We start from the raw sequence: 230,686 nt of genomic DNA on the forward strand, positions 1-230,686 counted from the left end.
ATCAGTTCTTTTACCTCCGCATTTGGATCAGGACGATTAAAACGTTTCATCCAGTAATAGTACGTACTACGTGGAATGTTTGCGAGTTGAAGTAACTCCTTGATAGGAAATTCATGCCTTAACTCGTAGGTTACTTGCGCTTTGTCTTGTTTGGTGATTTTTCTTTGTTTTGAACTAAGGCATTCAACTTTTTTAAATAGGCATTTTCCATACGTAAACGCTCATTTTCCGCTTGTAAGGCTTCGATTGATCCTTCATCTACTGGTTTTATTTTTTTATCTTTCATGGTTGGACGCCCCTTTTTCTTTGATTGTAGGGCATCCAATCCTCCTGTTTCATAAGCTATTTTCCATTTCCGAAGTGTTTCATAAGACGGTATATTGAAAAGTGCCGCTGTTTCTCTGATAGATGTCCCGTGTTCATTCATATAATAAAATACATCTAGTTTATACTGGGCTGGGTAGAATGTATAGCACTTTTCAAAGGCCTTTTCACCTGAAGACTCATATCGTCTAATCCACTCACGAAGTACACTAGGGTTAACTCCTATAGATTTAGCAATTGTTTTTCCACTTTCTGTACCATCTAAATATCGTTTCACCGCTTGGATTTTTTCTTTTGAAGAAAATTTAGCCATAAAAAATGCACCTCCAATTGTTAGGCTGTGTCTAACAATTGGGGTGCACTTCATTCTAACTTTTAGAAAAGGTGGCTTTTTAACTCTTATCTCATTTTATGTACTTCAGCAACTAGCTTTCCACCCTGAATGCCCATATAAAGCTTCACAGGTGCATCATTCGTATTTTCAAATACTAAATCTAAGTATGGATATGCAATTGTAGCATCTCTTCCTTGTGGAACATAACCTACCGTTTTAGAATGTGTAGTTCTCTCCACCATTTTCAGACCAGCTTGATCTGCTGCATTGTATAAAGTTGAAGATGTTTGACAAACACCACCGCCATATCCATCTACTAATTTACCATCAACTATTTCTTTCCCTAATTGATATCCTTTATCTGGTGTTGTATCACCGATTAATGAATTAAAAGAGAAACGGTCTCCTTTTGCTAACACAACTCCATTTATGCTCGCTGCTGACAAACGAATATTCTCAATACGGCCACCTGTTGAACCACCTAAGTTCGTTTCATATCTACCAATTACCGTACCATTTCCTTGCGCATCACTTAATGTTGCGACTGGTTTTTTCTCCACGATCGGCAACTGATACGTAGCATCCCACATACCAACATTTAATAATTTATCTACTAATTCTTTTTCCATTAATTCATAAGAAGGTTTTCCTTCTTGCCAACTTCCATCAGGTGCTATACGTGAAGGAACCATTTTTTTGTCAACGCTTTTTCCAACCTCACCAACAACCTTTGTTACAGACTTTTTAAATTTCGCTTCATCTTCAAAATAGCCTAAACTAGATAAATCTAATTTTTTCACTTCAGTACCAGTTCGACCATCAACTAAACTAATAGTATCCTGCACTTCTGCTTTAGCCTCTACAGTATGCCCACCAATATCACTTACCAATGCAACATCACTTACTTTTGCACCACAGCCACTCATTATAGCTACACATAACACCCCAACCAATATACCCTTTACTTTACGGAACAATATACTCTCTCCCTTTCCCCAACATCACTATTATGTATTTATTTCATTTTCATGTATGTTTTGTTACAATCATTTTACAATATGTTTATAAAATGTTACAAGTTATTTTTCACTCTATATAAATTACTCTTTTCTTTTATAAATGTCTATACATATTTACATAAAAGTTTGAGTTTGATAGAATTGTAACTTTTATGTAAACTCTCTCTTTTATCCAGTATATACCATTAAGCAAAAGAAATACAAATCAAAAACCCTCAAGCTATTTTTTATAAAGTGAAACTGTAATCAGTGGGGTTTTACGGGCATCCCGACCTTCTTTGTTTCTGCTGAATTTTGACATGGGGGTCTTATTGCCCAGCAAATAGCGGGATAAAGAGAAATCCCGTCAACATAAATAGGTATTTGCCGTGCCACCACTCCGCTTTTGCACATACATTATGGTGAATTCAACCTATTTTAAAGAAATGGAGGATGTTATTATGTATCCCTACAATCCATATGATCCATATAATCAATATGCGTACCAACAACCACAGTATGACTTACAAACACAATATCAATCTTATATAGATCAAGCAGAGCACACGAATCCATATGACCAAAATAGACAATTCCAACTTCCAATCTCTTTTCCTGGCACTGGAAATCGTCAATTAGAAAGACGCGTAAATGAGCTTGAACAAAGAGTTCGTCAACTAGAAAATACAGTTGAGCGCCATACACGTAGACTAAACCGCTTAAACCAACGTTTACGCACAGTAGAAAACAGACTAAACATTCCATTCGCAGCATTAGAAGACGGATTTTAATCGAGAAAATAAAGATTATATAAAGGAAGGGGCTTCCCCTTCCTTATATAAATTGACGAAAGTTTTTTCCATCTCTATACTGATAAGAGTTAATGAAATGAAACAAGGTGATAAATATGGATTTTGAAATAAATTATCTTTCCTTTTATGTTGTACAAGTAGAAGGAAAAGGTGAAGCAGTTGATAAACGCTACAAACATTTTCAAACTTTAGACGCTGAAGAATATGAAGATAGTTCCTTAAAAGAATTTTTGAATGGTGAGTTATTAAAAATATCGAAGCGAAAAGTAGAACGTCATGCAAAAACAGAACAAGCCCCAACAAAAATTGGTCGCTTTATTGTAGAAGAAGGGCACGAACTTGATTCAAACCCTCATTACAACCTTTTTAATCGTATTCGCTTTGCAGAAACAAAAGAAAACTTTAAAGATATGAGCGAACCTCTCGTTTATACATATCTTGACACAAGCGCTGTACGTGGTGGTGTATTTTTAATTGCTCAGGCAAAACTACGCAAATACTTTGATGATCCATTCGTATTCGTAATGAAATGCGACTTTGAACCAAAGGTTGCTTCTATTTCTGATGAATCAACACTGATTCGTAACGTTGAAATGGCCATCACAACAAAGAATATGAAATCTATCCAATATCCGTACATGCCTGAAGAAGGTATGGTTGAAGTAGGCGAACTAAAAATACACCAAGCATCACATGCCCGCTACTTTGAAGACTTCTTAAAATTCGTCGAATACGAACGCTCTATGCCTGAAATTATGAAAACACAAGTAATGGACATGGTATACGACCAAATTGAAGATGTATTTGAAGAAGGTACGGAAGAACGCGAACAATTCGACCAAGCGATGGAAGTATGGGCTGCCAGTCCGAAACGCGAAATTATGGAACAATTTTCAACCGAAGAAGTAATGGAAGCAACTGCTCAAATCGTCGAGCATGCTCCTGAAGTCGAATTAAAACTAAAAGCAGATCATATCTCTGTGAAGGCCCTGCTTGCTGATTTCGGGGATCAAATACATATTGCGAAGGTAAATGATCGATATGTACTTATGATTGAAGCAGACACACTTACATTTGAAAAAGGCTTCTCTCCTATTGAGTTTCTGAAGCCAGATGAGCTGCAAGATGTGATTGAGCGGATTGAGAATAAGCAGCAGTATTCGTTTGATCCGAGCGGTATTGAATAAAGTGAAACTTTAATCAGTGGGGTTTTGTTCATCCCCCACTAATTATTAACCCTCACCAATCGGGCTTTTACGGGATAAATACTTCCATATAACTGTTGTTACTGGGCGCTTATAATAAGCGCTCTTTTGTTTATATTAAAAACCGATTCTACTAAGAATCGATTTTTCTGCTTTATAATAAAACATGTTTATTTTCAAATTTTTTTGATGCAAGATGACATTTGTTGCAGAATCAAATACATCCCTTCCTTGTTATACAAGCTTATTTCCATTAGAAATATCTACTTCAATATTTCTAGTTGACCAAGTCCTTCTATAAGTTGTTAAGATGCAAATTCACTTTACTACCTCAAATTTATTGTACTCGTAAAAAGATAATTGAAAACGATATTCCGGATGTTCTCTCACCCAATCGTAGGCTTCTTCTAAAATTTCCATTTTGTTTTGCAAGTCATTAAGTTCACTACATTCGTCCCTTTTCTGTTTGCACAGAGGGCAGAATCCATTCACTATTTCCGCACTCGTCGCCCTAATAGTTTTACTTTCTAAATCAACTACTAGACGAAGAATAACAGAATGCTCTTCTTTTGTAGTCACCTTCATTTCAGCAATCCGATCCTCATTCCAAAAGACACCGTTTAATTCCATCTTTACTGTGACATCTTTAATATCCAAGTCTACCACTATCACACCTCCCTCGTATATTAATATTTAAGCCCTATTACAGGCTTAGATTTTCTTCTTAATAAGAGCCCTATAAATAAAAATACTTGGACGTCTCAAGATATTTCTAGATAATGATTGTAGGATCATTTGGGACAATTCTTTCACCTCCTGTGGATTTACCACATTTGAAGAGTGTTTCTCAGTGAACGTGCGGGACTCCCTACTCGCAGGCTGAGCAGCCTGCCCCTCGAACCTAGATGATAGTAGCTCTAGGGCGGCTTTCGATTCAGGACTAGCTCTCATACACGAGGTTGTTGGTCGGCGTACACACTAGAGATATCTCGAGACGTCCAAGAAATGATTCTAATATAGAAGGGAGGTCTCTTACATGAGATTATTTGTTGGTTTAGATGTAAGTTCGTTTGATATGAAAGTTTGCTTTTTAAATGGTGATGGAGAAAAACTGGATTCTTTTTCGGTCAGTAATGACCTACCAGGAGCTACTACACTCAAAGAAAAATTATTACAGTGTGTTGCAGGGAAAGAGGTCGACATCCTTAAGATTGGCCTAGAATCCACCTCTGTTTACAGCTTTCATCCTTCTATGTTTCTTCACCATGATATAGATTTACAGCGTTTTGGAGCAAAAGTATTTCTCCTAAACCCAAAGCAAGTCGCAAATTTTAAGAAAAGCTATTCTGACATGAATAAAACCGATGAGATTGATGCCTATGTCATTGCTGATTACTTACGATTTGGCCGCAATCAAATGTCTATCGTAAAAGAAAGCCAGTACGTGGCACTGCAGCAATTAACTCGATCACGATACCAACTTGTCAAAATGTTAACGAAAGAAAAACAACACTTTCTTCAACACCTAAGTTTTAAATGTAATACATTTTCACAAGAGGTGGATACTTCCGTATTTGGTAGCGCCATGACAGAACTATTTCTTGAAAAATTCAGCTTAGAGGAACTAGCTAATATGCCTTTAGAAGAACTCGCTGAGTTCCTACAGGAAAAAAGTCGAAACCGTTTTGGTGATCCAAAATGCGTAGCAGCATCCATTCAAAAAGCTGTGAAAGCTTCTTATCGCTTGGATAAGGTTGTAGAAGATTCAATAGATGTCATCTTAGGTACATCCATCGCAGTCATTCGTACGTTTCAACAGCAAATCAAGGAATTAGAAAAGTCTATTAAAAAAATCATGGCTGGTTTGACCCAAACACTTGAATCTATTCCTGGAGTAGGTCCTGTTTTCGCTGCCGGTATCATTGCTGAAATTGGCCAAATCGAAAGATTTGACGATGAAACAAAAATAGCCAAATACGCTGGATTATACTGGCGAAAGCACCAATCTGGTCGTTTTACAGCTGAAGATACTTCATTATCCCGTACAGGTAATCATTACTTGCGTTATTACTTAGTTGAAGCCGCCAATTCAGTAAGAAAGCATGTATCAGATTATCAAGAGTATTACGTGAAAAAATATAATGAAGTACCAAAACATCAACACAAACGTGCACTCGTTCTAACCGCAAGAAAATTTGTGCGATTGGTGGATGCGCTACTACGTAGCCACCAACTTTTTACGCCTGGAAGGTGTGTGAAAGAATGACATAAATTTTTGTCATCGCTACCTTTCATTATTTTCCAGTAAATTACATTCGTTACTGGTTTAGTTTCGTGATGCCTTTTTTAAACAAATTGACCTTTGGCAACTTTAAACTTTGTTATTTCTCAGTTGACATACTACCGCAGGTCTTGTACAAAGCTCAATCTTACTCTTCTATTTTAAACTTTAATACACCACAACTTAAAGAGATATTAAGTTTTTTCCAATTCTTCTTTACTATGAAAGAAAGTGTAGTTAATGCTAATTGTGTGGTAAATATTATCCCAAAAACTAAAACAGTTAAAATGTTAAAGATTGTTTCCATTAAACTACACTCTTTTCTTTATATATATATATTTATTTTATTAATACGGTTTAAAGCTCTTATTACGTCTTAACACTCCCAAAGCAATTATAATGCACAATCACAACAACAAGTTGATGCCTATTTAATATCAATACGCTGTTATTACATGTATGTAGTTAGAGGTGGAGGAGAAATTCATTTAACCTCTGTATTCTCCTCCATCTCAGCCAAATACCTAATCTGCCGTTCCGCTTTTCTCACTGCTGTACGAAAATGTTTTTTCAGGAGTTCTACTGTATTTTCACTTATATAATATCTTTCCGTTATACTTTCCCACGTGTCACTACTTTCAAATGTACTCCATTCAAAAGGGCGTTCTGTATTTTTCTTTAGTTCTTTAAATACCCATTTTCGCATCTTTTTTTTCGCTTTTTCTGTTAGTTTTCCGTTTTTTACAAGTTCAAGTTCACCATGTCTTTTGTATCGCTTATTAATATCTCTCTCGCTATATACTTTAAGAAGTATATTTGCTGTATTTTCAGCATCTGCTAAAGCACGGTGCTGTTTTCCTTCCCACGTTAAAGCGAGCTGTTCTACCGCAAAGTGTAAACTTGGCGTATGTTCAAACAATTCCTCATATGCTTGGAAAACAAATTTTTGCAAATCAATTCTATTTTCTTTTTCTATACTTGGGCATTCAACACCATATAATGTACAATCATGAGATAGAAAGCGATAATCTTCTTTTCCCCATGAAACAAATATAGAACCTTCGCCGATGAACTGAATAAATTTCTCTATAATTTGAGGGAATTTTTCTACACCCATTAAATCTTTTTTCGTAATACCGGTTAATTTTGTTGTATGACGAGTTAATCGTGCACTTGGTTTTACTAACTCCGAAAATTCTTCAATTATCTTCATTGTACCTATTTCTATTTTTACAGCTCCGATATCAACTATTTCTGATGGATCTTCTGATTTATACGGTCTGAAATTCCTTTCAATATCAAACACAATGAAATGTGTAGCGTTTTTCAATTTATTTACCTCTTTCTAAATTCCTTTTCACACAAACACTTTATTTTCAGTATTTATTTATTCATGTACTTTATACAAAAATACTCCGAATAAATAAATGAAAATTCAGTCTTGTTATGATATGTAAGTAGGAGGACATCTATAAAAATGCAAAAAAAAAGAAGGGCTCGCCCTTCTTTTTTCAAAAATTACTTCTTGTTTACGTTAGTAGCTTGAGGTCCACGGTTACCTTGTTCTACTTCGAAAGTAACTTCTTGACCTTCTTCTAAAGTTTTGAAGCCTTCGCCTTGGATAGCTGAGAAATGAACGAATACGTCTTCTCCGCCTTCAACTTCGATGAAACCGAAACCTTTTTCTGAGTTAAACCATTTTACTTTACCGTTTTGCATGAAAAAAATCCTCCTACAATGTACCTATATGTACATATTCATTTTCAACCACCTTACAATAATAAGCCAGATATTAAAAAACTGCAACCCCTGAGGAGATTTAACATTGCTATCCTCCTCGGAAGTTACAGCTCATTTAAATCTCTATATTATTAAAAGTAAAATGGTTTAAATATACTATATCATATCAATATAATAAAAGTAAAGTTTTTTTCTTAAATTATTTTTTGTTCCCACTGCATTGCTTTTAATTCACCTGATCCGGCTACTACATAACCATCTTTTTGATTAACAATGCGCCATCCGTGCCCTTTAACTGAATCACATACTGTAACAATACCTTCTTCAAGAAGCACACGGCACACACTACTAATCCCCGCCTTATTTTGCGTTGAAGTTGTATATAAAACATGTTGATCTACACTTAAGTCTAAATAACTACTTGCTTTCTGCTCACTTTGACATGTATGCCAATATATTTTTTCACTTGCAATACTTTCATCTATTTTACAATAAGAAATATTTCCGCTAACTCCCTTGCACGATCCACTTGCCGCTACTAAATAAGAATTGTGTAAAGTCAACGCGGAGATCATTTGATTCATCGCAATTTTAATCCTCTTTAATTTACGTGTCTTCAAATCAAAGAGCCAAACACCACCATATTTAGCATGTATTTTCGTACCAATAAATAAGTAATGTTTATATAAAAATAATGATCGAATAGACGGTGCCGCACTGCCATACTCAAGAAACGGATGAATAGTTTCCCATGTCAAACCGAAATTATTAGAAAGATACAGCGTTTTTTCTCCATGAGCAACAACAGTTCCTTGTACATTGCTACATACATTCCAACTCGTTGCTTTTGTTGGAAAACGCTGAATTGTCCAGTTCTCTCCACCATTCATACTGCGAATAAAAATCCCTTCGTCACCTACACCATAAACTACATTATCTTCGCTATGTAAATCACTAATTCGTTTTTGAAAACCATTTAAAATTCGTTTCCATTCTCCGTCTTGTTCAACAAATAAGCCATTATATGTAGTAGCTAACAACAGTTTTCCATCTCTTAACTTTGTAATAGCAGTTGCACTTAACATTGTCTCCACGTTGACACTCCCATTCTTAGAACTTCTCAGCAAATGCAATTGCAAAATTACTGCATTTTTCAACATCCTCTTCATCTTCTGGAGCTAATTCAATTTTCAGCCCTTCTTGTACAAGCTCTGCACCGCGTTCCACAAGACGTTCTTCAAATATCGTTACCGCTTCACAAAACAGTTCATACGCCGTATCACCCGATCCGAATACCGCTACCTTTTTCCCAGCTAAATCTATATTTTCTAAGTCATCATGAAAATCTTCCGCTTCAAATGGTAATTCACCATCGCCCCACGTATAAGATCCTAAAATGATTCCATCATAAGCTAATAATTCTTCAGCGTCCATGCCTTCCATTTCTTGCAATACTACTTCATGATCAAAAGCATCTAAACTAACTTTAATTAAATCAGCAATACTCTCTGTATTTCCTGACATACTTGCATAAGCTATTAAAATTTTTGCCACTTTGGCATCCCCCTCTAACAATAAATGATTCTCATTCTCATTATATTAATAATGAGAATCAATTTCAATTGATTTTTTCTACTTTTATTTACATTTCACATTACTTATTTCAAATAAGGTGAAACTTTAATCAGTGAGGGTATTCATCCCCCACCTAACTTCTTTGTTTCCGCTGAATTTTGAGGCGGGGGGGGCTTACTGCCCGGCAAATAGCGGGATAAAGTGAAAGTTTAATGAGTCCTCACCAATCAGGCTTTTTCAGACAACCCACAAAGAGCGGAATAAATAAAAAAGCACAGATGACTATACAATCATCTGTGCTTTTTTATTATTTTTTAAAAATACCAAAAGGCTTTCCTACTGGTAAAACAACTTTTCCGAAGTGTGTATTTAACACTGCTGCTGCTGAACCGTAGAAAGATAATAATGAAATAAGAAGTTCAGAATATGCTGCTAAATTATGCATTGCATGCGGCATAACACCTAAAGTACTTAATGAAAGACCGATAAATAAGAAATCAATAAGGACGAAAATCATAAATAATACTTTATGTGTTTCCATTGCACCAATTGTCATAAAGATTGTGAAAATCAAATATCCGATAAAGGCTACACCAAGCTGTTTTGAATCTGCAGCTTGTGCTAATTTTTCGCCAAATACTCCAAGTTGAATTAACCAAGTCATTCCAACACCTAGCCAAAATAGACCGTACGCACCGAATGCTGTTGTACCGAATGTATTGTTATGCTTTGCATCATGAATGCAAGCAAAGATTTGTGCAAATCCTCCTAAAAAGATTGCCCACGGTAATACAAGTGAAACGCCATCTGTTAAGCCTAACTTTTGAGATGATGCTACAAGTGTTACCATCGCTAATCCAAATAGACCAATTCCAGATGGATCCGCTGTTGTCATTTTCACATGATGTGTAGTAGTTTGATTGCTCATATAAACCTCCTGATTATAAACATACTCGAATACAATACTTAAATCAGAAGACTATGTCAATGGTTTTTTTTGTATGTTGTCAGACGTTATATTTTATAATGATTAAATATATTTCTGACCACTTCATAAGGTTTTATATTCACTTTTTCCAACTCGTTTATCGGTAGCCATAACGGAATATAATTTCCCCTACCTTCCAGCTGAAATTCCTCAGCTGTTCCGCTTCCGAACACTCCGCCTGTAATATAGGCAGCATAATAATATTCATTTCCTTTATATTTTACCTTTGCAATAAGGTGCTCCACTTGTATATGTACCCCTAATTCTTCGTATACCTCTCTTTTCGTTGCCTCTTCAGGCGTTTCACCTTCCTCAATCCCTCCGCCAGGAAAAACATAATATCTTTCCTCTTCTCGAATACGTTTTATAAGAGCGATTTTTCCTTCCTGTACAATGATAGCGGCTCCGCGATTTCTTATCATTTTATTACCTCAATACGAATCGCAACTGTTCCCCACTCTTTTTCTTGTTCTTTCGTATATATTTTGTATGTACTTTCTAACATTTCCTCTAAACTATCATTTTCACAATCCAATAATTTTTTATCGATTTGTTCATATATAGCTTTAAAGCTCTCGTATCGCTTTATTTCCGTTACTTTTACCGTCATCATTTCTGTTGTCGTAAGATTCGTAAATACGATTTCATCATCTTTGTTTATTAGTTGACGTTTTTTATCGTATAGGCGTACTTCATATACTTTTTTCCCTGATTGAATTGACTGAAACGGTTTATTATATAAACCCATTTCGTATCGCATACATCCCACTCCCTTTTGTTCATTTCACCTATTAATACAGTTCACATTACTACATCTTGCATATAATATTCCATACGTATCGCTTAATTGAGAAAGGAGGCTGAAGAAGCATGTTATATTTAAATCAAAAACCTGAATATAATAAATATGATATTGGTGATTATACTTATAGTAAAGTAGGGCCAACCATTTTTTCTTGGAACGATGAAACAAAATTGAAAATAGGTAAGTTTTGTTCATTAGCAGAAGAAGTCGTTTTCATACTTGGCGGTGAACATCGCGCAGACTGGATAACGACTTATCCATTTAATGCACTTTTTGATGAAGGAGCACATATTACTGGTCACCCTTCTTCAAAAGGTGATATCGTAGTTGGCAATGATGTATGGATTGGTTATCAATCCTGCATTTTATCTGGTGTTACAATTGGTAACGGTGCCATTATTGGTGCAAAAAGTGTTGTTACAAAGGACGTCCCTCCATATGCAATTGTGGCTGGTAATCCAGCAAAATTTATTCGATATCGTTTCCCGCAAGAAACAATTGACAAACTAGAGAATCTTGCATGGTGGGACTGGGACATTTCTGTTATAAAAGGAGCTATTCCATTACTACTTTCCGACAAAATCGACGAATTTTTCACCTCGCCCGAAAAAGAATCTACATGATTAATGAAGAAAGAGCATCCTTCTCTTACAGGATGCTCTTTCTTCATTTATTTTTTCTTTATTTGCAAATGATCACACGGAGAACATTGAAAAGGAATTTTCCCTAAGCAATTAAGATTCGTTTCGCAAATTTGTTCAATCGTTGGAACAAATGGAATGACAACTATGTTACTTTCTACTATTTGTGTAACAGGTGGCAATACTGTGCCTACTTGATGTTCAAAACGAATACTCGCTTGATTTATATAATTTCCTGAACCATTTGGCGCGCTCTGTACTGCTACTTGGAACGAAACTGTCCTTGCTTCACCAGGATTTAAACTTCCGATAAGAAACCCTACTGCCGGGCTTACATTCGGCACTGGCGTATTATCAACCGTTACACTTCCAGGAACAAATCGAACACTACTATCTAACATATCTTGAAAACGAATATTTTGCATTACAGTATCACCCGTATTTGTGATGACTGTCGTAAACGTAATGACATCTCCAATTGTTGCTACCTGTAAATCTGCCGTTTTTACGACTGTCGTTGAGACATTTTGAGGAATAAACGGGATAACAACTGTATTACTATCACCTTCAACTACTACTGGCGGCTCATTCGGATTTACAGTTGCAAGCCCATTCGCTGTAGCAGTATTTGTAACTAAATTATTTACTTGCCCTCCTATTATTACAACTTGGAAATTAATAATTGCTGCATCATTTGGCTGAAAATCACCTAACGGAATACCAGTATTCGGATTAGCAAATGGAAGAGGTACATCATTTACCGTTACCGTACCATTTATAAATAGCGTATTCGGATCAATGATATCTGTTAACACAATATTGGTCACAGGAACTGTACTATCATTTATAACAGCGATTCCGTAAGTGACAACATCCCCTATCATTGCTACTTCAAAGTTTGCTCCTTTTGCAACAAATAAGATTGCAGTATTTACCGTCACTATAACTGTATTGCTTGTATCCATCACTGTAACTGGCGGCTCCCCTGGTACTAAAATATATTCTGCTAACGCCCCAGCAACGTTCACTACTGTACCACCATCCGGAAAACTTGTAATCGTAGCTTCATATGTTACAAGTGCCGTCTCACCAACTGGTATATCAGGTATCGTAAATCCAATCTGCGGATTTACCCCCGGTTGCGGAACCCCATTTATCGTTACACTATTTGGAACGAAATCAGCTTCCTGAGATAGCACATCGATAAATTGAACATTCATTGCATCAGCAGTACCAGTATTTAATATACGAACAGTATACGTTACCGTTTCTCCTACACCAACAACTGAATGGTCTACTTCTTTTAGCATATCTAAGCTACCTCTATTTACCGGCGTAACCGTCGTATTACTTGAATTTGTAATTGTAGACGGAGGTTCTCCTGGAATCAATTCGAAATCACCCGTTACTCTTGCTGTATTCATAATGCTACTAGAAGGCGGAACTGCGATTACATTTACTTCAAATGTAATTAATACACTATCCCCTACTGCAAGATCAGGCAATGCAAAGCCTACAAATGGATCTAAACCTACTTGCGGAATCCCATTTATTTGTACACTTCCAGGAACGAATTCTAAACTAGGTGATGGAACATCGATAAACTGAACATTCGTTGCTGTTACCGTTCCCGTATTTGTAACTTGCACACTATACGTTAACGTATCTCCTAATCGTGTCGCTTCTTTATTTACAGATTTTATAACGCTGAATCGTCCTCTATTCACTCTAGTTATCGTCGTATTACTCGGCTCTGTTACTACAACTGGTGGTTCTCCTGGCACTAAAGTAAAGCTTCCTGTTATATTTGCAACGTTCGTAATTGTTCCTGATGACGGGATGTTTGTAACTGTCGCTTGAAACGTCACTATAACTGTTTCACCAACTGGGATATCTCCAACTCCAAATCCAGTAATCGGATTTAAGTTTGGTTGCGAGGCTCCATTTATCGTTACACTATTTGGTACAAATGACGCCCCTGCTGAAATGGTATCAACAAACTGAACAGCATTAGCTGTTACTGTTCCAGTATTTGTTATTTGAACCGTATACGTTAATATATCTCCAACGAGAGTAGCAACCCTATTTACTTGTTTAATAACATTAAATTGCCCTCTATTTACAGTTGTAAGTGTTGTATTGCTCGGCTCTGTTACTATAACTGGTGGTTCTCCTGGTACTAATACAAAACTTCCAGTTACATTTGCCGTATTGGCAATTGTTCCGTTTGATGGCGCACTAACAACGGTTACTTGGAAGATGACTTCTACACTTTCACCTGGGTTTATATCTGGAAGCGGGAATCCATTATTCGGATTGAATCCAGGTTGTAACACACCGTCTATCGTTACAGTGTTCGGCACGAATGCTATAGAGGAAGGTAATACATCACTATATTGAACATTCGTTGCTGGCACTGTTCCTGTATTTTGAACTACTGTTGTATATGTGATTGTATCGCCTACTGCAACAACCGGCTGACTCACTGATTTTAAAACATTCAAACCAGGCTCATTGATTTCTGTTAATGTCGTATTACTTGTCGTTGTTTCCGTAATAGGCGGTTCTGTTTCACTTACAGCAAATGTAGCTGTAACGTCTACAAAATTAACAATCGTTCCACCTTCTGGTATGCTTGTAACCACTTCCTGATATGTGACAAGTACAAAATCATCGACAGGTATATCTGGAACTGTAAAACCAATGAAAGGATCTAATCCTGGTGCTGGTACCCCGTTTATGCTCACACTTCCTGGTACAAATGCTACACCCGCGGAAGTAGTATCGATAAATTGAACATTCGTCGCTGGCACTGTTCCGAAATTAAAAATCAATACATCATACGTTAATATTTCTCCTACCGTCGCTACTTCTTTATCTACTAGTTTCAATGGAAAAATAAAGGCTATATTAATTGTCGTAACGACTAAATTTGTTAATATCGTTTCCGTAATCGGTGGTTCCTGCGGATTTGGTTGTGAAGTAAATGTAACATCTGCATCATTTAATATGACTTCATTATCTGGAATTTCTGTAATCGTCACTTGGAATGTGACCTCAATACTTCCACCAGCGATTAATAATGGAGTAACTGTAAATCCTATTTCTGGATTTAAACCAAGTTGCTGCACTCCACCTATCGTTACACTATTGTCAACAAACGTCGTTCCTTCTGGTATGACATCTTGGAAGAACACATCTGTAACAGGGATAATTCCTACGTTTGAAATGAGCACAGTATACGTTAATACATCCCCAACGGCCCCAGTTGCAACATCAACTGTTTTTGTTGCAGTTACTTCACCAGGAGGAGGTAACGGTATTGTAACTACCGTTGTATTACTTGAATTCGTTGTTGTTACAGGTGGCTGTAAAGGATTTAATAAGAAAGTGGCTGTAGCAGATGCTGTATTTAATACCGCTCCACGTGTAGACGGTGCAACTACCGTAACTTGGAACGTTACTGTCAATGATGTTCCAGCTGCAATATTAGGAAGCGGGAAACCAACATTTGGGTCAAATCCAGGTTGTGGCGTTCCATTTATCGTTACACTATTTGCTACAAAAGTTGTTTCTAAAGCAATTGGATCAAGGAAAGAGACATTCGTTGCTGTTACTGTACCGTTATTTCGAATGACAACAGAATACGTGTAAGTTTCTCCAAGTGCTGCTTGTTGTACAGATGAAGATTTTTGTATATTTAACTGTGCTGTGTTTACTTGCGTCACTACAAAATTACTATTTGTAACAGTCGTTATTGGAGGGTTTGCTGGATTTATAAGAAAACTTGCAGTAACGTTCGATTGGTTTCTTATATTTCCACCGCTCGGAACACTCGTCACTGTAACTTGAAACGTAATCGTAGCCGTTTGCCCGACCGGAATATTTGGTACCGGGAAACCTAGCATAGGATCCGCGCCTTGCTGTACGACTCCATTTATCGTCACACTATTTGCTACAAAGGCAGTACCAGACGGAATTGGATCTTGAAAAACAATATTCGTTGCAGGAACAGTTCCTGTATTTTGAATAAGAATCGTATACGTTAACGTATCTCCTACACCGGCTTGTAGTGTATTTACACTCTTCATTACATTAAGTGATCCTACATTCACTCGCGTCACAACAATATTACTAATCGTTACAATTGTAATTGGTGGCTGGAGAGGACTTACTTGGAAATCAGCAGTGACATTCGCATTATTCGGAAGAACTCTATTTGGTGGTACACTCGTGATTGTCACTTGAAAAGTGACCGTCACCATTCCTCCTACTGGAATATTAGCAAGTGGAAATCCAGTTGTCGGGTTTAAACCTGGTTGAGGCGTCCCGTTTATTGTTACACTATTCGCTACAAAAGTGGTTCCAACTGGAATCGGATCAAGGAATGATACATTTGTCGCTGTCACCGTTCCACTATTTTGTATACGAACTGTATACGTTAACGTATCTCCTACACCGGCTTCAGTAGCACTTACACTTTTCATTACATTTAACCCTGAAGAATTCACGATCGTCATAACAGTATTACTTGGTACTGTTACAGTAATCGGCGGCTCTGTTGGATTTACAAGGAAATCTCCAGTTACATTCGCATTATTTACAACATTATTTCCTTGGGGAATTTCATCAATTAATACTTCAAATGTAACAATAACACTGGCGCCAGTAGGCAAATTATTTAATGGGAATCCAAGTTCTGGATCTGCCCCTTCTTGTAAAACACCATTCACAACTACACTATTTTCAATAAATAATGTCCCTTGGGGAATTGAATCTTGGAAAAATACATTCGTAGCTGGTACACTACCTGCATTTATGACTTCTATTGTATATACTAAAATATCCCCTACTGTTGCAACATCCGTATTGACTGCTTTCACAACTTCAAAGTTTCCTGATTGTACTGTCGTATTCACAACATTACTCGGTACATTGATTGTTACTGGTGGTTCATTCGGATTCACTTGAAAGCTTGCTGTTACATTTGCTTGATTTAAAATATCTTCATTTTCTGGATTCTGTACAATTACTACGTCAAATGTGACTACAACCGTTTGAGCCGCAGGAATATTCGGAAGAGAGAATCCTGTATTCGGATTTAGTCCACTTTGCTGTACTCCATTAATTGTTACAGAATTTGCAACAAATGAAACAGCAGAAGAAATAGGGTCTTGGAAAAATACATTTGTTAACGGAACATTCCCTGTATTTTGAACGGCAATTGTGTATGTTAAAGTGTCTCCTACTGCCGCTTGCGTTGTATTCACTTCTTTTATTACATTTAAACCGCCTGTATTAACTTGTGTCACAACTGTATTCGTTTGTCTATTAATCGTTATTGGTGGCTGATTTGGAATAACGACGAAATTAGCAGTTACATTTCCGCGATTCGCAATTGTGCCTCCTGATGGCGTTGATGTCACTCGTACTTGAAAAGTCACTGTCCTACTTCCGCCGGGAGATATATTTGCTACTGTAAACCCAGTCGCTGGATTTACCCCAGGTTGTGAAACCCCATCCACAGTCACACTATTTGCTATAAATGTCGTTCCAATTGGTATTGGATCTTGAAAAATAACGTTCGTTGCAAGTACATTTCCTGTATTTTGAATTGTTACCGTGTACGTAAGAACATCGTTAACCGTTGCAAAAGCTCTATCCACTGTTTTTCTCGTTGTTATATCAGCTATATTAATTGTCGTAACTACAGTATTACTTGTCGCTTGCCCTGAAACTGGTTGTTGACCAGGCACTGGAGTAAAGGTAAATGTTGCACTTGCACGGTTTGGAATTGGATTGACAAGAGGGTTCGATGTTACTCGAACTTGAAAGCGCACTACAGTCGTTTGCGAAGCATTAATACTTCCTAGATTAATACTACTTGCTGGATTCGCTCCTGGACGCGCTACTCCATTTACCGTAACGCTATTTGCGACAAATGTTGTTCCAGCAGGGATACTATCAACAAAAATAACATTGCTCGCAGTGACATTTCCATTATTTGCGATATTAACTGTGTACGTTAATACATCATTAAGCGTTGCCGTCTGTAAATCTACAGATTTCTGCATACTTATAGTTGCTTGATTCACTGTCGTTTGTACTGTGTTTGAAGAAGACGTACTTGTAATAGGAGGACTACCAACGAAAGGACGAAATTGATATGACACCATTGCACGATTTAAAATAGGATTGGGATTCGGGAATGATATTATTCGAACTTGAAATGTAACAATTCTTTGCGTGTTATTTGGGATTGTACCTAAATTAATTCCATTAGAAGGGTTTGCATTCGGCTGTGTTACTCCCCCTACCGTAACACTACCTGCAACAAACGTCGTTCCGTTCGGAATACTATCACGTAATACAACGTTTTCTGCACTTCCTGTTCCTGTATTTGGGACCGTAATCGTATAAGTGAGGGTATCCCCTACCCCTGCGACTGTTCTATTAACTGATTTAACAGGATTAATAATTGGACCTGTTGCATCAATTTGAACACCAAAACCAGCTGCTGCGTATCCATCTCCATTTGTAACAAATCGAACCGTTGCTGATGTTTGACTGTTTACTAAAGATGAGGAGGCATCTACATTCGTAATATCCCACCCTTGTCTTCGGACGGCCAAAGCTACCCCTAACGGCTGATTCAAATCTCCAAACGTGCCGCTCGTATCTAAATTTCCACTATCATTACAAATTTGTGACTGAAAGAAATTATTCGCAGGATTTCTCGGTCCGAATAATGCAACTGTAGCATTTGCATTCGGCCCAAAGCGAAGTTGATCTCCAACAATGTTAGAATCACCTTCTTGAGCAGTTACGAGCACTCTTCCTGTAACAGCTCCTGTTGCCGGCGTAGCAAAACCTGAAATTGTAGCATCAACTGGCGGGGATGAAGCATCGATAATTTCTTGACCTGCATATACTGACAAATTTCGAAGTGGTAAACTTGCATTTTGATACACAACCTCAAGCGTCCATCCAGCTGAACGACTGATTGTCGGGTCGGCTGAAGTTCTTGCAGCTGGCACAGCACCCGTTGTATATGTGCCTGCTCCACCTGCACTAACAAGATTTGTTACATTGGCAGAGCGAGCATAATAAAACTGATTTCCTACTGAACCTTGCTGCGCGGTAGCAGGATCTGGCGTAACAGAAAACGTCCCTGCTGGCGTTGTAAATGTAATGTTATCATTTAAAAATGGTAACACATCTTCCGTATCAGTCCGGAAAGTACCAGCCCAAACTAATTCTGCATATAATACACTGCTTCCCGCTGGAAGATTTAAAATTGCACTTGAAGAATTCAATTGCCATTCATCTGTTGTCCCTGCTGGGAACCCTGGTACTTGCAATGCTGTATTTACTGTCGTAAACACAGCAAGTGTACCAAAAATATTACCTGGTGCAGGTGATGTAGGGCTAAGTCCCAGCGTATTCCCAGTAAACGTGACGGCACCAGGTACTGTTGTCGTAAACCTATTTATAAAAGGCACACAATCATCTCATTTCAATTATAGTAAAAAGTGCTCTATACTATAAAATGTAGACAAACTATACAATGTACGTTGTCCAACAAAATTCCGCACATATGAGAGGGGTTTATAAAACTATGCGCTACGTTATCATAACAGGAACTTCACAAGGTTTAGGTGAGGCAATCGCTACGCAATTATTAGAAAAAAATACAACTGTCATCTCTATTTCTAGAAGAGAAAATCAAGAGCTTACAAAACTTGCAGAGCAATATAACAGCAATTGCATTTTTCATTCCCTAGATCTTCAAGATGTACATAACTTAGAAACTAACTTTAAAGAGATCATTTCATCTATTAAAAAAGACAATGTATCCTCTATTCATTTAATTAATAATGCGGGTACAGTTGCACCTATGAAGCCAATTGAAAAAGCTGAAAGTGAACAATTCATTACGAACGTTCACATTAATTTACTTGCACCTATGATTCTTACATCTACATTTATGAAACATACGAAAGACTGGAAAGTAGATAAACGCGTTATTAACATTTCATCTGGTGCAGGAAAAAACCCTTACTTTGGCTGGGGCGCTTATTGTACAACGAAAGCTGGTGTAAATATGTTTACACAGTGCGTAGCAACTGAAGAAGTGGAAAAAGAATATCCAGTAAAAATCGTCGCTTTTGCACCTGGCGTTGTTGATACAAATATGCAATCACAAATTCGCGAAACAAATAAAGAAGATTTCATAAATTTGGACCGCTTCATTGCATTAAAAGAAGAAGGAAAACTATTATCACCTGAATATGTTGCGAAAGCTATTCGTAACTTACTAGAAACTGAGGACTTCCCTCAAGGCGAGGTTATTAGAATCGATGAATAACAAAAAGGCGTGCTAAAATAGCACGCCTTTTTGTTCTACTTCTCTAAAAATATAAGCACAGACTCCGCAATTTGCTCATAACCAATTTCTTGATAAATTTTATTCGATGTCGGATTCGCTAAATCAGTATATAACGTAGTCGTCTTGTACCCTTCATCTAACATACGTTGACTAAGTGCCGCTACACACTTAGATGCGTATCCCTTTTTCCTTGCTTCTTTCGGCGTATATACAAAATTAACTGTTATATTATTTTTAGTTGGTCTCGTTTTTGCAGCTACAGAAACGAGTTTCCCATCCACTTCCAAACCAAACAGTCGATTTGTAGTTATTAATGTATATGCAGTTTGTTTTGCTTCTTCTTTCGTAGTAGGAAGCTTTACATCTTCACAAAATTGATATATCCACTGTTCTATTAATGGTAATTCATCATTATTTACCGCTCGAAAAAGTCCATTCGCATTACACTTCTTCTTTACTCTGTTCAACTCATACACACCTTGCTCCATTGCAACATTCATTTTCTTATTTTCTAATACCGCAATCTCTTCCGCTAATTTCTGTACAATTTTCTTATTACCGATCAATCCAGGAATATCCGGATATACTTTCGTTAACTCTTTTGCAAGTTCCTCAATAGCTACTCCCGAAATTTCAGAAGTTGCAACAATGATTTGTTTCTTCTCTTCTGTTTGCAGAAATACAACCGCAATTTCTTCTCCTTGTTTCGCTATCCCCATAAATGTTGGTTGTTGGACCATTTGTAATACACCTAATATGAGATTGTTTTCCTGCTCATTCTTTTCTAGAAATGGTGTAACATCTTCTTTAAAATGAAAAATCTCTTCATATACATGTAATTGAATCATCGACAATCTCTTCTCTCTATTTATATTTTAATTAAGTATTGGCGATTAATTCATTAAATCCCTCTTTTACGATTCAATAATATTCAAAGCTAATGTATTCAAAGCATTTTCAGCTTGTAAAATTCTCTGTTTTTCCTTTTCAAATACATCTTCTTCTTTTCGAAATGACTCTTGTCGATTTTTAATCATACGATTCATTTCTTTTTTACTCGGTCCACCGTATACATTTCTTTTTTGAATAAAAGCTTCTGGCGATATAATTTCTTTCCACTCTTTTTCTAATAAATTTATTTTAAAATGTTCTTGCAAGTACATATTTACCTCTTTGAAGTGTAATTCATGTAGTTCTTTTTTCTGCTCCAATGACATATTTGCAATAGCACTTGCTGCATGATGAGCATGCCGAAATGGAATTTCATAGTTTTTTGTTAAAACATCGGCGAAATCCGTTATCGTTATTGCATGTTTATAGGAACGACTTTTTAACGTTTCTTCTTCTACTTTCATCGTTCGGATCACTGCATTCATCATACAAAAAACACGAATTGCCTTTTCAATCCCTTTATATAAATATGGCTGCAAGTCATCTTCCGTATCGACAATATCACCAAATGGTGTATTATGAATCATTTGAAATACTGTAAATGCTTCTCCTAAAGCACTACTTGTAATTGCACGAGCGTGTTCAATTGAAACCGGATTTCGTTTTTGCGGCATAATACTACTGATTTGTACATATGGCTTTGCAACAGTAATACCGTCATATTCTTTCGTTGCTAACAACAAAAAGTCATGAATCCATCTACTCGTATTCGTCATCATTACCATAAGTAGCGAGCTAACTTCTAATAAATAATCCGCTCCAGCAACAGCATCATATGAGTTCTCAATTACATTTGTAAATCCAAGTAGATGAGCAACTCGTTCTCGTTTAATCGGGAAACTTGTTGTAGAGAGTGCAGCTGCCCCCATTGGAGACTGATTTAAAAGCTGGTACGTTTTTTTCATTCGTTCTAAATCTCTTTGCATCGTATCATAAATTGCTAACGTATAATGACCAAATGTTGTTGGCTGTGCTGGTTGTGTATGTGTATAAGCTGGCATGATCGTTTCCTTATGATCAACGGCAAGTTGCAGTACACTTTCTTGCAATAACAAATGATGTTCTATTAATCGTAATACATATCGCCTTAAACTCATGCGATACATCGTTACGCCCATATCATTTCTACTTCTACCAATATGCATATTACTTACAAAATCGCATTTCGCTTCTTGAGAAATTAAATGTTCGACTAAAAAAAAGAGATCTTCATGCTGCTCTGTATAGAGCAATTGCTCTTCTGGAATTCCCTCTACCTTTTTTAATGCGTGTAATATAACTTTAGCTTCTTCCTTTTTCATTAAATTTTCTTCCGTCAGCATCGTAATATGTGCTTTATGCACTTGAAACATATCTCTCAATAAGTAATTTCTTTGAAAATGAAATACATGTTGTAATACACAATCCACATATGTTTTCCCAGGGAAATCAGCGCCTTCACTCTTTATAAACTCTTCTTTACTTTGTTTCATCACCTTTTCCCCTCTCACCTAAGTATTACTACCCATCATACCCAGAGATAGAAAAAAAGTGCTTGTACATAAAAATAAACTCGGTGCTCTCTGCACCGAGTTTATTTAATAAAAGTCGCATCATACTTATCACTTTGCAACACTTGGAAATGTAAGTTTGCTAAATGTTTCCGTATTTCTGCACTATCGTCTTCATTTAAATTATTTGCCAAAAACACAATCTCCGTACAGTTTCCACGTTTATCCATAGCGTAAACTGCTTTTGTAACCGTCCATGGTGTATAACCATTCTTTTGCCCAGCATGTCTAAATGTTTTACGGTATTTCTTGGCACTCATGTCTGTTTCAACGATATTTGCCCACACTTTTTCTTCAGCTTCTGTCAAGCCACCTTTATGGTTTGCCTTTTGAAGTAATACCATATAATCATTTGCAGAAGCTGCTGGTAATCTATCTGACCAAATTTTGTCGTAACGTTCCTCTAAATAAAGCGGAATTTCCTTCTGTAATAATGGTCCCTTCTTCTTTAAGCGTTCATGAATAATCATCGCATATTCACGATATTGCTCTTGAGACATTTCTTTTAACTTTTTCTCTATTTTATATTTTGGAACATGTAATTCTTTATGCAAATATCCCGGGATATACAAAGATGAAACGATTGGAAATAGTGGTTGATGTGCAGGAAGTGATAAACTTTGTAAATTTCGATTGATGTTATCTAATCCTAACAATTCCATTAAGTATTCAGCATTTGCATTCGAACTAAACTTAACCATTCCTTTTGCCACTTCTTCTAAAGAAACCGCTCCTTCAGTTATCTTGCCCGTTTTCTCCAAATACTTTTGCCATCTATCTTGTGCACCACCATCTGTATTCGGCACATAATAGCGATTCACATCATTAATCGACACGAAACTAGAAGAATCAATTTTCCCTTCAGTAACTTGTTTCGTATATTCAAGCGCCACAATTAATTTCATCGTACTAGCAACTGGCAATACAACATTTGGGTTTACAGAATAAACAACTTTATCATTTCTCTTTACTAGAAGCGCACTATTTTTTTCATCTTTATGTTCTTCAATAAAAGATGCAATATACTGTGCATCATCATTATTTGAACTCCACACTTTTTTCACTAAAAAGTTACCCGATATTAGCAAAACAAAAATACCCACAATTACTGCGCATACTATAGTTTTTTTCAAGTAAAATTCCTCTCCTATTGTGTAACTCTTCTCTATTTATCATTTAAAAACAAAATAATGGAGATGGTCATTTACATAACCATCTCCATTATTTTAACTTGTATGCTCCTATTATGTCTACGTCATAAATTTCACAAAATCCTCAAGAAACTTTTTATAATGTAACGACCAACCAATTCGCACCCAATTTTTTAATGCTTTTGCATCAGGTTGAGGCCGAAAATCAGCAATACTCTCTCCTTTTGCAATTCCAGCTGTATCTACATCGACACGACGATATACATAATCTAAAAGGGATGGATTTGCCGCAACCATCATTGTAACGACGTCATGTACTGGACTTCCTTTTATTTTCGGATTTAACTTTCTATAAGCTTTATAATAGTACGTAAATATCGGCTCGATTAACTTATTAAAACTCGTTTTAGAGTGTTTCGTAATATATTTTACCATTTCCGGTGTAATAATTGCTTCAGATGTAACGTTAAGTGGCACTAATGTCACATTTTTGGCATTTTGCATAACTAATTGTGACGCAATGGGATCACCATGAAAATTCGCCTCTGCGACTGGTGTTACATTGCCAGGCATTAAGAAAGCACCGCCCATTATATAATATTCTTTCACATACTTCATCATCGGCTTTTCTAAAATAAATGCTGTCGCTAATGTTGTTGATCTACCAGCATCGACTATTATTAATTCTCCTTTATATTTTTCAAGAAGATCAAAAAATGTACAAAAAGGCTTTATATTTGGTGAAAAAGTTTTTGGAGGTTTAATTGGCCCTAAACCGTCTGTCCCATGAATTTCTGGATAATACGTCGTAATATCTCCGGATAAAGGAATTTTCGCACCATTAATAACAGGTATATCTTCCCGTCCTGCCATTTGCAATAAATATGCGGCATTACTTGTCGCCTTTTCTTGTGTTACATTTCCATATCCCGTTACTACACCAACAATATCAATATCAGGATGCAACAATCCATACATAATTGCTAAAGAGTCATCAATTCCTGGGTCTCCTAAAAATAACACTTTTTTCATCGACCTCAACTCCATCCCCTCAGTTGTTATTAATTTATGAATAACCGTGGATATACAGAATAAAAAAGAACAAATTCATACGAAAAAACGCAGTCTTATAAGGACTACGTTCTTCAGCTAACCTATACTGTTTTTTTTACAGCACTCATACTTCCAATAACATAAGCGATAAACGCAAAACAAATCGGGAAGACAACTGTATGTATACCGAACGGATTTGGATAGAAAAGATGAATACACATATATGAGCCTACCCCAACTAAAATAGACGCAAGCGCTCCTGTAGCATTTCCTTTCCTCCAATATAACCCTAATACGATTGGCCAAATGAATGCTGCTTCTAATCCACCGAAAGAAAATAAATTTAGCCATATTAAAAAATCTGGTGGTTTAATCGCCGCTGCATAAACGAGTAGTCCTACAATACCAGTAATCCACAAACTTCCTTTTTTTATCGTACTGTCTGCTGCATCTTTATTTATGTAATTTACATATATATCTTTAATAATTGACGAGCTTACAAGTAATAATAAAGAGTTTACTGTAGACATAATCGCTGCCATCGGTGCAGCTAAGAAAACTCCAGCTAACCAAGGAGGTAACACTTCCATCGCAAGTAGCGGCATTACTTTATCTGGTACCGTTATACCTGGAAGTACTACTCTTGCAAATACACCAGTTAAATGCATACCGATCATAATTGTGCCAACGACAACGGTTCCAATTATTAAAGCTTGATGCATCGCTTTTGAATTTTTATAAGACATGGCACGCACGCTAATTTGCGGTAAGCCGACAACGCCAATTCCAATTAAAATCCAAAATGATGTAACATATGATTTCGTTAAACTGCCATCTGCTCCGAATGGTGTAATTAACTTTGGATTAATTTGAACAAGTTCCTGCATAATCTTTTCAATTCCACCACCAGCAATGACAGTAGCAATTAAAATGATTGTCGTTCCAACTAACATAATGATTCCTAATAATGTATCTGATAGAGCAACTGCACGAAATCCACCAATTAATACGTACACAAGTACAGAAAAAGTAAATAAAAATAGTGCTGTTGTATACGATAGACCAGTTAGTGACTCGATTAATCGTCCACCACCGACCCACTGGGCTACTGTCGCTGAAAATAAAAAGATAATAATACATAACGCAGAAAGTATAACAACTGCTTTATTATTGTATCTCCCTTTTAAATAATCGATAAGAGTAATTGCTTCCATCTTCCTAGCGATAATTGCAAACTTTTTACCGATAACCGTTAAAACGATATAGCCTGTTACAACTTGAATCGCAGATAACAGTACCCATCCAAGACCCATATTGTAAGCAATACCAGGGCCACCAATAAAGCTACTTGCACTACCGTACGTAGCAATCATTGTCATCGCTAATAATAAACCGCCTAGCTCACGCCCACCAAGAAAATATTCTTGTAAAAATTTATTATGAGCAGTTGCTTGCACACGTCTTGAAGCATATACACCAATTAAAAATACAACGATAAACGAAATTATCATTGGAATGATTACATACCAATTCATCTATTATTCCTCACTTTTTTCTTCCTCATCGAGTGAAATATCTTGAAATACAAAACGAACAACTAAACTAAGTAAAATAACCATAACGATAAATCCAACGATACAGCTATAAAAAAACCATGCGGGAAAACCTAATACATATGTATATTCATTCGGATTTTTACTACCAAGCCCATAAGCAAATCCGTACCATATTATAAAATTAATAATAGCAAGTCCAAGACCAATTAACGCTTCTCTATGGGCTATTCGAAAGCGTGGATCATCATGATAATCTTTCATTTTTACCCCTCCTCTCACGATGTATTATTGTACCATTGTTCTTCTAGTTTTTCCTACTAGAAAGCAAAAACAAGCAGGATTTTTTATAATCATATAGAAGATTCTCTTACATTACATATTTTTTACAATTGTAACACAAATGAAATTTGAATTTTCAGTATTTCTTAATTATGATTTTAATTAGAGGCTTTCCATCTAGTTTCCACATCCTTGATTTCGGAATAAGCGCCGTCTCGTACTGCGTTTACATTATATTTTCAAGGGGGTTATACAATGAGTCAACTAGCTGTAAATCTTCATGAAAAGGTAGAGAAATTTCTTCAAGGTACAAAAAAGTTATATGTGAATGGATCTTTCATTGAAAGCGCTTCCGGTAAAACATTTAAAACACCTAACCCAGCAACTGGTGAAACACTTGCCGTCGTTTCTGAAGCTGGTCGCGAAGATATTCATAAAGCTGTAGTCGCAGCTCGTATGGCTTTTGACGAAGGTCCTTGGTCTCGTATGAGCACCGCTGAGCGAAGCCGTCTCATGTACAAGTTAGCTGATTTAATGGAAGAACATAAAGAAGAGCTTGCACAGCTCGAAACATTAGATAACGGAAAGCCAATCCGTGAAACAATAGCAGCAGACATACCACTTGCAATTGAGCATATGCGCTATTACGCTGGATGGGCTACGAAAATCGTTGGTCAAACAATTCCTGTTTCCGGTGATTACTTTAACTATACACGCCATGAAGCTGTTGGTGTCGTTGGTCAAATTATCCCTTGGAACTTCCCGCTTCTTATGGCAATGTGGAAAATGGGAGCAGCGCTTGCTACAGGATGTACAATCGTTTTAAAACCTGCAGAACAAACTCCACTATCTGCTCTATACTTAGCTGAATTAATTGAAGAAGCTGGATTCCCGAAAGGTGTTATTAATATCGTACCTGGATTCGGTGAATCAGCTGGACAAGCTCTCGTTAATCATCCACTCGTTGATAAAATTGCATTTACCGGTTCTACTCCTGTCGGTAAACAAATTATGCGACAAGCATCCGAAACATTAAAACGCGTTACACTTGAATTAGGCGGTAAATCACCAAATATCATATTGCCAGATGCTGATTTATCTCGCGCGATTCCTGGTGCACTTTCTGGTGTTATGTTTAACCAAGGACAAGTATGCTCTGCTGGATCACGCTTATTTGTTCCGAAGAAAATGTATGATAATGTCATGGCTGATCTCGTCCTCTATTCTAAAAAACTAAATCAAGGTGTCGGTCTTAACCCTGAAACAACAATTGGCCCTCTCGTTTCCGAAGAACAACAAAAACGTGTAATGGGCTACATTGAAAAAGGGATTGAAGAAGGCGCTGAAGTACTTTGCGGAGGAAGTAATCCATTCGATCAAGGCTACTTCGTTTCTCCTACAGTATTCGCTGACGTAAATGATGAAATGACGATCGCAAAAGAAGAAATTTTCGGTCCAGTTATTTCTGCAATACCGTTTAACAATATTGACGAAGTAATTGAACGTGCAAATAAATCACAATTCGGCTTAGCGGCTGGTGTGTGGACAGAAAATGTTAAAACAGCACACTATGTTGCAAGTAAAGTACGTGCAGGTACAGTATGGGTAAACTGCTATAACGTCTTTGATGCAGCATCTCCATTTGGAGGATTTAAACAATCTGGTCTTGGCCGTGAAATGGGATCTTACGCATTAAATAACTATACAGAAGTAAAGAGCGTTTGGCTTAACTTAAATTAATGAGAAAGAACCTGACCTACCTGGTCAGGTTCTTTTCATTATGTATTCCTTTAAACTTGCAGTCCTCCGCTCACATTTAATACTTCACCTGTAATATAAGATGCGTATTCTGATGCTAAAAAGGCTGCTGCGTTCGCAATATCTTCTGGCGTTCCAATTCTACCAACTGGAATAGCGCCAACCATCTTTTCTTTCACTTTATCTGGTATCGTTTTGGTCATATCTGTATCCATAAACCCCGGACAAATCGCATTACAAGTAATACCGAAACTTCCAACTTCTTTCGCTGCTGTTTTCGTTAATCCTACAACTCCTGCCTTTGTAGCCGCATAATTTGCTTGACCTATGTTTCCTTCTCTACTAATTGAAGATATATTAATAATGCGTCCATACCCTTGTTGTCTCATGTAAAGAAGCGCGGGTTGCATACAATAAAAAACTCCAGTTAAATTCACTTGTAATACTTGTTCCCAAGCAGATTTCTCCATTTTATGTAACATTGCGTCTCTTGTAATTCCAGCATTATTCACCAAAATATGTAATGTACCAAATTTTTGAACCGCATATTCAATTAACGACTTTGCTTCATTTTGATTACTCACATCACATCGATATGAGCACACTTCATATCCTTCATCTGATAACTCACGTGTCGTTTTTTGTAGATTCTCTTCATTTACATCGCTAATTAATACTTTCGCCCCTAGTTTTGCATAAACCCTTGCAATCTCTTTTCCAATTCCCTGTGCAGCTCCTGTTACAACAGCTGTTTTCCCATTTAAAAACTCCATTCCTATCCCCCATTTCTATTACTTATACTGTATATTTCGGCTCCTTGCTTTCCAATTCCTCTTTGTATAAAAAAGTCTATTTGTGTCAAACTAACTTTGCAACGTCGCATAAACGCAAGGAGATTGTGTCGAATGAACAAAAAGAATTTCAAACAAAGCAAAGCAACTGATGGCATTGATGTTGAGTTCTCTCGCGAACTCGCTGACCACAATGACTTAGAAGCAAACGCACGTGCAAATGCCGCTGATGCACGTCAAAAGCGCCAATCAACCGAAAAATAAGGTACATCACAACCTTATTCTTTTCAAAAGGGACCTACTACCCAACAAAATAAACCGAGAGACATCTCTCGGTTTATTTTCTATATTTTTTTGCATAATGAGCCAAAGTAAGCAATGGATATATATGAGCATAACTATGATAACGAATATAAAACCCACCTGGTAAACCTGTTCCAGTAGGATATTTTTCATTTATATAAGAGTTGGAGAGCAAATATGAAATACCTTTTCGAATGACTGGCGTTTCTTTATCATAGTAAGAAATGAGGGCATCTAACGCCCATGCTGTTTGGGATGGTGTACTAAATGGCAAAGTAACAAATCTTTTTTCCACACTACTTTGGCAAGATTCTCCCCAGCCACCATCTTCATGCTGTATATGTTCAAGCCATAAAGCTGCTCGTTTCACTGATGGATCGCTAGATGGTATTCCTAGTGACCGTAAACCAGTCAACACTGCCCACGTACCATATATATAACAAATTCCCCATTTCCCATACCACGATCCATTTTCCTCTTGTACATTCATTAACCAATTTATCGCACTTTGTTTTTGTTTCTCGGGCAATTCATTTTGCGTATACGTTCCGAAAAATTCTAATACTCTTCCTGTAATATCTGGTGTAGAAGGATCTGTAATCATATCACTTGCATTTTCGATTGGTAAATTTGCTAATATACGGCTCGTTACCCCTTTTTCAAAAGCCCCCCAACCACCATCATTATTTTGCAATCCTTTAACCCAATTAACCGCTCGCTTCCAAGCAGTGTCTACATTTTCGTTCCCTCTACTTCGCGCCAATGCTCTTAACGCAGCAGTTGTATCATCAATATCTGGAATCGTCGTATTCACATCCGAAAAGCCCCAACCACCCGGGAAGAGATCCGGTGCATGTACACTCCAATCTACTTTCTTCGTTTGCTGTTTTCTTAGTAAATATGCTGATGCATTGTGAATCACTTTACTTGCTTTCGGAACTTGAGCTTCTTGCAAAGCATAACTGAGTAAAGCTGTATCCCATACAGTTGATGGAGAGTTTTGCAAATGGCTCCCTCTCTCCATCTTCCATATATAAGATGTGATTCCCGTTATAGCTTTTTGAATAATTGGTGATTGAATAGAATGTCCTAATGCAAGTAAAGCATAAATCATATAAAACGAGGCAGTTGCGTAGCTATATAATGTTCCATTTTCATCAATACGCTCTTTCATAAAACGTTCTACTTCCTCATATCCTTTATGATGCAAAGAAAGTGGATACGTTATAATTTTCTTCACGTCACTTACTAACGTTTGAAAAACTGGAGACCGATCCTCCCGAAACCATTCTCCGCCCCCGCCTGCAATGTGATTTAAATTTGGCAATAACTTTTTCCCTACTCGAAATCTTTTATTTAAACACAACATCATCGGAATTAAATGAATACGTGCTGAGCTACTCAGTTCAAAAATACTGAGAGGGGAATCATTCTGCAGAAACATAATTGGTGTTGGCAAATGAAAGAGAGAAGGATATTCATATTCTCCATGAATCGCTAATAAAAACTTCGTCATAAAATGAGCACGCGCTACCCCACCGCGCTCATTTATAAACATTTCCGCTCGCTTCATATTCACATCTTCTTTTGTATATTTTTCCGATGCAAGTAAGGCAGCATAAGATTGAATTGTAGCAGATAAATTACCACCCACTTCATCTTCATACAATTTCCATGTTCCTTCATTTGTTTGGAGTGATGCTAATCTTTTTACAAACGGTTCTATCTCTTTATCTTTACCTAATAATTTTAATAAAAAAATCATATGACAATCTGTTAGTGGCGCTCCTTCAAAACAAAACCGCCACGTACCATCTTGCCGTTGCATTGTTTGAAGTGCAGTTGTTCTTCTCGCTATTTCTTCATGCACTTTTTCATATAATAACAAGTTGCTCACCCACCCTTTCGAAATCCGTATAACGATATTCAAAAAGGTAGCTGAATATGTATAAAAACAAAGAAAAGCAGAACATATAAAATGTTCTGCTCATAAACAATACCCTACTCCGACAATAATCCCTAATAAAGCACCGACTACTACTTCATACGGTGTATGCCCAACAAGTTCATTTAACTTCTTATATTCTGTTTCTCTACCGTGAAAAAAGTCATTCAATATTTTTGCTTGTTTACTTACTGCAAGCCTTACTCCTGAAGCATCATACATAACAATAATGGCAAAAATTGTAGCAACCGCAAACATCGAGCTTTCCACACCTTCCACTACTCCAACTCCTGTAGCAAGCGCTGTAACTGTTGAAGCATGAGAACTTGGCATCCCACCTGAAGCAAAAAACTTTGCAAAATCAAATTCACCTGTTTTAACTAATTTGAAGACTACTTTCGTTAATTGTGCTAAAAACCATGAAATTACAGCTGCCATAAGCGGATCATTATGTAAAATTGTTTCCATGTTCTCAGCTCCTTACTGACTATAATGGAAATTCTATATAATATAAGTATAAAGAAAAATGCGTAGAAAATACTACGCATTATGATACTTTTGCTGATTTATTTTTTATAAATTTCGGTTGTTTCTGCACTAAAAACTTAGTCTTCGCTACCGAGAATACAAATAATGCAACCCATATACAGAAAAATGCAATCATATGAGTAGATGTGAAATGTTCACCAAATACGAATACACCTAAAATTAAGCTAATTGTTGGTGCAATATATTGTAAAAAACCTACCATATAAAGCGGAATAAGTTGGGCTCCTTTTGCAAAATAAAAAAGTGGTAGAGCTGTAACAATACCTGCTCCTATTAATAGTAATGTCGATAACATTGAAATAGATCCAAATGAGCCGAAACCATGGGCGCCTGTCATAACAAGGTAAATGATTGCAAGCGGTGTCACTAACATCGTTTCCATCGTAAGTCCAATTGTAGCATCATAGTTTAACAGTTTTTTCGTTAATCCGTATAATCCAAATGAAAAGGCAAGTGAAAGAGAAACCCACGGAATAGATCCGAAACGCACTGTTAAAATGATAACCCCCACTCCAGCTAAACCAACTGCAACATATTGCCAGAAGTTTAACTTTTCCTTTAAAACGACTGTACCAAGTAAAATACTAATAAGCGGATTAATATAATAGCCAAGACTCGCTTCAATAACATGATTATGATTAACAGCCCATATGTAAACAAACCAGTTTCCGCTAATCAAGACTGAAGCTATTGTTAATGACATTAATAATTTAGGTCGTTTAAAAAGATTCACAAATTCCCCAATAAACTGACGAAACCTCTTCGTAACACCTAATACGAGTAACATAAAAACAAATGCCCAAACGATGCGGTGTGCTAATATTTCATCTGCTGGAACTTCCTCAACCCATTTCCAATAAATCGGTAGGATTCCCCACATCGTGTAAGCACCAGCCGCGTATAGTATCCCTTTTTTTTGCTCTGCTGATTGACTCCCCATCTTCCTTTTTCTCCTCTTCTCATTTTTTCTCCATTATACGGTCTCACATGCTCACTTTACCAATAATCAATCTGCATTTCTTTCGACATTTCTCATACAACGAATAATAAACATACCGTTATTACAACAAGTAACGGTATGCCGAAAACAAATTTCTTTTTATGAATTTTATGATGAAACATATACATGCCGATCCAAGCTCCAACTGCTCCTCCAGCTGCCGCCGATAAAAACAACGTACTTTCTGGCGTTCTCCACTGTTTCTTCTTTGCTTTTCGTTTATCAAGCCCCATAAGGCTAAAAGCTATAACGTTAATAATAAGAAAATAAATCCATTTCATCGCTTTCTCTCCTTATGAAAAATTCGATTAATAGTAACACGAAAAAACGACGGAAACAACTGAAGAACTCTTTTTATCCAACTAGTTTCATTCCTTTTTCTTAATTAGTTACCTTCATATTTACATAACCAACTAAAATCGCAGTTAAAGCATTTAATATTGAAAAATGTTATGAGTAGAATCTTATATTTCATTACATTCATCCACTACCATATCATCAAAAAAATTGCTCTCAATCACTTTCTCATCAAAACGAAGAACTACAATTAGCCCTACATATAAAGAAACAAAATTTAGAAACCATTCCCCATTCTCATCTTTCTTAGCTAAGCATTTAAATATCTCTTGAAATTGCACCCGCTCGTCTGCAGCAACAATGGGACGTACACCAAAATATTTCAATACAAGATTCAGCTTCAGCTGTACGGATAATGATAAAATATATTTTAATAGCTTCGTATACTCTGCACTATCTTTTTGACTATACAACTTCACAAGCTTTGGATGTAAATTCGAAAGCGATAATTCCTCGTCAGTCACTCTAGTTACTTCTATCGTTTCAATCATCTTTTTCATATCCATCACATTCACCCCTTCTGAAAAAATTCTAAAGCCAAAGAGTACTTAATTCAAAATGTACAACAATTGTGCGTTTCTCGTCTCTCGTTCTTCCTCACTGACTAAATCATACTTTTTTAGGAGGTGAAAAACATCATTTAATAATTTCTGTGAATGAATACCTTGCAAAAAACTCTTTAACTCTTTAAAGATCCCTTCAGGTAAAAAATTCTTTTGACTTTCAAGCTTATTCATCACATCTTCAATAGAATGATCAATGTTACATGCCATACTAAACTTCCCCCTCTATCCTCTATAAATAATATCCTCAGCTAACGATGTAAACACTTCTCCAACAAGAGAATCTTCATCATATACAGATGAACCATTATTTTCTTCACGTTTCGCAAAAGGTATTTTGGCAATTACTTCTGTTTGCAATTGTCCTGCAAGCATTTCGCCGCCGCCTTTTCCGAAGAGATAATTTTTCGATCCATCTTGTTCTTCATAATAAGCCATATTTTCCACAATACCTAAAATCTCATGCTTCGTATGTTTTGCCATTACACCAACTCTTGAAGCAACGAATGAAGCTATATTGTGCGGAGTTGTAACAATTATTTCTTTCGCTTGCGGAATCATCGCTGCAACATCAATCGCAACATCTCCTGTACCTGGTGGTAAATCAAGTAATAAATAATCTAATTCTCCCCAGTGCGTATTCGCAAGGAAATTTTGAATCCATTTATTTAGCATCGGTCCGCGCCACATCACTGGGTTATTTCCTTCTGTAAAGAATCCCATCGACATGATTTTAACACCGTGACTAATGACTGGAATTGCCGTTTGATCAATCATCGTTGGTTTCTTATTCGTTTCCATCATAGCTGGAATACTAAAACCATATATATCTGCATCTAATATCCCCACTTTTTTGCCCATACGAGCTAGTGCAGTTGCAAGATTAATTGTCACCGTTGATTTTCCAACTCCGCCTTTTCCGCTCGTTACAGTAATAAAACGTACTCCTGAATCGGGGTGAAGCATGCTCGGCATACCAGTTTCTGTTCTAGTATTTCGCTTTAACTTCTCTGTTAAAGCTGCACGTTCTTCTTGTGTCATAGAACCAAATGTTACCTCCACTTTAGAGGCACCAATTGCGTGAAGCGATTCTTCAATATCTTGTTGAATTTTTGCTTTTAACGGACAACCTTGGATTGTTAGTACTACTTCAAGTTTAACCTCTGTTCCGTTCATTTGTATATTTCTAACCATATTTAATTCTACAACACTTTTGTGTAACTCTGGATCCTCTACATGTTTTAATGCATTCATTATTTGTTCTTGAGTAAGCATAGAACTCATCCCTTCTCTTATTCTAATTTATATACAACATTTTCTTGGCACTTCATCTGGTGAAAAAGCTTATTATCCACCGCTAACGGGTGGGATTAATGCGACTATATCTCCGGCTTTTATCATCTCTTCATTCATTACAAACTCTTCATTAACAGCCACCATCACTTTATCCAGCGATTGTAAACAATAGCTGGCTTTGAGCCATTCTTTTAATTGCTGCACTGTCATTTCTTGCTTTTCTGAAATTACTAATCGATCCGATCCAACTTCCTCACGCAAATTTGCAAACAGTAAAATTGTAATCATTTTCTCATTCTTCCTTCTTTGGTTTTCCTTCTGGATAAGGTGTGTTTTCAAGTTGATCTCCAACCCACATCGTTCCATCTTCCCAAAATTCTTTTTTCCAAATTGGAACGATTCGTTTTATACGTTCAATCGCGTACTCATTCGCTTCATAAGCTACTTTACGATGCGGTGATGAAACTGCAATGACTACCGCAATATCCATTATTTCTAGCCGCCCTACACGGTGCGTAATTGCTACTTTTGCATCCAGCCATCTTTCACTAATTTCTTCACCAATTCTCATAAGTTGTTTTACTGCCATCGGTTTATATGCTTCATACTCTAAATGTAGCGTTCGTTTTCCTTTTGTTAATTCTCTCACCGTACCAATAAATGTTGTAATCGCACCTGCTTCCCTTCTTGCGACTTTATTCGTTACTTCTTCAACTAAAATCGGTTTATCTACAATCTCAAATAGCACTTGTCCCATTAAAACCACCTCTCACTTTATGAAATGTCCAAGGCCATTCACTACCTTCGTTATCTTCTAATAAAAGAACATCGACAAACATATCTTTTTTATATCCTCTTGTCCCGCCCGGCAATACGATAAACGCGTTGGATTCTGCCAATGAAGAAACTGAGCTAGATTTATCAAACCCTGATGGATAAGCGATTAATTTCCCCTCATCATATTGCAATTTTGCTCGTACAAATCTTGTAAATGGATTCGGTTTTAGAAAATCTTCTCCTAATAACGCTTTTTCTCTTTTTAAATGTACTTTTTCACTAAACATATACGTCCGAATACACGGTCTTACGAATAATTCAAACCCTACGTAACAAGCTGATGGATTCCCTGATAAACCAAATAATAACTTGCCATTTAATTGTGCTACAGTCGTAACACTTCCTGGTCGCATTGCAACTTTATTAAAAAGAACAGATGCACCTAACTTTTCGTAAATAGCTGGTAAATAATCATAATCTCCTACTGATACACCGCCCGTTGTAATTAACATATCTACTTGGCCAAGCGCTTCTTTCACAGCTGTAAAACACGTATTAAAATCATCACTAAACTTCCCAAAATATTTTACTCTTCCGCCCGCTCTTCGAATTTGAGACAATATCATGTACGTATTACTGTTTCGGATTTTCCCTGGCTGTAATGAATCATTGACATCCAGTAATTCACTCCCAGTCGCTAACAGTCCAATTACAGGCTTTCTCGCAACTGGTACTTCACTATAACCGAATGTAGCAAGAAGAGCTGAAATACCTGGATTAATGTACGATCCCTTCTTTGCAAGAACTGTTCCTTTACGAGCATCTTCACCTTGAAAAGAAATATTGTCGCCCGTTTTGAATGATCGCTTCACTTCCATATAATTGTTGCCATTCTTCTCATATTGACGAGTCAGCTCTAACATAACAACCGCATCACACCCATTCGGAATTTGTGCTCCTGTCATAATTCGAACTGCTTGAAATGGACCTACTTTCTCATGGAATAGCGATCCTGCACCAATTTCACCCACTACTTCAAATACAATTGGCGTTTCATAACTTGCTAAATTAGTATCTTCTGCTCGAATAGCAAATCCGTCATACGGCGAACGATTAAATGACGGTACATCATGGTCAGCTACTAAATCCTCTGCTAATATACGTCCATAAGCTAATTCAATTGGTAATAGCTCCTTTAAGCCCTTATCAGCAAATCCCATCACTTTACGAACAGCTTCTTCAACCGTAATTGGCACTCTTCTTTCCATTGTTGACACCCTCTCTATTAACCGAATACGCGATAATATAGTTGTTTCGCTTTCGAAATATCATTTGTACCATGAATAAAAACACGACCATCCCGAAAAAAACGATGCGGTAATCATCGAATTGGCAAGATAGTAAATACGGATTCCGATCTACTTTTCCCAGTTTTTTTAATACTTTTTCTATATCATCAAAATTGTATTTCCTATTGTCTACTGTTCTAATTTGAACTGTATTTCTTCCGCATAAAACAGCTGCTTTCGTTTGATTTTCGTATGATAAATAAGGATAAGTTCGATTCAAACCGCATGAGAGACAAGCGTCTGTTTTTATTTTCCCTAATTTTATAAAATGATTTTGATTACTCCATATATCAAACATGAAAAATGTTTTTCTAATTGCTGAGAAATCTTCCACTAAAATTTTGAGCGCTTCTGCCACTTGATATGCTGCGACGATTTGAACAGTCGGGCTAATAATCCCAGCAGTATCACACGTCACACCTGTAACAGGGATATTTTTCAACATACAATGTAAACACGGTGTCTCTTGCGGAATAATTATATAACTCATACCATATGATCCAACGCAAGAACCATATACCCACGGAATATTATGTTTTTGTGATAAATCATTTATTACAAATCGAATATCAAAATTATCTGTTGCATCAATGATTACATCTACATTTTTTAATAGACCTTCCATATTTTCTGAAGTTGCATCCATTACGAAAGCATGTATTTGTACTTCCGAATTAATTTGTTCTAGCCGATTTTTTGCAGCAATTGCTTTCGGCATTTTCTCTCTCGCATCTTGTTCAGAGTACAATTGTTGCCTTTGTAAATTACTCCATTCAACGTAGTCACGATCGATAATCGTCAACTTACCAACACCTGCACGTACGAAACTTTCGGCACTTGCACTTCCTAATGCGCCTGCCCCTACAATTAACACATGTTTATTTCGAATTTTTTCTTGTCCTTTACTCCCAATTGGTTTGAACAACTGTTGTCGTGAATACCGATCAGCCATTACATACCCTTCCTCTCAAGAACTCTATTTCATATTAGAATGTTGTTTCTGATAACAAGCAAAGTAAGCAAAACCAACAAACCCAGCTCCTCCAATTACATTTCCGATAAAAACAGGAACAAAATTTTTAGCCAGATCCATCCACGTTAGATGACCAGCAAAAATAACAGCGGAAATGACAAACATATTTGCTACTACTTGCTGAAATCCAATCACTACAAATGCCATAATTGGAATCCAAATTCCGATGATTTTTCCGACAAAATCACTCGTCCCGTAAGCGAGCCAAAGAGCAAGACAAACGAGCCAATTACAACCAATTGCTAAAATTAAAGTTCTTCCAAATGATTCATGTAACTTCCCTTCTGCTATCGCTACTGTTTTATTTAAATACTCTCCCTCTGTTAATCCGCCAAGATGTCCAAAACAATACGCAACGAAAATTGCCCCAATAAAGTTCATGAGAGTAATCCAAACCCAGTTATTCAGTACACTTATCAATGTAATTTTCTTTGCATAAAGCGCCATAGACAGTGACATCATATTTCCCGTAATTAATTCTCCTCCTGCTAATACTACGAGCATGAGTCCAACAGGAAATACTGCTCCTCCTAAAACATTCACTAGACTTCCCCAGCGCTCAGGTAAATTCCCTAAAACTCGAATGTTAAGTAAAAAACCTATCGCAATAAACGATCCTCCTAAAAAACCGAGAATAAGCATCGCTGGCAATGTCTGTCTTACTTTTTGAACACCGGCCTCAATGACAAGCTCAGCAATTTGTTCCGGCTTATGAAATGCCATTACCCATTCCTCCATTTTCTCCAAATAAAAAAGCAGCTTCAAAAAACCTCCTCAAAATAAAGGTTTTTGAATGCTGCTTAATTTCTCTGCACATCTTTTACAGAGATATCAATCATCACTTTTACTATAAAATAGAAAATCCACAACTCTTGTAAATTTTCCATTTTTCACTATGACGCTAGCTATATATATTAACCACCGATATGTGACATTTCAATTTTAGGTATTGTTTTCTTATTTGTATGATTTAAGCGTTCATCTGAATAACGATCTTCCCTATTATTCCATATATCGCGTACTACATCTGTAATGTCCTCATCTGTATGTTCAGAACGAAGCAATTCTCTTAAATCATTTCCTTTAGAAGCAAATAAGCAAGTATATAATTTTCCTTCTGCAGAAATACGAGCTCTCGTACATGATGAGCAAAAAGAATCTGTTACTGATGAAATAATACCTATTTCCTCATCGCTTCCTATATAACGATACCTAGTAGCCACTTCACCAGAATAATTTGCTTCTATCCGTTCTAACGGCATAACTTGATGAATCGTATCTACTATTTCTTGTTTAGAGACGACCTCTTTTAAATCCCAACCATTATAATTTCCAACATCCATATACTCAATAAAACGAAGAATATGCTTATTTTCCTTAAAATATTGCGCCATCTGCAAAATGTCCTGTTCGTTTTTTCCCTTTTGAACGACCATGTTTATTTTAATTTTCATTCCAACTTCAGCTGCAGCCTGTATTCCTTCCAGAACCCTTTGCACTTTGCTCCTATTACCATTTAAATAGAAAAACCGCTCTTCTTCTAAGGAATCTAAGCTAACTGTTACACGTGATAGTCCCGCCTTATATAAATCAGGAGCAAACTTTTTAAGTAACGATCCATTGGTTGTTAAACCGATATCTTCTACACCATCAATTTTATTAAGGCGCTCAATAAGCTTTGGAAGCCCTCTTCGAAGTAACGGTTCTCCGCCTGTAATCCGTAATTTTCTCACACCTAAAGAAACGAAAATACGTGTTATCCTTTCAATTTCATCAAAAGATAAAATTTTATCATTAGACAAAAACGAGTAATCAGGACCAAATATTTCTTCTGGCATACAATATCGGCAGCGAAAATTACAGCGATCAGTAACTGAAATACGTAAATCCTTTAACGGACGTTGCAACTTGTCTAATGTAACTGATTTCATCTTCATTGCCTCACTTTTATTTTATATTTAAAACACGTTCTGGATGGGTATATACATTTAAGGAGTGATTACGAATAAATCCTATTGTCGTAATACCTAAATCTTCCGCTAGTTGCAAAGCTAACTCAGTTGGAGCTGATTTTGATAGTATAATTTCACAACCGATTTTTGCAACTTTCAATAATATTTCCGAAGAAATACGACCACTAAAAACAATGATTTTATCTTTTATAGAAATATCGTTTCTTAAACAATAACCGTAAATTTTGTCTAGTGCATTATGCCTACCAATATCCATTCGGCTTAAAATAATACCATTAACATCACATAAAGCTGCATTATGAACCCCACCAGTACGATGAAACGTATCCGCAGATTGCTGCATTTCTTTCATTAACCGAAAACAATCATCGGCAGCAACCTGTACATGGACACCCTTCATTTTTTTTGCACTTAGTGCATCATTTGCAAAAACAAACCCTTGCCTACTCATACCACAACAAGACGTAATATAGCGTTTATTTTGCATTTGTTCATAATACGGATTTACTTTTGTCGTTGTTATATGCACAAATCCTTCTTTCTCCTGCACCCATACACTATCAATGTCTTCATACTTCCGAATGATTCCTTCAGACGCCAAGAAGCCTATTACCATATCTTCTATATATTCTGGAGTACTAACCATTGTAACAAACTCCTGTCCGTTCATTTTAATGGTGACAGGAAACTCTGTTACAATGCTGTCCTCTATATGTTTAAATGCTCCCTGTTCATAACGAAAGATTTCTCTTTCTACCTGTATCGGTTTCACGATCAGTATCCTTCTCTCACGTTATATTTTTATCAAAAACAAATACAGAAACTGCAATATCTTCTTCTACTTTCATATCTGAAAACAAATTCACTAATTTCGCTCCAACAAGTTCCTCCAAATGTTCACGGGAATTCGCAGCATACACTTCTTGAATCATTTTCGTTCTAGCCATATGAACCATTTCCGCACCGTCCATCGTACTTGAAATAAATTTTTCAGTAGGTGTTAAGTTTCCATAAAGAGTCGCTATAGCCATATTTTCCGCAAAAACAGTATGAATTCGTTCTGGTCCTTTTCCGAAAAGTTCCTTTCGAAGTTTTCGTATCATATCATTAAATTCATGTACTTTTTTTGACATACAATTATACCTCCCAAAAGCCTCATTTTACTCTATTATATATTTTACCAAAATGAGCCTTCCGCCCAAACTATTTCCTACAAATATTTGGGCGGAAAGGTTCACTTCATGAAGTTTATTCGTCTTTTAACCCTTTCCCCATACCTTTTAAGAAATGAAGCCCAAACCCGATAGCACGGTTAATATCTGGGTCTTTCAATACTTTCATAAGATCGAATACCCCTACTTTTTTATTACTTTCTAGATGTTCATTACCTTCTTCTAGCCCGACTAATAAACTACCTATAAGCTTTTTCGTAAGTTCTGGGTCAAGTTCAGTTAACGCACCTGCAGCGCCCATCATATTATTAATTAAATTTGTAACAGGCTCACGAGTTACTTGACCTAGAACAATTTTCGCAATTGGTTCTTTCGCTTTTAGCATTGAATTTGCAGCTTCTAGCATTCCAATGTCATTTAATTCCCCTACTATATTAAACATCTGATTTAGAGCTTCTTCATTATTAGTTAGAAGCTCTTTTAAATCATCTAACTTTTGCTGTTTTATTTCTTCCTCAGTTAATTCTTGTTTTTGAATCATTTTTATAGGTGCAGCCATAGTTTTCTCCTCCTACTTATCCGTTAAATGCACATACCCTGGACGTGCCCACTTACGATGTACCTCAATTCCAGCTTGTGGGTGACGTTTTTTATTGCGTGGGTTCGCTTTTGGCATCGGATTTTCGCCATCAACTTCTAATACTTCCATACGTACTTTTGTTTGTTTATACGCAGGTGTATTCGTACGTACATCCACAGCAGGACCTGTTAAGAAATTAATTGCCGTTTCGTTATCTGTAGAGTTCATCGGTAAATATAACTCATTCGCTTTTACACGATCTGTAACGAGTGCACGTAATTTTAATGCTCCAAAAGGAGAGACAAGACGAACTAACGAACCTGTTTTTACGCCACGTTCTTTTGCAAGGTCTGGAGAGATTTCAACGAAAACACCAGGTACTTTCGTTTGAATACCTGTTGATTTATTTGTCATATTCCCTTCATGGAAATGCTCAAGCATACGACCGTTGTTAATGTGAAGGTCAAACTCAGCTGGAAATTCAGCTGGACGTACCCAGTCAGCAATCGCAAAACGAGCCTTTTTATCTGGGAAGTTAAATCCGTCTTGGAACAGAAGTGGTGTATTCGTTCCATCAAAACTTCCCCAATGGAAACTGTTCCATCCTTCAAGCACTTCATAGTTCGCTTGCGAGAACAATGGTGATAAACTTGCCATCTCAGCAAAGATTTCACTTGGGTGGCTATAATTCCAGTTTGCACCTAGTTTATTCGCAACTTCCTGGACGATCCACCAGTCTGGTTTCGCATCTCCTAGCGTAGGAAGAACTTGATATAATCTTTGGACACGGCGCTCTGTATTTGTGAAAGTACCTTCTTTCTCAAGAGATGGCGCTGCTGGTAATACAACATCTGCATATTGAGCAGTTTTAGAAAGGAAAACATCTTGCACAACGAAGAAATCAAGGCTCGATAACACTTCATGTACATGATTTGCATTAGAATCTACAAGAGCCATATCTTCTCCGACAAGATACATTGCTTTCATTTTTCCTTCGTCAATTGCGTGAAGCATTTCGATATTATTAAGACCTGGTTCACTATCAATTTTCACTCCGTAAGCAGTTTCAAATTTCGCACGTTCCATTTCGTTAGTAACGTGCTGATATCCTGGAAGCCATCCTGGTAAAGTACCCATATCACAAGCACCTTGTACGTTATTGTGGCCTCGAAGTGGGTATGCGCCTGCTCCTGGACGACGGTAGTTCCCTGTTGCAAGAAGTAAGTTTGAAATTGCAGCGGAAGTATCAGAACCACCTGTATTTTGCGTTACCCCCATACCCCAAAGGATACATGTACCATCTGCATCACGAATCATTCCAGCCATTTGAATAAGCGTTTCTTTTGAAATGCCTGTTACTTCTTCTGCATATTCAAGTGTATATTCCTCTAGGCTTTCTTTGAAATCTTCAAAGAAGTTTACATTCTCATTAATGAATTCCTGATCATGCCAACCTTGATCAATCATATATTTCGTAACAGCCATTAACCAAACTTGATCTGTTCCTTGTTTTGGACTAATAAAGACATCTGATCGCTCTGCCATTTCGGTTTTACGAAGATCAGCTACAATTAACTTTTGTCCGTGTAATTTATGTGCACGTTTAATACGTGTAGCTAGAACAGGATGACCTTCTGTCGGATTACATCCTACAATAATAACAAGACCAGATTGCGCAATATCTTTAATCGTTCCGGCATCACCGCCCATACCAATTGTACGGAACAAACCATCCGTTGCTGGTGATTGGCAATAACGTGAGCAGTTATCAATATTATTCGTTCCAAATACTTGTCGAGCTAATTTTTGAATTACATAATTGTCTTCATTTGTAATTTTAGAGGAAGAAATAAATCCGATAGAACCTTTACCGTACTCTTCTTTAATAGCGCCTAATTTATTTGCAACTACATTCAGTGCTTCTTCCCATGTAGATTCAACAAACGTTCCATTTTTACGAATTAAAGGTTTTGTTATTCGTTCTTTAGAATTTACGAAATCCCAACCAAATTTCCCTTTTACACAAGTGGAAATTGCGTTAACTGGTGCATCTGAAGATGGCTGTACTTTAAGAATTTTACGCCCCTTCGTCCACACTTCAAACGAACAACCTACACCACAAAATGTACATACTGTTTTCGTTTTCTTCGTACGAGTATCACGCATGGCCGCTTCCACTTCTGATACCGCAAAAATACCGCTATATCCAGGCTCAACTTCTTTAATTAAATCTACCATCGGTTCAAGAATATCTGGTTTTAATCCCGTCATAAATCCAGCTTCACCGAGCATCGTTTTCTCCATTAAAGCGTTACAAGGACAAATCGTTACACATTGACCACAGCTAACGCATGAAGAATCATTAATATTTACTCCTTCATCCCAAATAACTCGTGGGCGTTCCGCTTCCCAGTCTATCGATAACGTTTCATTTACTTGTAAGTTTTGACACACCTCAACGCATTGACCGCATGCAATACATTGATTAGGATCATAGCGATAAAACGGATGCGTCATATCAACTTCACTTACATCTACTTTCGGTTCATACGGATATTTTTGATGTTCAATTTCCATTAATTCTGCTGTATTATGCAGTTTACAGTTCCCATTGTTGTTGTCACATACTGTACAGTATAATAAATGATTTTCTAGTAACCGATCCATCGCCTCTGTTTGTGCTTCTTTTGCGCGAACAGAAGCACGTTCAATGTTCATACCTTCCGTTGCTATCGTCGAACAAGAACGCATTAACTTTCCGTCAACTTCTACAATACAAGTGTCACATGTTTGAATAGGATCTACTTCTGGCACGTAACAAATTTGCGGATGTTCAATCCCGTTCTCATTAATAACACCCAATATCGTTGAACCGGGCTCCGCTGTATACTTTTTTCCGTCAATTGTAATATGAACCATGTTGTTATTCATGGTCTTTCCCCCTTTTTGAGAATAAAAAAACTCCACCACGAAAATATACGCACCGCATTTCGGCACGTTATTATCATGGTGGAGTAGTTTATTAGCACATCTTGCTAAAATACCAATCCAGTTATTCATAAATAAAACGATAGAGTCATAACAGGTCATATCACGATTCCATCTTTAACACTATAATTATAGCGTTAAAGTTAAAAATATACAATATAAAATTTAAACTACGCATATGTCAGCTTGTAACTATCCATAATAACCCATATAAAGTGAAACTTTAATCAGTGGGGGGTTTTCTTCATCCCCCACTGATTATCAGCCCTCACCAATCGGGATAAAACATAACAAGGAGTAAGCGAACAAATGGGGTCTTTTAATAAATGGATTCGTGGTGAAAAATCTCTTTCTACCCAAGAGCAAGCTGATTACGCATTAAATAAATCTATCTCTTCTTCCCTTTCCCTTAATTTAAAGCACTTGTCCAAACTGTTTAGCGGTATTCCAGAATTAATAACACGCACTTTTCCATTAAAAAACGGACAGGAAGCTGCACTCATATATATGGAAGGACTTGTAGACAAAACTGTTATTAACGTAAACATTCTTCGTCCTCTCTTATTTAAAGAGTGGAATGAAGACGATTTTTGGAAAGCCTCTGTTTCTATCGGAAATATTAAAAAAGTTCAACAGTGGACAGACATTGAACAATCTCTTTTACACGGCAAAAGTATTTTATTTATAAACGGACAACTATCCGCTTTAGAGCTCGATACACAAGCGGCACCAAAAAGGAGTATTGAAGAACCTACAACAGAGAGCTCCATAAAAAGCTCACACGAAGGATTTAATGAAGTAGCGAGCGACAGCCTTGCACTTATTCGTCGATATATTCCAAATCGCGAACTGAAAGTGAAGGAATTCACTGTTGGTGAACGAGCTACTTCAAAGGTTTTTTTGCTTTATCTAGCAGATGTTGCGAACGAAAATGTCGTAAAAGAAATGGCATCCCGTATCGAGTCAGTAAAAGTTGATGCGATTCTTACTACTGGTGAATTAGAGGGGTTTGTTGAAGATAATTCATTTACTCTCTTTCCGCAATTATCAATAACTGAACGCCCCGACACAACAGCACATCATATTCTTGATGGGCGAATTGCCGTTGTTGTAGATCGCTCACCAGGCGTATTAATAGGACCTATGACCTTTTCATCCTTTTTTCAGACGATAGATGATTACAGCTTCAGACCTATGATTCCATCTTTTATACGACTCCTTCGTTTCACTGGGCTATTTATTGCAATATTTGCTCCTGCTCTTTATATTGCTATGATTTCCTTCCATTATGAAGTGATTCCGCTCAAATTGTTGTTAACGATTGGAGAATCTCGAGCCAAAATTCCTTTTCCTCCCATATTAGAAGCTTTATTAATGGAATTAGTTCTCGAAATGCTCCGAGAAGCAGCGATTCGGCTTCCTGGACCTGTTGGGCAAACAATCGGCGTCGTAGGAGGAATTGTAATTGGACAAGCTGCCGTTCAAGCTGGGATTGTTAGTAACGTTATGGTTATCGTCGTATCAATTACTGCGGTTGCCTCCTTCATTATTCCTAACTTAGAAATGTCAGCAGGAATTCGGCTTCTTCGATTCCCAATGATGATAGCCGCCTCTTTATTTGGCGTCATTGGAATTATGGTTGGGATGGCGATCATTATTATTCATATACTTTCTATGGAATCTCTCGGTGTTCCTTATGGTAGTCCTTTTTCTCCGTTATTTGCTTCGGATTTAAAAGATACCCTTGTACGTTTCCCATGGAAAATTATGAAGAAACGGCCACTATCTCTACAATTAAAACAAGATAACCGGCAAAGAGATGTTGAGGAAAAGGAGGATAATAAGTGACAAAACGTGCAAAGAGGGAGATTAGTTTATTTCAATACATTTTAACGATTAGTGGTGTTCAAGTAGGATTCGGTGTCCTTACACTTCCGCGTGAAGTTGCACAAGGGGCAAATACAGATGGCTGGATGTCTATTATTATTGGATGTGCTCTCACTACTTTAGTCAGTTTATGTATTGTGAAAATTATGGAAAAGCATCCTGGATATACTTTACTCGATGTGCTAACTCGTTATCTTGGGAAGTGGCTAGGAAGAGTAGGAATGATTTTTTGGATTTTATATGCTGTCCTTGCAGCTATTTCCTTAATTTTTTCCCTCTTATACGTTATTCACATTTGGATTTTACCTAGAACTCCAATGTTTTTAATTATGATTTTACTATCTATTCCAATGTTAATGCTAGCATGTAAAGGCGTTCTTATTATAAGTCGCTATGCTGTTTTCACTGTATTTTTCACACTATGGATGCCTTTTCTATTGTTTATTCCGCTTAAAGATGGGCATTGGATTTATCTTCTTCCTCTTCTTAAAGAAGGCTGGATACCAGTTTTAAACACAGTAAAATCAACTATCATTGCGTTTCTCGGATTTGAGTTTGCATTTGTCCTTTATCCTTATCTCAGTAATAAATCATCTGCAAAAAAAGGAATTGTTCTTGCGAATTTGATTACGCTATTTATTTATCTTCAAGTCACCTTTGTCTCTTTTGTTTATTTTAGTCCAGATGGTATAACAAAGTTTTTATGGCCGACTCTTTCTCTTGTTACACCGTTTCACTTCTCATTTCTTGAGCGATTTGAAATTATCTTTTTGTCATTTTATCTCTTTATTATTTTTGATTCCTGTATTCCTTATATTTTCACTGCTTCAGATGGAATTAATCAATTTCTTAACAAAAAAGGCAGTTCATTACCTATTTATGTTTTATTATTCGGGTGTATTTTCATCTTATTCTTTTATATCCCTTCTTCTTATCAGATAAGTGCGTTGCGGGAATTTTGGGGAACTGCTAGTTATTTTATCGTTTTTCTATTCCCAGTCGTATTTCTCTTATACATGACACTTTATCAGCATTGGAAAAGGAGAAGAGTTTAAATGAGGCGCTTTATTCATTTCACTATACTTTACTTTCTCATAACCTTTTTAACAGGCTGTGGAGATCGACTCGACTTAGAAAAACAATCGATTTCATTAATTTACGGCTTTGACGCAAAAGCAAAAGGAAAATTAATTGTGTACCACGTGAATCCTATTTTTAATGAAGACGTAGAAAAAAAGTACGAAACACATGAAGCGAAAGTACGTACACCTCGAGAAGCAAAAGCAACGTTTAATAGCTCAAGTGGCGGTTTAGTATCTACAGAAAAGTTACAGCTCATTTTATTTAGCACAAATTTTTTAAAACAAGAAGGGGCTATGCCTTACCTTGATGTTTGGTATCGTGATCCTAAAAACACTGGAAACATGCGCATGGTTGCAGTAGACGGTCCAATTTCTTCAGTTATATATAATAACTTTAAAGATAAGCCTGCCCTTCCCGAGTATTTAACAGATTTAATTAATACGAACAAACTGTACAATCGGACCGTTTTTACGACATTCCATGAATTTCACAGGCAAACGTTTAATAAAGGTATAACACCTGCTATTTCAGAAATAAAAAAAGGTAAAAAGGATGTTATCGTTACTGGTTCCGCGCTATTAACTTCTCGCGGAATTTATAAAATGTCATTAAATCGTTATGAAAGCGCCCTTCTTCTTTTGTTACAAAAGAAAGCGAATACACCGGTTTCGCTTACATTGAAAATCCCTTCTACTTCAGTTGAAAGTAATAGTGATTTAAAAGATACCGATGGCGGCGATTTCGTAACAATAAATGTTCTTAGCATGAATCGTGATATCCATACAGATTATAGCGATAACCACTTCAAATTTCATGTTAAAATGGATTTAAAAATTGCTGTCTCTGAACTTACATTCAATATGGATATAGACAAAGATAGAAAGAAATTAACTTCTCTTATTACAAAACAACTAAACAAAGATTTGAACGATTTAATCCACAACATTCAAAAACAGCAACTTGATCCATTCGGATTTGGTGATTATGCGAGAGCGTTTCAATATAAAGAATGGAAACAAGTTGAAGATGATTGGCCGAGTGCCTTTTCAAAAGCTAATGTGAAAGTGGCACCAACTATTAAAATTTTAGAAAATGGGATTATTAAATAGAAAAAACACGCTACTTGTTCTTATATGAATAAGTAGCGTGTTTTCATTTCCATTACAAGTATTATTTCAATGGACTATACTTTATTTCTATTTCTAACATTACTATGTTTTTTAGCATATACAAAATATATGAAAACACCTACTATAATCCATGCAACAAAACTAATTAAAGTAAGCTTAGAAAGGTTCAAAGCTAAATATATACAACTTACTATCGAAACGATAGGTAAAAAAGGTACTAGAGGAGCACGGAATGGCCTCTTCATATTAGGATGTGTCTTTCTTAATACAATGACAGCTATAGATACAAACACAAACGCTGTTATCGTTCCCATATTCACTAAATTAGCTAATAAATTCAAATCCACTAATCCCGCTAATAAAGCTGCTAGTATACCTGTAACCCATGTATTAAAAAATGGAGTTTGTAAACGTTTATGAACACTTGAAAGTCTTTTTGGTAACAATCCATCTCGACTCATCGAGTAAGATACACGAACAAATGCAAACATAGCTACTAACAGAACTGTTGTTAGCCCTGCTATCGCTCCGACCGATAACAACCCAGCAATTCTATCTTCTCCTACAGTGCGCAACGCATATGCAACCGGATCAGCAACATTTAATTCCGTAAACGGAACCATTCCAGTTAACACGAATGAAACACCTACATATAGAACCGTACAAATGAACAAGGAAACAAGTAGCCCAATTGGCACGTTACGTTGTGGACGCTTCACTTCTTCTGCGGCTGTTGCAACTGCATCAAATCCTAAAAAAGCAAAAAATACAGTAGCAGCGCCTCCTACCACACCGTGAAAACCAAACGGTAGAAATGGTTGCCAATTCTCTGGTCTTACATATTGTGTCCCTACAACAATAAATCCTACAATAACAGCCAGTTTAATAATAACCATTATATTATTTATTCGTGCACTTTCTTTTGCACCACGGCTTAATAAAAATGTAACAACTAAAATAATAAGAACTGCTGGTAAATCAATGATTCCACCCTTCCCCATTCCTGGTGCCGAAGCAAAAATCGTAGGAATGTGAATATTAAAACCTAGTAGCAATGACTGAAAATATGCTGACCAGCCTGCTGCAACCGCAGAAGTCGCTAATAAATACTCCAGCATAACACACCAGCCAACTATAAATGCAAAAATCTCACCTAGTGTCATATATGTATATGAATATACACTTCCCGAAACTGGAACTGTAGATGCAAATTCAGCATAACAGAAAGCTACACATGCACATATAATTGCCGCTAATACAAAAGATAATACAATCGCTGGACCAGCATGTTTCGCTGCTACAATACCAGTTAATACGAAAATACCTGTACCAATAATTGCTCCAATTCCTAAAAGAGTTAGATCAATCGCTCCTAAAGTTTGATTCAATACTTTTTTCTTTTCTTCATCCATTGCTTTCTTTATGAAAAGACTCATTCTTTGAAACCTCTTTTTCAAGTTTATCTCTTACTTGTTACATTCTTTATTACTGTTCTATTTTAAAAATAAAAATATACATAGTTCACTTCCCCTATAGACTTAGTAACCCACCTAAAAAAACAGAAAAATCAATCTCCTTATGACATATTGAATTTTCAAAATATTAATGGTACAAAAAAACCATTAAGAATGCTGATTGAATTTATCATACAATTAATTATATTGTCAATAATAAATCAATCAAAAATAATCGGTTGATTATGTATCAAATGTTATTTTTATACATAATTATTTTCTCAAAAACATTGTTGTTTTCCACCTTAATATTCATACACATTTTATTACATTGATTTTCATACAATTTTCATTGCATACAATGCAATGAAAATCAAAATAACCTCAAATGAATTATTATTTAAAAATAATAATTCATTTGAGGTTATTTTACCATTTTAATACTAACAAAAAAGTGCAGATTTTCATCTGCACTTTTTTTATTCTTCCGCTTCAGCTTCTGCACTACTAGTTTCAAGATGCTCCTTCTGAGCTTCCTCTTGCAGCTCCGCTGAAATCATCCCATAATAAAGTTCCGGATATAACCCAAATATTTGATATACACTTCCTAAAAACGGCATCAGAATCCCTCTTTTCTAAAGTTGTCTTGCCACTTTTAAGGATTCCCTTTTCATTCATTATACATTCGTTTTTGACATTTCTTCTTCATCTTGAACACCTAATAAATTTTGCCATTTTTTATACGGAGCGCTATTTGGATCTACATATCCTTTTGCATGCGAGCGATCCCACAATTGTTTAATAAACATTTCTTTCTCTTTCTTTGCCACCATATCGGCACCTGTACCGTAATAGTTCTGGAAATACAACTCGATTTCATCAAGGAATAGTCTTAATAATTCATCTGATGTTTCTTCTAACGTCGGATCATACTTCGCTTCACGGTCATACATTAAAATCATATCTAAAAGATTGTGGACATGTTCTTTTCTAAGCCATCTTACATCTTGGGCTCCTAATACGAACGGATGTGTATATAAATGTCCACCTTGTATCATCGCCTTTTCTTGCTCTTCTTCAAATCGTGACAAGATGTTTTCATAAATAAACGGATTATGAAGCAACGCTCTGTGTAATTTATAACTTTCGCTTGAAATATTTTTCCCCATCGACTGAATTAAAAAGCTACGGCCTACACCGTTATATTGATACACAAACTGTCCATCAACAGCAACTAAACTAATCCAGCGATACATATATGCGTATAGTAATGCACGATTACATTTATCATAATCTAATTTTGTTTGAGTCGCGTTTAAATCTGGCATAAAGGCTGGTAAGTGCCAATACTTATCTAAATGCGGCGTTAAACTAGATTTTTTACTATTTAATTTGTTTACACGGCGATAATACGATTGGAAATAGTCACCTTTATCATTCATAAATCCATTTGAAATATGTCCTGATGATAATTTAGGAAAGTCTTGCAGCGATAAGCCGTAATGCGCTCGATAACAGATCACTTCAAATGGCGAAAAGGCTTCATGTACTGTATCTTTTTCTTTAAACATTTCTTGAATTAATTCCTCTTGCAACTCTTTCTTTAAAGAAGGATGTATACCCCAATATTGTAATTCCCTATGATGAGCAACTTTCGGAACGAATGGACTCGCTAAATGGAACAGGTCTTCAATTTTTTCACGAACGTATTCATCGCGATCACGTTTCTTATAATCTGCTTCTTTTCGCAACGCTTCAATAATATTCAGTTCTAATTTATCACGATAGCGTACTTGCAGTTCGTCATAACAATAGCTCAGTATATGTTCTCGGTAGAAATCCTCTACCTTTTTCGACTGAATCTCTTCTGTTTTCGCATCACGACAATATTCCCCGTACAAACTCATATAAATTTCCGCTGATATATCTTTCGGTAGTACACCTAAATTTAAATGTTGCTGCATATCTTGCCATATCTTTTCTTGCAGCTGTTCCTCAGCTAATACATATACATTCGTCGGGTTTGTTTTCCCTTCAAATTCCTTACTGCGCTTTTGGATTTCAAACAGTAAATTTTCACGTGTTTCATGTAAATTATCAAAAAATCTTTCCCAATATTGAATCATTTTATTAACTGCTTGATATAGCGATTGATATACAAGTTCTAATAGCATTTCTTTTCGATATTCATTTAATTTGTGTACATATTGCGTTACGATGTCTTCAAATTCTCTTTTGAATAAACGTTGCTGATTATTAATCATTTTTCCGAACCAGCCTTGTTGTTGAGCAATTTCTACTCGGCGTACAGCCGTTACCGTTCCATCAATATTACCCACATTAAATTTTTTATCGTAATTTTGAATTACATTACGCTTTTGTTCATTATTTTCATGTAGTCGATTCATTTTTTCTACTAACTGCTTTCGAATTTCATATAACATAAAACGTGCTGCTACTGGGTGAACGGGATCTGTTTTCTTTAAAAACCATGTATTTAATTGATAGGACTGCCCTTCAGAACCACTTGGTGAAAAGCGGTCTGATTCAATCATGTCATATAAAAGTGTCGTTACATGTTCATGTACCCGGCTCGGAATCGCATACGCATATAAACGAACCGCATGATCCACTCTTGCCACTTCACCCTTCATTTGTTCCATCATTTTCAGTTTCGTAGCTGAAATTTTACACTCATGTTGCAGACGATTTAATTCCTCATCTTTTTGCACCGTTCGTTGTACATAACTTTCTACAGCTTCTAAAAACAGTTTTGATTTCGCAACTCCGAGCTTACCACCCTCTGCTCCTTCACGTGTTTCATTGTACATTTGTCTATAGAAAATATGAGCTTGCTCTGGACGGGTAGCAAGATGCTCCAAGTCCTCTAAATAACTTTTACCTCTCTCCGGCTTTTCACGTTGCATCCCACGTTTTACATCTTGATCGTATCTTTGCTTCTTCTCTTGAAACAGTTGATCTAAATGAAGCCACGATTCATCTAAACCTTGCACAGCCCATTTTAAAGCACAATATTTTAACACATGTTCATATGGATAAATGAGTTTTGCTGTTCCTGCCCCGCAATATCGTCCTTTTCCGCTTGATTCTGCTAATTGCTGAATTTGATTGTCTTCCTGTGCAAAATGACTTGTGGACATCGGGCTAAATAACTGTAAATAAATTGTATTTGCCATCTGTTCCATATAGTCTGATAAATTGTGTAAATGGTGTCCATGTAGGTTTTCGTAATCGTATAAGAAACAATAATTGTACGGTAAATGATGTTGTTTAATTGTATGATTCGTTCTTCCGTCTTCATCTACTTGATCAGGGCGATACTCTAATTCAATTGTTACACCGCCGCGTTTTGATAATTCTCCAGTAGACCCGAGCGTAATAGCATGTAATTCTTTTAACGATGCATAGCCATTTGCTTGCACCGTTTCAAATTCTTTCGCGCTAACCGTTCTCGTCTTTACTAAAACATCCGGCATTAAAAACGCACCGCGTATTAAAATGTTATGATGCTGTAATTTCTTCCGAAGCATTTCACGTAAATATAAAGCAATTTGCAGAAACATCCCTGAACCTGTTCCGCCTGCTAGTGATGTTACTATAATGACACGCACACCATATTCCGTTTGATCACTTGTAACCGGAAAAATTTTCTCGATTTCTTGCCAAAAAGACGTCAATTTATCTTCTTTCATCGCAGCACGTAACGCTAAACGTGAAATGACGCGTAACTGTCCTGCTCCTTCTGTTAATGGTTTATCAAGTATAGTCGGATCCATCGGAAACCACTCTGGGATCGTTGGATCTCCCGCAATATACTCCCTAGGCGTTTTACTAGAACTTGTTTGTGTCTTAAACTTTCGAATATGATCGAATTTACTTAATGTATTCACATCTGTATCAAATACGTGCATTGCTACCTTTTTCCGGCGCTCTTCAGGCAGTTTTTCATATATTTGATGCGTCACAGTACTACCGATTCCACCTAAACCAATTAATATTGTTGGAACTTGTAATGTCATGTGAACCACCTTCCTATTCTTGCTTGTTTGAAAAAAGGGAAAGAGGATTAATACTCCATCCCCTTCTTATCCCTACCTACTATTCACATTCGTACTTGTAAATCTCTTTACCATATCCCCTATCAATTAGTAAAAGTTCATTTGGATATAGTGTCTTATGTTCCATTCCTACTTCATCCTCTGCTATAAACATTCCATCAATAATCATTCCAACTACTTGTGATTCTTTCGCTACAAAGACAGATTTCGAACCTTTCTTCGCTATAAACGTAACGGATTGCACGTTTTTTCTTTCTGCTCTAAATGGGATACCAAAATAATGGTTCCACCATTTATTTCGAAGTAATTCTGGTTCAGATTGATATAGCCAATCTTTCGCTACCTCTTGATCCCATTCATAATACAGTAGTGCTTTCCGGTGAAATCTTGGCCGAACAATCCATCCTAAAACAATGATTCCTACTACTAGCAGTAATAAAGTGATAGGAATGACAAACTTAAAAATAAGCGCATATTTTTCATAAAACGGAGCATCTTGAATATGGAATGTTATGTTTTTCTTTACTTCTTGTAACTTTGAATCCTGCATTACGATGGTAGCTTCTACGGTGCCGGTATCTGTAAAATTAAATGTGTCGGAGTAATAGGGACGAGGATAAACATAGATTTGATTTCCATGTTGCTTTATTTCATAATTGATTGATTGTTTAGATGTGACACCAGTAGATTTTAATAGTTTTTTTACAGCTTCTTCTGTCATTAACTTACCATCTAACTGTGGTTGTAAAACAAATGGTTTACTATTCTCTAAATTTGTCACTTTTTCTTCATAATCTTTTGTAACAGTTTGAAGTGATAATTTCGGTTTCTCAGCTGTTTCAATTTTAAATTCTTTCGTCTGTCTATAAAACCCCTTTATATTCATATGAACTTTCCCGCGTACTAATCCTTTACCAAGCTTCGTTTCGTAATAAAACACATGCCTTTTATCGTTCCACTTCATTGCATATTGTTTTCCATCTATTTCTACTTCTGCCTGAAAGTAAGAAGACTGAACTGGCAACTCCGTAGGCTTTGCTTCAATAACAGCAGTAACACCTTCGTACATTTTCTCTACATTTTTTTGACTACTATCATCTTTGTCATAAGTAGAAACCGTATAATTAAGCGCTGGTTCAACTAATACTTGTAGTCCTTCTTTCTCAATGTCCTGATCCACTTCTATCGTATAAGTTCCTGGTTTAATAACTTCCTCATTTTCCGTACTTATATGAACTATATTTCCGAACAATTTTGCTTCTCCTGGTGCATGTATGGAAAAAGAAGATTGTAATTGTAATGGTTTAGAAATTTGTGTGACTTGATAATCGGGCAGAGAAGGCGATTGTCGTACAAGCGTCATACGCTTTAACGGAAATGGTGTTGTAATCTCTACTCTTTTCCCCACTACTTTCGTTTTTACAATCGATTCAACAGAGGAGAATGGATCACGATTTGCAACTAATGCTGCCACTTGATTTACACTTTTTACAATGCCATCTTCTCCGCTTGACGGCATCGTAACGCCATTTATCTCTTTCTTCCATATTTCCTTGAACGTATTTAGTTGTTCTTTTTCTTGTTGTCCTAAATCTTCTTCCATCGTAATTAAGACTGGATGTAACGATATCTTTTTTGCATCCATTTCTTTCTTAAACTGGGCTAATTTCCACAAAATTTGTTCTTTTCCGCCAACCTTATCTTTTTCTAAATCATTAAATGCCCCGTCAGTTAATACAATAAGCCAAAATTCACGTTTTCCATCTATATCTGCTTCCTTTTTTATAGATTGCATCGCCGTTTCTACCGCGCTAAATGGAGTATTTAAATACGTTTTCCACGCTCCAATTCCCTCAATTTCTGTTTGCCTTTTATCCTTCGTTAACGAAATGTTTAATGGATCATTCGGCTTACTCATTGGAACGTAAGAAAATTTATCTTTTTCATCCAATAGCGCAACTAAACTTTGCAAAGCATAATTGGCATATTTCCAGCGATCGTTATTTCTCATGCTGCCCGAATCGTCATATACAAGTGAAACGACCCTTTCCTTTGCCTCCTCTCCTTTTGCAAAAGCTGATAAAGGTAAACATATAAATAGAAACAACATGAACGTGGCACAAATTCGGATTTTCATGATGAAGCTTCGCCACCTTTGTAGACAAATTCCTATGTTTAAATTTATGAGAGGAAACAAGATATATGACTTGTATTTTAGGACAACTAACCCACCATAACTTTATTATGTAAACAGATCAGACACTTGGTAATATTCCTTCTAGCATTCTCTATCCAATTATATAAGTAAAAAAGCCTGTTTAAGCTCCACACTTAAAACAGACTTTTCCTACTTTTTATTTTAAAAACACACAACAAAAAGTTTGATTTTTGACTTAACACATCACTTCTATTGTAAATCCACCAGGTGCTTCAATATAAAACGTATACGCATGGGCATGCTTAGGAGGCTCGACCAAAAATCCATCTTCCTTCAATCTTCGATTTATCTTGTCTACTTGTTCTTCACTTTCTTGTGGAAATCCTACATGAAATGTTTTTGGATACTGAACTTCTTTCCCTTTCATTAACGTTAGTATAAATCCATCATTATCACGCATAACTGCAAAGGCATTCCCCCTTGTTCCACTACAAGTTAAGCCAAAATACTTTTCTAAAAACTCTCTTGCAGCTACTACATCTGCAACTGTTAAATTAAGATGTTTAATTCCCAACTCATCACCTTCTTTCTTAATTTTCTAACATTTTATCATACAATTAAAAAACACGCCTTTCACAGCGTGTTTCATTGCTTTACATACACTTCAACAATCGGATTCTCTTTATGATCCGCATGCAAGCGTATATTCTCTTCACCTGTATTATAAATACTAGCTAATAACATTATCGTTAACACATTAGGTGTCTTCGCATCACTTCCGTATTTTCTCTCAAGCGCTTCCTTATATTCAAAATCTAAATCCCCCTGCACATATGTATACACTTCAAAACCATCTTCTAAATTGCAAACTACTGTATCAATAATATCTGCCCCTACTTGCTTCTTCATTTCCTCTCGCAACGCTTCAATAAATTCTTCCCACGGTACTTCGTATGTCTGAAACTGATCTGTAGATTTCATGCCTTTTCCTCCTTATATATCCTCTTCTTATATTTCCCCTTTCCTATAACAATTATGATAGATAGGGCATTCGTACAAGCCGCACTTGTCCCCCTTACATATCGTATTACTGTAATGCGGAAGGAGGAAAGAACATGCATAGACAAAAATGTTATGATACATGCCGACGTTACTTCGGAAAAGTTGTTCGGATTGAAGACCGTGATGGCCGTATACATTTAGGAAAAATAATCGATGTGACACAAAGCTCTGTATGGATTGAACCGGTGCAACAGCGCTCATCTTTTGATTCAGGATTCGGCTACTATGACGCTTATGCAAACGGTGGTTGTGACCTTTGTGGAGGCCTTAGCAGGTGTGATAGTTGTGGATTCGGATGCGGTGGTGGATTCAGCAGCTGCGGATGTGGTGGTCGTGGTTGTAGTAGTTGTGGTTGCGGCGGCTGGGGAGGCGGCGGTTGTGGCTGGGGTGTTGAACTCGGATTTGGTTTCATCTTCGGAATTACATTAGCTGCATTATTTTTCATTTAACATAGTAAAGAGTTGGCTACCTTTAGCCAACTCTTTTTCTTTATTTTTCACATATAAAAATACGATGCCCTAAAATGTGTTGGTACATAAGCCGTACATTTTCATGCTGTACCCACGCCTCATATAACTCATTCGGAATATGTGAGGATACATTCCATTCTGGCTCTTCTACATAGCCAGAGATCGTTTCTGCAATCGTGCCACCGCCAGCAATTGTAATTCTTTTAAAATTTGCTTTCTGAAATAATTGTACCCACTCATTCTCAGTTAATAATTCTTTCATACCATATAATTGGGCGATTTTTTCTTCCTCCCCCTTATCAATGTGCCTATCAATAATCATTTCAATGACAACAAGCTTACCGTCCTGCTGTAATACACGATAACACTCCGAGATAACCCTTTCTTTGTCTGTAAAAGCGATGATTGATTCTCCAAGTACGAACTCAAATGAGTTATTCAAACACGGTAATTGCTCTACATTTCCTTCAATTAATTGTATATCTAACCCTTCAAACAACCATCTATCTTTTGCCTTTTGAATCATAATTTCATTCTTTTCAACCGTTGTTACTTTATAACCAAATTCCCTTGTCATATATGCCGCTGTTTTCCCCGTACCGCAACCTATCTCAAGGACATTCGCTCCATATTTAAAAGGCAGTTGTGCTAACAATTGTTTTGTTAACGTAAAACCACCAGGATGAGCACTTCCTATTCCGTAATAAGCTAGGAAATCGATGTATGTGTTTCGTTTCATGGGATTCTCCCTTTTTTATTTTATATATTCGAGGACGGAAGAAAAGTGCATAGAAAAAGGGGCGTATTGTACGCCCCTCATCTTACTTATCCTCTGTAATATATGCCCATTTATAGCTGTAGTCTCCACCAACTGGATGGTGAACAATACCTTTTACTTTAGGTCTTTGAACGATAGCATCACCACGTTGATATAATGGTGCAATTGCTGCATCTTCCAATAACATTTTCTCCGCTTTCAGTAAGCTATCCCAACGCTCTTTCGTTTTCGTTAATAGCTCACCTTTACCTTTTTGTACAATTTCATCATATTTAGGATTTGAATATCCTGTTTGGTTATGAGGGCCATTTGTAACAAACATATCAATGAATGTCATTGGATCTAAGTAGTCAGGCCCCCAACCAGCGTAAGATAAATCATAATCTAGATCTGATTCTAATTTTAACTTTTGTTTAAATGGCTGGTTTTTCAAATTCACCGTTAAACCTGGTAAGTTTTTCTCAAGTTCTCCTTTTAAGAATTCTCCTACTTTTTTCGCACCATCACCATCATAGTTTAATAGTTCTACTGTAATTGCATCTTTTCCAAGCTCTTTTTTCGCTTTTTCCCAATGCTCTTTTGCTTTTTTCACATCTGTTTTTAAAATATCTCCATTTTCTTTACGGAAGTCTTTTCCATCTGGGCTCTTAGCAAATTCTTTTGGCACTAAATAATCTGCAGGTGTAGAACCATCATTTAAAATTACATTCGTTAAGCCTTTTTTATCGTACGCTTTTGCAATCGCTAAACGTAGATCTTTGCTCTTTAACACTGTATCTTGCCCACCACGTTTTTGGTTTAAGCGTAAGAAGTACGTTGACGGTGTTTTTTGTGTAAAGAAGTCGGGGCTTGATTTATATTTGTCAACAAATTCAGATGTAAGTCCTGAACGATCGATTTGTCCACTTTCATATAAGTTAACACGTGTACCGCTATCTTTTACTACGTTAAAGTTGATTTCATCTAACTTAACTGTTTTATTATCCCAATATTGTGCATTTTTCTTTAACTTCCAACCTTCTTCATGTTTCCAGTCTGTTAATGTAAACGGTCCGTTGTATAACGTCGTATCTGATTCTAAACCGTACTTTTCTCCTTTTTCTTTTACAAATTTCTCGTTTAATGGATAAAATGTTCCAAATGAAGTTAATTCTACAAAGTAAGGAACTGGATTTTCTAATTCTACTTCTAACGTATAGTCATCTACAGCTTTTACTCCTAACGTATCTAGTTCAGCTTTTCCTTCATTAATCGCTTGTGCATTTTTCAAATCAAACATAATGTATGCATATTCTGCTGCTGTATTTTTATCTACCGCACGTTTCCAAGCAAACACGAAATCCTTCGCTGTTACAGGCTCTCCATTTGACCATTTTGCATTTTTATTTAATGTAAATGTGTATTTTTTACCATCATCACTCTTTTTATATGATTCAGCAACTCCTGGTGTTGCTTTATTATCTTTATCAAGTCGATATAAACCTTCCATTACGTTGTTTAAAGCTAGAAACGATACTTGGTCTGTCGCTTTAGCAGAGTCCATAGATGGAATCTCTTGAGACTCTGTTAAATTAAGCACTTGCTTCGCCGCTAGCTTTCCGCCTTCTTTTTCACCACTTTTTGGTGTTGTGCTTGCCTTCTCTTTATCTCCTGATCCAGAGCAAGCTGTTAATGCCATACTCATTACTAAAACTGGTGCTACAACCGCTGTCAATTTTTTCATCTTTTTTCTCTTCATTTTTTTGTACCCTCCCCAATTATATGTACGATATTAACATTTAGAAATTCTCTACTAACTTTTGTTATCAGAAAATTCTTATTAATTAATATTCTACTGTTTTTTAAAATTTTGTAAAGTATTTTTGTAAATTTTCTAAATATTTATTTTTTTATTATAGTAACTTGCTGTTTTAACTACTATATGAATTATCCCCCGTCTACTATATGTAAACATCCCTTCCCTTATTCCAATCTATTACTACGTTCTATATTTTTCTTATTAGCATGAGGTCTCTTACTATCATTCATCTGTCTTACTACTTACTGACCTCTCTATTTTCCTCCGATAGAACCTTCCTAATTACCTACCCGATTCTCAATAGGCTAACGAGATTTATTCCCTTATGCATACTAAAAAGCATTTCAAAAGCAGCTCAGCCACTTTTGAAATGCTTTCACTTTATTTTTTTCCGCCATCCTCAGTTACATACGCCCACTTAAAGCTATATTCTGGACTGATGTTATGTTTCACAATTCCTTTTACATTCGGTTTCATTACGTACGATCTTCCTGTTTGATATAAAGGAACTAACCCTGCATCTTCTTCAAGGAATAACTTTTCAGCTTTCCCTAACGTTTCCCAGCGTTTTTTCGCATCACTCATTAATTCATTACCTGCTTTTCCTACCATTTCATCGTATTTTGGATTTGAATAACTCATTTGGTTGTACGGGCTCTTCGATTCAAACATATCAATAAATGTCATTGGATCCGCATAGTCTGGACTCCAACCTGCATAAGAAATTTCATAATCTTGCGCAGTTTCTAATTTTAATTTTTGTTTGAACGGCTGAATTTTTGTATTAATCGTTACACCTTTTAAATTTTTCTCAATTTGATCTTTTACATAGTCAGCAATCTTTTTCGCAGTTCCATCATCATAACTTAGCAATTCAATTGTAACTTGATCTTTTCCAAGTTCTTTTTTCGCCTCTTCCCACGCTGCTGCTCCTTTTTTCGGATTATATTTCAGACCATTTTTAAATGTATCTTGATAATCTTTACCATCTGGCCCTGTCGCAAGTCCTTTTGGAACCAATTGATCTGTTGCTTTCGATCCATTATTTAAAATTACATTTGCCAATCCTTTTTTATCAACCGATAATGCAATTGCTTCACGTAGTTTTTTGCTCTTTAAAGGCGTATCTTGTCCGTTACGTTTTTGATTTAAACGTAAGAAGAATGTACTTGATTCCGCATACTCACCATATTCTTCTTTGTTCGATTTATATTTATCTACAAACTCTCCTGATAGTAATGTAAAATCAATTGATCCTGTATCATATAAGTTTACTTTCGTTGCAACCTCTTTTACTACACTATAGTTAATTTCTTCTAATTTCACAGTCTTTTTATCCCAGTACTTATCATTTTTCTTCAGCTGCCAACCTTGTTCATGTTTCCATGAAGACATAACGAATGGACCGTTATACACAGTTGTATCTGCTTCTAAACCGTACTTATCACCTTTTTCTTTTACGAATTTTTCATTTAATGGATAGTATGATGGGAATGCTAATAAATTTAAGAAATAAGGTACCGGTTTTTCTAATTCTACTTCTAGCGTGTAATCATCTACCGCCTTCGCTCCTAATTCAGTTACAGGTTTTTCTCCTTTATTAATCGCTTCTGCATTTTTAATATAGTAAGCAATAAATGCATATTCTGCCGCAGTATTCTTATCAAGTAAGCGCTGCCATGCGAAAACGAAATCTTTCGCTGTTACAGGATCACCATTTGACCATTTTGCATCTTTTCGCAGTTTAAACGTATACTTTTTACCATCTTCACTTTTCGTACTAGACTCTGCAGCAGCAGGAATTGGCTTATTATCTTTATCAAGGCGATATAGGCCTTCCATCGTGTTCCCTAAAATTTGCGCACCTAATGTATCAGTAGATTTAGAAGTATCCATCGTCGGAATTTCTTGGTTTTCCGTACGATTTAATACTTGTTTCGCTGCATATTTAATATCAGATTTTTTTTCTTCCCCACTATTTGATGTAGTAGTCGTTTTCTTTTCCCCACCTGACCCAGAACATGCTGTCAATGCAACACTCATCGCTAAAACTGGTACCACAACTGCCGTTAACTTTTTCATCTTTTTTCTCTTCATTTTTGTACCCTCCCTAATTATATGTACATTACCAACCCTTGAGAGACCCCTTACTAAAGATTTATTTTTATGAAAATTACAACTAATGCTATTCTACTCTTTTTTTCGCATTTGTAAATAGTTTAATTTTAAATATTCTGACTTTTTTATTTTAGTAGGATTTATCCCCCATCTACTATATGTACATACTATACACCTTATTCTCCTCTATTTAACCATACTAAAAATTAGTATTTTAAGCTCACAAAAAAAGCATTTAAAGGTAGCTAAGCCACTTTTAAATGCTTTTTCAACTCTATTATTTTTCAGTCACATATGCCCACTTAAAGCTAAATTCTGGACTGATATTATGTTTTACTACTCCCTTTACATTTGGTTGTAAAACATAAGAATCTCCACGTTGATATAAAGGTACAATCGCTACATCTTCTTCAAGTAATGTTTTTTCAGCTTTTCCTAACTCTTCCCAACGTTTTTTCGCATCGCTCATTAATTCCGTTCCAGCTTTTTTCACCATGCCATCATATTTAGGGTCAGAGAAGCTCATTTGGTTATGCGAATGTCCAGTCTCAAACATATCTAAGAACGTCATTGGATCTGCATAATCCGGATTCCATCCGCCATACGAAATATCATATTGTTGTTCAGTTTCTAATTTTAGTTTTTGCTTAAATGGTTGAAGTTTAATATTAACTGTTACACCTTTTAGGTTTTTCTCAATCTGATCTTTAATATATTCGCCAACTTTTTTCGCATTACCAGTATCGTAGTTTAAGAATTCAATCGTAACTTGATCTTTTCCAAGTTCTTTTTTCGCTTCTTCCCAAGCTGCAGCAGCTTTTTTAGGATTTGGTTTCAAACCGTTTTTAAATGTTTCTTGGAAATCTTTACCGTCCGGTCCAGTTGCTAACCCTTTTGGTACTAAGAAGTCAGCTTCTTTTGATCCATCATTTAAAATTACATTTGCTAAATTCTTTTTATCAATTGATAGCGCAATTGCTTCACGTAATTTTTTGCTCTTTAATGGCGTGTCTTGTCCATCACGTTTTTGGTTCATACGAATGAAATACGTACTCACTTGTGAATATGTGCCAAATTCATCTTTCTTGCTTCTATATTTATCAACGAACTCTCCATTTAATAAAGCAAAGTCAACTTGACCGCTATCATATAGATTGACTAAAGTCGCAGCCTCTTTAACAACACTAAAGTTAACTTCTTCCAGTTTCACAGTCTTTTTATCCCAATATTGATCATTTTTCTTTAATTGCCATCCTTGTTCATGCTTCCAATCTTTAAGAACGAACGGTCCATTATAGACAGTTGTATCAGACTCTAAACCGAACTTCTCGCCCTTTTCTTTTACGAACTTTTCGTTTAATGGATAATATGATGGGAATGCTACTAAGTTTAAGAAGTACGGTACTGCTTGCTCTAACTCAACTTCAAGCGTAAGATCATCTACTGCTTTTACTCCTAATTCAGTTACAGGTTTTTCTCCTTTATTTACTACTTCTGCATTTTTAATCGGGAATGCGATAAATGCATACTCAGCAGCTGTTTTTGGATCTAATAGACGTTGCCAAGCGTATACGAAATCTTTCGCAGTTACTGGATCTCCATTTGACCATTTTGCATCTTTGCGTAGTTTGAACGTATATTTTTTACCATCTTCACTTTTCGTGCTAGATTCTGCTGCTGCTGGAATCGGCTTATTGTCTTTATCAAGACGATATAACCCTTCCATCGTATTACCTAGCATTTGTGAAGATACTGTATCAGTTGATTTTGAAGAGTCCATCGTCGGAATCTCTTGTGTTACTGTTCGATTTAACACTTGTTTTGCTGCTAATTTTTCCCCTGACTTACTATCTCCACTAGAGCTAGAATTTGTGCTTGTCTTCTTATCTCCACCTGATGTAGAACATGCTGTTAACGCCATGCTCATTGCTAAAACCGGTGCTACAACTGCTGTTAGTTTTTTCATTTGTTTCTTTTTCATTTTGTACCCTCCCTAATTCTTAACGATAGCTATTAAATAATTTTCTGATAATTCTGTTTTTCTCTATATATTTATCAGACGATTCTTACTAATTCTTATTCTACTAATTTTTTAATTTTTGTAAAGTATTATTATTGAAAATTTTTAAAAAATTATTTTTTTACAGTAATATTCATAAAAATTCCATATTTTGTTCAAACCTTATTTCGCATTCATACACATTCGTTGTTTTAATCACTTTCATCTCATTTACCACTTGAATACTTGTTAATTATTGCTAATAAATAATGCATATATCTAAAAACATCTTTTCTACAAAAATAAAAAAGTCAGCAAAACTGACTTTTTACCCGACCATTTTTTCTCTTTTCATTTCCTCTACTACTCTCGTATACTTTTCATCATCAAATTCATTTTCACTTTTCGCAACAACTACAGTTGCAATACCGTTACCAATTAAATTAACGATAGCACGTGCTTCTGACATGAAACGATCTACACCAAGTAATAGCGCTAACCCTTCTAGTGGGATAACATTCATTGCTGACAAAGTAGAGGCTAATACAATAAATCCCCCGCCTGTTACTGCCGCCGCTCCTTTAGATGTAACTAATAAAATAGCTATTATAGTTAATTGTTGACCTAGTGAAAGATCGACGTGAAAAACTTGAGCTAAAAATATAGTTGCCATTGATAAATAAATCGTTGTTCCATCTAAGTTAAAAGAATAGCCTGTTGGAATGACTAAACCTACTACCGGTTTCGAACACCCGAAGTCTTCCATCTTTGTCATCATTCGCGGCAGTACTGATTCTGACGATGATGTCCCGAGAACAATAAGTAATTCTTCTTTAATATACGCTAAATATTTCCACAAACTAAATTTATACAATTTACAAATAAAATTTAAAACAATAAAAACAAATAATGCCATTGTCGCATATACACAAATCATTAATTTACCAAGTGGTATGAGCGTGCTTAAACCATACTTCCCAATTGTAAATGCCATCCCACCGAATGCTCCAACTGGTGCTAATTTCATTACAATTGATAAAATGTTAAAAAATACTTTCGATAATCTTTCAAAAAAGTCAATAACCGGTTGTCCATTTTTTCCTAACATCGTTAACCCTGCTCCGAATAAAATGGAGAAGAACAGAACTTGTAAAATATCACCTTTGGCAAATGCTTCAAACATGTTAGACGGCACGATATGTAAAAAGAAATCCATCCATTTCATTTCTTGCCCACTTTGTACATATTGTGAAACATCTCCGCCTTTTAGTTTTGAGGGATCTAATCCATCTCCTGGACGTACAACATTCGCTACGATGATACCAATAATTAAAGCCGCTGTTGTAACAATTTCAAAATATAATAGTGCCTTCCCACCAACACGGCCTACCTTTTTCATACTTCCCATACTTGCAATACCGAGCACAATTGTTAAAAAGACAATCGGTGCAATAACCATTTTAATCATATTGATGAATGTTTCACCAATTGGCTTCATTTGTTGTCCAACACTCGGCCAAATTGCCCCTACTGCAATACCACAAATAATGGCCACAATAACTTGGAATGTTAAATTCTTTACGATTCTCATTTTTGATACTCCCCTGTATTTTCATTTCTCCCATACTATTTCAATAATTGCTAATGATATATTCTATGTAATAGCCCCCCTGTTATTTAACTTAAACTATAACTTTATGTTACACTATTATCTTAAACTTTAAAATAGCATATAACATTCACGAATAAAAGACATACTATTTAACATAATAAAAAAGCAGACATTACATCTGCTTTAATTCTCCTCAATCTGTTTTTCACTTAATCCTAGATGTGTTCTAAGAGTATTACTCAAACTCTGTAGATCTTTTTTATTAGGATTATAATAATATACACGTTGCCCGTTTGGGCCATTAGGTAAGTATAAATCATCACCAGCTAATTGTATTTTTTCAACTGAACCGTTTAAACCGTATTTATAAAAAGATAAAATATCATCCATTACTAAATTTGTTTTAAAATCACCATCAACCGCCTCAACTATTTTTTCTAGCTTCGTAATCGATCCTACACTTTTTAATTTACTTAAAATCGCTTCAATAACAAGTTGTTGGCGCTGTCCTCTCATTGCATCACTATCAATATGGCGCGTTCTTGCTAGTGCAAGTGCTTCTTCCCCATTTAATTTTTGTAATCCTTTTTTCAAATGAATCGCATCAGGTTCATCTTTACTATTTTGCTCCGTAAATTCAACTGGGACATCCACTTCAATACCATCTAACCCATCAACAATTTTAGTAAAGGAACCAAAATTAAATTTCACAAAATAATCAACAGGCACCTGTAACAATTTTTCTACCGCTTCCACAGAAGCTTGCGGTCCTCCATCTTTACCATTTTTAACGAAACCACTTCCATATGCATGGGTTATTTTATCTTTTTTCTTTTCAACTGGAACATATGTATATGTATCACGCGGTATGCTCGTTAATTTCACTGTTTTATCGTCTTTATTAAAAGTCGCTAACAATAATGCATCTGTATGAAATGCACCATTATATTCCTTTTGTCGTTCTTGATTTTCATCAATTCCCATAATTAAAAGTGAAACATGATTTGCAATTGGCTTTACAGATTTCTCACGTAAATTGGATTTTTCACCTCGTGCTAAATTCAAATTAGATTTTTGTACAAGACTAGAAGTTTTCATATATACATAGGCTCCATAGCCAATTCCACCAAATAGTAATACCGCCAGTAGTAAACTTATTATCTTTTTCTTTTTATATTTTTGCTTATTTTTCTCTTCTCTTAAAGATGAATGATTCCCCATTTACTCTCCTCCTGTTTCTATTCATCCAATATGTTTTTCATTTTTTCATATTTAGCGCTATCCTTTTGAAACATACTTTCTTTCAATCCCTTATCTATTTGTATCCATTCAGTCGTAACTGAATATTGAATCAAGCCTTCTTGAAAACTAAGAAATTTCAACATAATCCCTGTATTTTTCTCCACAACCATTTCGAATTTCCCTCTTAAATCTTCAGAGGTGCTAACAGGCATCTCTATGTTTATAACTCCTTCAATTTTGTAACAATCTAATCCAAGATATTTCGTTTCTTTATAATTCCAATCTTTATATCGAATTAATAAATCTGCGAATTCTGATTGAATACTATATTTAGCTAGCCCTACATATTCATCATCATATCTCTTTTTCTCATCTGATTTTCTCACTAACCTTTCCGTAGGATTTAATTTTAATAGTTCATTGTTTCTTTCTTTCGGGTTCCATTTTGTCTCTTTATAGGTATACTTCTCATCATCAAACGCTTTTTTCTTCCCCTCGTTATATATAATTGTTCGTTTTTTGGCTAGTTTATCTTCTTTCGAAGAGATACCTCTTTGTTTCTCCGTATCAATCGCATACTTATATGTTGTAGCAATTCTTGATGAGCTAGAATATTCCTCAAATTGTCCTGAAATATTTTTAAAATAATCAATAGAATCTAGCATTTTTTGATGAATCTTTTCTTTATCTGGATAATGTACATTTGATTTTATTTCTTCTTCATTTTCATAATCAGAAAACGCTTTTTTCTTTACATATTCAAATACTCCACCATTTTGCGCAAAACTTTGTATAGAAAACTCAGACATAGATACCACTGAAAGTATACAAACCGCTGCACTAATTATCATCATATGAATTTTGTAACTTTTCTTTTTTACCTTAAGATTATGTAGCGTGCCATTAATCTTTTCATTTAACTCTGGAGGTACTATAACATTTTCATCTTTTATTCTCTTTTTTAATTTCTCATCAAATAATTTTTCATTATCCATCCTTTACACCCCCTATTCCATCTTTAATCGTTTTTGTAGTTGTTCCCTCGCACGTGACAATCTTGATTTCACTGTTCCTTTCGGTATTTCTAACAGCTTTGCTATACTCTCTTGATGCATGTCTTCATAGTAATAAAGCACCGTAACAGCTCTTAATTCTTCATGTAACGATTGAATCGCATTACACAAATCTATATCTTCATACTGATCACAAGCACTCATATTGTAATCATTCTCTTCTGTCACAATTACATTTTTATACGCTCTAATAATATTGTTACACTCATTTATTAGTATTCGAATTAACCAAGTTTGAAAAAATTCTTCTTTTTTTAATTTTTTTATATTTTCATAGGCTTTTAAAATTGTTGTCTGTATCGCATCCTCTATATTTGTCTCATCACGTAACATCGCCTTTGCTATTCGATACATCTTCGCTTTTTCTGTATGTATAAGCGCTATAAAGGCTTCATGATCACCTTTTTTCGCTAAAGAAACATCCGTTTCTTCTTTTACAATCATTTTATATAAAGGGATTACTTTCACAATTGCTCCTCCTGTTTCATCCTCACTTCATCACTTCCAATTTAACTTTACATGTATTAGACGTATGAACCTAGAAAAAGGTTCACTTTTTCGAATATTTCTGTAATTAAAAAGATAAATATCCTTTATAAGGATGCAATAAACATACTAGTTTAAATTTACAAATAAAAAAAGCCCACTTTCTCAGTGGACTTTCTACTCTATAACGGTAAATCCCTCTTCCTAAATACTACAATTGCTACGATAAAAATACAAAGTGCTACAGTAGTTAAACCTATACTTACCGGCCATATATTATATGATCCTTCAGCAATTTCTTTCGGACGAAACAGCGTGAATAATGATAGGTTTTTCATCCATTCTAACTTATCACTTAACTTCCCTACCATATCCAATACGAAAAATAAAATAGTTAAACTCGCTGAATAACTTAGTGCTTTTCTTTCGTCATTACATATACAAGAAAAGAAAAATGAATACGCACTAACGACTAAAAATATGAGCCCTCCGACTACATTTATCTTCAAAAATAATTCTTTATTTAAGTTATTATCTTGTAAAAACCATTCTGCACCTACTAACCCAGCTACATACGTAACAGATACAATAATTAGAAGTCCCAATATGAGAACAGCAGCTTGTGTAATCGCAATTTGCACTCTAGATACAGGTGTTGCTAGCAAGTATGCCATTGCTCCTTTATCTACATGACAAGCAATTAAATGTGTCGCAACTGTTACGCAAAAAATTGTTAAAATGATAATAAACAATAGACTATAGTATTCGCCCGCTAGAAAATCCATTACGTTTTGAATCGGACTTTCCATACCAACGATTTTTTTCACGCTATCAGGCATGGCAGCTATTAATTCATTTAGCCCTTTCGCTGATACCATTGACGGGAATATCCAAATTAATAACCACAGATATAAAGCTGCACCAGACGCATAACTCAAAATATTTTTTTGTGTTTCTTTCAAACTAGCTAAAAATAATTGCTTATTCATGCGTTATCCCTTCTTTCTTATCGTAATAATGCATAAATAAATGTTCTAAATCCATCGCTCTCGTTTGAAGTGCCGTTACATTATAGTTTGAAAGTGTTTGTAAAACAGTTTGATAGTTTCCTTGTACAATGATAGATGCCTCTCTGCCTTTTACCGCTTCAAATTGCAAATTACACTTTGTAAGGGACTCAATCTCTTCTTCTGATGATACTGTTACATCTATCACCTGTCTTCTCATACTTTGTAAATCGTGAATATTTTCAACCGTTACGAGTCGACCATCTTTAATAATAGCTACTCTATCACAAGTTCTCTCAATTTCAGTAAAAATATGTGATGACATTAGGATTGTTTTTCCTCTTTGCTTTTCCTCTAATATTAAATCTATAAATACTTGCTGCATAAGTGGATCAAGTCCAGATGTTGGTTCATCTAAAATTAACACCTCTGGATCGTGCATAAATGCAGCGACTATCCCTACTTTTTGCTTCATTCCTTTAGACATTTTGCGAATCGGTGTTTTCATATCAAATTGCAGACGCTCTATCAATTCATCTCGTCTTTTCGTATCCTTTAATCCACGCATTCCTTGCATTAATTTTAAAAACTCTAATCCGTTCATTCCTTCAATAAAAGAAATTTCACCCGGTAAGTAACCAACTTCCCTTTGAATTTTCGCCGCTTCATTCCAACAATCTAATCCAAAAATTGTCGCTTTACCAGTTGTCGGTTTTATAAATCCCATTAAATTACGAATCGTCGTTGATTTCCCGGCACCATTCGGTCCTAAATAACCAAATACTTCTCCCTCTTTTACATCAAATGTAATATGAAACAAACCTTTTCCGTTCGAAAACTGTTTTGTGACATCTTGAACTGAAATCATAATTCCACCTCATTTTTTGAAATATTTAATGTTTGATATTTCAAAATTATTGTACTCCTCATCTTCCATATTCGCAACAACTTTTTGAAATATTTATTAGTCCATATTTCAAAATTATTGTTTTCCATTATTTTTTCTTGTATATTTTAAGTGAGATAATATGAAGCGACCTCCTAGATTATCAAGTCAGGGATTTTAACCCATAATAATGAATGAAAACATTATGAATGGGGTTATACCCTATGATAATAGGAGGCCACTATGGAAAATATAATCTATATTGGGATGGATGTCCACAAGGAAAGTTTTAGCTTATGTGCACTACACGGAACAACTGGGGAAATTGTAAGAGAAGCACGATGTGCTTCAAATGTATCTCTCGTAAAAAAATTCGTTGAGAAACTGAAAACAAAATATGGTGAAGATATAAAAATTAAAGCTGGATATGAGGCTGGTTGTTTAGGGTATTCACTTCATAATCTTCTTGAACAAAATGGAATTGATTGTGATATTTTAGCTCCCACAACAATGTACAGTTCATCAAAAAATAAAATGGTTAAAAATGATAAATTCGATGCCAAAATGATTGCTCTTAATTTAGCAAATGGCACCTATAAAGAAGTATATGTTCCAGAAGAAGAGGATGTTGCCGTGAAAGAGTATATCCGCATGTTAGGTGATTTTAAAACATCTTTGAAAAAAATAAAACAACAGATAAAAGCATTCCTTTTAAGGCATGGCTATGTGTATGAAGGGAAATCAAGCTGGACAATCGCTTATATGAAATGGTTAAAGAATCTTGATCTACAAGGATTATTCAAAGAAACGTTAGGCGAATACCTATTACAGTATGATGTTCTAGTCGATAAAATTGAGCGGTTCAGTCTGAGATTAGAAGAATTATCTCATCGTGAAAGGTACGAAGAACCAATCGCAAATTTAAGATGCTTAAAAGGTATAGATACAACATCGGCAATGACTGTTCATGTGGAAATTGCAGACTTCACTCGTTTTCCCACGGCTAAAGCATTTATGGCTTATGTAGGATTGACACCAAGCGAAAGCTCAAGTGGAGAAAAAATCAGTCGACGTTCGATTACAAAACAAGGAAATTCGACCGTTAGGTCTACTCTTGTAGAATGTGCAAATGCGTTGGTAAAAGGAACAATCGGATTAAAATCGAAGCGAGTGAAAGCAAGACAAAAAGGGCAACGAAGCGAAGTGATTGCTTATGCGGATCAGGCTGTAGAAAGGTTACAAAGAAAATATTATCGCATGATATATCAAGGGAAACCTAGAAATGTTGCCGTTACAGCTATCGCAAGAGAACTGGGGTGTTTTATATGGGGATTAGAAACAGGTAAAATTCACCGAAAATAAAGAGGGAAGGATATGAAGTTGATTGATTCATTCATAGTTAGAAACCAAAGGTATCAATTGATGGCATAGATGAGCTTCAGAGATAGTGAATTACAGGTCTGGCTATCTATGACTCACCTCTTCTGGCATGGCTGAAATTCTGATAAACAAGCTATTTATTAGAATTTGAAAAGGTGTGATCCACGCAGTGAGATTATAAGAGCCTAACGACGAACCATTAACCTGAGGTAACCAATCCACGAATAACAGAGTGGTTAACTGTCGATAGATCTTATTTCTGAAGCTTTTGTATGCCATCAAGAAAAATATTATGGGTGAAAAACTATTGACAAAGGTCACTTCATAACAGGTGATTGCATTGAACGGCTTTGAAAGAGTAAAAGAAAAGAAAAAGCGTGCCATTAAAGAAGCAGCATTCGTATTATTTTCAGAACGTGGATTTAATGAAGTGAAAATAGAACATATCGCAAAAGAAGCAAACGTTTCTCAAGTTACAATTTATAATCATTTCGGAAGTAAAGATGCGTTATTTAGGGAGCTTATACAAGAATTTATCATATCTGAATTTCAATATTATAAAGAGCTTGCAGAAGAAAAATTACCTTTTCATGATATGATGCAAAAAATGATTGTAAGAAAAATGAATACTGGCGGATTATTTCAACCTGATATGTTACTACAAATGATGCAAAGGGACGAAGAACTCCGTAAGTTTATTTATAGTTATCAAAATGAAAAAATCCTACCCTGGTATTTAGAAATATTAGAACGAGCTCAGCGCAAAAACGAAATTAATCCACACCTTACTAAAGAAATGATGTTACTTTACATTCAAATGTTTACAAAATTAGGTGATGAATTTGGAGCACAACTTCTTGAAGGAGATCGGGAAAAACATATAAAAGATATCGTTACGATGTTCTTCTATGGTCTTTCTGTTCCACAAAAATAAAAAGACACGAATTTCGTGTCTTTTTTATTTTATAGAAATGACTCTACCCTTTTCACTACTTTCAATCGCTAATTGAATCAGTTTAATAACATCTAAACCCTCTTTTGCTGTTACAGGTAGTTCCTCACCATTTAATATACTATCTCGTACACCTTTATAATAATTGTCATAACAACCGACTTCTGTTGGAATACGCTCTAAGCTTTCTTCTGTTTCTAAAGTAGCAAAATTCTCTTCATCGTCTACTCCATAACCGTTATCACCTGGCTTCATTCCATTTTTTAATTGCTCTTCCTGCGAATCCATACCGTACTTCACGATAGAACCTTTCTCTCCATGCACTATAAAATGCGGTCCAGCTTTTTTCACATAACTGCTACTACGTAAAATGACACGTTTAACTCCGTAATGAAGTACTATGTGGAAATAATCATCCACCTCTGCACCTGGTCGTTGTTTTATTACATCTGCACTTATCGCATCTGGTTTCCCAAATATTGATAACGCTTGGTCAATTAAATGCGATCCTAAATCGTATAATATACCGGAGCCTGGTAGATTTTTTTCTCTCCATCGATCACGTACATGTGGACGGAAACGATCAAAATTCGATTCATATGCGTATACATTCCCTACTCTGTTTTCTCCTAACAATTTCTTAATTGTTAAGAAATCATTATCAAAACGACGATTATGATATACGCTTAACATTACATTATGCTGCTCTGCTAATGAAATAAGCTCTTCCCCTTCTTCAATTGAGACAACAAATGGTTTTTCTACAACAACATGCTTACCTTTTAAAATTGCTTCTTTTACATATGGAAAATGAGTTGTATTAGGTGATGTAATAACAACTAAGTCAACATCAGCTCGCTTCACCAATTCATCAATTGTACTAACAACATTAGCGTTTGGTAATGTGTCTTTTACTACCTCTTCTTTTGAGGATAATACAGCACGAATATCATATTCTTCTATTGTTTGTAATAGTGGGATATGAAATGTCGTACTAGAAAAACCAAATCCTACAATCCCTACACCTATTTTTTTCATGTTGCCCCTCCATTTGTCCCGCTTTAACGGGCAGTAAGATTCCTAACTCAAAATTCAGTGAAAGCTAAGGAATTAGGTGAGGAATCAACTGCTTGTTAAAGCCCGATTGGTTCAACTAATAATCAGTGAGGATGAAGAAACTCCCCATTGATTAAAGTTTCACTTTATGAGAACGATTTCATTCAGTTATTATAACAAGATTATTATTATTTACATAATAAATTGCCTAGAAAAAAGCATCTTGCTACTATTCATAGCAAGATGCCCTCTTTATTCTGGTCTTTTCTTCGTCCACGTTTCTACTACTTCACCAGTATCATTAACATCTAGCACAAGGCTACCATTACTATACCGGTCTTTATTTCGATACGCTTTCGGATCAATCTCTTCTACAATGTTTTTCTCTGTCTTCATGTAAACTAATTCATCGTCCCGAACAATTTCAATACCGACAATGCGGTACGGATTACGTTTTAATTCTTTGAAAATAACAAGACCGCGTTTCGCCCTCGTTGACTTTTCAATTTCTGATGCTTTTAGACGTTTTACAGCACCGCGCTGTGTTACGAGAATAAGTTGATCTTTGTCACCATTTAACGGTTTACCAGAAGCGACATAGTCATCTTCTTTTAAATTAATTGCTTTAACACCAGCAGCTCTTACACCGACTGGACTTACTTCATCTTCATGGAAAATAAGTGCATATGCACCGTGTGTAGCAAGAACAATATCACTCGTTCCATCTGTCGCAAATATATCGACAACTTCATCATCTTTTTTCAAGTTTACAGCAACGAATGCCCTTGAATAACGCTGAACTTTATATTGATTTAATTCTGTTTTCTTTATCATACCATTTCGTGTTACAAATACGATAAATCGTTTTTCTTCCTCAAAGTTCGGTACAACCGTTGCCCAAATGATTGTTTCATCCCGGTCGAGTGAAACGATATTAGCAACGTGCTGACCTAAATCTTTCCAACGAATATCTGGCATTTCGTATACTGGCAGATATATATAGTTTCCTTTATTCGTAAATAAGAGGACTGTCTCTGTCGTATTCGTATCGAATCGTTCAAGTAAGATGTCACCCTCTTTCATACCGAAGTCTTTGCCGTTTGAGGCATTATGTGAGCGCCATCCAGTACGTTTCACATATCCTTCTTTCGTTACAGTAACGATGACATCTTCTTGTGGGATCATCACTTCTACATCGATTTTAATTTCCTCGATTTGATCTTCAATAATCGCGCGTCGATCATCACTATATGTTTTCTTAACTCTCTTTAAATCTGTTTTAATTACTTGAAGTAATCTTTTTTCACTTTGTAAAATTGCCTGTAGCTCAATAATTTTCTTATTAAGCTCATCTGCTTCTTCTTGTAACGCCGTAATGTCTGTATTCGTTAAGCGATATAATTGCAAGGAAACAATTGCTTCTGCCTGTGCTTCTGTAAAGCCAAATTTTGCACTTAAATTATCTTTCGCGTTACGTTTATCTTTTGAAGCTCGAATTGTCTCAATTACTTGGTCTAAAATCGATAATGCTTTCTTTAAACCTTCTACAATATGTTGACGATTTTCTGCTTTTCTTAATTCATATTGCGAACGTCTCGTAATAACCTCTTTTTGATGTCCAATATAAGCATCTAAAATTTTCGGTAATGTCATAAGTGTTGGACGACGATTATTGATCGCTACCATATTAAAGTTATATGGAATTTGCAAATCTGTATTTTTATATAAATAATTTAAAATACCTTCGGAGTTTGCTTCTTTCTTTAATTCAACAACAATTCGTAAACCAGTACGATCTGTCTCATCACGCACTTCAGCAATACCATCTAACTTTTTATCTAGACGTAATTCATCCATTTTCTTTACAAGGTTTGCCTTATTCACTTCGTAAGGAATTTCAGTGATTACAATTTGTTGTTTCCCACCGCGCACTGTTTCAACTTCTGCTTTTCCGCGAATAATAATTTTACCTTTACCTGTTTCATACGCCTTTTTAATACCATCAATCCCCTGAATAATACCACCTGTTGGGAAATCTGGTCCTTTCATAACTGTTAATAAATCGTCAACAGTACTATTTGGCTTATCGATACGCATCATTGTAGCATCAATAACTTCTCCAAGATGATGCGGAGGAATTTCTGTTGCATAACCAGCGGAAATCCCTGTAGATCCGTTCACTAATAAATTCGGGAACGCTGCTGGTAATACAACTGGTTCTTCACTCGTATCATCAAAGTTTGACACGAATTCAACTGTTTCTTTATCAAGATCACGTAATAATTCAGATGCGATTGGTGATAAACGAGCTTCCGTATAACGCATCGCTGCCGCTGGGTCCCCATCAACACTACCGTTATTACCATGCATTTCAACTAAAACATTACGTACTTTCCAAGTTTGGCTTAAGCGTACCATTGCTTCATATACAGAGGAATCTCCATGTGGATGATAATTACCGATAACATTACCTACTGTTTTAGCTGATTTACGAAACGCTTTATCATGTACATTACCTTCTACATACATAGAATATAAAATACGTCTTTGTACTGGCTTTAAGCCATCACGTGCATCTGGAAGTGCACGATCTTGAATAATATATTTACTATAACGTGCAAAGCGATCACCTAACACGTCTTCAAGCGGGAGGTCATGAAACTTCTCTGCTTGCATGTTATTCCACCTCCGTCTCCATAATCATTTCATTTTCTAAAATATTTCCTTCTTCTTGCATACCAAACTGTACATTACGTTCAATCCATTTACGGCGCGGTTCTACTTTATCGCCCATTAATGTTGTAACGCGACGCTCTGCTCTTGCTGCATCATCAATTTTCACGCGAATTAATGTACGCGTTTCAGGATTCATTGTTGTTTCCCATAATTGATCCGCATTCATTTCACCAAGTCCTTTATAACGTTGTAACATATAGCCTTTTCCAACTTTTTTCGTTACACCGTCTAATTCCTCATCTGACCAAGCGTATTCAATTACCTCACTCTTACCTTTTCCTTTACTTACTTTGTATAAAGGAGGAAGTGCGATAAATACTTTACCAGCTTCGATAAGTGGCTTCATATATCTGTAGAAGAACGTTAATAACAATACTTGAATATGAGCCCCATCCGTATCGGCATCGGTCATAATTACAACTTTATCGTAGTTAATATCTTCAACATCAAATTCATTTCCTACACCGCCGCCAATCGCATAAATGATTGTATTAATCTCTTCATTTTTAAAGATATCAGCAAGCTTTGCTTTTTCTGTATTAATTACTTTACCACGTAACGGTAATACGGCCTGGAAACGTCGGTCTCGTCCTTGTTTCGCAGAACCACCGGCAGAGTCACCCTCTACTAGGTACAGTTCATTTTTTTGCGGGTTACGTGATTGTGCAGGTGTTAATTTCCCGCTTAACGTACCTTCTGATTTTTTCTTTTTCTTACCACTACGCGCTTCTTCTCTTGCTTTACGGGCTGCTTCACGGGCTTGTGCTGCTTTAATTGCTTTTCTCACAAGAAGTGTAGCTACATCAGGGTTTTCTTCTAAAAAGTATGCTAAATGCTCAGATACAATGGCATCAATTGAAGAACGCGCTTCACTTGTACCTAGTTTCCCTTTCGTTTGCCCTTCAAACTGAAGCACTTCTTCTGGTACACGTACCGAAACGATAGCCGCTACACCTTCACGAATATCTGTACCTTCTAAGTTTTTATCTTTTTCTTTTAATAGTGCTACTTTACGAGCATACTCGTTAAACACACGCGTCATCGCTGTTTTAAATCCAGCTTCGTGTGTTCCACCATCTTTTGTACGTACGTTATTTACAAACGAAAGAATATTTTCTGAGTAACCATCATTAAACTGGAATGCTAGTTCTGCTTCAATCCCGTTTTGTTCACCAGTGAAATATACAACCGGGTGAATTGAATCTTTTTCTTCGTTTAAATATGAAACGAAAGCTTCGATTCCTGTTTCATAATGAAATATATCTTCTAAATCATTACGTTCGTCTTTTATCGAGATTTTCATTCCTTTTAATAAGAATGCAGATTCACGTAATCTCTCACATAATGTTTCATAATTGTAATTTGTCGTGCTGAAAATCGTTGTATCTGGTTTGAAGTGCATTGTCGTACCAGACTCTTTTGTTTTCCCGATTTTCTCTAACGTTGTTGCAGGAACGCCACCATTTTCAAAACGTTGTTCATAAATGTTACCATCACGCTTAATTGTTACTACTAACCATTCTGACAAAGCGTTTACAACTGATGCCCCAACACCGTGTAAACCACCACTCGTTTTATAGCCACCTTGACCAAACTTACCACCTGCATGAAGTACAGTTAAAATAACTTCAGGTGTAGGTTTCCCAAGTTTATGCATTCCCGTAGGCATTCCTCGCCCTTTATCTATAACGCTAATACTATTATCTTTATGTATTACGACTGAAATTTCGTCGCCAAATCCCGCTAACGCTTCGTCAACGGAGTTATCTACTATTTCATATACTAAATGATGCAATCCACGGCTATCCGTACTCCCGATATACATACCCGGGCGTTTTCGAACGGCTTCAAGTCCTTCTAACACTTGAATCGCATCTTCATTATATTGGAACTGATGCTTCGCCAAACTCCTTGCCCCTTTCCTAATCCAAAATCAGAACATATGTTTCTATTATAGAATAACGCCTCGACTATAGTTTTGGCAAGTTATCTTATCTCTTTTATATACCATCTTCAATAGAAAAATCCTTGTTTTCTCACAAGGATTCCTCTAGGCTACTATTTCAGAAAAATAATCGTTTGTCAACGAGAAATGGATATGTATTCCAAGATTACACATTCCAAACCTTTATTATGATCCAAATGATCAAGATCCAAAATGGGATTACAAATAACAATCCCCAAAAACAGCCTTTAAAAAATCTCATGATGAACACCTCGTTCATCGGCCCTACTTATCTATAATGAGGGCTGAATCAATCTTTCTACCTTTAAATCTATACTATTTTGTCATCGCATGTTCTACTTTAATACAACGATCCATTATTACAGTATAGTCTTTTTCTTTTAAAAGTTTATATGTATCCTCATCTTGTACTCCTAATTGTGCCCAAAAAACATCTGCATCAATCTCTACAAATTCTTTTGCAACATCCATTAAAAACTCTGAGCGACGAAATACATTTACAATGTCAACGTGTTCCTTAATATCCTTTAGTGAAGAAACTGCCTTTTCTCCGAGCACCTCATCTACTGTTGGATTAACTGGAATAATGCGGTATCCAGCATCTTGCATTGCTTTTGAAACCATATACGATGTACGTTCTGGCTTATCTGATAATCCAACAACCGCAATTGTTTTGCTTTTCTTTAACACTTCACCAATTTCCGTACGAGTTGGGTTTTCAATTGTCATAATTAATCCCTCCTATTCCTTTAGTATAGCCGATAAAGAAAGTCTCTTTCAATATGAAAGAGACTTTCTTTTATTTCGATTATTGATTCTTTGTAGCTGAATTATCTGCTAAAGTAGCCGATTTCGTCATTTTTTGACCGTTACGGTAGAATGTAACTTCTACTTTCTCGCCTACTTTTTTCTTTTCATATAAATATTTACGGAATTGAAGAGCATTCTCTACTTTTTGATTATCTAATGCTACTACAATATCATATTGCTCTAAACCAGCTTTTTCAGCTGGTGATATTGGGTAAATTTTACCTAATACAACGCCGTTTGTTACTTCTTTCGGTACTTTCAATTGATTGACTGCATAAGCTTGCACATCTTCTAGTGAAACAACACCTACTCCAAGAGCTGGACGTTTTACTACTCCATCTTTTTCAAGAGATTCAATAACTGGTTTTGCGATGTTAATTGGAATAGCAAATCCAATTCCTTCAACTTCTTGTTGTGCAATTTTACTTGAATTAATCCCAATTATTTCACCATTTTGGTTAAATAATGCACCACCACTATTACCTGGATTAATCGCTGCATCCGTTTGAATAACTTGTGCTTGCCAATCTGGTCGTTTATCCCCATCAATATCAACCGGAATTTCGCGTTCTTTACTACTGATTATACCTTCCGTTACACTTCCATCAAATCCAAGTGGATTACCGATTGCAATGGCTTTTTCACCCGCACGAAGTTTACTTGAATCACCTAAAGTGGCAACTTTATTTACATTAGATCCATCAATTTCAACAACCGCTAAGTCTAACCAAGGGTCCTTACCAACTAATTTCGCATCAACTTGCTTTCCGTCGCTCAGCTTCACAGCAAGTTTATTTGCTCCATCTACTACGTGGTTGTTTGTTACAATATATGCTTTATTTCCTGCTTTTTTATAAATAACACCTGATCCTGAACCGGCTTGTTGTTCTTGACCTGTCGGTTGCATTGCAAATGGATCAACACTTTGTTGCATATTAATAACACCTACAACAACATCTTTCGCCCCTTCAATCATACCAGGTAAATCAGTTTCATTTTTCGCTTTATTTACAACAGGAACTACAGTACCTTCTACTTTTGAATCCGAACTAAATGATGATACTGGCGCTCCATTATTTTGAGCCCATGACATATATGGTGCTGCAAAACTAATCGAAACCGCTCCGACTACAGCTCCCACTAAACCTGTGAAGAAATAGCCTTTTTTACTACCTGATTTTCTCACTTCTCTCGTTTCACTATGCTCTTCATTTAAATTTGGTCCGTCGTAATATCCCATGTTTTATTTCCCCTCTCTGGTGAATTCGTATTTTCAGTATAGTCACGTTTTGTGTCCTTCTTGTGAACTCATCGTGAAATCCAATTAAAAAAATACACTTATCTAACATTGTAGACAAAAAAAGTATTTTTTGTACATTTTACCTTCAAAAGAGAGTATAAAATTACCATTTCCCTAGGCTAAATTACACAAATCGTTCTAGATTATTCTTCAAATTTATAACCAACTCGAATAACAGTACCGATATGCTTCGCTTTATCTCCTAGCTTATTTCGAAGTTTTTTAATATGGGTATCAACCGTTCGGTCATCACCGTAATAGTCATATCCCCATAACTGGTCTAATAAATGTTGACGTGATAACACAATTCCTTTGTTCTCCATTAAATACACAAGAAGTTCAAATTCTTTATGTGTCAATATAATTTCTTCTCCATCTACTAAAACAGTTCTAGATAGACGATTCACTTCTATTCCAGCTAAAGACATAGCATTTTCTTCCGCTACTCCTACCGCACCATCCGCACGTTTCAATAACGTCTTTGCACGAGCTACTAATACTTTCGGGCTAAATGGTTTCGTTACATACTCGTCTGCACCTAATTCGAAACCTAGCAATGTATCATCCTCATCCGAACGTGCTGTCAACATAATAATTGGTACTGCTGATTCTTTTCTAATTCTTCTACAAACAGACCATCCATCTATTTCCGGTAACATAATATCTAACATAATTAAATCAATTTCATGCTCTGCAAATAACTCTAACGCTTTTTTTCCATCTTCTGCTTCGATTACTTCAAAGCCTTCATTACGAAAATAATCACTAACAATTTCACGTAATCTTCTTTCATCTTCAACAAGCAATACCGTTTTGTTCATATAATCTATCCCGCCTTTTTACTCTTTCAATCGAATAATACGTTGATTGGAGCTTCCGCGAAATGGAAGTGTTAAATCTTTTTCCTCAATTTCAAACCTTCCATCGACTAAAACATCCCCATAATGTAACAACTCTATCATATCATTATTTTGAGAACTCTGTATCTCTTCTAACGTATAACCTGTATACATCCATAGGTTTTTTTTCAAATCTTTCACGATTTTTGCTACCATTTTCACTTCAGCAGCTTGAAAAAATGGATCTCCACCTGAAAATGTTACATCAGTTAATGGATTACTTGCAATCTCTTTCACAATTTCTTCTACTGTCATTTCCGTTCCGTTGCAAATATTCCACGATTTCGGATTGTGGCAACCAACGCAACGATGCGGACAGCCCGCAAAAAACACGACTGTCCGCAATCCTTCTCCATCTACTACACTATCATGAATAATATTCATCACTTTCATTTATGTTTCACCCGATCTATCTCTTCACTACGTTTCGCACTATTCCACTTTGACATATCTCCTACAAGATAGCCTGTTATACGGCGAATTCTTTCTATATTAGCCTCATCTTCATTCCCGCAACTTGGACATTCATTCCCAATAACCCCGTGATAACTACAGCACTTACAACGGTCAACAGGATGATTAATTGAACCGTATCCAACGCCATGTTCTGCCATGGCTTGTACAATTTGTTTTAATGCCTTTTTGTTATGCATTGCTGCTCCGTCTAGTTCAATATAAGTAATATGTCCCCCGTTACATAGAGCATGAAACGGGCCTTCTAAACGGATTTTATTTATCGCTTGAATGTTATAATAAACTGGAATATGGAATGAATTCGTATAGTAATTATGGTTCGTTATACCGCTAATCACGCCAAATTCTTTTCTATCTTTTTTCACAAACTTCCCTGATAATCCTTCTGCTGGAGTTGCAATTACTGAGAAATTCAGTTGATGTTCTTCTGTCGCTTTATCCATTCTATCTCTCATAAAGGAAATAATTTCATACCCAAGTTTCCATGATTCTTCATCTTCCCCATGATGCTTTCCTGTTAAAGCTACTAAACATTCCGCAAGACCGATAAAACCAATACTTAACGTCCCTTGTTTTAAAATCGAGGCTACGGAGTCTTCAGGCTGCAACGTTTCTCCACCACGCCATACACCTTGTGAATATAAAAACTGAAAATCTCTTGCTCGCTTCGTACATTGATACGCAAATCTTTCTAATAACTGCTTAATTCCTAAATCTAAATAATAGTTTAGCGCTTCAAAAAACGCTTCTTTTGAACCACTAATTAACGCTAATTTCACTAAATTAATAGACGTAAATGATAAATTCCCTCTACCAATCGCTGTTTCTTCTCCATGTATATTAGACATAACACGAGTACGACATCCCATGTAACATACTTCACTTTCTGGTCTTCCATCATAATGCACTGCATTAAACGGAGCATCTAAAAATGAAAAGTTAGGGAATAATCGCTCTGCGGTTGTCTCTAATGCTAATTCAAATAAATCGTAGTTCGGATCACTTTCTTCAAAATTCACACCTTTTTTCATCTTGAAAATTTGAATCGGAAAAATCGGTGTCTCTCCTTTACCAAGTCCAGCTTGTGTCGCTTTTAAAAGTTGTTTAATTAACATTCTTCCTTCTTTCGATGTATCTGTTCCATAATTAATAGAAATAAACGGTACTTGTCCTCCGCCCCTACTATGCATACTATTCGAATTATGAACGAAAGCCTCACACGCTTGATACGTATCATTTTCCGTTTCTTTCCATGAAAATTCTTCTATTTGTTCTTTCGTAAGCGGATATGATTGTAATCGTTTTTTATGTCTCTCAATTGTTTTTCGTACATAAGGTGCTAAATCAATATCAAAGAGTGCAAACGATTGACCACCATGCTGCATATTTTGATTCGCTTGAAAAATAATAGACGAAAGAGCCAATGCACTTTTAATGTCTTGCGGTTGTCTCATATGTCCATGTCCAGTATGAAAACCATTAGCAAGCATTTGCGCTAACGGAATTTGTGAACAAGTCGTCGTTCCTGTTGCATAAAAATCTAAATCATGTGGATATAATATATTTTCATTTATCGCTTTTTTCACTTGATCTGACAATAAATTCTCAACAGCATAATATTTTGCACTCTCAGATGCGAACGTTCCCATTACGCCCATTGGAGAGCGGCCGTCTACATTTGCATTTTCTTGCATCAAATCTTGTTCATTGCCGTGGACTATTGTCTCAAACACTTTCATTAATTCTTCTTCTCCACGTGTATTATTTTGTAACATTTATAACCCTCCACCAATATGTTGTTATCTTTTGATTAAAATGTTACTACATATAGTCTTACTGTTTCTGTGAGAAATGTAACATTACTGTGAAATTTTTTTCACGAAATAATGAATTTTTCATTTACAAAAAAGAAATGTGCTCTTTACAAATGTATGGTACAATAGACGGGAAAAACTCTTTTTACCCTTTATCAACACATTTGAATAAAGGAGACTGAACTTATGGTTACTACATATCTTTTATTTATCGTTGCCTACTTACTTGGCTCGATTCCATTTGCACTAGTTGTTGGAAAAATCGGCTACGGAATCGATATTCGTGAGCACGGGAGCGGTAATCTAGGCGGAACAAACACATTCCGCACATTAGGGAAAAAAGCAGGTTTTACCGTTACAATTGCTGACATTTTAAAAGGGACATTAGCAACAAGTCTACCAATGATTTTCGGATTAGATATTCATCCACTATGGTTCGGGTTAGCGGCTGTTCTTGGACATGTCTATCCAATCTTCGCGAAATTCCGCGGTGGTAAAGCAGTTGCAACTTCTGCTGGGGTGCTATTATGCTATTCACCAGTTGTTTTTGCAATATTGGCTGTTGTATTTTTCACCCTTTTATTTACAACAAGATACGTATCACTTTCTTCTATGGTAACAGCAGTTGTTGCTGTTATTGCATCCATTGTTAGCGGGGATAAAATCTTCATTATTGCGATGTGTTTATTAGCAGGTATGGTTATTTATAAACACCGTGCAAATATCGGACGAATTATAAATAAAACTGAACCAAAAGCAAACTTTTCAAAAAAGCAAAAATAAGATCGTAACCCACATAACGCAAAAAGAAAACGTGAAGCATATTAATAGCGTCTTTTTGCGTTATTTTTTATACTAAAGAAAAAGCAACATAATTTGGAGGAACTATACATGAATCTTTCCGTAACAAAAGAAGCAGCACAATGGTATAAAACTGAATTAAACTTACAATCAAATGAAACACTACGCTTTTTCGTACAATACGGTGGTTGCAGTACTGTGCAAAAAGGACTTTCTTTAGGTATTCGTAAAGATGATCCTGCACATCCTGCTGTTCAAATTCAAGAAGAAGGTATTAATTTCTTTATTGAAGGCGATGATGAATGGTTCTTCGATGGACATAATTTATCTGTTACACTTAACGAAGGTGACGACTTCCCACAATTTAATTATGAAAAATAAAAAAACGTGGCTTCTGCCACGCTTTTTTATTTTTTCTTAATTTCCTCATATTTCGCATACCACTCAGGATATAACTTTTTAAATGATACAGGGCGGAACCCTTCTTTTTTCGCACAAATATTCGTTGTGCTTGCAGTAATACACAGTTCACCATCACCATTATATATTTCATATCCATATACAACGCGAAGTGGGCTCACAGTATCTACCCATGTTTTTACGCTTGCTTTTTCTCCGTAACGCATCGCTTTACGGTATGAAATTTGTAAATCTAACACAGGAGAAATAATTCCTTCTTTCTCCATTTCAACATATGAAAAACCTAAATCTTGTATAAGTTTCGTGCGACCTAACTCAAGCCACACTAAGTAGTTTGAATGGTAAACAACACCCATTTGATCTGTTTCCGCATAACGGATTTCAACTTCATGTTCTGCTACAAACATATGTATTCGCCTTCTTTCACTTCTGCTACCTTGCATACATTTAATCATAATACAGTGACATCAAAAATAAAATAAAAATAGTGAATCTTTTCCCGAAAGGAGCAAGCATATGATTCAAATTGTAACGGTTCGTAGTGGTGATAGCGTATATAGCTTGGCATCAAAATATGGATCAACACCTGACGAAATAGTAAAAGACAATGGATTAAATCCAGCTGAAACGCTCGTTGTTGGTCAGGCACTTATCGTTAATACGAAAGGGAATAATTATTATGTACAGCCTGGTGACAGCCTATATCGAATCTCTCAAACATATAATGTCCCCCTCGCTAGTTTAGCTAAAGTTAATAATTTATCTTTAAAATCTATTCTCCATGTCGGACAACAATTATACGTACCAAAAGGTACAAAACGAGCTGTAGAATCCATCGCTTATTTACAGCCTTCCACTATACCGATTAAAGAGAGTTTAGTTAATGCTACACGTGCCATCAATCCATTTTTAACATACTTAGCTTATTTTAGTTTTGAGGCAAAAAGAGATGGCACATTAAAAGAACCTACTGAAACAGCTAAAATCGCTAATATTGCAACGCAGGGTAAAACAATCCCTATGCTCGTTATTACAAATATTGAAAATGGTAATTTCAGTGCCGATCTAACATCGGTTATTTTACGCGACGCAACGATTCAAAACAAATTTATTACTAACATTTTGCAAACAGCTCAAAAATATGGCATGCGAGACATTCATTTCGATTTCGAGAGTGTAGCACCTGAAGACCGCGAGGCGTATAATCGCTTTTTACGAAATGTAAAAACACGCTTACCTAGCGGGTACACATTGAGCACAACTCTCGTACCGAAAACAAGTTCAAATCAAAAGGGAAAATTTTTCGAAGCTCACGATTATAAAGCGCAAGGGCAAATTGTTGATTTCGTCGTCATTATGACATATGACTGGGGATGGCAGGGCGGGCCACCGATGGCGATTTCTCCTATCGGTCCGGTGAAAGAAGTACTTCAATATGCAAAATCTCAAATGCCTCCCCAAAAAATTATGATGGGGCAAAATTTATACGGGTTTGATTGGAAGCTTCCATTTAAACAAGGAAATCCACCCGCAAAGGCAATTAGCTCTGTCGCAGCTGTTGCACTAGCTCGTAAATATAATGTCCCTATTCGTTATGATTTCACAGCCCAAGCTCCTCATTTTAATTATTTTGATGAAAACGGCGTGCAACACGAAGTTTGGTTTGAAGATTCACGGTCTGTTCAAAGTAAATTCAATTTAATGAAAGAACAAGGTATAGGTGGTATTAGTTACTGGAAAATCGGTTTACCATTCCCACAAAATTGGCGTTTACTTGTTGAAAACTTTACGATTACGAAAAAGGGCTGACAAAAGTCAGCCCTTTTTGTACATTTTGTTAAGATTCATCTTTGATTTCACTTTTTAATGAGTCAATACTTTCTAAACGTCTTTGATTTTTTGCTTCAATAGCAGCACGATCTTTTTCATTAGAAAGTTCCGCTGTTTCTTTTGCTTCATTAAAGTTATCAACTGTATTTTGCACCATTTCTTGTAACTTTTCAGCGTTGTCACTTCGATTATCTGGATTGGGCATGTACTTCCCTCCTAATATTGTATATACACACCATCTTAAATTACCTATCTTTCCTCAAATTTATACATAAAAAAGAAGAATGATAACATTCTCCTTTTTAACCGTTATCAACAATCGGTTGTTTTCCCGTTTGGTCTTGCATTTGCTTTCCTTTATTTCCACCAGCTTTTTTCGATTGTGTTCCAATATGATTTGGCGCAAAGTCTTTTGAATTTTTTTTCGGATTACCCATTACTATCGCCTCCTTAACACTAGTATCGTACTAGTGTTAAGAATTATTCAGCTTGCTTAAAAAGTTTCATTTCATAACGTTTTTCAATGCGCTCTTCAATGCGATCAATTGCATCACGATCGCTTAATAATTGTTGTTTATTTTCATTTACCAGTTCTTCAAACGATTTACGGCGACTTCTTCTCATGTTGTTCACCCTCTCTCCTTCGCTTTCTTATTACATAGTATAAGCAAACGAAAAACTCTTTAATCAGATTTGTAAGAAAATTTTATGTTTTAGTACTCCTAAAAAAACTCCGTGTACAATATATTGCACACGGAGTTTTTCATACCATAATATTTAAATACTCTTTCAACTTTTCATCTGCATTCATTTCATTTTCTTTATAATCATGAAGCGCCTGTAATACAAAATCATACTGTTCTAAAATATAACTTTCTAATCTCATAACATCCTCTAAGCTATTAAGCATAATTCTCGTATTACCAACTTCACTTTTTAACGCTGGTTCACATTTTAAGCTTGTACATATTTCTTTCACATCTTCTTCTAATATCTCTGTTAATACATATTTCTTTCGCCCTTTTACCTTTACTCTCATAACTGGATAAAAAGCTTTTATATCTAAATAACTTCCTACGTTCATACAACGTAGCCATTCTACATTCCGTTTATTACATGCAAGTATTTCTTTCACCGCTTCATATACCGCAGTTTCATCAAGCATAACCTTATTTACTTTTCGTTTCCCTTCTTCTTCAATAGCTGCACACTTTTGATAAACAGCAGCACACGTAATGCAATCGTCAAATGCATTATGAGAGCTTAAACGAATGCCAAGCATTCGTTTTAACGTTTCAAGTTTATGATTAGGCGCATGCTTCATGTATTTCTTCGCTAAAAATACAGTATCAATTACTTTATTTTTAGGTTCAGGCAACCCAAGCATATTTACATTACTTTTCAAAAAGCGCATATCAAAAGAAGCATTATGAGCCACAATAACATTTGTATGTAAAAATGCTAAAAATAAAGGTAACACTTCTTCAATCGTCGGTGCATCTGAAACGCGATAATTGGTAATACCTGTTAAACTCGTTATTCGGTCCGGAATTGGCCGCTCTGGATTCACGTATGAAACAAATTGATCTACTAATTCATGATTACGATATTTCACTGCTGCAACTTGAATAATTTTATCATTATAAGGGTTAAATCCTGTTGTTTCAAAATCAATTACAACATAATCTAACGGTAAGGATACATTCCCCACTCCATACACTCCTTTATCTATAAACGGTTATATTTCTTACATCATATCATGAAGTGATTACTACTTGAAAAAGAAAAGGCAGAAATGGGAACTCTCCACCTCTACCTTTTCACCATTATTTTAATTTAGCAACTCTTTTCTCCATCTCTTTTTGTGTCATCGGCCCAATAAACTTATCTTGAATGACACCTTTTGTATCTATAAAATACGAAGTTGGAATCGTAATTACTTTATACGCTGTTGTCACATCAATGTTCTTGTCCAATAAAACAGGAAAAGTAATTCCTTTTTCTTTAATAAAATTGCTTACCTTCTCTTCCCCCCCACCTTTTTCTGAAGGCGTATAATTGACCGCTAAAATTTCTACGTTCTCTTTATGTTCTTTATAGAAAGCCTCCATATCAGGCATTTCTTGTTGGCAAGGTCCACACCACGTTGCCCAAAAGTTTAAAATCACTTTCTTTCCTTTTAAATCTGATAGCTTTACATTCGTTCCATCTAACTTCGTTAATTCGAAGTCTGGCGCACTCTTCCCTATTTCAATACCATTCCTTGCGATAATCTCTTTCATCGCAGCTTCACTTTTTTCTTGCTTCACTTTTACCGCCTGCTCTTTATTACCAAACTGTTCATAAGCTGCATATCCCGCTAAACAAAGTAACACTACAATAATCGTAAGCTTCCGCCACATTTTATATCACCCTAACGTATTATCTTCTTTTAACACATTCATCAAAATACTATATAGCTTATTTTAGCTTATACGGACAAGCTTGGAAATATTCACATTCTAAATAATCAGAATTTTTATAACTATGATGAAATATTTACCTTTCCATCATATAATTAGAAATAAATATAATATTTTACAATGAAAGGAGCTCTCATGAATTTATTTGAAAAAATACTTCTATATATTCTTAGTTTTATATTTTCCCCAATCGGAATTATCACATGGATTATCTCACTATTTAGTAAAGATCCTGAAAAAAAACAAGTTGGACGTATTTGTCTCTATATCGCATTAATCTCATTTATCCTTTGGGCAGGCCTCGGCATTATTACTTTTTTCACGATGACTACCATTACTACTATAGAATAGTTATAGAAAGGATGATTATTTTGGGAGAACACCCTATCACCAAAGAGCTACGCTATATACGAATATGCTTAGTTATTTTAGTAATCGTTCTTTTATTTTTCAACAGTGAAAAAGTCGTTGAAATTTCTACAAATCATGATTCCATAGAAAATGTTCCCACCAGTAATATGACACAAATTGCGGAAAATACATTCGCTATTCAAGAATATAATCCATTACTAAGTAGCGAACATACAATTAAGATTTTCAAATATAATCCAGATACAAATCAACTTACTCTCGTCAAAGAAGTTAATTCTAGTGATCCGAATTCTTATACTTATCAACTTAATGAGAACGAATAAAGTGAAACTTTAATCAGCCCTCACCAATCGGGCTGCCCGGCAAATAGCGGAATAAAGATAAGGGCATTACATATCTCTTATCTTTTTGTTTGCAACTCTTTGTACAATGAGTTGCAATTTAATAATTCTCTAGGATTCCCACATTCCACAATAGTCCCATTCTTTATGACAACAACACAATCTGCTATCATCGCTCTCTCTACATCATGTGTTGCCACAATTCTCGTTACATTTCTCCCTATCCTTTCAATTATATTCCAAACCAGTTCTTGATTGCCTGGATCTAACCCAGCCGTCGGTTCATCTAAAATAATAAGAGTTGGATTTGATACAATCGCTCGCAATAATGCGAGACGTTTTCTTTCGCCTCCTGAAAGCTCTTCACCGCTTTTATGTAGCACAGTTTGACTCCCTTCAGGTAACCCTCTAATAATCGGCGTTACATTTATAAGTTCACTATTTTTTTCTAACTGATTTTCTAAACACTCTTCCCCGAAATACATATTCTCTGTTACCGTCGTTCGGAAAAAACGTGGTTCTTGCCAAACTGTAGTCATACGAGCTTCATTACCATAATAAGCAATGCTACCGTTAGATGGTTTATACAAGCCCGTTATTAACTTTAAAAGCGTTGTTTTTCCTGCACCGCTTTCTCCCACAATAATAACGAGTTCACCAGGACGAATTTGCAAATCAATATTACGAATTCTGCATTTCTCTTCGTCATTCTCCTGAAATGAAACATTTGTTATCCTGATACCCATCGCTCTTTCTACATTGTTATCTGCTGCTCGTTTATTTAAAAAGCAAAAAGTTCTATTTGCCGAAGCGACTGCAACTTGTGTCATTATTAATAAATCGCCCACATAACGGACAGGGAAAAAGAGCATCTCAATTGTCGCTAACACTGCAATGAGTGAACCAACTTCTATTTCTCCCCTCATTATTTTTTGTGCACCTATAATGAGAACAAGGATATATGCTCCTGTTTCAATCACCGTTCCAACTACTCCAATACAATGTTGCATCATCGTCTTCTTTACTTCCGATTTATACGATTGTGCCGTTACTCTTTTAAATAAGCGAATTGCCCATTTTTCTTTTTGTAAACTCCGCAAATCTTGTATCCCCTTTACAAACTGTGACACCATCTCTACAACACTTGAGTGATTTTTTTGAGCAACGCTTGCAATATCTCTTACCTTTTCTCCCATCAGTATTGGAACAATTGTACTTAAAAATAAAAACGGAGTTACCCACAATATAAACTGTATATCTATATGTTGTAGTGCTATGAAAGCTCCAATAAATTGGGCAATAGCGTGTATATATTCTATTAATATAGAGCCATATAATCTGACCCAGTTCGGAATATCAGACACGACCAAAGTTTCTAACTCTCCTTGCTTAATCTTCTCACTCTCTTCAAACGGTAATGAGAAATAGTGACGCAATAATTCTATACGTTTCGTTTGTAATATACGTTGACTCGCTTTTGAACTTATATAATCAAATAAAAGATTGTTCGCCCACATTAAAAAGCGACTACCCGCAAACAAAGCTATATATAAATACGCACCTTTTAGCTCTCTTTGAATAAGATTGTCTACAATTAATCCCATGAAAATTGGGCGTGATAAATTTAAAATGGCAGCAATTATCCCACTACATACAGCTGCTATTACTAATATTTTCTCTTGTCGTAACGGCAACAATATTCTTTTATACTCTGTCATGACGTTTCCTCCATTTTTATAGTAAAAAGAAAGGGATGAAACCAAATGGTTTCATCCCTTTCCATAAAATAAGGAAGCTAACTATTGTTAGCTTCCTTATTGTTCATTTCAATTATTTAGTTCGACACTTTTGATTCTTCAATTTTCTCACGAAGAACCATTTGCAGAATACCACCGTGACGGTAGTAATCAATTTCAACTTCACTATCGAAACGAGCTACTACTTCAAATTGTTTTTCGTTGCCATCTAAATCAGTTGCAACTACTTTTACAAGATCACGTGGTCTAACTGATTTGTCGATTTGAATTTCAAATGACTCGTTACCAACAAGACCTAACGTTTCAGCACTTTCGCCATCTTTAAATTGAAGTGGTAATACACCCATTAACACTAAGTTACTGCGGTGAATACGTTCGAAGCTTTCTGCGATTACTGCTTTAATACCTAATAAGTTAGTACCTTTCGCAGCCCAGTCACGAGAACTTCCCATACCATAATCTTTACCAGCAACAACTAGAAGACCTGTGCCATCTTCTTTATATTTCATAGCAGCATCATAGATTGATGTTACTTCACCAGTCGGCCAGTATGTTGTATATCCGCCTTCTGTTCCTGGTGCAATTTGGTTTTTAATACGGATGTTCGCGAATGTACCACGCATCATAACTTCATGGTTACCACGACGAGAACCGTAAGAGTTAAAGTCAACTGGTTGTACGCCGTTTTCTAATAAGTAGCGTCCAGCTGGTGTGTGCTTACCGATTGAACCTGCTGGTGAAATGTGGTCTGTCGTTACAGAGTCACCAAATTTACCAACTACGCGTAAGCCTGATAACGTTTCAACTTCACCTGGTTCTTTAGATAAACCTTCAAAGAATGGTGGGTTTTGAATGTATGTTGAATCATTATCCCAAGTATATAAAGCTTCGTTTGAAGTTTGGATTTCATTCCAACGCTCATTGCTGTTAAATACTTGTGCATATTCTTTCTTGAACAGTTCAGATGTAACAACGCTTTGAACTACATCTTCAATTTCTTTAGCTGATGGCCAAATATCGTTGAAGTAAACAGCATTGCCATTTGCATCTTTACCGATTTCATCATTTTTCAGGTCAATATCAACAGTACCTGCAAGTGCATATGCCACAACAAGTGGTGGTGATGCTAAGTAGTTTGCTTTTACAAGTGGATGAATACGACCTTCAAAGTTACGGTTACCAGATAAAACAGATGTTACTAGTAAGTCGTTTGCTGCGATTGCTTCTTCTAATTCTGGCGCTAATGGACCAGAGTTACCGATACAAGTCGTACAGCCGTAACCAACTGTTTGGAAACCTAATTGATCTAAATATGTTGTTAAACCAGACTTATCTAAGTACTCTGTAACAACTTTAGATCCTGGTGCTAATGATGTTTTTACATACTCAGGTACTACAAGTCCTTTTTCAATTGCTTTCTTCGCAACTAGACCTGCTCCAATTAATACGTATGGGTTTGATGTATTTGTACAGCTTGTAATTGCTGCGATTGCAATTGCACCTGTTTTCATCGTTACTTCTTTATCTTCTAATGTAACCTTCACTTCTTTATCGAACTCTTGCTCATTAAATCCAAGTCCTTGTGTTCCAACTGGTGCTACAACAGCTTTGTGGAACGCATCTTTCATATCTGAAAGTGGAATTAAATCTTGTGGGCGTTTCGGTCCAGAAAGGTTAGATTCAATTGTATTTAAATCAATTTCAACAAGATCAGTATAGATTGGATCTTTACTGTCTGCTGTATAGAATAAACCGTTCGCTTTACAGTATTCTTCAACAACGCGAATTTGTTCTTCATCTCTACCTGTTAAACGTAAGTATTCTAATGAAATATCATCGATTGGGAAGAATCCACAAGTTGCGCCGTATTCTGGTGCCATATTTGAAATTGTTGCACGGTCAGCTAAAGGCATGCTCTTTAGTCCATTACCGAAGAACTCAACAAATTTACCAACTACACCTTTTTGACGTAATACTTGTGTTACTTTTAATGCAACGTCTGTCGCTGTAGTACCACTTGGAAGTGTACCAGTTAATTTCACACCGATTACTTCAGGTACTGGGAAGTATGAAGGCTGTCCAAGCATTCCTGCTTCTGCTTCAATACCACCAACGCCCCATCCAAGAACGCCGATACCGTTAATCATTGTTGTATGTGAGTCTGTTCCAACTAATGAATCTGGGTATGCAACTAAGTCACCTTCAGCATTTTTCACAGCATGAACAACTGGTGCTAAATATTCAAGGTTTACTTGGTGTACAATACCTGTAGCTGGTGGAACCGCACGGTAGTTATCAAATGATTTTTGTGCCCAGCTTAAAAATTTATAACGTTCTTCATTACGTTTAAACTCTAAGTCCATGTTGAATGCAAGCGCGTCTGCCGTACCCGCTCTATCAACCTGTACAGAGTGGTCAATTACAAGGTCTACAGTAATTTCAGGATTAATTTTGTCAGGATCTCCGCCCATGTCTGCCATTGCTTTACGAAGCGAAGCCAAATCAACAACAGCTGGAACACCAGTGAAATCTTGTAAAATTACACGAGATGGTTTAAATGGAACATCGATATCTTGCACATCTTTCGTTCCCCATTTCGCTAAATTTGTAACATGCTCTTCTGTGATTACACGTCCGTCTACTTGACGAAGTACTGATTCAAGTAAAACTTTCACGGAATATGGTAATTGAGATACGTTGCCAACCCCTGCATTTTCAAGCGCTTTCAAATCATAATAATGATACGTTTTTCCATCTACTTCAAAAGTTGCACGTGATTGAAATGGATTATGTTTGACCATTATGTTTCCCCCCTGTTAAACGTGACTAAGTTGTCTGAATATAAAATGTAGACAAACTTTTCAATACCTTACGATAATATCTTATTACAACTTTCTAAATAAGTAAATAATAAGAAACTTATAGATTATCATAAGTTTTCTTTATGTTTCTAAATTTGAATAGCTTTCATACTCCTTATGAATACTATTATCATAAAGTAAAGTGCTCTATCAGCGGTTTACTTACAGTTCATACATACTATGAACTGCTCATCATTCAACATACAAAAAATGTTATAGAGGTGAAATAAAATGGGTAAAAGAAAAGCAAATCATACTATTTCAGGAATGAATGCTGCATCTGCACAAGGACAAGGAACTGGTTACAATGAAGAATTTGCAAACGAGCCTTTAACTCCAGCAGAGCGACAAAATAATAAGAAACGTAAAAAGAACCAGTAAAGAAAAATCCCAAAAGGTCTATTTTCCTTTTGGGATTTTTTCTAATGTTTATAACGTAGTAATTCCGAAACCGTTACAAATCGATAGCCCTGCTTTTTCAGCTCAGGTAAAATTTTTGCTAGTGCCGCTACCGTTTGACTACGATCATTTCCTCCATCATGTAACAATACAATATCGCCACTTTTAGCATTTTTCACTACATGATTTACAATGGATTCAACCCCTGGATTTGCCCAATCACGTGGATCTTGATGCCACGACCATAGAACAGTTTGATAACCAGCTTCTTTCGCTGTTTTAAATACAGCGTCGTTAATATATCCGCCAGGAGGACGGAATAACAAAGGTTCTTTCACCCATTTTTCAAAAAATTTCTTTCCATCTAAAATATCATTTTCTAATTTTTCATCTGATGAATTACTCGCATACAAATGATTCATCGTATGATTTCCAATTTCATGTCCCTCTTTTAACACTTGTTTCACTAAATATGGATTGCGCTGAACTCGAAATCCAATCATAAAAAATGTCGCTTCAGCCTTATATTGACGTAATAAATCTAAAACTTGTGGTGTATACGTTGGATCTGGTCCATCATCAAATGTAATTGCAATAATTTTTTCATTATTAGGTACTTCCCATGTTACATAACCAGTTGGTTCTAACTCTTTTCTGAGCAACATTTTCGCTTCCACTTTTTCCACTTGAAATATATGTACTGCACATAGCAAAGAAAAAACTAATAGAAAAATTTTCTGTTTTAGCATAACGTTTACTAAAGCAGCAAGGTTGTCGAATAAACAACAACCTCATTTACTTTTCTAATCGATCTACATTTCGCATTATATTTTGGAGATTATTTTCATATTGCTCAAGTTGTGGACGTTGTGTTTCTGAAGCTACCTCTAGTGCATTTTGAATTTGTTCATATGCTTCCTGAACCTCTTGGCGTAATTCTTTTAAATCATGACCGTAGTTTGGATCATTTTTCACAATGTTGTTAAATGCATTTTCTGCTTGTGTAACGCCTTGCTGCGCTGCTTGAAACGCTTGTTGTTTATCTTTATGATATGGCATTATATAATCCCCTTTCTGTAATAGTTAGTCCCAATTATCTTTACCTTTTTTTCTAAAAACATTCTCGTATAAATTTGCAAACTTCTCTCATTCTAAAGAGGAAGAGGAGGTGTCACATACAATGGGAAAAAACAATCGTGAAGCGAAAGAAAAAAAAGGACAACCTGAACCATTAAGCGGATCTCATAAAGTAAAAAACCGTAACCATTCACGCCAAAAACATCATGCGCATCATGATATGTAAAACAAAAAGTGCACACTAGCTATCTTTTCCACATACAATGTTTATATTTTTCCATTTATTCTTCACCCCCTACTTCATTCATGCATAACATAGTATGAATTGAGATTTTACGGAGGGTGTCTTACATGGGCAAGAAAAAGAAGGATTGTCTTTTTCATGTTGATGGTTTCGAAGAATGGATGGATCAATTTTGTTCTGACTCTTGTAGTAACTTTAGTTTCCCAAATCAAATTCATATTGACCTTTGCGAAACGGAACAAGAATACATTTTGGAAACAGATGTACCAAATGTAACTGAACAAAATGTAGTCATTAAAAAGATGAAGACAGGCCTAACCATTTGCATACTTCATAATAATATTTCTTTACAGCGGATCATTCCTTTACCCGATAATATTATTTATAAGAAGATGCTAGCCTGCTTAGAAAATGGATATTTAGCCATTCATATTTCCAAAAATGAAGTTGCTGATAAGCATGAAAAGAAAGTTCTTTTTTCAAATTAAGAGTTAATATAATACGCACTAAGCCCCAGTTGGTTACTGGGGCTTATGTTATTTCGCATGCATTTCTATATTAGAATTTCTATCATATCTTTTTTTCGATAAACCTTTTGTAACTAAAAGCACAGGAAATGCCACAGTTGAAAATATAGCTAGTGCTGAAAATATTGCAAACCCATTTTGGTACCCGTAGTAATCGAGAAGTACTCCTCCAAACCACGGACCTATTACTGCTCCAATTCCCGAAAAACCCATCGCACCGAAGTATGTTCCTTTTAGATGCGCAACAGCAATATCATCAATAAATACATCCGTCATTGAAAACATTAAGACTTCTCCAATTGTAAAAATAATTGTACAGACGGCAGCACCTAGCATAGATTCTACTACTCCAAATCCAAACAATCCTCCGCTCACAAATAAAGTTCCAACCATAATGGATGCTAATGGTGTGTATTTTTTGCACATTTGAATAACAGGGTATTGGATAATCACTACAACAATTGCATTTAAAGCGAGCATATATGAGAATAGCTTCACTCCATCCTCAAATATATGTGCATTTGCAAAATATTGAGATACTGTCGTCGTTAAATGTGAAAAGCCGCAATTACTCAAAATAATACCGACTAAAGCAACTAAAAATACTATATCTTTTCGCAATATACGCATTGCATTTAACATTGTAACAGGTTTTTCTGTACTCACTTTCTTTTTTTCCATTGGATACTTCTTAAATTGGAACGCTAATATAGCTGTATATAGAATATATACCCCAGCTGCTACTAAAAAAGGAATTGTTGATTTTGCACTTCCAATCTGTAATCCAACAATTGGTCCAATAGCAACTCCAACATTTATTGCACCGTATCGTAAGTTATAGACGAGTAACCGATACTCAGGCTTTGTTAAATCTGATAATAATGCTCTTGATGTTGGCTCAAAAAACGACCTACATAATCCATTTAAAGCGTTTAATAAAAAGAAACTTAAAACATGATCCGCAAGTGAAAAACCTATAAACACAAAAATCCAAACGATCATGGACCAGAGCATAATCGTTTTCCGGCCAAATCGATCTGATAAATTCCCTCCGATAAAACTAGCAAAAACACCAACAAGTGCACTCGTTCCGATAATAGCACCAGTCATTCCAGCTGATACACCTTTAACAGTCGTTAAATAAATCGCTAAAAAAGGGATACTCATTGAAGTTGCAAACCTAGCAAACAATGTCCCTAAAATAATACTCATTCCAAGCGGATGAATATGCTGTAACTTCCCCTTCATCGTTAAACCTACTCTCTCTATTTTCACAAAAAAAAGAAAGCAAAGGATCTGCTTTCTTTTCCTTTTTCTATACTTGAGCTGTTGATACCCGAGTTGTTCTCGTTATGTCCATATCAATTCCATATGTGAACTGTAATTCTTTACACACATCTTTAATTAAGATTGCGACATTATACTTTTCATTAAATTGTAAAACTATGTTTTCTACTTCTTCATATGTATACTTATATTCCCCTGTAATGACACTTTTTAGATCAAAGCATTCGTTAATACAAAGTTGTACAAGTAGCTGGTCATATTTCTCTATTACATCTTCTTTCTTCCAAAGTAACTCTTTTACATATAACCGATCAAACTTCACACTTTCTCGATTACAATCCGTTAAAATCCGGGTCATTTCATTTAATTCTCGATATAATTCAGAAATATTTCTGCTTAAACTAAGCAGTTTATCTACGCCGTTTTCATATAACATATTCATTCCACCCCCGCATTTTCTTTTTCTTATTATAGCAAGAAAATTCTAAAAATAGTTTCTTTCTTCTGAAATATTAGGAAACTAATTTCAATTGCTTTACAATGAAACTAGTTAATGCGAGAGGAGAAAGAAAATTGGAGCACAAATTATATTACACTGACGCTTATAAGCAAGACTTTACTACTAAAATTATAAAGCGAGATTATGATAAAGACGGTAACTTATACGTTGTTTTGAATGAAACAGCATTTTATCCGACAGGTGGCGGACAACCATATGATACTGGTACATTAAATGATATCAATGTAATCAATGTAGAAGAGATAAACGGAGAAATTCGTCATTACATTGCAGAACAATTACATACAGAAGACGTAGAAGGTAAAATCAATTGGGAGCGCCGTTTTGATCATATGCAGCAACATGCGGCTCAGCACATTTTATCTGCTGCCTTTTGGGACCATTTTAACATGCCTACAATTGGATTCCATCTTGGTAAAGAAACAGTAACAATTGATTTAGAAACAGAAAATCTTCATGCAGAAACGGTTGAAAAAGCAATACAAATTGCAAACAAAATTGTTTTTGAAAACCATCCAATCCGCATCCAGTGGATGAACTTAGAAGAAGCGAAAACGTTGCCCCTTCGTAAAGAACCGACTATGACAGAAAATATACGCGTTGTTATGATCGAAAACTTTGATTATAACGGCTGTGGCGGAACACACCCGAAACGTACTGGTGAAGTAGGTCCTATTCAAGTTCTTAGCTGGGAACGCAATAAAGGTGGCATACGACTAACGTTTATCGCTGGCTGGCGCACACTTAAATTAATAGGGCAGCAACAACAAATTATGAAGAATGTTTCCAAACAATTAAACAGTAGCGAAACTGATATTCCAACAAAAGTGGCGCAACTGCTTACTTCTCAAAAAGAAAACGAAAAAGCAATACAAACAATGAATGAAAAATTATTATTTGCAGAGGCAAATGAACTACTTCAACACCCTACGGAAATACATGCCGGCATACTTATTTCTAAAGTATTTACAAATCGTTCTATGCAAGAAATCGCAAAGCTTTCCGCTATTATTACAGAACAACAAGAGCATGCAATTACGTATTTCGTCATCGAAAATGATGACAAACTACAATGTATTCTCGCTTGCGGAAAATCAGTATCACTCGATATGAATGCTCTTTTAAAAGACGCTCTTCCTACAATCGAAGGAAAAGGTGGCGGAAATAAGAAGAGTGCTCGCGGTGGCGGGAAAGCAATTATGAGCGGAGATGAATTTTTAAATCAGCTTGTTTCTTCTTTACAGTCAGCAGTTTAAAACATGTTATGAAGGATAGCGAACGGCTATCCTTCCCCTATATTTACAGACCTATATTTTGTTTCAAACCTTGATAACTCCCTGCATTTACAAAACCTTCACTTATAAGATTGATAAAAGTTTCCGAAAAACCATAATGACTTAAATCTTTAATCGGCACCATTTGCACATCATGAATTGGATTATGATCAAACTCGTTAGAAGGTAGCATAATTTCACCTTCAATCCTTTTAAGCAAAAACGTTATATGTAATAAAGACGGGCGAGCATCTGGTTTATCACAAACATAGAGTAGCTTCTGAATGTTAACTTCTAACCCTGTCTCTTCTCTCATTTCTCGAATCATTGCTTCCTCTAACGTTTCGCCATTCTCTGCTCTTCCTCCAGGTAAAGACCAATTTCGATTAGCCACTTTTTGCTTTACTAGCAATACCTTTTCATCTTCAATTAAAATTCCTGTAACACGAACTTGCATTACATTTTCCATATGCAATCTCCTCTTCCCATTATATTTACAAATTAACCCTTCCATAAAAAGAACATATGTTTTATAATTAAAGAAAATTATGGAAGAAAGTAGTTGTTACATTCATGCGTCCACCTTTAACAAAGTCTATATCACTTGAAGATTTCCAAAACTATTATTGGTTAAAAGCAGAACTCCAAACATTTTGTCGTGAGAATGAGTTGCCAGCTAGTGGCTCTAAGATCGAAATAACCGAGCGTATCTCACATTATTTAACTACTGGTAAAATATTAAAAAACAGCTCTGTTCAAAAGGTGAGTAAAGCTTCCCTATCCTATAAAGACCTTTCTCTTCAAACGATTATTACTAACAATCACCGCTGTAGCGAAGATGTTCGTGCTTTTTTCAAAGAAAAAATCGGAACAAACTTTCGCTTTACAGTAGCTCTTCAAAAATTTTTCAAAGAGAATGTTGGAAAAACATATGAAGACGCGATAGCTTTTTGGCATGAAGAAAACGAACGAAAAAAAGACCCTACATACAAAACAACTATCGGTACAAAATTTGAATACAATCGCTTTACTCGTGACTTTTTCGAAGATCCAAATAATAAAGGGAAAGCAAAAGCTGATGCGATTGCTGCTTGGAACGAAATGAAAGCGAAGCCTGGTAGCAATATTTATGTTCCTCAAAAAGTAGAAAACTAATTACCTCGCTAGTCTTCTACTTTCTCAAATAATAGCGCAATCCCTATCCCGCCTCCAATTCCTAATGTAGCAATTCCATATTTCATAGACTCTCTTTGTGCCTGATAAAACAAACGTGTTACAAGCATAGCACCAGATGCACCGTACGGATGACCGAGCGCAATTGCTCCACCATTTACATTTACTTTTTCGTACGGAATTTGTAACTCTTTTGCGCAAGCAACAACTTTTGAGGCGAATGCTTCATTTATTTCAAAATAATCGATGTCCTCTACTTTTACATTCATTTCGTTTAATAATTTGTTCACCGCAAATATCGGACCAGTCCCTGGAAGCTTGGGATCCACTCCCACTACAGCACTACGAACGAAACGAAGTACAGGCTTGTATCCTAATTTTCGGGCTTGCCCCTCTTCCATTACAAGAACGGCACATGCTCCATCATTTACACCACATGAATTCCCCGCCGTTACTGTACCATTTTGTAAAAATGCAGGTTTTGTTCTTTTAATCATTCGTTCATAATTCATTTCTAGCTTTATAGATTCATCTAATACTCCATTAAAAGACAATATTTCATCATATATAAATCCTTTTTCTAATGCTTGCAGTGTTCGTCTGTAACTGAGGCAAGCATACTCGTCTTGCATTTCTCTCGTGATGTTATAACGTTCTGCAACATATTCAGCCGCTACTCCCATGTCAGGATCACCAATTGTTTCAGGTGAAAATCGTGCTCTTTTTTGAAAAGGTGACGTACTTGTACTCTCTACTCCCCCGGCGATATAACACTTACCTGCCCCGCCTTGAATGAGATAACACGCAGTTCGAATTGCTTCTAAACCAGCACCACATTGCCGATCAATCGTTACACCAGGAATATGATAGCCAAGTCCCGCCTCTAAAGCAGATAGTCTCGCAACATTCCCTCCCGGCCCAACAACATTACCTAATATGACATCATCTATTTCCCTCTCAATCCCTTTACTTAAAAACGTAAGAAGCGGCGTTGTTAATTGCTGAACTTCATACTCTTTTAACATCCCATTCTTCTTACCAATAGGTGTTCTTTTCGCCTCTACAATGACTGCTCTATTCATATATTTTCTCCCGGTTTTCAATCATACTTTTTGCTTCCATACGAGCGATTTTCCCACTATTTGTATAAGGTATTCCATCTACAAAATGCCATTCTTTCGGTATTTTAAAAGAGGATAATCTCTGTAAGCAAAAACTCTTTAATTGTTGTTTCGTAGCACTTCCTTTTACGATCGCGACGGGCTTTTCACCCCAGTAACTATCTTTCACACCAATTACAACTATTTCATCAACAGCTGGGTGTTCATGTAATACACTTTCTATTTCTTCTGGATAAATATTGATTCCTCCAAATAAAATCATATTCTTCTCTCTACCAACAATATATATAAAGCCTTCTTCATCTTCATAGCCTACATCTCGCACTGTCATCCAACCTTCTGCATTCAACTCCCGTGTTAAAACCCCATCTATTATGTATCCCATAAAAAACTGATCACTTTTCACATAAACAGTTCCTATTTCACCTTTTTGTACTTCTTCGCCTGCTTCATTACATATTCGAACTTGCACATTATGACAAGGTTTTCCTACTGAATTTGGCCTTCTTTCGCTTTCTGCATCGACTAGTGCTGTTACAAAACTTAACTCTGATGCACCATAAAATTCATATCTTTTCGCATAAGGAAATATATTCTTTATTTTTTCTTTCGCTTCAGCTTCCCATTTCGCTCCTGACGAAATAATTTTCACTTTATTTTCTATTAATCTACTTTCTTTATATAAAGATTCAAGCATTGTCGGAACTGTATACATAACTGATATATTTTCAGTTTCTAACTTATCTAATACTTGATTTGGAAAGAACTTTCTCATAATGTGCACTGTTTGTCCTACATATAATGCACTTATTGCCCCGTATAAGAAAAGAGAATGAACGAGCGTCCCAGCTATTAAAATTGAATCCTCCCTTTTCATATGAAAGTCATGTACATTACAATCAAAACTATGAACCCACGATTGCTGTGCACGTAAAAATGCTTTTGCTGTTCCTGTTGATCCTGATGTAAATCCCATATAAAAAGGAGCATGTTGTACACTTTCTACAGTGGAATATGTAGGAAGATATTTCTCTATCATTCTTTTCCACTCATCAATTTCAATTACTCTTCCTTCTTCATCCAATAGATCATTCACCTTATATCGTTCTGTCACAATCATATCCGGATTACTAATTTCAATTCTTTCTCTGAGCTCATCTTGTTTCCACTTTATATCTAACGGAACACAAACCCACCCGGCCATAGCGGCACCAGAAAATAGTTGTAAAAACTCTATATGATTTTCTAATAGGATTGCTATCGTTTTATTCTTCGATTTTTTTTCATTTAACCAGCTTGCTACTTTACAAACTGATTCAAACCACTCTTTATATGTTAAAACTCTATCATTTTCCTTTATCGCTATTTTATTTGGTTGTAAAGAGGCATGCTTTTTATATTCTTTTGTAATCCCCATATGAGACGTCCTTTCTTTACAATAATAATAAAAAGAAACACGCAATTAACGTGTTTCTTCCCTTTATCATCCCGCATTTGTATATTTTCCATTCTTTAAAGCGGGCGTAATAATATGTTTCAATGAACGATGTAATTTTGTTACGAGAACTGCCGCAATAATTGCTTTTATACAATCCCCTGGTAAAAACACAGCACTCACTTTCATTGTCTCCCATACAGAAACATCCATTAAGAACGCTTGTACAGTAATACCAAATACATAAACTACGAAAATACCACCAATTATATTAATACATAATACTTTTATAATAGAAACTTCACGTAAACGCTCAATTAAATAACCAATAACAAACGCCCCAATGATGTAACCAAGTAAATATCCTGCACTTGGTCCAACAAATACACCAAGGCCACCGCGTCCACCAGCAAGCAATGGTGCTCCAACTCCTACAATAAGTAAGAAAATAAGCTGACTTAACGCACCTAGACGTGATCCTAACAACCCACCCGCAAGCATAACACCGAGTGATTGCAATGTAATTGGAACTGGTGTAATAGAAAGAGCAATCGGAGGTATTAACCCTAACACTCCCATAATAGAACTAAATAAAGCGACAAAAACTAAGTTTTTTGTATTCATATTTGCTTCTCCTATTTGTAAACTTAAAATTTATTTTAGGTAACATATCACAAAAATCATATTATCTTTCCATTCTTCTTTTGTCAACCATTAATGTATTAGAGTTTACAAATAGAAGTTCACTTATTTCTCTCTATGCAAATGCTCCAGTTCTTTCCGAAGCGCCTGTTTTAAAAACTTCCCAACAGATGTTTTCGGTATTTCTTCCATAAAGACAATATCGTCTGGCAACCACCACTTCGCAAACTGTGGTTTTAAAAACTCATATATTTCTTCTTTTGTAACCGTACTATTTTTCTTTTGAACAACGCAGGCAATTGGTCGCTCTTGCCACTGAGGGTGAGGAACTGCAACGACAGCCGCTTCAAATATAGCATCATGTGCCATTAAAGCATTTTCAAGATCGACCGAAGAAATCCATTCTCCCCCGCTTTTAATAACATCCTTCGTACGGTCAACAATTTTCACGCAACCTTCCTCATCCACTGTGACAACATCACCAGTATATAACCATCCATCGCGAAAACCTTCGACAGTACGATCATCGTTATAATAGCTTTCAGCGATCCAAGGTGCTCGTAAACATAGTTCTCCCATCTCCGTACCGTCCCACTTCACTTCACCATTTGTACCGACTACTTTCATCTCTACACCAGGGACAAGATACCCTTGCTTTGATCTAATTTCTAATTGCTCTTCATACGATAATTCTGTTTCATAACTTTTTAAACGTGCAAGTGTTACGAGTGGGCTTGTTTCGGTCATACCATATGCATGGATGAAAGGAACATTGTGTTTCTGTTCAAATGCTTTAATAACACTTTTCGGTGCGGCTGCACCACCACATAGTATTCTCGTCATACTAGATAAATCATAACTATTATTTTCTAACTCTTGTAATACACCGAGCCAAATTGTCGGCACACCGGCAGCTAACGTCACTTTTTCAGATTGGATCATTTCTAATAAAATTTTCGGCGTAAACATCGGTCCTGGAAGAACTTGTTTTGATCCAAACCAAGTAGCAGCGAAAGGAAGTCCCCAAGCATTCACATGGAACATCGGTACAATTGCCATCGCCGCGTCACTTTCCGATAAAGCAGCTGTATCCGCTAAACCGAGTGCCATGCAATGCAGTACAGTACTACGATGCGTATATACAACACCTTTCGGATTTCCTGTAGTCGCTGACGTATAACACATACCAGCTGGTGTATTTTCATCAATATCTTTTACAAATTGGAAATTGGGATCGCCTTCTTCTAATAGCTTTTCATAATGATATACAGGCTTCAGCGTAGTGTTTGGGAGTTCATCTTTATCAGTCATAATAATGTAAGCTTGTACAGTTGATAATTGTGATTGAATATTTTCAACAAGCGGTACGAGATCTTCATCTATAAGTAGAATTCGGTCTTCTGCGTGCTGAATAATGTATGAAATATGTTGAGGAGATAAACGAATATTAATTGTGTGTAAAACGGAAGCAATACCAGGAATAGCAAAATACGCCTCCACATGTCGATGATGATTCCACGCTAACGTTCCTACACGTTCGCCTTCCTTAATCCCAAGCTTTTTTAACGCACTAGAAAGTCTTCTCGTCCTTTCTCCTAGCTGCTTATACGTTAATGTCGTAATGGTATCATGTGTACGAGAAACAATTTCTTTCTTTGAGAATAACTTTTCTGCTCTTTCCATCATAGAACTAATTGTTAGCGGTACATTCATCATCATATTGGTTACATCCCCCTTTAAAGCGTTTTCATTTTTTCGTTTATTATAACAGACTTCCGCAAATGATTACGACATTTTTCTGTATTTTCTGAATTATTTCTTTGGAAATAATTCAGAACGATAAACTATCTACCTTTTTTCTTACTTTCTTTTTCAGTTTAAAAATAAAACGATTACTGTATTCCTTATTTTCTACTAAAATTCGATATATCTCCCATACTCCTAACACACGAACAAAAAGATAAACTCCGATTTGTTGTTATCAAAATAAAAAAACTCCTTGATTTATTTAAAGGAGTTTTTCAATGTAAGATATTTCATTGATTCATATATCCTTCTCTAGATATACAATATCTTTTTGTATCGCGATTCTTACCTTTAATAAACATATCCTTCTGAATTGTATATTTGTACTCCATATTCAAACGTTTCATTAATTTTTCAGATGCTTCATTTTCTGAATCACATCCCGCTTCAATACTATTAAGATGCAACTCATGAAAACCATAGTAGAAAAAAGCTAATGCAGCCTCCGTGGCTAATCCTCTTCCCCAATATTTTCGAGATAAGGCGTATGCAATTTCTGCTGTATGTGTGACCAAATCATATTTTATAAATCCACACGTGCCTATAAGTTTTTTCTCCTCTTTTAATACAATTCCAAGAGGTGCTACTTGCCCTTCATTATATTGCCCCACAATCTCTTCTACATAGTTATATGTGTCACATAACGATCGATGAGCATCCCATACAGTAAAAGTTGTCATCTCTTTATCTGTAGCATACTCATATATATGTAAACTATCACTCATATTCATTTTCCTTAACATAAGTCGTTTCGTATACAACGTTGGATATGACCATTTCTCAATGATCATAACGGCTTCTGCTTAAACTTTTCATAATGTCGTACTTTTAATAGAAGGATATTCCCACAATCTGTACAAATATACGCATCCACCGGTGAAGATGTGAACATCGTTTCCTTTTTCCGTATTTGTGCATATCCGACAAACTCACCTTCTCCTATGTTTTGAGAACCACAATTAGAGCATGTCTGCACGGTTTTTTGTTTCATGAGAGCACCACCTTTAATCTGTTTCCACTCCCTTCGACAGCTCACTTCCATTTCCCTTCCAAAAAAACTCTTATTCTCTCACATTTCAACAGGAATCTCAAAACAAAAATCGTATATGTACTATGAAATATATTTATTAACGGAGGAATTTTATGACTACTGTTATGACACTCGATATAGCAACAGAAATTGAAAATGCAGAAATTGACATGCTCTCTTCTAGATTAGAGAGACTACAAACAATAAGCGGAAACCCAATGCAAGTGCAAATGAAAAAATTCGGTAGCGCCACTGCCTTTTCATCAAAAATAATTGCTGGTCCTGCTTTTAATACAGTAAAAGGTATTACAAATGCAGATGCGATTGATGCAATCATTTCTTATTATGAATCACTACAAATCCCTTGTCGTTTTGAAATTACCCCAGCACAAGGTACAACTGAATTATTTCAATACTTATCTCAAAAAGGGTTTTATCAATCTAGCTTCCATACTGCTTTGTATAGTATACCGAGAGAGGGTTCATCACTTCTTCCTTCTAATATTACAATACGAAAACTAAAAGAAAATGAGTTTGATATTTTTGCAGACATTTATGTACGTGGATTTAATATGCCATCCTTTACAAAAGATAGCGTGCGCCAAAATAATGAAATTCTTTACAATGAACCAGGGTGGCATTTTTTCATAGCTGAAGTTCAAAATATCCCTGCTGGTATTGGTGTCCTGTATATAAATAAGGGTGTCGCATCATTAGCTGCTTCTGCTACTTTGCCAGAATTTCAGCGTAAAGGCTGTCATACTGCATTAATTCAAAAACGAATTAAGACAGCTATTGAATCCAATTGTACTTTAATAGTTGGACAAGCAAGGTTCGGTAGCGGCAGTCAAAATAACATGGAACGTGCTCACATGAAAATCGCTTATACAAAATCAATATGGACCGCAAAAGACATATTATAATTTACTTTATTTCTCCTTCCGTTACATTTTTAAACATTTTATGACAATTCCTTTTCTATCCTATTAATCATTTGAATATTCAAACTAGATTTGTTACGATATTACTAGATACATCATTCAACTTGCAATATGAAAAGAGAATTCTAATCAAACTACAAGGAGGAGAAATGTATGACTAAACATGATCATGGTTTAAAAGAAAAAGTAGAAGGTGCCATTGATAAGGTAAAAGATGAAGTAAAAGAAGTTGTTGGGAAAGTAACTGACAATAAGAAATTACAAGCTGAAGGAAAATGGGATAAGGTGAAAGGCACTGCTAAAGATACAGTTGGTAATGTGAAAGAAAAAGTACATGAATATAAGGAACATAAGAAAGAAAAATAAAAAAGAGCCCATCGGCTCTTTTTTTATTTCCCTTCATTTTTCTCTAACACGTATAAATCTTCTTCCATATTCGTTAATTTCTCACTTACAAGCTTTCTTGCATCTCCAATTGCTTGATTGTATGCAAATGGTCCAACTAATTTAATCATTTCTTCTATTAAACGCTCTGCTTGGAAACGTCCAATTTCATCTAGATCTTCTTCCATGAAAAATTGCTGAATTTGTGCTACAAGCTCTTCTTTTTTATCATTTGGTATTTTTATATTCATCATCGTTGTTACTCCTCTATATTTAAGATAATATCTTCCTTAACTCTACCATAGAAAAACGATTACCAGGACAGCTTTTTGTAACTCCTTCTAACTCCCTATGACCTAGTATATGTTCTTTCTTTATAGCAAATTGCTTCATAAACATTTTGCATAAAGAATATAATGCATTCACTTGCGGGGGAGTGGGATCGTATTTATCGAAATTTCCCGTCATACATATTCCAATTGTATGACGGTTATGGTCTTTCGCGTGCGCTCCAATATGTAAACCTCGCCCTTCCACTACAGTTCCATCCTTTTCGATAAAATAGTTGTAACCAATTCCGCTCCACCCCCTTACAGTTTGATGAAATTCATGCGTTTTATACACGTCCCATCCATCTTCAGCTGTATGGTGAATAATCAGTTTGTTTACTTTTTCTAAAGGAACTAATTCATCTTGAAATGTTAGATTGACACGTTTAATTTCCATTTGAACTGCCTCCTCTTAAAAATCAATCATAATAATCGTTTTATCATCTGGCCTTATTCTCTTTTCCGCTTCTAGCTCTTCAATAATTGCTATATATTCGTTTATACTATTCTTTCTTATATATGCAACAGTTTGTTCTAATGACCAATCTGGGTGAAATAACCCGTCTGAACAAATAAAAATCCCACTCACTTCATCTGTATGTAATTCACCATGTTGTAAATAATGTATCGCTTCTTTCATTCCATTTGCAACTGAATAACCATTTGGCATATTTGCAAGATAACGATTGTATTTTAACTGTTCTCGAACATCTTGAAAAACATATTCTTCTGGTACAGATAACCCTTTTTTACGATCTTCTTCCCTCTTCTTTTTTGCTCTTTTACTAATTCCTTCAACTGTGTCTTTCGTTAATACTTGCATCGTTCCATTTTGAAAAGTTGCGACAATCATACAGTCCCCAAGCTGCGCATATTCAATTTTCTCACCAACTATTTGGACTGCCGCGATACATGTGCACCACAAATGCTCTTTTTTTCTCGTGTCTACTTCATATTCTAACATTTTGCTTTGCAATGCTTCATTTGCTTTGGCAACTGCAAATTGTAAACTATGATTCTCTCGTAATGCAGTAAAATAACTTGCAAATAAATGCGAAGCGATGTATGCTCCATTATGTCCCTTTTCATCACGAAACGGGACAAGTGGTGTTGCACCGTCACATACACCATAAATCTTTTTTTCTTTATTACAAAAATAAGAATCCTCACATTCTTGCTTCAACGGGCTTTTCTGTTGATATGTTTTTATCTTCACAACTGTATCCCCTTTCAAATGATAAAATACTCAAATTCTTTTGATTAATCTAATTTACCTAAATAAACTGTTTTTACCCAAAACTTTCAATATCATATATAATCTTGAAATAATATGAATTTTTCAGTGAAGGACGGGAAAGAAATGGTCAGATTCCTTGGTGTTATTATCGGTTCTATTATTATTGCGGTTGCCTTTAATCTTTTCCTTATCCCCCACAAAATTTTAAGTAGTGGAATTGGCGGAATTGCTATTATTTTAGGGATTGTAACCCCTGTAAACACAGGCATTATTAACTTTGTATTAAACTTACCTATCCTTATTTTAGGGTACATAGGTCTTGGAAAAAAAGTAATTTTTAACACAGTTGTCTCTGTAGTTGTATTATCTGTTGCATTATACTACGTTCCAGTAAAAGTCGTAGCAACAGATCCATTGTTATCTTCTATCTTCGGAGGTGTAATCGCTGGAGCTGGTATTGGTCTTGTTTTTAACTGTAATGGATCCACTGGTGGATTTGATATTATCGGTATGCTTTTATCCCGCAAGCGAGACATTAAACTTGGCGGATTCCTTATTATTTTAAATGCAGTCGTTGTAATAATCGCAGGATTCTTCTTCACCTGGGATGTTGCACTTACAAGCTTACTTTCAATTTATGTAACTGGTAAAGTAATTGATGCTGTTCATACAAAACATCGTAAAGTTACACTTATGATTGTAACAAATGAAGCAGAAAAAATGAAAAAACAACTTCTTTCAACTGTTGTACGTGGAATAACGTTACTTGATGGCGAAGGTGCTTATTCAAGCGAGAAAAAGCGTGTACTTATGACCGTCGTTTCTCGTGAAGAATTAGCAAGTATGAAACTAACAATTTCTGAAATCGACCCGAATGCATTCGTTAATATTACAGAAACTGTAGAAGTGTTAGGACTTTTCAGAAGAAGTTAAAGACTAGGTGGGAATCCACCTAGTCTTTATTTTGCATAAATTCAATTCGGTTTCCAAATGGATCTGACACGTAAAATCGAATTACATCTGGCCGTGCATAATCATCAATCACTTTAACACCTTGCTCTATAAGTGTTTGCTTAAATTCATTAATTTCATTCACATAAAAAGCTGGATGAGCCTTTTTAGCTGGTGTAAAGTTCCGCTCGACACCAATATGGATTTCTTGATTTCCGCATTTAAACCAACATCCACCTCGTTTTTTCAACTCTTCTGGCTTTGGAATTTCTTCCATACCAATCGTATTCCCATAAAAATCACGCGCCTCTTCTTCACACCCTACAGGTGCAGCTACTTGCACGTGATCAATCCCTTGAATATAATTTTTCATTTTCTCTCCCCCTCCTCTACCCTAATGTTATACGGAAAACAGCCGTCTGTAACTTACAAAAGGTTTATAAAACAATATAAGCTCCCCTTATTACCATCCTGCATTCACCTTGCAAAAAATAAAAAAAACAAAATTTATTCTATAACTTCCATTTTTTATAGAAATACACATTACATCTATATTATAGTTATGAATAGACAAATCTTTTTAGATGCTATTTGTACGGAGGAACTATTATGAGTCGTAAAAAATATTCACCAACTCAAAACAAACGTCATCCGAACATTTCTAGACGTTTGCGAAACCATATACAAGATCGTTCATTAACAGAAATGTACGCATCTCTGTTCGAACACAATCCTGATAGTATTATTTCATTAAATTTAGAAGGAGTTATTCTACATATAAATCCTTCTGCCGAAAGAATATTAGGTTACACTTCTTTAGAATTAGAACAGAAAAATATTACCTCTATTTTAGAAGCCCATATTTCTGAGCAAGTATTACAAAATATAAAGAATACTGAAGCGGATAATCAACAAGAGTATATCTTATCTATTTATCATAAAAATGGATTCTTATTAGATGTTGTGACAAAACTAGTTCCTATTTTTGTTCAAAATCGTCTTACTGGCGTATATGCTATTATGAAGCCGCTTGAAAAATCAGAAAGAATTGAGAATATGCTAAAAGAAAGTGAGAAGAGATTACGTACATTAGTAAACTCCATGCCTGCGTTTGTTATTTTTAAAGATCATGAAGGGCGCTGGCTTGAGGCAAATGATTACGCACTTTCTTGCTTCAATTTCCATCATGTACCTTACCACGGGAAAAAAGATAGCGAACTCATTCAATATAATGAAGCATACCGAGAAGCTTTTTTACATTGTGAAGAAATCGATGAACTAGCATGGCAACAAAGACAAATTCTTCATGGCGAGGAATTTATTATACATAGAGATGATTTCGATCTAATCTTAAGTATATCAAAAGTTCCGCTTTATCATCCTGATGGTTCTCGCAAAGGTCTTATCGTGATGGGGAGAGATGTTACTGAGCTAAAAGAAACTGAAAAGTTACTACGAAAATCAGAGAAGCTCGCAGTAGTCGGACAACTGACAGCTGGAATTGCCCATGAAATTCGAAATCCACTCACTTCTCTAAAAGGTTTTCTAACGTTGCTCCTCCCTGAAATAAGTGAGGAGCAGAAATGGTATATCGATGTTATGTTAAGTGAGATTTCACAAATGGAATCCATCACGAGTCAATTTATGGCGATGTCTAAGCCACAAGTATTATCTATCCAAACTTGTAACATACAAACTTTAATTGAAGAGGTAGTTACATTTATTTTACCGACTGCAATTATGCATAGCGTTCATATCATCATGGATCATTTTGATTACGTATATGATATTCAATGTGACGGTAACCAATTAAAACAAGTTTTTATAAACATATTAAAAAATGCGATAGAAGCAATGCCAAATGGCGGAAATATTTTCATCCAAACAAAACCATTAGAGGATAATTTCATCTTAATACGAATTATCGATGAAGGTTGCGGCATTCCTGAAGATCGTATCTCCCGTCTAGGCGAACCTTTTTATAGTTTAAAAGAAAAAGGCACAGGACTAGGATTAATGATGTGTTACAAAATAATTGAAGAACATCATGGTAGATTACACATTTCAAGCGAATTAAATAAAGGTACGATTGTTGATATTGAGCTACCACTTTCTTCATCTCATCTTGCAATCCAGTCTTAAATAAAAAAGAAGCATCTGCTAATCGTTAGCAGATGCTTCTTTTTTAAAATGCTTTGTCATACCACTCTTTTGCTTTTTCTACTTCACCCATCGTTAATTGATGCCCTCGATTTTCCCAATGCATTGTTACATTCGCATTTGCATTTTCTAATAGTGCCTTCAATTCCTCTGACTCTGCTGATGAACAAATTGGGTCATTTGTCCCAGCAGCAATAAACACAGATTTCCCTGCTAAATTTGCTAATTGAATTCCTCTTCTTGGTACCATTGGGTGATGAAGCACAGCACCTTTCAATGCATTTTCGTAATGGAATAATAAGCTTGCTGCGATATTTGCCCCATTCGAATAACCGATAGCTACAATGTTATTTCTATCGAATTTATATTCTTTAGCCGCTTCATCTAAAAATTCATTTAATTCCTTCGTACGGAAAATTAAATCCTCTTCATCAAAAATGCCCTCTGCTAATCGGCGGAAGAAACGCGGCATCCCATTCTCTAACACATTTCCCCTAACGCTTAATACCGACGCTTCCGGATCAATTATTTCTGCAAGTGGTAGTAAATCTAATTCATTACCACCTGTGCCATGAAGTAATAACAACACTGGTTTTGACGTATCTTTTCCTTTTTGAAAAACATGTTTCATCATAATCCTGTTCCCCCTCCAATCACTTTAATCTAAATTTCTCACTTCAAATGGTAAAAGCGTTTGTTCAATCTGTTTTCTATGTTGTTCATATTGTTCCGGTAACTTTAATTCCTCACCCATCGTCTCTAACGATTCATCATGAGCGAAACCAGGAGGATCTGTTGCAATTTCAAATAAGATTTCACCATGTTCTCTAAAATAAATCGCGTTAAAATAATTTCGATCTTGTACAGGAGTTACGTGATATCCAAAACGCGACACATACTCTTTCCAGTCTAGCTGATCAGCATCATCACTCGCTCTCCAGGCAATATGATGAACTGTGCCAACGCCCATTTGGCCACGACCGATTGTTGATAATTTCAAATCAATACTATTTCCAATGTCAGCAGAAGAACGGAATCGAACAAATTCGCCCTCTTCTCCAATTTTTTCAAGACCCATAATATGTTCTAACAATTCAGCTGTTTTTTGAGGCTGTGCAGATAAAAGAACAGCACCTCCAAACCCTTTAATTGCTACTTCTGGTGTAACTTCTCCAAAACTCCAATTGTTTAATTCGCCTGCTTCTCTTTCAACTAATTCTATATGCAAACCATGCGGATCATCAAATTCTAAATACTGCTCTCCAAAACGAGTCATTTTTGTATACGAAACATCGAATTTTTCTAATCTATTTTCCCAAAACTCCATTGTACCTTTTGGTACAACGTAAGACGTAATTCCTACTTGACCGTCCCCAATAATACCTTGACGAGCACCTGCCCATGGGAAAAACGTAATAATTGTTCCAGGCTTTCCTCCTTCATTTCCAAAATAAAGATGGTACGTACCTGGATCATCAAAATTCACTGTTTGTTTCACTAAACGTAACCCTAATACACCAGCATAAAAGTCTACATTTTCTTGTGGATGCCCTACAATCGCTGTAATGTGATGGATTCCCATTGTTTTCTTTTCCATTTCTTCCACTCCTTTTTTATTTCATTATAAAAATTCTTTTACATTTAAATTCATTATTCATTTTGTCCATGCTACAAAGTAAAATCCGTTATAATAATTTCATCTCGAATTCGAGATATTAATTACAAAATTACACATTAGCGTCTAACTTATCGGGATTATCTCGATTTCAAGATAGTTTCCAAAAAACATTTACTCACTCTAAAATCATAATAAAACTTGATTTAGAATGTCATTTATCTCAACCTCAATACTTATTATAAGTTACTTACTTTTCTTTGTCAATAAGTTACTTATTTCATTTAAAAAGAAAAGAGAGTAAACGTTATTCACCGTCTACTCTCTTTTCAAATCATTTCGTTTCTTCTTTCAGTACTGCTTCCATCTCATTAAATTCACGATGAACTGCCTTAACGGGTTCTTTCGTTAATAAACTTACAACGATAACAGTTAATAAACTACAGAAGAATCCAGGTACCATTTCATACATAATTGCTTTTAAACTTGGAATTTGTACCCATGCTATAACAACTACTGCACCGACAATCATACCAGCAAGAACGCCCCATTTGTTCGTTCTCTTCCAATATAAACTTAATAAAATAGCGGGTCCAAATGCTGAACCAAATCCTGCCCAAGCATAACCTACAAGTGTTAAAATTGTATCACTTGGATGATACGCTAAAACAACTGCTATCATAGCCACTACTAATACTGATAATCTACCGATAAATACAAGTTCTTTGTCACTTGCGTTACGACGGAAAAATGTTTTATAAAAGTCTTCCGTTACTGCACTTGAAATAACAAGTAATTGTGAGGAAATACTACTCATAATCGAAGCCAAAATAGCTGATAATAAAAATCCTGTAATGTATGGATGGAATAAAATATTTGAGAATGTTACAAAGACCATTTCTGGGTCTTGTAATATCGCATTATTTTTAGCATAATAGGCGATACCAATTAGACCAGTAAGCATTGCACCTATAATTGAAATCGTCATCCAACCGATACCGATTCTACGAGAAGTTTTTAAATCTTTAATAGAGGTAATTGCCATAAAGCGGACAATAATATGTGGTTGACCAAAATATCCAAGGCCCCATGCTAAAAAGGAAATAATCCCTAATACTGTAGTCCCTTTAAACATATCCAAATGCGATGCATCGACTTGCTTAATCGTATTAAATGTTTCTGTTACACCACCGACATCCGTAAAAGCAACAATTGGCACTAATACAAGCGCAATAAACATAATACAACCTTGCACAAAGTCCGTCCAACTTACGGCTAGAAAGCCACCGAATAGTGTATACGCAACAACGACACCCACTGTTACAAATAAACCAATTTTATAATCAAGGTTAAAAGAATTTTCAAACAAACGTCCACCTGAAACTAAACCAGCCGACGCATAAAATGTGAAAAATACTAAAATGACGATAGCGGAGACAAAACGAAGTATTTTCGTACGATCTTTAAACCGATTCTCTAAAAAGTCTGGAATCGTAATTGAATCATTTGCCACTTCTGTATACGTTCGTAAACGCGGGGCAATGATTAAATAGTTTGCATACGCACCTATTAATAAACCTATCGCAATCCATACACTTGATAATCCTGTTGCATACATCGCACCAGGTAATCCCATTAGCATCCAACCACTCATGTCAGAAGCACCAGCTGATAAAGCTGTAACTGCTGGACCGAGTCCCCTCCCGCCTAACATATAATCTGATAAATCGGATGTCTTCTTATAAGACCAATATCCGATATACAACATACCTGCCATATAAATAGCAAGCGATACCATAATTTCAATCTTCACCAAATCTCTCCCTTAGTCCATAAGCCATTCAAAATTTCGAAAAATGACTTTTTCTATTTTCTTGTTTTCGCTTATGGTTCCCTACCTTAACAAACATTTTTTGTTCTTTCAAGTGAACGAGCACTTTTTATTACATGTGAAAACCTTTATAAACGCCTTTATCCCAGTGGATTACAATGATTTTTTAAGGAATTAAAGTAATAATATTCAGAAAATTAAACGGTGTTTTTTCACACCTTATTTTCATTCGTTTACCCGATAAATTTTAAAAGAAAAAAGCCATACAAATGTATGACTTTTAGCTTATTGACGTCTCAATTTTCTCTTTCTCTACATATACTTTACGAAATTTCATATAACATCCAATACGCCAAGGTACTATATAACAAACCGCAAGAGTGTAGAAAAGAATGCCGATTGACTTTGGATCTAGACCTTGTAAATGTCTTCTAAAATAAGCACGTAAAAGAACGATAACTAAAAATGTAGCAATAAAAGCGATACTTTTTTTTGCATAAATTTGACCATCTTCTCTGACTTCATACCCACTTAAAATAATAAGTGGAATTGACAATAGCAGTCCGATCCCAGCAGCTATACAAATTTGCCAACCAGCAAGTTGTATCGGTGCTGCGTATAAAGAAAAACCTGGTAATAAGAAAAATAATGGCAATAGTAGTCGTCTTCCTTTATTATTAATTGGTCGATTCATAGAGCGCATGCGTCTAAATATAACGAGCCCTATGACGAGTAAAAAAATTGTAATACTGTAAGAACCTTGTTGCAAGTGAATCTCTCCCTAAAAATAGTCATTTTTAAAAATACTTCCCTATTATACTCCTAATTTTTCCAAAAATATGATTATTCCTTAAAAAAATCTTACATATCAAATATACTTTTAGGTTTGATTTACTATAGGAAACAATTCCGAAAGAGGAACTACTCTCCCCACCTCGTCTTTAAACACAATATGCTCTCTAGTTAAATGGCGCGGGCTCTTCACTCCCGCCGCTGCCGCTAATGAAAATAAACTATATCTCATACTAATAATATAATTCATGACTCGCCACTTCTTCTCATACGGATCTAACGCTTTTTGATAATGCGGATTCGTCGTGGCTACACCAGATGGACATTGGCCAGAATTACATTGAAGGGCCATAATACAGCCGCTTGCCATCATAAATCCGCGGGCTGAACTTACAGCATCCGCCCCAATCGCTAAAGCAATCGCTACTTTATCTGGTGTGATTAATTTACCCGATGCAAATACTTTAAACTTGTTACGAACACCATAATGGTTTGCTGTATCAATAAATGTAAGTAATGCTGGAATAAGCGGCAGTCCCATACAATCTGCCATCGATTTATACGTTGCCCCTGACCCGCCTTCTGAACCGTCTATTGTAATAAAATCTGGATAAATGTTTAGTTCTTTCATTGTTTTTATTAAATCTTCCAAAGGCTTCTGCTGACCAATTACAATTTTCATTCCAACTGGTTTACCGCCGCTTTCTTGCAACTGTTGAATAAAATAAAGTGTATCCGCTGCATTCTTTAAAAATGAAAATCGATTCGGTGAATTAATCGTCTCTCCCTTTCGGACGTTGCGAACAAACGCAATTTTCTCATTTACTTTTTGCCCCTCTAAATGACCACCACGTATTTTAGCACCTTGCCCAAATTTCAATTCGAATGCTCTAATATTACTTTCTTTCACTTTCTCCATGAATTTTCCCATTGAAAAATTACCGTCTTCATCACGGTATCCAAATAACCCTGGACCAATTTGCGCAACGATATTCGCTCCTGTATGTAAATGTTCTGGAATAACGCCACCTTCACCCGTATTAATCCACGACCCGCCTGCCATTTTTGCTCCAAGACCACTCGCTAAAATATAATTTTCTCCAATCGCACCATAAGAAGTCGCAGATGCACCAAACATGCCATGTAGCTTCCACGGATATTTACGGTTCTCACCGACTATAATTGCATCATCTTCTTCGTACAGCCAAAGATTCGTTGTATCCGCTGTCAATTTTTCTCTTCTTGAAAATAACCCTTCTTTATGAATCACGTACTTTTTACCTTCTCGCTCTTGCGTGAGATTCACACTTAATTCCTCCGTTAATATCGGAAATAATGTATTAGCAATATAATATCCAGAAGCTTCAAAATCTCGTTTTGATCCAAAACCAAGTATTTCAGAGCGATATTTCGCTAAAAACATAACACTTTGAAAATCATAACGTGAGAAAGGCTTTCCATCCGTATCATGATCAAACCAATATTGTCGAAATTCAGGCCCTATCTTTTCCAGTAAGTAGCGCATTCTTCCTAAGTACGGATGTAATTTTAAAATAGAATGATGTGTTCGTTTTTTTATAAAAAATGTAATGATAAAAAAGACGATTAAAAGCAACATTAAAAATAGTAATATACTAATAATAACGAGTAGCGTTTCACTCATCCCGCTTCCCCCTATGAAATTCCATAATAAAAAGAGAACACTAGATGTGTTCTCCTTTTATCTTTATTCATACTAACGTAACAAGATGCTCTTTCGCGTCATATTCAACTAAACTTTCAGCGTGTTTAATTCGATGAACAAAGTCTGGATTAGCAATTAACGGTCTTCCGAATGCCGCTACATCAATCGTTCCTTCTTGCAACGCTTCTTCGGCCTCTTTCGGATTTAAATTACCAACCCCAACAATCGTACCATCCCAATATTTTCTTACTAGTTGATGAAAATTCTTTCCGTCAGCAATCTCTTGGGTATAATTCATCGTTGAAGGATGGATCATCGTTAATCCAACCTCTTTAAACATATTTATGAACGTTTCAATTGCAAACTCAGGGTTTTCCCACATATAAGTAGGATTATCACCTTTGAAAGCAGAGAAACGAAGAAGTGTTTTATTAGCTCCAACAGCTTCTATTACAGCTGCCGTTACTTCTTTCATAAACGTTAACCTTTGTTTTAAATCACCGCCATATTTATCTGTTCGCTTATTCGCAAACTCATACGTAAATTGATCGATTAAATATCCGTGTGCACCGTGAATTTCTACTCCATCAAATCCAGCTTCGATCGCATTTTTCGCAGCTTGTGCGTATTGATCGATCACTTCTTGTATTTCTTCTAACGTCATTGCTTCTGGCATATCAAACGGTTTACGAAAGCGTGGAACATTTCCCTCTGCAGCGATAGCCGACGGCGCTTGTGGCATTTGACCACCAATTATTTCATGATGACTCATACGCCCAACATGCCATATTTGAGCAATAATCGTCCCGCCTTCTTTATGTACTGCCTCTGTAACAGGTTTCCAAGAATCGATTTGTTCTTGTGTATAAATACCTGGTACTCCTGGGTTTCCTTTTGCTCTCGGACTAATGACAATTCCTTCTGTAATAATTAGTCCAATTCCATCCGCAGCACGTTTTCTGTAGTACTCCACTACATCCGCACCAACTACTCCAGTCTCATTATCTGCAAAGCATCTTGTCATCGGTGCCATCGCTATACGATTACGAAGAGACCAAGCTCCAACTTGAATTGGATCAAACAACTTTGTTTCTTCAACGTTTTCAAAAAATCCCCCAGCATTTACATTTGTTCCTTCATAAATACTCGCTGCTTTATTACTTGAACTTGTCATTTTTCTTCCCCCTAAAAAATCTTACTATAATCGCATCATACTTACTTTTAGATAGTAACGTCAATTTTTACGACTTTAAAATAAAAAAATTCGAATATTCAAAAAACAAAATTCTATAAATAATATTAAAAAGGTTTCCTTAGGAGGAAACCTTTTTTGTTGACCATATATGGCTGTCAATTCGTTTATCTCTTTAATAAAAAAGCACCTTATCAATAGAAGTGAAAATGGTTCAGTATTCTTCTAAAAATAATAACTTATATACCTAAAACAATGAAAGCCCTACCTCTCTTTCATCCTTACGGCTCCTCGTCCGTGCCAGTGTGAATCAGGATTGCAAAAATCAAGTAACTATTTTATCGAAGTATTCAATTAAACTTCGAACATTCATAAATGAAATTAAAAAATAAAAATGGATTTGATTGTAGTAATAACAATAGAGGTAATGCTCTAAAAGTGGTTTGAAAGAGTTGAATGTCTTTGAAATGATAAATTTTCTATAATTATGTTCCCAAAAAATTCAAGATCTTTTTTGGGATATAATACATTATTTGTAATGAACCTTAACAAAAGCTTTTTATCTGATTTTCTGTGATACCTTCAATTAATCCCAGTTCACTAATCAAAAATTCATATGCGTTATCTAACATCTTCTTTTCGCTTGCATTAAGTGCTTTTTCTTTCTGTATACGCATTAAATCACGCACAACTTCAGCACCTTCTTGCATTTTACCCGTCTTTATTTTATCAGTGTTCAATTTATACCTTTGTTTCCACGTAAGTAATCTATCTGATTCCCCATGTTGAAAAATATCCATTATGTGTGCTAATGCGGTTATATCCGTAACTGGACGTATATTCGAATTCAATATTCTCCCTGCTGGAATCATTAGTTCCATATTACTAGCCGACATTTTTATAACATAATACTGTTGTTTTTCTCCTGAGATTTCCTTCTCTTCTATGGCTTTAATTATACCTGCTCCCTGCATTGGATAAACAATGTTATCGCCAATTTGAAACAAATAATCCACCTCCATATATGGTAACCTTCTCAAGCTTAACACACTTTTAGTTTTTAGTAAAATTTATATTTTATCATAAAATTATTTTACACGTCAACACTTCAGAAGCAAGAAATTAAATTTACACAATAAACTATAAAAATCGCAATTCCATTAACGGTTCCACACACATTCATTCTCTTTTAATACAAAAACACATCACTACATTTAAGTAGTGATGTGTTTTTGTTAAGGCATAAATAAAGATCTACTTTTTCGTCTATATACTAACTTGCTTACTAACCGTTTCCCTCGCTAAAAGAAAACTCATAATCACTTGCGCTGCTACTCTACTCGTCATATCTCTGAAATCAAGAGTTGGATCAATCTCTACTATATCCATCCCTTGAACGAGCGGTTCTTTACCAAGGAATTCAATCGCATCTAGTAAAGTCGTACTATCCATTCCACCAGGCCCAATTGCTGGACAACCTGGTGCAAACGCTTGGTCTAGCACATCCATATCAAGAGAAATATAAATAGAAGTCACACCTTGATTTCTTAATAATTCAATACTTTCCGTGATAATATCTTTTATTTCTCGCTCTCGTACGTCTTTCATTGTATACACTGTTACACCATGCTCTATTGCATATTCATGGTACGCACGTGCATTAGAAAAATTACGAATTCCAATTTGAACAAGTTGTTTCCCTGTAATGACATCATTTTCTAGTAAACTACGGAATGGTGTACCATTTGACGGGCCTCCATCATCTAAATTACGTAAATCATGATGAGCATCAAATTGAATAATCCCGACCTTTCCTTTACTGTTTGCAAAGCCTGTTATACTCGGAAAACTAATCGAGTGGTCACCACCAAGAACGATTGGTATCATGTTCGGATTTACTTTCGTTACATGACCAACTGTTTTCGCAATTCGGTTATGACTTTCTTTTATATCCGTCACATGCATCGTAATATCGCCGCAATCATATAAGACACTTTCTTTCATATCGTGTTCTTCTGTAATTGCATATGTGCTGTATGCATCTAACATCGCACGAATTGTCTTTGGAGCAAAACTCGCTCCTGAATGACTAATAGATGGTTTAGAAAGGGGTGCTCCAATTAAGGCAGCACCGAATATTTCTACACCTTCCTCCCAATCTTTAATCATCTCACTCCATTTTGTCACTTCACGATCAATAAACTTTGCGTTTTTCTTTAAATAGTGGCCGTGCTCCACGATTGTTCACCTCTTGTATATGCAATATTACCATTCTTCCATACTGTATTCACATGACTTACGCCGTAATGATACGGTACGTAAGCATAATTGTAAGCATCCCATAAAACTAAATCTGCCTTACGACCAACTCTAATTTTCCCAGCTACATCACCACGGTTAATGGCATATGATGAGTTAACCGTTACGGCATTCCAAACTTCTTCTGGTGTCATTTTCAGTTTTAGCATCGCAATGCTCATAATAAGCTGAATATTTTCAGTTGGACAGCTACCTGGGTTAAAGTCTGTAGCTAACGCAACTGCAACACCTTCATCAATCATTTTACGACCACGAGCAAAGCTTTCTTTATTTAAATAGAAAGTTGTTCCTGGTAATAATGTTGCTACTGTATTCGAGTTTGCAAGCATTTCAATCCCTTTATCAGAAGCGCCAACTAGATGGTCTGCTGATGCTGCACCGATTTCTGCCGCTGCTTCCGCACCACCAAGAGGGTCGATTTCATCTGCATGAATTTTCACATCAAAGCCAAGCTCTTTCGCTTTTAATAAAAATTCTTTTGATTCTTCTACTGAGAACACACCTGTTTCACAGAAAATATCAACGAATTCCGCCAATTGTTTCTCTTTCATTTCTGGTAATAGGTCTAACATCCATTGTAAAAATTCTTTCGATCTACCTTTATATTCTTTCGGAACTGCATGAGCACCTAAAAATGTGGAAACTAAATCGATTGAATGCTCTTTTTGTAATTGTGCAGTTGCCTCTAATTGTTTCCATTCCGTCTCATCATCTAATCCGTAACCACTCTTCGCTTCTACAGTTGTAACGCCGAAAGATAGCATACGGTCTAAATGGAATTTCGCTTTTTGAACAAGTTCTTCTTTCGACGCCTGTTTCGTTGCATTTACAGTTGAAAGAATACCTCCGCCTTGTTCTAAAATTTCTAAGTACGGAACTCCTTGTAATTTTAGCGCAATTTCATTTTCACGAGATCCACCAAATACAAGATGGGTATGCGGATCAACAAGACCAGGAGAAACCATTTTCCCCCCGCAATCAATAACTTCTTTCGCTTGTAATCCTTTCGCTTCTTCCGCTGTTCCAACGAAAGTGATTACACCATTTTCAATTCCAACCGCACCGTTTTCGATAACAGGAAGCGTGTTCATCGCTTCTCGTCTTAACAAGCCATCTTCTTGATCCATTGTTAGTAATTGACCGATATTTATTAGTAAAGTGTCCAGCATGTTTTCTCCTCCTTATTTCATCATTGGAATGTTAACGCCTTTTTCTTTCGCAGTTTCCACAGCTAAGTCATATCCAGCATCCACGTGACGAACAACACCCATACCAGGGTCAGAAGTTAATACGCGCTCAATACGTTTTGCTGCTGCTTCTGTTCCATCTGCAACAATAACCATTCCAGCGTGAAGTGAATAACCCATACCAACGCCACCACCGTGGTGAACAGATACCCAGCTCGCACCGTTTACACTATTAATTAATGCATTTAAAATTGGCCAGTCAGCTACTGCATCACTACCGTCTTTCATCGCTTCTGTTTCACGGTTTGGAGATGCTACTGATCCGCAATCTAAATGGTCACGACCAATAACAATCGGTGCTGATAATTCACCATTTGCAACCATTTCATTAATGATGCGACCAAATTTCGCACGCTCACCGTAACCTAACCAACAAATACGTGATGGAAGTCCTTGGAACTCAACTTGTTGACGTGCCATACGAATCCAGTTACATAAATGTTCATTATCAGCGAACTCACGTAAAATTACTTCGTCTGTTTTATAAATATCTTCTGGATCACCAGAAAGTGCTACCCAGCGGAATGGCCCTTTTCCTTCACAGAATAATGGACGAATAAATGCTGGAACGAATCCTGGGAAATCGAAAGCATTTTTCAAACCTTCATCGAAAGCAACTTGGCGAATGTTATTTCCATAATCAAATGTAATTGCACCTTTTTCTTGCATCGCAAGCATCGCTTCCACATGTTTTGTCATACTTTCTTTTGATAATTGTACGTAACGTTCTGGATCTTTTTCACGAAGTTTCGCTGCTTCTTCTAATGTGTAACCTACTGGAATATAACCGTTTAATGGATCATGAGCAGATGTTTGATCTGTAACTAAATCTGGCGTAATATCACGCTTCACTAGTTCTGGTAAAATCTCTGCCGCATTTCCTAGCAAGCCAATTGAAATTGGTTCTTTCTTCTCTTTATACTCGTTCGCAACAGTTAATGCTTCTTCTAATGATTCTGTATACATGTCACAATATCTCTTTTCAATACGACGATCGATGCTACGCTTATCAACATCAATAGCAATGACAACACCGCCGTTCATCGTTACAGCAAGAGGTTGTGCACCACCCATACCACCTAAACCAGCAGTAAGTGTTAATGTACCTTTTAATGAACCGTCGAAATGTTGACGAGCTGCTTCACCAAATGTTTCATATGTTCCTTGTAGAATCCCTTGTGTTCCAATGTAAATCCAGCTACCAGCTGTCATTTGTCCGTACATCATAAGACCTTTTTTCTCTAGTTCTCGGAAGTGATCCCAGTTTGCCCATTTTGGTACTAAGTTTGAGTTCGCTAACAGAACGCGAGGTGCATCTTCATGTGATTTAAAAATGGCAACTGGTTTTCCTGATTGAACAAGTAACGTTTCATCGCTTTCTAACGTTTTTAATGAATCTACAATCGCCTGATAGCTTTCCCAGTTACGAGCTGCACGGCCAATTCCGCCATACACAACTAATTCTTCTGGTTTTTCAGCAACTTCCGGATCTAAATTGTTCATTAGCATACGAAGTGCAGCTTCTTGCACCCACCCTTTCGTTTGTAACTCTGTACCTCTTGGCGCGCGAATTGTTTGTTGTACTTTTTCCATTTCAATCTCTCCCTTTTCTCATTTTATAGTGCTGCGTTTACATCCAATCTTTCTTTTATCGAATAATTCGTTTTTAACCAATGTGCAATATTTTCAATATCCGTTGAGAAGATGCGATCATTTGTAATAGATGGTACTTGCTGACGCCCTTGATGGTAGAAGCTCTTCGTCACTGTACTCATGTTTTCAATTCCACGATATTCTGCCGCTTGCATCGCACAAATCATTTCAATTGAAAGAACACGTCTTACATTTTGAATAATTTGATGTGCATGACGTGAAGCGATTGTTCCCATACTTACGTGATCTTCTTGGTTAGCTGATGACGGGATTGAATCAACACTCGCTGGATGTGCTAACGTTTTATTTTCAGAAACTAGTGACGCTGCAGCATATTGCATAATCATTGCACCAGACTGAAGTCCTGGTTCTGGACTTAAAAATGGCGGTAAATCGTTTAACTGCGGATTTACTAAACGCTCAATACGACGCTCTGAAATGTTTGCAAGTTCCGCCATTCCTACTTTTAAGAAGTCCATCGCAAATGCAATCGGTTGACCATGGAAATTACCACCTGAAATTACTTTTTCCCCGCCATCAAAGATTAGCGGATTATCTGTTGCGGCATTCATTTCAATTTCTAATTTTTCTTTCACATAATTCAAAACTTGCCAAGAAGCACCGTGTACTTGCGGGATACAACGAAGTGAATAGGCATCCTGTACACGTAGTTCTCCTTGTTTTGTTGTTAACTTACTATCATGAAGAATGTCACGAATTCTGCTTGCTACATCCACTTGCTCTTTATAGCCACGTGCTTTATGAACATTTTCATCAAATGCATCAATAATGCCTTGTAACCCTTCAATTGTCATCGAAGCAATTAGTTCAGCTTGATACGCCGTTGCTTCTGCTTCTATATAAGAAAGAACTCCTTGTGCTGTCATCGCCTGCGTACCATTAATTAACGCAAGACCTTCTTTCGCTTCAAGTTCAATTGGTTCAAGCCCTTCTTCTGTAAGAGCAACCATTGCATGAACGCGTTTCCCTTTATAGAACACTTCACCTTCGCCTAATAATACGAGCGCAAGATGAGATAAAGGTGCTAAATCTCCACTTGCACCAAGTGAACCTTGTTGCGGAACGACTGGATGAATTTTACGATTTACAAACTCAAGAAGCATATTTACAACAAGCGGCCTTACGCCTGATACTCCTTTAAGCATCGTGTTCGCTCGTAAAATTAACATTCCGCGCGATACTTCTTCCGGGAATGGATCACCTATCCCACATGCATGTGACTGAATTAAATTATGTTGAAGTGCCTTTACATCATCTTTTTGGATAAGCACATCACTAAACTTTCCAAATCCAGTTGTAATACCGTAAACGACTTTTCCGTCCTCTACAATTTTCTCAACTACTTCGCGGCACTCCGCTACCTTTTGCATACTAGTTGGACAAGCTGTTACACCTTCTCCTTCCAGTAATAACCTCTTCATTTCTTCAACTGTCAATGTATGTCCTGTTAACGTAATCATCATTTTTCCTCCTTAAAAAGGCAAAAGGGGACCTTATCTTTTTAAGACAGACTTCTGTCCTAAAAAAGTAAGGCCCCCTTCTAACTAATAGACTATGGGCAAATCATATGTGATTAATTCCTAAACCAATCGCCTCATGCTCAGATCCTTTTACAGGTGCACCAATCGTTCCATATAATGCAACAGCAACCCATTCGCCTTCTTTTTTCCCGTCGTATGGTGTACCGCGCACAATCGCAAAACGAAGTCCTACTGTACGAAGAACGTCTGCTAACTGAATTTGACCTCTCGTCACTCCGTACAAAGCTTCCATAATTGCATGATAAAGTGCATGTGTTTCTCTGTAAACGTCTGTTTCAATAACTTGGTTGCTTTTAGCCGCTGTTTCCATTGCTGCGACAACCTTTTGCGAATTCATCGAACCCACTTTCCCCGTACAATACTTCCAACCTTTTGGAATGGATAATACAGGACTTTCATTCTCATCCGCAAGTGCCAACAGCATGGCCATACGACCAATTCGATGTGTTCCTTGAAGAAGCATGTGACTCTCTCATTTCTTTTGAATTATTTGAATATTACTTAATTTAAGAATATATGAAAACGGTTAAATCGTCAATAGTTTAAAATCATATTCAAACATTTTTTTCATCCCCCTAATTTTGTGTACACAAATGATTTACACAAAATTTCCAGACGTGCTATAGTCTCACTAACAGATGCAAAGGGGCGAAATTTCAGTGACAAAACGAAAAGATATTCATTTTCGAATTGAAGAGAAATTACTTGAAAGGTTTGAATCAGCACTCCATTACGAAGGTTTAAAGAAAACAGATGTATTAACACATGCAATCCAACAATTTTGCACAAAGGTGGAATGTGACAAAATGAATGATGTAAAACGACAATATAACGTTAGCAACCATTTACAAACACGCATCGACACACATACACATTACGAAGAAAAACACGTAGATTTAGATAAGATCGTCATTGAACATTTACACCTTCAAGGGGATGAAAACATATTAGAGGTTGGGTGCGCTAGTGGAAAATTCCTTTCCCTTTTACAAACAAATGGTCATAAAGGCCCATTAACCGGGTTTGATCAATCCGAAGCTATGCTTGCTGAAGCTGCTAAAATAAATAACTTAATAGAATGGAAACGAGGGGACGCTAGTAAACTTCCTTTCGAAACAAATTGTTATGACCTAATAATTGCAAGACATATGTTATACCATGTGAAAGATGTTGAAAAAACAATTCAAGGCTTTTATAAAGTCATTCGTTCTGGCGGAACACTTTTAGCTACAACAAATTCTAAAGTTTCATTACCTCGTATAGTTGAAATGTGTAACAACATGCTTGACGCATTTGATCTACCGAAAACATCACCAGCAGTCTCTCCATTTTGTTTAGAAAATGGTAAAGAGATAGTAGCATCTGCTTTTCCAACGGTTGAAGAAACAGTTATTCATAATGCGCTCGTTTTTCATCATGCTACCCCAATAGTAAACTATATTTCCAGCATGTTTCCATCGTTAAATATACCCGATAATATGTATCTTCAAGCCGAGATGAAAGAATGGCTAACAGAAGAAATCAACAAGGAATTATCGCTCCATAACGGTATATGGCGCGATCCAAAAACGTTAGTAATTTATCGGTGTAAAAAAGCTAGCATTTGCTAGCTTTTACACGTTTTCTCGTAAAAGTTTCTCCATTACTACATTGCCTTTACCACAATAAAAATCTGTATTATGTTCGTCTGCCACTCCAAAATAAGAGGCAATCGCTATTCCAAATGGTACAAATGCATGCCCTTGTGCTGTAATGCTATTTGAGTGTTGCACAACTTCTTCATACACGAAATTTTCTACTGGAAAACACTCAAATTTTTGATAATCTATAGTCGCAGTATAAGAAATCCCTTTAAATAACCCTGCTTTTGCTAGCGCATACGGTCCAGCACAAATTGCCGCCACTAATTTTTCTTGTTCGTGAAATTGACGAATGACTGAAAAAAGAGATTTCGCATCTTTCAACTGTACTTCTTCTCCACCTGGAATAAGTACCCCCTCATACTAATCTACACGTACTTCACTTACTTCTATATGTGGTTGCACTTGCAAACCTGTTTCACTTATAATCAATTCTTTTGTTAAGCCCGCTGTAATGATTTCAAATTTATTTTTCAGCAACGCCGTCGCTACTGTTATTTCAAACTCCGCAAATGTTGGGTATACAAATAAAAGTATTTTTTTCATAGCCCTCTCTCCTTTAACCAGTCCATAAAATATACCTCTAAATCGTCAACTGTTAATCTATTTGTGTCCACATAAGTTACAGGAAATTGTTTATACCAGTCTTTTTCAGTTTCTGCTAATTTAAATTGCTCCTCAAATGTACTTCTGTTTCTTGTTCTATCATTATTTTTTCTATCATATACATTCTTTTTCGTAACATCTAAGTAAAAAATCACATCCGAACGGCATTCTCTTAATTTATATAATTCATCTTTCAATTCAGTTTCTATATCCCACTCTTCTCCTATAATCGTTGGATAAAAGAGTGTAAAAAACTCAATGTCTTCTGGTCCGCGATCAAAAATTACGACTGAATCTTTCACATTTTGAAACTCCTTTATTTTTGCTTCCATAAACATTTTTTGATTCATAATAAACCCTACTTTTGAATTCATATCTAAATTCAATTTTTTTCGCTTCTCTACAATTGGATATGGATTTTCATATATAACTCGAAACCCTCTCTTTTCTAACCTTTTTGCTAATGTTGTTTTTCCGCTAGCCATCGGCCCTTGCAGTGAAATTACGTATGTCACACCTCTCATTCCCTTACACTTTAGTACACCTATAATATACAGAATCTTGAAAACTCTCAACATTATATATATCATCTTGTTTCTTATTCTTATCTAACTTATAATGAAAAATAGAGATTATGACGGACGCATCAATAATGTAAGCTTGGAAATCCAAGCTTACATTATTTTTTGCTTTCCCTTTTCTAATAAAAAGAGTATACTAGATTAGAACGTATGTTCTTAATAATTACATACAGTAAGGAGATAGAACAATGGTATACGACACAAAAGCAATTTCTTGGAATGAATCTTTAAAACAACTTCAACGCCGCTATACAAACAAACAAGTTGACCGAAAAGAATTTGAGGATATTGAACTGATGGAATTCTTCCGCGATAACGACTACATTTCTTTACCTACACACATAAGCGGCCTATCAAAAACACGTTTTACTTCTTACTCTATTTTCACAACTGAAGATAAAGATCGTAAAGTTGGCACATTAATCATTGAATATGTAGAAGATGATAATAATAATTTACATGTGGAACAACTATACTTTGTTTAAATGATAACGCTTGGTCAAAATGACCAAGCGTTCTTGCTTTCTATGAATCTCACTGTATATAATATGAATAAAAGAAAACCGCTATCATTAAGGGGGGATATGCTTGCTCGAAGGATGGTTCAGTTGGTTCATTGTATTATGGACGGTTATTTTATTAGGGCTTATGTCTATCGGTGGATACTTTATGTTCAGAAAATTTTTAAAACGTTTACCAAAAGAAGACGGCATGTCCATTTTGGATTGGGAAGAACACTACATAAATAAAACGAGACATTTATGGGCTGACGAACAAAAACAATTGTTAGAAGAGCTTGTAAGTCCTGTTCCAGAACTATTTCGCGATGTTGCAAAATCAAAGATTGCTGGAAAAATCGGGGAACTTGCATTACAAGAAAATGCCTCTCAAATTACACAAGACTTAATTATTAAAGGATATATCATTGCCACACCAAAGCGTGATCATAAATTTTTAATTAAAAAACTACAAGAAAAAAAGATTGATTATTCTAACTATCGATCTTTACTCGCAAAGTAACTTCATATTATTTTCGATAAAAAAGACAGCGCCTTTGACGCTGTCTTTTTATTTGGTACATATACAGTTTTTAAGTTAGCTTCATATCTTTTTCATTATAAAAACCATCTTCTTTTTCCATTTCCTTTTGTAATTTCGTAAAGGAACGGTACATGGCAATTCTCCATGACACAATCATCGCGAACGCCAGTAAGAAGAACATGCCACTAAGTTGTCCTAAATCAAGAGATTGGCTTAAGTATGTTTTAAATACAATCCGCACGACAAGTAATCCAATTAATATAAAAACAAAGGCTTTTGAACGCTTCAAATAAATCTCTTGTCCTCTAATTTCAAATTTAGATGTTTTAATAAGAAAAATAGAGAAAAACAAACCGACGCCAATTGCTTCTAACATTTCCGCTGGAGTTAATCGAAATTCAGGAAAAACATACATCAATGCTCCCGTGCTCATAAAAAATGGCGGAAGTATAATTTTTTTCAATGTTGCAGGTTTCTTAGCTGCTTTTAAACGAATAAACATCGCACCGACAGCCATACAAACAGCAACGATACTTGATAAAAGAACTATGTTCATATTTTCTCATCCTTTTTTGTGGCTATATGCAAAATATACTTTCATTATATGCTTTTCCGTTAGTATTTCCAACATTTTCGCAGAATAATACTAAAAACCGGTAAAACCACCAAATAAACTTGAGAAATATACGATAATTTTCGTCATCCAGTTAAAGTATAGGAAGACCCCCATAACAATCATAATATATCCTCCGACTTTCATGAAGGCCATACTATTTCTTTTAATCCAAGACATTTTCGTAATAAAGAATGACAGTACGAAAAACGGGATAGCAAATCCAAGTATGTAAGCAATCATGTAAATCATTGCTGATTCTGGGTTTGTTGCTGCTAATCCAATTACCGACACTAGAATTGGTCCGGTACATGGCGTCCACCCTGCTGCAAAGGCTAATCCAATTAGTACTGATCCAAAATAGCCACTTGGACGATTTTTAAATGTAAATTTACGGTCTTGCATTAAAAATTTCGGCTTAAACACCCCGACAATAATTAAGCCGAACACGATGATAAATATACCACCTAACTGTCTGATTAAATCTTTATAGTCAGTAAAGATTCCTCCAATAAAACTTGTACCAAATCCAATTGCAATAAATATAATTGAAAATCCAAGTAAGAAAAACGCTGTATGTATCATACTTCTTTTGCGAAGCATTGCATTTTCTTCTTTCAATTCAGAAACCGACATACCTGTTATGTACGATAAAAATGCCGGATAAAGCGGTAAGCAACATGGGGAAATAAATGATAAGAACCCGGCGCCAAACGCTAAAAAAATACTAATATCTTGCATCATTCCACTCCTCTCCCTAAATATTGTAACAAAAACACATAAAAATACTATGAACAATTCGTGAAATCACTTTTACAACGTGGCAATAAGAAAAAAGTACTTCCTCACAGTTTCTAATAAAACGTTTTCATTTCCTTCTATTATATAGAAAAAACTCAAATGGATTATGAAACTCCTTTAATTGTCATTACCATAACAAAGGTAACATAGTTTCTCAAATAATTAGCACGTTACTAGTACGTCTATATACATATTGGTTTAAAAAATATTTTTTTCAAATGCTGGCTCTATACAATGCAAAGTTGATTTTATAATACTTCTACTATTAATAATTTCAAGATTATGCATAAATATCATACTTTTATTATTATTCTATAAAATGTCATACTTTTCTTTCATTTGACCCTTTATTTCTAATTTTGTATACTTCCCTCTAGTTATATATTTTCGATACGGAACAACTTCATATAGATGGGAGGAATTTTTCATACTTCGTTATTCTCTTTTAGTTTTATTAGGAGCGTGTAGTTATGGAATTTTAGCTATTTTTGTTAAGCTTGCATATGCAGAAGGATTTTCACTTGGAGAGGTAATTGGCAGCCAATATTTGTTCGGTTGGATTATTTTGCTTGCTATTACACTTCTATTTTCTAGACATCGCGTTCCTTTAAAGCAAGCATTACTTTTATTCGTTGCAGGAACATCTGCAAGTTTTACCGGAATTTTTTATTATGCTTCATTAAAAACTGTACCAGCTTCTATTGCAATTATTCTTTTATTCCAATTTGTTTGGGTCGGAATTATCATTGAAGCAGTCGCAACAAAAACATTACCTTCAAGAGAAAAAGTTATTTCTGTTATTTTCTTACTTGTAGGGACATTTTTATCAAGTGGTTTACTTGAACAATCAGCAGGTGCTTTCGATACGACTGGGATCATTTTAGGTTTATTATCTGCTGTTACATTCGCAACATACATTTTCGTGAGCGGAAAAGTTGCTGTTGAAGTACCTTCATTACCGCGCGGTGTTCTCTTAATGACTGGTGCTTTAACTTTAGTCATGATTGTATTCCCACCAACATTTATTTTTAATGGTGCCATTTCTCAAGGTCTTTGGAAATACGGTTTAGGATTAGGAACATTTAGTATCGTAATTCCATCTATTGCCTTTACAATCGGTATTCCAAAAATCGGTTCTGGCTTAGCAACTATTCTTGGTGCAGCGGAACTACCAGTTACAACAATTATGTCCGTATTCGTTTTAAAAGAGGCTGTACTATCTTCACAATGGTTCGGTGTATCACTTATTTTAATCGGGATTGCAATCCCGCAAATTGCATACGCAATGCGTGGACGTTATCGTAAACATCATACGCATAAAAAAGTCGCAGCATAAAGTGAAACTTTAATTAGTTGAACCAATCGGACTGCCCATTAATACGGGATAAACGAGAGAGGATTTTCATTTGAGAATCCTCTCTTTTATTGTTGTATACTTATGATAAATATTTTGCTGAAGAAAGAAGGCATACTACATGGTATCTATTTCAAATCAACTAAAAGAAAAACTTATTTCCATCCGTCGACATTTACATGAGTATCCAGAACTATCATATGAAGAGTTCGAAACAACAAAAGCAATAAAAAATTGGTTAGAAGAAAAAAACATTACTATCATTGACTCCAATTTAGAAACAGGAATTATCGCTGAAGTGTCTGGTAATAAAAACGGGCCAATTGTAGCAGTTCGTGCTGATATTGATGCCCTTCCTATTCAAGAAGAAACACATTTGTCCTATGCATCTAAAGTACGAGGGAAAATGCATGCTTGTGGACACGATTTTCATACAGCTGCCATTTTAGGTACTGCTTTCTTATTAAAAGAAAGAGAATCTTCCCTAAATGGAACGGTTCGCTTCATATTCCAACCAGCTGAAGAAAGTAGTAATGGCGCTTGCAAAGTTATTGATGCTGGACATTTACGTAATGTGCAAGCGATTTTCGGCATGCATAATAAACCTGATTTACCAGTAGGTACAATTGGCATTAAAGATGGTCCACTGATGGCTGGAGTTGATCGATTTGAAATTGAAATTCACGGAGTTGGTACACACGCGGCTGTACCAGATGCTGGCGTAGATCCTATTGTCGCATCCTCTCAAATTGTGATGGCACTGCAAACAATTGTAAGCCGAAATATAAGTTCATCTCATAATGCAGTTGTTAGTGTTACAAATATTCACGCAGGAAATACGTGGAACGTGATTCCTGAAAAAGCTACGTTAGAAGGAACGATTCGCACGTTCCAAGCTGAAACACGTGAAAAGATTCCAGCACTCATGGAGCGTATTATTAAAGGTGTATCTGATGCATTAGGTGTAAAAACGAAATTCCGTTTTTATTCAGGTCCTCCTGCTGTTCACAACGATAAAGCTCTTACAGACTTATCTACTCAAGTTGCCACAAAGATGAATCTTAATATCATCTCGCCTAGTCTATCAATGGCTGGAGAAGATTTCTCATTTTACCAACAGGAAATACCAGGTTCATTCGTCTTTATGGGAACGAGCGGTACACATGAATGGCATCATCCTGCTTTTACAATTAATGAAGAGGCACTGCCTATAAGTGCAGAATACTTTGCTTTACTAGCCGAAAGAGCACTTAAACAATTCTCATAAAAAAAAGCCGTTCAAAGTGCATCTCAGCACCCTGAACGGCTTTTCTTATTAAGTTAAATCACGTTTTAAAAACACAGTATATGAAATACATAAAAATACGAACAAATAAAGTAGCAACATACATGATGCAAACGGGAATGTTACTCCATCAATAAAACTTCCGTTCTTTGAAATACTATATAAATCTGTGTTTGCTGGCAATAAATATTTCGCCCAGTTATATCTAGTGGCTGCTAATAACGCAATATTGCCTGATAAAGCAAGGAATAGTGAAATACCAATTGCACCTCCACTAGATCTCGTTAACACAGAAATCATAAATGCAAACGATGCGTACACAACCGTTGGTAACCACGATAAAACATAATATTTACTTGCTTCTACAAAAATGTTTTGTTTTATTATATTTCCATCTTGGAAAATAAACTCACTCCATGCAGGCTGTTGGAATTTATAAATAACAAGTCCACATAAAGCGGAGAAGATCATATTAAATATAAATAATAAAGCTGCAAATATAACGATTGCTAAAAATTTTGCTGTTAAAATTTTAAAGCGACTCGCTGGTCGTATCGTTAAAAATTTATATGTTCCCCAGCTATATTCATTCGCAAAAATTGTACTTGCATACACGAGGATAAATGGGAGCAAAATTGGAAATACGATAAAACCTGTATCTCTCATGAAAGAAAGTGGAGAACTGCTTGCCGGTGCTGTATCCGTATCTAAATGCTTCATCTTAAGCTGGTATTCTTTTACAAGCTCATCCCCTGATTTTTCTGCTAAAATAGCTTCTTTTTTCATGCCAAGCTTTTTCTCAATTTCTACAGTTCGTTCTGTATAATCTACTTTCCATCCTTTTGTTTCCGGTTCAAAATACTTTACCGTAACCCATCCTAATCCGATTATTAATACTGCAATAACTGCAAATGGAATAATCGTTCGCTTCCGCTTAAATATTTTATACAGTTCGTTATATACTAAATTAAACAATATCTTTTCCCCCTGTTAATTCTAAAAATTGCTCTTCTAACGTTTTTCTTTCTTCATATACACGATACACTTGAATATTTTTCTCAAGCAATGTACGAATAACATTTGGGATTTCTTCATCTTTTACATTAATAAGTAATTCATTATCTTTTACTAAAACATCATGCCCTAATATTTCTGCTGCTTTATTCGCATCATCTACACGTATACGGATCGTCTCCATCTCTTCGCTTTGGCTATGCTGAATATTTTGCGTAGCCACATATTCCCCGTGCTGAATAATGATAACTCTGTCACACATTAATTCAACTTCTGAAAGTAAGTGACTTGATACAAGTACAGCTTTTCCTTGTTCATGTGCAATTTTTTTTATGTACATTCTCATTTCATGTATTCCACTAGGGTCTAATCCATTTGTCGGTTCATCTAGTATCAACACGTCTGGATCGTGAATAAGTGCCTGAGCGATTCCTAAACGTTGTCTCATGCCGAGTGAATACGCTTTTACTTTGCGATCAATTACTTGTCCCATCCCTAACAATTTCACTACTTCATCGATACGTTCTTCGGTCACATTACCATTCATTCGTCCGAAATATGTTAAATTTTCATAGCCGCTCAAAAAAGGATAAAATTCAGGTGTCTCAATTACCGCTCCAATTTTCGCAGCTGTTTTTTCGAATTGCTGTTTCACAGATTGACCATCAAGCCATACTTCACCTTCTGTCATACGGATCATACCAACCATCATTCTCATTAAAGTCGTTTTTCCAGCACCGTTTGGTCCGAGTAAACCGACAACCTCGCCTTTTTTCACTTCAAAACTAATATTTTGTACAAGTGTCTTTGATCCGATTCGCTTCGTTAACCGATCGACTTTTACAATTGATTGTTCATTTGTCATTCTATACAACCTTTCCTTCCCATTCTTTGTCAGGTCTTTTCACTGTAACATGATTATTTTTATGTGTAAAATGGAAAAAGGCATGATTTCTCATGCCTTTTTCTTGAAATGCAACGAATTTTTATCTTGTAAACTTTGAACAAATCGAAAACATTGCCCCATCGATAATAGAAGGATAACAATCATAATTATACTCACTACTACTATTGCATATATTGTAATCGGTGCACTATTTATCCCTTGTATTCCTGCTATTCTTATAAAAATAATCGTAAATAATTTTAAAAATAACATCCCATTAACTAATCCAAAAACAAACGCTGCTCCATAAATGAATAATTGCTCCTGACATAATAAACATAGTACTTCTTTTCTTTTTATATTTTCTGCTACATAAGATGTAAACTCCTCTCTCCTCACTAGCAAAAGGGAGTACATCATTTTATATGTAGTAAAAATACATATGAAAATTAGTACAATAAACAGTGTGTAAAAATACATTTGAAATACAAATGCATCCCCTACTTTCAAAATAGCTCCTTCATTAAATTGTAACGATATCATAAAAAACAAAATCATAATACTCATAGCAATCCACATAAATTGCTTCATCCTTTTGGTAGCAAATGTTCTTATATTTTTTCTCGCTAACCGACATAAAGACATAAAATTCTTCCCCTACCTTATTACATACGCATTCTATACTACTAGTGTATAAAAATATGACATTTTAAACATCGCACTACAATCGGAATTTCTTCTAAGTCTTTAGTCCTAGAAAACGAAATGATAAAAAATCACATTTAGAATATAATTGTAAAAAGGAGGAGATTGCATGCGTATAAAATTACTATCAATCTTGTTTTTATTATTACTCACAAGTTGTAGCCAAATAAAAAACAATGAAGTTGCCATTGTTGAGCCATACAAATTAACAAAAGAGCAAGCTTCTATTTTACAAATGACTCCTTTTCAAGAAGGAAATAGCATGTTTTATAACGTTACGCTTAAAAATGATAAAGATGAAATAAATGCTACAATTGATTATTATAACAATGGTAAAAAAACAAAAGAAATTGCTAATATAGCTACCTCACATTTTTCAAAAAAGAAAGTAAAGCTTTCTTTTTTACCACCACATTTCCAATTCGATAAAGATATACAAGAAAAAAGGCAGTGGTATATGAATATTGAAGGTGCTTCAACGCTTGTTCATGAAGAAGCACCACCAAGCGTAAATAGCTCCGCAACTACTACAATCCAATCTATAAAAAATTTAAAATACAATCAAAAAACAATTTTAGCTGCTGTAATCCAAACAAGTAAAGAAACTGTAAGCGTTCCTACCATTGATGAAGAAACAGGTATTGATCTACTCTTAAAAGAAAATGAACACGTTTATCTATTCAGTATCGAGCTAAAAAAAGAACAATAAAGCGGAAATGCAACTTAAGTTGCATTTCCGCTTTATTGTTTAATAAGGTGTACTTTTATGGATTTGAATTAAATCCATATTCTGTTACTACTATTGCTCATCCTCTACTTCTATTCTTTTCTTCTCTCTTGCAATTTTTAAAAACTCTAGCAGCTCTGGATTACTATTCATTTTTTTGTAAGCCACTGACATTTCTGCCACAAAATTAGAATCATATAATTCTTTATATACAACTTCTGTTTTATATAACTTATTTGCCGATACGGGTATTACTGTAATTCCAATCCCTGCCGCTACAAGCCCCATAACTGTTTGATACTCTGTTGCTTCTTGTACAATACGTGGACTAAATCCAACTTCTCTGCAAAGAGATAAAATTGTATCATACAAAGCTGGCCATACTGGTCTCGTAATAAATACAAACGGCTCATCTCGTAAATCTTCTATATGTATTTCATCTTTCTCTGCAAGTGGATGTGCCTTTGGTAAACATAAGGTACAAGATAACCTTTGAATTGGCTCTAATTCTAATAATTGTGTTGGAATTGGTGGACGTAAAAAGCCAATATCAATACGGTTATCATGAAGTGCATGAACTTGATCTGGTGTTGACAATTCATGTAATGCAACAGACACTCTCGGAAATTTCTTTCTATATTCCCTAACAATTGATGGTAAAATATCATATATCGCCGCACCTACAAAACCAATTGAAAGTGATCCTACTTCTCCCCTTTGCGCACTTTGTGCAACTTCTACTGCTTTTTCAATTTGTTCAAACGCTTTTTTTACTTCTTTTAAAAACATTTCTCCTGCTTCTGTTAGTTCAACCTTTCTTTTCGTTCTTGAAAATAATGTAACTCCCATTTCTTTTTCTAATTGCTGTATTTGTTGACTAAGTGGTGGTTGTGTCATTTGTAAACGAGCAGCTGCCCGTCCAAAGTGTAACTCTTCTGCCACAACAACAAAATATTGCAAATGCCGTAATTCCATTTTTGGACACCCTTTTCACTTTCGATTAATATGTCTAATATATTAATAACATATAATTTATATATTAGACAAATATTTTGAATGAACGTATAGTAGAAATTGTTAATTCTTTTTTACAATTTTTATGTAAAAAAAGAAAGAGGTGGTTACTGTATGGAATGGTGGAAGTTAAGCGGACAAATTTTATTACTATTTTGTTTCGCTTGGACAGGTGAATGGATTGCAAAACAGGCACACCTCCCAGTTCCAGGAAGTATAATCGGTATTTTTTTATTATTAATTTCGTTAAAATTTAACCTAGTTAAAAAAGAATGGATACAGGACGGAGCAGATTTTTTATTAAAAGAACTTATTTTATTTTTCATCCCTTCTGCAGTCGCTGTCATACGTTACAGAGATACACTAACACAATATGGAATCGATCTCATTTTAATTATTATGATTAGCACTCTTTGCGTTACCTTAGTTACAGGACTTTTAACAGAATTGCTACTAAAGCGGAAAGGATCAACGCAATGATCGGATTTCTTTGTTTACTATTAACACTATTCACATATTGGATATCAAAAAAAATGTATCAACGTTGGAATTGGAGTCTACTTTCTCCTCTTCTCGTCTGTCCCATTATTTTAATTGCTTTATTGCTCGGATTAGATACACCTTATGAAACATATGAATCTGGTGGTCACTGGTTAACTGAATTATTAAAGCCCGCAACAGTTGCTTTTGCATGGCCAATCTATAAATATTTTGATTTATTAAAGAAACATGGAATGGCTATCTTACTTAATGTCATTGTCGGTTCGTTTTTATCAGTCATTACTTCAGCACTACTAGCAAATTATTTTCAAATTGATTCATCACTAGAACATAGTTTAGCGCCACATATCGTAACAACACCAATCGCAATGGCTATTTCAGAAATGATTGGTGGTATGTCACAATTAACTGCTGTATTTGTCGTTTTAACTGCCTTAACAGGAGCATTGCTCGGTCCTTCTCTCATACGCATTTGCCGCATTAAAACAGCAATCGCAAAAGGTATTATGTTAGGAACGAGCGCAAATGGAACCGGTACATCAAAAGCATTCGAAATCGGTCCTGTGGAAGGAACAATTGCAAGTTTATCCATGCTTTTAACAGCAGGCGCTAGTTTAGTTATCGTTCCGCTTTTCTTGTCTTGGATACATTAAAGAAGCAAGTATTTACATACTTGCTTCTTTATCTATATATTGGCACAGCAATTCATAATCCTCTGGAAAAGCTAAACACAATTGTTCAACTTCATGTATCCCTTTCCAAGCAATTTCATGTATTAACTCATCAGGATCTTGGATTTTCATATTACCGCCTATTTGTTTAACAAAATAATAATGGACATACACTGGAACACCGTATGTAATACCCTCTTTTTCATATATTTTATTTACCACTTCCACATTGTAACCTGTTTCTTCCCAAACTTCCCTGATACAACATTCTTCTAGTGTCTCTCCCTTTTCAAGTCCTCCACTTGGGACAGACCATCTTTTTTCTTCTCCCTCTTTGCCCTGCAGTACCATTAAAACTTCATTTCTTTCATTTACACATACCGCTGCACTACCTATCCATCTCTCCATAAACATCCCTCCCCTACTAAAATTCGCCCTCTTTTTTATTTTCCCCTTGAAAAAAGAGGAAAATAATAAAACAATGACGAAAAATTACATCAACTTCATAGACAATCCTTTTTTAGAAATTAAAACTGGAAGGATGAAAATATGATTTCTAATTATGTTGTGGAATGTGTCTTTTGTGAAGAAAATCGAAAGGCTCGCCAAGCTATTGTCACAGTTCCCGCGACTACTCAGCTACTAGCCATTGAAAAAGTGCGTGCGGAATGCAAACGTCGCTTCGGAAAAACTGTATTATTACAAACAGAAATTAAAGAAAAAATTGTTTTTGAACAAAAAGAAAGCCGACCATAAATTGGTCAGCTTTCTTATCCGATCATATTTTCACATGAAGATTAGGGGCATCCTCTTTAAGGATCGGGATTTTCCCATTATGTACGTTCCATAATGGTCATCGAACAATATATTTCTATGCAATTAACTATTGAATAGAATAGGGCAAAACTTGTTCGCATTTTTAGAAAAGGGATAGGGATATAATTCAAGTAGTACTTCGAATACTCGAACTTTACACTCATAATATTAAAACAAATCCTTTTATATGGGAAATATGAATTACCTACATAATTCATTCGTAAAATATATTAATAGTTTGCTATATTAATTTTATCCCGCTATTTGTAAGCAGTAACCCCCTACTGATTATAATTTCACTTTATTCCATCAATAGCATACACCCAGCTAAAACCGGTGTCATAATCATCGAAAACCTCAAAAGCGTTCGCGGTGCATAATTTGTAAACTTCGCGCCAATGTATGCCCCTAACATGGTCCCAATTAATACTTGCAATAACAATATATAATCTAAATATCCTTCCGAACTATATCCTATCCCGCCTCCAATTGCAATCGGTAATATAACAAGCATTGTTGTCCCTACAGATTGCTGAATCGTTAATCCCAATAGAACCATTAATCCAAGTTGAATAAACGGTGCAGAACCAATCCCAAATGAACCAGCCATCATTCCAGTAACTAATCCAAGGCATACACATTTCAACAAGCAGTTCACGGAAAACTCTTTATGTTTATATAAAGACGACTTTTCTTTGTTTTGGAACATAATTAATTTAATAAACATAAAAATTGCCGATAAAAATAACATCCCAGCTGTAAACCAATGAAGAAGATGTGCTGGTATAAGTGAACCAAATTTAGAACCAATATAAGAGCCAATTGCGCCAAATCCCCCAACAATCCCGCCTATAATAAGTGCAACATTGCCTTCACGGTAATGACTTACAACACCTGATAATGTCGTAAATGCCATTGCAGTTAAAGATGTTGCAAGAGCAACATGAATAGGAATTTGGAATACTAAAGTGAGTATCGCGATAATAAACCCAGCTCCTCCAGCTCCAACAAATCCTAATAAAATACCCATTACTAACATTGTTATAATTATTGCCACAGACTTTCCCTCCAGTAACACAATTATCCATCATATTTATGCTTACATACAAATAAAAAGCATCCTAGATGGATGCTTTTTATTTCAATGATATGTACTTAATCTTGATTAATCAAAATAACCGCTGGACCAGCTACTACTACTCCAGCTACTTCTATTTTTTCAAATTCCTTTACTGTAATAGATATAACTCCTTCTCTTTCCATCAATTCTTTACTCAGGACATCAGTCGGGATTGCTTTCACCGTCTTACCTCCTCGTATATTAATATTTAAGCCCTATTACAGGCTTAGATTTTCTTCTTAATAAGAGCCCTATAAATAAAAATACTTGGACGTCTCAAGATATTTCTAGATAATGATTGTAGGATCATTTGGGACAATTCTTTCACCTCCTGTGGATTTACCACATTTGAAGAGTGTTTCTCAGTGAACGTGCGGGACTCCCTACTCGCAGGCTGAGCAGCCTGCCCCTCGAACCTAGATGATAGTAGCTCTAGGGCGGCTTTCGATTCAGGACTAGCTCTCATACACGAGGTTGTTGGTCGGCGTACACACTAGAGATATCTCGAGACGTCCAAGAAATGATTCTAATATAGAAGGGAGGTCTCTTACATGAGATTATTTGTTGGTTTAGATGTAAGTTCGTTTGATATGAAAGTTTGCTTTTTAAATGGTGATGGAGAAAAACTGGATTCTTTTTCGGTCAGTAATGACCTACCAGGAGCTACTACACTCAAAGAAAAATTATTACAGTGTGTTGCAGGGAAAGAGGTCGACATCCTTAAGATTGGCCTAGAATCCACCTCTGTTTACAGCTTTCATCCTTCTATGTTTCTTCACCATGATATAGATTTACAGCGTTTTGGAGCAAAAGTATTTCTCCTAAACCCAAAGCAAGTCGCAAATTTTAAGAAAAGCTATTCTGACATGAATAAAACCGATGAGATTGATGCCTATGTCATTGCTGATTACTTACGATTTGGCCGCAATCAAATGTCTATCGTAAAAGAAAGCCAGTACGTGGCACTGCAGCAATTAACTCGATCACGATACCAACTTGTCAAAATGTTAACGAAAGAAAAACAACACTTTCTTCAACACCTAAGTTTTAAATGTAATACATTTTCACAAGAGGTGGATACTTCCGTATTTGGTAGCGCCATGACAGAACTATTTCTTGAAAAATTCAGCTTAGAGGAACTAGCTAATATGCCTTTAGAAGAACTCGCTGAGTTCCTACAGGAAAAAAGTCGAAACCGTTTTGGTGATCCAAAATGCGTAGCAGCATCCATTCAAAAAGCTGTGAAAGCTTCTTATCGCTTGGATAAGGTTGTAGAAGATTCAATAGATGTCATCTTAGGTACATCCATCGCAGTCATTCGTACGTTTCAACAGCAAATCAAGGAATTAGAAAAGTCTATTAAAAAAATCATGGCTGGTTTGACCCAAACACTTGAATCTATTCCTGGAGTAGGTCCTGTTTTCGCTGCCGGTATCATTGCTGAAATTGGCCAAATCGAAAGATTTGACGATGAAACAAAAATAGCCAAATACGCTGGATTATACTGGCGAAAGCACCAATCTGGTCGTTTTACAGCTGAAGATACTTCATTATCCCGTACAGGTAATCATTACTTGCGTTATTACTTAGTTGAAGCCGCCAATTCAGTAAGAAAGCATGTATCAGATTATCAAGAGTATTACGTGAAAAAATATAATGAAGTACCAAAACATCAACACAAACGTGCACTCGTTCTAACCGCAAGAAAATTTGTGCGATTGGTGGATGCGCTACTACGTAGCCACCAACTTTTTACGCCTGGAAGGTGTGTGAAAGAATGACATAAATTTTTGTCATCGCTACCTTTCATTATTTTCCAGTAAATTACATTCGTTACTGGTTTAGTTTCGTGATGCCTTTTTTAAACAAATTGACCTTTGGCAACTTTAAACTTTGTTATTTCTCAGTTGACATACTACCGCAGGTCTTTTCATTTATACAATATGATAAAGTGAAACTTTCATCAGTGGGGTTTTGGTCCGTACTTATTGATTATTAACCCTCACCAATCGGGCGAATAATCGCCCAATGCATCTATATATATGCATCACCTCCGCTTTCATTCCTTATTCCACTCAAAAACCTTCTCCCCCTTCCTTGACATATTGAAAAATAAAAAAGAAGCTATAACATATAGCTTCCCTCCACGTTTCTTTAATCTTTATGCACCGTATATTCCATGACTTTACCATCTCTATCAAATTGTAAAATAAGCTGTTCGCTATCTATTGGAATAAAGCCACGTTCAGTCCCAAGATAATACAAAGTGATGACTCCTTCTTCCCCACTTCTCGTTTCCGTTGGGGCTCCTAACAATTGTGTAATTTCTTCATTTGATTTCCCTATTAATTTATATTTTTGTAATAGATCATCTACCATATGTACCCGCTTATCTGCATGATTTAACCATCTATTTTGATTAAACTTTGATGTATATTCATTTACACTTAGTTGTACAGTGCACACTATTAATGGTATGAGTGCTACTATTAACCCCCCCAACATTTGCTTCTTTTCTTCATTACGATTTTTAGAAACATATAAAATAGCCCTTTGAATCATGACTAATAAAACAAATGGTATGAATACTACAAAAATGCTACTTACACTTAAGGGTATATGGACCATATCAATGACGAATATAAATACAATGTACATTACTATATATAAACAAAAAGAGACATACAAAATGCCACGTAGCATAGCGTTCAGAAAGATCTCCCCTTTTAACTCACTATATAATTCATCCGGCTAATCATTTCTTGAATCTGTTCTAATTCTTGCACTGTATATACTACTTCCCCTGCTAATATTTCATTTCTAAAGAACGTTACAATTTGCTCCCGATCTTTTAATCTAGGTGTTTCCTCACTAGAAAGGTCTACTATTTCTTTTCCATTTTTATTATAAAAATATACAACTGGTTTTACTTTTTCTTTTATACTATTAGCCTGCATTTCTTTCAAACCACTGTATAAAATTTGAGATAGTTTCTTCGCCCTATATACTGGATTCCCTTCATTTTTCACTTGTATAGTTGACGAATCTTTACCTACTATATATTCAAATGTCTCTTCTTTTTCAACTTCTTGTTGATACTTACCCATTTCATCAATCATAAATGAATATATACCAGCATTTTCTTTCGTTAAACCATGAATTAATTTCTCTTCCCATTCTTTCGTCTCAAGTAGATAAATACCAGTTTTGCACAAGATGAGATGATGGATTCGATTATCGTTTATTTCACTATTATTTTTAATAAAAACATTCGGCATGATTTGAATTTCAGCATCTAATATGGTGCCTTGCTCTATGAATCCTCGTTTCATATAATGTAATGTTTCGTACGTATTCATTTCAGCGCCGTTTTTAGTATATTCTCGTAGATTTGCAATTAGTTTTTGAAACATATGTATTTCGTTATTATGCTTATTTTGCATTTCACTACGTTCTTTACTATGCTGCACAGCTAATTGATTTTTCATCATACGCATATTTTCAATTTCTCTATTTGCACTTACTTGTAAATCATTGTATTTTTTCTGTTCCATATTTTTTAAATTATTTTGTTGTTCTTTATGCTCTATCACCGTAGCTGCAATTTCATTTTTATACGTTTCAATCGCTTGTTTCTTTTCAAATTCTACTTGCTGACTCTCTGATTCTAACTGTTTATTTTTATAAAACAGCACAAATACTACAGCTAATAATATTAAAACCGTACCTATTAGCACATAATTCATATTTTTACCCCTTTATTTCATTATCGATTATTTTTTATAAATATATCTATTATAGTATACTATGGTTTCGATATAGACTTTGTAAAAGTTGTATATTTTTAATAAAAGGCACCTCTGACGGGGCACCTTTTATTTTCACTCTATTGTACACCATACTGAATATAACTTGGATCGTAGTATATCCATTGATTTGTCCCTAAGCAAAGCCATCCATCTTGCTTACTCCATACTCGATACGATTCACCATGATGTAACTGTCTTATAACATTTCCATTTAATGATGGAGCATCACGCAAATTTACATTATCACCAGTAATAGTCGCCACATAATGTTTATACTGAATATAACTCGGATCATTATATACCCACTGATTTGTCCCTAAACAAAGCCATCCATCTTGTTCTCCCCAAACTTCATATGTTTCGCCACGATTCAATTGGCGAATTACACTAGACTGCAAAGATGGTCCACTTCTCAAATTCACATTATCTCCATTAATTATAGCAACCCCGTACACTGGAGTTGCATTATTAGGCGGGGAAACATTACCTCCACCACTTGCTCCATTCCCTTTTAAAGCTTCTAATGAAACTGCAGCTGATACATCACAATTTCCTACGCCTGAAATTTGTCCAGAATCTGTGTACTGCCACGCTGTCCACGTTGTCCATCCACCAGCATCAGCAGGCGGTGTACTCGAGTATTTAGCAATCCAAAGCGGTATATCACTTAATCCGCTAATTCCGAACTCATTAATATACCAAACTCCTGTATATAACATTACATCTTTTCCAGTAGCCTGTTTCACATAATTTATGAAGCTTCTTGCCCAATTCGATATAGCGTTACCAGTTAAATTACTGTTACTCGGATCTGTTGGTGATTCTAAATCCAGAACTGGCATTAAGTCTGTCTGGTTATTTTGTAATATACTCACAAAATATTTTGCCTCTGAAATTGCATCATTTTGTTCTGGGCGCGCAAAATGGTATGCACCAATAATACATTCGCATTTCGTGCTGCTTGTACATTCTTAGTAAAAGTAGGATCAATGTAGTTTACACCTTCTGTCGCTTTTGCATACGCTGCTGGAATTCCAGATGCCTTCACTGCATTCCAATCAATATTCCCTTCCCAATGAGACACATCAATAAACGTAACATTTGAACTTGATCTGTTTTGCATATAAAATCTCCTATCATTTTTTTACTTCGTATACATACAATATGTACAAGTTTCATAAGAGGACACGACATTTATGCTATAGAAACAAAGAGTAAACATATTTTGTATACAAAATAAAAAAGACCTTGTATTACAAGGCCTTTTGCAAACTCACTTTATTTTGTAGCAAATATATATTATAATACAAACCTTGCTCACTTAATAATTCTTGATGTGTCCCTCTCTCTACTATCTCTCCATCATGCATCACAAAAATTTGATCCGCATCTTGAATTGTAGATAACCTATGCGCAATGGCTATCGTCGTTCTACCTTTTCGCATTTGTTGCAACGCTGTTTGAATAGCCTCTTCTGTTTCTGTATCGATATTAGCTGTTGCTTCATCTAATACTAATACTTTCGGATTCGTTGCTATCGTTCTAGCAAAAGCAATTAATTGTCGTTGACCGCTTGAAAATGCTGCACCTCTTTCTACTACTTCTGTTTCATACTGTTTTGGTAACTTTTCAATAAACGTATTCGCTTGCACAAATCGAGCAGCTTCTTTTACTTCTTCATCCGTAATTTCTTCATTATACATACGAATATTTTGCTTTACATTTCCAGCAAATAAAAATGCATCTTGCAATACGAGTCCTATTTTCTTTCTAATTTCTCGTTCTTCAAATTTTTCTAAATCTACACCGTCTATTACAATATTTCCTGACTTAATATTATAAAATCGCATTAACAAATTCATAATCGTACTTTTTCCGCTACCAGTATGCCCAACAAAAGCAACCGTTTGCCCTTGTTTCACGTGAAATGATACATTTTTTAAAACGTCACGCTTTCCATCATATGAAAAAGTAACATTTTTAAATTCAATATCTCCATCCACGATTTGAGGATTCTCATTGCCTTTTTGAACCGGTGCTAAATCTTTCTCGTCCATTAAATGAAATACACGTGATGACGAAACAAGTGCCTGTTGGAAGAAGGACAATTTCATCATCATCTCATTTACAGGTTGGAAGAAACGATGTATATAGTTAACAAAAGCATATAAAACTCCTACTTCAACAGGGCTCTTTAAAGCATCAATCCCAAATAAACCTAGTACTAACGCAATAGCTACAATATGTACTAAATCCGTAGCTGGTCGTAAAAGTAATGCGTCTAACTTCAAAGTACGTCGCCCTGCACTATAATGTTTATTATTCACTTCTTCAAACTCTTTTCTCATACGTTTTTCTTGTCTGAACACTTGAACAATATTCATTCCTTGTATGGACTCGTTCAACTTTGCATTTAACACGCTTAGTTGATTACGTACTTCTAAATAAAAAGCTGCACTTTTCCGGCGATATAATACCATAATCGCAAACATTATCGGAATTAATACGAGAGAAAATAGCGCTAATTTTACATCTAATAAAAACATCGCTACTAAAATACCTACTAAAAAGACTACATTTTTTACAAATGTTGATAATACACTGACATAAAAATCTTTAATCGCTTCCGTATCATTTGTTATACGCGATACAAGTGTACCAATCGGCGTACGATCAAAGAAACTTAATGATAGCTTTTGAACATGTTCATATACTTCAACTCGCATATCTTGAACAATCTTAAAAGCAATGTTCTGAAAGTACAATAGATTTAAATACGTAAATAGTACTTTTAATAAATGAGCAACTATGTAAATTACAAATAAAGTAACGAGCGCTGATCGTTCAAAATCCCGCGGTACTAGGTGTTCATCGAGGAATTGTTTAATTAAAAAAGGACCCATCATTTCCGTTACTGTCGCACCAACTAAAAAGATAAATGCTAAAGATAGTAACCCTTTATATGGCTTCATATAGGAAAGCAATCTACTTAAATCACTTCGCTTCTTCTCTACCATCATACGCCTCCTTTCTCGACTAAAGCTTCTAATTGCTGGCTTTCATACATTTCCTTATACCAGCCGTTTTCCTTCATTAATTCCTCATGTGTACCTCTTTGTACAATTCTACCTTCATCAACAACAAGAATAAGATTGGCATGCTGAATTGCACTTAATCGGTGTGCAGTAATAATCGTCGTTTTCCCTGCTCTCTCCCTCTTTAAGGCACTTAAAATCGTCTCTTCTGTTTTTGCATCTACCGCTGATAAACAATCATCCAAAATTAAAATTTCAGCATTTGTTAATAAAGCACGAGCAATAGAGATTCGCTGTTTTTGACCACCAGATAACGAAACACCTCTTTCCCCTACTACTGTTTCATATCCTTCTGAAAATTGGAGGATGTCATTATGAATACAAGCAATCTCTGCTGCTTGGGTAATTTCATTATATGTAGCATCCGCCTTTCCAAAGGCAATATTCTCGCCAATACTTGCTGAAAATAAAAAATGATCTTGCGGCACGTATGAAATGGCAGAACGGACACCATGAAGTGTTATATCTCGAATATCTCGCTCCCCAATTTTTAATTCACCATTAAAATGATCATACTCACGGATTAAACATTTTAATAAAGTCGTTTTCCCTGCGCCTGTACGTCCTACAACTCCTAGCGTTTCGCCCTTCTTCAAATCAAAGTGAATATCGTTTAAATGTAACAATTCATTTTTCTTATACGAAAATGAATCAACGGCAAACGAAACATTACCGCTCGCTATTGTATGTACAGCATTTTCGCTATTTACTACATCTGATTTTTGTGAAAGAATTTTTTCTACACGGTCATATGAAGCACGCCCACGCTCCATAATATTGAATAACCATCCAAACGCTAACATTGGCCAAACGAGGGTACCTAAATATGTCGTAAATGTAACGAGATCACCTACTGTTAATTCACCTCTTACAACTAATACCGATCCGTAACATACTGCGATTAAAAAAGAAAATCCAACGATAAGAGAGATTGTCGGATCAAATAACGAATCAATACGTGCAACTAACACATTTTTATGTACAACATCTTCTGATTTTCTTCGAAACGCCTGTAAATCTTCTTTCTCTTGTCCAAGCGAGCGAATCACTTTCATTCCACTCATACTCTCTTGCACTTTATCATTGATTTCCGAAAACGATTGCTGTGCTTTATGAAACCTTTTATGTAATAAAGTGCCATAATAATTTGTCGAAATAGCTACAATCGGCATTGGAATTAAACTTAATAATGTTAACTTCCAACTAATTGTAAAACCCATCGCTACGAGTACACATCCTCCGACAGCTAATGAGTCAACAAGCGTCAAAACACCTGCTCCAGCAGTTTGCTGGATCGCTTGAATATCATTGGTCGCATGTGCCATTAAATCACCTGTCCGATTTGACTGATAGAAAGATGGACTCATCTTTGTAAAATGTTCATACAAATTTTTTCGTAATTGGCGAGCTAATTTTAATGAAGACCCGAAAATCATAATACGCCATATGTAACGTAATATGTACATCGTAATACCTACAATTACTAATAGTACAACCCATTTTAGTAACTTATCGGTCGTCAATGTTCCATCATTAATTTCATCTACAACGATTCCAATTACTTTTGGTGCTACAAGTTCTAAAAGTGCAACGCCAAACAATAAAATAATTCCAGTTATGTACGCTCGTTTTTCTTGTTTAAAAAACCACGCTAAATTCATAAACACTTTCATTTTTTTCCTCCTCCCTTAAAATGAGCGATGTTTTCAGTTTACCAAAAATACAGAATTTTTAAAAGTTTTAAAAACTATAACTAACAAAAAGAAAGACACTCTTAGCGAGTGTCTTTTAGCGCTTATTTCATTTGTTGCTTGTTCATTGCGCTCATCATTTGATTGATTTTCTTTTGGGAAGGTTTTTGTCCCATTTGCATCATCATCATTTTTAACATTTGTTCGTTAATTGGTGGATTTTTTTGTAAGTAATTCATCATGTATTTGCGGGCAATGAAAAATCCTAACGCCACGCCTGCTACTAGTGCTACTACGCCCACTAGAATACCTAACCAAATTGGCATATATTTTCCTCCTTCATGTTGTCTACCTTACAGTGTACTAAAACCTTTTCAATAAGACAAGATACAATTCGACATTTTTTACACATATGTTCGTACTTGTTTTAGAGGATTCAGCCATCCGTACTTTGTATTTTCATAATCCATAGCTAAAAATGTTAATTCACACTTTCTTAACACCTCAAAGAACGTCGTTTCCATAGAGACATTTCCAGAGGTATTCATACGAATATAGTGCGGTTTCACCATTATTTCGCCGTACTCCGCTCCCGTATAAAGTGTATGTGTATGATGTGTTCTATCATATTTACCAAGAACGCGCAAAGCTTGTTCTAATTTATGATGAATTTTCATTACTTGCAATGGCATCGTTATATACATCATTTGCTTATATAACACTTTTTTCTCCGAAAGGGACCCAGATTCTGAAAATCGAGCAAATAAATCAAAAAACAAATATTCACGACCAAAATAAGCTTTCGCAATATCCTCTTGAATTAAATACAATTCATACGTTTTCATTTTTCCACTCCCAATCTGGACAACCTTTTCTCTTCATTATATATAAGAAAATTTGCAATGATTGTCTGACTGCGGAGAGATAAAAAACTTTTTCTGTCGAAAAAACTCATTTACATAGAAAAACCTCTCCATGCCGGAGAGATTTTTCTGAAATGATTAAAGCATTTCTTTTACTTTACGAACAACGTTCTCTACAGTAAATCCATACTCTTCCATAATCTTCTCACCAGGAGCAGAAGCACCGAATGTATCGATACCTAACACATCTCCTTCAAGACCTACGTAACGGTGCCATCCGAATGTAGCACCCATTTCGATTGCGAAACGTTTTGTTACTGCTTTTGGTAATACAGATTCTTTGTACTCTGCAGTTTGAGCTTCGAAGCGATCCATAGATGGCATGCTGACAACAGCTGCGTCAACGCCGTCTACTGCTAATGCTTTTTGAGCTTCAACAGCTAGGCTTACTTCAGATCCAGTTGCAAGTAAGATTACGTCAGCCGTTTCTTTCTTGCTTGCAGAAACTACATATGCACCTTTTGCTACTTTTTCATACGTATCATCTTTTGCACCTTCTAATGTTGGAAGGTCTTGACGAGTTAATACTAAAGCAGTTGGTTTGTTTGTAGATTCTAAAGCTAGTCTCCAAGCTGCAACAGATTCGTTACCATCAGCAGGACGGATAACAGAAACGTTTGGCATTGCACGAAGCGCTGCTAATTGCTCGATCGGTTCATGTGTTGGACCATCTTCACCAACAGCGATACTGTCATGTGTGAATACATACGTTACTGGCAATTGCATTAATGCTGCAAGGCGAATTGCTGGACGTAAGTAATCAGAGAATACGAAGAACGTACCACCGTAAGTTTTTAAACCACCATGTAGTGCAATACCGTTCATTGCTGCACCCATTGCGAACTCACGTACACCGTACCAAATGTTTTTACCGCTGTAATCATCTCTTGTAAAGTCTTTTTCGTTATTCATGTATGTTTTGTTAGAACCAGCAAGGTCAGCAGATCCACCGAAGAATGATGGTACAGACTCTGCAATTGCATTAATTACAGCACCAGAAGAATTACGAGTTGCTGCTTTTGATCCTAATTCATAAGTCGGTAAGTTTTGCTCCCAACCTTCTGGAAGTTGACCGTTCATTGCTGCTTGGAATTCGTTTGCTAATTCTGGGTATGCTTGTGCATATTCACCTAGCATCGTGTTCCACTCAGCTTGCGCAGTTTCACCAACATCTTGTACTGTTTTACGGAAGTTGTCATATACTTCTTCTGCTACGTGGAAGTCTTGCTCAGCAGTCCAAGCATATGCTTCTTTCGTTAATTTTGTTTCTTCTACACCAAGTGGAGAACCATGTGAAGCTGATTTTCCTGATTTGTTTGGAGAACCGAAACCAATTGTCGTTCTTACTTCAATTAGCGTTGGGCGTTTTTCGTCAGCTTTCGCTTCTTCAATTGCTTTCGCGATTGCTTCAATATCGTTTCCATCCTCAACACGGATTACTTGCCATCCGTATGCTTTGTAACGATCTTCTACACTTTCAGAGAATGAACGATTTAAATCGCCATCTAATGAAATATCGTTTGAATCGTAAAGCACAACAAGACGACCTAATTGTAAATGAGCAGCTAATGAAGATGCTTCAGCAGAAACGCCCTCCATTAAATCTCCATCACCACAAATAGCGTATGTATAATGATCCACTACATTATACGCATCACGGTTATATTTAGCAGCTAAATGTCTTTCAGCCATTGCCATACCTACAGCAGTTGCAATACCTTGTCCAAGTGGACCAGTCGTCGCATCTACACCAGCTGTATGACCATACTCAGGATGTCCTGGAGTTTTGCTTCCCCATTGACGGAAGTTCTTTAAGTCATCCATTGTTACATCATAACCAGATAGGTGAAGTAGGCTGTATAATAACATTGAACCATGACCTGCAGATAATACGAAACGATCACGGTTAAACCACGTTGGGTTATTTGGATTGTGTTTCATAAATTGAGTCCATAATGTATAAGCCATTGGTGCTGCACCCATTGGCATTCCTGGGTGACCAGAGTTTGCTTTTTCAATCGCATCGATGGATAATGTGCGAATCGTGTTGATAGAAAGTTGTTCGATTGAATGTGACATGCTATTCTTCCCTTCGCTTATATTAGTAAACGTTTTATACATTTATATGATAGCTTCCCACGCAAGATTATACAACATGTATCGACAAATATGTTGATGTTTTTTTGATTTTTTATAAAAAAATCAATGTTTCCGGGAATGTATGGGTATTCAATATGACATACTTTTTCATTATTTTTATTTTAAAAAGAAAGGGAATTATCTGTATATTTATACAAATCTCTTCTATACTTACTTTTCAAATACGTTTTTAAAACATAAAAAAAGCATCTACATTCGATGCTTTTCAAATCAGTTACACAATCCGTTTCCGAATCGAACTTGAAATAAAATCAATGATAATGACCATTAAAATAATGCCCAATAAAATAATTCCCACGCGAGACCAATTGCGTGAACTCAGCGCAAAAATTAGTGGCGTACCAATCCCTCCTGCTCCGATAACCCCTAAAATCGCAGCGGATCGTACATTAATTTCAAATCTGTATAACGTATACGATAGAAAATCTGGTAACACTTGCGGTAACACCGCATACCAAAGTATTTGAAAACGATTTGCTCCTGTTGCTAGTAACGCTTCCGTCGGTCCTTTATCTATGTTTTCAATTCCTTCTGAATATAGTTTTCCTAACATTCCAATAGAATGCAATCCTAAGGCTAATACTCCTGCAAAAGAGCCTGGACCAACAGCTTTTATAAATAAAAGAGCCATAATTAATTCAGGAAACGTACGAACAAAACTAAGTACAAATTTCCCAAATCCTGAAGTTAATTTTCCACTACTCATATTCGTTGCCGCCCAAAAAGCAAACGGAACAGATAAAAATGCAGAAATAAATGTACCTAATATCGCAATTGCCAACGTATCAATTAATCCATGTAATAAATCTTCACCATCTGGCAAAGATACATACGACCAGTCTGGATTCAATATCCCTGTCATAATTGCTTTTGTAATTTCTCCCGCCGTTTCCTTTATTCCCTCTAGCGGTACTCCTGAAAAAGCCCATATATAAACAAATGTAAGTGCTATAAAAATAAACGAGCGATACACACTCGGTTTCTTCGGTTTTGGTACGATTATCGTCGTTTTACTCATTATAATTTCTCCCGCAACAATGTACTTACATAATCAATTACCAATACAACAACAAGAGTATAGATGATAATAGATGCAGTTTGTTGATATTGTAAAAATCCAAGTGTACGATCATAATATAGTCCAATACCACCTGCTCCTACTAAACCTAGGACAGCCGCTGCCCGTACATTCACCTCAAATGTATATAGTACATAGGAAACAAAGTGTGCTTTTACTTGTGGAATGACTCCATAAACAATCCATTGCACCTTATTAGCCCCTACAGCTGTCATCGCTTCTAGTGGGCCAGGGTCAATTGATTCATACAACAATTTCGCCACGAGCCCAATTGAGAAAAAAGTAAGAGCTAAAATACCCGGAAGTGGTCCTATTCCAAAAATAGCTACGAAAATTGCCGCTAATAATAAATCTGGTATCGTTCGAATAAAATTTAAAATCAATCGAGCTGGACTGTATAAAAATGTACTAGTAAACACATTACTTGCCGCAAACAGTGCAAGTGGAATAGCTAAAATCGCTCCTAAAGTCGTCCCAATAATCGCCATACGTATTGTATCTAACATTGCTGTTGTAATAACTTGAAAATAACTCCAATCTGGCGGCACCATTTCTTTTAACAAATCCATTATATTAGGAAAACCAACTACTAGCTTTGAAAATGATGCGTCGACCTGTATACTACTTCCCCACAACAGTAAAATGAATAGAATAAACGTTAACATATGTTTTAACTTACTCGGCGGCTTCGGTATCGACTTCGAATATATCGTCACATCATTCATTTAGCTGCCACCTCTAACAATTCACTTTTCTGTGCTACGTCACCATAAATTTCAGCAAACTTTTCATCCGTTGCTGCTTCTACTAAACCATCAAAAACAATTTCACCTGCATGTAATCCAATAATACGCGTCGCATATTGCCTAGCTAAAGCAATAGAATGTAAGTTTACAATTGTTGTAATTCCAAAATCTTCATTAATTTTCTTTAAATCATCTAATACTTGCTTTGTTGTTAGCGGATCTAACGACGCAACAGGTTCATCTGCCAATATGATTTTTGCTTCTTGCGCCAATGCTCTAGCTATCGATACACGTTGTTGTTGTCCTCCTGATAATTCATCAGCACGTGCATATGCTTTTTCTAAAATATTCACTCTTTTTAACGCTTGAAATGCGAGCTCCACATCCTCTTTCGGAAACAAACCTAACGTTGTACGCAATGTCGAATGATATCCAACACGGCCAGCTAATACATTCTTCAATACTGTTGATCGCTTTACAAGGTTAAAACTTTGAAAGATCATACCAATATCCCGGCGCATACGTCGTAAATCTTTTCCTTTTGCAGCAGTAATAGACTCACATTCAATCATGATTTCGCCTTCTGTAATCTCATGAAGACGATTTACCGATTTTAGAAGTGTAGACTTTCCAGCTCCGGACAGCCCTACCATTACAACAAACTCACCTTTTTGAATTTTCAAGTTTATATTATTCAATCCTTTTGTACCATTTGGATACACTTTGGAGACATTTCGAAATTCTATCACACATCTTACCTACCTTCTATGTATTCAAAACGGCAAACTAACTGAAAACATTCCCTTTCAGCTAGCTGCCATTTCCATATGTATTATTGCGTTTTTACTTTCTTCCCATATTCACGAACGATGTCAAATTTACTATCATCAGATTTAACATATCCTTCATGTGAATATACTTCTTTAATGATTTTGTGACCTTCCTCATTTTTTCCAATTTCAATGAAAGCATCCTGTAATTTCTTGCTCCACTCTTCATCTAAATCAGAACGTACCGAAATCGTATCGTTTGGAATTTTCTCCGTAAATTTCACTATTTTCGTTTGCTCGAATATATTCGGATAATCTTTTTTTACAATATTACGAGCATCTTGGAATACAACAGCTGCATCTACGTCACCATTTAAAAGAGCAATAAGCGACTGATCGTGACCTTTTAATGTAACAGGTTTCACATCTTTTAACGGATCAATTCCCTCTTTTAATAGAATAGCTGCAGGCCATACATACCCTGCTGATGATGTTACATCTTGATAACCAATCTTTTTACCTTTTAAATCTTTTACACTATTTATATTAGAGTCTTTTTTAACAACAAACTCAGATTTATAATAATCTACTAAATCTTTTGTAGGAGCTCCTGTTTCATCCTCTACTCCAAAACGTTGTGCTTGTAAAATTACATTTGCAGCCTTCTTTTCATGTGCTAATACGTACGCTGTTGGCGGTAAAAATCCTACATCTACTTGTTTAGATGCCATCGCTTCTACAATTGTATTGTAGTTCGTTGAAATACTAACTTTTACTGGAATATTTAACTTATCACTTAATAGCTTCTCAAGCGGTTTTGCCTTCGCCTCTAACGTATCTGCATTTTGAGAAGGAACAAATTGAACATTTAAAGTCTTCGGTACATACCCTTTTTTCGTATCTTCATTTTTACTTGCACTTGATTCCTTCGTTCCACAGCCACTTAATAATCCCGCTGCTAGTACAACTGTTGTGCTCATTGCAAAAACTTTTTTCAACATATTAATGCCTCCATTTTTCATTGTTATAAAATAACCTTTCATAAACATGAAGAAATATATCACATATTTTTACAAATAATTGATTATTTACAGAATCTTTACACATTCTATACACTCACATTAAAATTCTCTTCACATATTTGATATGATGAATTGGAAGATAACAATAGAAAAGGTGAGTCATATTGGAACAAAATCAAACTGTAACTTTAAACATCTTATTAACAAGCGATATACATGGCACTGTTTATCCTATTCACTACCAAGATAACTCCCCAGCAGAACTTGGTTTAGCTAAAATTTCTACTCTTATAAAAAAAGAACGTTCCCAAAATACAAACGTTCTTTTAATTGATAATGGCGACTTTATTCAAGGAACACCATTTACTTATCATTATGTTACATACGAAAAAAACAAAAAAAACCCAATGTCCTTATTAGCGAATTACTTACAGTATGACGCTGCAATTATCGGCAATCATGAGTTTAATTACGGGATGGGTATATTAAATAACGCTGTGACTACTGCGAACTTCCCGTACCTATCAGCAAACATTTTAGATAAAAACATAAAGAAACCTTATTTCGGAAAACCTTATATAATCAAACAGATTGAATCCAATATAAAAATCGCTATTTTAGGGGTGACAACGCACTACATTACCAATTGGGAACAACCCCATCACATTAAAGACTTACAATTTGAAGATGCATTAGAAACAACGAAAAAGTGGGTTTCTTACATTCGCAAACATGAGAAACCAGATTTACTAGTCGTAGCGTATCACGGGGGAGTTGAACGAGATTTACAAACCGGGGTACCGACTGAAGTTTTAACAGGAGAAAACCAAGGATATGCAATGTGCCATGAAATTGAAGACATAGATATTTTATTAACAGGTCACCAACACCGGGAAATTGCTCACACAATGGCTAACGGTGTAACAATTTTACAGACCGGATGTAATGGAAACTCAGTTGGAAAAGTAAAAATAACATTCGAAAAAACAAAACATAAATGGGTTAAAAAAGAGAGTTCTTCTGAATTATTATCTGTACAAGGAGTTGAGGCTGACCAAGATGTACTTTCATTGGTAGCCGATTACGAAGAGAAAACACAAAAGTGGCTTGATCAACCTATTGGAATCATTCAGGGGGATATGCAAATTTCAGATGCTATGCAAACTCGTTTGCATGATCATCCTTTTATCGAATTCATAAATAAAATACAGATGGATATAGCTAATGTATCAATTTCTTGTACAAGTTTGTTCCATAATACATCTCCAGGTTTCCCGGAACATGTAACAATGCGTGACATCGTTTCTAATTATATTTATCCAAACACATTAAAAGTAATTAGAATAACTGGAGCGGATATAAAAAATGCTCTTGAACTCTCTGCTTCTTATTTCACATTAAAAACAGATGGATCCATCACCGTAAGTCCTACCTACATAGAACCAAAGCCACAACATTATAATTATGATATGTGGGAAGGGATTTCATACGTATTAAACATTTCAAAACCAATTGGTGAAAGAGTAGAATCTTTACAGCATAACAGTGCTCCTCTTAATATGAATGAAGAATATGACGTTGTAATGAATAATTATCGTGCAAGTGGCGGGGGAAATTTCTTTATGTTTCAAAACAAACCGGTAGTAAAAGATATACCCACAGATATGTCTGAACTTATCGCTAATTATATATTGGAACATAAAACGATAGAAGCAACAGTTAATAACAACTGGAAAGTTATTAAATAACGATTTTTACATATAAAAAAGATGGGCTTCGCCCATCTTTTAATTTAATTTTGCATTATCTTGCTTTTTTAAAGCTTTTAATTTCGTCGGTGTAACATCTGTACCTTCTTCGTTAACAACTTTAATACCTTTAAGTTCGTTTAACATATTTTGACGAAATCCTTTTAAATATTGTTCACGTAGCGATTGACGCTCACGTTGCTCTTCTTCAGTTAAACCTTCAGCTTTTGCTTTTTTCGCTAAGAAGTTAATGCGTTCAACGAGTTCGTGATTAATCATCTCGAATCCCCCTTCTAATCAAAACTGATTATTATCATACAATAGTTACTCTTCTTTATCAAGCAATTGCTTCGTATACTCTACATATCTACGATGTACAGTCGCCTTTGAAACATTATGACCAAATCCACGTAATGTTGCTGCAATTTCTTCAAACGTGAGTTCACTTTTTCGCAAACGTACAATTTCCTCAATTGGCACTTCTTTTTTCTCTCTTCCTACACTTAAATGACGATTTTTTAAATTTTTTTCTGGACGATAACCTTTTTCTACTGCACGTTGCATACCTCGTTTAATTTTCAAATTATGAATCTTTCTTTGATATTCTTCAACAATACCAATAATATCTAATACCATTGAATCAGAATCCGACAATTGTAATTCACCATTATGTGTATGCGTATATACTTTTATGCCTTCTTTATGTAAACAATGCATTAACGCGATCTTCGCATTTCCTCTACCAAGACGCGTTTCATCTTGTATAAGTAACACATCAATTTGTTCGTCTCGAATTGTATCCAACACCTCTAATATACCGTCACGTTCAATTGTATATCCACTAGCCTGCTCTTCAATCACCTTAGTAACATTCATTTGATAGCGCTCAGCTAAATGCAATAATTCATCTTTTTGACGTAATAATGATGTTTCTTGCGCTTCTTTCGTTGTACTCACACGTGCATAAATAATTGCATTCATTTTGAACCCCTCTTTCTCCCTATTATTTCCCTATAGTGTAACATAAATCCGCCATTTGTTCGAACTTATGTTTGTAGAATGTTTTTTCACATGTTATACTTATTAATAAGAAAAATGAAAGAAAACGAGGTGTTAGAAAACATGGAAAAGTTAACGAAACGCCAGCAAGACATTCTCGACTTTATTAAGCTAAAAGTACAAGAAAAAGGATATCCACCTTCCGTACGTGAAATTGGTCAAGCAGTCGGCCTCGCTTCTAGTTCTACAGTGCACGGACATTTATCACGATTAGAAGAAAAAGGATACATTCGACGCGATCCAACAAAACCACGTGCCATTGAAATTTTAGGTGAAGACCGAATGGATACGGAAACACAATCTGTTATTCAAGTTCCAATTGTCGGAAAAGTCACTGCTGGTTTACCAATTACAGCGGTCGAAAGCGTAGAAGAACATTTCCCACTTCCAGCTAGTATTGTTGCTGGAGCAGACCAAGTGTTCATGTTACGTATTTCTGGAGATAGTATGATTGAAGCTGGTATTTTCGATGGAGATTTAGTTGTTGTTCGCCAACAGCAGTCTGCATATAATGGTGAAATTGTAGTCGCTTTAACAGAGGATAACGAAGCAACAGTTAAACGTTTCTATAAAGAAAAAGACCATTTCCGTCTACAACCAGAAAACTCTTCATTAGAACCTATCATTTTAAAACAAGTGTCAGTTATCGGGAAAGTAATTGGCGTATATCGTGATTTACATTAAAAATAACAAAAAGAAGATAATTACCTTATTTATATACGGTAATTATCTTCTTTTTGTATTTTGATAGATTTCCATGCATTCTATTTCTTATTAACGAGTTTCAATCGTCACATCTCCCGCAGCCGTTTTACCGCTAATCTTTTTACTACCATTTCCAATTGTTACATTTTTATTTTCTTCATTAAAAATTGTTACATCTCCAGCAGCACTTTGCCCAGTAATTACCGCATCTTGTGGTTTTTCCGATAAAGTAATATCTATATCTCCCGCAGTTGAACTTGCTTCTAGATTATACTTAGAATCATGATCTTGAATATTTATTTCCCCACTTGTTGTTTTTGCGGTCACTTTCCCTAATACCTTCTTAAAGTTCACCTCACCAGCTTTTGTCGATCCCTCCACATTCTTAGCCGTTACTTGTTTCAACTCTACTTCTCCAGCAAGTGTTCTAACACTTACGCTATCACTTTTCACATCACTCATTTCGATTTGTCCAGCAGATGAATTTACTTTTACATCTTGGTAAGAGCGTTCGGGCACAAGGAGAGTCAATTTAGACGTTTGAAACCTAAAATCGTAAAAAGAAAAATCAAATGAAGCACCTTTTTCTCTTTCCCCAATAATTTTTAATGTGTCACCATCTTCTGCGATACGAATCTCTTGTTTACGTACATCTCCCGATTGCTTTACATAAAAAGCAGAGTCAGGAGATTTTTGGACAATAATATCCCCGGCATCTAACTTAACTTCTATATTTTTTAATGTTTCGTTTTTAATTACATTTTCTTTATCGCCTTTTTCAGCAGTTTGTACTGCTTTTTCATATGTTTGGGAAATTCCTATTACTCCAATAATGATACAAGCGATAGCGATTAAAAATAGTTTTTTCATCATTTACTCTCCTTTTATCATTTTGAAGTTCCATATTACATATCGTACACACAATCTCTTAAACCACTTTGTACTATAAAAAGCGATAATACATAACAATAAACCTACCCCAACAAACGTTATACTAACGAAAAGATCCAACCATATAAAAGTACCCATAAATACTTTTCCAATAACGAAAAATGGTGTTACTACACTAGCAATACCACCGATCCAAAAAGAAAATATAAAAGCAATAATTGCGACTAACGGGCCTAACACAATAATAAAATTAAACAAACTAAGTCCAATCGCTGCCATAACAGCTCTTGTCACATTTGAAGTCGATGGATTTTTTTTCATTTCATCGAAGCGATACATCGCAAGTAATTCTTTCGCGATTACTTTCGGAGAACCAAGGCCCTGTATTATTTCCGATTCAGTTTTCCCCTCTTCTAGTCCAAACTGAAAGTGCTCTTCATAATCCAATAAAATATCTTGCCTCTCTTCCTCTGGTAACTTTCTAAGATAACTTGATAATTCTTTAAGAAACCCTTCTTTACTCATCCCATTCCACCCCTTCAATAATTTCTTGTACCCCTTTCGCAAAATCACGCCATTCTGTTACTAACAAATGAAATTGCGTCTCCCCTTGCTCTGTTAATTGATAATATTTACGAGGTGGCCCTTCCGTAGATTCCTTTAAATACGTTTGAAAATACCCTTCTTTCGTCAAACGACGTAATAAAGGGTATACTGACCCTTCCGATATTAAAAATTTATTAGAAATTTGCTGAACAAGTTCATAACCGTAACTATCTTTACGTTTTACAAGTGCTAATACACAAAGTTCAAGCACACCTTTTTTAAACTGAACGTTCAAGTGCCATCCTCCTTTCCTATCTTAGTACTGTTCAATACACGGTACCTGTTTTATCCATAATATACCACTTAGTATTATTTATTGCAAGGTACTAAACTATATTTATTCCCTAAATTTAGAAAATTAACTAACGAAATCCTGAATAAGACTATGTTATAACTAAGCAGCATTCAAAGTTTCATTTCATTTACATTAATATTAGACTTCATTCACTCTTTCCTCTTGAAAAATCCACCACAAACTTATTCACTATAGCTAATGAGAAAAAGCCCCAATACTTATCGGTATTAGGGCTTTTTCTCATTAGCTATATATGAATCGAATTCCTATTTGAGAACCTGCATATGCGACAAATACTTTAATACCATATTTTATTTCTCATCATCGTTCCCCAAGATTTTTCGCTTAACATCTGATAAATCCTTCGACAACGAACTAAATGCTTTTGCTTGTTCTTCAATGACCTGTTGATTTTTTTCAATAACTTTTTGATATTGTTCTTCGCGCTGTTCATTCTTTTTTTGCGTAGTAAACAGCATCCATACAAATAAAGCTGCGAATGCTCCTTGTTGAATCATTGAATTGAAGATTTGTTCTTCCATCGTTCTCATCTCCTTTTCAAAAATTAAAGAGAATCATACGAGTGATCCTACTCTCATATCCTTATCTCACATTAAAATGTTCTTCTTTTACCCATGTGTTTTGCCCAATATCGATATAACCATCTTTTCTTGCAAAAATCCCATATGGATAAGATCCATCCACATTTCCTTTATAATTTCCATTTGGACCATCATATGTGTTAATGCCATAACCTGCGGGATATTTTGAGTAAGCATGGAACCACTCTACTTCAAAGTGTTCTTCTTTCGCCCACGCTTCCCAACCTAGACATAACATATTTTCATTCCCACCATACCAAGCAGCATCTATAATTAAATATGGCATTTTTGTATTAATGACATGACCTGTAAACCAAGCATCTTTTCCAGGACCACTATATAAATTAATGCCCCATCCTTCTGGGTATTTAGACGTTGCAATTCCCAGTCCTTTTGGTTGTAGTGGTTTATTATTATCTTCATTAAATGCTTTGTTTATCTTCTCAATGAATTGATCCACTCTTCCTTCATCGAGCATTCGATGTGGGCAATGCTTTCCACTCCACGATTTATGTGTACGTACATTACTAATCGGTATATTGAATTGTTTCATTAACTGAGCAATAACAATTGCTGCATTATCCTCCGCCTTGTAATATCTATCCCCACCGCTTAGAGAATAGCAAATTTCCACTCCGATAGATTTACGATTACCATTTCCGTTACCATCACCTGCATGCCAAGCATTACGATCAAACGGAATACCTTGTACCGCTTCTTTGTCATCTACTGCAACATGAAACGACACTGAATTATTATTCCCAATCATATACGATATCTCATTTTCTGCTGATGCATCATTGTACGTATTATGTACTGTGATGAATTCTGGTGTCATTGTATTGGGACACTTTATACCATATTTACTTGGATCCACTAATTTTTTTCTAATTTCCATTACTGATTATCTCCTTTTTTATTTTTTATCATTTAAAATTCCACTGAATTATTAAGTACATCTAGAAACTAAATCCTCAGACAGGCCATATTCTATATAATGGGTTATGGTCCTCACATTCAAAAAAAAGAAAAAGAGCAACTTTTTACATCAGTTGCTCTTTCAAAAATCGCACTCTATATTCCGCCCAGCATTTTACAGATATTACTCTAATCTCAAGAGGTATGATAACAAGTTTTTTCATCCTACTTAATACATGCTGATTTAAAGATATTATCTTACATTAAAATGCTCTTCTTTTACCCGTGTGTTTTGTCCAATATCAATGTAACCATCTTTTCTCGCAAAAACACCATATGGATAAGATCCATCCACATTTCCTTTATAATTTCCATTTGGACCATCATATGTGTTAATACCATAACCTGCTGGATATTTTGAGTAAGCATGGAACCACTGCACTTCAAAGTGTTCTTCTTTTGCCCAGGCTTCCCAACCTAAGCAAAGCATATTTTCATTCCCGCCATACCAAGCAGCATCTATAATTAAATATGGCATTTTTGTATTAATGACATGACCTGTAAACCAAGCATCTTTTCCAGGACCACTATATAAATTAATGCCCCATCCTTCTGGGTATTTAGACGTTGCAATTCCCAGCCCTTTTGGTTGTAGCGGTTTATCAGAAGGGTCAGTTGTACCACCACCGTCTCCTTTTCCTAAGTAGTCTAATGGATTCACAGCATTACTCTTATTGATGTTCCAAGACCCTTTATGCAATTCAAAATGCAAGTGTTGACCACTAGAATCCCCTGTGTTCCCCATAACCCCAATAGTTTGTCCTTGTGTAACATAATCACCTTCTTTTACTGTTCGAGAACCGCTACGCATATGGGCATATACTGTTTCCCATGTAACCCCATCAATAGTGTGCACAATCATAATACATTCACCATAACTGGATGAAATATAAGAACGACTAACTCGTCCGCTAGCTGCTGCATAAATTGGATGATAGCCCGATTCAGCAAGATCTATCCCATGATGATCTGGTCTGCTCCCCCGAAATCCACTTGTTACTCTCGTTGTATCTGTTGGATAAATAAATTTTGCCATAATAATCTTCCTTTCTATTCATACGTAATATAAAAAGGCACTTAAAAAAGCACCCTTTTATATTTTTCTGTATATTAAAATTTATAATTTTAAATCAAATAATAAAAAACTTTGTTATTACCTTACATTAAAATGCTCTTCTTTTACCCATGTGTTTTGTCCAATATCAATGTAACCATCTTTTCTCGCAAAAACACCATATGGATAAGATCCATCCACATTTCCTTTATAATTTCCATTTGGACCATCATATGTGTTAATACCATAACCTGCTGGATATTTTGAGTAAGCGTGGAACCACTGCACTTCAAAGTGTTCTTCTTTTGCCCAGGCTTCCCAACCTAAGCAAAGCATATTTTCATTCCCGCCATACCAAGCAGCATCTATAATTAAATATGGCATTTTTGTATTAATGACATGACCTGTAAACCAAGCATCTTTTCCAGGACCACTATATAAATTGATGCCCCATCCTTCTGGGTATTTAGACGTTGCAATTCCCAGTCCTTTTGGTTGTAACGGCTTATTGTCACCGCCACCAGTTCCTCCATCAAAATCTACATATTGTTTAACAATTTCAGAGTAGAAGAAATTCCCTCCGTTTTTATATCGATAACCACCATTGTAAGCAACAGCGATAGGGTTACTATATTTCACCATAGCACCGGTCGTATTTCCAAGTGATGGCGCAACAACCGTTTTAGAATACAGATCTGCCACCGGTAATGAATGCTGTTTATTGTTAGATGCTAACCAGCGAAGGTAAGCTCGTCCAAAATTATATGATTGAACAATGGCACTTAAATCTGTAATGCCATTTTTCTTCGCATCATCAAAAGCACCCTTTAAATGCTTCACTCCGTAATAAATTGAATCTTTCGGGTTTTTAATTGTATTCATTGCCCATCCTTGTGATTCACTGGATTGCATAATATCAGGTGTCGTTTCAGAATTCCCTCCACTTTCTACCATAATAATTCCAAGCACGTAAGGAACTAATTCAGGTACACCTTGTGTAGAACATTCGCTTTCTACCATTGATTGCCAACGTAACACCTGTTGTGGCAAATTCTTTGTTTTGACTGAAGCAGCTAATAAACTCATCATTAAACATCTCCTTGTTTTTCTATTATTTTCGCCTGTAAAACTACTACTTTACTAAATATAACTAGAAGCTAAAGACCCATTAATCCATCAAATCACTTCATATTACTCACCTTCTTTCACAACAAAAAGAGCAACCATAAAAATAGTTGCCCTTTCGTCGAAATCTTATATTACTACTATAAATCACTTTTTCAATACTTTCTGTACACTGCATGTATCCTACAAAAAGGTAACATTAAAATCCATCTAAAAACTTGACAATCTTCCTTATTTCAGCGTGTTTTCGGCGTATATAACCTGTACTATAATGTAATTCAAACGCAATTTGTTCTAAAGTCATTCCATCAACATATTTCATTTTAAGTATTTGATGATCCAGTCCTTTAAACTTATTAATCAAAAGCTTTAAATCATACTCTTCATTCATCTTATGAGCTAATTCATATTCAATTGCCTCAATCCGTCCTTCTACCTTAGCCCCTTCCGATTCAGCGGTTAATCGTACATTTTGCAAATCACCGCTAATCCAACGCTTCAATTCGGCTTTTGATTTGTCTAAGTTGTATTCTAAATAAGCAATTTCTTCTTCTAATTTCTTATAATCTTTGAGCCACTTGAACACTTACTGATTCACCCACTTCCGTTCTTTTTACAAAGTCTCTTAATACTAATTTAATAGCATGAATATGCTTATTAGCCTTTTCAATCTTTATTACTTGTAAATCATCTAGCATTTTTTCTTATGACCTATATTTATTTAACACTTCTTGTAATCTCTCACGCTCTTCATCAATAGACTGTACAGTTTTTCTTTCCTCTTCTAGATTTGTTGATTCATCATCTTTATATAACCAATCGGGTACAATCTCTTTTCTATTTGAATACTTCTTACCTGTCCCGTTATATTTCTTTTTCTTGCTCATTTCGAAACGTCTATCTAGTATGGCCACATCAACTAATGTTTTAACTTCTTGCTCCTTCCAATTCCTCAATATAGCCTTAATGTAGTTCCATCTTGGTGCATTCTCATCAACGGCTTTATTAATTGCATGCTGAATTAACTCCCCACTAAACAAATTACAAAAGCTCCCCAACTCTGCAATTGCAATTTCACTTAACGGAATGCCCATCCCCTTAATAAAGTTACAACTTACTTTAACCCTCTCATTGATGAATACACGAGATTCTAATTTATCCATATCATCATAATCATTATTATTTCGTTTATTAGTATTTAGTCTATTAGTATTTAGTAGTTTCTGATTTTCCTCATATGGCTTTACCACATCTTGGTTTTCCATTTGTGGCATGTCCCTTTGTGGCGTTTCGTAAATTTCCGTATCCCACCTTGTAATTTTTTTCGTATTCCCATCACGAACAGGATAACGTTTTACATAACCTAATTCTTTTAATTCCTTAAAACCTGTACGGAGCGAATCTTCTCCATCCTTAGCATGTCGAGCTAATTCACTAATATGAAAAGTCCAATCGTCTGGTAATGTAAGCGCATAGGCTAAGATTCCTTTCGCTTTCCATGACAACCTTTCATCTTTTAAACCAGTATTATTTATAACGGAATAATTACTATCTTTTTTCACTCGAATAATCCCCATACTAGCCACCTCATAAATTCTCAAAAACGGTATTCAATGTTATACTTATCTAGAGATATTTTTTCTTATAGAATCCGCTGCAACGGATTCTTTTCTTATTCATTCAAAACAATCATGCTATCCATATCTATTTTCTTCTAAACCTCTCTTATTCCTCAAATTCAACATCCACTTGAATTTCGATATTCATTGGAATTTCTTGTGTTATACGAATCACATTTTGACTCATTCCTTTTTGAATAAGCTTTCTAACCTGCTCTTTTGCATCTTCTTTTGTTTTAAATTCACTGACAGTTGGTAATCCTGCTAAACTGCTAGTAATTACTAAAATCTTTCTTTGCATGTTCTTTCCTCCTACTGAATGTCTGCCATATTTATTTGTGAGTTTTTAACTGTAATTTCTTCATTTAAAACAGTTGGGATTGAATATTCTTCATTAATAATTTGTATTGCTCTATCCAAATGATGACGCTTAATAGCTTTATAACTATTCACACCAAATTCCCGATGTAACTGACTGTAAATATCTCTATATAACTTCCTTCTAAGGCCGATATCCTGATAAGAATTTGAATTTTTACCTCCCAATAACATAACACCTAACCTTTTTACAGCCCTTGTTATTTCTTCACACTCGATAGCATACAGCGGCGTATTTTCTCGCAATCCCTTCACCTCAGACTTAATCTCTTGTATCTCCTGGGTATGCCCTTCTAACGCAGCAAATGTTAACTTTAAAACCCCCATTGGATCCTTTGGCACATTTTGTTGATTTTGTATATACTGCTTCATTCGTTTGAACTCTTTCATGAATTTAATTTTTATTCCAACCGCTTCTCTACTGGTATATCCCATCACAAGTAACGTAAATGCTTCTTCTGTTAAATCATATTTAGGGATTCGCCTGTTCTTTGAATTCATATAAGTGGACTCGTGAAAATTTTCTCCTCCAAACTCTTCATCTACATATACAATTTGTTTTCGAACTTCCTTCAAAACGTCGAAGTGATCTTTTTTGAATATCTTCGCAATTACCAAACTATCCGTTACTACTTTGCCATTAACTTCAAATACTAATGAACTATGTACTGATGAGTCAGTTAATTGCCCCATCCTCATCTCCTCCTCACTACTAATTTTGAACTATCTTTATTGTATTGAGATAATTTCGCACTACGCATAATTCGTTGCTTTCTTTTACAGATTAACTAATTATCGAAATTTAAAATAAATACTATGATATGAACCCTTTTATTAAGTCATTATTCAATAATTCGGTTATCCATTTTAAGCAATTCTCCTCCGATTTCAATTCGCTTCGTTTTCTTCAAATTCAAAAAGATATTCCAAATTATGTTCTGGAAAAAAAGTTTTCTTAATTTCAAAAGCTTCATCATAATAAAAACGAAATTTACCATTTATTTTGTCGCTCACTGTTGCGTGGCGAAGTTTCAGATGCGAAGAAATTTGTGTAATCATAATTCTTTTTCTCGCCATCTCTGCACGCAAATTCGGATACATCGACTCACCACCTATTTTTTGTACGATATTGCGTTCATTTCCATTTAAATATAAACTCAATTTCGTATTTAGTCAATAAAAAAACGTATTTAAATACTCAATTTCGCATACTTTTCTATTTACTAACAAATTCAGTTAAGTTATGATATATACAGAAATACGCAATATCGTATACACTTTAATACGAAAGATGGTGAAAGTAATGAAAAAAGCAGAGGTTGTAACACGCTTAATAAAAGAAGCTGGCTATAGCAAAAGAGCCTTCGCCGAAAAAATAGGTCTCCCCCCCACAACACTGCAATCCATGTTATCAAGAGGGATTGGTAAAGCATCTGTTGATAATGTAATAAAAGTTTGTAAGGGATTAGGAATCACTACTGATGATTTAGAAAAACTCGCAACTCAAGAGGACAATACTGTTAAAGAAGAAGTTTCTATTTATGAAACCATCCAAAACGATCAATCAAATATTATTCATATTCCTATCATTGGTTCTGTAGCAGCCGGTACACCAATACTCGCTGAAGAAAATATCGAAGGCTATTTACCCATGCTAAGTACATTTTTAAACAAGCGTAAAAAGTATTTTTATCTTACTGTAAAAGGCACTAGCATGAATCTCGAATTCCCTGATGGTTCTTATGTTTTAGTAGAGGAAACTCCTTATGTTGAAAACGGACAAATTGCTGTTGTAAAAGTCAATGGTTATGATGCTACCGTGAAAAAGATTTCAAAATCCGGAAGCATCATTACTTTAATACCATTGAGTAATGACCCTATCCACGAACCAAAAACTTACGACCTTTCAGCTGAAGATGTAAAAATAATTGGTCGCGTTGTACAGGCAGTAAAGAATTATTAAGTTATAGCACAAGTGATTTAAAAAAAGATAAAATCAATTCTTTTGAAAAGATTTTCTTAGTAACATGATTCAAAATAACCAAAAACAATCCATTATCTAGTAGTTAATATATCCAATAACTTCACTAAAAAAGCCCTGATACCGTAGTATCAAGGCTTTTTTAGTTCATAAATTATATAAAACTTACGTTTATCTGATAATGTTTTTCTATGATATCACTACTTGTTATTAATTATTGGCTTTTATGTGGCTGTTTTTCATTTTGCAACCACATAAAATTGTAATAATAGGGAATAAAAAAACCCTTGATACGAGTTGTATCAAGGGTTCAAGCCTCTTAGTAAAGAGACATATATTGATCGCGTTCCCATTGGTGAACTTGTGTTCTAAAAATATCCCACTCAATCTCTTTCGCTTCGATGAAGTGCTCAAGTAAGTGTTCTCCTAGTGCACCGCATACTACTTCATTAGATTGTAATGTAACTAATGCTTGCGCTAATGTTGCTGGTAAGTCAACGATACCTGCTTCTTCGCGCTCTTCTTTTGTCATTACATAGATGTTACGATCTACTGCTGCTGGTGGAGTTAATTTGTTTTTAATTCCATCAAGACCTGCAGCTAATAATGTAGCCATTACTAAATATGGGTTTGCAGCTGGGTCAACACTACGTACTTCTACGCGTGTACTAATACCACGAGATGCAGGGATACGTACTAACGGGCTACGGTTTTGTGCAGACCATGCTACGTAACAAGGTGCTTCATATCCAGGTACTAGACGTTTGTATGAGTTTACAGTTGGGTTTGCTATCGCTGTAAATGCTGGTGCATGTTTTAAAATACCTGCGATGAAGTGACGAGCATCATCACTTAATTGTAAGTCACCGTTTGCATCAAAGAATACGTTCTCACCATTTTTAAATAATGATAAGTTACAGTGCATACCTGAACCGTTCACACCGTATAGTGGTTTTGGCATAAACGTTGCGTGTAAACCATGTTTACGAGCAATTGTTTTTACAACAAGTTTGAATGTTTGAATGTCATCACATGAGCGAATTGCATTTGCATATTTAAAGTCAATTTCGTGCTGCCCTGGAGCAACCTCATGGTGAGATGCTTCAATTTCAAATCCCATTTCTTCAAGTTCAAGAACGATATCACGACGACAGTTTTCCCCTAGATCCATCGGCGCAAGGTCGAAGTATCCACCGTTATCATTTAATTCTAATGTTGGATTTCCTTTTTCATCAACCTTAAATAGGAAGAATTCTGGCTCTGGTCCAAGATTGAAGTCTGAAAATCCTAAAGCTTCCATTTCTTTTAACACACGTTTTAAGTTGTTACGTGGGTCTCCATCAAATGGAGTGCCATCTGCATTGTAAATATCACAGATTAGTCGAGCTACTTTACCTTTTTCAGCTGTCCAAGGGAAAATTACCCAAGTGTCTAAATCAGGATATAAATACATATCAGATTCTTCAATACGTACGAAACCTTCAATCGAAGATCCATCAAACATCATTTTGTTATCAAGAGCTTTCGTTAATTGTCTCACTGGAATCTCTACGTTTTTAATTACCCCTAAAAGGTCCGTAAATTGTAAACGGATATACTTTACATTCTCTTCTTTCGCCAAACGGAAAATATCTTCTTTTGTGTATCTAGACATTATAAATTCCTCCTTAGTCCCTCTAATCGCCTTCAGAATCAGTTATCTTTAGTGAAAAAATCTTGAAATGTCACCTTGTCGCAATGAAGTTCGATTGAATCTACCTGTATGTTGTAGTTCATCTCGAAGTATTTTGCGAAGCTCAGTTTTTGAAATTTCTTTCGTTTCTTCTTTTACTTTCACTGCTTCTGTTTGATTTTCTTTCATTAGTAACACTTGCTTAATACCAGCCATATTCAAGCCTTGATCTAACAAATCTTTAATCTCTAACAACTTATCTACATCGTTAAATGAAAATAATCTACGATTCCCCTTTGTACGGGTTGGAGAAACAAGATTATGCTCTTCATAGTAGCGAATTTGACGTGCAGACAATTGTGTTAAATCCATAACAATACCAATTGGAAACAGCGGGGCAGAACGTCTATCTTCTTTCATTTTTCAGTTCCTCCTTCGCCTTAACTGCTTCTCATTTTATAACATGTTATGTTTAGTGTCAATAGATGTTAGCTTTTCTTACATAATTTTTTTATAAATTTTTTCATTCTTTTTTCTAATCGCATAAATCGTTACTTTTATACGAAAAAAGCTGCCGATATCGACAGCTTCCCATTAAGAAATGATTAATAAATTCTTTTCAATCAATTCGTCAATCGCAGAACAAATCGCAATTTTAACATGCGAATACGTTAAGCCACCTTGCACATACGCAACATACGGTGGTCTAATTGGACCATCAGCAGACAATTCAATACTTGCACCTTGAATAAACGTTCCCGCCGCCATGATTACATCATCTTCATAACCTGGCATATAGTTTGCATACGGAGTAAAATGCGAATTAATTGGAGATGCATATTGAATCGCTTGGCAGAAGGCAATCATACGGTCTTTATCATCAAATTGAACCGATTGAATTAAGTCTGTTCTTGGCGCATTCCACGCTGGTGACGTGTTCATTCCTAACTTTTCTAAAAACGCAGCTGTAAAAATTGCACCTTTCAGCGCTTGTCCTGCAACATGTGGCGCTAAGAAGAACCCTTGATACATTTCTTGCAGACTGTATAAAGACGCTCCAGCTTCCGCACCAATTCCCGGAGATGTTAAACGATATGCACACGCTTCAACATACTGTTCTTTCCCGACAATATAACCGCCAGTTTTAACAATTCCGCCGCCCGGGTTTTTAATAAGTGAACCCGCCATTAAATCTGCACCAACATGACACGGCTCTTGCTCTTCAATAAACTCGCCATAACAGTTATCTACAAACACAACAACATCAGGTTTAATTTCTTTAACAAACGCGATCATCTCTTTAATTTGAGAAATAGTAAACGATGGACGAGTAGCATAACCTTTCGAGCGCTGAATACCGATCATTTTCGTATTACTATGAATCGCTGCTGCAACAGCTTCAAAATCAACAAGCCCACCTTCAGTTAGCGGAACTGCATTGTAACCAATATTATATTCTTTAAATGAACCTACACCTTTCCCACGCACGCCAACGATTTCCTCTAACGTATCATACGGTTTTCCAGTGATGTACAATAACTCATCTCCTGGACGTAAAATACCAAATAACGCTGTAGAAATAGCGTGAGTACCTGAAATAATTTGCGGACGAACAAGTCCAGCTTCCGCTCCAAACACATCAGCATACACTTTTTCTAACGTATCACGGCCAATATCATCATAACCATAACCTGTCGTCGGGATAAAATGCGAGTCACTAATTTTATGTTTACGAAAACTTTCTAATACACGAAACTGATTACTTTCAATTACTTCATCCGCACGTTTATGTACTTCTGTAATCTGACTCTCTACTTCTTTTACGATTGGAGCAATTTTTTCTCCATTTTTCAAACGATCAAACATTTTTATTTTCTCCTTCTTCCACTAAAAATCTCTTTAATTGCACATTAAGCGATGAATGAGTAAAAATATACCCTGCACAATCATATACAAATTTATCTTCCAGAAACTCCATCTTTGCTAATAGCGTTTCCGTCTTTAAAAGCGTTAATAACTTACCTTCACTCGGAGGGATTTCTACTCGATAACGATCCATTTCTTTCTTCATTTTCATTTCTATCGCTTCTTTTATACGCAATACATCACTTTCTTCAAAAGCACTAGTCATTAAGAAATCACTTTTCGGAAACGGAATAAAGTTTTGATGTAATTCATCTTTTTTATTATATAACGTAATAATAGGAATATGATTAATTTCAAGTTCTGATAATAATCGTTTTACTGTTTTTTCATGCCCTATGTAGTTAGGATCCGCAGAATCAACTACATGTAAAATGACATCTGCTTCCCCCGCTTCTTCCAGTGTCGAACGAAAAGCAGCGATTAATGAAGTGGGTAAATCTTGTATAAAACCAACAGTATCAGTTAGTAATACTGTATAACCCGAAGGTAACGGCATCTTCCTCGTCGTTGGGTCTAATGTTGCAAACAGAAGGTTTTCTTCAAACGTATCAGCTTCCGTTAATCTATTAAACAGTGTCGATTTCCCTGCATTTGTATACCCTATTAACGAAACTTGAAATACTTTATTATCTTTTCTTCTCTCACGATATCTTTTTCGATGTTCCACAACAACTGCAAGTTGTTTCTTTATTTCATCAATACGGGATCGAATATGACGACGATCCGTCTCTAATTTCGTCTCACCCGGTCCTCTCGTTCCAATACCACCACCAAGACGCGATAAGGACAATCCTTGCCCCATAAGACGCGGCATTGTATATTGCAACTGAGCTAATTCTACTTGAAGCTTACCTTCCCTCGACTTCGCACGTTGCGCAAAAATATCCAGTATTAGTTGCGTTCGATCAATTACTCTCGCATCTAATACTGAGGATAAATTCCGAATTTGACTCGGCGTTAATTCATTATTAAACACAATAACATCCGGCTCTAATTCTTCAGTTAACATTGTAAGCTCTTCTAATTTCCCTTTACCTATGTAAGTTGCCGGATGAAACTTTGGTCGTTTTTGCGTTGTTGACACTAACAATTCTGCTCGTGCAGTCTTCGCTAGTGATGCAAGCTCTTTCATGGAATGCATAAATTTTTCATCATCATCTTGTGGCAATTGACAGCCTACTAATATGACTTTTTCTTTTTCTTCCATCAAATATGTTCACTCATCCTTTTCGAAATTTAAACCTTCTAATATAATAGCAGAGGAAGCACATTTCATCTAGTTAGCGGGGGAGAAAATTCATGGCATGGGAGATTTTTAGCATCATAGGCACAATCGCTTTCGCACTAAGCGGAGCCATTGTTGCAATGGAAGAGGATTATGATATTTTCGGGGTGTATATTTTAGGAATGGCAACCGCATTTGGGGGAGGTGCCCTTCGTAATTTATTAATCGGTTATCCGATTGTCGCGTTTTGGCAACAAGACATGTTATTCCAAATCGCACTTTTATCAATGACTATTATTTTTCTTTTTCCAAATAAGTTAATTAGACATTGGAAAAAGTGGGAAAATATCACTGACGCTATCGGCTTATCAGCATTTGCTGTACAAGGAGCATTATATGCCCAAAAATTAAATTTACCAATTAGCGCCACAATTGTAGCAGCTGTTTTAACTGGTATCGGCGGCGGTATCATTCGCGATCTTTTAGCCCGCAGAAAACCTCTCGTTCTTCGAGCTGAAGTATATGCCTTTTGGACAATTTTAGCAGGTTTCTTAATTGGCGCTCAAATTATTGTTAGCGATTGGGCTCTTTACATTTTATTCATTTTAATTGTTTGCTTCCGCATGGTTTCTATTCATTACAAATGGCATTTACCGCACAGACGTATCGAAACGAAAGAACGTTCAGTGCATAAATAGCAATCTAACCTCTTTACATATCGTAAAGAGGTTTTCTTTTCTAACGATTTTTTCTTTATATAATGTTTATACTAATTTTTAAAGTGAGATAATATGAAGCGACCTCCTAGATTATCAAGTCAGGGATTTTAACCCATAATAATGAATGAAAACATTATGAATGGGGTTATACCCTATGATAATAGGAGGCCACTATGGAAAATATAATCTATATTGGGATGGATGTCCACAAGGAAAGTTTTAGCTTATGTGCACTACACGGAACAACTGGGGAAATTGTAAGAGAAGCACGATGTGCTTCAAATGTATCTCTCGTAAAAAAATTCGTTGAGAAACTGAAAACAAAATATGGTGAAGATATAAAAATTAAAGCTGGATATGAGGCTGGTTGTTTAGGGTATTCACTTCATAATCTTCTTGAACAAAATGGAATTGATTGTGATATTTTAGCTCCCACAACAATGTACAGTTCATCAAAAAATAAAATGGTTAAAAATGATAAATTCGATGCCAAAATGATTGCTCTTAATTTAGCAAATGGCACCTATAAAGAAGTATATGTTCCAGAAGAAGAGGATGTTGCCGTGAAAGAGTATATCCGCATGTTAGGTGATTTTAAAACATCTTTGAAAAAAATAAAACAACAGATAAAAGCATTCCTTTTAAGGCATGGCTATGTGTATGAAGGGAAATCAAGCTGGACAATCGCTTATATGAAATGGTTAAAGAATCTTGATCTACAAGGATTATTCAAAGAAACGTTAGGCGAATACCTATTACAGTATGATGTTCTAGTCGATAAAATTGAGCGGTTCAGTCTGAGATTAGAAGAATTATCTCATCGTGAAAGGTACGAAGAACCAATCGCAAATTTAAGATGCTTAAAAGGTATAGATACAACATCGGCAATGACTGTTCATGTGGAAATTGCAGACTTCACTCGTTTTCCCACGGCTAAAGCATTTATGGCTTATGTAGGATTGACACCAAGCGAAAGCTCAAGTGGAGAAAAAATCAGTCGACGTTCGATTACAAAACAAGGAAATTCGACCGTTAGGTCTACTCTTGTAGAATGTGCAAATGCGTTGGTAAAAGGAACAATCGGATTAAAATCGAAGCGAGTGAAAGCAAGACAAAAAGGGCAACGAAGCGAAGTGATTGCTTATGCGGATCAGGCTGTAGAAAGGTTACAAAGAAAATATTATCGCATGATATATCAAGGGAAACCTAGAAATGTTGCCGTTACAGCTATCGCAAGAGAACTGGGGTGTTTTATATGGGGATTAGAAACAGGTAAAATTCACCGAAAATAAAGAGGGAAGGATATGAAGTTGATTGATTCATTCATAGTTAGAAACCAAAGGTATCAATTGATGGCATAGATGAGCTTCAGAGATAGTGAATTACAGGTCTGGCTATCTATGACTCACCTCTTCTGGCATGGCTGAAATTCTGATAAACAAGCTATTTATTAGAATTTGAAAAGGTGTGATCCACGCAGTGAGATTATAAGAGCCTAACGACGAACCATTAACCTGAGGTAACCAATCCACGAATAACAGAGTGGTTAACTGTCGATAGATCTTATTTCTGAAGCTTTTGTATGCCATCAAGAAAAATATTATGGGTGAAAAACTATTGACAAAGGTCACTTCATAACAGGTGAATACAAATGACAAACCACGTTAATAAAGGAGCTCAAAAAAGCTCAGTAAATCAATTTGGGCACGATCCTAATTCAGCACACGAAAAGAGCGCTAAAATGGAACACTTCCATAAAGCACACCAAGAAAAAGCAAAAAAAGAGTAAACGAACTTATACACAAAAATCGACGCACAGTTTATGTACTGTGCGTCTCCTCTTCGAGCATCAAATCCATACTCGATATTCCAATTAAATCATTTTTATCATAGGCATCTTCTTGCAACAACCGCATCGCCTGTGTACGAATTGATTTTTCAACAATATTCCGTACATACCGCCCATTACTAAACGATGTAATTTGCGACGAATACTTTACAGCATGTAAATGATCCCTAAATTTCCATTCAGCCTCTTTCGATAACTGATATTCACGCTCTTCATACATTCTTTTCCCAATTTCCAACAACTGATTTACCGAGTAATCCGCAAATTCAATAATAAATGGAAAACGAGATTGCAGCCCTGGATTTAATGAAAGAAAGTGATTCATCTCTCTTGAATATCCAGCTAAAATCAATACAAAACCATGTTGTTTATCTTCCATATGTTTTACAAGCGTATCAATTGCTTCTTTTCCAAAGTCCTTCTCTCCTCCTCGAGCTAAAGAATACGCCTCATCAATAAACAAAATACCTCCCATTGCTTTTTTTATTAAGTCTCTTGTTTTTTGGGCTGTATGGCCGATGTACTCTCCTACAAGATCAGCACGTTCAGCTTCAACCAAGTGGCCTTTCGATAGAATATTCATCTCAAACAGCAATTTTCCTATCATTCTAGCAACTGTTGTCTTCCCTGTACCTGGATTCCCTTTAAACAGCATATGAAGTACTTGCTTCTCTGACTTCAATCCCTTCTCTTGTCTTTTTTTATTCACATAAATCCAAGCATATATTTCTTTTATTATCTTTTTTATATCATCCATCCCAACAAGCTTCCCCATCTCTTCTTCAATTCTCTGCAGCATTTCATGTTTAATTGTAGTTTCATTTGAAATTACCGTTTTATTTTCTGCGGCTGGCAAAGAAATTTTCTTTCGATGGTTTAACACAATATTAATTTGATTATTGTTTTTCTTTCGCATCGATTGTTCCATACAATCACCTGTTATGAAGTGACCTTTGTCAATAGTTTTTCACCCATAATATTTTTCTTGATGGCATACAAAAGCTTCAGAAATAAGATCTATCGACAGTTAACCACTCTGTTATTCGTGGATTGGTTACCTCAGGTTAATGGTTCGTCGTTAGGCTCTTATAATCTCACTGCGTGGATCACACCTTTTCAAATTCTAATAAATAGCTTGTTTATCAGAATTTCAGCCATGCCAGAAGAGGTGAGTCATAGATAGCCAGACCTGTAATTCACTATCTCTGAAGCTCATCTATGCCATCAATTGATACCTTTGGTTTCTAACTATGAATGAATCAATCAACTTCATATCCTTCCCTCTTTATTTTCGGTGAATTTTACCTGTTTCTAATCCCCATATAAAACACCCCAGTTCTCTTGCGATAGCTGTAACGGCAACATTTCTAGGTTTCCCTTGATATATCATGCGATAATATTTTCTTTGTAACCTTTCTACAGCCTGATCCGCATAAGCAATCACTTCGCTTCGTTGCCCTTTTTGTCTTGCTTTCACTCGCTTCGATTTTAATCCGATTGTTCCTTTTACCAACGCATTTGCACATTCTACAAGAGTAGACCTAACGGTCGAATTTCCTTGTTTTGTAATCGAACGTCGACTGATTTTTTCTCCACTTGAGCTTTCGCTTGGTGTCAATCCTACATAAGCCATAAATGCTTTAGCCGTGGGAAAACGAGTGAAGTCTGCAATTTCCACATGAACAGTCATTGCCGATGTTGTATCTATACCTTTTAAGCATCTTAAATTTGCGATTGGTTCTTCGTACCTTTCACGATGAGATAATTCTTCTAATCTCAGACTGAACCGCTCAATTTTATCGACTAGAACATCATACTGTAATAGGTATTCGCCTAACGTTTCTTTGAATAATCCTTGTAGATCAAGATTCTTTAACCATTTCATATAAGCGATTGTCCAGCTTGATTTCCCTTCATACACATAGCCATGCCTTAAAAGGAATGCTTTTATCTGTTGTTTTATTTTTTTCAAAGATGTTTTAAAATCACCTAACATGCGGATATACTCTTTCACGGCAACATCCTCTTCTTCTGGAACATATACTTCTTTATAGGTGCCATTTGCTAAATTAAGAGCAATCATTTTGGCATCGAATTTATCATTTTTAACCATTTTATTTTTTGATGAACTGTACATTGTTGTGGGAGCTAAAATATCACAATCAATTCCATTTTGTTCAAGAAGATTATGAAGTGAATACCCTAAACAACCAGCCTCATATCCAGCTTTAATTTTTATATCTTCACCATATTTTGTTTTCAGTTTCTCAACGAATTTTTTTACGAGAGATACATTTGAAGCACATCGTGCTTCTCTTACAATTTCCCCAGTTGTTCCGTGTAGTGCACATAAGCTAAAACTTTCCTTGTGGACATCCATCCCAATATAGATTATATTTTCCATAGTGGCCTCCTATTATCATAGGGTATAACCCCATTCATAATGTTTTCATTCATTATTATGGGTTAAAATCCCTGACTTGATAATCTAGGAGGTCGCTTCATATTATCTCATTTTATCCACTCACCAAATATTATTATTCCTGCCCCCCTTGTAAATGCCTATTTTCAGAAAAGTTTGCTATAATATAAGAAATAATTAAGGTGGTGGGACTATGGAGACAACGGAATTCCATGATACAATACAAGCCTTTTCTATTTTTTTATTGAATAAAGGCCGAAAACCCTCAACTATTAAACGTTATGTTTATGACGTTGAAGACTTCGGACATTGGTTAGAAAAAAACAAAAAGCTCCCTTCCAGTAATATATGGGCTACACTTTGTACAAAAGACTACGAAGATTACTTTTCCGATTTAAAAACGAATCGACATTACTCAGAAAAAACGATGCATCGTGTATTTATTGTACTAAATAGAATGCATCATTTTCTAAACATTCCTAATCCATTGAAAAATATGGAGATATCTATTCAACCAGACCGTACACTTCGTAACGAAGATTTCATTTCACCTGATGAAGAAAAAAGGTTAAAGTATATAGTCACTTCATTAGAAGGACTTTCAGAAAAACAACTTCCTGTGCGCCCCTTATTAATGGATCGCAATATTGCTATTTTAAATCTATTGATTGACTACGGTTTATCCTTACAGGAACTTACAGCATTAACAATGCATCACGTTCACTTTGAAACTAACACATTATCAATCCCAGCAACCGCAGGTGTAGAAAGAACAATTACATTAGCAAAAGAAGACAAAAAACAACTATATAATTATTACAAAAGCATCCCGGAACCAGTTCGCCCCAAATACCATAGTGATAATCCATTATTTGTCGCATTCGATTTTAACCGTGGAACATACAGGTGGGTATATGAAAATGATGCACCAAAGGCATTAACGGAAATTGCTATACAAAAAATGATTCGCCTCGAAGTGGCTAGAGCCAATTTACGTAAAGGAATTTCAGGACAACATTTTCGTAACACCTATATTTTAAACTTAATAAAAAAAGAAACTCCTGAATCAGAAATTATAAAACTCGCTGGATTCAAATCAAAAATTTCATTAAAGCGATATTATCAATACGCAGAAAATAGAAAAAACGCCTTATTGTAAGGCGTTTTTTCTATTTTTTCTTTAAACAAACGATTTTACTATGACCATTTAACTAATTTCTGCATCTACTATGATGAGTTTCGTTCACATTTTCGTGAGAAAGGAGAGATTTAATGTCTCGTTATAACGACAATCAAAACAAATTCTCCAAACCATGCTTTCCAAGTAGCGCCGGACGAATCCCAAATACTCCATCAATCCCAATTACTAAAGCTCAACTTAGAACATTTCGTGCGATTATTATTGATTTAACAAAAATAATCCCAAAACTTTTCGCAAATCCATCTCCCCAAAATATTGAAGATCTAATCGATACATTGAACCTACTGAGTAAATTTATTTGTTCACTAGACGCTACTTCCTCCCTGAAAGCACAAGGGTTAGCTATTATTAAAAACTTAATAACTATATTAAGAAATCCAACCTTTGTAGCAAGCGCTGTATTTATTGAGCTTCAAAATCTCATTAACTATTTACTATACATTACAAAATTATTCCGAATTGACCCTTGCACACTTCAAGAGCTCCTTAAATTAATAGCAGCATTACAAACTGCTCTAGTTAATTCTGCTTCGTTCATTCAAGGACCTACTGGACCTACTGGACCAGCAGGCGCTACTGGTGCTACCGGACCTCGAGGTAACACGGGCGCTACTGGCGCTACCGGTGCCACTGGACCTCGAGGTAACACGGGCGCTACTGGCGCTACCGGACCTCAAGGTAACACGGGCGCTACTGGCGCTACCGGTGCCACTGGACCTCAAGGTAACACGGGTGCTACCGGTGCCACTGGACCTCAAGGTAACACGGGTGCTACTGGTGCCACTGGACCTCAAGGTAACACGGGTGCTACCGGTGCCACTGGACCTCAAGGTAACACGGGTGCTACTGGTGCCACTGGACCTCAAGGTAACACGGGTGCTACCGGTGCCACTGGACCTCAAGGTAACACGGGTGCTACTGGTGCCACTGGACCTCAAGGTAACACGGGTGCTACCGGTGCCACTGGACCTCAAGGTGCTCAAGGTAACACAGGTGCTACTGGTGCTACCGGCGCTACTGGTGCTACTGGACCTCAAGGTGTTCAAGGTAACACAGGTGCTACCGGTGCCACTGGCGCTACTGGTATAGGAGTTACCGGACCTACCGGACCTTCTGGCGGGCCTCCTGGACCTACTGGACCTCAGGGACCTCAAGGTAACACAGGTGCTACCGGCGCTACTGGACCTCAAGGTGCTCAAGGACCTGCTGGTGCTACCGGCGCTACTGGACCTCAAGGCGTTCAAGGTAACACTGGTGCTACTGGACCTCAAGGCGTTCAAGGTAACACTGGTGCTACTGGACCTCAAGGCGTTCAAGGTAACACTGGTGCTACTGGTGCCACTGGACCTCAAGGTGCTCAAGGTAACACAGGTGCTACCGGCGCTACTGGTGCTACTGGACCTCAGGGTGTTCAAGGTAACACTGGTGCTACCGGCGCTACTGGACCTCAAGGTGTTCAAGGTAACACTGGTGCTACCGGCGCTACTGGACCTCAGGGTGTTCAAGGTAACACGGGCGCTACTGGACCTCAAGGTGTTCAAGGTAACACTGGTGCTACCGGCGCTACTGGACCTCAAGGTGTTCAAGGTAACACTGGTGCTACTGGCGCTACCGGTGCCACTGGACCTCAAGGTGTTCAAGGTAACACGGGTGCTACCGGCGCTACTGGACCTCAAGGTGTTCAAGGTAACACTGGTGCCACTGGCGCTACTGGACCTCAAGGTGTTCAAGGTAACACTGGTGCTACTGGCGCTACTGGACCTCAAGGTGTTCAAGGTAACACTGGTGCTACTGGTGCCACTGGCGCTACTGGACCTCAAGGTGCTCAAGGGCCTGCTGGCGCTACTGGTGCTACTGGACCTCAAGGTGTTCAAGGTAACACTGGTGCTACTGGCGCTACCGGTGCCACTGGACCTCAAGGTGTTCAAGGTAACACTGGTGCTACTGGTGCCACTGGCGCTACTGGACCTCAAGGTGCTCAAGGTAACACAGGTGCTACTGGCGCTACCGGTGCTACTGGACCTCAAGGTGTTCAAGGTAACACTGGTGCTACTGGCGCTACCGGTGCTACTGGACCTCAAGGTGTTCAAGGTAACACTGGTGCTACTGGCGCTACCGGTGCTACTGGACCTCAAGGTGTTCAAGGTAACACTGGTGCTACTGGCGCTACTGGACCTCAAGGTGTTCAAGGTAACACAGGTGCTACTGGTGCCACTGGCGCTACTGGACCTCAAGGTGTTCAAGGTAACACTGGTGCTACTGGCGCTACCGGTGCTACTGGACCTCAAGGTGTTCAAGGTAACACTGGTGCTACTGGCGCTACCGGTGCTACTGGACCTCAAGGTGTTCAAGGTAACACTGGTGCTACTGGTGCCACTGGCGCTACTGGACCTCAAGGTGTTCAAGGTAACACTGGTGCTACTGGTGCCACTGGCGCTACTGGACCTCAAGGTGTTCAAGGTAACACTGGTGCTACTGGCGCTACCGGTGCTACTGGACCTCAAGGTGTTCAAGGTAACACTGGTGCTACTGGCGCTACCGGTGCCACTGGACCTCAAGGCATTCAAGGACCAACGGGTGCTACCGGCGCTACTGGTATAGGAGTTACTGGACCTACTGGACCTTCTGGTGGACCTACCGGACCTACTGGGCCTACTGGACCTAGCTTCCCTATAGCAACAATTGTTGTAACAAACAATATTCAGCAAACAGTACTGCAATTTAATAACTTTATTTTTAGTACTGCAATTAACGTAAACAATATTATCTTCAACGGCACAGATACAGTTACTGTTATTAACGGTGGTATTTATGTAATTAGCGTATCCATTTCTACAACTGCGCCAGGATGCGCTCCACTCGGAGTAGGAATTTCAATTAATGGAGCAGTCGCAACTGATAATTTCTCTTCAAATTTAATAGGCGACTCACTTTCATTTACTACAATCGAAACATTAGCAGCTGGTGCAAGAATTTCTGTTCAATCTACTCTTAATGAGATTACGATCCCTGCGACAGGAAATACTAACATCCGCCTTACTGTATTTAGAATCGCTTAAATTTCATCATATATTGTTTATGACAAATAAAAAAAGAGCGAGGAAACTCGCTCTTTTTTTGTTATGTACAATAATTCATTACTATTCTAATTCAATTGAAACATTTTTTTGTGGTACAAATGTGGAAATTGCATGTTTATAAATAAGCTGCTGCTTACCTTCTGTTTCCAGCAGGACTGTAAAATTATCAAATCCTTTAATTAGTCCACGAAGCTGGAAACCATTTAATAAGTACAGCGTAACAAACGTATTTTCTTTACGGAGTTGATTTAAAAACTGATCTTGAATATTGATTGATTGCTTCATGTCGAATCCTCCTCTTTTTCTCTACTTACTATTATTCGACTTTACTTGTAACTTTCCTTCTATGTATCGTAAAATTTCTGACGTTTTTTCACCGTCTGTAACATCAAACCACGTGACATCCATTTTATTACGGAACCACGTTAATTGACGTTTTGCATAACGACGCGAATTCGTCTTTAATTGTGACACCGCATCTTCTAAAGAGGCTCGATTCTCAAAATAATCATAGATTTCTTTATATCCAATCGCTTGAATAGATTGACAATCTCGTATCCCTCTATTATACAGCCCTTCTACTTCCTCTAATAGGCCTTGTTCCATCATCAAATCCACTCGTAAGTTAATGCGATCGTATAGCATTTCTCGATCCATTGTCAAGCCAATTAATGAAACATCATAGAGTAACTCTTTTTCTTGTTTCTCAATTTGTTCACTCATTTTTTCACCCGTCGTGTGGAAAATTTCTAACGCCCGAATGACACGTCGTACATTATTTGCATGAATACGCTCCGCACTTTCTGGATCTACTTCTTGCAATTTTTTATGTACATATTCCACACCGCGTTCTAAAGCTAACTTTTCCATTTGCTCTCGGTATATCACATCACCAGCATCATCTGTAAACTGATAATCGAATAAAACAGATTGTATATAAAGACCGGTCCCACCAACTATAATTGGTAATTTACCACGTTCTGTAATTTCTCGAATATGCTTGCGAACACGTTCTTGAAATTCCGCGACAGAAAATGAATCTTCCGGATTTTTTATATCGATCATATAATGTGGAATTCCGTCCATCTCTGCTTTTGTTACCTTTGCAGTTCCAATATCCATCGTTCGATAGATCTGCATGGAATCACCACTAATAATTTCACCGTTCAACACTTTGGCAAGATCGATACTTAACTTCGTCTTTCCAACAGCAGTTGGTCCAATGATGACAGCAACTTTTTCACGTTGCACTTCTCCCATATCATTCAACTCTCTTTATGTAATATACTCCATCTATTGATTATACCCAATCTTACCAATTTTAACGGCATGATTGCAAGTTCTTTCATTTCGGTACATGAAATTATACAGAAAAAAGAACATAGTTTGTCCAATTCTGCATATACATGATAAAAATAGTTTCGAGAGGATGAGTTAACTATGAAACAATCCACCATCAATTTTTCATCTTTGACAAAAGACCTCATTTTAGCCACTTCTACAAAAGAACAAAATTGTTCACAAGAGGAATTATACTTCGCCCTAAATTGTTTACTACGGGCTTTTCATTCTACTCTCCATGAAACAACATTACATCCAGAAAATAAAAATACAGAATATATACAAACGCAATTTTGCAGTGCATATAAAATTATTACAGGTAAAACTATTTATCCATTTCAATAATCCATAAAAAGCGGCTGCTTACATAGTTTTAAGCAACCGCTTTTTATATTAATATCGATAACCTATTGTATAACTTTCACTTTTACAGATTTGCGCCCCCAGCTATTAGCACTACCATCTGAACCGACTAATACATCAATACGATTTCCTTTAATCGCACCACCGGTGTCTCCAGCAATCGCTTCTCCATATCCTTCTACCCATACTTTTGATCCAAGCGGAATTACTTTCGGATCAACAGCAATTACTTTCATATTTGGATTTGCTGTTAAATCATGCCCCATTGCAGTTAATACACGACCACCATACGAACCATTCTCACTCGGATCTGCTGTATATGCCGTCGCTTCTACTGTAATTTCACGACCACCAGTAGGCGCACTTGTTTCAGTAGATTTTGCAACTGGTTTTGCAGCCGGTTTTTCTTTTACCACAGGTTTACTTGATTCTACATTCTTAATAGAATCGTTACTCTTAACAGACTCTTTATTCTTAACTACTGTATTATTTTTAACTGGCGTATTTGTTCTAGCTGGTGCTTCTTCTTGAGCTACAACCTCTTTCTTTTCGATTACAGGTGCTGTTCCTGTTAAAAATGGCACGTGAACATATCCAACTTTTCCATTGTAGTCGAATTGTAACCATTCATTTTGAACTTGATTCGTCGTTTCAATCACATCATTTTTATTAAGTTTACCTAAAATTTCAGAATCAGTATTCGCTCCAGCACGAACATTTAATACGCCCGCCGTTACATAATATGTGCTCTTTGTAAAATCGGCACTTACAAACGCTTCCTTACCGTTCAACTTAATTTTTGTCCATCCATTTTCTGTATTTATAACATCTAGTGTATTCCCACTGAACACTTTACCTACAAGCTTTGCCTCTACATTTGGGTTTTCTCTAACATTTAATATGTCTGTTGTTACAATTGTTTCCGCTTTAGCAGAACCCGCAAAAATCCCAAGACCAAAAACTGCTGCTGTTGCTATACCTAATAATTTTTTCATGAATAGCCTCCATTTGCTTTGTTTTCGTATTTTCATTATAGCAACAGATTTTTAGAATTTTTAGAAATCACACAATTACAAAGCATTCGTAATATACGATTAACGAGTTGTAACATAAATTTCCATATTAATAAAATGTATTTCTCATACAATCTCCAGTGGTTTTCATATATTTTTCATATACGAGCACAAGAACTTTTTTCCAGAAAAAATTACAGTGTTACTTTTTTGTTACAAAAAATTCACAATTCGTTACATCTTTTACCAAAAAACATCAATATTCAATTGTTAACCTATTTTTTTGTAATAAAAAGAGAGCAGCTACTAAAAACTGCTCTCTTTTTATTTGTTATTGAACTTTCTTTTTCCAAACACCTAGCATAACAGCCGAGACAATTGTTCCAATTAATATAGAGAAAATATATAGTAACGGTTTATTTACTAACGCTATTACAAATAATCCACCATGCGGTGCCGGTAATGTAATTTGGAATAACATAGATAACGCACCTGCAATACTTGAACCAACAACACAACTTACGATTACTCGAACCGGATCTGCAGCTGCAAACGGAATCGCACCTTCTGTAATGAACGACGCTCCCATAATATAATTTGTTAAACCAGATTTACGTTCCGCTTCTGTAAACTTTGATTTAAAGAATGTAGTTGCGAATGCAATCGTAAGTGGTGGTACCATCCCACCAGCCATAACTGCTGAGTGCACTCCAAAATTCTGCGCTTCTATTGCAGCAATACCAAACGTAAATGCCGCTTTATTAATTGGCCCTCCCATATCAATTGCCATCATACCACCTAAAATAAGACCTAGTAATATAGCATTCGTACCGTTTAAACCATTTAACCACCCTGTCAACATTTCATTTAATGCTACTACAGGCGGAATTACTACTTTTTGCATTACAACTCCTGTAATCAATAATCCAAAGACTGGATATAACAATACAGGTTTAATTCCTTCTAATTGTACTGGTAGTCCTGAAAATAATCTTTTCAACCCTAAAACAACATATCCAGCTAAGAAGCCAGCAATTAACCCACCTAAAAATCCAGCATTCGCATTCGCTGCTAAAAATCCACCTACAACACCAGGCATAAAACCAGGACGATCAGCAATAGAACTTGCAATAAATCCAGCTAAAATTGGTACAAGGAATAAAAACGCACCTGTTTTTCCTCCACCAATTGACATGAACAATTCAGCTAAAGGACCTTCCGCCTTTATACCACCAAACGAAAACGCTAACGCTATTAAAATCCCGCCACCAACAACGAATGGAAGCATATTACTTACACCGCTCATTAAATGCTTATAAATTCCTAATCCTTTTTCTCCCTCAATACTTTCTGATTTCCCGTCCTCTTTTACACCTTTAAAGATTGGTGCATCTTGTTTGACAGCTCGCTTAAGCAGATTTTCCGTTTTTCGAATCCCATCAGCAACTGGCACTTGAATGACATGTTTACCAGCAAAACGATTCATTTCTACTTGTTTATCCGCCGCAACAATAATAGCTGTTGCACGTTCAATATCCTCTTTCGTTAAACCGTTTTTAATACCTGTTGATCCGTTTGTTTCAACTTTAATCGCTATTCCTAACTCTGTCGCTTTTGCTTTTAAGCTATCCGCTGCCATATATGTGTGAGCGATTCCAGTTGGACAAGCTGTAACAGCAAGTACGTACGGTTCATTTCCTTCTGGTTTTGCGACTTCAATCTCTTCTTCTTTTTCATTCTCTTTTTCATCAAATAGTTGAAGAAGCTCACTTTCATCCTTTGCTTCTAATAGTTGCTTGCGAAATCCTTCATCCATTAATAATGTCGATAAACGAGACAACGTTTCTAAATGAGTATTATTCGCTCCTTCACTTGCAGCAATCATAAAGAATAACTGTGCTGGCTGTCCATCAAGCGACTCATAATTGATACCGCTTACACTTCTACCAAAACAAATCGATGGTTGTTTAACAGCCTTTGTCTTCGCATGAGGTATTGCAATACCTTCCCCTATTCCAGTCGTACTTTGGGCCTCCCGCTTTAAAATAGCTTCTTTAAATTCCGTTTTACTATTTAAACGATTTGCCCCGTTTAATTTCTCAACTAATTCATCTATGACAGCTTCTTTATTTGAAGCTGTCAAATCCATAATGACTGTATCCCTTTTTAATAGTTCTGTAATTTTCATATGTTGCTTCCCCCTATCGCTTAGCTACAATTACTTGCGACAATAATTCTTCTACTTTTTCCTTCTTACATAAATCAGCTGAAAATGCTGTTGCACTCCCTGTTGCAACGCCGTATTGAAATGCCTTTTCAATATCTTTTGTCTGTTCATATTTGCCTACAAACCCTGCAACAAGAGAATCCCCGGCCCCAACTGAATTAATTACAACACCTTTTGGAACAGTCGCTTCATATATACCTTCTGCCGTAAATAATAAAGCTCCCTCTCCAGCCATCGATACGATAACGTGTTTTACACCTTGTTCAATTAATTTTCTTCCATAAGGTAAAACGTCCTCTACTGTTGAAAGCTCCACTCCAAACAACTCACCAAGTTCATGGTGGTTTGGCTTAATTAAAAATGGCTTATTTTTAATTACATGTTGCAGTGCACTTCCACTTGCATCTACTACTACACGAATACCTTTTTCAGCTCCAAACGCAGCAATTGATTCGTAAAAGGTACTTGGAATAGAAACTGGTACACTCCCAGCAAGTACAACACAATCTCCAGGTTGCATACTCTCAATTTTTTTCATTAACTGTTCGAACTGCTCTTTTGTTACAATAGGACCTTGGCCATTTAATTCTGTTTCTTCTTCCCCTTTTATTTTCACATTAATGCGAGTATCTTCATCTACTTGGACGAAGTTTGTTGTTACACCTTCCGTCTGTAATACCTCTTTAATAAATTGACCAGTAAATCCACCAGTAAATCCAAGTGCTATATTTTTAACACCTAAACGCTGAAGAACACGAGAAACATTAATTCCTTTTCCTCCAGGAAACTTCATATCTTTTTCCGCTCGATTTATTGTTCCTAAATCAAAGGAAGAAACTTGCACTACATAATCAATAGATGGGTTTAAAGTAACTGTATAGATCATTGTTTATCAGCCTCAATTACATTGGTTTGTTGTTTATATTTTTCTAAATCAATTTCTAAATGGTTTGTAATAATATTTGCATCTTCAACATTTGCAATTTTCGCAAACGCAACTTCTGAAAACTTACTTTCATCAATTAAGAAATATCCTTCGTTTGCTAATGTTAATGCCATTTGTTTTAAGAGCGCTTCTTCTGGATCTGGCGTTGTAAAGCCAAGCTGTTCATGTACACCATTTGCACCTAAAAAACATTTATCAAAACGATACTTCTGCATACTTTCCTGTGCCATAGCACCGATTAAAGCTTTCGTCCTACTCTTCATCATTCCGCCTAGTAAATACGCACGAATATTATTTTCAACTAAAGCTTCAATATGCATAAGTCCATTCGTAACGACAGTAACATCTTTATTTATTAAAAATGGAATCATTTCAAATGTTGTACTTCCTGCATCTAAATAAATACAATCACCTTGTTCAATAACGCTAGCCGCATACTTAGCAATTTGTTGTTTTATTTGAATGTTTTTGGATGATTTTTCGACCATCGTTGGTTCTTGCCCTTTTCCTGTTAAAACAGCGGCACCACCATGAACTCTTTTTAATAACCTTTGCTTTTCCAATTGTGCTAAATCACGGCGAATTGTCGACTCAGAGCTTTCTGTTCTTTCAACTAATTGCTGTAATTTTACAACTTTCTGTTCTTTTACAAGTTGCAATATCATTTGATGACGTTCAGGAGTTAACATTTTATTCACCTCTTCTTTGATTACAGTATAATGAAAACGGTCACAAAAATCAACCATAAACAATCAAAAATAATCAAAAACATCCACAAACATTTATAAACATTTATAAACAGCAAAAAAAAGAAACCTATTCGATCAAACAATCAAATAGATTTCTTTTCTAAATTCACTTATAAAGAAGCTTTATATATACTTAAAACATCATCTTTATTTAATTTTTTAAAGTTACCAAATTCACCATACGCCATAGCTTTATCCGCCATTAAATCAATTTCATTTTCTCCAATAGCGTAATCAGATAATGTTACTGGCGCCTCAATTGAAGTCCAAAATTGACGTAACGCCTGAATTCCTTCTAACGCAATTTCTCGATCAGTCTTTCCATCTGTTTCTACATTGAATACTCGAATAGCAAACTGTTTAAAACGACTTACATTTCCCTCTACAACATGCTTCATCCAGTTCGGGAATAAAATCGCAAGGCCACCCCCGTGTGGTATATCATGAACAGCAGAAACTGCATGCTCAATATTATGAGTCGCCCAATCTCCTTTTACTCCCATTGCTAAAATGCCGTTTAACGCCATAGTACCACAATATAAAATAGTTTCTCTATGCTCATAATTTTCTAAATCACTTAAAAGCTTAGGAGCTGTCTCAATTACTGTTTTTAAAACAGCTTCACAATAACGATCTTGTAGTTCTGTATTCGTTCCATGATGGAAATATTGTTCTAATACGTGCGACATAATATCTACCATACCGTAAATTGTTTGATCTTTCGGTACAGAAGTAGTATGAACTGGATCTAAAATCGAAAACTGCGGGAAAGTAACCGGGCTACCCCATCCATACTTTTCATTCGTTTCCCAGTTTGTAATTACCGAGCCTGCATTCATTTCAGATCCTGTTGCTGCAAGAGTAAGTACAGTACCAAATGGTAATGCCTCATTAGCAAATGTTTTTTTCGTTACAATATCCCATACATCTCCATCGTACTTACTACCAGCTGCAATTGCCTTCGTACAGTCGATTACACTTCCTCCACCAACTGCTAAAATAAATTCAACACCATTCTCTTTACAAATTTGAATCCCTTTCTTTACAGTTGATACACGTGGATTCGGTTCAACACCTGTTAATTCAAATACTTCTGCATTAATATCCTTTAAAATAGAAATTACATTATCATAAATACCGTTTCTTTTAATGCTGCCTCCCCCGTATACGAGAAGAACTTTTTTACCGAACTGTGGAATTTCAGTTTTTAACTGTTCTAATTGACCTTTACCGAAAATAAGTTTCGTTGGATTACGAAATACAAAATTTTGCATATTTCTTTACCATCCCTTCTATATGAAAAGCAACTATACTTTTGTATACCATATTTTTTTCATTTCACAAAAATATTTGCTTAATAAAAAAATCCCAGCCTACAGGCTGAGATTTTTTTATTGGTAATAAGGTGAGATCATTAAGTAAACAATAACACCAGATAAACTTACATATAACCAAATCGGCATCGTCCAACGTACAATTTTACGGTGACGTGTTAATTGATTTGTAAAACCAAATACAAGCGCAAACAATGCAAGTGGTACGATAATTGCTGCTAGGATAATATGTGTAATTAAAATGATGAAATACACATATTTAATGAATCCTTCTCCGCCAAAATGTGTTGCCGGTGCTAAGTAATGATACGATAAATACGACACACAAAATAGTAAAGTTGTCGTAAATGCTGCAAGGATAAAACCACGATGCATTTTCACATTCTTTTTAATAATAGAGAATAACGCTGCTAATAAAAATACGAACGTAAAGCTATTAAAAATCGCGTTTAACATTGGTAAAATCGTTACATCAAAATGTACTTCTCCTTCATAGCCAACAGGTCCAAAGAACAAAAATAAAATAATCGCATTTACAATTACAGAAAGCGTTATCACAATAGGAGCATAGCTTTTCTGATTTGTTGATTGATCCACCAAAATGGTCACTCCCTCTTCCTTCAAGTATGTATACATAACCTCACTATTTTAACATATTATTCACAGTGTAAATGTGACAATAGTTTGACACAGCAAGACCAGACAAAGAAAAAAATCCTTCTTAATAAAACTTCTTAAGAAGGATTTTATCGCTTTATTATTCAAATAGCAATGCGATTAGTTTTTGTTAAAAAATGTATCGCTATATGCTTGAAAAATTTCAGACACTTGATATCCCATTAATGAAATTGCTGTTAATGAAAAGAAACCAATCATAAGAAATCGAAACCACATATAAATCTCCTCCTTGTATTTAGCTTAAAAAACATTCGCTATATTACAAGTTGAGTGGCACTCTTCATCGTCACTTTCCTTTTTCCTTACAATTGCTGTAATAAATCGAATCATAAAGAAAACTACAAAAAGAAATTGTTCGTAATTCACATTGGCATAGTTTAGCAACGGCTCGCGCTGCACATCGAACGGAGATGAGAAGGAATAGAACATACCTTGCTCTTCCATATATACAATTACAATTTTCATGCAAAATACGATTCCTAGAAACGAAACAATATCTTGCCATTCTGTCGTATATAACAGGTTATACAGCTCTAATACGTACTCTTCCATCATCATCCCCCCTTCCTTTTTTACCATTTTGCTCGCCTTCGTATAAAAAGTCAAGAAAAAAGTTTATATCCACTATGACAATAGTAATTACTTGTTTCTATGATTATATATGATTCTTTTATAGCAATGATTGGGTGTAACTCTCTTCGAAAATAAGAAAATTAGAATCGAACAGATTCCTCATTCTTACTTTTAGGATGCAAAACTGTGATATTTTTATTTCTATTAAAAATAAAATAAGAAAGTATGATAAGAACAGTAACAAACATTGTTAAAAATGCTTGTGAACGTAAAGTATCAATTGCGAACATCGCAACTAAAACTGCTATAATAGCAGCAATTGTAACATACGTTACATACGGAAAAAGCCACATTTTCACTTTCAAATTTTGTTGTTCTACTTTCCCCATTTTTTTACGCATCTTTAAATGCGAAACTGCAATAACGAGATAAACTAGTAACGCAATCCCGCCAGATGCATTCACTAAAAACAAAAAGACTTTATCTGGAGAAATGTAACTAAACACAACTCCAATATAAGCGAAGAAAGTTCCAAATAAAACCGCTCGAACGGGAACACCACTACTGTTCAATTTTAAAAATGACTTTGGAGCATCTCCTCTTTCTGCCATTGAAAAAAGCATTCTTGAATTTGTATATAAGCCTGAATTTAAGCAAGAAAGTACAGCTGTTAAAACGATAAAATTCATAATTTGTGCTGCCGCTGGTATTCCTATATGTTCAAGTACAGCTACAAATGGACTTTTTAATATGTTTGCTGAATTCCATGGCAGTAGCGTAACAACTACCGCTATAGACCCAATAAAAAATACAAGAATACGCCAAATCACACTGTTTGTTGCTGTTTTTACTGCTTTTACAGGTTCTGCAGATTCACCTGCGGCTACTGCTACAATCTCTGATCCCATAAATGAAAATATAACAACAGTAATTCCAAGCAGGACCGAACTTATACCGTTTGGCATAAATCCACCTTGTCCAATTAAATTCGAAGTGCCGGGTGCTTCTGTTCCTGGAACAAATCCTAAAATAACAGCAAGACCTAGACAAAGGAACAAAACAATACTTATTACTTTAATAAAAGAAAACCAATATTCAAACTCTCCAAATGATTTCACCGAAAAAACGTTCGTCAGCGTTAATAAAATTGTTAATATTAAACTTAATAACCAAAGCGGTATTTGTGGAATCCAATATTGGATAATACCAGCACCTGCTGTGGCTTCTATTGCAATAACAATTACCCAAAAAAACCAGTATAACCAGCCTATTGTATAACCCGCCCAAGGACCAATCGCTTCTCTTGCATACGTTGCAAATGAACCACTTGTCGGATTAACAGCTGCCATTTCTCCTAGCATTCTCATGACGAAAATGACTAGAAGTCCTGCTAATGCATATGAAACGATAGAACCTGGTCCTGCCGAATGTACAACTGCACCACTTCCAACAAACAAACCAGCCCCTATTACGCCGCCAATTGAAATCATTGTAATGTGGCGTATTTTGAGGTCTTTCTTTAGATTTTTATCCAAATCTTGTACATCCCCTTCCAAACTAAATTTTGAAACTTATGTAAGAGTACTGTGCGAAAGATTTTGTTCTATACGTTAAAATATATCAAAATATTCTGAATTTAACAATTACAATTCAACCTTCTTCAAAAATTATTACATTAGGTTTAATACTTTCCCATACACAATTGTTGAGAAAATTATAGTCCCCTTACAAAAGAAAGAATTTTCAGATATTATTAAATAAACAAGATTATACATCTAGACAACTTTTTGTATAGGAGTGTTGATATGTTAAACAAGTTCAAATTTTTTTGTTGTATTTTAGTAATGTTCTTACTTCTACCGCTATCCCCTTTCCAAGCACAAGCAGCAAACAATTTAGGTTCAAAATTACTCGTTGGATATTGGCATAACTTTGATAACGGTACTGGCATTATTAAATTAAAAGACGTTTCACCAAAATGGGATGTAATCAATGTATCTTTTGGTGAAACTGGTGGTGATCGTTCCACTGTTGAATTTTCTCCTGTGTATGGTACAGATGCAGACTTCAAATCAGATATTTCTTATTTAAAAAGTAAAGGAAAGAAAGTAGTTCTTTCAATAGGTGGACAAAATGGAGTCGTTTTACTTCCTGACAATGCCGCTAAGGATCGTTTTATTAATTCCATACAGTCTCTAATCGATAAATACGGTTTTGATGGAATAGATATTGACCTTGAATCAGGTATTTACTTAAACGGAAATGATACTAATTTCAAAAATCCAACTACTCCCCAAATCGTAAATCTTATATCAGCTATTCGAACAATCTCAGATCATTATGGTCCAGATTTTCTATTAAGCATGGCTCCTGAAACAGCTTATGTTCAAGGCGGTTATAGCGCATATGGAAGCATATGGGGTGCATATTTACCAATTATTTACGGAGTGAAAGATAAACTAACATACATTCATGTTCAACACTACAACGCTGGTAGCGGGATTGGAATGGACGGTAATAACTACAATCAAGGTACTGCAGACTACGAGGTCGCTATGGCAGATATGCTCTTACATGGTTTTCCTGTAGGTGGTAATGCAAATAACATTTTCCCAGCTCTTCGTTCAGATCAAGTCATGATTGGGCTTCCAGCAGCACCAGCGGCAGCTCCAAGTGGTGGATACATTTCGCCAACTGAAATGAAAAAAGCTTTAAATTATATCATTAAAGGAGTTCCGTTCGGAGGAAAGTATAAACTTTCTAACCAGAGTGGCTATCCTGCATTCCGCGGCCTAATGTCTTGGTCTATTAATTGGGATGCAAAAAACAACTTCGAATTCTCAAATAACTATAGAACATATTTTGATGGTCTTTCCTTGCAAAAATAACAAAGTAAAACTATAATTAGCCCCCATCAATCGGACATTTATGGGCAATCAATGCAGGATAAAAACAGCAATAGGACCCTTTATAGGTCCTATTGTTGTTTTTTATTTATGAAAATTACTTTGTCACATCTAAAGTTTTAAGAAACTGTTTTCCATCGCCCAACATCGCACGTTCCTCCGAATCATATTGTTAAATATTCTAGTCACTCTTTTGCTTCAACACAAAAACTGAAAGTTCAGGTACACTACAAAATCTAACAGGCATCCTAGTAGTCCCAATACCACGATTTACATATAAATATAACTGCTTACTCTTCCCCTCCACTTCATACATACCTTCAACATAACTCTCAGCTAGTTTGGTAGTAATTAACGGACCTACAAAAGGGATTTGGACTTGTCCTCCGTGACTATGTCCTGACAGTTGAAGATCAACTGGGTAACGATTTATTTTGGTTACAACATCCGGCTCATGTACTAATAACATGTTGAAATCATTTTGTTTCAAGTTTTTTAAAGTTGAATCTATTTTCGGCTTCCCTAATAGAAAATCATCCAAAGCTGATATTGTAATATATTTGCCGTTTTCCACTTTAATTTTCTGCACTTCATTTACTAATACAGAAAAACCAGCTTCCTCCATATATTTTTTGTAAAATAAACTACCGCCCCCGCCCCTATCATGATTCCCAAACACAGCATATTTCCCTAAGGGAGCATAAATTTTCTGCAAAATAGCCTTCGCTCCCTCTCTTTCTGCACTATAAGAACCAAATTTATCTATTAAATCTCCGGTAAAAACTACTATATCTGGATGTAATTCATTCATCTTCTCCACCAAATGTTCAAGTTGCTTCAATGTAAACTCTGGCCCTAAATGTACATCTGAAAACTGTAATATTTTTTTATTATTAAATTCTTTAGGAATTGCAGAAGCTTCTATTTCATTCCATGTAACTGTTACTAGTTTTCGTTCTATTTCTGTCGCATAATAATACAAACTTACTAGTATCATTAATATACTTATAAAACTAATAATAAATATCTTTACGATTGATTTTTTTCGTTCTTTTTTTACATGATTCGTATTCATGTTTTCACCTCTAGAAACACTTTAAATCCTTATTGTTACATTAATGTGACAACATGAACAATGTTATTAATATGTAATTTCCTCCCTATTCACTTTGACAATTTTATACAGAAGTCATACCATATTTTTATAATACATATATTTTCGAATCTTTTTCTATTCATTCCATCATTTTATTACGGAGGGGTTATTCATGTCTGTATTTACACCAGAAGAAATTACGGAACTTGCTGCGAATTCCGGAAGGAAAAAAGCTCATTTATCATTACTCCCTATGCTAATTCTCGGTTTTTTTGGCGGTGCTTTTATCGCATTAGGGTATTTACTCGATATTCATGTTATTGGAACAATGCCAAAATATTGGGGATCATTTACTAGTTTTCTAGGCGCTGCTGTATTCCCTATCGGTCTTATTCTCGTTATTCTTGCAGGCGGTGAACTAGTAACTGGTAACATGATGACAGTTTCTATGGCTTGGCTTCAAAAGAAAATTACTTTATTTCATTTCATACGAAATTTAGTTATTGTTACGTTTAGCAATTTCATAGGGGCTGTATTTGTAGCCTACTTTTTCGGCCATATCGTTGGCTTAACTGAAGGAGCTTTTTTAGCGAAAACTATTTCTATCGCTCAAGCGAAACTACAAGATACACCATTGCAAGCATTTATTTCTGCAATCGGATGTAATTGGCTCGTTTGTTTAGCTGTTTGGCTCAGTATGGGAAGTAAAGAATTTATCGGAAAGATTATCGGTATTTGGTTCCCAGTTATGACTTTTGTTGCGATTGGATTTCAACACGTTGTAGCAAATATGTTTGTCATCCCAGCCGCAATTTTTGCCGGTCATTTCACTTGGGCTGAATATTTTCCAAACTTTATTTTTGTTTTCTTGGGAAATTTAGTAGGAGGTATGTTATTTGTAGCACTACCTTACTTCATATCTTATAATAAGAAACTATCTTCTTATCAAGAGAAGACTGAAATGAAGAACAAATCTCTGTCGGCTTAAATAGAATGTCTATAAAGAACCCTAAAAATATTACAAATTTCATTTTTTTTGCGAATATATGTACGTACACTTGTTCTCGAATGTTTTATACGTTATAATAACAACTTAAATAGCATTATTTACATATGAGGTGAAAAACATGAACAAAACAGAATTAATTAAAAACGTAGCACAAAATGCTGAGATTTCTCAAAAAGAAGCTACTGTAGTTGTACAAACTGTAGTAGAATCAATCACTAACACTTTAGCTGCTGGTGAAAAAGTACAACTTATCGGATTCGGTACATTCGAAGTTCGCGAAAGAGCTGCTCGTACAGGCCGTAACCCACAAACTGGTGAAGAAATGCAAATCGCAGCTTCTAAAGTACCTGCTTTCAAAGCTGGTAAAGAACTAAAAGAAGCTGTAAAATAATGAAAAATATCCTTCTCATTTATGAGAAGGATATTTTTTCATAACATAATTAATAAAAATCTGACCATTATGCTGTTTCTTTTGTTCTTTTATGCAAATAAAATCTTTACTTTCAAAAAAAGGTTTTGCGGTAATGCTCGCCTCTGTATATATCTCCCTATGTCCCAAGTTCACTGCTTCTTTTTCTAACTTCTGTAGTATGTATGAAGCAACTCTTTTCCCTTGATAATCTTTATGCGTAAATAAAAGATCTACGTAACGATCATCGTTATAATCCCCAAACCCCACAATCATACCTTTATGATCCGCTACATAGCTAATATTCTTTTCTAAAGACTGTAACCAATTTTCTCTATCTAGTCGCTCCGGTGCCCACGCCTGTAGCTGTAACTCATTATAATCTTTTGCATTAACCGTATGAACTGTTTCATAGAACAATTGTAATACTTGATCTAAATCTTTTTTCTGGAATGTTCTAATTATAATGTCTTTTAACATATATAAGTCTCCTTACCAAACTACCTCTTAACTTTTCTACTACATACGATTCTATATTTCTGCTTTATTATATCGTTTTAATTTCTATACGAACAAAAAAACAATACTTATTCAAGTATTGTTTTTTAATTCTATTCAATTACTTAATGTAGCTTTTTAAGGTTTTAATTTAACTCTTTGTAATCGTAATGCATTTAATACAACGGATACAGAACTAAATGCCATCGCTGCTCCAGCAACCCAAGGGGCTAAGAAACCTAATGCCGCAATTGGAATTCCTAACGCGTTATAAGCTAATGCCCAGAATAAATTTTGTTTAATATTTCTTATCGTCATTTTACTCATAAATATCGCATCAGCAATACTATTTAAGTCACCGCGGATTAACGTTATATCCGCTGCTTCCATCGCTACATCCGTTCCCGTTCCAATTGCCATACCAATGTTCGCTGTAGCAAGAGCAGGAGCATCATTTATCCCGTCTCCAACCATCGCTACTTTCTTACCATTTGCTTGCAGTTTTTTCACTTCTTCTGCTTTTCCTTCTGGCAATACTTCTGCAATTACGTGATCAATACCAACTTGCTTTGCAATTGCCTGAGCAGTTTGTGTATTATCTCCTGTAATCATCACAACGTCTAGACCCATTTTTTTCAGTCTTGCGATAGCTGCTTTTGAAGTATCTTTCACAGTATCTGCAACGGCAACTATACCAGCATATTCTTTATCGATTGCAATAAGCATTGCTGTTTTTCCTTCTCGTTCTAGCGCTTCCATTGATTTAGAAACTTCTTCAATATCAATATTGAATTTCTTCATTAATCGACGTGTACCAATTAATAAGTGTTTTCCTTCTACAACTGATTCGATACCAAATCCCGGAATCGCTTCAAACGTTTCTGAACTCGGGATATCAATTTTCTTTTCTTTAATTCCTTCTACAATCGCTTCTGCAAGCGGATGTTCAGAATTTCTTTCTGCTGCCCCTACTAATCTAAGCAGTTCATTTTCATTGAATCCATCTGCTACAATTACATCTGTTAATACCGGCTTCCCATTTGTCACTGTACCCGTTTTATCTAGAATAACCGTATCTAATCGGTGCGTTGCTTCTAAATGCTCTCCACCTTTAAATAAAATACCATACTCAGCCGATCTTCCTGATCCTGCCATAATAGATGTAGGCGTTGCAAGACCTAATGCACATGGACAAGCAATAACAAGTACTGCTATCATTTTCTCAAGTGCTCCGCCAAAATCACCAGGTGTAACAAATATCATCCATACTGCAAATGTGATAATCGCAATCACAACTACAACCGGTACGAAAATACCTGAAATTTGATCTGCTACCCTTTGAATAGGAGCTTTTGAACCTTGTGCCTCTTCTACTACTTTAATAATTTGAGCTAATGCAGTATCTCTTCCTACCTTAGTTGCTTTCACTTTTAAAAATCCATTTTTATTTATTGTCGAACCTATTAGTACATCCCCAATTGACTTATCAACAGGAATACTTTCACCCGTTAACATCGATTCATCAATTGCTGACTTTCCTTCTACAATCTCACCATCTACTGATATTTTTTCACCAGGCTTTACATAGACGATATCACCAGTTACTACTTCTTCAATCAAAATTTTTATTTCTGTTCCATCTCGCACAACTGTAGCTGTCTTCGCTTGTAAACCCATCAATTTTTTAATTGCTTCTGATGAGCGCCCTTTTGCTTTCGCTTCAAATAATTTACCTAAAATAATTAATGTAATAAGTACCGCACTCGTTTCAAAATATAAATCTGTCATATGTTCCGAAGAACCAATAGATTGAATACTTAAATATACACTATAGAAGTACGCGGCCGACGTTCCAAGCGCCACGAGAACATCCATATTAGCACTTTTATTGCGTAACGCTTTATAAGCCCCAACATAAAACTGTCCACCAATGATAAATTGAACAGGAGTTGCAAGTGCTAGTTGCACCCAAGGGTTCATTAACATATCCGGTAAATAAATAAATGACGTAAATGAGAAATGACTAACCATTGCCCACAATAATGGGAAAGATAAAATAAACGAAATAATAAACTTCTTCTTTTGTCTTTCAATTTCTTGTAATCGATGATCAGTTGATGCATCTTGATCATCTGGTTTCACTTCTAATTTATATCCTAGCTTCGTAATCGCGCTCTTCATTTCATTTACATTAACTTCATCAGGGTTAAAGTCTACTGTGGCTGATTCTAAAGCAAAATTTACTGTCGCCTTGTTCACACCATCTAACTTATTTAAACGCTTTTCAACTCTATTTGCACATGCTGCACATGTCATTCCTGAAACAGTAAATTCAGCTTTATCACTTACAATTCCATATCCTAATGATTCAACTTTTTCTTTAAATTGTTGCGGATTTGTTTTAGTTGGATCGTACATTATTTTTGTTTTTTCAAGCGCAAAATTTACATTTGCCTCATGAACACCTTCTACTTTTTTTAGACCTTTTTCAATTCTATTTGCACATGCCGCACATGTCATTCCTGATATTTGAAGATTGGCCTCTTTTTTTTCATTCATGTCTCTCACCTGTTATGAAGTGACCTTTGTCAATAGTTTTTCACCCATAATATTTTTCTTGATGGCATACAAAAGCTTCAGAAATAAGATCTATCGACAGTTAACCACTCTGTTATTCGTGGATTGGTTACCTCAGGTTAATGGTTCGTCGTTAGGCTCTTATAATCTCACTGCGTGGATCACACCTTTTCAAATTCTAATAAATAGCTTGTTTATCAGAATTTCAGCCATGCCAGAAGAGGTGAGTCATAGATAGCCAGACCTGTAATTCACTATCTCTGAAGCTCATCTATGCCATCAATTGATACCTTTGGTTTCTAACTATGAATGAATCAATCAACTTCATATCCTTCCCTCTTTATTTTCGGTGAATTTTACCTGTTTCTAATCCCCATATAAAACACCCCAGTTCTCTTGCGATAGCTGTAACGGCAACATTTCTAGGTTTCCCTTGATATATCATGCGATAATATTTTCTTTGTAACCTTTCTACAGCCTGATCCGCATAAGCAATCACTTCGCTTCGTTGCCCTTTTTGTCTTGCTTTCACTCGCTTCGATTTTAATCCGATTGTTCCTTTTACCAACGCATTTGCACATTCTACAAGAGTAGACCTAACGGTCGAATTTCCTTGTTTTGTAATCGAACGTCGACTGATTTTTTCTCCACTTGAGCTTTCGCTTGGTGTCAATCCTACATAAGCCATAAATGCTTTAGCCGTGGGAAAACGAGTGAAGTCTGCAATTTCCACATGAACAGTCATTGCCGATGTTGTATCTATACCTTTTAAGCATCTTAAATTTGCGATTGGTTCTTCGTACCTTTCACGATGAGATAATTCTTCTAATCTCAGACTGAACCGCTCAATTTTATCGACTAGAACATCATACTGTAATAGGTATTCGCCTAACGTTTCTTTGAATAATCCTTGTAGATCAAGATTCTTTAACCATTTCATATAAGCGATTGTCCAGCTTGATTTCCCTTCATACACATAGCCATGCCTTAAAAGGAATGCTTTTATCTGTTGTTTTATTTTTTTCAAAGATGTTTTAAAATCACCTAACATGCGGATATACTCTTTCACGGCAACATCCTCTTCTTCTGGAACATATACTTCTTTATAGGTGCCATTTGCTAAATTAAGAGCAATCATTTTGGCATCGAATTTATCATTTTTAACCATTTTATTTTTTGATGAACTGTACATTGTTGTGGGAGCTAAAATATCACAATCAATTCCATTTTGTTCAAGAAGATTATGAAGTGAATACCCTAAACAACCAGCCTCATATCCAGCTTTAATTTTTATATCTTCACCATATTTTGTTTTCAGTTTCTCAACGAATTTTTTTACGAGAGATACATTTGAAGCACATCGTGCTTCTCTTACAATTTCCCCAGTTGTTCCGTGTAGTGCACATAAGCTAAAACTTTCCTTGTGGACATCCATCCCAATATAGATTATATTTTCCATAGTGGCCTCCTATTATCATAGGGTATAACCCCATTCATAATGTTTTCATTCATTATTATGGGTTAAAATCCCTGACTTGATAATCTAGGAGGTCGCTTCATATTATCTCTATATACCCTTATGAGGTATAATGATTAGCAAAATAAATCGTACTTCATTTAAAGTACGATTTATTTTCATATCTAAAAATAATTATTGAACATCGTATCCTTGATCTTCGATTACAGCAACGATATCTTTTAATGTGACAGCAGACGAGTCGATAGTAACTTCAACAGTTCCTTCTGCTAATTGAACCTTCACTTGTTCAACACCGTTTAGCTCTTTCACACTGCTTTCGATAGCATTTACACAATGTCCACAAGACATACCTTCAACCTGTAATGTTAACTGTTCCATTTAAAATCCTCCTCTTGTTTATTCATTGTTTGTTAATCACAATTACATCTTACCATACCCCCCTAAGGTAATCAATGATTTTGTATCATGATTTTTCAATTATTTTCTAAAAGTTTATTTTACACACACTTTTTCACTACAATACACCCAAATCCAATATGAGGGTAAACAAAAAAACAAGCCAGTTAAATACTAGCTTGTTTTTACGCTTTTGAAAAACGTTCAAATACTGTCATTAATTCTTCAATTGCTTCGTCACCATTTCCATTTTTAATAGCTCCTGAAACACAATGACTCGTATGATTTTTGAGAACGCCCATTCCTACTTTTTTCATCGCTGCATTAATCGCTGAAATTTGCACTAAAATATCTACGCAATAACGATCATTTTCAATCATGTTTTGAATACCGCGGACCTGTCCTTCAATTCTCTTTAATCTATTTATAATCTGTTCTTTTTCTTTTTCTGATCTATGTGTTACTGCTTCATGCTCTTTATGATCCATATTATCACCTTCTTAAAGTTTCTCTTCATCCAATAAAACAATTGTTTTTTATGAGTATACCAATTATAGCATTAAATATCTACGCATGATACCCCATAAGAGTATATTTACACTTTATGATTATTCTTAACAACGCATTAGCTTCTTAATCTCAATTTTCAGTATACCCTTTCCTTTTTGTCAAAAAATCATTATATCTCTCATCAAAATTCAATAAAGTGAAACAAGAATAAGCGGGGATTACCCGCCCCCGCTTATTCTTCGTCTATAATGTTTTAATTTAAATTTTCAGATATTTAACCCAAGAATTTTTTCTTTCCATATATAATTATTGCTGATCACATACTTTTGTATCATTCACTACTGAAGTTCCTTCAACGGTTACCGTATGAAAACAGTCATTTACTCGAACTGTCACAACATTATCTTGCCGATCAATGATATGATATTCATTAAAATTTTTATTTAGAGCACTGCGAATTTGTTCTCCTTCATAAATTGGAATGCCATGTGATAGAACCCAAATAAGTCCAGCGATAGCAAGAATTGTTTTCATACGATCTACCTCCTTGGGAATATAGTGAACTTTTCATCCATGCTTTTTCAGCTCTACGAATCCTGATTGTAATAAACCAAGCCTTTTGGAAATAAGTTCATTTCGTCTATTTTATGTTTATGCTAATTGTGACCGAATTGTGACAACTTTTTGTCTCTTTAGACGAAAAGTTGAAACAAAACTTTCGAAAAGGACAATTCTACACATTAAAAAAGGTTATGGAATGTTTCATCCATAACCTTTTTTCCTATACGTAACTAATAAACCTCAATCCTTTACTTAAAGACGTCGGCACAACAGATGCATGATTCTCCCCTTCAGCTTCATAAAACTTAAATTTAAGTTTATCGTGGTTTACTTGGAGAAGGCGCTCTGATAATTCATTTGCACCTACAACCATATGCTCTCGTTCAAGTGATCCAACTGTAAGGAACACTCCTGTTTCAAACTTAGCATTGTTTAATTCAATTATAAGGTTCTCTTCTTTTTCAAGAACGGATTTATTATTCCACCATATAGATGGACTACTAATAAAATAATTTTGAAAAGCATTCAAGTTTGTAAATAGTATATGCAAAGCGAATAGGCCACCTAAAGAATGCCCAAATAAAGTTTGCTTACCTTTATCAATCTCAAAATTCTTTTCAATTTGTGGTTTCAGTTCTTCTTCAATAAAAGTAAAGAAATTATGTGCTCCTCCTGTTTTAGGCCACGGTTTACCGTCTGGTTTTAAAGGGGCATCTTTTGAAATTACGCTAGGCGTAAAATCATAGCACCTTTCTTCCCCTGAAAATGCGCCTTCAATTGGATAACCCACTCCTACTATAATAGCTGGTGAAACACCGGTTTTTTTCCGCTCTTACTGATTGTATTTTAACTGCTTCATGAAATGTTTGAAAAAAGGCATTGCCATCTAATACGTAAATGACAGGATATCCTGAATCCGGTGCTGGTTGCTTCGGCTTTGAAATATGAATTTGATATTCCTTACCTTCTAATTTTGAATACATTTTCCACTGCTCTGTATTAGATGTTATAATCTGCTGTTTTTCAACTGTAGTATTCACCCTATCCCCCCCTTTTTAACTTGTTACATATATTTCGATTTTTTCTTCTTGAGATACAACGCTATCATAACCGAAACAAACAGGAGCCCCGTTATACGGATCAATCATGACACGCGCATCAATATGAAATACTTCTTTTAACACTTCATTTGTAATGATTTCTTCTGGGCTACCAGTTGTAACAATTTCGCCTTCCTTCATTGCAATAATTTCATCTGAAAACCTTGATGCATGGTTAATATCATGTAATACCATAACAACCGTACAATTATGTTCTTTATTTAACTTCTCCACAATTTGTAATACATCTAATTGATGAGACATATCAAGGTATGTAGTTGGCTCATCTAATAGCAACACTTCTGTCTCTTGTGCTAATGCCATCGCTAGCCATACCTTTTGTCTTTGACCACCTGATAAATTTGCAATTTGTCTCGTTCGAAATTCAGAAGTTTTCGTTATATCTAATGCCCAATCAATCATTTCTTTATCTTTTGTCGTTAACTTATTTACGTTATTTCGATGTGGATAGCGTCCATAAGAAATTAATTCTTCCACTTTAAGCTCACCTGGTGCAATTGGAGTTTGCGGGAGTAAAGCTAACTGCTTCGCAATTTCTTTCGTTGGAATTGTATGTAAATCCTGTCCTTGCAAATATACTTTACCGCTTTTTTGTTTTAAAATTCTTCCCATTGTTTTTAACAATGTCGATTTACCGCAACCGTTTGGACCTATAATTGTCGTTACTTTTCCTTCTTGTATTTCCACATTTAAATCGCGAAACACTGTAAGCTTTTCATAACTTGTTTCTAAATTTTTTGCACTTAAAATACTCACTTTTATTCCTCCTCTTACGCTTTCGCCTTATAAAGTAAATATAAGAAATACGGTACACCGACAATAGAAATAACGATTCCCACTGGTAGCTCTACAGGTGTAAAAACTGTTTTCGCAATAAAGTCTGAAGCAATTACAAGAAACATTCCGATTACGCCGCACGTAGGAATTATATACTTATGTTGAATACCGACAAGCCTTTTCGCTATATGCGGTGCCATTAAGCCAATAAAACCGATACTCCCTGAAACAGCAACACATGCGCTCACAAGCCCGATACTACTTAATAGTAAAATCGATTTCTCTCTTTCTACTGAAACACCTAAACTTGTAATACTCGTTTCTTCCAATTGAAATAAATCTAATAAATAAGCTTTCTTTTGTATAAGCGGAATTAAGATAATAAGCCATGGTAACATAGCCACAATATACTTCCAGTTTGCACTATATATGCTTCCAGACACCCACACTGCGGCCATTTCAAAATCAGTTGACTTCATTTTGAGTGATAAGTACATAGAAAAGGCTCCAAATCCTGATCCAATTGCAATCCCTGTTAATAAAAGTCGCTGCGAATCTAATTTACCGTTTTTCCAAGAAAACAGATAAATGATGATAGCTGCACCTAATCCGCCTACTAAACCAAACATTGGCATCATCATAATAGAAACCCAGTCTGTGCTTTTTAATTGCCCTTGAAAGAAAAACATAAAAATGACAATCGCTGTTCCTGCTCCGGCATTTACGCCTAAAATACCTGGGTCCGCCAACCCATTTCTCGTAATCCCTTGAATAACGGCACCCGCAACACCAAGGCCTAATCCTACTAATCCAGCAATTACGATGCGCGGAAGGCGAAACTCAAAAATAACTAAATCATGTTCTGGTACTGGATCAATTCTAAACAGTGTTTTAAATACATCTGTAATCGTAATGTCGAACGTACCATTTGTTAAACTAATATAAATAGCACATAGTATTAAAAATATAATAATCCCCATCGTCATTCCGAAACGTTGACTTGAACTTTTAAGCATGTTTCTCTCCTCCTCTAGTACGGATTAAATAAAGGAAGAAAGGAATTCCAATTAAAGAGGTAACGACTCCAATAGGTGTTTCAAATGGATAGTTTACAAATCTACTCAAAACGTCACATAACGCTAAGAAAACGCCACCAATAACACCTGCACATGGCAAAATCCACTTATAATCTACCCCAATTATAAAGCGCGTAATGTGCGGAATAATTAAACCTACAAAACCAACTTTCCCCACTAAAGCAACTGCTGTTCCTGTTAAGAAAATTACCGATAAAATTGCCATCGCTTTAACTAGTTTTGTACGTTGCCCTAAATTAATAGAAACCTCTTCGCCTAATGAAAGAATGGTAATAGATTTTGATATTAACAATGCTAAAATTATTCCAATTATCCCAAACGGTATCGTGATTTTAATGATATTAGGATCTACTTGATCTAACTTTGCATTAAACCAAAAACTAACATTTTGAGAAATTTGGAAATACGAAGCCATTGCAGCCGATACACTACTTAAAAATGTTCCAATAACTGTTCCTATAATCGCTAACCTAACTGGTGATAAGCCATTTTGAAGGAGCGAACCAAAACCAAACACGATACCGGCTCCTAGTGCAGAACCAATCATTGAACATACAACCATACCAATTGATGACATTCCCGGAAGAAAAATCATGCTAAGTGTAATAACAAAGGCAGCGCCATCCGTCACACCCATAATAGAAGGGGATGCAAGATAGTTTCTTGTCATCCCCTGCATAAGTGCTCCTGATATGGCTAGAAATGCTCCGACTAAAAGAGCTGCAACTACCCTTGGTAAACGTGAAGTAATAATAATATTATGATTTACATCGCTTGAATCAAAATGAAATAATGCGTTCCACACTGTTTCAGCGTCAATACTTTTTGCCCCATACAAAATCGAAAGTATAATTGTAAATAAGATGAGTATAGGTGCTATACATAATATAGTTACTGGTACTGCATTTGTTTTCTGCATATCATTCAACGCACCTTACTTATTGTATTATTTAGATAAATTTTTCACGGCTTCTTTTAAGAATGCTGTTTTACTCCAAGCTGTACCACCTTGTGCCATTGGATCTACAACATTTACAAATACTTTCTTTTCCTTCGCAGCATTCATACTTTGCCAAATTGGATTACTTTCAATTTCTTCTAACACTTTCGGGTTTTTATTTTCACTTGCCTCATATTGTAAGAAAATATAATCTGGGTTAAGTTCAGCAAGTTTTTCAAATGAAATTTTCTCTTGTGCTTTTACAGTTTTCAATTGTTCTGGAGCAGTTAGTCCAAGATCTTTATAAATTACAGGATTGAAGTATACTCCTTCTGGATATAGGAATAATTCGTTTGCTCTTAGTCTTATGACAAGTACTTTTTTATCTTTTAACTTATCTCCTAGTTTTGCTTTTGCTTTTTCAGCGTCCGAATTGTAATCCTTAATAATTTTTTCGGCTTTATCTTTTTTACCAGTTAATTCTCCCATTAACTTTAAGTTATCTTCCCAATTTGTTGAAACGTGTGATACCGGGAATGTAGGAGCTACTTTCGTAAACTTTTCAGCTGTTTCTGCTGGGAATTTCGTACTCGATGTAATAACATCTGGTTTTAATTGTAGTAATGTTTCGAAATTGGGTTGCATTTTCTCACCAACAGATTTAGCACCTTCTAACTCTTTTTCAAGATATTTTGGTAATTTACCACCTACAGTAATGGCACCAACTGGTTTAATTCCAAGTACTGCCGCATCTTCCATTGACTCTAAACTAGCTGTCGCAATTTTATCTACTTTTGCTGGCACTGTATACTCTTTACCTAAATATGTGATTTTTCGTTTTTCATCTTTTTTCGTTTCCGTAGCTTTTGTCTGTTGTTTTTGCTCGCCTGAAGTTTTATCCGCACTATTACATGCCGCTAAACCTACACTTAAAACTGTAACCATCCCTAAAGTAAATAATTTCTTGTTCATCTTTATATGTCTCCTCTCGAATTTTCAAACTATATTCTCAATAAAATTTAACTATATGAACCTTGTCCCATATATATATTTCATTAGATTAATAATTTTATCCAGAACTCATTCCCGTTCACTTCCCCTAGACTATAATTCTTTTACGCCTTCATCACTTGATAATCATTTTCACTGATAATGATTATCGTTACTAAGTATATATTTAATATGAAATTATTTCAAGAATGATTTGAAAAATTTTAACAAACTGAATTAAAAAAAGAAGTATCTCCCTAATATTAGGGAGATACTTCTTTTTTTTAGAAATTTATATGTAATTCAACTGGACAATGGTCTGACCCCATTACTTCACTATTAATTTTCGCTTCTGTTATTTGGTCTTTCATTCTTTCCGAAACAACAAAATAATCTAAACGCCATCCGATATTTTTCGCTCTCGCGCCCATACGATACGACCACCACGAGTATGCACCTTCTTGATTAGGATAAAGGTAACGATATGTATCAATAAATCCTTCTTCTAAAATACATGAAAATTTCTCTCGTTCCTCATCAGAGAATCCAGGATTTTCACGATTACTTTTCGGATTTTTCAAATCGATTTCTTTATGAGCAACATTTAAGTCTCCACAAAAAATAACTGGTTTCTTCTCATCTAATCGTTTGATATAGGACCTGAAATCATCTTCCCATTTCATTCTGTAATCTAATCGTTCTAATCCACGTTTTGAATTTGGTGTATATAACGTTATCATGTAAAAATCTTCGAATTCTAAAGTAATAAGTCGCCCTTCTTGATCATGCTCTTCAATGCCTAAACCATATGTAACTGAAAGCGGTTCTTTTTTCGAAAAAATAGCAGTTCCTGAATATCCTTTTTTCACAGCATAATTCCAGTATGTATAATATCCCTCTAAATTTAAATCAATTTGCCCTTCTTGTAATTTAATCTCTTGTAGACAAAATATGTCAGCACTTGATTCCTCAAGATATTCCCAAAATCCACCTTTTGCGATAACAGCTCGCAAACCATTTACATTCCATGAAATTAACTTCATTTATAGTCCTCCTCTTGATGTTTATTTCCAAATTTCATGCTATCACAAAATAGAAAACAATCATATTTTCACCTTTGTAATCTTGCTCTTACATTTATGAATACATACATACGCACTTTATTCAGGTTATACTAATTTCAGAGATAATATGAAGCGACCTCCTAGATTATCAAGTCAGGGATTTTAACCCATAATAATGAATGAAAACATTATGAATGGGGTTATACCCTATGATAATAGGAGGCCACTATGGAAAATATAATCTATATTGGGATGGATGTCCACAAGGAAAGTTTTAGCTTATGTGCACTACACGGAACAACTGGGGAAATTGTAAGAGAAGCACGATGTGCTTCAAATGTATCTCTCGTAAAAAAATTCGTTGAGAAACTGAAAACAAAATATGGTGAAGATATAAAAATTAAAGCTGGATATGAGGCTGGTTGTTTAGGGTATTCACTTCATAATCTTCTTGAACAAAATGGAATTGATTGTGATATTTTAGCTCCCACAACAATGTACAGTTCATCAAAAAATAAAATGGTTAAAAATGATAAATTCGATGCCAAAATGATTGCTCTTAATTTAGCAAATGGCACCTATAAAGAAGTATATGTTCCAGAAGAAGAGGATGTTGCCGTGAAAGAGTATATCCGCATGTTAGGTGATTTTAAAACATCTTTGAAAAAAATAAAACAACAGATAAAAGCATTCCTTTTAAGGCATGGCTATGTGTATGAAGGGAAATCAAGCTGGACAATCGCTTATATGAAATGGTTAAAGAATCTTGATCTACAAGGATTATTCAAAGAAACGTTAGGCGAATACCTATTACAGTATGATGTTCTAGTCGATAAAATTGAGCGGTTCAGTCTGAGATTAGAAGAATTATCTCATCGTGAAAGGTACGAAGAACCAATCGCAAATTTAAGATGCTTAAAAGGTATAGATACAACATCGGCAATGACTGTTCATGTGGAAATTGCAGACTTCACTCGTTTTCCCACGGCTAAAGCATTTATGGCTTATGTAGGATTGACACCAAGCGAAAGCTCAAGTGGAGAAAAAATCAGTCGACGTTCGATTACAAAACAAGGAAATTCGACCGTTAGGTCTACTCTTGTAGAATGTGCAAATGCGTTGGTAAAAGGAACAATCGGATTAAAATCGAAGCGAGTGAAAGCAAGACAAAAAGGGCAACGAAGCGAAGTGATTGCTTATGCGGATCAGGCTGTAGAAAGGTTACAAAGAAAATATTATCGCATGATATATCAAGGGAAACCTAGAAATGTTGCCGTTACAGCTATCGCAAGAGAACTGGGGTGTTTTATATGGGGATTAGAAACAGGTAAAATTCACCGAAAATAAAGAGGGAAGGATATGAAGTTGATTGATTCATTCATAGTTAGAAACCAAAGGTATCAATTGATGGCATAGATGAGCTTCAGAGATAGTGAATTACAGGTCTGGCTATCTATGACTCACCTCTTCTGGCATGGCTGAAATTCTGATAAACAAGCTATTTATTAGAATTTGAAAAGGTGTGATCCACGCAGTGAGATTATAAGAGCCTAACGACGAACCATTAACCTGAGGTAACCAATCCACGAATAACAGAGTGGTTAACTGTCGATAGATCTTATTTCTGAAGCTTTTGTATGCCATCAAGAAAAATATTATGGGTGAAAAACTATTGACAAAGGTCACTTCATAACAGGTGATGTTCTATGCACAATGAAGGAGTTACATTAACAAATGAGTATTGGCAAGCAATTATTCATAATGATTCTTCCTATGATAGCAAATTCTTTTATGCTGTGAAATCAACTGGAATCTTTTGCAGACCATCATGCAAATCAAGAATACCGAATAGAAACAATGTACGAATTTTTCATCATGCAGAGCAAGCATTAAGTGAGAACTTTCGCCCGTGCAAACGTTGTAAGCCAAATGGGATCACTTTACCTAATGAAGAGTGGGTAGAACAAATTAAAGACTATATCGAAAAGCATTATGACGAATCCTTAACTCTCGACATGCTTGCGGAAATGTGTCACGGTAGCCCTTTTCATTTACAACGTACTTTCAAAAGAATAATAGGGTTAACTCCTATAGAATATATACAACAATTCAGGGTTCTTAAAGCAACCGAATACCTTTTACACACAAATCAATCTATTAAAGAAATTAGTACTGCTGTCGGGATAGAAAACCCAGAGTATTTCGCAACTTTATTTAAAAAGAAAACCGGATTTACTCCTACTGAATATCGAAAAAAGAACGAAATGAAAGAGGGATACGATAATGAATTCCTACAAAAATAATTATATATATTGGACGCTACTTACACATAAAAATTGGCGATTTCATATTGCTGCAACTGAAAACGGACTATGTTTCATTGGATCACAAGACGAAAACTTTGAAGAATTAAATATATGGGCTAGAAAAAAACTGCCCCAACATATATTGACCCATAGTCCAGATTACTTGCAAATATATACGCAAGAAGTTATCGAGTATTTAGAAAACAAGCGAGAAACTTTTACATTTCCTATCGATGCTTATGGAACTAATTTTCAATTATCTGTTTGGAATACGGTACGTGAAATTCCTTATGGAAAGACATATTCTTATACAGAAATTGCTGAAAGAATTCAAAAACCTAAAGCTGTGCGCGCCGTTGCTTCTGCTATTGCTGCTAACCCTCTTCTTATCACCATTCCTTGTCACCGCGTTATTGGGAAGAATGGGAAACTAACCGGATTTAGGGGTGGATTAGAAATGAAGAAAAAATTGCTTACATTAGAAAAGTTGCAGGTGGAATTCATATGACAGCAGAATATAATAGCGTATTATCTATAGCAGTTCCAAAAGAATTTTGTTTCCAAGAAAATTTACGTTATCTATCACGCTCTAACAATGAATGTATGTTCCATATTGAAGATAACAAAATTTATAAAGTTATCCCTGTTCAAGATGTAAATCCTTTAGTTGAAATTAGTGTGAATACAGATGGGAATATTCAAATACGTTGTTTAGAAGAACCATATACATCTGAAAAATCGATACGTGAAGCTGTAGTTAACTATGTAAAAGAATGGTTTGATTTAACTACTGATTTAGCCCCATTTTATACATTAGCTAAACATGATTTACTCCTTCAAGGACCAATTGAACAATATTATGGCCTTCGTACTTTAGGCATTCCAGACTTATTTGAGGCACTTTCCTGGGGAATTATCGGTCAACAAATTAACCTAACATATGCTTATACACTAAAAAGGAGATTAGTTGAGCAATTTGGAAGTTATGTAGAATGGGACGGTAGAAAACATTGGATATTCCCATCACCTGAAACAATTGCAAATCTACATGTAGAAAATCTTCAACAATTAAAAATGACGACTAGAAAATGTGAATATTTAATCGGTATTGCGAAGCTTATTACAGAGAGAAAATTATCAAAAGAGGATTTACTGCAAACACAAGATGTAAAGGTTGCTGAGAAACAATTAACTGCTATCCATGGTATAGGACCATGGACTGCCAACTATGTTTTAATGCGTTGTTTAAGATTTCCTTCGGCTTTTCCAATTGATGATGTTGGTCTGCATAATGCAATTAAATTTATAACAGGTTCCGAAAATAAACCGACAAAAAATGAAATAAAAGATTTCGCGGCAAACTGGGCTAATTGGGAGTCTTATGCGACTTTTTATTTGTGGCGAGTACTATATTAAAAGAACCAAGTAGCACATTCGTACTACTTGGTTCTTTTTTAAGCTTGCTCCTCAAAACGTCTTGCAATTTCCACAATAACTTGAACGGCTTTTTCCATAGTATCTACCGAAACATACTCAAATTTACCGTGATAGTTTTCACCACCAGTGAAAATATTCGGCGTCGGTAATCCCATATATGATAATTGTGATCCATCTGTGCCTCCGCGAATCGGATGAATATTTGGTTCAATGTCTAAACTTTTCATTGCTTCATATGCAATATCAACAATTTCTCTTACCGGTTCAATTTTTTCAAGCATGTTATAGTATTGATCATTCATTTCTAAAACGACTGCATCTTCGCCATATTTTTCTTGCATAGTCTTCACAATATTTTTAACGTTATTTTTACGTGCCTCAAAATTTTCACGATCAAAGTCTCGAATAATATAATATGCTTTACTTTGCTCAACATCACCATTTAAAGAAAGTAAATGATAGAATCCTTCATAGCCTTCTGTATATTCTGGCGCATCTTCTACTGGTAAATACCCATTAAACTCCATAGCAAGTTTAGTAGCATTGCGCATTTTATTTTTTGCTGTTCCAGGATGTGTATTCGTTCCGTTAAACGTTAACTTAGCACCTGCAGCATTAAAACTTTCATACTCTAAACCACCTAATGGACCTCCATCCATCGTATAAGCGAATGATGCACCAAACGCTTCTACATCAAAATGCGCTGGCCCACGACCAATTTCTTCATCCGGTGTAAATGCTACTCTTATTTTCCCGTGCTTAATTTGTGGATTATGTATTAAATGGTTCATTGCAACCATAATTTCTGTAAGACCAGCTTTATCATCTGCTCCTAGAAGTGTTGTACCATCAGTTGTAATAATGGTATGTCCTTTATATGATGGTAATTCCGGGAACTGCTCTGGTGTTAACACAACATTTAGCTCTTCATTTAACGTAATTGCATTACCATCAAAATTTTCATGAATTTGTGGTTTGACGTTTTTCCCTGTAAAGTCTGTTGCCGTATCTAAATGGGCTAAAAATCCGATTACAGGAACATCCTTGTCCGTATTAGCTGGAAGTGTTGCCATTACATAGCCATTATCATCCATCGTTACTTCTGTTAAACCAATTTCTTTTAGCTCTTCCACTAATAACTTACCAAACTCAATTTGTCCTGGTGTTGTTGGTACTGTATGACTTTCTTCATTTGATTGCGTATCAATTTTTACATATCTCGTAAATCTTTCAATAAGTTCTTGTTTCAAGTTCATTCACTCCCTTTTATGTTCCTCCCTCCATTATAATCCTTAAAACGAAATATTTTAACTTTTTTGACTGTGAAGATGTATATTTCATTTACATTGTTAACACTTTTACATAACAAAAAGAAAATTAGTGAACATATTTAAAGTACAGCTTAATACAAATAAATTCACCCTATTTACGACTCTCATCGCAAATAGGGTGTTTCTGTTTTTATCTCGCAATTTAAGAATATATACTACTCATTTACAATAAAAGTATATACATCATCATAAATACAGCCATTTACTTTAATCACATACTTCCCAGGTTTATTAAAACTAATTGTGTATTTATTTAACTGAATTGCTTCTTTATCTCCAGAAAGAATATCAATGCTTCTGCCACTTAATACATACAATTCATTTAGATTCATCGTTACATCAATTGTATTGAAATTTTCTACTTTCACTTGCTGTGCTTCCGCAACGCTTACACTTGGTTCTAAAAACAGTAATCCACTTAATCCAATCGTCCCCGCTAAAGCAACTCCCGCAAACTTTTTAATCTGTTTCATTACAATGACCTCCTTATAGATTTTACGTAAAGGCAATGTCCTCCCTTACACCACAAAGCCTATATGTAATGAAATGAAAAGTAAACGGGGACTGTAAGACAAAATTCTACATCTTTTTCTCCTATTGAATATAAATCCAACGTTTGGAATTTTGACACATTTAAAATTGTTTCCCTAAACCAATTTCTCCATAATTTATTCAAAGACTGAATAATTACTTATTTATTTAACATTCTAACAATAGTTGATAAAGATGCTTTCTATTCAAAAAAAGACTTTGCTATAAAAGTAACTTTTACAACAAAATCCATGCAACTAATTTTATTCAGCTTTCCATAATCTCTCTACATTCATTAATTGTTCTTCTTTAAATTCCATCTTATATATATCCGGTTTTGACGTATTCATTAAAAATTCAAAACCATATTGTTTATCAAAATAGTTCATCATTAATGTCATGACAAGCCCATGTGTACCAATTACAATTTTGCATCCTCGAAAATCCATTAAGATTTCTTTTAATACTTTCACTACTCTTCTCTGGCAATCTGCATATGACTCTCCTTCCGTTCGTGCAAAGTCCGGATTAGAGAACATCTTCTGTACAAGTGGATACACCTCTTTGTCTGATATAACCTGATCCTCACTTGAAAACATACACTCTTTAAGATTTTCATATACTACTATTTCTTTTTCATGGAAATTAGCTGACTCCTCTATCGTTAGCATAGCCCGATTATAAGGACTGGAAATAAAAGTATCAATCCTCTCCGCTTTTAATATGTCAGTTACTCTACGGGCATCCATATGTCCCCTCTCAGTTAATCCACGCATTCTTTCATTTCCTTCTAGTTTTGGTGATTCACCATGTCTAACCATATAAATATATGTGCTCATAATTTCTCCTTAAAATTTTTTATAAAGTGAAACTTTAATCAGCCCTCACTAATCGGGCTGCCCGGCAAATAGCGAGATAAGTTAATAAATCACGTTCATTTATCCCATTTCAACACTTAGGGGTAATACTAAAATACTTTATAAACTGTGCTGATTTGTTCGTCTAATCCATTCTCCTACTAAACTCTCAAATAATTCAGGCTGCTCAATTTGCAAATTATGCCCTGCCATATCTAACACTGCTAATGTTGCCCTTGGATATTCTTCAATAATTTCTATAATATTTTGATAACCTACTGATATATCTTGTCTTCCAGTCAGTAAAAGAACGGGATTTTCATATTTTTCATGCTGAAAATCCATAGTAAGAGAGTAATTCTTTTGCAACCTTTCAATAAATTCATAATTAGCAACATCTAACCCAGGCTTAATTTCTTCTTTAAATCGCTTATATGTATATTCATTTGCTATTACAGCTAACTCACAAAACTCCTCTCTTTCTGTGGAAGTGAGCGTATTTAAAAATTCCTCATCTTGTACAATTACCTGTTTATCTGGAAGAATCCTTTTTTCTGGCTCCGCTACAACAACAGGACATACTAATAGTAATCCGCTAACTCTCTCAAACATCTTTGCAAGTATACCTTTGGCTAAATAGCCTCCATATGATTCTCCTACCAATAAAAATTTTTCAGTAGAAATGATTTCCTCAATAAATGTGATAAGCACTTCTACTATACGATCTGAACTATTTATCCAATTTGGAGCATTCGATTTTCCCATTCCAGGTAAATCAATATATATTCGCTTATAACCTTCATATTTCTGAAATACTGATTCCATACATTTCATCATTAACCTATGGTCAGGGGCGCAGCCATGTATGATAATGACCGGTTTACCCTCTCCCACAATTTCATAGTATATTTCTGCATCTTTAATTCGATATATCATAAAAAAGCCTCCCTATTTAGTGGCAATACTATTCCACTCTGTAAGAATACACGTTCTTATTTTATATCTTTTCTCAACATTTTCACAAATATTAATCTTCAGATTAAAAATAAAAAGCTCACCAAAAAAAGATACTCATCATTTTATATGCAATTTTGCATCTCCACTTACAAATCACTAAAAAAACTTTACAATTCAAAGGATGACTAAATATACAATTTCTATTTAAAGTCTTGATACAGTCTATACTATCAACCGCAATATTTTTTCAATCTTAAGAATACTTACACTCTTTAACACTTTCCTTATAAACATGATTTTTATAAGGAAATCTGATACAATTCTTAAATAATATTATTATGTATAGATATAACGAACATAGTGCATAATTAAAGAAGGTGATTTCATTGAAATTAAATAAAAATTTACAATTATGTATATTAATCGGAACATTAATATGCTATTCAATCTATTTTATGTTTTTCTATCTGTTCCCTACTCATTTTTCAAATTCAGATGTACGCTTCGCTTCACTTGTCGTTGAAGCCATTACATTTGTATCACTGATTTACTCTATATATTCTAAAAAAGTCAGTTCAAATCCGTTTTGGATATGTATTACAATAGCAATTGGTAGTTTTTTATTAGGGAAAATAGTATATACATATCAAGATAGCTTCTTCGAAATTCCAATACATCGTTTTACGGTTTCTGATGTATTTTACATGTTTTTTCTATTTTTCTGTCTTATCGCTTTCTGCTATAAAATCTTAAAGGAATGCAATAAATGGGAAAAAGCGTTCTTTATTTGTGATATATGCATAGTGCTTACTTCCATATTTACATTAGAATGGTATTTATTTAATCAACCAAATTTAAATATATTCGCTCTTTCACTAGGAGATGTTTTCCTTTCATTTTTATACCCAATTGCAGATTTATTATTTCTACTGCTAGGTGTTAGTCTCTTTTTCCGTCCAACAATTTTTAATTCCAAACGGAAAATTTATATCTTTATTTTTGTATTAATAAGTTCTGCAACTTTTAACTATATTTATTTTTACTTAAATAACCACTTATCAACTGAAACGATAATATTATTACGTCTTTTATATAGAATACCTATATTACTTATTGCAATAGCTGGCTCTATTTCAGAAGATCATAATAGCCATAGAAATTATTTCCTTGTCAACCCTATAATAGGAAAAAAAGCTTTAGTTGTATTTCCCTATCTTGCTGTTGCAATACTAATCGGGTTTACATTAAAAGAACAAACATCATCTTCAACTCTCATTACAGGAAATTGTATTACTTTTATTTTCGTACTCATTCGTCATTCTATCGTACGTATGCAAAACAATTCCTTAACAAAACGTTTGCAGGCATTTAATGCCCAACTAGAAGAAAAAGTTACTTTACGGACTTCTGATTTAGTTCATAAATCAGAGGCTCTTTCTCAAAAACAGCAAAAGTTTAAATCATTATATGAATATCATCCTGACCCTATTTTCACCATTGATTTAAATGGAATATTCTTAAATGTAAATAAGGCTGGGAGTGTACTACTTGGAGCACCAACAGATGAGTTACTCGGTGAAACTTGTTTTTCGATTATTTTAGATGAAGATAAGCATAAGCTAGCATTGGCGTTAGAGAAAGTGAAACAACAAGAATCGGCATCCTTACAACTTAGTTCTCAATATAAAGATGGCTTTACTTATTTTTTATACGTTACAATCATTCCTATTATAATAGACGGACAAATTTCAGGAAGCTATATTATGGTGAAAGATATTACTGCACTAAAAAAACAGCAAGAAGAAATAAAATATTTAGCATTCCATGACACTGTAACGAAAATTGGTAACCGTGCCTTTTTCCATAAGAAATTAAAGAGAGTTATAAAAAATGCTGAAATAACAGAAAGCGAGTTTGCATTATTATATTTAGATTTAGATCGCTTTAAAGCAATTAACGATACACTTGGACATTCATCAGGAGACTACATATTAGAAGAAGTAGCAAAGCGCTTCCAATCATGTCTTCCATCACATACTCATCTTTCAAGAATCGGTGGCGATGAATTTACAATCATAATTGAAAACTATACTGACGAAGATTACTTATTCCAATTATGTAACCAATTATTTAAATGCATGAAAAAGTCATTTATCATACATGAGCATAAATTAACTTTATCACTGAGTATCGGCATCGCTATTTATCCACATTCCGGAATCGATACCGCTACACTTCTGAAAAACGCTAATGTTGCAATGTATGATGCAAAAGCAAAAGAACTTAACTCTGTATCTATTTATGACGATGTAATCGCTAAAAAAATTGAAAGACGATTGCGATTAGAAAAAGATTTACCAAACGCACTACAAAATGAAGAATTGTTCCTTTTGTATCAACCTCAAGTTGATAGTGAATCTAATAAAATTATCGGTGCAGAAGCTTTAATTAGGTGGAATCATCCTGAATTAGGTATTATTTCTCCATACGAGTTTATTCCGATTGCAGAAGAAACACTACAAATTATTTCAATAGGTAAATGGACATTAGAGCAGGCTTGTAAACAAATGAAACGTTGGCACGCACTCGGATATTCACATTTAAAAATAGGTGTAAATTTATCTGCTAAGGAATTTGAACAAGAGGATTTTGTAAAATCTATTTCTTCTACTTTAACAAATACAGGTTTACCAGCAAGCTCTCTTGATCTTGAATTAACAGAGCGAATTGCAATGATGGATGAGCGAGAAACATTGATAAAACTGCGTACACTAAAAAGTTTAGGGATTCACATTTCTATCGACGATTTTGGTACAGGTTATTCTTCGCTAGCCTACTTACCTTTGTATCCAATTGATACGTTAAAAATCCCGAGAGAATTTATTACAATGTCTGAAACATGTGATGATGGAATGGAAATTATTAAAACGATCATCACATTAGCAAATACATTAGGAATGTCTGTCATTGCTGAAGGTGTAGAAACGAAAGAGCACGTAAATTTCCTTCAAAAAAATAAATGTCAGTTTATTCAAGGTTATTATTACAGTAAACCTATTCATATTCATGCATTTACTGAGCTATTAGAAAACGGCATTCACCCATAGTACATAACTAATTAGAACAAATATAGCAAAAAGGAAAGAAGATACCTTCTTTCCTTTTGTTTTTCTATTTACATTTCTATTACTTCACCACTTCATTTATTATATCTATTATTTGATGAATTCCCTCATCATTTGTTTTCTTATATCCATTCATGTTTTGAATATATTTCTCCTTATTTGTATACAACTTATTTACTGCATGTATAAATGTATTCGTACTTACTCTGTCTTGGAGTATAACTTCAGCATATCCTTGCCGTGAAAAATATTCAGCATTTAAAACTTGATCTCCCCTACTGGAACTGTTAGTTAACGGGATAAGCAACATCGGTTTCTTCAAAAATAACAATTCAGAAATAGCAGTAGAACCCGCTCTGGAAACTACAACACTTGCCATATTTAGTATATGCGGCAACTCGTCGCCTATATATTCAAATTGCATATACCCCTCCATGCCAATAGATGGGTCTACCTTTCCTTTACCACATATATGAATAATATTAAAGTTTAATAGTATTGTATCTAAACATTCCCTTACCATATCATTTATCCACTTAGCACCTTGACTCCCACCCATAATTAATAATACTGGTTTATCTTGCTGAAATTCACAATATCTTCTTCCTCGTAATACGTTACCCTTCTCAATTTCTTCCCTTACAATTGGTCCTACATAAACCTTCTTCTCATTACTTACATTTTCTCCTGTCTGAGGAAATGTTGTGCATAGCTTTGTAGCAAAAGGTAATGCTATTTTATTGGCAAGCCCTAATGTGCTATCTGGTTCACGTATAATTATAGGCACACGATTTAACCATGCTCCTATAGCTACAGGAACTGAAACAAATCCTCCTGCTGAAAAGATAACGTCAGGCTTTGTTTTCTTAATTAAATTATAACTTTGTAAACAACCGCGTATAATTTTAAAAGGATCTTTAAAATTCTCCCAATCCCAATATCTCCTAAGCTTTCCCGTTGAAACACTATTGTATTTAACATTTTGCACTAATGATTTTTCAATTCCATTTTTGGATCCAATATACTCGACTCTCCAGCCTTTCTCTATAAATTTAGGAATTAATACAATATTAATCATAACGTGTCCGGCTGTACCGCCCCCAGTAAAAAGAATCGTTTTGCTCATAACTTATACCCACCTTTATTATTAAAAATCTAGCTTTCTCTTTACCTTTTAAATGTAAATAAACTTATTATTTTTTATATAAATCTTTAACTCCACCTCTATATCTTGTAAAAGATCGTTAATGAGTTCATAAAAATCATTTCCATACTCACTACACTCGTATTGAGCAAAGATTTGAATCACATATCTAGTTTCCGTCTCTAATGCTGACTTTATTCGATTAACCCTTTTTTCTTCTACATACGCTTGATATTTATGTATTGCCTCATAAATAAGCAATACATGCGCTTCTTCATCTCTCCAGTCCAGCGTATCAACAATTGAAAGAAATAGCGTATTTTGATTATCTATTACTTCATAATCATTCATATATTTCTTACACCCTTTTTTGTTTTTCATTGCACGCAGATGTCACTACACTTCGCATACTCAAGTACATCTTTTAATGATTGATGAAATTCAATTTCTGGGATCCAACCTAAATTTTTTATTTCCTCTGTTGCTAAACTCTCATTTGAGTCGCTCCCACTTTTCTCTGTTTCCTCTATAAAAAAATTTAGCTGTGTTAATTCTTTATATTGTTCTAGTACATCTAATAAAGATCGTTTTACTCCTGATCCGATATTATATTGTTTTCCATTTATTCCATCTCGTAATAACACATGATACGCTTTGACCGCATCACGTACATCTAGAAAATCTCTACTATCTTTCAAACTGTTTACTTCGATAATAGCCTTACTTCTACCTGATTCTATATCTATTATTTTCTTTGCGAGAATCGAACAAATACCATTCGATACCCCTGGACCAATTAAGTTTGAGGGCTTTGCAATGATAATATTTGAATCCATTAATCCTCCCCAAGCCTCTGCAATAATGACTTGCATCGTTTTACTTAAACCATATGGATTTGAAATTTTCATTTCGTTCATACTATCTGCTTGCAAAGCAGATCCTATAACTAATGTTCTACAATGCGAGGCTTCTTGCTTAATTGCTTCTAATAAATATAACGTTCCTATTACATTAATCTCTATATACTCAAGAGCAGCTGTCCAAGATTCTATAACCGAATTCCTTCCCGCTAAATGCAATACGTAGTCTGGCTTTATTTGTTTCATTACCTTCATTACTTCGCTCTTATTAGTTAAATTACACGTAATACCATTTCTAATTTTTTCTCTATGTGCACGATTTTGAAACATAGGAATTACATGAAAGCCCTGCTCTAAAAAATAGTGGCAAGCATGGCGGCCTGTGAAACCATTTGCACCAGTTATTAAAAGGCTCGCATTTTTTTTCATCGCAAAAACCCTCCTTTTAATAGCATTTGTTTCACCTCATGTTTTGCAAGTAAATCTTGTTGAGAACTAAAACTCTTCACATCCACTAGCGGATAGCTAGAATAATATTCTTGAAGTCCTTCGATAGGAATCGTCGGTAGTACCACAAAATAATTTTGATCAAAACTTATACTTGTTTTACTCTCTACCTCAGATAGAAGCATTTCACTTAATTTTTCACCCGGTCTTATCCCTACCTCTTTCACCTTAATATTTTCTTTTTTTGAATCTTCAATTAATATTTCCGCTAAATCTGTTATTTTACATGCCGGCATTTTCATAACAAAGATTTCCCCGCCTCTACCTTGAGATACGGCTTTAAATAACAATCCAACAGCATCTTCAACTGTTAAGAAAAATCTAGTCATATTCGCATCGGTAATCCCTACTTCTGAAGATCTTTTAATTTGTTGTTTAAAAAGCGGTACTACACTTCCACTCGTTCCTAAAACATTTCCACCACGAACACAAATGAATTTTGTTTTCTTCGTTTGTATATTCGCATGAACCATTAATTTTTCACCAATTGCTTTTGTCATCCCATACGTATTTGATGGATCAGCTGCTTTATCCGTTGAAACATATATAACTTTTTCAACTTGCATCTGTGTAGAGGCTTCAATTACATTTTGCGTACCATGTATGTTAGTTTTTATAGCTTCATAAGGATAATACTCACATACTGGAACGTGTTTTAAAGCTGCAAGATGGAATACATAATGTACACCTTGGCATGCATAGACTAGTTGATCTTTATCACGAATATCTCCAATAATAAATTTTAGCCTATGATCATTTATAAACTGTTGCTGCATTTCAAACTGAACCGTTTCATTTCTTGAAAAAACTCTAATTTCTTTCGGTGATTTTTCTAATAGTTGTTTTATAAGTTCATGCCCCCACGAACCTGTACCACCAGTAATTAAAATTATTTTATTTAACATTCCTTTTCCTCCTACGAAACATCTCAATTTAAATAATATTTATTGAATTATTTTCAATTGATTCAAATCATAATCGTCGTTTGTTACATTTAATTGACAAAATAAAAAAACAGAAACTATTAAACTTAGTTTCTGTTTTTCATTTCACCTCACAACAGTAAGATTTTCCATACTGTTTGCATGATAAATAAATTCCTTGTAAAAAAACACCGCTCATTTATTTCTTATACTCGTAATAAAATAAATAGAATGATTCATAGCCAATAATCATGTTTAAATTTATGAAAAAGGGAGGTAACGGAATGGACCGAAGCAATTCAAATCATACATATAACGGACCTTCCAAAGCACTGCCTCTCTCCCTATTCGACGTAAAAAATGAATTAAAACAAAAAAGCAAGCTTATTCCTTCTGACACCATGTATAAATTAACGAAAGAAGAACAACTCATCATCAACAAAATTAAAATACAAACAGAACAACTAAATAAAAATAATGTTACAAGAACACGCGCATACTACCAATTTTACATTCAATATCCAGAAATACATTGGGCACTGCTTGGACATATGGTATCACGTAACGGCGGTTGGAATATGACTGATTTAAAGGGGGATTTATATACGAGAATTTTATCAGAGAAAGATCAATTCATATTTTTTTCTTTTTTAGAAAAAGGGAATTGGCTTATTTTCCAAGATGTATACCCTCAATTTTTACTTTACGAACAAAGTGTAAAGAGATCACAAAAGTTATTTCACCTTCTCCCTCACCTAAATGTTTCTACATTTATGGAAACGATGTGGCACCATTTTTGGAAAACAGGTAACAAAAAAACTTTAGCGATTGCCACTATTATTAATGAACAAAACTACTTAGAAAAAAGAGTGATTCAAAATGTACAATTTAAAAAGACTGTACTAAATAGTATTGGATTTAAACTCTTTGATTTCTTTCAGTTTAATCATATTCTTTTCCCATTCTACGAAAATGATAAGAAACAAAAAGTATTACTATTTGGTGATACAATGAAACATTTCACTTCCTTACATGAACGGATATTAATTGGAAAAAGATTGTACTCATTATTATTTCGAGATACACATGTTTTATCTCAAATAATAAGCTGGGCTCAACACCATCCACATACAGGATCAAGGAAAGATTACTGGCCCCATTTATTTTCAAGTGTAAATGAATCTTTTTCCCGTGAGTTTTATAAGCGCCGAATAAAGAAATGCCAGTTACGAAATGGCGCTTATCGCATATACAGCCCTGCACTCATCTATGCATGGCGAGATATGAAGCATGAAGAAGTTGACAGTGAAGATTGGTTTACCGATTGGCAAGTTGTAAATTACTTAGTTGATAAGGAGGAAAATATAAATGGACAAATTACAGAAGACTACTGCAAAACACTCGAAAAAATTGAACTCGCCATTCTCGCAAAGAAAAATATCCTCCTCCGAGAAGAAGAATGAGTTTCTAGCATTAGTAGTTACAATCTTTCTCTCTTCTATTATTGGAACTTGCTTAGATGCCTTTTTTGTTCATAAACAAATATATTCCTTTCCGGCTAGGCCCTTCTCATCCACATTTTCGGTTAATATAGCTTTTACATTGTTCGTACTGCCGATTTTAACAGTTATCTTTATACACATTTCAAAAAAATTATCTAAAGTTTCTAGAATTTTATTTATTATTTCAATCGGTATTTGTGCTAGCCTTTTTGAACAGATTGCTGAAAGTTTAGGTTTATTTGTACATAACGCGAATTGGAACCATACATATTCTTTATTTGGTTATATGATTTTTCATTCTTTTATTTGGAACGTATATAATTGGATAAAAAAATAAAGAGACCATTATAGGTCCCTTCTTAAGCATACTCTTCCGTTATTGCTAATGGTGCCAATGTTTGAAGGCTTTTAGAGCGTAAACGATAGGCAACGACTTTCTTCTTATATTGCTTAATGACATCAACATGTTCTTCATAGCTATATAGCGAAAATCTAATCTCTTTATTCCCTTTCTTCGTATCAATGACTATGGGTGTCCCTTCTCCGTGCGGCGGGAAATAATGTTTATCTAAAAACAAAGCCTCATTAAATTCATGAATAACTTGTAGTTTCATTTCTCCCTCTATATTTTTTCCATCTATCGATATAGAAGTATTTTCCGCCTCAAGCTTTTGATGCAATTCAAATTTACTAATAATTGATTCCACAACAGAAGTGGGCATGCTAGAAACTAATACTTTAATAGCTCCAAAAACAAATAATGTAACTATAAACCATGTTGTCATTGTTATCATCTCCATTACATTTAAAAAATAAATTTCGTTCCATACGGTATTAGTATACTAATGAGTATTCCAGTTACAATCATCGTTACCGAACCGATTGTCGCCTCTTTCTCGCCTTCCTTCACGAGACGGCTCACACCGATAATATGTGATGCACAGCCCATTCCAACTCCTTTTCCAATCGTACTTGTTATACTGAAAAACTTAAGTACTGTTGGTCCGATAATAGCGCCTGTTATTCCTGCAACAACTACAAAACTAGAAGTCATAGATGGAATACCACCAATTTGATCCGCTAATGATAGGGCAATAGGCATCGTTGCTAACTGTGGTAAAGTAGTTAATATAAGTTCCTTATCTATATTTAAAATTCCGCCAATCACTACATTCATACTCGTTACAGCCACTATACCTATCACTACTCCAATAAGTATCGATAAAAAATTTTTCATAAGTATCTTTCGCTCTTTAAATAGAGGTATGGCTAATGCTACAATTGCAGGGCTCAATAAGCTTGAAAGAATGTCTCCTCCATTTTCCCTATACTCATGATGAGAAATACCAAAAATGAAAAATAAACAAATCATAATTGCCGTAACTGTTAACACCGGTAACGTAAATGCAAACGTAAATTTTTTATATAGCTTTGTCGCCAAGAAATAAATTGCTACAGTAATAATAATTAAGACCATTTGAATCGTGCACCTTGTCGATTTTATTTTTTTGTTGTTATTAATAATTGACTTATATACCCTGAAACAATCAAAGTTACTACAGTACTTGCAACTACTAAAAGGAATATAATACTCTCCTTACTGAAAAGAAAAGACCCGTATTCCATGAGCCCTGTTGTCGAAGGGATTAAAAATAACGGTAAAAATACGATTAACTTTTCCGCACCTAACTCAAACCATTTTAACGGTAAAACGCGAGTGGAAAGGAGCAGGAACAGTATTAACATCCCTATTAAACTTCCTGGCATTGATAGATGGAATACTCCTTGAATCCACGTACCCACTAGGCTAAATACATATAGCACGCCTACTTGAAGTAAAAGCGTCACGTACTTCATTTCTTTCCCTCATTTCACTATCACACATCCATATTATGAAATCTCATTTAGCGTGTCGGCAAACCGTTTAATTCCAAGTTGAATTTGTTCTATATTCGCTCTACCAAACGTAAATCGTATATATTCATTTTTCGAACCTAAAACACTGCCCGGAACAAATGCGACACCATTCTGTATAGATTCACCTAATAAGTGATATTCATCAAACTTTCCTTTCACTTTACACCATACATGTATTCCACCCTCTGGCACGAAACATTCAACTCGGTCTCCCAATGTTCCTTCAAGCTCTGCAATTAATACATCTCTTCTTTGCTTCAATTGTCCACGAAGTATCGTAATATGTTTATGGAAATCCTTTGATTCTAAAAATTGATTTGCTACCCACTGCGTAAATACACTATGGCCAAAATCAACTTGTTGCTTTGCATCTGCTAAACGCTCAATTACACGTGTAGGACCAATTATCCATCCAATACGTAATCCTGATGCAACAATTTTTGATAATGAACTTATATAAAGAACATTTCCATTTTGGTCCATTGATTTTAATGTCGGGTTCACTTCTCCATTAAAAGAGATTAAACTATACGGATCATCTTCTACAATTGGTATACCGAACTCAGAAGACAGTTCTAAAATTTTTTTACGTCTCGCTAATGAAAGCACAGTCCCCGTCGGATTCTGATAATCTGGATTCAAAAACACCATACGAATGCGATGCTTTTTGTGCAAATCGATTAAGTCATCTGGATTCATTCCATGCTCATCAACAGGTAAATGAAATATGTTCAAACCGGCCGATTTAAACATTGGAAGCGAAAAACAATACGAAGGAT

Annotated in this window: 224 protein-coding genes and 6 pseudogenes (2 of these 230 only partly in view); 56 read left to right on the forward strand and 174 right to left on the reverse strand. The window is 35.6% G+C overall.

Annotated elements, in window-relative coordinates:
• A protein-coding gene (locus MHH55_RS11655; RefSeq protein WP_340880703.1) for an IS3-like element ISBth10 family transposase occupies positions 1-637 on the reverse strand; the annotation gives its coding sequence in 2 pieces (ribosomal slippage) (positions 1-196 and positions 196-637; 1,347 coding nt in all) (it extends 709 nt beyond the left edge of the window).
• Positions 638-723: 86 nt separating this feature from the next.
• Positions 724-1,635, reverse strand: coding sequence for a VanW family protein (locus MHH55_RS11660; protein ID WP_000488973.1), 912 nt, complete (start codon positions 1,633-1,635; stop codon positions 724-726).
• A gap of 482 nt (positions 1,636-2,117) precedes the next feature.
• Here MHH55_RS11660 and MHH55_RS11665 point away from each other — a divergent pair, with 482 nt between their 5' ends.
• Both MHH55_RS11665 and MHH55_RS11670 read left to right on the forward strand, forming a co-directional pair.
• Positions 2,118-2,447 carry a hypothetical protein gene (locus MHH55_RS11665; protein ID WP_000283715.1) on the forward strand — a complete coding sequence of 110 codons (330 nt, stop codon included), beginning with the start codon at positions 2,118-2,120 and terminating at the stop codon, positions 2,445-2,447.
• Between the two features lie 116 nt (positions 2,448-2,563).
• The gene (locus MHH55_RS11670) at positions 2,564-3,655 is read left to right on the forward strand and encodes a DUF3900 domain-containing protein (protein WP_000345046.1); all 1,092 of its coding nucleotides are present in this window, start codon (positions 2,564-2,566) and stop codon (positions 3,653-3,655) included.
• A gap of 336 nt (positions 3,656-3,991) precedes the next feature.
• Here MHH55_RS11670 and MHH55_RS11675 read toward each other — a convergent pair whose 3' ends face one another.
• Positions 3,992-4,339 (reverse strand): hypothetical protein, encoded by a 348-nt coding sequence (locus MHH55_RS11675; protein WP_000227983.1) that lies wholly within the window; start codon positions 4,337-4,339, stop codon positions 3,992-3,994.
• Positions 4,340-4,709: 370 nt separating this feature from the next.
• Between MHH55_RS11675 and MHH55_RS11680 the strand changes: the two genes are divergently transcribed.
• Positions 4,710-5,939 (forward strand): IS110 family transposase, encoded by a 1,230-nt coding sequence (locus MHH55_RS11680; protein ID WP_340880302.1) that lies wholly within the window; start codon positions 4,710-4,712, stop codon positions 5,937-5,939.
• 499 nt (positions 5,940-6,438) lie between these two features.
• Here MHH55_RS11680 and MHH55_RS11685 read toward each other — a convergent pair whose 3' ends face one another.
• From MHH55_RS11685 to MHH55_RS11715, 7 genes are all read right to left on the reverse strand, one after another.
• Positions 6,439-7,284, reverse strand: a complete 846-nt coding sequence (locus MHH55_RS11685) for an exonuclease (RefSeq protein ID WP_000786414.1) — start codon at positions 7,282-7,284, stop codon at positions 6,439-6,441.
• 188 nt (positions 7,285-7,472) lie between these two features.
• Positions 7,473-7,673 (reverse strand): cold shock-like protein CspB, encoded by a 201-nt coding sequence (gene cspB / locus MHH55_RS11690; RefSeq protein WP_001179150.1) that lies wholly within the window; start codon positions 7,671-7,673, stop codon positions 7,473-7,475.
• A 215-nt stretch (positions 7,674-7,888) separates the two neighbouring features.
• Entirely contained in the window at positions 7,889-8,788 is a 900-nt protein-coding gene (locus MHH55_RS11695; RefSeq protein WP_078186412.1) for a WD40/YVTN/BNR-like repeat-containing protein, read from the reverse strand.
• 16 nt (positions 8,789-8,804) lie between these two features.
• A complete protein-coding gene (locus tag MHH55_RS11700) occupies positions 8,805-9,248 on the reverse strand; it encodes a flavodoxin (protein WP_001062752.1) in 444 nt (147 codons plus the stop codon).
• 328 nt (positions 9,249-9,576) lie between these two features.
• The gene (locus MHH55_RS11705; RefSeq protein WP_000070938.1) at positions 9,577-10,197 is read right to left on the reverse strand and encodes an acetate uptake transporter; all 621 of its coding nucleotides are present in this window, start codon (positions 10,195-10,197) and stop codon (positions 9,577-9,579) included.
• Positions 10,198-10,283: 86 nt separating this feature from the next.
• Complete coding sequence (locus tag MHH55_RS11710; protein WP_000620822.1) at positions 10,284-10,679, reverse strand: NUDIX hydrolase; 396 nt, start codon at positions 10,677-10,679, stop codon at positions 10,284-10,286.
• Positions 10,676-11,017 (reverse strand): ASCH domain-containing protein, encoded by a 342-nt coding sequence (locus tag MHH55_RS11715; RefSeq protein WP_074555052.1) that lies wholly within the window; start codon positions 11,015-11,017, stop codon positions 10,676-10,678. The genes MHH55_RS11710 and MHH55_RS11715 overlap by 4 nt, the downstream gene beginning before the upstream one ends.
• Positions 11,018-11,127: 110 nt before the next feature.
• Here MHH55_RS11715 and MHH55_RS11720 point away from each other — a divergent pair, with 110 nt between their 5' ends.
• Complete coding sequence (locus tag MHH55_RS11720; protein WP_000966302.1) at positions 11,128-11,685, forward strand: CatB-related O-acetyltransferase; 558 nt, start codon at positions 11,128-11,130, stop codon at positions 11,683-11,685.
• A gap of 47 nt (positions 11,686-11,732) precedes the next feature.
• Here the strand turns inward: MHH55_RS11720 and MHH55_RS11725 are convergent, their stop codons facing one another.
• Entirely contained in the window at positions 11,733-19,205 is a 7,473-nt protein-coding gene (locus MHH55_RS11725) for a DUF7507 domain-containing protein (protein ID WP_074555049.1), read from the reverse strand.
• A gap of 116 nt (positions 19,206-19,321) precedes the next feature.
• Between MHH55_RS11725 and MHH55_RS11730 the strand changes: the two genes are divergently transcribed.
• Entirely contained in the window at positions 19,322-20,071 is a 750-nt protein-coding gene (locus tag MHH55_RS11730; protein WP_001271070.1) for a (S)-benzoin forming benzil reductase, read from the forward strand.
• 35 nt (positions 20,072-20,106) lie between these two features.
• Here MHH55_RS11730 and MHH55_RS11735 read toward each other — a convergent pair whose 3' ends face one another.
• From MHH55_RS11735 to MHH55_RS11760, 6 genes are all read right to left on the reverse strand, one after another.
• The gene (locus MHH55_RS11735; RefSeq protein ID WP_000615384.1) at positions 20,107-20,940 is read right to left on the reverse strand and encodes a GNAT family N-acetyltransferase; all 834 of its coding nucleotides are present in this window, start codon (positions 20,938-20,940) and stop codon (positions 20,107-20,109) included.
• Positions 20,941-21,006: 66 nt separating this feature from the next.
• Positions 21,007-22,515: an argininosuccinate lyase gene (gene argH, locus MHH55_RS11740; protein ID WP_078186411.1), complete on the reverse strand. Its 1,509-nt coding sequence runs from the start codon at positions 22,513-22,515 to the stop codon at positions 21,007-21,009.
• Between the two features lie 101 nt (positions 22,516-22,616).
• Positions 22,617-23,726, reverse strand: a complete 1,110-nt coding sequence (locus tag MHH55_RS11745) for a serine hydrolase (RefSeq protein WP_000751366.1) — start codon at positions 23,724-23,726, stop codon at positions 22,617-22,619.
• A 117-nt stretch (positions 23,727-23,843) separates the two neighbouring features.
• The gene (locus MHH55_RS11750) at positions 23,844-24,776 is read right to left on the reverse strand and encodes a nucleoside hydrolase (RefSeq protein WP_000756458.1); all 933 of its coding nucleotides are present in this window, start codon (positions 24,774-24,776) and stop codon (positions 23,844-23,846) included.
• A 122-nt stretch (positions 24,777-24,898) separates the two neighbouring features.
• Positions 24,899-26,332 carry a sodium/pantothenate symporter gene (gene panF, locus MHH55_RS11755; RefSeq protein WP_001104820.1) on the reverse strand — a complete coding sequence of 478 codons (1,434 nt, stop codon included), beginning with the start codon at positions 26,330-26,332 and terminating at the stop codon, positions 24,899-24,901.
• A 3-nt stretch (positions 26,333-26,335) separates the two neighbouring features.
• Complete coding sequence (locus MHH55_RS11760; protein ID WP_000656239.1) at positions 26,336-26,614, reverse strand: YhdT family protein; 279 nt, start codon at positions 26,612-26,614, stop codon at positions 26,336-26,338.
• 273 nt (positions 26,615-26,887) lie between these two features.
• On the opposite strand from MHH55_RS11760, the gene dhaS reads away from it, so the two are divergent.
• The gene (gene dhaS, locus MHH55_RS11765; protein WP_078186410.1) at positions 26,888-28,372 is read left to right on the forward strand and encodes an aldehyde dehydrogenase DhaS; all 1,485 of its coding nucleotides are present in this window, start codon (positions 26,888-26,890) and stop codon (positions 28,370-28,372) included.
• A 50-nt stretch (positions 28,373-28,422) separates the two neighbouring features.
• Here the strand turns inward: dhaS and fabG are convergent, their stop codons facing one another.
• Positions 28,423-29,163, reverse strand: coding sequence for a 3-oxoacyl-ACP reductase FabG (gene fabG, locus MHH55_RS11770; protein ID WP_000395038.1), 741 nt, complete (start codon positions 29,161-29,163; stop codon positions 28,423-28,425).
• A 132-nt stretch (positions 29,164-29,295) separates the two neighbouring features.
• On the opposite strand from fabG, the gene MHH55_RS11775 reads away from it, so the two are divergent.
• A complete protein-coding gene (locus MHH55_RS11775) occupies positions 29,296-29,445 on the forward strand; it encodes a YfhD family protein (RefSeq protein ID WP_001035815.1) in 150 nt (49 codons plus the stop codon).
• 73 nt (positions 29,446-29,518) lie between these two features.
• On the opposite strand, the gene MHH55_RS11780 is transcribed toward MHH55_RS11775, so the two are convergent.
• The 17 genes and pseudogenes from MHH55_RS11780 to fdhF form a co-directional block, all read right to left on the reverse strand.
• Positions 29,519-31,372, reverse strand: coding sequence for a terpene cyclase/mutase family protein (locus MHH55_RS11780; RefSeq protein WP_000928145.1), 1,854 nt, complete (start codon positions 31,370-31,372; stop codon positions 29,519-29,521).
• A 99-nt stretch (positions 31,373-31,471) separates the two neighbouring features.
• Positions 31,472-31,897: a divergent PAP2 family protein gene (locus MHH55_RS11785; RefSeq protein WP_000447820.1), complete on the reverse strand. Its 426-nt coding sequence runs from the start codon at positions 31,895-31,897 to the stop codon at positions 31,472-31,474.
• A 79-nt stretch (positions 31,898-31,976) separates the two neighbouring features.
• On the reverse strand, positions 31,977-32,918 hold the full coding sequence (gene rarD, locus MHH55_RS11790; protein WP_000535539.1) for an EamA family transporter RarD: 942 nt from the start codon (positions 32,916-32,918) through the stop codon (positions 31,977-31,979).
• Between the two features lie 92 nt (positions 32,919-33,010).
• Entirely contained in the window at positions 33,011-33,259 is a 249-nt protein-coding gene (locus tag MHH55_RS11795; protein WP_078186409.1) for a DUF1294 domain-containing protein, read from the reverse strand.
• Between the two features lie 183 nt (positions 33,260-33,442).
• Positions 33,443-33,841 carry a hypothetical protein gene (locus MHH55_RS11800; protein WP_078186408.1) on the reverse strand — a complete coding sequence of 133 codons (399 nt, stop codon included), beginning with the start codon at positions 33,839-33,841 and terminating at the stop codon, positions 33,443-33,445.
• 42 nt (positions 33,842-33,883) lie between these two features.
• Positions 33,884-34,108, reverse strand: coding sequence for a hypothetical protein (locus tag MHH55_RS11805; RefSeq protein WP_000752375.1), 225 nt, complete (start codon positions 34,106-34,108; stop codon positions 33,884-33,886).
• 15 nt (positions 34,109-34,123) lie between these two features.
• Positions 34,124-35,173: a P-loop NTPase gene (locus MHH55_RS11810; RefSeq protein WP_078186407.1), complete on the reverse strand. Its 1,050-nt coding sequence runs from the start codon at positions 35,171-35,173 to the stop codon at positions 34,124-34,126.
• A 72-nt stretch (positions 35,174-35,245) separates the two neighbouring features.
• The gene (gene moaD, locus MHH55_RS11815; RefSeq protein ID WP_000628500.1) at positions 35,246-35,482 is read right to left on the reverse strand and encodes a molybdopterin converting factor subunit 1; all 237 of its coding nucleotides are present in this window, start codon (positions 35,480-35,482) and stop codon (positions 35,246-35,248) included.
• A 4-nt stretch (positions 35,483-35,486) separates the two neighbouring features.
• Positions 35,487-35,951 (reverse strand): molybdopterin synthase catalytic subunit MoaE, encoded by a 465-nt coding sequence (gene moaE / locus MHH55_RS11820; RefSeq protein WP_000531881.1) that lies wholly within the window; start codon positions 35,949-35,951, stop codon positions 35,487-35,489.
• Positions 35,932-37,239, reverse strand: a complete 1,308-nt coding sequence (locus MHH55_RS11825; RefSeq protein ID WP_000442200.1) for a molybdopterin molybdotransferase MoeA — start codon at positions 37,237-37,239, stop codon at positions 35,932-35,934. The genes moaE and MHH55_RS11825 overlap by 20 nt, the downstream gene beginning before the upstream one ends.
• Before the next feature lie 17 nt (positions 37,240-37,256).
• A pseudogene (locus tag MHH55_RS11830) lies at positions 37,257-38,272 on the reverse strand (molybdopterin-synthase adenylyltransferase MoeB).
• A 24-nt stretch (positions 38,273-38,296) separates the two neighbouring features.
• Positions 38,297-39,076, reverse strand: a complete 780-nt coding sequence (locus tag MHH55_RS11835) for a formate/nitrite transporter family protein (RefSeq protein WP_078186406.1) — start codon at positions 39,074-39,076, stop codon at positions 38,297-38,299.
• A gap of 191 nt (positions 39,077-39,267) precedes the next feature.
• Entirely contained in the window at positions 39,268-40,284 is a 1,017-nt protein-coding gene (gene moaA / locus MHH55_RS11840; RefSeq protein ID WP_000844124.1) for a GTP 3',8-cyclase MoaA, read from the reverse strand.
• Positions 40,285-40,300: 16 nt separating this feature from the next.
• Positions 40,301-41,098, reverse strand: coding sequence for a formate dehydrogenase accessory sulfurtransferase FdhD (gene fdhD / locus MHH55_RS11845; RefSeq protein ID WP_000802683.1), 798 nt, complete (start codon positions 41,096-41,098; stop codon positions 40,301-40,303).
• A gap of 16 nt (positions 41,099-41,114) precedes the next feature.
• Complete coding sequence (locus MHH55_RS11850) at positions 41,115-41,459, reverse strand: DUF2294 domain-containing protein (protein WP_000039582.1); 345 nt, start codon at positions 41,457-41,459, stop codon at positions 41,115-41,117.
• A gap of 115 nt (positions 41,460-41,574) precedes the next feature.
• Entirely contained in the window at positions 41,575-42,057 is a 483-nt protein-coding gene (locus MHH55_RS11855; protein WP_000729897.1) for a DUF1641 domain-containing protein, read from the reverse strand.
• A gap of 12 nt (positions 42,058-42,069) precedes the next feature.
• On the reverse strand, positions 42,070-45,009 hold the full coding sequence (gene fdhF, locus MHH55_RS11860; protein ID WP_001063638.1) for a formate dehydrogenase subunit alpha: 2,940 nt from the start codon (positions 45,007-45,009) through the stop codon (positions 42,070-42,072).
• A 366-nt stretch (positions 45,010-45,375) separates the two neighbouring features.
• On the opposite strand from fdhF, the gene MHH55_RS11865 reads away from it, so the two are divergent.
• From MHH55_RS11865 to gerSC, 3 genes are read left to right on the forward strand one after another with little or no spacing between them, the layout of a single operon-like run.
• Entirely contained in the window at positions 45,376-46,914 is a 1,539-nt protein-coding gene (locus MHH55_RS11865) for a spore germination protein (protein WP_000534526.1), read from the forward strand.
• Entirely contained in the window at positions 46,911-48,008 is a 1,098-nt protein-coding gene (locus MHH55_RS11870) for an endospore germination permease (protein WP_000166517.1), read from the forward strand. Before MHH55_RS11865 ends, MHH55_RS11870 begins: the two co-directional genes overlap by 4 nt.
• Positions 48,009-49,145, forward strand: a complete 1,137-nt coding sequence (gene gerSC, locus MHH55_RS11875) for a spore germination protein GerSC (RefSeq protein WP_001252213.1) — start codon at positions 48,009-48,011, stop codon at positions 49,143-49,145.
• A gap of 74 nt (positions 49,146-49,219) precedes the next feature.
• Here gerSC and MHH55_RS11880 read toward each other — a convergent pair whose 3' ends face one another.
• The 6 genes from MHH55_RS11880 to MHH55_RS11905 form a co-directional block, all read right to left on the reverse strand.
• A complete protein-coding gene (locus MHH55_RS11880; protein ID WP_000051656.1) occupies positions 49,220-50,602 on the reverse strand; it encodes an APC family permease in 1,383 nt (460 codons plus the stop codon).
• 497 nt (positions 50,603-51,099) lie between these two features.
• A complete protein-coding gene (locus tag MHH55_RS11885; RefSeq protein ID WP_001116194.1) occupies positions 51,100-51,240 on the reverse strand; it encodes a hypothetical protein in 141 nt (46 codons plus the stop codon).
• 57 nt (positions 51,241-51,297) lie between these two features.
• Positions 51,298-54,660 carry a tubulin-like doman-containing protein gene (locus MHH55_RS11890; protein ID WP_000175123.1) on the reverse strand — a complete coding sequence of 1,121 codons (3,363 nt, stop codon included), beginning with the start codon at positions 54,658-54,660 and terminating at the stop codon, positions 51,298-51,300.
• 79 nt (positions 54,661-54,739) lie between these two features.
• Positions 54,740-56,836, reverse strand: coding sequence for a vWA domain-containing protein (locus MHH55_RS11895; protein WP_078186405.1), 2,097 nt, complete (start codon positions 56,834-56,836; stop codon positions 54,740-54,742).
• Positions 56,837-57,092: 256 nt separating this feature from the next.
• Positions 57,093-57,431: a VOC family protein gene (locus MHH55_RS11900; RefSeq protein WP_000511518.1), complete on the reverse strand. Its 339-nt coding sequence runs from the start codon at positions 57,429-57,431 to the stop codon at positions 57,093-57,095.
• A gap of 71 nt (positions 57,432-57,502) precedes the next feature.
• Complete coding sequence (locus MHH55_RS11905; protein WP_000842900.1) at positions 57,503-57,838, reverse strand: hypothetical protein; 336 nt, start codon at positions 57,836-57,838, stop codon at positions 57,503-57,505.
• A gap of 134 nt (positions 57,839-57,972) precedes the next feature.
• Between MHH55_RS11905 and MHH55_RS11910 the strand changes: the two genes are divergently transcribed.
• Positions 57,973-58,368 carry a hypothetical protein gene (locus MHH55_RS11910; protein ID WP_000555000.1) on the forward strand — a complete coding sequence of 132 codons (396 nt, stop codon included), beginning with the start codon at positions 57,973-57,975 and terminating at the stop codon, positions 58,366-58,368.
• Positions 58,369-58,408: 40 nt separating this feature from the next.
• On the opposite strand, the gene MHH55_RS11915 is transcribed toward MHH55_RS11910, so the two are convergent.
• From MHH55_RS11915 to MHH55_RS11960, 10 genes are all read right to left on the reverse strand, one after another.
• Positions 58,409-59,128, reverse strand: a complete 720-nt coding sequence (locus MHH55_RS11915; RefSeq protein WP_000828251.1) for a class I SAM-dependent methyltransferase — start codon at positions 59,126-59,128, stop codon at positions 58,409-58,411.
• An 82-nt stretch (positions 59,129-59,210) separates the two neighbouring features.
• Complete coding sequence (locus MHH55_RS11920) at positions 59,211-60,905, reverse strand: peptide ABC transporter substrate-binding protein (protein ID WP_000823448.1); 1,695 nt, start codon at positions 60,903-60,905, stop codon at positions 59,211-59,213.
• Between the two features lie 441 nt (positions 60,906-61,346).
• The gene (locus MHH55_RS11925) at positions 61,347-63,062 is read right to left on the reverse strand and encodes a peptide ABC transporter substrate-binding protein (RefSeq protein WP_000823467.1); all 1,716 of its coding nucleotides are present in this window, start codon (positions 63,060-63,062) and stop codon (positions 61,347-61,349) included.
• A gap of 298 nt (positions 63,063-63,360) precedes the next feature.
• Positions 63,361-65,064 (reverse strand): peptide ABC transporter substrate-binding protein, encoded by a 1,704-nt coding sequence (locus tag MHH55_RS11930; protein WP_000730167.1) that lies wholly within the window; start codon positions 65,062-65,064, stop codon positions 63,361-63,363.
• 346 nt (positions 65,065-65,410) lie between these two features.
• Positions 65,411-66,673 carry a dicarboxylate/amino acid:cation symporter gene (locus MHH55_RS11935; protein WP_074555542.1) on the reverse strand — a complete coding sequence of 421 codons (1,263 nt, stop codon included), beginning with the start codon at positions 66,671-66,673 and terminating at the stop codon, positions 65,411-65,413.
• Positions 66,674-66,877: 204 nt separating this feature from the next.
• Positions 66,878-67,915, reverse strand: a complete 1,038-nt coding sequence (locus MHH55_RS11940; protein ID WP_000526726.1) for an LCP family protein — start codon at positions 67,913-67,915, stop codon at positions 66,878-66,880.
• A 17-nt stretch (positions 67,916-67,932) separates the two neighbouring features.
• The gene (locus MHH55_RS11945) at positions 67,933-68,931 is read right to left on the reverse strand and encodes an anti-sigma factor (protein ID WP_078186404.1); all 999 of its coding nucleotides are present in this window, start codon (positions 68,929-68,931) and stop codon (positions 67,933-67,935) included.
• 12 nt (positions 68,932-68,943) lie between these two features.
• On the reverse strand, positions 68,944-69,477 hold the full coding sequence (locus tag MHH55_RS11950; protein ID WP_000864731.1) for a sigma-70 family RNA polymerase sigma factor: 534 nt from the start codon (positions 69,475-69,477) through the stop codon (positions 68,944-68,946).
• Between the two features lie 200 nt (positions 69,478-69,677).
• The gene (locus MHH55_RS11955) at positions 69,678-70,484 is read right to left on the reverse strand and encodes an ABC transporter permease subunit (RefSeq protein ID WP_001041418.1); all 807 of its coding nucleotides are present in this window, start codon (positions 70,482-70,484) and stop codon (positions 69,678-69,680) included.
• Complete coding sequence (locus MHH55_RS11960; RefSeq protein ID WP_078186403.1) at positions 70,477-71,370, reverse strand: ABC transporter ATP-binding protein; 894 nt, start codon at positions 71,368-71,370, stop codon at positions 70,477-70,479. Before MHH55_RS11960 ends, MHH55_RS11955 begins: the two co-directional genes overlap by 8 nt.
• A 261-nt stretch (positions 71,371-71,631) precedes the next feature.
• Between MHH55_RS11960 and MHH55_RS11965 the strand changes: the two genes are divergently transcribed.
• Both MHH55_RS11965 and MHH55_RS11970 read left to right on the forward strand, forming a co-directional pair.
• A complete protein-coding gene (locus MHH55_RS11965; RefSeq protein WP_340880263.1) occupies positions 71,632-72,750 on the forward strand; it encodes an IS110 family transposase in 1,119 nt (372 codons plus the stop codon).
• Positions 72,751-73,099: 349 nt separating this feature from the next.
• Complete coding sequence (locus MHH55_RS11970; RefSeq protein ID WP_002024578.1) at positions 73,100-73,702, forward strand: TetR/AcrR family transcriptional regulator; 603 nt, start codon at positions 73,100-73,102, stop codon at positions 73,700-73,702.
• Positions 73,703-73,726: 24 nt separating this feature from the next.
• Here the strand turns inward: MHH55_RS11970 and MHH55_RS11975 are convergent, their stop codons facing one another.
• The 8 genes from MHH55_RS11975 to MHH55_RS12010 all read right to left on the reverse strand — a co-directional run bounded on the left by MHH55_RS11975 (position 73,727) and on the right by MHH55_RS12010 (position 84,736).
• Positions 73,727-74,758 (reverse strand): oxidoreductase, encoded by a 1,032-nt coding sequence (locus MHH55_RS11975; protein WP_000719746.1) that lies wholly within the window; start codon positions 74,756-74,758, stop codon positions 73,727-73,729.
• A 270-nt stretch (positions 74,759-75,028) separates the two neighbouring features.
• Entirely contained in the window at positions 75,029-77,452 is a 2,424-nt protein-coding gene (gene parC, locus MHH55_RS11980; protein WP_001147470.1) for a DNA topoisomerase IV subunit A, read from the reverse strand.
• A 1-nt stretch (position 77,453) separates the two neighbouring features.
• On the reverse strand, positions 77,454-79,418 hold the full coding sequence (gene parE, locus MHH55_RS11985; RefSeq protein ID WP_001062194.1) for a DNA topoisomerase IV subunit B: 1,965 nt from the start codon (positions 79,416-79,418) through the stop codon (positions 77,454-77,456).
• 375 nt (positions 79,419-79,793) lie between these two features.
• A complete protein-coding gene (locus tag MHH55_RS11990; RefSeq protein ID WP_000151390.1) occupies positions 79,794-80,207 on the reverse strand; it encodes a CoA-binding protein in 414 nt (137 codons plus the stop codon).
• Positions 80,208-80,286: 79 nt separating this feature from the next.
• The gene (locus MHH55_RS11995; protein WP_078186354.1) at positions 80,287-81,528 is read right to left on the reverse strand and encodes a S1C family serine protease; all 1,242 of its coding nucleotides are present in this window, start codon (positions 81,526-81,528) and stop codon (positions 80,287-80,289) included.
• 203 nt (positions 81,529-81,731) lie between these two features.
• Entirely contained in the window at positions 81,732-82,409 is a 678-nt protein-coding gene (locus tag MHH55_RS12000; protein ID WP_001044679.1) for a response regulator transcription factor, read from the reverse strand.
• Between the two features lie 18 nt (positions 82,410-82,427).
• Positions 82,428-82,880, reverse strand: coding sequence for an anaerobic ribonucleoside-triphosphate reductase activating protein (gene nrdG, locus MHH55_RS12005; protein WP_000867081.1), 453 nt, complete (start codon positions 82,878-82,880; stop codon positions 82,428-82,430).
• Positions 82,877-84,736 (reverse strand): anaerobic ribonucleoside triphosphate reductase, encoded by a 1,860-nt coding sequence (locus tag MHH55_RS12010; RefSeq protein ID WP_046392948.1) that lies wholly within the window; start codon positions 84,734-84,736, stop codon positions 82,877-82,879. Before MHH55_RS12010 ends, nrdG begins: the two co-directional genes overlap by 4 nt.
• A 225-nt stretch (positions 84,737-84,961) precedes the next feature.
• On the opposite strand from MHH55_RS12010, the gene plsY reads away from it, so the two are divergent.
• Entirely contained in the window at positions 84,962-85,558 is a 597-nt protein-coding gene (gene plsY, locus MHH55_RS12015; protein ID WP_000258974.1) for a glycerol-3-phosphate 1-O-acyltransferase PlsY, read from the forward strand.
• Between the two features lie 108 nt (positions 85,559-85,666).
• Positions 85,667-85,957 carry a HesB/YadR/YfhF family protein gene (locus tag MHH55_RS12020; RefSeq protein WP_001054455.1) on the forward strand — a complete coding sequence of 97 codons (291 nt, stop codon included), beginning with the start codon at positions 85,667-85,669 and terminating at the stop codon, positions 85,955-85,957.
• A gap of 26 nt (positions 85,958-85,983) precedes the next feature.
• Here the strand turns inward: MHH55_RS12020 and MHH55_RS12025 are convergent, their stop codons facing one another.
• On the reverse strand, positions 85,984-86,403 hold the full coding sequence (locus MHH55_RS12025; protein ID WP_000495817.1) for an acyl-CoA thioesterase: 420 nt from the start codon (positions 86,401-86,403) through the stop codon (positions 85,984-85,986).
• Positions 86,404-86,512: 109 nt separating this feature from the next.
• Here MHH55_RS12025 and MHH55_RS12030 point away from each other — a divergent pair, with 109 nt between their 5' ends.
• The gene (locus MHH55_RS12030) at positions 86,513-87,805 is read left to right on the forward strand and encodes a glycosyl hydrolase family 18 protein (protein ID WP_000614858.1); all 1,293 of its coding nucleotides are present in this window, start codon (positions 86,513-86,515) and stop codon (positions 87,803-87,805) included.
• 28 nt (positions 87,806-87,833) lie between these two features.
• Here the strand turns inward: MHH55_RS12030 and tlp are convergent, their stop codons facing one another.
• The 5 genes from tlp to MHH55_RS12055 form a co-directional block, all read right to left on the reverse strand.
• Entirely contained in the window at positions 87,834-88,031 is a 198-nt protein-coding gene (gene tlp, locus MHH55_RS12035; RefSeq protein ID WP_001133511.1) for a small acid-soluble spore protein Tlp, read from the reverse strand.
• A 97-nt stretch (positions 88,032-88,128) separates the two neighbouring features.
• On the reverse strand, positions 88,129-88,263 hold the full coding sequence (gene sspN / locus MHH55_RS12040; RefSeq protein ID WP_000527987.1) for an acid-soluble spore protein SspN: 135 nt from the start codon (positions 88,261-88,263) through the stop codon (positions 88,129-88,131).
• A gap of 43 nt (positions 88,264-88,306) precedes the next feature.
• Positions 88,307-88,450 carry an FbpB family small basic protein gene (locus MHH55_RS12045; protein WP_001254699.1) on the reverse strand — a complete coding sequence of 48 codons (144 nt, stop codon included), beginning with the start codon at positions 88,448-88,450 and terminating at the stop codon, positions 88,307-88,309.
• A 139-nt stretch (positions 88,451-88,589) separates the two neighbouring features.
• Positions 88,590-89,537, reverse strand: coding sequence for a 3'-5' exonuclease (locus MHH55_RS12050; protein ID WP_061457590.1), 948 nt, complete (start codon positions 89,535-89,537; stop codon positions 88,590-88,592).
• Positions 89,538-89,652: 115 nt separating this feature from the next.
• Entirely contained in the window at positions 89,653-90,228 is a 576-nt protein-coding gene (locus tag MHH55_RS12055; protein WP_000269085.1) for a redoxin domain-containing protein, read from the reverse strand.
• A 195-nt stretch (positions 90,229-90,423) separates the two neighbouring features.
• Here MHH55_RS12055 and MHH55_RS12060 point away from each other — a divergent pair, with 195 nt between their 5' ends.
• Positions 90,424-90,639, forward strand: a complete 216-nt coding sequence (locus MHH55_RS12060) for a hypothetical protein (RefSeq protein ID WP_001047912.1) — start codon at positions 90,424-90,426, stop codon at positions 90,637-90,639.
• Positions 90,640-90,650: 11 nt separating this feature from the next.
• Positions 90,651-90,983 carry a YmzC family protein gene (locus MHH55_RS12065; RefSeq protein WP_074555548.1) on the forward strand — a complete coding sequence of 111 codons (333 nt, stop codon included), beginning with the start codon at positions 90,651-90,653 and terminating at the stop codon, positions 90,981-90,983.
• A 77-nt stretch (positions 90,984-91,060) separates the two neighbouring features.
• On the opposite strand, the gene MHH55_RS12070 is transcribed toward MHH55_RS12065, so the two are convergent.
• On the reverse strand, positions 91,061-92,719 hold the full coding sequence (locus MHH55_RS12070) for an ATP-binding cassette domain-containing protein (protein WP_139362417.1): 1,659 nt from the start codon (positions 92,717-92,719) through the stop codon (positions 91,061-91,063).
• A gap of 116 nt (positions 92,720-92,835) precedes the next feature.
• Positions 92,836-95,559 (reverse strand): aconitate hydratase AcnA, encoded by a 2,724-nt coding sequence (gene acnA, locus MHH55_RS12075; protein ID WP_000238564.1) that lies wholly within the window; start codon positions 95,557-95,559, stop codon positions 92,836-92,838.
• A 291-nt stretch (positions 95,560-95,850) separates the two neighbouring features.
• On the opposite strand from acnA, the gene sspO reads away from it, so the two are divergent.
• Positions 95,851-96,000, forward strand: a complete 150-nt coding sequence (gene sspO / locus MHH55_RS12080; protein WP_000518057.1) for an acid-soluble spore protein SspO — start codon at positions 95,851-95,853, stop codon at positions 95,998-96,000.
• 41 nt (positions 96,001-96,041) lie between these two features.
• Here the strand turns inward: sspO and pdaB are convergent, their stop codons facing one another.
• Entirely contained in the window at positions 96,042-96,767 is a 726-nt protein-coding gene (pdaB, locus tag MHH55_RS12085) for a polysaccharide deacetylase family sporulation protein PdaB (RefSeq protein ID WP_061665781.1), read from the reverse strand.
• 46 nt (positions 96,768-96,813) lie between these two features.
• A complete protein-coding gene (locus MHH55_RS12090) occupies positions 96,814-97,077 on the reverse strand; it encodes a hypothetical protein (protein WP_001146296.1) in 264 nt (87 codons plus the stop codon).
• A 121-nt stretch (positions 97,078-97,198) separates the two neighbouring features.
• On the opposite strand from MHH55_RS12090, the gene MHH55_RS12095 reads away from it, so the two are divergent.
• Positions 97,199-97,321, forward strand: a complete 123-nt coding sequence (locus MHH55_RS12095; protein ID WP_000517649.1) for a small acid-soluble spore protein P — start codon at positions 97,199-97,201, stop codon at positions 97,319-97,321.
• A 125-nt stretch (positions 97,322-97,446) separates the two neighbouring features.
• A complete protein-coding gene (locus MHH55_RS12100) occupies positions 97,447-97,827 on the forward strand; it encodes an Hsp20 family protein (RefSeq protein WP_000516748.1) in 381 nt (126 codons plus the stop codon).
• A 48-nt stretch (positions 97,828-97,875) separates the two neighbouring features.
• On the opposite strand, the gene MHH55_RS12105 is transcribed toward MHH55_RS12100, so the two are convergent.
• Both MHH55_RS12105 and MHH55_RS12110 read right to left on the reverse strand, forming a co-directional pair.
• Entirely contained in the window at positions 97,876-99,114 is a 1,239-nt protein-coding gene (locus tag MHH55_RS12105) for an MDR family MFS transporter (protein ID WP_000676811.1), read from the reverse strand.
• 67 nt (positions 99,115-99,181) lie between these two features.
• On the reverse strand, positions 99,182-99,589 hold the full coding sequence (locus MHH55_RS12110; protein ID WP_000965149.1) for a hypothetical protein: 408 nt from the start codon (positions 99,587-99,589) through the stop codon (positions 99,182-99,184).
• 137 nt (positions 99,590-99,726) lie between these two features.
• Between MHH55_RS12110 and MHH55_RS12115 the strand changes: the two genes are divergently transcribed.
• Positions 99,727-100,929 (forward strand): alanine--tRNA ligase-related protein, encoded by a 1,203-nt coding sequence (locus MHH55_RS12115; protein ID WP_176116533.1) that lies wholly within the window; start codon positions 99,727-99,729, stop codon positions 100,927-100,929.
• 43 nt (positions 100,930-100,972) lie between these two features.
• Here MHH55_RS12115 and MHH55_RS12120 read toward each other — a convergent pair whose 3' ends face one another.
• Positions 100,973-101,416, reverse strand: coding sequence for an NUDIX hydrolase (locus tag MHH55_RS12120; protein WP_000432568.1), 444 nt, complete (start codon positions 101,414-101,416; stop codon positions 100,973-100,975).
• Between the two features lie 104 nt (positions 101,417-101,520).
• Here MHH55_RS12120 and MHH55_RS12125 point away from each other — a divergent pair, with 104 nt between their 5' ends.
• Positions 101,521-102,102: a DUF6434 domain-containing protein gene (locus MHH55_RS12125; protein ID WP_078186351.1), complete on the forward strand. Its 582-nt coding sequence runs from the start codon at positions 101,521-101,523 to the stop codon at positions 102,100-102,102.
• 8 nt (positions 102,103-102,110) lie between these two features.
• On the opposite strand, the gene MHH55_RS12130 is transcribed toward MHH55_RS12125, so the two are convergent.
• From MHH55_RS12130 to MHH55_RS12160, 7 genes and pseudogenes are all read right to left on the reverse strand, one after another.
• Positions 102,111-103,202 (reverse strand): acetyl-CoA C-acyltransferase, encoded by a 1,092-nt coding sequence (locus tag MHH55_RS12130; RefSeq protein WP_001078009.1) that lies wholly within the window; start codon positions 103,200-103,202, stop codon positions 102,111-102,113.
• The gene (locus MHH55_RS12135; RefSeq protein WP_000513152.1) at positions 103,195-104,658 is read right to left on the reverse strand and encodes an acyl-CoA synthetase; all 1,464 of its coding nucleotides are present in this window, start codon (positions 104,656-104,658) and stop codon (positions 103,195-103,197) included. The genes MHH55_RS12130 and MHH55_RS12135 overlap by 8 nt, the downstream gene beginning before the upstream one ends.
• Positions 104,659-104,724: 66 nt before the next feature.
• Complete coding sequence (locus MHH55_RS12140) at positions 104,725-105,300, reverse strand: biotin transporter BioY (protein WP_001093334.1); 576 nt, start codon at positions 105,298-105,300, stop codon at positions 104,725-104,727.
• A 123-nt stretch (positions 105,301-105,423) separates the two neighbouring features.
• Complete coding sequence (locus tag MHH55_RS12145; protein WP_000980172.1) at positions 105,424-107,037, reverse strand: long-chain fatty acid--CoA ligase; 1,614 nt, start codon at positions 107,035-107,037, stop codon at positions 105,424-105,426.
• A 112-nt stretch (positions 107,038-107,149) separates the two neighbouring features.
• A pseudogene (locus tag MHH55_RS12150) lies at positions 107,150-107,290 on the reverse strand (helix-turn-helix domain-containing protein); the annotation flags it as partial.
• A gap of 64 nt (positions 107,291-107,354) precedes the next feature.
• Positions 107,355-107,915: a GNAT family N-acetyltransferase gene (locus MHH55_RS12155; RefSeq protein ID WP_000582845.1), complete on the reverse strand. Its 561-nt coding sequence runs from the start codon at positions 107,913-107,915 to the stop codon at positions 107,355-107,357.
• Positions 107,912-108,115, reverse strand: a complete 204-nt coding sequence (locus tag MHH55_RS12160) for a hypothetical protein (RefSeq protein ID WP_000810948.1) — start codon at positions 108,113-108,115, stop codon at positions 107,912-107,914. Before MHH55_RS12160 ends, MHH55_RS12155 begins: the two co-directional genes overlap by 4 nt.
• Positions 108,116-108,267: 152 nt before the next feature.
• Here MHH55_RS12160 and MHH55_RS12165 point away from each other — a divergent pair, with 152 nt between their 5' ends.
• Together MHH55_RS12165 and MHH55_RS12170 are read left to right on the forward strand one after the other, a co-directional pair.
• Positions 108,268-109,077 carry a GNAT family N-acetyltransferase gene (locus MHH55_RS12165; protein ID WP_000214343.1) on the forward strand — a complete coding sequence of 270 codons (810 nt, stop codon included), beginning with the start codon at positions 108,268-108,270 and terminating at the stop codon, positions 109,075-109,077.
• A gap of 171 nt (positions 109,078-109,248) precedes the next feature.
• Positions 109,249-109,461 carry a CsbD family protein gene (locus MHH55_RS12170; protein WP_078186350.1) on the forward strand — a complete coding sequence of 71 codons (213 nt, stop codon included), beginning with the start codon at positions 109,249-109,251 and terminating at the stop codon, positions 109,459-109,461.
• 23 nt (positions 109,462-109,484) lie between these two features.
• On the opposite strand, the gene MHH55_RS12175 is transcribed toward MHH55_RS12170, so the two are convergent.
• The 3 genes from MHH55_RS12175 to MHH55_RS12185 are packed head-to-tail and all read right to left on the reverse strand — an operon-like array spanning position 109,485 to position 111,042.
• Positions 109,485-109,733 carry a DUF2164 domain-containing protein gene (locus tag MHH55_RS12175; RefSeq protein WP_000981066.1) on the reverse strand — a complete coding sequence of 83 codons (249 nt, stop codon included), beginning with the start codon at positions 109,731-109,733 and terminating at the stop codon, positions 109,485-109,487.
• Positions 109,734-109,752: 19 nt separating this feature from the next.
• The gene (locus tag MHH55_RS12180) at positions 109,753-110,205 is read right to left on the reverse strand and encodes a peptidoglycan recognition protein family protein (protein WP_078186349.1); all 453 of its coding nucleotides are present in this window, start codon (positions 110,203-110,205) and stop codon (positions 109,753-109,755) included.
• A 15-nt stretch (positions 110,206-110,220) separates the two neighbouring features.
• Positions 110,221-111,042 (reverse strand): protein phosphatase 2C domain-containing protein, encoded by an 822-nt coding sequence (locus tag MHH55_RS12185; protein WP_002041632.1) that lies wholly within the window; start codon positions 111,040-111,042, stop codon positions 110,221-110,223.
• A 126-nt stretch (positions 111,043-111,168) separates the two neighbouring features.
• On the opposite strand from MHH55_RS12185, the gene MHH55_RS12190 reads away from it, so the two are divergent.
• Positions 111,169-111,978 (forward strand): YitT family protein, encoded by an 810-nt coding sequence (locus MHH55_RS12190; RefSeq protein WP_000251344.1) that lies wholly within the window; start codon positions 111,169-111,171, stop codon positions 111,976-111,978.
• Between the two features lie 19 nt (positions 111,979-111,997).
• Here the strand turns inward: MHH55_RS12190 and MHH55_RS12195 are convergent, their stop codons facing one another.
• Positions 111,998-112,369, reverse strand: a complete 372-nt coding sequence (locus MHH55_RS12195) for a VOC family protein (protein ID WP_000800772.1) — start codon at positions 112,367-112,369, stop codon at positions 111,998-112,000.
• A gap of 236 nt (positions 112,370-112,605) precedes the next feature.
• Between MHH55_RS12195 and MHH55_RS12200 the strand changes: the two genes are divergently transcribed.
• Entirely contained in the window at positions 112,606-114,138 is a 1,533-nt protein-coding gene (locus tag MHH55_RS12200; RefSeq protein ID WP_000087662.1) for a BA3702 family sensor histidine kinase, read from the forward strand.
• Between the two features lie 43 nt (positions 114,139-114,181).
• Here MHH55_RS12200 and MHH55_RS12205 read toward each other — a convergent pair whose 3' ends face one another.
• The 12 genes from MHH55_RS12205 to hutP all read right to left on the reverse strand — a co-directional run bounded on the left by MHH55_RS12205 (position 114,182) and on the right by hutP (position 128,514).
• The gene (locus MHH55_RS12205) at positions 114,182-114,790 is read right to left on the reverse strand and encodes an alpha/beta hydrolase (protein ID WP_074555561.1); all 609 of its coding nucleotides are present in this window, start codon (positions 114,788-114,790) and stop codon (positions 114,182-114,184) included.
• Between the two features lie 24 nt (positions 114,791-114,814).
• Entirely contained in the window at positions 114,815-115,753 is a 939-nt protein-coding gene (locus tag MHH55_RS12210) for a ring-cleaving dioxygenase (RefSeq protein ID WP_078186348.1), read from the reverse strand.
• A gap of 352 nt (positions 115,754-116,105) precedes the next feature.
• Positions 116,106-117,584: a sodium/proline symporter PutP gene (gene putP, locus MHH55_RS12215; protein ID WP_139362416.1), complete on the reverse strand. Its 1,479-nt coding sequence runs from the start codon at positions 117,582-117,584 to the stop codon at positions 116,106-116,108.
• A gap of 298 nt (positions 117,585-117,882) precedes the next feature.
• Positions 117,883-118,371 carry a CcdC family protein gene (locus tag MHH55_RS12220; protein ID WP_001183921.1) on the reverse strand — a complete coding sequence of 163 codons (489 nt, stop codon included), beginning with the start codon at positions 118,369-118,371 and terminating at the stop codon, positions 117,883-117,885.
• A 111-nt stretch (positions 118,372-118,482) separates the two neighbouring features.
• Positions 118,483-120,057 (reverse strand): FMN-binding glutamate synthase family protein, encoded by a 1,575-nt coding sequence (locus MHH55_RS12225; protein WP_000005167.1) that lies wholly within the window; start codon positions 120,055-120,057, stop codon positions 118,483-118,485.
• Positions 120,058-120,124: 67 nt separating this feature from the next.
• Positions 120,125-121,252: an alkene reductase gene (locus MHH55_RS12230; RefSeq protein WP_000204580.1), complete on the reverse strand. Its 1,128-nt coding sequence runs from the start codon at positions 121,250-121,252 to the stop codon at positions 120,125-120,127.
• 563 nt (positions 121,253-121,815) lie between these two features.
• Positions 121,816-122,277 carry a CarD family transcriptional regulator gene (locus MHH55_RS12235; RefSeq protein WP_170317877.1) on the reverse strand — a complete coding sequence of 154 codons (462 nt, stop codon included), beginning with the start codon at positions 122,275-122,277 and terminating at the stop codon, positions 121,816-121,818.
• Positions 122,278-122,536: 259 nt separating this feature from the next.
• Positions 122,537-123,508, reverse strand: a complete 972-nt coding sequence (gene hutG, locus MHH55_RS12240) for a formimidoylglutamase (protein ID WP_000399838.1) — start codon at positions 123,506-123,508, stop codon at positions 122,537-122,539.
• Positions 123,487-124,758, reverse strand: a complete 1,272-nt coding sequence (gene hutI / locus MHH55_RS12245) for an imidazolonepropionase (RefSeq protein WP_000887531.1) — start codon at positions 124,756-124,758, stop codon at positions 123,487-123,489. Before hutI ends, hutG begins: the two co-directional genes overlap by 22 nt.
• Before the next feature lie 12 nt (positions 124,759-124,770).
• The gene (hutU, locus tag MHH55_RS12250; protein ID WP_000416944.1) at positions 124,771-126,429 is read right to left on the reverse strand and encodes a urocanate hydratase; all 1,659 of its coding nucleotides are present in this window, start codon (positions 126,427-126,429) and stop codon (positions 124,771-124,773) included.
• Positions 126,430-126,452: 23 nt separating this feature from the next.
• Positions 126,453-127,970 (reverse strand): histidine ammonia-lyase, encoded by a 1,518-nt coding sequence (gene hutH, locus MHH55_RS12255; protein ID WP_000631874.1) that lies wholly within the window; start codon positions 127,968-127,970, stop codon positions 126,453-126,455.
• Between the two features lie 103 nt (positions 127,971-128,073).
• Positions 128,074-128,514, reverse strand: a complete 441-nt coding sequence (gene hutP, locus MHH55_RS12260; RefSeq protein WP_000926516.1) for a hut operon transcriptional regulator HutP — start codon at positions 128,512-128,514, stop codon at positions 128,074-128,076.
• Positions 128,515-128,710: 196 nt separating this feature from the next.
• Between hutP and MHH55_RS12265 the strand changes: the two genes are divergently transcribed.
• A complete protein-coding gene (locus tag MHH55_RS12265; protein WP_000166759.1) occupies positions 128,711-129,661 on the forward strand; it encodes a class I SAM-dependent methyltransferase in 951 nt (316 codons plus the stop codon).
• 3 nt (positions 129,662-129,664) lie between these two features.
• Here MHH55_RS12265 and MHH55_RS12270 read toward each other — a convergent pair.
• Together MHH55_RS12270 and MHH55_RS12275 are read right to left on the reverse strand one after the other, a co-directional pair.
• Positions 129,665-130,237 (reverse strand): annotated as a pseudogene (locus tag MHH55_RS12270) (DJ-1/PfpI family protein).
• Entirely contained in the window at positions 130,234-130,821 is a 588-nt protein-coding gene (locus MHH55_RS12275) for an AAA family ATPase (RefSeq protein ID WP_002041639.1), read from the reverse strand. Before MHH55_RS12275 ends, MHH55_RS12270 begins: the two are co-directional and overlap by 4 nt.
• Before the next feature lie 245 nt (positions 130,822-131,066).
• On the opposite strand from MHH55_RS12275, the gene MHH55_RS12280 reads away from it, so the two are divergent.
• Both MHH55_RS12280 and MHH55_RS12285 read left to right on the forward strand, forming a co-directional pair.
• Positions 131,067-131,363: a hypothetical protein gene (locus MHH55_RS12280; RefSeq protein WP_000262401.1), complete on the forward strand. Its 297-nt coding sequence runs from the start codon at positions 131,067-131,069 to the stop codon at positions 131,361-131,363.
• A 103-nt stretch (positions 131,364-131,466) separates the two neighbouring features.
• The gene (locus tag MHH55_RS12285; protein WP_000889373.1) at positions 131,467-131,898 is read left to right on the forward strand and encodes a DUF2621 domain-containing protein; all 432 of its coding nucleotides are present in this window, start codon (positions 131,467-131,469) and stop codon (positions 131,896-131,898) included.
• 70 nt (positions 131,899-131,968) lie between these two features.
• Here the strand turns inward: MHH55_RS12285 and MHH55_RS12290 are convergent, their stop codons facing one another.
• The 3 genes and pseudogenes from MHH55_RS12290 to MHH55_RS12300 all read right to left on the reverse strand — a co-directional run bounded on the left by MHH55_RS12290 (position 131,969) and on the right by MHH55_RS12300 (position 133,438).
• On the reverse strand, positions 131,969-132,475 hold the full coding sequence (locus MHH55_RS12290) for a CcdC family protein (RefSeq protein ID WP_001028439.1): 507 nt from the start codon (positions 132,473-132,475) through the stop codon (positions 131,969-131,971).
• A 90-nt stretch (positions 132,476-132,565) separates the two neighbouring features.
• Positions 132,566-133,273 carry a cytochrome c-type biogenesis protein CcdA gene (ccdA, locus tag MHH55_RS12295; RefSeq protein WP_001152676.1) on the reverse strand — a complete coding sequence of 236 codons (708 nt, stop codon included), beginning with the start codon at positions 133,271-133,273 and terminating at the stop codon, positions 132,566-132,568.
• A 16-nt stretch (positions 133,274-133,289) separates the two neighbouring features.
• Positions 133,290-133,438, reverse strand: a pseudogene (locus MHH55_RS12300) (peptidase T).
• Between the two features lie 322 nt (positions 133,439-133,760).
• Here MHH55_RS12300 and MHH55_RS12305 point away from each other — a divergent pair.
• Together MHH55_RS12305 and MHH55_RS12310 are read left to right on the forward strand one after the other, a co-directional pair.
• Positions 133,761-134,669 (forward strand): EamA family transporter, encoded by a 909-nt coding sequence (locus MHH55_RS12305; RefSeq protein ID WP_000947043.1) that lies wholly within the window; start codon positions 133,761-133,763, stop codon positions 134,667-134,669.
• A 139-nt stretch (positions 134,670-134,808) separates the two neighbouring features.
• Positions 134,809-135,954, forward strand: a complete 1,146-nt coding sequence (locus MHH55_RS12310; RefSeq protein WP_000253675.1) for a M20 peptidase aminoacylase family protein — start codon at positions 134,809-134,811, stop codon at positions 135,952-135,954.
• A gap of 48 nt (positions 135,955-136,002) precedes the next feature.
• Here the strand turns inward: MHH55_RS12310 and MHH55_RS12315 are convergent, their stop codons facing one another.
• The 3 genes from MHH55_RS12315 to MHH55_RS12325 form a co-directional block, all read right to left on the reverse strand.
• Positions 136,003-136,947: an ABC transporter permease gene (locus MHH55_RS12315; protein WP_000482759.1), complete on the reverse strand. Its 945-nt coding sequence runs from the start codon at positions 136,945-136,947 to the stop codon at positions 136,003-136,005.
• Positions 136,940-137,851, reverse strand: a complete 912-nt coding sequence (locus tag MHH55_RS12320; RefSeq protein ID WP_139362415.1) for an ATP-binding cassette domain-containing protein — start codon at positions 137,849-137,851, stop codon at positions 136,940-136,942. Before MHH55_RS12320 ends, MHH55_RS12315 begins: the two co-directional genes overlap by 8 nt.
• Before the next feature lie 90 nt (positions 137,852-137,941).
• Positions 137,942-138,517, reverse strand: coding sequence for an ABC transporter permease (locus MHH55_RS12325; RefSeq protein ID WP_075678002.1), 576 nt, complete (start codon positions 138,515-138,517; stop codon positions 137,942-137,944).
• 169 nt (positions 138,518-138,686) lie between these two features.
• Between MHH55_RS12325 and MHH55_RS12330 the strand changes: the two genes are divergently transcribed.
• A complete protein-coding gene (locus MHH55_RS12330; RefSeq protein WP_025687645.1) occupies positions 138,687-139,286 on the forward strand; it encodes a hypothetical protein in 600 nt (199 codons plus the stop codon).
• 90 nt (positions 139,287-139,376) lie between these two features.
• Here the strand turns inward: MHH55_RS12330 and alsR are convergent, their stop codons facing one another.
• A complete protein-coding gene (alsR, locus tag MHH55_RS12335; protein ID WP_000423235.1) occupies positions 139,377-140,279 on the reverse strand; it encodes an acetoin biosynthesis transcriptional regulator AlsR in 903 nt (300 codons plus the stop codon).
• Positions 140,280-140,432: 153 nt separating this feature from the next.
• On the opposite strand from alsR, the gene MHH55_RS12340 reads away from it, so the two are divergent.
• Positions 140,433-140,798 (forward strand): CidA/LrgA family holin-like protein, encoded by a 366-nt coding sequence (locus MHH55_RS12340; protein ID WP_078186345.1) that lies wholly within the window; start codon positions 140,433-140,435, stop codon positions 140,796-140,798.
• Positions 140,795-141,472, forward strand: a complete 678-nt coding sequence (locus MHH55_RS12345; protein WP_000578954.1) for an LrgB family protein — start codon at positions 140,795-140,797, stop codon at positions 141,470-141,472. The genes MHH55_RS12340 and MHH55_RS12345 overlap by 4 nt, the downstream gene beginning before the upstream one ends.
• Positions 141,473-141,484: 12 nt before the next feature.
• Here the strand turns inward: MHH55_RS12345 and MHH55_RS12350 are convergent, their stop codons facing one another.
• Positions 141,485-141,898, reverse strand: coding sequence for an NUDIX hydrolase (locus MHH55_RS12350; RefSeq protein WP_000442982.1), 414 nt, complete (start codon positions 141,896-141,898; stop codon positions 141,485-141,487).
• Positions 141,899-142,039: 141 nt separating this feature from the next.
• Between MHH55_RS12350 and MHH55_RS12355 the strand changes: the two genes are divergently transcribed.
• Positions 142,040-142,246, forward strand: coding sequence for a DUF3903 domain-containing protein (locus tag MHH55_RS12355; protein WP_000625222.1), 207 nt, complete (start codon positions 142,040-142,042; stop codon positions 142,244-142,246).
• Positions 142,247-142,607: 361 nt separating this feature from the next.
• On the opposite strand, the gene MHH55_RS12360 is transcribed toward MHH55_RS12355, so the two are convergent.
• Positions 142,608-143,363, reverse strand: coding sequence for a sulfite exporter TauE/SafE family protein (locus MHH55_RS12360; RefSeq protein ID WP_075678000.1), 756 nt, complete (start codon positions 143,361-143,363; stop codon positions 142,608-142,610).
• A gap of 98 nt (positions 143,364-143,461) precedes the next feature.
• Entirely contained in the window at positions 143,462-143,608 is a 147-nt protein-coding gene (locus MHH55_RS12365; RefSeq protein ID WP_000644411.1) for a BC1881 family protein, read from the reverse strand.
• A gap of 369 nt (positions 143,609-143,977) precedes the next feature.
• Here MHH55_RS12365 and MHH55_RS12370 point away from each other — a divergent pair, with 369 nt between their 5' ends.
• Positions 143,978-145,207: an IS110 family transposase gene (locus MHH55_RS12370; protein WP_340880302.1), complete on the forward strand. Its 1,230-nt coding sequence runs from the start codon at positions 143,978-143,980 to the stop codon at positions 145,205-145,207.
• A gap of 373 nt (positions 145,208-145,580) precedes the next feature.
• Here the strand turns inward: MHH55_RS12370 and MHH55_RS12375 are convergent, their stop codons facing one another.
• The 12 genes and pseudogenes from MHH55_RS12375 to MHH55_RS12430 form a co-directional block, all read right to left on the reverse strand.
• Positions 145,581-146,129 carry a hypothetical protein gene (locus MHH55_RS12375; protein WP_074555573.1) on the reverse strand — a complete coding sequence of 183 codons (549 nt, stop codon included), beginning with the start codon at positions 146,127-146,129 and terminating at the stop codon, positions 145,581-145,583.
• Positions 146,130-146,152: 23 nt separating this feature from the next.
• Positions 146,153-147,172 carry an NERD domain-containing protein gene (locus MHH55_RS12380; protein WP_001110284.1) on the reverse strand — a complete coding sequence of 340 codons (1,020 nt, stop codon included), beginning with the start codon at positions 147,170-147,172 and terminating at the stop codon, positions 146,153-146,155.
• Between the two features lie 140 nt (positions 147,173-147,312).
• Positions 147,313-148,358, reverse strand: a pseudogene (locus MHH55_RS12385) (GH25 family lysozyme).
• A gap of 130 nt (positions 148,359-148,488) precedes the next feature.
• Complete coding sequence (locus tag MHH55_RS12390) at positions 148,489-150,252, reverse strand: ABC transporter ATP-binding protein (protein WP_078186870.1); 1,764 nt, start codon at positions 150,250-150,252, stop codon at positions 148,489-148,491.
• Positions 150,252-152,003, reverse strand: coding sequence for an ABC transporter ATP-binding protein (locus tag MHH55_RS12395; RefSeq protein WP_000862455.1), 1,752 nt, complete (start codon positions 152,001-152,003; stop codon positions 150,252-150,254). Before MHH55_RS12395 ends, MHH55_RS12390 begins: the two co-directional genes overlap by 1 nt.
• Before the next feature lie 122 nt (positions 152,004-152,125).
• On the reverse strand, positions 152,126-152,347 hold the full coding sequence (locus MHH55_RS12400) for a YneF family protein (protein WP_001123317.1): 222 nt from the start codon (positions 152,345-152,347) through the stop codon (positions 152,126-152,128).
• Positions 152,348-152,425: 78 nt separating this feature from the next.
• Entirely contained in the window at positions 152,426-152,866 is a 441-nt protein-coding gene (gene sirA, locus MHH55_RS12405) for a sporulation inhibitor of replication protein SirA (protein WP_000860645.1), read from the reverse strand.
• Positions 152,867-153,022: 156 nt separating this feature from the next.
• Positions 153,023-155,023, reverse strand: a complete 2,001-nt coding sequence (tkt, locus tag MHH55_RS12410; protein WP_000019766.1) for a transketolase — start codon at positions 155,021-155,023, stop codon at positions 153,023-153,025.
• 295 nt (positions 155,024-155,318) lie between these two features.
• Positions 155,319-156,122 carry a phosphonate ABC transporter, permease protein PhnE gene (phnE, locus tag MHH55_RS12415; protein WP_000047891.1) on the reverse strand — a complete coding sequence of 268 codons (804 nt, stop codon included), beginning with the start codon at positions 156,120-156,122 and terminating at the stop codon, positions 155,319-155,321.
• Entirely contained in the window at positions 156,122-156,907 is a 786-nt protein-coding gene (gene phnE / locus MHH55_RS12420; RefSeq protein ID WP_078186871.1) for a phosphonate ABC transporter, permease protein PhnE, read from the reverse strand. Before phnE (MHH55_RS12420) ends, phnE (MHH55_RS12415) begins: the two co-directional genes overlap by 1 nt.
• Positions 156,904-157,677 carry a phosphonate ABC transporter ATP-binding protein gene (gene phnC / locus MHH55_RS12425; RefSeq protein WP_000569244.1) on the reverse strand — a complete coding sequence of 258 codons (774 nt, stop codon included), beginning with the start codon at positions 157,675-157,677 and terminating at the stop codon, positions 156,904-156,906. The genes phnE (MHH55_RS12420) and phnC overlap by 4 nt, the downstream gene beginning before the upstream one ends.
• A gap of 83 nt (positions 157,678-157,760) precedes the next feature.
• A complete protein-coding gene (locus MHH55_RS12430) occupies positions 157,761-158,699 on the reverse strand; it encodes a phosphate/phosphite/phosphonate ABC transporter substrate-binding protein (RefSeq protein WP_078186872.1) in 939 nt (312 codons plus the stop codon).
• A 185-nt stretch (positions 158,700-158,884) separates the two neighbouring features.
• Between MHH55_RS12430 and MHH55_RS12435 the strand changes: the two genes are divergently transcribed.
• Entirely contained in the window at positions 158,885-160,468 is a 1,584-nt protein-coding gene (locus MHH55_RS12435) for a bifunctional metallophosphatase/5'-nucleotidase (protein WP_000437456.1), read from the forward strand.
• A 39-nt stretch (positions 160,469-160,507) separates the two neighbouring features.
• Here the strand turns inward: MHH55_RS12435 and MHH55_RS12440 are convergent, their stop codons facing one another.
• Both MHH55_RS12440 and MHH55_RS12445 read right to left on the reverse strand, forming a co-directional pair.
• Complete coding sequence (locus MHH55_RS12440) at positions 160,508-160,747, reverse strand: DUF896 domain-containing protein (RefSeq protein ID WP_000607015.1); 240 nt, start codon at positions 160,745-160,747, stop codon at positions 160,508-160,510.
• A gap of 45 nt (positions 160,748-160,792) precedes the next feature.
• A complete protein-coding gene (locus MHH55_RS12445; RefSeq protein WP_000991469.1) occupies positions 160,793-161,449 on the reverse strand; it encodes a YneB family resolvase-like protein in 657 nt (218 codons plus the stop codon).
• A gap of 141 nt (positions 161,450-161,590) precedes the next feature.
• On the opposite strand from MHH55_RS12445, the gene lexA reads away from it, so the two are divergent.
• Positions 161,591-162,211, forward strand: a complete 621-nt coding sequence (gene lexA, locus MHH55_RS12450; protein ID WP_000413738.1) for a transcriptional repressor LexA — start codon at positions 161,591-161,593, stop codon at positions 162,209-162,211.
• Between the two features lie 90 nt (positions 162,212-162,301).
• On the opposite strand, the gene MHH55_RS12455 is transcribed toward lexA, so the two are convergent.
• The 12 genes from MHH55_RS12455 to MHH55_RS12510 form a co-directional block, all read right to left on the reverse strand.
• Positions 162,302-163,105 carry a DUF4097 family beta strand repeat-containing protein gene (locus tag MHH55_RS12455; RefSeq protein WP_000976235.1) on the reverse strand — a complete coding sequence of 268 codons (804 nt, stop codon included), beginning with the start codon at positions 163,103-163,105 and terminating at the stop codon, positions 162,302-162,304.
• On the reverse strand, positions 163,106-163,648 hold the full coding sequence (locus tag MHH55_RS12460; RefSeq protein ID WP_000031383.1) for a DUF1700 domain-containing protein: 543 nt from the start codon (positions 163,646-163,648) through the stop codon (positions 163,106-163,108).
• A complete protein-coding gene (locus tag MHH55_RS12465) occupies positions 163,641-163,964 on the reverse strand; it encodes a PadR family transcriptional regulator (protein WP_001102628.1) in 324 nt (107 codons plus the stop codon). The genes MHH55_RS12460 and MHH55_RS12465 overlap by 8 nt, the downstream gene beginning before the upstream one ends.
• 371 nt (positions 163,965-164,335) lie before the next feature.
• Complete coding sequence (locus tag MHH55_RS12470; protein ID WP_000392444.1) at positions 164,336-164,566, reverse strand: BhlA/UviB family holin-like peptide; 231 nt, start codon at positions 164,564-164,566, stop codon at positions 164,336-164,338.
• Positions 164,567-164,627: 61 nt separating this feature from the next.
• The gene (locus tag MHH55_RS12475) at positions 164,628-165,524 is read right to left on the reverse strand and encodes a peptidoglycan recognition protein family protein (protein ID WP_000405766.1); all 897 of its coding nucleotides are present in this window, start codon (positions 165,522-165,524) and stop codon (positions 164,628-164,630) included.
• Positions 165,525-165,797: 273 nt separating this feature from the next.
• Positions 165,798-166,640 carry a M23 family metallopeptidase gene (locus tag MHH55_RS12480; protein ID WP_078186873.1) on the reverse strand — a complete coding sequence of 281 codons (843 nt, stop codon included), beginning with the start codon at positions 166,638-166,640 and terminating at the stop codon, positions 165,798-165,800.
• 117 nt (positions 166,641-166,757) lie between these two features.
• A complete protein-coding gene (locus MHH55_RS12485; RefSeq protein ID WP_167913535.1) occupies positions 166,758-167,744 on the reverse strand; it encodes a lysozyme family protein in 987 nt (328 codons plus the stop codon).
• 238 nt (positions 167,745-167,982) lie between these two features.
• Entirely contained in the window at positions 167,983-168,369 is a 387-nt protein-coding gene (locus MHH55_RS12490) for a DUF1492 domain-containing protein (RefSeq protein WP_074555580.1), read from the reverse strand.
• Between the two features lie 118 nt (positions 168,370-168,487).
• Entirely contained in the window at positions 168,488-169,360 is an 873-nt protein-coding gene (locus tag MHH55_RS12495; protein WP_074555582.1) for a DnaD domain protein, read from the reverse strand.
• Positions 169,361-169,508: 148 nt separating this feature from the next.
• Positions 169,509-169,703: a hypothetical protein gene (locus MHH55_RS12500; RefSeq protein WP_001189064.1), complete on the reverse strand. Its 195-nt coding sequence runs from the start codon at positions 169,701-169,703 to the stop codon at positions 169,509-169,511.
• Positions 169,704-169,714: 11 nt separating this feature from the next.
• Positions 169,715-170,473 carry an ORF6C domain-containing protein gene (locus MHH55_RS12505; RefSeq protein ID WP_074555584.1) on the reverse strand — a complete coding sequence of 253 codons (759 nt, stop codon included), beginning with the start codon at positions 170,471-170,473 and terminating at the stop codon, positions 169,715-169,717.
• Positions 170,474-170,668: 195 nt separating this feature from the next.
• Positions 170,669-170,881, reverse strand: a complete 213-nt coding sequence (locus MHH55_RS12510) for a hypothetical protein (protein WP_000283430.1) — start codon at positions 170,879-170,881, stop codon at positions 170,669-170,671.
• A gap of 202 nt (positions 170,882-171,083) precedes the next feature.
• On the opposite strand from MHH55_RS12510, the gene MHH55_RS12515 reads away from it, so the two are divergent.
• Entirely contained in the window at positions 171,084-171,743 is a 660-nt protein-coding gene (locus tag MHH55_RS12515) for a LexA family protein (protein WP_033695267.1), read from the forward strand.
• A gap of 337 nt (positions 171,744-172,080) precedes the next feature.
• On the opposite strand, the gene glnA is transcribed toward MHH55_RS12515, so the two are convergent.
• The 4 genes from glnA to hflX all read right to left on the reverse strand — a co-directional run bounded on the left by glnA (position 172,081) and on the right by hflX (position 176,566).
• The gene (glnA, locus tag MHH55_RS12520; protein WP_000092763.1) at positions 172,081-173,415 is read right to left on the reverse strand and encodes a type I glutamate--ammonia ligase; all 1,335 of its coding nucleotides are present in this window, start codon (positions 173,413-173,415) and stop codon (positions 172,081-172,083) included.
• Between the two features lie 48 nt (positions 173,416-173,463).
• Entirely contained in the window at positions 173,464-173,853 is a 390-nt protein-coding gene (gene glnR, locus MHH55_RS12525) for a transcriptional repressor GlnR (protein WP_000656783.1), read from the reverse strand.
• Between the two features lie 174 nt (positions 173,854-174,027).
• Positions 174,028-175,299 carry a methionine gamma-lyase family protein gene (locus tag MHH55_RS12530; protein ID WP_025710425.1) on the reverse strand — a complete coding sequence of 424 codons (1,272 nt, stop codon included), beginning with the start codon at positions 175,297-175,299 and terminating at the stop codon, positions 174,028-174,030.
• Positions 175,292-176,566: a GTPase HflX gene (gene hflX / locus MHH55_RS12535; RefSeq protein WP_000391393.1), complete on the reverse strand. Its 1,275-nt coding sequence runs from the start codon at positions 176,564-176,566 to the stop codon at positions 175,292-175,294. Before hflX ends, MHH55_RS12530 begins: the two co-directional genes overlap by 8 nt.
• Before the next feature lie 92 nt (positions 176,567-176,658).
• Between hflX and MHH55_RS12540 the strand changes: the two genes are divergently transcribed.
• The 3 genes from MHH55_RS12540 to MHH55_RS12550 all read left to right on the forward strand — a co-directional run bounded on the left by MHH55_RS12540 (position 176,659) and on the right by MHH55_RS12550 (position 179,092).
• The gene (locus MHH55_RS12540) at positions 176,659-177,282 is read left to right on the forward strand and encodes a trimeric intracellular cation channel family protein (protein ID WP_078186874.1); all 624 of its coding nucleotides are present in this window, start codon (positions 176,659-176,661) and stop codon (positions 177,280-177,282) included.
• A gap of 194 nt (positions 177,283-177,476) precedes the next feature.
• Positions 177,477-178,595: an IS110 family transposase gene (locus MHH55_RS12545; RefSeq protein WP_340880263.1), complete on the forward strand. Its 1,119-nt coding sequence runs from the start codon at positions 177,477-177,479 to the stop codon at positions 178,593-178,595.
• A gap of 359 nt (positions 178,596-178,954) precedes the next feature.
• Positions 178,955-179,092, forward strand: coding sequence for a hypothetical protein (locus tag MHH55_RS12550; RefSeq protein ID WP_000181500.1), 138 nt, complete (start codon positions 178,955-178,957; stop codon positions 179,090-179,092).
• A 31-nt stretch (positions 179,093-179,123) separates the two neighbouring features.
• Here MHH55_RS12550 and spoVK read toward each other — a convergent pair whose 3' ends face one another.
• Entirely contained in the window at positions 179,124-180,080 is a 957-nt protein-coding gene (spoVK, locus tag MHH55_RS12555) for a stage V sporulation protein K (protein WP_000438178.1), read from the reverse strand.
• 357 nt (positions 180,081-180,437) lie between these two features.
• Entirely contained in the window at positions 180,438-181,556 is a 1,119-nt protein-coding gene (locus MHH55_RS12560; RefSeq protein ID WP_340880263.1) for an IS110 family transposase, read from the reverse strand.
• Positions 181,557-181,767: 211 nt separating this feature from the next.
• On the opposite strand from MHH55_RS12560, the gene MHH55_RS12565 reads away from it, so the two are divergent.
• Both MHH55_RS12565 and MHH55_RS12570 read left to right on the forward strand, forming a co-directional pair.
• A complete protein-coding gene (locus MHH55_RS12565; protein WP_074555588.1) occupies positions 181,768-182,733 on the forward strand; it encodes a tyrosine-type recombinase/integrase in 966 nt (321 codons plus the stop codon).
• 113 nt (positions 182,734-182,846) lie between these two features.
• A complete protein-coding gene (locus MHH55_RS12570) occupies positions 182,847-185,834 on the forward strand; it encodes a Gly-Xaa-Xaa repeat protein (protein ID WP_340880741.1) in 2,988 nt (995 codons plus the stop codon).
• Positions 185,835-185,915: 81 nt separating this feature from the next.
• On the opposite strand, the gene hfq is transcribed toward MHH55_RS12570, so the two are convergent.
• On the reverse strand, positions 185,916-186,140 hold the full coding sequence (gene hfq / locus MHH55_RS12575) for an RNA chaperone Hfq (protein ID WP_000813896.1): 225 nt from the start codon (positions 186,138-186,140) through the stop codon (positions 185,916-185,918).
• Positions 186,141-186,161: 21 nt separating this feature from the next.
• Positions 186,162-187,115, reverse strand: coding sequence for a tRNA (adenosine(37)-N6)-dimethylallyltransferase MiaA (miaA, locus tag MHH55_RS12580; protein ID WP_000504956.1), 954 nt, complete (start codon positions 187,113-187,115; stop codon positions 186,162-186,164).
• Positions 187,116-187,295: 180 nt separating this feature from the next.
• Here miaA and MHH55_RS12585 point away from each other — a divergent pair, with 180 nt between their 5' ends.
• Positions 187,296-187,541 (forward strand): hypothetical protein, encoded by a 246-nt coding sequence (locus MHH55_RS12585; RefSeq protein ID WP_000814429.1) that lies wholly within the window; start codon positions 187,296-187,298, stop codon positions 187,539-187,541.
• Positions 187,542-187,603: 62 nt separating this feature from the next.
• Here MHH55_RS12585 and entD read toward each other — a convergent pair whose 3' ends face one another.
• The 8 genes from entD to gabP form a co-directional block, all read right to left on the reverse strand.
• Positions 187,604-188,554, reverse strand: coding sequence for a cell wall-binding protein EntD (entD, locus tag MHH55_RS12590; RefSeq protein WP_000734604.1), 951 nt, complete (start codon positions 188,552-188,554; stop codon positions 187,604-187,606).
• 349 nt (positions 188,555-188,903) lie between these two features.
• The gene (locus MHH55_RS12595; RefSeq protein ID WP_000704608.1) at positions 188,904-190,760 is read right to left on the reverse strand and encodes a PTS fructose transporter subunit IIABC; all 1,857 of its coding nucleotides are present in this window, start codon (positions 190,758-190,760) and stop codon (positions 188,904-188,906) included.
• A 13-nt stretch (positions 190,761-190,773) separates the two neighbouring features.
• Positions 190,774-191,685, reverse strand: a complete 912-nt coding sequence (gene pfkB, locus MHH55_RS12600) for a 1-phosphofructokinase (protein ID WP_000640859.1) — start codon at positions 191,683-191,685, stop codon at positions 190,774-190,776.
• Positions 191,682-192,434, reverse strand: a complete 753-nt coding sequence (locus MHH55_RS12605) for a DeoR/GlpR family DNA-binding transcription regulator (protein ID WP_000957279.1) — start codon at positions 192,432-192,434, stop codon at positions 191,682-191,684. Before MHH55_RS12605 ends, pfkB begins: the two co-directional genes overlap by 4 nt.
• 170 nt (positions 192,435-192,604) lie before the next feature.
• Positions 192,605-193,768, reverse strand: a complete 1,164-nt coding sequence (locus MHH55_RS12610; protein ID WP_001179093.1) for an iron-containing alcohol dehydrogenase — start codon at positions 193,766-193,768, stop codon at positions 192,605-192,607.
• A 117-nt stretch (positions 193,769-193,885) separates the two neighbouring features.
• Positions 193,886-194,428, reverse strand: coding sequence for a DUF420 domain-containing protein (locus MHH55_RS12615; RefSeq protein ID WP_000228315.1), 543 nt, complete (start codon positions 194,426-194,428; stop codon positions 193,886-193,888).
• A 318-nt stretch (positions 194,429-194,746) separates the two neighbouring features.
• Positions 194,747-195,085 carry a hypothetical protein gene (locus tag MHH55_RS12620; protein WP_130055482.1) on the reverse strand — a complete coding sequence of 113 codons (339 nt, stop codon included), beginning with the start codon at positions 195,083-195,085 and terminating at the stop codon, positions 194,747-194,749.
• A gap of 134 nt (positions 195,086-195,219) precedes the next feature.
• Positions 195,220-196,614: a GABA permease gene (gabP, locus tag MHH55_RS12625; RefSeq protein WP_000360111.1), complete on the reverse strand. Its 1,395-nt coding sequence runs from the start codon at positions 196,612-196,614 to the stop codon at positions 195,220-195,222.
• A gap of 270 nt (positions 196,615-196,884) precedes the next feature.
• On the opposite strand from gabP, the gene MHH55_RS12630 reads away from it, so the two are divergent.
• Positions 196,885-197,967, forward strand: coding sequence for a chitinase (locus MHH55_RS12630; protein ID WP_000932436.1), 1,083 nt, complete (start codon positions 196,885-196,887; stop codon positions 197,965-197,967).
• A 199-nt stretch (positions 197,968-198,166) separates the two neighbouring features.
• On the opposite strand, the gene MHH55_RS12635 is transcribed toward MHH55_RS12630, so the two are convergent.
• Positions 198,167-199,060 (reverse strand): metallophosphoesterase, encoded by an 894-nt coding sequence (locus MHH55_RS12635; protein ID WP_078187073.1) that lies wholly within the window; start codon positions 199,058-199,060, stop codon positions 198,167-198,169.
• A 193-nt stretch (positions 199,061-199,253) separates the two neighbouring features.
• Between MHH55_RS12635 and MHH55_RS12640 the strand changes: the two genes are divergently transcribed.
• Positions 199,254-200,069: a formate/nitrite transporter family protein gene (locus tag MHH55_RS12640; RefSeq protein WP_000110546.1), complete on the forward strand. Its 816-nt coding sequence runs from the start codon at positions 199,254-199,256 to the stop codon at positions 200,067-200,069.
• A 139-nt stretch (positions 200,070-200,208) separates the two neighbouring features.
• Positions 200,209-200,481 carry an HU family DNA-binding protein gene (locus tag MHH55_RS12645; protein ID WP_001043904.1) on the forward strand — a complete coding sequence of 91 codons (273 nt, stop codon included), beginning with the start codon at positions 200,209-200,211 and terminating at the stop codon, positions 200,479-200,481.
• A 15-nt stretch (positions 200,482-200,496) separates the two neighbouring features.
• On the opposite strand, the gene MHH55_RS12650 is transcribed toward MHH55_RS12645, so the two are convergent.
• The 12 genes and pseudogenes from MHH55_RS12650 to MHH55_RS12705 form a co-directional block, all read right to left on the reverse strand.
• Positions 200,497-200,979, reverse strand: a complete 483-nt coding sequence (locus MHH55_RS12650) for a GNAT family N-acetyltransferase (protein ID WP_078187072.1) — start codon at positions 200,977-200,979, stop codon at positions 200,497-200,499.
• 156 nt (positions 200,980-201,135) lie between these two features.
• A complete protein-coding gene (locus MHH55_RS12655; protein WP_078187071.1) occupies positions 201,136-203,556 on the reverse strand; it encodes a heavy metal translocating P-type ATPase in 2,421 nt (806 codons plus the stop codon).
• 358 nt (positions 203,557-203,914) lie between these two features.
• The gene (locus MHH55_RS12660; RefSeq protein ID WP_340880263.1) at positions 203,915-205,033 is read right to left on the reverse strand and encodes an IS110 family transposase; all 1,119 of its coding nucleotides are present in this window, start codon (positions 205,031-205,033) and stop codon (positions 203,915-203,917) included.
• 192 nt (positions 205,034-205,225) lie between these two features.
• On the reverse strand, positions 205,226-205,432 hold the full coding sequence (copZ, locus tag MHH55_RS12665) for a copper chaperone CopZ (protein ID WP_000436973.1): 207 nt from the start codon (positions 205,430-205,432) through the stop codon (positions 205,226-205,228).
• A gap of 203 nt (positions 205,433-205,635) precedes the next feature.
• Positions 205,636-205,938, reverse strand: a complete 303-nt coding sequence (locus tag MHH55_RS12670) for a metal-sensing transcriptional repressor (RefSeq protein ID WP_000349637.1) — start codon at positions 205,936-205,938, stop codon at positions 205,636-205,638.
• Positions 205,939-206,266: 328 nt separating this feature from the next.
• On the reverse strand, positions 206,267-206,494 hold the full coding sequence (locus MHH55_RS12675; RefSeq protein WP_000849103.1) for a hypothetical protein: 228 nt from the start codon (positions 206,492-206,494) through the stop codon (positions 206,267-206,269).
• A 247-nt stretch (positions 206,495-206,741) separates the two neighbouring features.
• A pseudogene (locus MHH55_RS12680) lies at positions 206,742-207,561 on the reverse strand (alpha/beta hydrolase).
• 15 nt (positions 207,562-207,576) lie between these two features.
• Positions 207,577-208,398 (reverse strand): ABC transporter ATP-binding protein, encoded by an 822-nt coding sequence (locus tag MHH55_RS12685; RefSeq protein ID WP_000025766.1) that lies wholly within the window; start codon positions 208,396-208,398, stop codon positions 207,577-207,579.
• A 14-nt stretch (positions 208,399-208,412) separates the two neighbouring features.
• Positions 208,413-209,435: a FecCD family ABC transporter permease gene (locus tag MHH55_RS12690; protein ID WP_000920450.1), complete on the reverse strand. Its 1,023-nt coding sequence runs from the start codon at positions 209,433-209,435 to the stop codon at positions 208,413-208,415.
• On the reverse strand, positions 209,428-210,435 hold the full coding sequence (locus MHH55_RS12695) for a FecCD family ABC transporter permease (protein WP_078186845.1): 1,008 nt from the start codon (positions 210,433-210,435) through the stop codon (positions 209,428-209,430). Before MHH55_RS12695 ends, MHH55_RS12690 begins: the two co-directional genes overlap by 8 nt.
• A gap of 27 nt (positions 210,436-210,462) precedes the next feature.
• The gene (locus tag MHH55_RS12700) at positions 210,463-211,428 is read right to left on the reverse strand and encodes an iron-hydroxamate ABC transporter substrate-binding protein (protein WP_001035506.1); all 966 of its coding nucleotides are present in this window, start codon (positions 211,426-211,428) and stop codon (positions 210,463-210,465) included.
• A gap of 302 nt (positions 211,429-211,730) precedes the next feature.
• Positions 211,731-212,489 (reverse strand): exodeoxyribonuclease III, encoded by a 759-nt coding sequence (locus MHH55_RS12705; RefSeq protein ID WP_078186844.1) that lies wholly within the window; start codon positions 212,487-212,489, stop codon positions 211,731-211,733.
• Positions 212,490-212,738: 249 nt separating this feature from the next.
• Between MHH55_RS12705 and MHH55_RS12710 the strand changes: the two genes are divergently transcribed.
• The 4 genes from MHH55_RS12710 to MHH55_RS12725 all read left to right on the forward strand — a co-directional run bounded on the left by MHH55_RS12710 (position 212,739) and on the right by MHH55_RS12725 (position 216,232).
• A complete protein-coding gene (locus MHH55_RS12710) occupies positions 212,739-213,857 on the forward strand; it encodes an IS110 family transposase (protein ID WP_340880263.1) in 1,119 nt (372 codons plus the stop codon).
• Between the two features lie 359 nt (positions 213,858-214,216).
• A complete protein-coding gene (locus tag MHH55_RS12715) occupies positions 214,217-214,813 on the forward strand; it encodes a bifunctional transcriptional activator/DNA repair enzyme AdaA (RefSeq protein WP_000551322.1) in 597 nt (198 codons plus the stop codon).
• Positions 214,794-215,324 carry a methylated-DNA--[protein]-cysteine S-methyltransferase gene (locus MHH55_RS12720; protein ID WP_001089840.1) on the forward strand — a complete coding sequence of 177 codons (531 nt, stop codon included), beginning with the start codon at positions 214,794-214,796 and terminating at the stop codon, positions 215,322-215,324. The genes MHH55_RS12715 and MHH55_RS12720 overlap by 20 nt, the downstream gene beginning before the upstream one ends.
• Positions 215,321-216,232, forward strand: coding sequence for a DNA glycosylase (locus tag MHH55_RS12725; protein WP_000123521.1), 912 nt, complete (start codon positions 215,321-215,323; stop codon positions 216,230-216,232). Before MHH55_RS12720 ends, MHH55_RS12725 begins: the two co-directional genes overlap by 4 nt.
• Positions 216,233-216,270: 38 nt before the next feature.
• Here MHH55_RS12725 and pepT read toward each other — a convergent pair whose 3' ends face one another.
• The 4 genes from pepT to MHH55_RS12745 all read right to left on the reverse strand — a co-directional run bounded on the left by pepT (position 216,271) and on the right by MHH55_RS12745 (position 219,908).
• Complete coding sequence (gene pepT / locus MHH55_RS12730; RefSeq protein ID WP_002164459.1) at positions 216,271-217,503, reverse strand: peptidase T; 1,233 nt, start codon at positions 217,501-217,503, stop codon at positions 216,271-216,273.
• 236 nt (positions 217,504-217,739) lie between these two features.
• Complete coding sequence (locus MHH55_RS12735) at positions 217,740-218,057, reverse strand: hypothetical protein (RefSeq protein ID WP_000809495.1); 318 nt, start codon at positions 218,055-218,057, stop codon at positions 217,740-217,742.
• Positions 218,058-218,378: 321 nt separating this feature from the next.
• Entirely contained in the window at positions 218,379-218,954 is a 576-nt protein-coding gene (locus MHH55_RS12740; RefSeq protein ID WP_000109179.1) for a histidine phosphatase family protein, read from the reverse strand.
• A gap of 138 nt (positions 218,955-219,092) precedes the next feature.
• Entirely contained in the window at positions 219,093-219,908 is an 816-nt protein-coding gene (locus MHH55_RS12745) for an alpha/beta fold hydrolase (protein WP_000640334.1), read from the reverse strand.
• A 407-nt stretch (positions 219,909-220,315) separates the two neighbouring features.
• Here MHH55_RS12745 and MHH55_RS12750 point away from each other — a divergent pair, with 407 nt between their 5' ends.
• Positions 220,316-223,036 (forward strand): sensor domain-containing protein, encoded by a 2,721-nt coding sequence (locus tag MHH55_RS12750; protein WP_000773561.1) that lies wholly within the window; start codon positions 220,316-220,318, stop codon positions 223,034-223,036.
• Between the two features lie 79 nt (positions 223,037-223,115).
• Here MHH55_RS12750 and MHH55_RS12755 read toward each other — a convergent pair whose 3' ends face one another.
• The 4 genes from MHH55_RS12755 to MHH55_RS12770 are packed head-to-tail and all read right to left on the reverse strand — an operon-like array spanning position 223,116 to position 226,470.
• On the reverse strand, positions 223,116-224,180 hold the full coding sequence (locus tag MHH55_RS12755) for an undecaprenyldiphospho-muramoylpentapeptide beta-N-acetylglucosaminyltransferase (RefSeq protein ID WP_000047562.1): 1,065 nt from the start codon (positions 224,178-224,180) through the stop codon (positions 223,116-223,118).
• A 48-nt stretch (positions 224,181-224,228) separates the two neighbouring features.
• Positions 224,229-224,579: a DUF6572 domain-containing protein gene (locus MHH55_RS12760; protein ID WP_002182924.1), complete on the reverse strand. Its 351-nt coding sequence runs from the start codon at positions 224,577-224,579 to the stop codon at positions 224,229-224,231.
• A complete protein-coding gene (locus tag MHH55_RS12765; protein ID WP_000739076.1) occupies positions 224,576-225,487 on the reverse strand; it encodes an NAD-dependent epimerase/dehydratase family protein in 912 nt (303 codons plus the stop codon). Before MHH55_RS12765 ends, MHH55_RS12760 begins: the two co-directional genes overlap by 4 nt.
• Positions 225,484-226,470, reverse strand: coding sequence for a UDP-N-acetylglucosamine 4,6-dehydratase family protein (locus MHH55_RS12770; protein ID WP_000932613.1), 987 nt, complete (start codon positions 226,468-226,470; stop codon positions 225,484-225,486). The genes MHH55_RS12765 and MHH55_RS12770 overlap by 4 nt, the downstream gene beginning before the upstream one ends.
• Before the next feature lie 302 nt (positions 226,471-226,772).
• Here MHH55_RS12770 and MHH55_RS12775 point away from each other — a divergent pair, with 302 nt between their 5' ends.
• Positions 226,773-227,951 (forward strand): DUF2515 domain-containing protein, encoded by a 1,179-nt coding sequence (locus tag MHH55_RS12775; protein ID WP_000376158.1) that lies wholly within the window; start codon positions 226,773-226,775, stop codon positions 227,949-227,951.
• A complete protein-coding gene (locus MHH55_RS12780) occupies positions 227,926-228,327 on the forward strand; it encodes a CBO0543 family protein (RefSeq protein WP_033687074.1) in 402 nt (133 codons plus the stop codon). Before MHH55_RS12775 ends, MHH55_RS12780 begins: the two co-directional genes overlap by 26 nt.
• 22 nt (positions 228,328-228,349) lie before the next feature.
• On the opposite strand, the gene MHH55_RS12785 is transcribed toward MHH55_RS12780, so the two are convergent.
• The 4 genes in view from MHH55_RS12785 to pdxR are tightly spaced (at most 33 nt apart) and all read right to left on the reverse strand, a layout consistent with a single transcriptional unit that may run on beyond the window.
• The gene (locus MHH55_RS12785; RefSeq protein WP_000214634.1) at positions 228,350-228,775 is read right to left on the reverse strand and encodes a YfmQ family protein; all 426 of its coding nucleotides are present in this window, start codon (positions 228,773-228,775) and stop codon (positions 228,350-228,352) included.
• Positions 228,776-228,795: 20 nt separating this feature from the next.
• A complete protein-coding gene (locus MHH55_RS12790) occupies positions 228,796-229,467 on the reverse strand; it encodes an LrgB family protein (protein WP_000242939.1) in 672 nt (223 codons plus the stop codon).
• Positions 229,468-229,490: 23 nt separating this feature from the next.
• Entirely contained in the window at positions 229,491-229,847 is a 357-nt protein-coding gene (locus tag MHH55_RS12795) for a CidA/LrgA family holin-like protein (protein ID WP_000878488.1), read from the reverse strand.
• A gap of 33 nt (positions 229,848-229,880) precedes the next feature.
• Positions 229,881-230,686: the 3' portion of a MocR-like pyridoxine biosynthesis transcription factor PdxR gene (gene pdxR, locus MHH55_RS12800; RefSeq protein WP_000454965.1), read on the reverse strand. 628 nt of this gene lie beyond the right edge of the window; only the last 806 of its 1,434 coding nucleotides appear in the window; the start codon falls outside the window, past its right edge; its stop codon occupies positions 229,881-229,883.

This window comes from Bacillus sp. FSL K6-2944 (assembly GCF_038005385.1).
GTDB classification, from domain to species: domain Bacteria; phylum Bacillota; class Bacilli; order Bacillales; family Bacillaceae_G; genus Bacillus_A; species Bacillus_A cereus.

Bases quoted from the DNA above. Each gene is read 5' to 3' on its own strand.
- MHH55_RS11665 (WP_000283715.1), top strand. From the start codon at position 2,118: ATGTATCCCTACAATCCATATGATCCATATAATCAATATGCGTACCAA.
- MHH55_RS11670 (WP_000345046.1), top strand. From the start codon at position 2,564: ATGGATTTTGAAATAAATTATCTTTCCTTTTATGTTGTACAAGTAGAA.
- MHH55_RS11680 (WP_340880302.1), top strand. From the start codon at position 4,710: ATGAGATTATTTGTTGGTTTAGATGTAAGTTCGTTTGATATGAAAGTT.
- cspB (WP_001179150.1), bottom strand. From the start codon at position 7,673: ATGCAAAACGGTAAAGTAAAATGGTTTAACTCAGAAAAAGGTTTCGGT.
- MHH55_RS11705 (WP_000070938.1), bottom strand. From the start codon at position 10,197: ATGAGCAATCAAACTACTACACATCATGTGAAAATGACAACAGCGGAT.
- MHH55_RS11710 (WP_000620822.1), bottom strand. From the start codon at position 10,679: ATGATAAGAAATCGCGGAGCCGCTATCATTGTACAGGAAGGAAAAATC.
- MHH55_RS11715 (WP_074555052.1), bottom strand. From the start codon at position 11,017: ATGCGATACGAAATGGGTTTATATAATAAACCGTTTCAGTCAATTCAA.
- MHH55_RS11720 (WP_000966302.1), top strand. From the start codon at position 11,128: ATGTTATATTTAAATCAAAAACCTGAATATAATAAATATGATATTGGT.
- MHH55_RS11730 (WP_001271070.1), top strand. From the start codon at position 19,322: ATGCGCTACGTTATCATAACAGGAACTTCACAAGGTTTAGGTGAGGCA.
- MHH55_RS11735 (WP_000615384.1), bottom strand. From the start codon at position 20,940: ATGATTCAATTACATGTATATGAAGAGATTTTTCATTTTAAAGAAGAT.
- argH (WP_078186411.1), bottom strand. From the start codon at position 22,515: ATGAAACAAAGTAAAGAAGAGTTTATAAAGAGTGAAGGCGCTGATTTC.
- MHH55_RS11750 (WP_000756458.1), bottom strand. From the start codon at position 24,776: ATGAAAAAAGTGTTATTTTTAGGAGACCCAGGAATTGATGACTCTTTA.
- panF (WP_001104820.1), bottom strand. From the start codon at position 26,332: ATGAATTGGTATGTAATCATTCCAATGATAATTTCGTTTATCGTTGTA.
- MHH55_RS11760 (WP_000656239.1), bottom strand. From the start codon at position 26,614: ATGAAAGATTATCATGATGATCCACGCTTTCGAATAGCCCATAGAGAA.
- dhaS (WP_078186410.1), top strand. From the start codon at position 26,888: ATGAGTCAACTAGCTGTAAATCTTCATGAAAAGGTAGAGAAATTTCTT.
- fabG (WP_000395038.1), bottom strand. From the start codon at position 29,163: ATGGAGTTTTTAAATGGGAAAACAGCTGTTGTAACAGGAGCTGCACAG.
- MHH55_RS11775 (WP_001035815.1), top strand. From the start codon at position 29,296: ATGAACAAAAAGAATTTCAAACAAAGCAAAGCAACTGATGGCATTGAT.
- MHH55_RS11785 (WP_000447820.1), bottom strand. From the start codon at position 31,897: ATGGAAACAATTTTACATAATGATCCGCTTATGGCAGCTGTAATTTCA.
- rarD (WP_000535539.1), bottom strand. From the start codon at position 32,918: ATGGGGAGTCAATCAGCAGAGCAAAAAAAAGGGATACTATACGCGGCT.
- MHH55_RS11795 (WP_078186409.1), bottom strand. From the start codon at position 33,259: ATGAAATGGATTTATTTTCTTATTATTAACGTTATAGCTTTTAGCCTT.
- MHH55_RS11800 (WP_078186408.1), bottom strand. From the start codon at position 33,841: ATGGATATGAAAAAGATGATTGAAACGATAGAAGTAACTAGAGTGACT.
- MHH55_RS11805 (WP_000752375.1), bottom strand. From the start codon at position 34,108: ATGGCATGTAACATTGATCATTCTATTGAAGATGTGATGAATAAGCTT.
- MHH55_RS11810 (WP_078186407.1), bottom strand. From the start codon at position 35,173: ATGCTTACTCAAGAACAAATAATGAATGCATTAAAACATGTAGAGGAT.
- moaD (WP_000628500.1), bottom strand. From the start codon at position 35,482: ATGATTACAATTTTACTGTTTGCAAATTTGCGTGAGGAAGTTGGATCG.
- moaE (WP_000531881.1), bottom strand. From the start codon at position 35,951: ATGGGACAAGTGCTATTTGAGATTGTAGATAAACCGATTTTAGTTGAA.
- MHH55_RS11825 (WP_000442200.1), bottom strand. From the start codon at position 37,239: ATGGAAAGAAGAGTGCCAATTACGGTTGAAGAAGCTGTTCGTAAAGTG.
- MHH55_RS11835 (WP_078186406.1), bottom strand. From the start codon at position 39,076: ATGGCATTTCATAAGCCGGAACAAATTGCTGAGCTTGTCATTGAGGCC.
- moaA (WP_000844124.1), bottom strand. From the start codon at position 40,284: ATGAAATCAGTTACATTAGACAAGTTGCAACGTCCGTTAAAGGATTTA.
- MHH55_RS11850 (WP_000039582.1), bottom strand. From the start codon at position 41,459: ATGTCAAAAAAAGTACATGAATTTAATGATATGATACGAAAACTTCGA.
- MHH55_RS11855 (WP_000729897.1), bottom strand. From the start codon at position 42,057: ATGGCTGCACCTATAAAAATGATTCAAAAACAAGAATTAACTGAGGAA.
- fdhF (WP_001063638.1), bottom strand. From the start codon at position 45,009: ATGAATAACAACATGGTTCATATTACAATTGACGGAAAAAAGTATACA.
- MHH55_RS11865 (WP_000534526.1), top strand. From the start codon at position 45,376: ATGGGGTCTTTTAATAAATGGATTCGTGGTGAAAAATCTCTTTCTACC.
- gerSC (WP_001252213.1), top strand. From the start codon at position 48,009: ATGAGGCGCTTTATTCATTTCACTATACTTTACTTTCTCATAACCTTT.
- MHH55_RS11880 (WP_000051656.1), bottom strand. From the start codon at position 50,602: ATGAGTCTTTTCATAAAGAAAGCAATGGATGAAGAAAAGAAAAAAGTA.
- MHH55_RS11885 (WP_001116194.1), bottom strand. From the start codon at position 51,240: ATGCCGTTTTTAGGAAGTGTATATCAAATATTTGGGTTATATCCGGAA.
- MHH55_RS11890 (WP_000175123.1), bottom strand. From the start codon at position 54,660: ATGACATTACAAGTTCCAACAATATTAATTGGTTTAGGTGGAATCGGT.
- MHH55_RS11895 (WP_078186405.1), bottom strand. From the start codon at position 56,836: ATGAAAATCCGAATTTGTGCCACGTTCATGTTGTTTCTATTTATATGT.
- MHH55_RS11905 (WP_000842900.1), bottom strand. From the start codon at position 57,838: ATGAAATCTACAGATCAGTTTCAGACATACGAAGTACCGTGGGAAGAA.
- MHH55_RS11910 (WP_000555000.1), top strand. From the start codon at position 57,973: ATGCATAGACAAAAATGTTATGATACATGCCGACGTTACTTCGGAAAA.
- MHH55_RS11915 (WP_000828251.1), bottom strand. From the start codon at position 59,128: ATGAAACGAAACACATACATCGATTTCCTAGCTTATTACGGAATAGGA.
- MHH55_RS11920 (WP_000823448.1), bottom strand. From the start codon at position 60,905: ATGAAGAGAAAAAAGATGAAAAAATTGACAGCGGTTGTAGCACCAGTT.
- MHH55_RS11925 (WP_000823467.1), bottom strand. From the start codon at position 63,062: ATGAAGAGAAAAAAGATGAAAAAGTTAACGGCAGTTGTGGTACCAGTT.
- MHH55_RS11930 (WP_000730167.1), bottom strand. From the start codon at position 65,064: ATGAAAAAGAAACAAATGAAAAAACTAACAGCAGTTGTAGCACCGGTT.
- MHH55_RS11935 (WP_074555542.1), bottom strand. From the start codon at position 66,673: ATGAGAATCGTAAAGAATTTAACATTCCAAGTTATTGTGGCCATTATT.
- MHH55_RS11940 (WP_000526726.1), bottom strand. From the start codon at position 67,915: ATGGGGAATCATTCATCTTTAAGAGAAGAGAAAAATAAGCAAAAATAT.
- MHH55_RS11945 (WP_078186404.1), bottom strand. From the start codon at position 68,931: ATGGATAATGAAAAATTATTTGATGAGAAATTAAAAAAGAGAATAAAA.
- MHH55_RS11955 (WP_001041418.1), bottom strand. From the start codon at position 70,484: ATGAATAAGCAATTATTTTTAGCTAGTTTGAAAGAAACACAAAAAAAT.
- MHH55_RS11960 (WP_078186403.1), bottom strand. From the start codon at position 71,370: ATGATTTCAGTTCAAGATGTCACAAAACAGTTTTCGAACGGAAAAGGT.
- MHH55_RS11965 (WP_340880263.1), top strand. From the start codon at position 71,632: ATGGAAAATATAATCTATATTGGGATGGATGTCCACAAGGAAAGTTTT.
- MHH55_RS11975 (WP_000719746.1), bottom strand. From the start codon at position 74,758: ATGAAAAAAATAGGTGTAGGGATTGTAGGATTTGGTTTTTCTAGTACG.
- parC (WP_001147470.1), bottom strand. From the start codon at position 77,452: ATGCAAGCAGAGAAGTTTCATGACCTCCCGCTTGAAGACGTGTTAGGT.
- MHH55_RS11990 (WP_000151390.1), bottom strand. From the start codon at position 80,207: ATGACAATTGAAAACCCAACTCGTACGGAAATTGGTGAAGTGTTAAAG.
- MHH55_RS11995 (WP_078186354.1), bottom strand. From the start codon at position 81,528: ATGGGATATTACGACGGACCAAATTTAAATGAAGAGCATAGTGAAACG.
- MHH55_RS12000 (WP_001044679.1), bottom strand. From the start codon at position 82,409: ATGAACAAAACGGTATTGCTTGTTGAAGATGAAAGAAGATTACGTGAA.
- nrdG (WP_000867081.1), bottom strand. From the start codon at position 82,880: ATGAAAGTGATGAATATTATTCATGATAGTGTAGTAGATGGAGAAGGA.
- MHH55_RS12010 (WP_046392948.1), bottom strand. From the start codon at position 84,736: ATGTTACAAAATAATACACGTGGAGAAGAAGAATTAATGAAAGTGTTT.
- plsY (WP_000258974.1), top strand. From the start codon at position 84,962: ATGGTTACTACATATCTTTTATTTATCGTTGCCTACTTACTTGGCTCG.
- MHH55_RS12020 (WP_001054455.1), top strand. From the start codon at position 85,667: ATGAATCTTTCCGTAACAAAAGAAGCAGCACAATGGTATAAAACTGAA.
- MHH55_RS12025 (WP_000495817.1), bottom strand. From the start codon at position 86,403: ATGTTTGTAGCAGAACATGAAGTTGAAATCCGTTATGCGGAAACAGAT.
- MHH55_RS12030 (WP_000614858.1), top strand. From the start codon at position 86,513: ATGATTCAAATTGTAACGGTTCGTAGTGGTGATAGCGTATATAGCTTG.
- tlp (WP_001133511.1), bottom strand. From the start codon at position 88,031: ATGCCCAATCCAGATAATCGAAGTGACAACGCTGAAAAGTTACAAGAA.
- sspN (WP_000527987.1), bottom strand. From the start codon at position 88,263: ATGGGTAATCCGAAAAAAAATTCAAAAGACTTTGCGCCAAATCATATT.
- MHH55_RS12045 (WP_001254699.1), bottom strand. From the start codon at position 88,450: ATGAGAAGAAGTCGCCGTAAATCGTTTGAAGAACTGGTAAATGAAAAT.
- MHH55_RS12055 (WP_000269085.1), bottom strand. From the start codon at position 90,228: ATGTGGCGGAAGCTTACGATTATTGTAGTGTTACTTTGTTTAGCGGGA.
- MHH55_RS12060 (WP_001047912.1), top strand. From the start codon at position 90,424: ATGAATTTATTTGAAAAAATACTTCTATATATTCTTAGTTTTATATTT.
- MHH55_RS12065 (WP_074555548.1), top strand. From the start codon at position 90,651: ATGATTATTTTGGGAGAACACCCTATCACCAAAGAGCTACGCTATATA.
- MHH55_RS12070 (WP_139362417.1), bottom strand. From the start codon at position 92,719: ATGACAGAGTATAAAAGAATATTGTTGCCGTTACGACAAGAGAAAATA.
- acnA (WP_000238564.1), bottom strand. From the start codon at position 95,559: ATGGTCAAACATAATCCATTTCAATCACGTGCAACTTTTGAAGTAGAT.
- sspO (WP_000518057.1), top strand. From the start codon at position 95,851: ATGGGTAAAAGAAAAGCAAATCATACTATTTCAGGAATGAATGCTGCA.
- pdaB (WP_061665781.1), bottom strand. From the start codon at position 96,767: ATGCTAAAACAGAAAATTTTTCTATTAGTTTTTTCTTTGCTATGTGCA.
- MHH55_RS12090 (WP_001146296.1), bottom strand. From the start codon at position 97,077: ATGCCATATCATAAAGATAAACAACAAGCGTTTCAAGCAGCGCAGCAA.
- MHH55_RS12095 (WP_000517649.1), top strand. From the start codon at position 97,199: ATGGGAAAAAACAATCGTGAAGCGAAAGAAAAAAAAGGACAACCTGAA.
- MHH55_RS12100 (WP_000516748.1), top strand. From the start codon at position 97,447: ATGGGCAAGAAAAAGAAGGATTGTCTTTTTCATGTTGATGGTTTCGAA.
- MHH55_RS12105 (WP_000676811.1), bottom strand. From the start codon at position 99,114: ATGAAGGGGAAGTTACAGCATATTCATCCGCTTGGAATGAGTATTATT.
- MHH55_RS12110 (WP_000965149.1), bottom strand. From the start codon at position 99,589: ATGTTATATGAAAACGGCGTAGATAAACTGCTTAGTTTAAGCAGAAAT.
- MHH55_RS12120 (WP_000432568.1), bottom strand. From the start codon at position 101,416: ATGGAAAATGTAATGCAAGTTCGTGTTACAGGAATTTTAATTGAAGAT.
- MHH55_RS12125 (WP_078186351.1), top strand. From the start codon at position 101,521: ATGCGTCCACCTTTAACAAAGTCTATATCACTTGAAGATTTCCAAAAC.
- MHH55_RS12130 (WP_001078009.1), bottom strand. From the start codon at position 103,202: ATGAATAGAGCAGTCATTGTAGAGGCGAAAAGAACACCTATTGGTAAG.
- MHH55_RS12135 (WP_000513152.1), bottom strand. From the start codon at position 104,658: ATGGGGATTACAAAAGAATATAAAAAGCATGCCTCTTTACAACCAAAT.
- MHH55_RS12140 (WP_001093334.1), bottom strand. From the start codon at position 105,300: ATGAATACAAAAAACTTAGTTTTTGTCGCTTTATTTAGTTCTATTATG.
- MHH55_RS12145 (WP_000980172.1), bottom strand. From the start codon at position 107,037: ATGATGATGAATGTACCGCTAACAATTAGTTCTATGATGGAAAGAGCA.
- MHH55_RS12155 (WP_000582845.1), bottom strand. From the start codon at position 107,915: ATGATCATTGAGAAATGGTCATATCCAACGTTGTATACGAAACGACTT.
- MHH55_RS12160 (WP_000810948.1), bottom strand. From the start codon at position 108,115: ATGAAACAAAAAACCGTGCAGACATGCTCTAATTGTGGTTCTCAAAAC.
- MHH55_RS12165 (WP_000214343.1), top strand. From the start codon at position 108,268: ATGACTACTGTTATGACACTCGATATAGCAACAGAAATTGAAAATGCA.
- MHH55_RS12170 (WP_078186350.1), top strand. From the start codon at position 109,249: ATGACTAAACATGATCATGGTTTAAAAGAAAAAGTAGAAGGTGCCATT.
- MHH55_RS12175 (WP_000981066.1), bottom strand. From the start codon at position 109,733: ATGATGAATATAAAAATACCAAATGATAAAAAAGAAGAGCTTGTAGCA.
- MHH55_RS12180 (WP_078186349.1), bottom strand. From the start codon at position 110,205: ATGGAAATTAAACGTGTCAATCTAACATTTCAAGATGAATTAGTTCCT.
- MHH55_RS12190 (WP_000251344.1), top strand. From the start codon at position 111,169: ATGGTCAGATTCCTTGGTGTTATTATCGGTTCTATTATTATTGCGGTT.
- MHH55_RS12195 (WP_000800772.1), bottom strand. From the start codon at position 112,369: ATGAAAAATTATATTCAAGGGATTGATCACGTGCAAGTAGCTGCACCT.
- MHH55_RS12200 (WP_000087662.1), top strand. From the start codon at position 112,606: ATGAGTCGTAAAAAATATTCACCAACTCAAAACAAACGTCATCCGAAC.
- MHH55_RS12205 (WP_074555561.1), bottom strand. From the start codon at position 114,790: ATGATGAAACATGTTTTTCAAAAAGGAAAAGATACGTCAAAACCAGTG.
- MHH55_RS12210 (WP_078186348.1), bottom strand. From the start codon at position 115,753: ATGGAAAAGAAAACAATGGGAATCCATCACATTACAGCGATTGTAGGG.
- MHH55_RS12225 (WP_000005167.1), bottom strand. From the start codon at position 120,057: ATGAGTGAAACGCTACTCGTTATTATTAGTATATTACTATTTTTAATG.
- MHH55_RS12230 (WP_000204580.1), bottom strand. From the start codon at position 121,252: ATGACAAGTTCAAGTAATAAAGCAGCGAGTATTTATGAAGGAACAAAT.
- hutI (WP_000887531.1), bottom strand. From the start codon at position 124,758: ATGCTGGACACTTTACTAATAAATATCGGTCAATTACTAACAATGGAT.
- hutU (WP_000416944.1), bottom strand. From the start codon at position 126,429: ATGGAAAAAGTACAACAAACAATTCGCGCGCCAAGAGGTACAGAGTTA.
- hutH (WP_000631874.1), bottom strand. From the start codon at position 127,970: ATGATTACGTTAACAGGACATACATTGACAGTTGAAGAAATGAAGAGG.
- hutP (WP_000926516.1), bottom strand. From the start codon at position 128,514: ATGCTTCTTCAAGGAACACATCGAATTGGTCGTATGGCCATGCTGTTG.
- MHH55_RS12275 (WP_002041639.1), bottom strand. From the start codon at position 130,821: ATGAGAGGTGTGACATACGTAATTTCACTGCAAGGGCCGATGGCTAGC.
- MHH55_RS12280 (WP_000262401.1), top strand. From the start codon at position 131,067: ATGGTATACGACACAAAAGCAATTTCTTGGAATGAATCTTTAAAACAA.
- MHH55_RS12290 (WP_001028439.1), bottom strand. From the start codon at position 132,475: ATGAACATAGTTCTTTTATCAAGTATCGTTGCTGTTTGTATGGCTGTC.
- ccdA (WP_001152676.1), bottom strand. From the start codon at position 133,273: ATGCAAGATATTAGTATTTTTTTAGCGTTTGGCGCCGGGTTCTTATCA.
- MHH55_RS12310 (WP_000253675.1), top strand. From the start codon at position 134,809: ATGGTATCTATTTCAAATCAACTAAAAGAAAAACTTATTTCCATCCGT.
- MHH55_RS12320 (WP_139362415.1), bottom strand. From the start codon at position 137,851: ATGACAAATGAACAATCAATTGTAAAAGTCGATCGGTTAACGAAGCGA.
- MHH55_RS12325 (WP_075678002.1), bottom strand. From the start codon at position 138,517: ATGTCTTTATGTCGGTTAGCGAGAAAAAATATAAGAACATTTGCTACC.
- MHH55_RS12330 (WP_025687645.1), top strand. From the start codon at position 138,687: ATGCGTATAAAATTACTATCAATCTTGTTTTTATTATTACTCACAAGT.
- alsR (WP_000423235.1), bottom strand. From the start codon at position 140,279: ATGGAATTACGGCATTTGCAATATTTTGTTGTTGTGGCAGAAGAGTTA.
- MHH55_RS12340 (WP_078186345.1), top strand. From the start codon at position 140,433: ATGGAATGGTGGAAGTTAAGCGGACAAATTTTATTACTATTTTGTTTC.
- MHH55_RS12345 (WP_000578954.1), top strand. From the start codon at position 140,795: ATGATCGGATTTCTTTGTTTACTATTAACACTATTCACATATTGGATA.
- MHH55_RS12350 (WP_000442982.1), bottom strand. From the start codon at position 141,898: ATGGAGAGATGGATAGGTAGTGCAGCGGTATGTGTAAATGAAAGAAAT.
- MHH55_RS12355 (WP_000625222.1), top strand. From the start codon at position 142,040: ATGATTTCTAATTATGTTGTGGAATGTGTCTTTTGTGAAGAAAATCGA.
- MHH55_RS12370 (WP_340880302.1), top strand. From the start codon at position 143,978: ATGAGATTATTTGTTGGTTTAGATGTAAGTTCGTTTGATATGAAAGTT.
- MHH55_RS12375 (WP_074555573.1), bottom strand. From the start codon at position 146,129: ATGCTACGTGGCATTTTGTATGTCTCTTTTTGTTTATATATAGTAATG.
- MHH55_RS12380 (WP_001110284.1), bottom strand. From the start codon at position 147,172: ATGAATTATGTGCTAATAGGTACGGTTTTAATATTATTAGCTGTAGTA.
- MHH55_RS12390 (WP_078186870.1), bottom strand. From the start codon at position 150,252: ATGGTAGAGAAGAAGCGAAGTGATTTAAGTAGATTGCTTTCCTATATG.
- MHH55_RS12395 (WP_000862455.1), bottom strand. From the start codon at position 152,003: ATGAAAGTGTTTATGAATTTAGCGTGGTTTTTTAAACAAGAAAAACGA.
- MHH55_RS12400 (WP_001123317.1), bottom strand. From the start codon at position 152,347: ATGCCAATTTGGTTAGGTATTCTAGTGGGCGTAGTAGCACTAGTAGCA.
- sirA (WP_000860645.1), bottom strand. From the start codon at position 152,866: ATGAAAACGTATGAATTGTATTTAATTCAAGAGGATATTGCGAAAGCT.
- tkt (WP_000019766.1), bottom strand. From the start codon at position 155,023: ATGTCACATTCAATCGAACAACTTTCTATCAACACGATTCGCACATTA.
- phnE (WP_000047891.1), bottom strand. From the start codon at position 156,122: ATGAGTAAAACGACGATAATCGTACCAAAACCGAAGAAACCGAGTGTG.
- phnE (WP_078186871.1), bottom strand. From the start codon at position 156,907: ATGAATGATGTGACGATATATTCGAAGTCGATACCGAAGCCGCCGAGT.
- MHH55_RS12430 (WP_078186872.1), bottom strand. From the start codon at position 158,699: ATGTTGAAAAAAGTTTTTGCAATGAGCACAACAGTTGTACTAGCAGCG.
- MHH55_RS12440 (WP_000607015.1), bottom strand. From the start codon at position 160,747: ATGATTAATCACGAACTCGTTGAACGCATTAACTTCTTAGCGAAAAAA.
- MHH55_RS12445 (WP_000991469.1), bottom strand. From the start codon at position 161,449: ATGAATGCAATTATTTATGCACGTGTGAGTACAACGAAAGAAGCGCAA.
- lexA (WP_000413738.1), top strand. From the start codon at position 161,591: ATGGAAAAGTTAACGAAACGCCAGCAAGACATTCTCGACTTTATTAAG.
- MHH55_RS12455 (WP_000976235.1), bottom strand. From the start codon at position 163,105: ATGATGAAAAAACTATTTTTAATCGCTATCGCTTGTATCATTATTGGA.
- MHH55_RS12460 (WP_000031383.1), bottom strand. From the start codon at position 163,648: ATGAGTAAAGAAGGGTTTCTTAAAGAATTATCAAGTTATCTTAGAAAG.
- MHH55_RS12470 (WP_000392444.1), bottom strand. From the start codon at position 164,566: ATGGAAGAACAAATCTTCAATTCAATGATTCAACAAGGAGCATTCGCA.
- MHH55_RS12475 (WP_000405766.1), bottom strand. From the start codon at position 165,524: ATGGAAATTAGAAAAAAATTAGTGGATCCAAGTAAATATGGTATAAAG.
- MHH55_RS12480 (WP_078186873.1), bottom strand. From the start codon at position 166,640: ATGGCAAAATTTATTTATCCAACAGATACAACGAGAGTAACAAGTGGA.
- MHH55_RS12485 (WP_167913535.1), bottom strand. From the start codon at position 167,744: ATGAGTTTATTAGCTGCTTCAGTCAAAACAAAGAATTTGCCACAACAG.
- MHH55_RS12495 (WP_074555582.1), bottom strand. From the start codon at position 169,360: ATGGGGATTATTCGAGTGAAAAAAGATAGTAATTATTCCGTTATAAAT.
- MHH55_RS12500 (WP_001189064.1), bottom strand. From the start codon at position 169,703: ATGCAAAGAAAGATTTTAGTAATTACTAGCAGTTTAGCAGGATTACCA.
- MHH55_RS12505 (WP_074555584.1), bottom strand. From the start codon at position 170,473: ATGGGGCAATTAACTGACTCATCAGTACATAGTTCATTAGTATTTGAA.
- MHH55_RS12510 (WP_000283430.1), bottom strand. From the start codon at position 170,881: ATGTATCCGAATTTGCGTGCAGAGATGGCGAGAAAAAGAATTATGATT.
- MHH55_RS12515 (WP_033695267.1), top strand. From the start codon at position 171,084: ATGAAAAAAGCAGAGGTTGTAACACGCTTAATAAAAGAAGCTGGCTAT.
- glnA (WP_000092763.1), bottom strand. From the start codon at position 173,415: ATGTCTAGATACACAAAAGAAGATATTTTCCGTTTGGCGAAAGAAGAG.
- glnR (WP_000656783.1), bottom strand. From the start codon at position 173,853: ATGAAAGAAGATAGACGTTCTGCCCCGCTGTTTCCAATTGGTATTGTT.
- MHH55_RS12530 (WP_025710425.1), bottom strand. From the start codon at position 175,299: ATGTTTGATCGTTTGAAAAATGGAGAAAAAATTGCTCCAATCGTAAAA.
- hflX (WP_000391393.1), bottom strand. From the start codon at position 176,566: ATGGAAGAAAAAGAAAAAGTCATATTAGTAGGCTGTCAATTGCCACAA.
- MHH55_RS12540 (WP_078186874.1), top strand. From the start codon at position 176,659: ATGGCATGGGAGATTTTTAGCATCATAGGCACAATCGCTTTCGCACTA.
- MHH55_RS12545 (WP_340880263.1), top strand. From the start codon at position 177,477: ATGGAAAATATAATCTATATTGGGATGGATGTCCACAAGGAAAGTTTT.
- MHH55_RS12550 (WP_000181500.1), top strand. From the start codon at position 178,955: ATGACAAACCACGTTAATAAAGGAGCTCAAAAAAGCTCAGTAAATCAA.
- spoVK (WP_000438178.1), bottom strand. From the start codon at position 180,080: ATGGAACAATCGATGCGAAAGAAAAACAATAATCAAATTAATATTGTG.
- MHH55_RS12560 (WP_340880263.1), bottom strand. From the start codon at position 181,556: ATGGAAAATATAATCTATATTGGGATGGATGTCCACAAGGAAAGTTTT.
- MHH55_RS12565 (WP_074555588.1), top strand. From the start codon at position 181,768: ATGGAGACAACGGAATTCCATGATACAATACAAGCCTTTTCTATTTTT.
- MHH55_RS12570 (WP_340880741.1), top strand. From the start codon at position 182,847: ATGTCTCGTTATAACGACAATCAAAACAAATTCTCCAAACCATGCTTT.
- hfq (WP_000813896.1), bottom strand. From the start codon at position 186,140: ATGAAGCAATCAATCAATATTCAAGATCAGTTTTTAAATCAACTCCGT.
- miaA (WP_000504956.1), bottom strand. From the start codon at position 187,115: ATGGGAGAAGTGCAACGTGAAAAAGTTGCTGTCATCATTGGACCAACT.
- MHH55_RS12585 (WP_000814429.1), top strand. From the start codon at position 187,296: ATGAAACAATCCACCATCAATTTTTCATCTTTGACAAAAGACCTCATT.
- entD (WP_000734604.1), bottom strand. From the start codon at position 188,554: ATGAAAAAATTATTAGGTATAGCAACAGCAGCAGTTTTTGGTCTTGGG.
- MHH55_RS12595 (WP_000704608.1), bottom strand. From the start codon at position 190,760: ATGAAAATTACAGAACTATTAAAAAGGGATACAGTCATTATGGATTTG.
- pfkB (WP_000640859.1), bottom strand. From the start codon at position 191,685: ATGATCTATACAGTTACTTTAAACCCATCTATTGATTATGTAGTGCAA.
- MHH55_RS12605 (WP_000957279.1), bottom strand. From the start codon at position 192,434: ATGTTAACTCCTGAACGTCATCAAATGATATTGCAACTTGTAAAAGAA.
- MHH55_RS12610 (WP_001179093.1), bottom strand. From the start codon at position 193,768: ATGCAAAATTTTGTATTTCGTAATCCAACGAAACTTATTTTCGGTAAA.
- MHH55_RS12620 (WP_130055482.1), bottom strand. From the start codon at position 195,085: ATGGTAAAAAAGGAAGGGGGGATGATGATGGAAGAGTACGTATTAGAG.
- MHH55_RS12630 (WP_000932436.1), top strand. From the start codon at position 196,885: ATGTTAAACAAGTTCAAATTTTTTTGTTGTATTTTAGTAATGTTCTTA.
- MHH55_RS12635 (WP_078187073.1), bottom strand. From the start codon at position 199,060: ATGAATACGAATCATGTAAAAAAAGAACGAAAAAAATCAATCGTAAAG.
- MHH55_RS12640 (WP_000110546.1), top strand. From the start codon at position 199,254: ATGTCTGTATTTACACCAGAAGAAATTACGGAACTTGCTGCGAATTCC.
- MHH55_RS12645 (WP_001043904.1), top strand. From the start codon at position 200,209: ATGAACAAAACAGAATTAATTAAAAACGTAGCACAAAATGCTGAGATT.
- MHH55_RS12650 (WP_078187072.1), bottom strand. From the start codon at position 200,979: ATGTTAAAAGACATTATAATTAGAACATTCCAGAAAAAAGATTTAGAT.
- MHH55_RS12655 (WP_078187071.1), bottom strand. From the start codon at position 203,556: ATGAATGAAAAAAAAGAGGCCAATCTTCAAATATCAGGAATGACATGT.
- MHH55_RS12660 (WP_340880263.1), bottom strand. From the start codon at position 205,033: ATGGAAAATATAATCTATATTGGGATGGATGTCCACAAGGAAAGTTTT.
- copZ (WP_000436973.1), bottom strand. From the start codon at position 205,432: ATGGAACAGTTAACATTACAGGTTGAAGGTATGTCTTGTGGACATTGT.
- MHH55_RS12670 (WP_000349637.1), bottom strand. From the start codon at position 205,938: ATGGATCATAAAGAGCATGAAGCAGTAACACATAGATCAGAAAAAGAA.
- MHH55_RS12675 (WP_000849103.1), bottom strand. From the start codon at position 206,494: ATGAAAACAATTCTTGCTATCGCTGGACTTATTTGGGTTCTATCACAT.
- MHH55_RS12690 (WP_000920450.1), bottom strand. From the start codon at position 209,435: ATGCTTAAAAGTTCAAGTCAACGTTTCGGAATGACGATGGGGATTATT.
- MHH55_RS12695 (WP_078186845.1), bottom strand. From the start codon at position 210,435: ATGCAGAAAACAAATGCAGTACCAGTAACTATATTATGTATAGCACCT.
- MHH55_RS12700 (WP_001035506.1), bottom strand. From the start codon at position 211,428: ATGAACAAGAAATTATTTACTTTAGGGATGGTTACAGTTTTAAGTGTA.
- MHH55_RS12705 (WP_078186844.1), bottom strand. From the start codon at position 212,489: ATGAAGTTAATTTCATGGAATGTAAATGGTTTGCGAGCTGTTATCGCA.
- MHH55_RS12710 (WP_340880263.1), top strand. From the start codon at position 212,739: ATGGAAAATATAATCTATATTGGGATGGATGTCCACAAGGAAAGTTTT.
- MHH55_RS12715 (WP_000551322.1), top strand. From the start codon at position 214,217: ATGCACAATGAAGGAGTTACATTAACAAATGAGTATTGGCAAGCAATT.
- MHH55_RS12720 (WP_001089840.1), top strand. From the start codon at position 214,794: ATGAATTCCTACAAAAATAATTATATATATTGGACGCTACTTACACAT.
- MHH55_RS12725 (WP_000123521.1), top strand. From the start codon at position 215,321: ATGACAGCAGAATATAATAGCGTATTATCTATAGCAGTTCCAAAAGAA.
- MHH55_RS12735 (WP_000809495.1), bottom strand. From the start codon at position 218,057: ATGAAACAGATTAAAAAGTTTGCGGGAGTTGCTTTAGCGGGGACGATT.
- MHH55_RS12740 (WP_000109179.1), bottom strand. From the start codon at position 218,954: ATGAGCACATATATTTATATGGTTAGACATGGTGAATCACCAAAACTA.
- MHH55_RS12745 (WP_000640334.1), bottom strand. From the start codon at position 219,908: ATGATATATCGAATTAAAGATGCAGAAATATACTATGAAATTGTGGGA.
- MHH55_RS12755 (WP_000047562.1), bottom strand. From the start codon at position 224,180: ATGAGCAAAACGATTCTTTTTACTGGGGGCGGTACAGCCGGACACGTT.
- MHH55_RS12760 (WP_002182924.1), bottom strand. From the start codon at position 224,579: ATGAAAAACAAAAAAGGGTGTAAGAAATATATGAATGATTATGAAGTA.
- MHH55_RS12765 (WP_000739076.1), bottom strand. From the start codon at position 225,487: ATGAAAAAAAATGCGAGCCTTTTAATAACTGGTGCAAATGGTTTCACA.
- MHH55_RS12770 (WP_000932613.1), bottom strand. From the start codon at position 226,470: ATGTTAAATAAAATAATTTTAATTACTGGTGGTACAGGTTCGTGGGGG.
- MHH55_RS12775 (WP_000376158.1), top strand. From the start codon at position 226,773: ATGGACCGAAGCAATTCAAATCATACATATAACGGACCTTCCAAAGCA.
- MHH55_RS12785 (WP_000214634.1), bottom strand. From the start codon at position 228,775: ATGACAACATGGTTTATAGTTACATTATTTGTTTTTGGAGCTATTAAA.
- MHH55_RS12790 (WP_000242939.1), bottom strand. From the start codon at position 229,467: ATGGTCTTAATTATTATTACTGTAGCAATTTATTTCTTGGCGACAAAG.
- MHH55_RS12795 (WP_000878488.1), bottom strand. From the start codon at position 229,847: ATGAAGTACGTGACGCTTTTACTTCAAGTAGGCGTGCTATATGTATTT.